This window comes from Phytohabitans sp. LJ34 (genome assembly GCF_052068095.1).
GTDB lineage: Bacteria > Actinomycetota > Actinomycetes > Mycobacteriales > Micromonosporaceae > Phytohabitans.
Genome location: NZ_JBQHDG010000008.1, coordinates 112,167 through 341,955, shown reverse-complemented (window position 1 = coordinate 341,955; position 229,789 = coordinate 112,167). Strand labels below are relative to the sequence as shown.

At 72.3% G+C, this 229,789-nt stretch carries 189 protein-coding genes and 3 pseudogenes (2 of these 192 only partly in view); 103 read left to right on the top strand and 89 right to left on the bottom strand.

The features are described 5' to 3' along the window. Both ACTMTJ_RS17325 and ACTMTJ_RS17320 read left to right on the top strand, forming a co-directional pair. Positions 1 to 498, top strand: the 3' portion of a protein-coding gene (locus tag ACTMTJ_RS17325; RefSeq protein ID WP_441217677.1) for a DUF5994 family protein. 39 nt of this gene lie to the left of the window's left edge; the window shows 498 of its 537 coding nt (coding positions 40-537); its start codon lies off the left edge, out of view; it ends in the stop codon at positions 496 to 498. Between the two features lie 61 nt (positions 499 to 559). Next, the gene (locus tag ACTMTJ_RS17320) at positions 560 to 730 is read left to right on the top strand and encodes a hypothetical protein (RefSeq protein WP_441217675.1); all 171 of its coding nucleotides are present in this window, start codon (positions 560 to 562) and stop codon (positions 728 to 730) included. An 86-nt stretch (positions 731 to 816) separates the two neighbouring features. On the opposite strand, the gene ACTMTJ_RS17315 is transcribed toward ACTMTJ_RS17320, so the two are convergent. The 6 genes from ACTMTJ_RS17315 to ACTMTJ_RS17290 all read right to left on the bottom strand — a co-directional run bounded on the left by ACTMTJ_RS17315 (position 817) and on the right by ACTMTJ_RS17290 (position 6,448). Then, positions 817 to 1,725, bottom strand: coding sequence for a nitroreductase (locus ACTMTJ_RS17315; RefSeq protein WP_441217673.1), 909 nt, complete (start codon positions 1,723 to 1,725; stop codon positions 817 to 819). A gap of 150 nt (positions 1,726 to 1,875) precedes the next feature. Next, the gene (locus ACTMTJ_RS17310; protein WP_441217671.1) at positions 1,876 to 2,319 is read right to left on the bottom strand and encodes an RNA polymerase sigma factor; all 444 of its coding nucleotides are present in this window, start codon (positions 2,317 to 2,319) and stop codon (positions 1,876 to 1,878) included. Between the two features lie 99 nt (positions 2,320 to 2,418). Continuing rightward, positions 2,419 to 3,990 carry a chaperonin GroEL gene (gene groL / locus ACTMTJ_RS17305; protein WP_441217669.1) on the bottom strand — a complete coding sequence of 524 codons (1,572 nt, stop codon included), beginning with the start codon at positions 3,988 to 3,990 and terminating at the stop codon, positions 2,419 to 2,421. A gap of 363 nt (positions 3,991 to 4,353) precedes the next feature. Then, positions 4,354 to 4,557 (bottom strand): cold-shock protein, encoded by a 204-nt coding sequence (locus ACTMTJ_RS17300; protein ID WP_441217667.1) that lies wholly within the window; start codon positions 4,555 to 4,557, stop codon positions 4,354 to 4,356. Between the two features lie 399 nt (positions 4,558 to 4,956). Then, positions 4,957 to 5,748 (bottom strand): CDP-alcohol phosphatidyltransferase family protein, encoded by a 792-nt coding sequence (locus tag ACTMTJ_RS17295; protein WP_441217665.1) that lies wholly within the window; start codon positions 5,746 to 5,748, stop codon positions 4,957 to 4,959. Between the two features lie 76 nt (positions 5,749 to 5,824). Then, positions 5,825 to 6,448 carry a GTP cyclohydrolase II gene (locus ACTMTJ_RS17290; RefSeq protein WP_441217735.1) on the bottom strand — a complete coding sequence of 208 codons (624 nt, stop codon included), beginning with the start codon at positions 6,446 to 6,448 and terminating at the stop codon, positions 5,825 to 5,827. Positions 6,449 to 6,557: 109 nt separating this feature from the next. Between ACTMTJ_RS17290 and ACTMTJ_RS17285 the strand changes: the two genes are divergently transcribed. Next, positions 6,558 to 6,899, top strand: a complete 342-nt coding sequence (locus ACTMTJ_RS17285) for a hypothetical protein (RefSeq protein WP_441217663.1) — start codon at positions 6,558 to 6,560, stop codon at positions 6,897 to 6,899. Positions 6,900 to 7,238: 339 nt separating this feature from the next. Here ACTMTJ_RS17285 and ACTMTJ_RS17280 read toward each other — a convergent pair whose 3' ends face one another. Then, positions 7,239 to 7,874 carry a response regulator transcription factor gene (locus tag ACTMTJ_RS17280; RefSeq protein WP_441217661.1) on the bottom strand — a complete coding sequence of 212 codons (636 nt, stop codon included), beginning with the start codon at positions 7,872 to 7,874 and terminating at the stop codon, positions 7,239 to 7,241. Further along, complete coding sequence (locus tag ACTMTJ_RS17275; RefSeq protein ID WP_441217659.1) at positions 7,826 to 9,082, bottom strand: sensor histidine kinase; 1,257 nt, start codon at positions 9,080 to 9,082, stop codon at positions 7,826 to 7,828. The genes ACTMTJ_RS17280 and ACTMTJ_RS17275 overlap by 49 nt, the downstream gene beginning before the upstream one ends. Before the next feature lie 158 nt (positions 9,083 to 9,240). On the opposite strand from ACTMTJ_RS17275, the gene ACTMTJ_RS17270 reads away from it, so the two are divergent. After that, a complete protein-coding gene (locus ACTMTJ_RS17270; RefSeq protein ID WP_441217657.1) occupies positions 9,241 to 10,293 on the top strand; it encodes a fatty acid desaturase family protein in 1,053 nt (350 codons plus the stop codon). 28 nt (positions 10,294 to 10,321) lie between these two features. On the opposite strand, the gene ACTMTJ_RS17265 is transcribed toward ACTMTJ_RS17270, so the two are convergent. Further along, positions 10,322 to 10,654, bottom strand: a complete 333-nt coding sequence (locus tag ACTMTJ_RS17265) for a hypothetical protein (protein WP_441217655.1) — start codon at positions 10,652 to 10,654, stop codon at positions 10,322 to 10,324. A 582-nt stretch (positions 10,655 to 11,236) separates the two neighbouring features. After that, on the bottom strand, positions 11,237 to 11,719 hold the full coding sequence (locus ACTMTJ_RS17260; protein ID WP_441217653.1) for a BON domain-containing protein: 483 nt from the start codon (positions 11,717 to 11,719) through the stop codon (positions 11,237 to 11,239). A 271-nt stretch (positions 11,720 to 11,990) separates the two neighbouring features. On the opposite strand from ACTMTJ_RS17260, the gene ACTMTJ_RS17255 reads away from it, so the two are divergent. After that, a complete protein-coding gene (locus tag ACTMTJ_RS17255) occupies positions 11,991 to 12,830 on the top strand; it encodes a glycosyltransferase family 2 protein (protein ID WP_441217651.1) in 840 nt (279 codons plus the stop codon). 7 nt (positions 12,831 to 12,837) lie between these two features. Here the strand turns inward: ACTMTJ_RS17255 and ACTMTJ_RS17250 are convergent, their stop codons facing one another. Together ACTMTJ_RS17250 and ACTMTJ_RS17245 are read right to left on the bottom strand one after the other, a co-directional pair. Then, positions 12,838 to 14,493, bottom strand: coding sequence for a Na+/H+ antiporter (locus tag ACTMTJ_RS17250; RefSeq protein ID WP_441217649.1), 1,656 nt, complete (start codon positions 14,491 to 14,493; stop codon positions 12,838 to 12,840). Positions 14,494 to 14,734: 241 nt separating this feature from the next. Then, positions 14,735 to 15,025 (bottom strand): hypothetical protein, encoded by a 291-nt coding sequence (locus tag ACTMTJ_RS17245; RefSeq protein WP_441217647.1) that lies wholly within the window; start codon positions 15,023 to 15,025, stop codon positions 14,735 to 14,737. On the opposite strand from ACTMTJ_RS17245, the gene ACTMTJ_RS17240 reads away from it, so the two are divergent. Next, positions 15,012 to 15,389 (top strand): hypothetical protein, encoded by a 378-nt coding sequence (locus tag ACTMTJ_RS17240; RefSeq protein ID WP_441217645.1) that lies wholly within the window; start codon positions 15,012 to 15,014, stop codon positions 15,387 to 15,389. The two genes, ACTMTJ_RS17245 and ACTMTJ_RS17240, sit on opposite strands and share 14 nt — an antisense overlap. A gap of 446 nt (positions 15,390 to 15,835) precedes the next feature. Here ACTMTJ_RS17240 and ACTMTJ_RS17235 read toward each other — a convergent pair whose 3' ends face one another. Continuing rightward, positions 15,836 to 16,510 (bottom strand): DivIVA domain-containing protein, encoded by a 675-nt coding sequence (locus ACTMTJ_RS17235; RefSeq protein ID WP_441217643.1) that lies wholly within the window; start codon positions 16,508 to 16,510, stop codon positions 15,836 to 15,838. Positions 16,511 to 17,097: 587 nt separating this feature from the next. Here ACTMTJ_RS17235 and ACTMTJ_RS17230 point away from each other — a divergent pair. After that, positions 17,098 to 17,526, top strand: coding sequence for a Fur family transcriptional regulator (locus ACTMTJ_RS17230; RefSeq protein ID WP_441217641.1), 429 nt, complete (start codon positions 17,098 to 17,100; stop codon positions 17,524 to 17,526). A gap of 22 nt (positions 17,527 to 17,548) precedes the next feature. Further along, positions 17,549 to 19,825, top strand: coding sequence for a catalase/peroxidase HPI (katG, locus tag ACTMTJ_RS17225; RefSeq protein WP_441217639.1), 2,277 nt, complete (start codon positions 17,549 to 17,551; stop codon positions 19,823 to 19,825). Positions 19,826 to 19,889: 64 nt separating this feature from the next. Here the strand turns inward: katG and ACTMTJ_RS17220 are convergent, their stop codons facing one another. Further along, on the bottom strand, positions 19,890 to 20,366 hold the full coding sequence (locus tag ACTMTJ_RS17220) for a DUF488 domain-containing protein (RefSeq protein ID WP_441217733.1): 477 nt from the start codon (positions 20,364 to 20,366) through the stop codon (positions 19,890 to 19,892). Between the two features lie 14 nt (positions 20,367 to 20,380). Then, entirely contained in the window at positions 20,381 to 20,782 is a 402-nt protein-coding gene (locus ACTMTJ_RS17215; protein WP_441217637.1) for a RidA family protein, read from the bottom strand. Between the two features lie 89 nt (positions 20,783 to 20,871). Between ACTMTJ_RS17215 and ACTMTJ_RS17210 the strand changes: the two genes are divergently transcribed. Next, positions 20,872 to 21,873, top strand: a complete 1,002-nt coding sequence (locus ACTMTJ_RS17210; protein WP_441217635.1) for a helix-turn-helix transcriptional regulator — start codon at positions 20,872 to 20,874, stop codon at positions 21,871 to 21,873. A 4-nt stretch (positions 21,874 to 21,877) separates the two neighbouring features. Here ACTMTJ_RS17210 and ACTMTJ_RS17205 read toward each other — a convergent pair whose 3' ends face one another. Both ACTMTJ_RS17205 and ACTMTJ_RS17200 read right to left on the bottom strand, forming a co-directional pair. Further along, complete coding sequence (locus ACTMTJ_RS17205; RefSeq protein ID WP_441217633.1) at positions 21,878 to 23,278, bottom strand: non-reducing end alpha-L-arabinofuranosidase family hydrolase; 1,401 nt, start codon at positions 23,276 to 23,278, stop codon at positions 21,878 to 21,880. 21 nt (positions 23,279 to 23,299) lie between these two features. Continuing rightward, complete coding sequence (locus ACTMTJ_RS17200; protein ID WP_441217631.1) at positions 23,300 to 25,045, bottom strand: cellulose binding domain-containing protein; 1,746 nt, start codon at positions 25,043 to 25,045, stop codon at positions 23,300 to 23,302. 390 nt (positions 25,046 to 25,435) lie between these two features. Between ACTMTJ_RS17200 and ACTMTJ_RS17195 the strand changes: the two genes are divergently transcribed. Next, positions 25,436 to 26,728 carry a LacI family DNA-binding transcriptional regulator gene (locus ACTMTJ_RS17195; protein WP_441217629.1) on the top strand — a complete coding sequence of 431 codons (1,293 nt, stop codon included), beginning with the start codon at positions 25,436 to 25,438 and terminating at the stop codon, positions 26,726 to 26,728. 435 nt (positions 26,729 to 27,163) lie between these two features. Here the strand turns inward: ACTMTJ_RS17195 and ACTMTJ_RS17190 are convergent, their stop codons facing one another. After that, positions 27,164 to 27,757: a TetR/AcrR family transcriptional regulator gene (locus ACTMTJ_RS17190; RefSeq protein ID WP_441217627.1), complete on the bottom strand. Its 594-nt coding sequence runs from the start codon at positions 27,755 to 27,757 to the stop codon at positions 27,164 to 27,166. 73 nt (positions 27,758 to 27,830) lie between these two features. Between ACTMTJ_RS17190 and ACTMTJ_RS17185 the strand changes: the two genes are divergently transcribed. The 11 genes from ACTMTJ_RS17185 (at position 27,831) to ACTMTJ_RS17135 (ending at position 39,826) form a co-directional block, all read left to right on the top strand. Next, positions 27,831 to 28,403, top strand: coding sequence for a dihydrofolate reductase family protein (locus ACTMTJ_RS17185; protein WP_441217625.1), 573 nt, complete (start codon positions 27,831 to 27,833; stop codon positions 28,401 to 28,403). 45 nt (positions 28,404 to 28,448) lie between these two features. Further along, positions 28,449 to 29,579 (top strand): GntG family PLP-dependent aldolase, encoded by a 1,131-nt coding sequence (locus tag ACTMTJ_RS17180; RefSeq protein ID WP_441217623.1) that lies wholly within the window; start codon positions 28,449 to 28,451, stop codon positions 29,577 to 29,579. Then, positions 29,548 to 30,432, top strand: a complete 885-nt coding sequence (locus ACTMTJ_RS17175; RefSeq protein WP_441217621.1) for a cupin-like domain-containing protein — start codon at positions 29,548 to 29,550, stop codon at positions 30,430 to 30,432. Before ACTMTJ_RS17180 ends, ACTMTJ_RS17175 begins: the two co-directional genes overlap by 32 nt. Beyond that, entirely contained in the window at positions 30,429 to 31,904 is a 1,476-nt protein-coding gene (locus tag ACTMTJ_RS17170) for an argininosuccinate lyase (protein ID WP_441217619.1), read from the top strand. The genes ACTMTJ_RS17175 and ACTMTJ_RS17170 overlap by 4 nt, the downstream gene beginning before the upstream one ends. 15 nt (positions 31,905 to 31,919) lie before the next feature. Beyond that, entirely contained in the window at positions 31,920 to 32,864 is a 945-nt protein-coding gene (locus ACTMTJ_RS17165) for a GHMP family kinase ATP-binding protein (protein ID WP_441217617.1), read from the top strand. A 67-nt stretch (positions 32,865 to 32,931) separates the two neighbouring features. Further along, the gene (locus tag ACTMTJ_RS17160) at positions 32,932 to 35,997 is read left to right on the top strand and encodes a non-ribosomal peptide synthetase (protein ID WP_441217732.1); all 3,066 of its coding nucleotides are present in this window, start codon (positions 32,932 to 32,934) and stop codon (positions 35,995 to 35,997) included. Between the two features lie 12 nt (positions 35,998 to 36,009). Continuing rightward, positions 36,010 to 36,270, top strand: a complete 261-nt coding sequence (locus tag ACTMTJ_RS17155; protein WP_441217615.1) for a phosphopantetheine-binding protein — start codon at positions 36,010 to 36,012, stop codon at positions 36,268 to 36,270. Then, positions 36,263 to 36,505: a phosphopantetheine-binding protein gene (locus ACTMTJ_RS17150; RefSeq protein ID WP_441217613.1), complete on the top strand. Its 243-nt coding sequence runs from the start codon at positions 36,263 to 36,265 to the stop codon at positions 36,503 to 36,505. Before ACTMTJ_RS17155 ends, ACTMTJ_RS17150 begins: the two co-directional genes overlap by 8 nt. Further along, positions 36,505 to 37,692 carry an acyl-CoA dehydrogenase family protein gene (locus tag ACTMTJ_RS17145; RefSeq protein ID WP_441217612.1) on the top strand — a complete coding sequence of 396 codons (1,188 nt, stop codon included), beginning with the start codon at positions 36,505 to 36,507 and terminating at the stop codon, positions 37,690 to 37,692. Before ACTMTJ_RS17150 ends, ACTMTJ_RS17145 begins: the two co-directional genes overlap by 1 nt. After that, positions 37,692 to 38,432 (top strand): thioesterase II family protein, encoded by a 741-nt coding sequence (locus tag ACTMTJ_RS17140; RefSeq protein ID WP_441217610.1) that lies wholly within the window; start codon positions 37,692 to 37,694, stop codon positions 38,430 to 38,432. Before ACTMTJ_RS17145 ends, ACTMTJ_RS17140 begins: the two co-directional genes overlap by 1 nt. Next, complete coding sequence (locus ACTMTJ_RS17135; protein ID WP_441217608.1) at positions 38,429 to 39,826, top strand: amino acid adenylation domain-containing protein; 1,398 nt, start codon at positions 38,429 to 38,431, stop codon at positions 39,824 to 39,826. The genes ACTMTJ_RS17140 and ACTMTJ_RS17135 overlap by 4 nt, the downstream gene beginning before the upstream one ends. A gap of 34 nt (positions 39,827 to 39,860) precedes the next feature. Here ACTMTJ_RS17135 and ACTMTJ_RS17130 read toward each other — a convergent pair whose 3' ends face one another. Then, positions 39,861 to 41,540: a 2-isopropylmalate synthase gene (locus tag ACTMTJ_RS17130; RefSeq protein ID WP_441217606.1), complete on the bottom strand. Its 1,680-nt coding sequence runs from the start codon at positions 41,538 to 41,540 to the stop codon at positions 39,861 to 39,863. Between the two features lie 249 nt (positions 41,541 to 41,789). On the opposite strand from ACTMTJ_RS17130, the gene ACTMTJ_RS17125 reads away from it, so the two are divergent. The 3 genes from ACTMTJ_RS17125 to ACTMTJ_RS17115 are packed head-to-tail and all read left to right on the top strand — an operon-like array spanning position 41,790 to position 53,854. Continuing rightward, entirely contained in the window at positions 41,790 to 44,960 is a 3,171-nt protein-coding gene (locus ACTMTJ_RS17125) for a non-ribosomal peptide synthetase (protein WP_441217604.1), read from the top strand. Continuing rightward, entirely contained in the window at positions 44,950 to 45,132 is a 183-nt protein-coding gene (locus ACTMTJ_RS17120) for an MbtH family protein (RefSeq protein ID WP_441217602.1), read from the top strand. The genes ACTMTJ_RS17125 and ACTMTJ_RS17120 overlap by 11 nt, the downstream gene beginning before the upstream one ends. Positions 45,133 to 45,151: 19 nt before the next feature. Then, positions 45,152 to 53,854: an amino acid adenylation domain-containing protein gene (locus ACTMTJ_RS17115; protein WP_441217600.1), complete on the top strand. Its 8,703-nt coding sequence runs from the start codon at positions 45,152 to 45,154 to the stop codon at positions 53,852 to 53,854. 166 nt (positions 53,855 to 54,020) lie between these two features. Here ACTMTJ_RS17115 and cmdF read toward each other — a convergent pair whose 3' ends face one another. Beyond that, positions 54,021 to 55,580 carry a tyrosine 2,3-aminomutase gene (gene cmdF / locus ACTMTJ_RS17110; RefSeq protein WP_441217598.1) on the bottom strand — a complete coding sequence of 520 codons (1,560 nt, stop codon included), beginning with the start codon at positions 55,578 to 55,580 and terminating at the stop codon, positions 54,021 to 54,023. Positions 55,581 to 55,713: 133 nt separating this feature from the next. On the opposite strand from cmdF, the gene ACTMTJ_RS17105 reads away from it, so the two are divergent. Continuing rightward, positions 55,714 to 56,994: an MFS transporter gene (locus ACTMTJ_RS17105; protein WP_441217597.1), complete on the top strand. Its 1,281-nt coding sequence runs from the start codon at positions 55,714 to 55,716 to the stop codon at positions 56,992 to 56,994. Here ACTMTJ_RS17105 and ACTMTJ_RS17100 read toward each other — a convergent pair. Next, on the bottom strand, positions 56,975 to 57,310 hold the full coding sequence (locus ACTMTJ_RS17100) for a hydroxyisourate hydrolase (RefSeq protein ID WP_441217595.1): 336 nt from the start codon (positions 57,308 to 57,310) through the stop codon (positions 56,975 to 56,977). The two genes, ACTMTJ_RS17105 and ACTMTJ_RS17100, sit on opposite strands and share 20 nt — an antisense overlap. Positions 57,311 to 57,466: 156 nt before the next feature. Between ACTMTJ_RS17100 and ACTMTJ_RS17095 the strand changes: the two genes are divergently transcribed. The 3 genes from ACTMTJ_RS17095 (at position 57,467) to ACTMTJ_RS17085 (ending at position 63,591) form a co-directional block, all read left to right on the top strand. After that, positions 57,467 to 60,406 carry a BTAD domain-containing putative transcriptional regulator gene (locus tag ACTMTJ_RS17095; RefSeq protein ID WP_441217593.1) on the top strand — a complete coding sequence of 980 codons (2,940 nt, stop codon included), beginning with the start codon at positions 57,467 to 57,469 and terminating at the stop codon, positions 60,404 to 60,406. 934 nt (positions 60,407 to 61,340) lie between these two features. Further along, complete coding sequence (locus ACTMTJ_RS17090) at positions 61,341 to 62,399, top strand: PLP-dependent cysteine synthase family protein (RefSeq protein WP_441217591.1); 1,059 nt, start codon at positions 61,341 to 61,343, stop codon at positions 62,397 to 62,399. Beyond that, complete coding sequence (locus tag ACTMTJ_RS17085) at positions 62,374 to 63,591, top strand: ATP-grasp domain-containing protein (RefSeq protein WP_441217589.1); 1,218 nt, start codon at positions 62,374 to 62,376, stop codon at positions 63,589 to 63,591. Before ACTMTJ_RS17090 ends, ACTMTJ_RS17085 begins: the two co-directional genes overlap by 26 nt. On the opposite strand, the gene ACTMTJ_RS17080 is transcribed toward ACTMTJ_RS17085, so the two are convergent. From ACTMTJ_RS17080 to ACTMTJ_RS17070, 3 genes are all read right to left on the bottom strand, one after another. Then, entirely contained in the window at positions 63,569 to 64,783 is a 1,215-nt protein-coding gene (locus ACTMTJ_RS17080) for an MFS transporter (protein WP_441217587.1), read from the bottom strand. The two genes, ACTMTJ_RS17085 and ACTMTJ_RS17080, sit on opposite strands and share 23 nt — an antisense overlap. Then, positions 64,780 to 65,982: a cytochrome P450 gene (locus ACTMTJ_RS17075; protein ID WP_441217585.1), complete on the bottom strand. Its 1,203-nt coding sequence runs from the start codon at positions 65,980 to 65,982 to the stop codon at positions 64,780 to 64,782. Before ACTMTJ_RS17075 ends, ACTMTJ_RS17080 begins: the two co-directional genes overlap by 4 nt. 151 nt (positions 65,983 to 66,133) lie before the next feature. Continuing rightward, positions 66,134 to 67,234, bottom strand: coding sequence for a hypothetical protein (locus tag ACTMTJ_RS17070; protein ID WP_441217583.1), 1,101 nt, complete (start codon positions 67,232 to 67,234; stop codon positions 66,134 to 66,136). A 94-nt stretch (positions 67,235 to 67,328) separates the two neighbouring features. On the opposite strand from ACTMTJ_RS17070, the gene ACTMTJ_RS17065 reads away from it, so the two are divergent. Further along, positions 67,329 to 68,078, top strand: a complete 750-nt coding sequence (locus ACTMTJ_RS17065; RefSeq protein WP_441217581.1) for a GNAT family N-acetyltransferase — start codon at positions 67,329 to 67,331, stop codon at positions 68,076 to 68,078. Continuing rightward, on the top strand, positions 68,063 to 68,998 hold the full coding sequence (locus ACTMTJ_RS17060; protein WP_441217579.1) for an NAD(P)H-binding protein: 936 nt from the start codon (positions 68,063 to 68,065) through the stop codon (positions 68,996 to 68,998). The genes ACTMTJ_RS17065 and ACTMTJ_RS17060 overlap by 16 nt, the downstream gene beginning before the upstream one ends. 89 nt (positions 68,999 to 69,087) lie before the next feature. Here ACTMTJ_RS17060 and ACTMTJ_RS17055 read toward each other — a convergent pair whose 3' ends face one another. Continuing rightward, positions 69,088 to 69,537 (bottom strand): hypothetical protein, encoded by a 450-nt coding sequence (locus ACTMTJ_RS17055; RefSeq protein WP_441217577.1) that lies wholly within the window; start codon positions 69,535 to 69,537, stop codon positions 69,088 to 69,090. A 227-nt stretch (positions 69,538 to 69,764) separates the two neighbouring features. On the opposite strand from ACTMTJ_RS17055, the gene ACTMTJ_RS17050 reads away from it, so the two are divergent. The 9 genes from ACTMTJ_RS17050 to ACTMTJ_RS17010 all read left to right on the top strand — a co-directional run bounded on the left by ACTMTJ_RS17050 (position 69,765) and on the right by ACTMTJ_RS17010 (position 85,885). Continuing rightward, on the top strand, positions 69,765 to 70,271 hold the full coding sequence (locus tag ACTMTJ_RS17050; RefSeq protein ID WP_441217575.1) for a hypothetical protein: 507 nt from the start codon (positions 69,765 to 69,767) through the stop codon (positions 70,269 to 70,271). A gap of 203 nt (positions 70,272 to 70,474) precedes the next feature. Then, positions 70,475 to 71,155, top strand: coding sequence for a M15 family metallopeptidase (locus ACTMTJ_RS17045; RefSeq protein WP_441217730.1), 681 nt, complete (start codon positions 70,475 to 70,477; stop codon positions 71,153 to 71,155). Beyond that, positions 71,127 to 74,147: an AfsR/SARP family transcriptional regulator gene (locus ACTMTJ_RS17040; protein WP_441217573.1), complete on the top strand. Its 3,021-nt coding sequence runs from the start codon at positions 71,127 to 71,129 to the stop codon at positions 74,145 to 74,147. Before ACTMTJ_RS17045 ends, ACTMTJ_RS17040 begins: the two co-directional genes overlap by 29 nt. 95 nt (positions 74,148 to 74,242) lie before the next feature. Beyond that, complete coding sequence (locus tag ACTMTJ_RS17035; protein WP_441217571.1) at positions 74,243 to 75,853, top strand: CHAP domain-containing protein; 1,611 nt, start codon at positions 74,243 to 74,245, stop codon at positions 75,851 to 75,853. Positions 75,854 to 75,865: 12 nt separating this feature from the next. Then, on the top strand, positions 75,866 to 77,431 hold the full coding sequence (locus ACTMTJ_RS17030; protein ID WP_441217569.1) for a glucosaminidase domain-containing protein: 1,566 nt from the start codon (positions 75,866 to 75,868) through the stop codon (positions 77,429 to 77,431). A 182-nt stretch (positions 77,432 to 77,613) separates the two neighbouring features. Next, positions 77,614 to 79,452 (top strand): trypsin-like serine protease, encoded by a 1,839-nt coding sequence (locus ACTMTJ_RS17025; protein WP_441217567.1) that lies wholly within the window; start codon positions 77,614 to 77,616, stop codon positions 79,450 to 79,452. 31 nt (positions 79,453 to 79,483) lie between these two features. Beyond that, on the top strand, positions 79,484 to 83,653 hold the full coding sequence (locus ACTMTJ_RS17020; protein WP_441217565.1) for an RNase A-like domain-containing protein: 4,170 nt from the start codon (positions 79,484 to 79,486) through the stop codon (positions 83,651 to 83,653). Positions 83,654 to 83,671: 18 nt separating this feature from the next. Continuing rightward, positions 83,672 to 84,181, top strand: coding sequence for a hypothetical protein (locus tag ACTMTJ_RS17015; protein ID WP_441217563.1), 510 nt, complete (start codon positions 83,672 to 83,674; stop codon positions 84,179 to 84,181). Positions 84,182 to 84,211: 30 nt separating this feature from the next. Next, positions 84,212 to 85,885, top strand: a complete 1,674-nt coding sequence (locus ACTMTJ_RS17010; protein ID WP_441217562.1) for an outer membrane protein assembly factor BamB family protein — start codon at positions 84,212 to 84,214, stop codon at positions 85,883 to 85,885. Between the two features lie 89 nt (positions 85,886 to 85,974). Here the strand turns inward: ACTMTJ_RS17010 and ACTMTJ_RS17005 are convergent, their stop codons facing one another. The 3 genes from ACTMTJ_RS17005 to aceA form a co-directional block, all read right to left on the bottom strand. Then, positions 85,975 to 86,991, bottom strand: a complete 1,017-nt coding sequence (locus ACTMTJ_RS17005; RefSeq protein WP_441217560.1) for a GTP cyclohydrolase, FolE2/MptA family — start codon at positions 86,989 to 86,991, stop codon at positions 85,975 to 85,977. A 214-nt stretch (positions 86,992 to 87,205) separates the two neighbouring features. After that, complete coding sequence (gene aceB / locus ACTMTJ_RS17000) at positions 87,206 to 88,795, bottom strand: malate synthase A (protein ID WP_441217558.1); 1,590 nt, start codon at positions 88,793 to 88,795, stop codon at positions 87,206 to 87,208. After that, the gene (gene aceA / locus ACTMTJ_RS16995) at positions 88,792 to 90,063 is read right to left on the bottom strand and encodes an isocitrate lyase (RefSeq protein ID WP_441217556.1); all 1,272 of its coding nucleotides are present in this window, start codon (positions 90,061 to 90,063) and stop codon (positions 88,792 to 88,794) included. The genes aceB and aceA overlap by 4 nt, the downstream gene beginning before the upstream one ends. Before the next feature lie 125 nt (positions 90,064 to 90,188). On the opposite strand from aceA, the gene ACTMTJ_RS16990 reads away from it, so the two are divergent. From ACTMTJ_RS16990 to ACTMTJ_RS16970, 5 genes are all read left to right on the top strand, one after another. Then, positions 90,189 to 91,586, top strand: a complete 1,398-nt coding sequence (locus tag ACTMTJ_RS16990) for a short-chain fatty acyl-CoA regulator family protein (RefSeq protein ID WP_441217554.1) — start codon at positions 90,189 to 90,191, stop codon at positions 91,584 to 91,586. 751 nt (positions 91,587 to 92,337) lie between these two features. Continuing rightward, entirely contained in the window at positions 92,338 to 93,564 is a 1,227-nt protein-coding gene (locus tag ACTMTJ_RS16985; protein WP_441217552.1) for an MFS transporter, read from the top strand. Between the two features lie 68 nt (positions 93,565 to 93,632). Then, positions 93,633 to 93,875, top strand: a complete 243-nt coding sequence (locus ACTMTJ_RS16980) for a hypothetical protein (RefSeq protein WP_441217550.1) — start codon at positions 93,633 to 93,635, stop codon at positions 93,873 to 93,875. A gap of 2 nt (positions 93,876 to 93,877) precedes the next feature. Then, positions 93,878 to 95,050, top strand: a complete 1,173-nt coding sequence (locus ACTMTJ_RS16975) for a YcaO-like family protein (RefSeq protein ID WP_441217728.1) — start codon at positions 93,878 to 93,880, stop codon at positions 95,048 to 95,050. Between the two features lie 56 nt (positions 95,051 to 95,106). Next, on the top strand, positions 95,107 to 95,457 hold the full coding sequence (locus ACTMTJ_RS16970; protein ID WP_441217548.1) for a hypothetical protein: 351 nt from the start codon (positions 95,107 to 95,109) through the stop codon (positions 95,455 to 95,457). 8 nt (positions 95,458 to 95,465) lie between these two features. On the opposite strand, the gene ACTMTJ_RS16965 is transcribed toward ACTMTJ_RS16970, so the two are convergent. Together ACTMTJ_RS16965 and ACTMTJ_RS16960 are read right to left on the bottom strand one after the other, a co-directional pair. Beyond that, positions 95,466 to 96,203: an SDR family NAD(P)-dependent oxidoreductase gene (locus ACTMTJ_RS16965; RefSeq protein WP_441217546.1), complete on the bottom strand. Its 738-nt coding sequence runs from the start codon at positions 96,201 to 96,203 to the stop codon at positions 95,466 to 95,468. Then, positions 96,200 to 97,243: a LacI family DNA-binding transcriptional regulator gene (locus ACTMTJ_RS16960; RefSeq protein ID WP_441217544.1), complete on the bottom strand. Its 1,044-nt coding sequence runs from the start codon at positions 97,241 to 97,243 to the stop codon at positions 96,200 to 96,202. The genes ACTMTJ_RS16965 and ACTMTJ_RS16960 overlap by 4 nt, the downstream gene beginning before the upstream one ends. 252 nt (positions 97,244 to 97,495) lie before the next feature. Here ACTMTJ_RS16960 and ACTMTJ_RS16955 point away from each other — a divergent pair, with 252 nt between their 5' ends. Genes ACTMTJ_RS16955 through ACTMTJ_RS16935 form a run of 5 tightly spaced genes read left to right on the top strand, consistent with a single transcriptional unit; the run spans position 97,496 to position 103,698 of the window. After that, complete coding sequence (locus ACTMTJ_RS16955; RefSeq protein WP_441217542.1) at positions 97,496 to 98,833, top strand: ABC transporter substrate-binding protein; 1,338 nt, start codon at positions 97,496 to 97,498, stop codon at positions 98,831 to 98,833. Next, positions 98,830 to 99,699: a carbohydrate ABC transporter permease gene (locus tag ACTMTJ_RS16950; RefSeq protein ID WP_441217540.1), complete on the top strand. Its 870-nt coding sequence runs from the start codon at positions 98,830 to 98,832 to the stop codon at positions 99,697 to 99,699. The genes ACTMTJ_RS16955 and ACTMTJ_RS16950 overlap by 4 nt, the downstream gene beginning before the upstream one ends. After that, a complete protein-coding gene (locus ACTMTJ_RS16945; RefSeq protein WP_441217538.1) occupies positions 99,696 to 100,556 on the top strand; it encodes a carbohydrate ABC transporter permease in 861 nt (286 codons plus the stop codon). The genes ACTMTJ_RS16950 and ACTMTJ_RS16945 overlap by 4 nt, the downstream gene beginning before the upstream one ends. 17 nt (positions 100,557 to 100,573) lie before the next feature. Then, positions 100,574 to 102,088, top strand: coding sequence for an arabinosylfuranosidase ArfA (gene arfA / locus ACTMTJ_RS16940; RefSeq protein WP_441217536.1), 1,515 nt, complete (start codon positions 100,574 to 100,576; stop codon positions 102,086 to 102,088). Next, entirely contained in the window at positions 102,085 to 103,698 is a 1,614-nt protein-coding gene (locus ACTMTJ_RS16935) for a family 43 glycosylhydrolase (protein WP_441217534.1), read from the top strand. The genes arfA and ACTMTJ_RS16935 overlap by 4 nt, the downstream gene beginning before the upstream one ends. Here the strand turns inward: ACTMTJ_RS16935 and ACTMTJ_RS16930 are convergent. Next, entirely contained in the window at positions 103,687 to 104,193 is a 507-nt protein-coding gene (locus ACTMTJ_RS16930) for a pyridoxamine 5'-phosphate oxidase family protein (protein WP_441217532.1), read from the bottom strand. The genes ACTMTJ_RS16935 and ACTMTJ_RS16930 overlap by 12 nt on opposite strands. Positions 104,194 to 104,426: 233 nt before the next feature. On the opposite strand from ACTMTJ_RS16930, the gene ACTMTJ_RS16925 reads away from it, so the two are divergent. Together ACTMTJ_RS16925 and ACTMTJ_RS16920 are read left to right on the top strand one after the other, a co-directional pair. Next, the gene (locus tag ACTMTJ_RS16925) at positions 104,427 to 104,783 is read left to right on the top strand and encodes a hypothetical protein (RefSeq protein ID WP_441217530.1); all 357 of its coding nucleotides are present in this window, start codon (positions 104,427 to 104,429) and stop codon (positions 104,781 to 104,783) included. A 12-nt stretch (positions 104,784 to 104,795) separates the two neighbouring features. Further along, positions 104,796 to 105,275, top strand: a complete 480-nt coding sequence (locus tag ACTMTJ_RS16920) for a peptidoglycan-binding domain-containing protein (protein ID WP_441217528.1) — start codon at positions 104,796 to 104,798, stop codon at positions 105,273 to 105,275. Positions 105,276 to 105,328: 53 nt separating this feature from the next. Here the strand turns inward: ACTMTJ_RS16920 and ACTMTJ_RS16915 are convergent, their stop codons facing one another. After that, positions 105,329 to 107,035, bottom strand: coding sequence for a CBM35 domain-containing protein (locus ACTMTJ_RS16915; RefSeq protein WP_441217526.1), 1,707 nt, complete (start codon positions 107,033 to 107,035; stop codon positions 105,329 to 105,331). Positions 107,036 to 107,095: 60 nt separating this feature from the next. Next, a complete protein-coding gene (locus ACTMTJ_RS16910) occupies positions 107,096 to 110,662 on the bottom strand; it encodes a LamG-like jellyroll fold domain-containing protein (protein WP_441217524.1) in 3,567 nt (1,188 codons plus the stop codon). A gap of 144 nt (positions 110,663 to 110,806) precedes the next feature. Here ACTMTJ_RS16910 and ACTMTJ_RS16905 point away from each other — a divergent pair, with 144 nt between their 5' ends. Further along, positions 110,807 to 111,826 (top strand): LacI family DNA-binding transcriptional regulator, encoded by a 1,020-nt coding sequence (locus tag ACTMTJ_RS16905; protein WP_441217522.1) that lies wholly within the window; start codon positions 110,807 to 110,809, stop codon positions 111,824 to 111,826. A gap of 9 nt (positions 111,827 to 111,835) precedes the next feature. On the opposite strand, the gene ACTMTJ_RS16900 is transcribed toward ACTMTJ_RS16905, so the two are convergent. Genes ACTMTJ_RS16900 through ACTMTJ_RS16880 form a run of 5 tightly spaced genes read right to left on the bottom strand, consistent with a single transcriptional unit; the run spans position 111,836 to position 115,033 of the window. After that, the gene (locus ACTMTJ_RS16900) at positions 111,836 to 112,126 is read right to left on the bottom strand and encodes a hypothetical protein (protein ID WP_441217520.1); all 291 of its coding nucleotides are present in this window, start codon (positions 112,124 to 112,126) and stop codon (positions 111,836 to 111,838) included. 18 nt (positions 112,127 to 112,144) lie between these two features. Next, on the bottom strand, positions 112,145 to 112,501 hold the full coding sequence (locus ACTMTJ_RS16895; RefSeq protein ID WP_441217518.1) for a hypothetical protein: 357 nt from the start codon (positions 112,499 to 112,501) through the stop codon (positions 112,145 to 112,147). A 4-nt stretch (positions 112,502 to 112,505) separates the two neighbouring features. Beyond that, positions 112,506 to 113,876: a WD40 repeat domain-containing protein gene (locus tag ACTMTJ_RS16890; RefSeq protein WP_441217516.1), complete on the bottom strand. Its 1,371-nt coding sequence runs from the start codon at positions 113,874 to 113,876 to the stop codon at positions 112,506 to 112,508. After that, a complete protein-coding gene (locus ACTMTJ_RS16885) occupies positions 113,866 to 114,363 on the bottom strand; it encodes a sigma-70 family RNA polymerase sigma factor (RefSeq protein WP_441217514.1) in 498 nt (165 codons plus the stop codon). The genes ACTMTJ_RS16890 and ACTMTJ_RS16885 overlap by 11 nt, the downstream gene beginning before the upstream one ends. A 10-nt stretch (positions 114,364 to 114,373) precedes the next feature. Next, positions 114,374 to 115,033: an NAD(P)H-binding protein gene (locus ACTMTJ_RS16880; protein ID WP_441217512.1), complete on the bottom strand. Its 660-nt coding sequence runs from the start codon at positions 115,031 to 115,033 to the stop codon at positions 114,374 to 114,376. 84 nt (positions 115,034 to 115,117) lie between these two features. Here ACTMTJ_RS16880 and ppk2 point away from each other — a divergent pair, with 84 nt between their 5' ends. Next, the gene (ppk2, locus tag ACTMTJ_RS16875; protein ID WP_441217511.1) at positions 115,118 to 116,035 is read left to right on the top strand and encodes a polyphosphate kinase 2; all 918 of its coding nucleotides are present in this window, start codon (positions 115,118 to 115,120) and stop codon (positions 116,033 to 116,035) included. A 736-nt stretch (positions 116,036 to 116,771) separates the two neighbouring features. On the opposite strand, the gene ACTMTJ_RS16870 is transcribed toward ppk2, so the two are convergent. Next, positions 116,772 to 117,308: an alpha/beta hydrolase gene (locus ACTMTJ_RS16870; protein ID WP_441217509.1), complete on the bottom strand. Its 537-nt coding sequence runs from the start codon at positions 117,306 to 117,308 to the stop codon at positions 116,772 to 116,774. A gap of 64 nt (positions 117,309 to 117,372) precedes the next feature. Here ACTMTJ_RS16870 and ACTMTJ_RS16865 point away from each other — a divergent pair, with 64 nt between their 5' ends. Continuing rightward, entirely contained in the window at positions 117,373 to 118,167 is a 795-nt protein-coding gene (locus ACTMTJ_RS16865) for a helix-turn-helix domain-containing protein (protein WP_441217507.1), read from the top strand. Positions 118,168 to 118,178: 11 nt separating this feature from the next. Continuing rightward, positions 118,179 to 118,898, top strand: a complete 720-nt coding sequence (locus ACTMTJ_RS16860; RefSeq protein ID WP_441217505.1) for an SDR family oxidoreductase — start codon at positions 118,179 to 118,181, stop codon at positions 118,896 to 118,898. Positions 118,899 to 118,931: 33 nt separating this feature from the next. Here the strand turns inward: ACTMTJ_RS16860 and ACTMTJ_RS16855 are convergent. Then, a pseudogene (locus tag ACTMTJ_RS16855) lies at positions 118,932 to 119,665 on the bottom strand (DedA family protein). Between the two features lie 166 nt (positions 119,666 to 119,831). Between ACTMTJ_RS16855 and ACTMTJ_RS16850 the strand changes: the two are divergent. The 5 genes from ACTMTJ_RS16850 to ACTMTJ_RS16830 all read left to right on the top strand — a co-directional run bounded on the left by ACTMTJ_RS16850 (position 119,832) and on the right by ACTMTJ_RS16830 (position 130,807). Then, a complete protein-coding gene (locus tag ACTMTJ_RS16850) occupies positions 119,832 to 121,295 on the top strand; it encodes a hypothetical protein (protein WP_441217503.1) in 1,464 nt (487 codons plus the stop codon). A gap of 32 nt (positions 121,296 to 121,327) precedes the next feature. Then, entirely contained in the window at positions 121,328 to 122,098 is a 771-nt protein-coding gene (locus tag ACTMTJ_RS16845; protein WP_441217501.1) for a phosphotransferase, read from the top strand. Positions 122,099 to 122,539: 441 nt separating this feature from the next. Next, positions 122,540 to 125,632, top strand: coding sequence for an OmpL47-type beta-barrel domain-containing protein (locus ACTMTJ_RS16840; protein ID WP_441217499.1), 3,093 nt, complete (start codon positions 122,540 to 122,542; stop codon positions 125,630 to 125,632). A 14-nt stretch (positions 125,633 to 125,646) separates the two neighbouring features. Further along, positions 125,647 to 126,822, top strand: a complete 1,176-nt coding sequence (locus ACTMTJ_RS16835) for a multicopper oxidase domain-containing protein (RefSeq protein ID WP_441217497.1) — start codon at positions 125,647 to 125,649, stop codon at positions 126,820 to 126,822. A gap of 16 nt (positions 126,823 to 126,838) precedes the next feature. After that, complete coding sequence (locus ACTMTJ_RS16830) at positions 126,839 to 130,807, top strand: ThuA domain-containing protein (RefSeq protein WP_441217495.1); 3,969 nt, start codon at positions 126,839 to 126,841, stop codon at positions 130,805 to 130,807. A 35-nt stretch (positions 130,808 to 130,842) separates the two neighbouring features. On the opposite strand, the gene ACTMTJ_RS16825 is transcribed toward ACTMTJ_RS16830, so the two are convergent. Together ACTMTJ_RS16825 and ACTMTJ_RS16820 are read right to left on the bottom strand one after the other, a co-directional pair. Further along, entirely contained in the window at positions 130,843 to 131,901 is a 1,059-nt protein-coding gene (locus tag ACTMTJ_RS16825; protein WP_441217493.1) for a LacI family DNA-binding transcriptional regulator, read from the bottom strand. A gap of 15 nt (positions 131,902 to 131,916) precedes the next feature. Then, the gene (locus ACTMTJ_RS16820) at positions 131,917 to 133,473 is read right to left on the bottom strand and encodes an FAD-dependent oxidoreductase (RefSeq protein WP_441217491.1); all 1,557 of its coding nucleotides are present in this window, start codon (positions 133,471 to 133,473) and stop codon (positions 131,917 to 131,919) included. 174 nt (positions 133,474 to 133,647) lie between these two features. On the opposite strand from ACTMTJ_RS16820, the gene ACTMTJ_RS16815 reads away from it, so the two are divergent. The 7 genes from ACTMTJ_RS16815 to ACTMTJ_RS16785 are packed head-to-tail and all read left to right on the top strand — an operon-like array spanning position 133,648 to position 145,676. Beyond that, complete coding sequence (locus ACTMTJ_RS16815) at positions 133,648 to 135,306, top strand: FAD-dependent oxidoreductase (RefSeq protein WP_441217489.1); 1,659 nt, start codon at positions 133,648 to 133,650, stop codon at positions 135,304 to 135,306. A gap of 11 nt (positions 135,307 to 135,317) precedes the next feature. After that, positions 135,318 to 136,826 (top strand): FAD-dependent oxidoreductase, encoded by a 1,509-nt coding sequence (locus ACTMTJ_RS16810; protein ID WP_441217487.1) that lies wholly within the window; start codon positions 135,318 to 135,320, stop codon positions 136,824 to 136,826. Continuing rightward, positions 136,823 to 140,092, top strand: coding sequence for a hypothetical protein (locus tag ACTMTJ_RS16805; protein WP_441217485.1), 3,270 nt, complete (start codon positions 136,823 to 136,825; stop codon positions 140,090 to 140,092). The genes ACTMTJ_RS16810 and ACTMTJ_RS16805 overlap by 4 nt, the downstream gene beginning before the upstream one ends. A gap of 12 nt (positions 140,093 to 140,104) precedes the next feature. Beyond that, positions 140,105 to 141,727: an extracellular solute-binding protein gene (locus ACTMTJ_RS16800; protein ID WP_441217483.1), complete on the top strand. Its 1,623-nt coding sequence runs from the start codon at positions 140,105 to 140,107 to the stop codon at positions 141,725 to 141,727. A gap of 6 nt (positions 141,728 to 141,733) precedes the next feature. Next, a complete protein-coding gene (locus ACTMTJ_RS16795) occupies positions 141,734 to 142,720 on the top strand; it encodes an ABC transporter permease (protein WP_441217482.1) in 987 nt (328 codons plus the stop codon). Beyond that, the gene (locus ACTMTJ_RS16790) at positions 142,714 to 143,601 is read left to right on the top strand and encodes a carbohydrate ABC transporter permease (protein WP_441217480.1); all 888 of its coding nucleotides are present in this window, start codon (positions 142,714 to 142,716) and stop codon (positions 143,599 to 143,601) included. Before ACTMTJ_RS16795 ends, ACTMTJ_RS16790 begins: the two co-directional genes overlap by 7 nt. Positions 143,602 to 143,621: 20 nt before the next feature. Beyond that, positions 143,622 to 145,676 carry a hypothetical protein gene (locus tag ACTMTJ_RS16785; protein ID WP_441217478.1) on the top strand — a complete coding sequence of 685 codons (2,055 nt, stop codon included), beginning with the start codon at positions 143,622 to 143,624 and terminating at the stop codon, positions 145,674 to 145,676. Here ACTMTJ_RS16785 and ACTMTJ_RS16780 read toward each other — a convergent pair. The 4 genes from ACTMTJ_RS16780 to ACTMTJ_RS16765 all read right to left on the bottom strand — a co-directional run bounded on the left by ACTMTJ_RS16780 (position 145,673) and on the right by ACTMTJ_RS16765 (position 152,200). Beyond that, entirely contained in the window at positions 145,673 to 146,854 is a 1,182-nt protein-coding gene (locus tag ACTMTJ_RS16780) for a metallophosphoesterase (protein ID WP_441217476.1), read from the bottom strand. The genes ACTMTJ_RS16785 and ACTMTJ_RS16780 overlap by 4 nt on opposite strands. Positions 146,855 to 146,920: 66 nt before the next feature. After that, on the bottom strand, positions 146,921 to 148,060 hold the full coding sequence (locus tag ACTMTJ_RS16775; protein WP_441217474.1) for a trypsin-like peptidase domain-containing protein: 1,140 nt from the start codon (positions 148,058 to 148,060) through the stop codon (positions 146,921 to 146,923). Continuing rightward, positions 148,057 to 151,056, bottom strand: a complete 3,000-nt coding sequence (locus ACTMTJ_RS16770) for a hypothetical protein (protein ID WP_441217472.1) — start codon at positions 151,054 to 151,056, stop codon at positions 148,057 to 148,059. The genes ACTMTJ_RS16775 and ACTMTJ_RS16770 overlap by 4 nt, the downstream gene beginning before the upstream one ends. Then, on the bottom strand, positions 151,049 to 152,200 hold the full coding sequence (locus tag ACTMTJ_RS16765) for a hypothetical protein (protein WP_441217470.1): 1,152 nt from the start codon (positions 152,198 to 152,200) through the stop codon (positions 151,049 to 151,051). Before ACTMTJ_RS16765 ends, ACTMTJ_RS16770 begins: the two co-directional genes overlap by 8 nt. A gap of 195 nt (positions 152,201 to 152,395) precedes the next feature. Between ACTMTJ_RS16765 and ACTMTJ_RS16760 the strand changes: the two genes are divergently transcribed. Further along, a complete protein-coding gene (locus tag ACTMTJ_RS16760) occupies positions 152,396 to 153,172 on the top strand; it encodes a rhomboid family intramembrane serine protease (protein ID WP_441217468.1) in 777 nt (258 codons plus the stop codon). A 30-nt stretch (positions 153,173 to 153,202) separates the two neighbouring features. On the opposite strand, the gene ACTMTJ_RS16755 is transcribed toward ACTMTJ_RS16760, so the two are convergent. Together ACTMTJ_RS16755 and ACTMTJ_RS16750 are read right to left on the bottom strand one after the other, a co-directional pair. Then, on the bottom strand, positions 153,203 to 154,339 hold the full coding sequence (locus tag ACTMTJ_RS16755) for a DUF222 domain-containing protein (protein ID WP_441217726.1): 1,137 nt from the start codon (positions 154,337 to 154,339) through the stop codon (positions 153,203 to 153,205). 147 nt (positions 154,340 to 154,486) lie between these two features. Beyond that, positions 154,487 to 155,287: an SDR family oxidoreductase gene (locus tag ACTMTJ_RS16750; RefSeq protein ID WP_441217466.1), complete on the bottom strand. Its 801-nt coding sequence runs from the start codon at positions 155,285 to 155,287 to the stop codon at positions 154,487 to 154,489. 183 nt (positions 155,288 to 155,470) lie between these two features. On the opposite strand from ACTMTJ_RS16750, the pseudogene ACTMTJ_RS16745 reads away from it, so the two are divergent. The 4 genes and pseudogenes from ACTMTJ_RS16745 to ACTMTJ_RS16730 form a co-directional block, all read left to right on the top strand. Beyond that, positions 155,471 to 156,139: pseudogene (locus ACTMTJ_RS16745) on the top strand (DivIVA domain-containing protein); the annotation flags it as partial. A gap of 89 nt (positions 156,140 to 156,228) precedes the next feature. Further along, positions 156,229 to 156,705 (top strand): VOC family protein, encoded by a 477-nt coding sequence (locus tag ACTMTJ_RS16740; RefSeq protein WP_441217464.1) that lies wholly within the window; start codon positions 156,229 to 156,231, stop codon positions 156,703 to 156,705. A gap of 2 nt (positions 156,706 to 156,707) precedes the next feature. Continuing rightward, complete coding sequence (locus ACTMTJ_RS16735) at positions 156,708 to 157,052, top strand: YciI family protein (RefSeq protein ID WP_441217462.1); 345 nt, start codon at positions 156,708 to 156,710, stop codon at positions 157,050 to 157,052. Next, entirely contained in the window at positions 157,049 to 158,245 is a 1,197-nt protein-coding gene (locus ACTMTJ_RS16730; protein WP_441217460.1) for an RNA polymerase sigma factor, read from the top strand. The genes ACTMTJ_RS16735 and ACTMTJ_RS16730 overlap by 4 nt, the downstream gene beginning before the upstream one ends. Before the next feature lie 410 nt (positions 158,246 to 158,655). Here ACTMTJ_RS16730 and ACTMTJ_RS16725 read toward each other — a convergent pair whose 3' ends face one another. Genes ACTMTJ_RS16725 through ACTMTJ_RS16705 form a run of 5 tightly spaced genes read right to left on the bottom strand, consistent with a single transcriptional unit; the run spans position 158,656 to position 162,756 of the window. Then, a complete protein-coding gene (locus ACTMTJ_RS16725; protein ID WP_441217458.1) occupies positions 158,656 to 159,396 on the bottom strand; it encodes an SDR family oxidoreductase in 741 nt (246 codons plus the stop codon). Then, complete coding sequence (locus ACTMTJ_RS16720; RefSeq protein ID WP_441217456.1) at positions 159,393 to 159,995, bottom strand: DUF305 domain-containing protein; 603 nt, start codon at positions 159,993 to 159,995, stop codon at positions 159,393 to 159,395. The genes ACTMTJ_RS16725 and ACTMTJ_RS16720 overlap by 4 nt, the downstream gene beginning before the upstream one ends. Before the next feature lies 1 nt (position 159,996). Then, positions 159,997 to 160,755, bottom strand: a complete 759-nt coding sequence (locus tag ACTMTJ_RS16715) for a lytic polysaccharide monooxygenase (protein ID WP_441217454.1) — start codon at positions 160,753 to 160,755, stop codon at positions 159,997 to 159,999. A gap of 46 nt (positions 160,756 to 160,801) precedes the next feature. Further along, on the bottom strand, positions 160,802 to 162,076 hold the full coding sequence (locus tag ACTMTJ_RS16710; protein WP_441217452.1) for a sensor histidine kinase: 1,275 nt from the start codon (positions 162,074 to 162,076) through the stop codon (positions 160,802 to 160,804). After that, a complete protein-coding gene (locus ACTMTJ_RS16705) occupies positions 162,073 to 162,756 on the bottom strand; it encodes a response regulator transcription factor (protein ID WP_441217450.1) in 684 nt (227 codons plus the stop codon). Before ACTMTJ_RS16705 ends, ACTMTJ_RS16710 begins: the two co-directional genes overlap by 4 nt. Positions 162,757 to 162,827: 71 nt before the next feature. On the opposite strand from ACTMTJ_RS16705, the gene ACTMTJ_RS16700 reads away from it, so the two are divergent. Continuing rightward, entirely contained in the window at positions 162,828 to 163,361 is a 534-nt protein-coding gene (locus ACTMTJ_RS16700; RefSeq protein WP_441217449.1) for a DNA mismatch repair protein MutL, read from the top strand. 47 nt (positions 163,362 to 163,408) lie between these two features. Continuing rightward, on the top strand, positions 163,409 to 163,912 hold the full coding sequence (locus ACTMTJ_RS16695) for a hypothetical protein (RefSeq protein WP_441217447.1): 504 nt from the start codon (positions 163,409 to 163,411) through the stop codon (positions 163,910 to 163,912). 1,058 nt (positions 163,913 to 164,970) lie between these two features. Here ACTMTJ_RS16695 and ACTMTJ_RS16690 read toward each other — a convergent pair. Next, positions 164,971 to 165,657 carry a sulfotransferase domain-containing protein gene (locus ACTMTJ_RS16690; RefSeq protein WP_441217445.1) on the bottom strand — a complete coding sequence of 229 codons (687 nt, stop codon included), beginning with the start codon at positions 165,655 to 165,657 and terminating at the stop codon, positions 164,971 to 164,973. Positions 165,658 to 165,749: 92 nt separating this feature from the next. Between ACTMTJ_RS16690 and htpG the strand changes: the two genes are divergently transcribed. Beyond that, a complete protein-coding gene (gene htpG / locus ACTMTJ_RS16685) occupies positions 165,750 to 167,597 on the top strand; it encodes a molecular chaperone HtpG (protein ID WP_441217443.1) in 1,848 nt (615 codons plus the stop codon). Between the two features lie 366 nt (positions 167,598 to 167,963). On the opposite strand, the gene ACTMTJ_RS16680 is transcribed toward htpG, so the two are convergent. From ACTMTJ_RS16680 to ACTMTJ_RS16665, 4 genes are all read right to left on the bottom strand, one after another. Further along, positions 167,964 to 169,001: a WD40 repeat domain-containing protein gene (locus ACTMTJ_RS16680; protein ID WP_441217441.1), complete on the bottom strand. Its 1,038-nt coding sequence runs from the start codon at positions 168,999 to 169,001 to the stop codon at positions 167,964 to 167,966. A 65-nt stretch (positions 169,002 to 169,066) separates the two neighbouring features. Continuing rightward, positions 169,067 to 170,695 carry an allophanate hydrolase gene (atzF, locus tag ACTMTJ_RS16675; protein ID WP_441217439.1) on the bottom strand — a complete coding sequence of 543 codons (1,629 nt, stop codon included), beginning with the start codon at positions 170,693 to 170,695 and terminating at the stop codon, positions 169,067 to 169,069. Positions 170,696 to 170,750: 55 nt separating this feature from the next. Beyond that, positions 170,751 to 171,395, bottom strand: a complete 645-nt coding sequence (locus ACTMTJ_RS16670; RefSeq protein WP_441217437.1) for a hypothetical protein — start codon at positions 171,393 to 171,395, stop codon at positions 170,751 to 170,753. Positions 171,396 to 171,463: 68 nt separating this feature from the next. Continuing rightward, positions 171,464 to 174,706, bottom strand: coding sequence for a BTAD domain-containing putative transcriptional regulator (locus tag ACTMTJ_RS16665; protein ID WP_441217435.1), 3,243 nt, complete (start codon positions 174,704 to 174,706; stop codon positions 171,464 to 171,466). 69 nt (positions 174,707 to 174,775) lie between these two features. Here ACTMTJ_RS16665 and ACTMTJ_RS16660 point away from each other — a divergent pair, with 69 nt between their 5' ends. Further along, entirely contained in the window at positions 174,776 to 175,654 is an 879-nt protein-coding gene (locus ACTMTJ_RS16660) for an alpha/beta fold hydrolase (protein WP_441217433.1), read from the top strand. Here the strand turns inward: ACTMTJ_RS16660 and ACTMTJ_RS16655 are convergent. The 3 genes from ACTMTJ_RS16655 to ACTMTJ_RS16645 form a co-directional block, all read right to left on the bottom strand. After that, positions 175,651 to 177,786, bottom strand: coding sequence for a bifunctional diguanylate cyclase/phosphohydrolase (locus tag ACTMTJ_RS16655; protein ID WP_441217431.1), 2,136 nt, complete (start codon positions 177,784 to 177,786; stop codon positions 175,651 to 175,653). The genes ACTMTJ_RS16660 and ACTMTJ_RS16655 overlap by 4 nt on opposite strands. Positions 177,787 to 178,037: 251 nt before the next feature. Further along, a complete protein-coding gene (locus ACTMTJ_RS16650) occupies positions 178,038 to 178,496 on the bottom strand; it encodes a hypothetical protein (protein WP_441217429.1) in 459 nt (152 codons plus the stop codon). Positions 178,497 to 178,533: 37 nt separating this feature from the next. Then, positions 178,534 to 178,710, bottom strand: coding sequence for an acyl-CoA-like ligand-binding transcription factor (locus tag ACTMTJ_RS16645; protein ID WP_441217724.1), 177 nt, complete (start codon positions 178,708 to 178,710; stop codon positions 178,534 to 178,536). A 114-nt stretch (positions 178,711 to 178,824) separates the two neighbouring features. On the opposite strand from ACTMTJ_RS16645, the gene ACTMTJ_RS16640 reads away from it, so the two are divergent. Together ACTMTJ_RS16640 and ACTMTJ_RS16635 are read left to right on the top strand one after the other, a co-directional pair. Then, positions 178,825 to 179,007 carry a hypothetical protein gene (locus ACTMTJ_RS16640; RefSeq protein ID WP_441217427.1) on the top strand — a complete coding sequence of 61 codons (183 nt, stop codon included), beginning with the start codon at positions 178,825 to 178,827 and terminating at the stop codon, positions 179,005 to 179,007. 92 nt (positions 179,008 to 179,099) lie between these two features. After that, positions 179,100 to 179,507 (top strand): universal stress protein, encoded by a 408-nt coding sequence (locus ACTMTJ_RS16635; protein ID WP_441217425.1) that lies wholly within the window; start codon positions 179,100 to 179,102, stop codon positions 179,505 to 179,507. A gap of 28 nt (positions 179,508 to 179,535) precedes the next feature. Here the strand turns inward: ACTMTJ_RS16635 and ACTMTJ_RS16630 are convergent, their stop codons facing one another. Further along, a complete protein-coding gene (locus ACTMTJ_RS16630; RefSeq protein ID WP_441217423.1) occupies positions 179,536 to 180,471 on the bottom strand; it encodes an AEC family transporter in 936 nt (311 codons plus the stop codon). Positions 180,472 to 180,539: 68 nt separating this feature from the next. On the opposite strand from ACTMTJ_RS16630, the gene ACTMTJ_RS16625 reads away from it, so the two are divergent. Beyond that, complete coding sequence (locus ACTMTJ_RS16625) at positions 180,540 to 180,884, top strand: DUF3140 domain-containing protein (protein ID WP_441217422.1); 345 nt, start codon at positions 180,540 to 180,542, stop codon at positions 180,882 to 180,884. An 813-nt stretch (positions 180,885 to 181,697) separates the two neighbouring features. On the opposite strand, the gene ACTMTJ_RS16620 is transcribed toward ACTMTJ_RS16625, so the two are convergent. Together ACTMTJ_RS16620 and ACTMTJ_RS16615 are read right to left on the bottom strand one after the other, a co-directional pair. Continuing rightward, the gene (locus ACTMTJ_RS16620; protein WP_441217420.1) at positions 181,698 to 182,234 is read right to left on the bottom strand and encodes a class I SAM-dependent methyltransferase; all 537 of its coding nucleotides are present in this window, start codon (positions 182,232 to 182,234) and stop codon (positions 181,698 to 181,700) included. Between the two features lie 27 nt (positions 182,235 to 182,261). Then, positions 182,262 to 182,654, bottom strand: a complete 393-nt coding sequence (locus tag ACTMTJ_RS16615; protein WP_441217418.1) for an SRPBCC family protein — start codon at positions 182,652 to 182,654, stop codon at positions 182,262 to 182,264. A 60-nt stretch (positions 182,655 to 182,714) separates the two neighbouring features. On the opposite strand from ACTMTJ_RS16615, the gene ACTMTJ_RS16610 reads away from it, so the two are divergent. From ACTMTJ_RS16610 to ACTMTJ_RS16570, 9 genes are all read left to right on the top strand, one after another. Next, positions 182,715 to 182,993: a hypothetical protein gene (locus tag ACTMTJ_RS16610; protein ID WP_441217416.1), complete on the top strand. Its 279-nt coding sequence runs from the start codon at positions 182,715 to 182,717 to the stop codon at positions 182,991 to 182,993. 66 nt (positions 182,994 to 183,059) lie between these two features. Continuing rightward, positions 183,060 to 183,884: an alpha/beta fold hydrolase gene (locus ACTMTJ_RS16605; RefSeq protein WP_441217414.1), complete on the top strand. Its 825-nt coding sequence runs from the start codon at positions 183,060 to 183,062 to the stop codon at positions 183,882 to 183,884. Between the two features lie 29 nt (positions 183,885 to 183,913). Then, positions 183,914 to 184,255, top strand: coding sequence for a PRC-barrel domain-containing protein (locus ACTMTJ_RS16600; RefSeq protein ID WP_441217412.1), 342 nt, complete (start codon positions 183,914 to 183,916; stop codon positions 184,253 to 184,255). A gap of 66 nt (positions 184,256 to 184,321) precedes the next feature. Further along, entirely contained in the window at positions 184,322 to 185,746 is a 1,425-nt protein-coding gene (locus ACTMTJ_RS16595) for a fibronectin type III domain-containing protein (RefSeq protein ID WP_441217410.1), read from the top strand. 122 nt (positions 185,747 to 185,868) lie between these two features. Further along, positions 185,869 to 186,543 (top strand): TetR family transcriptional regulator, encoded by a 675-nt coding sequence (locus ACTMTJ_RS16590; RefSeq protein WP_441217408.1) that lies wholly within the window; start codon positions 185,869 to 185,871, stop codon positions 186,541 to 186,543. Then, positions 186,540 to 187,676, top strand: a complete 1,137-nt coding sequence (locus ACTMTJ_RS16585; RefSeq protein ID WP_441217406.1) for a YndJ family transporter — start codon at positions 186,540 to 186,542, stop codon at positions 187,674 to 187,676. The genes ACTMTJ_RS16590 and ACTMTJ_RS16585 overlap by 4 nt, the downstream gene beginning before the upstream one ends. Next, positions 187,667 to 188,182, top strand: a complete 516-nt coding sequence (locus ACTMTJ_RS16580) for a DUF1990 family protein (RefSeq protein WP_441217404.1) — start codon at positions 187,667 to 187,669, stop codon at positions 188,180 to 188,182. The genes ACTMTJ_RS16585 and ACTMTJ_RS16580 overlap by 10 nt, the downstream gene beginning before the upstream one ends. Positions 188,183 to 188,289: 107 nt before the next feature. Further along, positions 188,290 to 188,637, top strand: a complete 348-nt coding sequence (locus ACTMTJ_RS16575; protein ID WP_441217402.1) for a YciI family protein — start codon at positions 188,290 to 188,292, stop codon at positions 188,635 to 188,637. Next, a complete protein-coding gene (locus ACTMTJ_RS16570; protein ID WP_441217401.1) occupies positions 188,634 to 189,839 on the top strand; it encodes an RNA polymerase sigma factor in 1,206 nt (401 codons plus the stop codon). Before ACTMTJ_RS16575 ends, ACTMTJ_RS16570 begins: the two co-directional genes overlap by 4 nt. A 138-nt stretch (positions 189,840 to 189,977) precedes the next feature. Here the strand turns inward: ACTMTJ_RS16570 and ACTMTJ_RS16565 are convergent, their stop codons facing one another. Together ACTMTJ_RS16565 and ACTMTJ_RS16560 are read right to left on the bottom strand one after the other, a co-directional pair. Further along, positions 189,978 to 190,559: a hypothetical protein gene (locus tag ACTMTJ_RS16565; RefSeq protein WP_441217400.1), complete on the bottom strand. Its 582-nt coding sequence runs from the start codon at positions 190,557 to 190,559 to the stop codon at positions 189,978 to 189,980. 49 nt (positions 190,560 to 190,608) lie between these two features. Further along, a complete protein-coding gene (locus tag ACTMTJ_RS16560; protein WP_441217398.1) occupies positions 190,609 to 192,393 on the bottom strand; it encodes an exo-alpha-sialidase in 1,785 nt (594 codons plus the stop codon). Positions 192,394 to 192,563: 170 nt separating this feature from the next. On the opposite strand from ACTMTJ_RS16560, the gene ACTMTJ_RS16555 reads away from it, so the two are divergent. Next, positions 192,564 to 194,606: a serine hydrolase gene (locus tag ACTMTJ_RS16555; protein ID WP_441217396.1), complete on the top strand. Its 2,043-nt coding sequence runs from the start codon at positions 192,564 to 192,566 to the stop codon at positions 194,604 to 194,606. A gap of 43 nt (positions 194,607 to 194,649) precedes the next feature. Further along, complete coding sequence (locus ACTMTJ_RS16550) at positions 194,650 to 196,218, top strand: sigma-70 family RNA polymerase sigma factor (protein WP_441217394.1); 1,569 nt, start codon at positions 194,650 to 194,652, stop codon at positions 196,216 to 196,218. A gap of 1,264 nt (positions 196,219 to 197,482) precedes the next feature. Here the strand turns inward: ACTMTJ_RS16550 and ACTMTJ_RS16545 are convergent. Together ACTMTJ_RS16545 and wrbA are read right to left on the bottom strand one after the other, a co-directional pair. Beyond that, on the bottom strand, positions 197,483 to 197,950 hold the full coding sequence (locus ACTMTJ_RS16545; RefSeq protein ID WP_441217392.1) for a general stress protein: 468 nt from the start codon (positions 197,948 to 197,950) through the stop codon (positions 197,483 to 197,485). Then, positions 197,947 to 198,576, bottom strand: coding sequence for an NAD(P)H:quinone oxidoreductase (gene wrbA / locus ACTMTJ_RS16540; RefSeq protein WP_441217390.1), 630 nt, complete (start codon positions 198,574 to 198,576; stop codon positions 197,947 to 197,949). The genes ACTMTJ_RS16545 and wrbA overlap by 4 nt, the downstream gene beginning before the upstream one ends. A 125-nt stretch (positions 198,577 to 198,701) precedes the next feature. On the opposite strand from wrbA, the gene ACTMTJ_RS16535 reads away from it, so the two are divergent. Then, entirely contained in the window at positions 198,702 to 198,929 is a 228-nt protein-coding gene (locus tag ACTMTJ_RS16535) for a DUF6458 family protein (protein WP_441217388.1), read from the top strand. Between the two features lie 284 nt (positions 198,930 to 199,213). Here the strand turns inward: ACTMTJ_RS16535 and ACTMTJ_RS16530 are convergent, their stop codons facing one another. After that, a complete protein-coding gene (locus tag ACTMTJ_RS16530) occupies positions 199,214 to 199,573 on the bottom strand; it encodes a hypothetical protein (RefSeq protein WP_441217386.1) in 360 nt (119 codons plus the stop codon). A gap of 126 nt (positions 199,574 to 199,699) precedes the next feature. Here ACTMTJ_RS16530 and ACTMTJ_RS16525 point away from each other — a divergent pair, with 126 nt between their 5' ends. Continuing rightward, a complete protein-coding gene (locus ACTMTJ_RS16525; protein WP_441217384.1) occupies positions 199,700 to 200,719 on the top strand; it encodes a LuxR C-terminal-related transcriptional regulator in 1,020 nt (339 codons plus the stop codon). A gap of 49 nt (positions 200,720 to 200,768) precedes the next feature. Here the strand turns inward: ACTMTJ_RS16525 and ACTMTJ_RS16520 are convergent, their stop codons facing one another. Then, complete coding sequence (locus tag ACTMTJ_RS16520) at positions 200,769 to 201,449, bottom strand: BON domain-containing protein (protein ID WP_441217382.1); 681 nt, start codon at positions 201,447 to 201,449, stop codon at positions 200,769 to 200,771. Between the two features lie 35 nt (positions 201,450 to 201,484). Next, complete coding sequence (locus ACTMTJ_RS16515) at positions 201,485 to 201,979, bottom strand: MarR family winged helix-turn-helix transcriptional regulator (RefSeq protein ID WP_441217380.1); 495 nt, start codon at positions 201,977 to 201,979, stop codon at positions 201,485 to 201,487. A gap of 38 nt (positions 201,980 to 202,017) precedes the next feature. Here ACTMTJ_RS16515 and ACTMTJ_RS16510 point away from each other — a divergent pair. After that, positions 202,018 to 202,824: pseudogene (locus tag ACTMTJ_RS16510) on the top strand (EamA family transporter); the annotation flags it as partial. A 22-nt stretch (positions 202,825 to 202,846) separates the two neighbouring features. Here the strand turns inward: ACTMTJ_RS16510 and ACTMTJ_RS16505 are convergent. The 5 genes from ACTMTJ_RS16505 to ACTMTJ_RS16485 all read right to left on the bottom strand — a co-directional run bounded on the left by ACTMTJ_RS16505 (position 202,847) and on the right by ACTMTJ_RS16485 (position 207,055). Further along, positions 202,847 to 203,266: an RrF2 family transcriptional regulator gene (locus tag ACTMTJ_RS16505; protein WP_441217378.1), complete on the bottom strand. Its 420-nt coding sequence runs from the start codon at positions 203,264 to 203,266 to the stop codon at positions 202,847 to 202,849. Next, entirely contained in the window at positions 203,266 to 204,222 is a 957-nt protein-coding gene (locus ACTMTJ_RS16500; protein WP_441217376.1) for a sulfate/molybdate ABC transporter ATP-binding protein, read from the bottom strand. The genes ACTMTJ_RS16505 and ACTMTJ_RS16500 overlap by 1 nt, the downstream gene beginning before the upstream one ends. Further along, positions 204,219 to 205,061 carry a sulfate ABC transporter permease gene (locus tag ACTMTJ_RS16495; protein ID WP_441217374.1) on the bottom strand — a complete coding sequence of 281 codons (843 nt, stop codon included), beginning with the start codon at positions 205,059 to 205,061 and terminating at the stop codon, positions 204,219 to 204,221. The genes ACTMTJ_RS16500 and ACTMTJ_RS16495 overlap by 4 nt, the downstream gene beginning before the upstream one ends. Beyond that, complete coding sequence (gene cysT, locus ACTMTJ_RS16490) at positions 205,054 to 205,899, bottom strand: sulfate ABC transporter permease subunit CysT (protein ID WP_441217372.1); 846 nt, start codon at positions 205,897 to 205,899, stop codon at positions 205,054 to 205,056. The genes ACTMTJ_RS16495 and cysT overlap by 8 nt, the downstream gene beginning before the upstream one ends. Positions 205,900 to 206,020: 121 nt before the next feature. Beyond that, the gene (locus ACTMTJ_RS16485) at positions 206,021 to 207,055 is read right to left on the bottom strand and encodes a sulfate ABC transporter substrate-binding protein (RefSeq protein ID WP_441217370.1); all 1,035 of its coding nucleotides are present in this window, start codon (positions 207,053 to 207,055) and stop codon (positions 206,021 to 206,023) included. Between the two features lie 136 nt (positions 207,056 to 207,191). Here ACTMTJ_RS16485 and ACTMTJ_RS16480 point away from each other — a divergent pair, with 136 nt between their 5' ends. Both ACTMTJ_RS16480 and ACTMTJ_RS16475 read left to right on the top strand, forming a co-directional pair. Continuing rightward, the gene (locus ACTMTJ_RS16480) at positions 207,192 to 207,911 is read left to right on the top strand and encodes a class I SAM-dependent methyltransferase (RefSeq protein WP_441217368.1); all 720 of its coding nucleotides are present in this window, start codon (positions 207,192 to 207,194) and stop codon (positions 207,909 to 207,911) included. A 16-nt stretch (positions 207,912 to 207,927) separates the two neighbouring features. Further along, positions 207,928 to 209,691 carry a hypothetical protein gene (locus tag ACTMTJ_RS16475; protein ID WP_441217366.1) on the top strand — a complete coding sequence of 588 codons (1,764 nt, stop codon included), beginning with the start codon at positions 207,928 to 207,930 and terminating at the stop codon, positions 209,689 to 209,691. A gap of 217 nt (positions 209,692 to 209,908) precedes the next feature. Here ACTMTJ_RS16475 and ACTMTJ_RS16470 read toward each other — a convergent pair whose 3' ends face one another. Beyond that, positions 209,909 to 210,103, bottom strand: coding sequence for a hypothetical protein (locus ACTMTJ_RS16470; protein WP_441217364.1), 195 nt, complete (start codon positions 210,101 to 210,103; stop codon positions 209,909 to 209,911). A 79-nt stretch (positions 210,104 to 210,182) separates the two neighbouring features. Between ACTMTJ_RS16470 and ACTMTJ_RS16465 the strand changes: the two genes are divergently transcribed. Further along, positions 210,183 to 211,334 carry a saccharopine dehydrogenase family protein gene (locus ACTMTJ_RS16465; RefSeq protein WP_441217362.1) on the top strand — a complete coding sequence of 384 codons (1,152 nt, stop codon included), beginning with the start codon at positions 210,183 to 210,185 and terminating at the stop codon, positions 211,332 to 211,334. Between the two features lie 53 nt (positions 211,335 to 211,387). Beyond that, positions 211,388 to 212,554: a glycerophosphodiester phosphodiesterase gene (locus ACTMTJ_RS16460; RefSeq protein WP_441217360.1), complete on the top strand. Its 1,167-nt coding sequence runs from the start codon at positions 211,388 to 211,390 to the stop codon at positions 212,552 to 212,554. 60 nt (positions 212,555 to 212,614) lie between these two features. Here the strand turns inward: ACTMTJ_RS16460 and ACTMTJ_RS16455 are convergent, their stop codons facing one another. The 4 genes from ACTMTJ_RS16455 to ACTMTJ_RS16440 are packed head-to-tail and all read right to left on the bottom strand — an operon-like array spanning position 212,615 to position 216,246. Next, complete coding sequence (locus ACTMTJ_RS16455; protein WP_441217358.1) at positions 212,615 to 213,265, bottom strand: class I SAM-dependent DNA methyltransferase; 651 nt, start codon at positions 213,263 to 213,265, stop codon at positions 212,615 to 212,617. 9 nt (positions 213,266 to 213,274) lie between these two features. After that, a complete protein-coding gene (locus ACTMTJ_RS16450) occupies positions 213,275 to 214,225 on the bottom strand; it encodes a TIGR03557 family F420-dependent LLM class oxidoreductase (RefSeq protein ID WP_441217356.1) in 951 nt (316 codons plus the stop codon). Between the two features lie 25 nt (positions 214,226 to 214,250). Next, a complete protein-coding gene (locus ACTMTJ_RS16445; protein ID WP_441217354.1) occupies positions 214,251 to 215,108 on the bottom strand; it encodes an aldo/keto reductase in 858 nt (285 codons plus the stop codon). A 10-nt stretch (positions 215,109 to 215,118) separates the two neighbouring features. Then, positions 215,119 to 216,246: a glycosyltransferase gene (locus tag ACTMTJ_RS16440; protein WP_441217352.1), complete on the bottom strand. Its 1,128-nt coding sequence runs from the start codon at positions 216,244 to 216,246 to the stop codon at positions 215,119 to 215,121. A gap of 193 nt (positions 216,247 to 216,439) precedes the next feature. Here ACTMTJ_RS16440 and ACTMTJ_RS16435 point away from each other — a divergent pair, with 193 nt between their 5' ends. The 4 genes from ACTMTJ_RS16435 (at position 216,440) to ACTMTJ_RS16420 (ending at position 218,914) form a co-directional block, all read left to right on the top strand. Next, a complete protein-coding gene (locus tag ACTMTJ_RS16435) occupies positions 216,440 to 217,426 on the top strand; it encodes a TolB family protein (protein WP_441217350.1) in 987 nt (328 codons plus the stop codon). A gap of 64 nt (positions 217,427 to 217,490) precedes the next feature. Then, on the top strand, positions 217,491 to 217,931 hold the full coding sequence (locus ACTMTJ_RS16430) for an SRPBCC family protein (RefSeq protein ID WP_441217348.1): 441 nt from the start codon (positions 217,491 to 217,493) through the stop codon (positions 217,929 to 217,931). A 10-nt stretch (positions 217,932 to 217,941) separates the two neighbouring features. Further along, complete coding sequence (locus ACTMTJ_RS16425; RefSeq protein WP_441217346.1) at positions 217,942 to 218,529, top strand: dienelactone hydrolase family protein; 588 nt, start codon at positions 217,942 to 217,944, stop codon at positions 218,527 to 218,529. A 25-nt stretch (positions 218,530 to 218,554) separates the two neighbouring features. Next, entirely contained in the window at positions 218,555 to 218,914 is a 360-nt protein-coding gene (locus ACTMTJ_RS16420; protein ID WP_441217344.1) for a hypothetical protein, read from the top strand. Positions 218,915 to 219,550: 636 nt separating this feature from the next. Here ACTMTJ_RS16420 and ACTMTJ_RS16415 read toward each other — a convergent pair. Then, positions 219,551 to 220,444 (bottom strand): LysR family transcriptional regulator, encoded by an 894-nt coding sequence (locus tag ACTMTJ_RS16415; protein ID WP_441217342.1) that lies wholly within the window; start codon positions 220,442 to 220,444, stop codon positions 219,551 to 219,553. 70 nt (positions 220,445 to 220,514) lie between these two features. On the opposite strand from ACTMTJ_RS16415, the gene ACTMTJ_RS16410 reads away from it, so the two are divergent. Continuing rightward, complete coding sequence (locus tag ACTMTJ_RS16410; protein WP_441217340.1) at positions 220,515 to 221,024, top strand: hypothetical protein; 510 nt, start codon at positions 220,515 to 220,517, stop codon at positions 221,022 to 221,024. Here ACTMTJ_RS16410 and ACTMTJ_RS16405 read toward each other — a convergent pair. The 6 genes from ACTMTJ_RS16405 to ACTMTJ_RS16380 all read right to left on the bottom strand — a co-directional run bounded on the left by ACTMTJ_RS16405 (position 220,981) and on the right by ACTMTJ_RS16380 (position 226,394). Then, the gene (locus tag ACTMTJ_RS16405; RefSeq protein WP_441217338.1) at positions 220,981 to 221,532 is read right to left on the bottom strand and encodes an RNA 2'-phosphotransferase; all 552 of its coding nucleotides are present in this window, start codon (positions 221,530 to 221,532) and stop codon (positions 220,981 to 220,983) included. The two genes, ACTMTJ_RS16410 and ACTMTJ_RS16405, sit on opposite strands and share 44 nt — an antisense overlap. Next, positions 221,525 to 222,727: a VWA domain-containing protein gene (locus ACTMTJ_RS16400; RefSeq protein ID WP_441217336.1), complete on the bottom strand. Its 1,203-nt coding sequence runs from the start codon at positions 222,725 to 222,727 to the stop codon at positions 221,525 to 221,527. Before ACTMTJ_RS16400 ends, ACTMTJ_RS16405 begins: the two co-directional genes overlap by 8 nt. Beyond that, positions 222,727 to 223,698 (bottom strand): VWA domain-containing protein, encoded by a 972-nt coding sequence (locus tag ACTMTJ_RS16395; protein ID WP_441217334.1) that lies wholly within the window; start codon positions 223,696 to 223,698, stop codon positions 222,727 to 222,729. Before ACTMTJ_RS16395 ends, ACTMTJ_RS16400 begins: the two co-directional genes overlap by 1 nt. After that, complete coding sequence (locus ACTMTJ_RS16390; protein WP_441217332.1) at positions 223,695 to 224,579, bottom strand: DUF58 domain-containing protein; 885 nt, start codon at positions 224,577 to 224,579, stop codon at positions 223,695 to 223,697. The genes ACTMTJ_RS16395 and ACTMTJ_RS16390 overlap by 4 nt, the downstream gene beginning before the upstream one ends. After that, positions 224,576 to 225,553 carry an AAA family ATPase gene (locus ACTMTJ_RS16385; protein ID WP_441217330.1) on the bottom strand — a complete coding sequence of 326 codons (978 nt, stop codon included), beginning with the start codon at positions 225,551 to 225,553 and terminating at the stop codon, positions 224,576 to 224,578. Before ACTMTJ_RS16385 ends, ACTMTJ_RS16390 begins: the two co-directional genes overlap by 4 nt. Before the next feature lie 82 nt (positions 225,554 to 225,635). Then, positions 225,636 to 226,394, bottom strand: coding sequence for a S1C family serine protease (locus ACTMTJ_RS16380; protein WP_441217328.1), 759 nt, complete (start codon positions 226,392 to 226,394; stop codon positions 225,636 to 225,638). 70 nt (positions 226,395 to 226,464) lie between these two features. Here ACTMTJ_RS16380 and ACTMTJ_RS16375 point away from each other — a divergent pair, with 70 nt between their 5' ends. Then, complete coding sequence (locus ACTMTJ_RS16375; protein ID WP_441217326.1) at positions 226,465 to 229,344, top strand: glycoside hydrolase family 2 TIM barrel-domain containing protein; 2,880 nt, start codon at positions 226,465 to 226,467, stop codon at positions 229,342 to 229,344. 56 nt (positions 229,345 to 229,400) lie between these two features. On the opposite strand, the gene ACTMTJ_RS16370 is transcribed toward ACTMTJ_RS16375, so the two are convergent. Then, positions 229,401 to 229,789 carry the 3' portion of an SDR family oxidoreductase gene (locus ACTMTJ_RS16370; RefSeq protein WP_441217324.1) on the bottom strand. It continues 361 nt past the right edge of the window, so only the last 389 of its 750 coding nucleotides appear in the window; its start codon lies off the right edge, out of view; it ends in the stop codon at positions 229,401 to 229,403.

Sequence of the window (229,789 nt, the reverse complement as noted above, 5' to 3'; positions counted from 1 at the left end):
TCGTTGGCGCCGCCATCGACCCCACGGCTGCGGCTGGAGTCCACCGGCTCGCGCCGTACCCTGCTGGACGGTGCCTGGTGGCCGCGCTCCACCGACCCCGTCGCCGAGCTACCGGGCCTGGTTCTGGCCCTCGACAAGGTCCGCGGACCGGTCAACCGGCTGGTTCTGGCGGCCGCCGGCTGGGACAGCCACCCTCGTCGCCTCGGCGTGGCCGGCCGGGTCCTGCGGCTGGGCTACTTCACCAGCCAACCGGTCAGTCTGCTGACCGCGATCGGCGACAACGATCGGATCGACCTGCTCGTCGTCCCACCCAACACCGCCGACGGCATGGCCGACGCGGCCATGGTGCTGGCCGCCACGACCACCAATCTCGTCCACGCCCAACACATCATGTTGGCCGTCAGCATCCCCACCACACGTCCGATCGACGGCACGGCTGAGGACGCGTGGGAGGCCGAAGGCGGTCACGGCCGTCCCGTTCCGAGCCCGGCACAGTAGGAGGCGTGCGTCAGTCAGCCCGACCCGGCGTGCATGCCGGCATCCCTCGAAGGTGGCAGTGATGCACGTCGAAAAGACTCGGATCATCGAGGCGCTGCGGTCCAGAGGACTGCACGAAAGGGCCGACTGGGTCGACCGGCAACTGCCCATTGTCGTCGATACGCACGAGAACGGTTCCCTGCTGCGGATGCTACAGATCGACCTAACCGCGATCGGACGGCCCGAAAGCTAGTCAACCCGCCAGCGCTTGAGCAGCGGTATCCGCGCGAGGTGTTCTCCGGTTTGACCCCGAACGACGCCGTTCAGGCTGGCCACCGGTTACGACACTTCGAAAATCCGGTCGATCGGCTGCTGCGGAGCGTGGGCCTGACCGGCGTCGTCCTGGTCGATGGTGCCCAGGCGTAGGACCAGGTACGGGTGGCCGACCCTGGTGAGGAGGGTCCGGATCGCCTGGCGGGTGCCGACCATCTCGGCGGTGGCGCTGAGGGGGAGGAGGGAAACGCCGACCTCGGTGGCTGTGAGCCAGGCCGCGGACAGCGCTTCTCCGGCGCGTAGCCAGTTCAGTGGTTGGTCCCCGCGGTCGTAGAGAATCGCGAACAGCGCTGACCGGTCGTATCCGGCGCTGAGGTGCTGTTCACCGTCGTGGCCGAAGTCGCGGTCGCGGACTGTGGCCCAGGCTGGCTGCGAAGGAACGGCGGCGAGGTGGCGCACCTGGTCTGGGTACAGGACGTGGAGCAGTGAGCCTTCGGCGTGGACGGCTGTGATGATCGCGGTCAACTCGTCGGGGCCGATCCGCCGGCCGGACAGCGGGCGCTGGTCGGTGTGGCGTACCCCGATGGTCTGTCCGCGGCGTACCGTCAGCGCCTCGATCGGTGTCGGCGCCGGGCCGTCCGCCTGGAGCCGCGCGAGGTGCTCGGGCCGGGCGGAGTCGGGTATCCGGGTCACGGTGGCGCGCCAGCCCTGCGCGGCCAGGCTGACCCGGGCGTGGTGCAACGCGGCTCCGCAGCTCAAAATCGCCAGGCGGGCGTCCGGGTCGGTGAGGTCGGAAAGGCGGCTGGGTTCGACGTGGAGGTCCAGCCCGTCGCCGGTCATGTGCCACCGCCACGGCGGGACGTGGTGGAACGACGGGGCGAGGCCGGCCGCGGCCACTGCCACGGCGAGCGCCTCGGTCACTGTAGGGGTGTCGGCTCCCACGTCGGTCGGGTAGGCAGAGGCGTTGGTGGCCATAGGGCATTCCTTCCTGGACGTGCCGGGCCACGGTCGTGGCCCGATCGGCGACGCCCGGCCGCCGGGTGCTCGGCGGTGACCGCTCTGTCCATACCCGACAGACACAGTGGACGGCACGATGACCGCAACCAACGTCCCGCACCACCGGGGTCAGGGGCGTCGACGCTGGTATGGGATGCCAGACCGATCCGGGTCGTTGCGTGGCCGGCGCCCCAGCAGTGCGGAGAGTTCCCGAAGGGTATGGCTGTCATGGTCGTCGCGTAGGGAGCTGGTAATGCCGGTGACGCGGAGCCGGTCGTCGGCGCGGCGGGCGGTGATCGCCGCGATCCAGGCGCGGTTGTCGATGCTGGCCGCGCCGACGTGGTGTCTGGCCATGTGCCACACCTCCACGAACGTCGACCGCGTCACGGCTCGGGCGTCGAGCGGACGCGGCAGCGCCCGGACGGCGTCGCGCCAGACCCGCAGGGCGAGAAGGGTGTACAGACGTCGAAACGCCACCCGGTCGCCGGCCGCGACCCGATCGACCAGCCCGTGCAGGCGGTCGCTGGCGCTCATTGTGGTGATGGCGTGTGTCGGCGTTACCGGCTCGAACATGTCCGGCTCCCGGTGCGTCTGGATGGCGGTGGACGCGCCGCCGGGGACTGGAGCGGCAACGAACCGGTAGACAATGACAGTACGCGCGTGCGGGCAGTGTCAGGGCTTTTCCGCGATGAGCACCTCGGTGGTGAGGAACAGCGCGGCGATTGACGCGGCGTTCTGGAGGGCGCAGCGGGTGACCTTGGTGGGCTCGACGATGCCTGCCTTGACCATGTCGACGTACTCGCCGGTCGCGGCGTTGAGGCCGTGGCCCGGTGGCAGGGTGGTGACTTTCTCGGCCACGACGGCGCCGTCGAGGCCGGCGTTGCTGGCGATCTGCTTGAGCGGCGCCGTGAGGGCGAGACGCACGATGTTCGCGCCGGTGGCGTCGTCACCGGTCAGGTCGAGTTTGTCCAGGGCGTGGGCCGCCGCGTTGGCCAACGCCACCCCGCCTCCGGGGAGCAGGCCCTCTTCGATGGCGGCCTTGGCGTTGCGGACGGCGTCCTCGATGCGGTGCTTGCGCTCGTTGAGCTCGACCTCGGTGGCCGCGCCGACCTTGATGACCGCGACGCCGCCGGCGAGCTTCGCTAGGCGCTCGTGCAGCTTTTCCCGGTCGTAGTCGGAGTCGGTGTTGTCGATCTCGAAGCGGAGCTGGGCGACCCGGCCGGCGATCGACTCGGCGTCACCGGCGCCGTCGACGATCGTCGTCTCGTCCGCGGTGACGACGACCTTTCGGGCCCGGCCCAGCATGTCCAGGCCGGCCTGGTCGAGTGCGATGCCGGCCTCGTCGCTGATGACCCGGCCACCGGTGAGGATGGCGAGGTCGGCGAGGGTCGCCTTGCGGCGGTCACCGAAGCCGGGTGCCTTGACGGCGAGTGACGCGAAGGTGCCGCGGACCTTGTTTACGACCAGGGTGGCGAGGGCCTCGCCTTCGACATCCTCGGCGATGACCACCAGCGGCTTGCCAGTGCGTGTGACCTCTTCCAGGACCGGGAGCAGGTCGCTCAGACGCGAGACGCGGTGGTCGACGATGAGCAGGTACGGATCGTCGAGGACGGCTTCCATCCGTTCGGTGTCGGTGGCGAAGTACGGCGAGATGTAGCCCTTGTCCAAGCGCATGCCCTCGGTGAGCTCAAGCTCCAGGCCGAAGGTGTTGCTCTCCTCGACGGTGATGACGCCTTCCTTGCCGACCTTGTCCATCGCCTCCGCGACGATCTCCCCGATAGCCGGGTCGGCGGCGGAGATCGAGGCGGTCGCGGCGATCTGCTGCCTGGTCTCCACCTCATGGGCCTGGTTCCTCAGCGCCTCCACCACCGCTGCGACGGCGGCCTCGATGCCACGTTTGAGCGCGATCGGGTTGGCACCGGCGCCGACGTTGCGCAGTCCCTGCCGTACGAGTGCCTGGGCCAGGACAGTGGCGGTCGTGGTGCCGTCGCCGGCAACGTCATCGGTCTTCTTGGCGACTTCCTTGACCAACTCGGCGCCCAGCTTCTCGTACGGGTCGTCGAGCGTGATCTCCTTGGCGATGCTGACCCCGTCGTTGGTGATCGTGGGCACCCCCCACCCGGCGTCGAGCACGACGTTGCGACCCTTCGGGCCCAGGGTCACCTTCACCGTGTCCGCCAGGATGCTCATGCCGCGTTCCAGGCCGCGACGGGCCTCGTCACCGAAAACGATCAACTTGGTCATCTGCGTCGTCCTCTGCTCCTCGTGCCGAGTGGCACTGGTCGGACCGACCTGCGATGACCGCCGCACGGTGCCCCGGATCGGGGTCTCATCCCATTCGGTTAGCACTCAGATAATGCGAGTGCTAATCACAGTCCACCACCGTTCCCCTTGGAACGCAAGTGACGGGGCTGACCTGGGTAGCGTGGCTCATGGTGCTCTACGGCAGGGGCGTCGCCGCCATCGAGGTGGCTTCGCGCGGAGCGATCCTGTAATCGGCCGTTGAACACAGCTACAGCCCCCCGACCGGGTTGCCGGATGAGGGGCTGCAGGCTTGACGGGTGCGACCTCGCGTCGTTACGGGGCCGTACCCGGGTCCTCGGAGCTTTACAGGGCCTTGACGTACTCGGCCTGCGGGCCCTTGGGGCCCTGGGCGATGTCGAACTCGACCCGCTGGTCCTCGGCCAGGCTGCGGAAGCCCGCCGTTTGGATGGCGGAGAAGTGGACGAAGACGTCAGTGCCTCCGCCGTCGACCATGATGAAGCCGAAGCCCTTGTCGTCGTTGAACCATTTCACAGTGCCCTGTGCCATGTAGTGCCTTCCTGGAGGAGATGGGACGCGAACCGCGTCGCGGTCCGCCGGCCGGTTGTCGCAGCGGCGGTACCGCACCATCTCAACCAAGAAACAGCGGCACGCCCGCGGAATCCGCAGGCGTGGACAGGTAAACCACGAACACAGAAACGTTCGACCACCCGGTACAACCGGCTCGCCCGACCGCGCATTCCCGCGGGCTCCCGTGGTGACGCCGGTCACCGCCGACGCCGGATCTCCCGGTCGTTCGACGTGGCGATCTGCCTTGGGCTCGCCGTTACGATCTGAGCGATTCCACACGTGCGGTCTTGTCGTCGGCGCGGGAGGGTCCACGACGCGTCGGCGCGGCGCGCGTGTGGGTCAGCCGCTGCCGGCTTGTCCAGCCGGTCACGTCTGTGGCTAGGAGGGCGAGTCGTCTCGGCCGGCGACCATGCCGGCCGAGAGCAGGGGTTGCCCGTCCCAGGCGAGGGAGCCGGCCGAGACTGGGAACGCGAGGCGGCCCAGTGTGGTGAGGTGGGTGCCACGTTGGGCGGCGAGCCAGACGACGTCCCGCCCGAAGGATTCGACAAGCAGGGCCAGCGCCGCGCCGAGAGCGATGTGCATGAGCGAGGTGGGGAAGATCCCGGTCGCGGCGCATGTGAGAACGATGCCTTGGACCACGGCGACGACCTTGCGCCAGTACCGGTACGGAACTCGGCCGTGCAGCCAGGGCAGTGCCCAGCCGGCGGCGGCATACAGGTAGCGCATCAGGCCGATTGTGGCGATCCACGCGCCGGCCGACCGGGCGACGTAGATGGCGAGTACCAGCAGGAGGAAGGAATCGACCTCCATGTCGAACCGAGCGCCGAGTGGCGACGCGGTGCCGGTGCGCCGGGCGATCCAACCGTCGACCGCGTCGAGAAGTAGCGCGAGCGCCGCGATCGCGACGATCATCCGGACCGATCCGGGGACGGATGCCGACAGTGCCAGAACCGCGCCGACGAGGATCGCGCGGGTCAGGGTGATCCAGTCGGCCGGGCTTAGCCGGCCCTGCTCGGACCGGCGCAGGCCATGGGTCAGCAGGCCGGTCAGCGCCATCGCGTACCCGAGGCCGAGCACCCAGCCCGCCCGTGTCAGGCCGACCAACCCGGCCAGAGCGAGGAGCACACCGGTCTGTACAGCGAGCCCACTGACCGGGCCGGTCCACAACACTTGGCAAATCCCTTCGCATGGGCGGGTGGCGATGGCCACGGGCAGCCGGACCGCACGCTTATTTCCATCAGGAGACCTACCCGCGGTCGCAGATGGTCGTCGGGATCATGTGGCCGCCGAGCTTGGCCTTGGCGGCCAGATATCCGGCGTTGGCGACGGATACGTGAACCCCGGTCGGCACCTGCTCGGTGACGGCGATGCCGAGCCGGTCCAGCTGTCTGGCCTTGTCCGGGTTGTTGCTCAGTAGTGCGATCTGGCCAGCGTCGAGTGCGTGCAGCATCTGGGCGGCGACGGTGTAGTCCCGTTCGTCCTCGGCATGCCCCAGGGCGAGGTTCGCCTGGTAGGTGTCCAGCCCGGTGTCCTGGAGCGTGTAGGCCTCAAGCTTGGCGTACAGGCCGATACCGCGGCCTTCTTGCCGTAGATAAAGCAGATATCCGCCCGCGGCGGTGATCCGCTCGGCCGACTCACGCAGCTGCGGTCCGCAATCGCAACGCTGGCTGCCGAACACGTCGCCCGTCAGGCACTCGCTGTGCGGGCGGACCAGCGGCGGCTGGCCGGATCGGATCGTGCCCAGCCGCAGCGCCACATGCTCGCGCCCGTCCACCAGCCCGGTGAACGTGAAGAGCCTTGCCAAAGTGGTGTAGCCATCGACGAAACGCAGCGGAACGGTGACCTCAATTCGGATGCCGGCGGTAGGGATCACGCGAACCCTCCGGACGCGGCGCGTCGAGACGAAACCGCGCGCATCATGAGGACGACATCGCCGATCCCGCTCGCCTCGGCGACGACGGCCCGCTGCCAGAGGTGGGATGGGCACCGGCCACACCGTGGTCGACCGCCGGGCCGGCATCGGGAATAGGCGCAAACCCTGTACACAGCCACGATGCTCGGTCCAGTCCCGGTGCTACTCCGCGCCTTTTGACACAGATCAGAAGAGAGCCGGCCCACACCCTCACTGTCGTTCACGCGATCGCACGCGGCATCGTAGCGCTGAGCGCGGGTATGGCCGCCATCCTCGGCGCCACGCCGGAGCCCTTCGGCGCAGCTGGCCGTTGTACCGGTTCGTCGGCGACAAGAAAGCCGGCGATGTCACCGGCGAGAACGTCGTCGGTAGATGGTCGGCCGTTGCAAGGACGGCAAGCCACTGGTGAAGAAGTAGCGCTGGCAGATTGAGGGATTACCCCAATTGCTGCGTGCCAGCAGGTTACCGATGCTGGAAAGGCAAGGGCACTCCCTCCAGTACGTGGGGCAGCCGGGATCCCCCGAACGCCGGCTGCCCCGCATCTGCCCCCGGGGCGCCGGATCGTTGAACCAGGCGGCCGCCCCCTGGTTGCTGTGCCGGCACCGCAGGACGCTCTCGAGCCACGGACACCCTGGCCAGCTGCCGGCGGGTTTTCGGCAACGACCACCCGGCCACCGTGTACTCGGCGGCCAGGTCATGAGGGCGGCAACGGGCCGTCGTATTCGGTGTCTGGTGTCCGTTCCAGCCGTCAGGCGTTGAGGTAGGCCAGGACGGCGAGGACGCGGCGGTTGTCGTCGTCGGAGGGTGGCATGTTCAGTTTGGTGAGGATGTTGTTGATGTGCTTGCTTACGGCCTTCTCGGTGATGCGGAGTTTGGCGGCGATCGCGGCGTTGGAGCGGCCTTCGGCCATGACCGCGAGCACTTCGCGTTCGCGTGCGGTGAGGACGGCGAGGGGCTCTCGGCGGTCGAGTAGCTGTGAGATCACTTCGGGGTCCATGGCGGTGCCGCCGCCGGCGACCCGGCGGACGGCGTCGACGAACTCCTCGACGTCGGACACGCGGTCTTTGAGCAGGTAGCCGACGCCGCCGCCGGGGGCGGTGAGCAGTTCGTGGGCGTACATGGGCTCGACGTGCTGGGAGAGCATGAGGACCGGGAGGCCGGGAATCTGGGCGCGGGCCGCGATCGCGGCCTGTAGGCCTTCGTCGGTGAACGTCGGCGGGAGGCGGACATCGATGATCGCCACCTGGGGTTGGTGGGAGATGAGGGCCGGGAGCAGGGCGGGGCCGTTGTCGACGGTCGCGACGACGTCGAAGTCGAACGCCCGCAGCAGGCGGGTCAGTCCGTCGCGGAGGAGGGCGTGGTCCTCGGCGATGACAACGCGCACGGCAGCTCCATGGTGATGACGGTGGGTCCCCCGGGCGGGCTGGACAGGGCCATCGTGCCATCGAACGCGGCGAGGCGCCGTTGAATGCCGTGCAGCCCGGTGCCGGTGGCGGGGTCCGCGCCGCCTGCGCCGTCGTCGGTGACCGTCATGGTCAGCGTCCCATCGGCGTGCCGTAGGGACACCGATCCGGTGTGGGCGCGGCTGTGCCGGACCATGTTGGTCAGTGCCTCGGCGACGGCGAAGTATGCGGCGGATTCGACGGGTGTGTCCGGTCGCCCGGGCAGGTCGACGTCGACGGTGATCGGTACCGGGAGGCTGAGCGCCAGCGCGCGGACAGCGCCGGCGAGTCCCCGTTCGGCGAGTACCGGCGGGTGGATGCCGCGGACGAGGTGCCGCAGCTCGACCAGCGCCGCGCCGCTGGATTCTCGTGCTTCGGCGAGCAGTTTGTGGGCCTGGGCCGGATTGCGGTCGATCAGGGTGTCGGCCAAGCCGATCACCATTCTGAGTGAGACGAGCCGGGCTTGGACGCCGTCGTGCAGGTCGCGTTCGATACGGCGCAGCTCGGCGGCCTGGGCGTCGACGGTGTCGGCGCGGGTGATGGTCAGCTGGGTGACGCGCAGCCGGAGTGCGGCGGTGGTGGTCGGCGCGAGCAGGAGCCGGGCGAAGAGGGCGTCGACACGGCGCAGCAACGGCGCGATCCGCAGGCCGACGGCGAGGATGATGGCGCCCTGGGGTATGCAGAGCAGGCCTTCGCTGAATGTGTCGATGGACCAGACCGCGCCGTAGCCGTACCAGCCGGTGCCGAGCCAGATCCACAACGGTGTCAACGTCAGGCCGGCCAGGCCGTACAGCGGCACGGCCACGGCGATCACGCCGAGCCCGAAGCTGACGATCGCGCCGGGCAGGAGCCAGGCCAGGTCGCGCCAGGTGGCTGGGTCCGTCACGATCCATCGGAAGCGCTGCCAGCCGCCGGCCATGGCCCGTTCCGGCGGCGGATGGTACGGGCGGGTCACCAGGACACCGGTCCGTGAGGCACGTCGGCGCTCGAGGTCGGCGCGCTTGCGGACCAGGGTCATCGTCCACGGTGTCAGCGCCAGGCCGAGAAACGGCACTGGCGCCAGGGCCAGCGCGACCACCGACACGGCGAGTAGCGGGATATTGGTGAACGCGAGACCGGTCGCGGCCATCCCGCCCAACACGGAGCGCACACCGTGCCTGCCCCATCCGCGCAGGCGAGCGCCGGTCCCTGGCATCTGCACAACCACATTGTGCCCACCGGCGGGCGAGTCGATGGTGGTGCTAGCACCACCACGCCGCAGGTCGTAGCGCTCCTGACGAGGCGGCCGGCAGCAGGTTTGATGGAACCATGACGATCACCGTGACGCCGTCGCGAACGGCGCCGACCGGCAGCGACTTCGCTGTGCTGTCCCGCCGGATCAACGGCGAGGGGCTGATGCAGCGCCGACCCGCCTACTACCTCGCGCGGCTGAGCGTGGTCACGCTCATGTTCCTCGGCGGTTGGATCGCGTTCTTCGCCATCGGTTCCTCCTGGTGGCAGATGATCACGGCTGTGTTCCTCGCCGTCACGTTTGCCCAGGTCGGGCTCGTGGCGCATGACCTGGCACACCGTCAGGTGTTTCGTACCAAACGCCCCGGCGAGGTCGCTGGACGGCTCGCCGGAAACCTCGGTATCGGGATGAGCTACGGCTGGTGGATGGACAAGCACACCCGCCACCACAACAACCCCAACCACGACGACCTCGATCCGGACGTCGCACCCGAGGTACTCATCTGGGCCACGGAGTCGGCGCTGGGCCGCCGTGGGCTGAAGGGTTTCATCACCCGGCACCAGGCCCTGCTGTTCTTCCCGCTGCTCACCCTGCTGGCCGCCGACCTGAAGATCTCCAGCGTCAAGGCCTTGCGAAACCGCACGGTGAAACACCGCCGCCTCGAGGCCGCGCTGCTGATCCTGCATGCCGCCGGTTACCTGTCGGCACTGCTGATTGTCCTCTCACCGGTGCAGGCCATCGCCTTCCTGCTCGTGCATCAGGCGCTGTTTGGCGTCTACCTCGGCATGACATTCGCACCCAACCACAAGGGCATGCCGCACCCGACCGGCGACGAAGACTTTTTGCGCAAGCAGGTGCTGACCTCCCGCAACGTTCGCGGCGGTTGGCTGACCGACGCGGCGTTGGGCGGCCTGAACTACCAGATCGAGCACCACCTGTTCCCCGCCATGCCCACCCCGAACCTGCGTAAGGCCCAGCCGATCGTGCGGGCATACTGCGCCGAAATCGGTGTCGCCTACGAACAAACCAGCCTCGTCACCTCGTACCGCCAGGCGCTGCGACACCTGCATGAGGTCGGTGCACCAGCCCGAGCCGAACGCGCGGCACGCCGAGCCGGCCGCACCCGCTGAACTCCCTACCTTGCTCAGGCGGTGCCGCCTACGGGCGGCGCGCGGTGCTGACGACCAAGGCGAGGATTTCGTGGCCGGTCATCCGGCTGCCGAGCAGTGGCCGTTGTATCGCGGTGCGGAGCTCGCTGGTTTCCAGAAAGACCGCCTTGCCGTCCGGCATCGTTTCGAAGCGTCCTGCCTCGGACAGGGTCCTGATGATCTCATCCTTGGGCCCGAGCCGCTGGGCGACCGCCGCCGCGTCGAGCAGCGCCATGCCGGCGTGCGCTGTTTCCTGGGCGTCGTTGACGTCGGCGGACAACGAGAAGGCGGCGGCCCTCTGGTGGAGGTAGTCGGCCAGCGCGGCGGCGCGAGCATCCGTCATGCTGGCGCCCAGCCCGACGATGCGGTTGCGGCGGCGCGGTCAGCTTCGGTCGGGCGCGAGACGGACATGGGCATCCCCTTTAAGGGCCGGTGTGGCGGGCACCTCAGAGCTGGGATGTGGTCGCTTCCGGCGACCTTTCACAGTACGCCAGTTCGGTCCGGATCAGGCGGTTCGGGAGGTCGCCTCCGGCCGCGCCGGCCGGCGTTGAAATCCGGCGCCGCTTTCTGCGGCCGGTCGACAAGTCCGACATTGTTGACGTACGTCACAGTTGGGAGCGGCGTAGGCTCATGGCGTTGCCCGGCCGGCGACGCGGCAGTAGTTGTGGTCGGGCGATACGGGATCCGGAGCTTCGGTTCGAAGCGCCGGATCCCCGGATCTTCGCCAGGTGTAGGGTGGTGGCGAAGTCGCCAGGCGGGTACACCGGTCGATCGCGCGCCGCTCATCGGCGGCAGGTGCGGCGGCGAACTGGAGACCAGCGATCGCCTGAGGCGTACGACTCGGTGAGGCGCCGGCACCAGGGACCTGGCGACTTGGGCTTGCCACAGCCCCGACTTCGTACGGGCGCCGTCGCTGAGCGAGCCGTCAGCTCGACCGCCGGTTGCCATCCACAGGCGGCTTGGCGACGCGGACGTCGTTGCACAGACCGACGATCCCCGGCAGATTTTGGACCGCGCGTGCGGCAGCGTCCCGCTGCCCGGTCACGGCCACCGCGCCGGAGAGTGTGAGCACACAGCCACGCACGCCGGCCCGGACCGCGCCCGCGGGAACGGCGGCGTCCGTGGCCAGCAGCCGGTTGGCGAGTGTGGTGAGGTCGGCGTCGGAGGCGCCGGGGGTGCCCGGCTCGCGCACGACCATCTCGTCGGCGACCCCGCGTACACCGAGCACGCCCATCGCCGCCTGCCTGGTCCGCAGGCGTTCGGCGGTGCTGCCCACCTCGCCGAAGAGCATCACCATCCCGCCCCGGACCGAGACGCCGACGTGCGCGGTCTCGCCGGCCATGCGCTCCAGTAGGTCGGCGATGCCGGCTTGAAGGTCCCGGTCCGTCCCGTGCGAGGTCTGCGCCATGAGCTTAACGATGGACCCCTGCGGGCAAATGCGCCAGGGCCGCCGCCCGAGAGTGTTCTCGGCGTACCGGTGGCATAGGCTGTTGGCACGGTAGCCGGCCCGGACCTCGCTGGGATCGCCGATGCGCGTCGCCATTCCGCCGCCGACCAGTGTGCCGCCACCGACCGAGGATCGCTGAGGCGATCGCAAAGGGGAGGCGGCCCTCCCTCTGACCTGTGCCCTGGTACTTCCCAGATCCGCTGTGATTCGCCCATCGATGGAGGCACGGTCTGTGTTCACGTTCGTGATTCCCGCGCGCAACGAGGAAGAGAACATCGCCACGATCGTCGGCCAGGCGTGCGTGGCCGCGCAGCCGGGCGACCGGGTTCTCGTGGTGGACAGCGCGTCGAGCGACGCTACGGCGCGGCGGGCGGAGGCGGCGGGCGCCGAGGTGCTTCGCGGGCCCCGCGGCAAGGGAGCGGCCATGGCGGCGGCGATCGCCGGTAGCACCTCGCCGTGGCTCTGCTTCCTGGACGCGGACCTGGTTTCGTCCGATGCCAACGTGCCGGCGACGTTGCGGCAGGCGGCTGTGTCGGGCACCGCCGACCACATCGTGGGCGACTATGAGTACGCGGACGTGGGGACGATCCTGAGCAGCACGTTCACCATCTACGAGCCGTTGGTGGCCGAGTTCTTCCCGGAGGTCGGTAGCTTGGGCGCCAACTCGCTCACCGGGTACCGGGCGATCCGCCGCCGCTTCCTCGACGGGGTGCTGCCGACTCACTTCGGCGTCGAGTCACACCTCAACATCTCGATCGCCGTGGCCGGTGGCACCGCGACGGTGTGCCAACTGGGGGTCATCGCCAGCCGGTTCAGGTACAAGCCGGACATGTGCCGGGAGATCGCCGGGTCGCTGCTGGATCTGGCGGTCGCCCACGACCGGCTTGACCCCGCCGAACGGTCAAGCTGGAACAGCTGGGTCGATGGGGGCGCGGACGCCGTCGCCGCGGTCACGGCCACGGCTGGCCGGTCGGCCGCGCTGGCACGGCTCTTCGCGGCGGTGCGCCGACCGATGCCGTCTCGCGTGTCCCGCGCCAGCCTGCTGGCGGCGCCCGAGCCGGCGCCGGCCTGACGCACAGTCAGCGGCGTGCCGGCCGGTCGGGTAGTAGTCGTTCTTCGTGGTCGAGTTCGCGTTCCAGAGTCCGCAGGCCGTCGTCGGGCAGGCGGCCGGCATCCCGCCACCGCAGGAGCTCCTCGCGTTGGGCGTCGATCGCCACGCGGCGTACGTGCAGTGCGGCTTCGTAGCGCGGCGACACGGGTAGGTCGGTGGAGTCGCTCTCGCGGAGCAGGTCGAGCCGGCCCTGGTAGCGGGCCAGCCGGGCGCGTAGCTGCGTGCGCGTCGCCTCGATCACATCGGTGTGGATGTCGTCGTGTTCCTCGGCTTCCACGTCGTCGAGCGCGGCGAGCGCGGCCTCGACGGAAGCCGCACGCGCCTCGTTGCGCTGGCGGGCCTGGTCGGCCTCGTCCGCGCGCAGCCCGAGGGCGCGGGCGATCGGTGCGAACGTGAGGCCCTGACCGACGAGGGTGGCGAGCACGACGACGAACGTGCAGAACAGCAGCAGGTCGCGGTCCGGAAACGGGGCTCCGCTGTCGGTGGTCAGCGGGAGGGTGAAGATGGCCGCCAGGCTGATCACGCCGCGGGTGCCCGACCAGCTCAGGACGAGCACCTCCCGGCCGTTCAGCCGCTGGCTCTGGCGCTCGCCGGCCGCTTCGCTACCCAGCCAGGTGTGGAGTGAACGGGGTAGGGACTGGGTCAGCATCAGCCACAGTGGACGCAGCAGCAGGACGACGCCGACCGTGATCGCGACCGCGATGACGATGGTGGAGGTGTCGTATCTCGCGAGCCCGCGTACGACCGCGGGAAGTTGTTGCCCGATCAGCAGGAACACGAAGCCTTCGAGCAGGAAGTCGACCAGTCGCCAGACGGCACTGGTTTGTAGCCGGCTCGCGCCCGACGTCGACCGCGGCCGCTGGTGTCCGACGATCAGCCCCGCGACGACCACCGCCAGCACGCCGGAGACGTGAATCTGTTCCGCCAGCAGGTAGGCGGCGAACGGGGTGGCCAACGAGACGGCGTTGACCATCAAGGGATCGCCACTCAGCGGCCGCGACAGCAGGCGGACGGCGAACGCGACCAGCATGCCCACAGCGACGCCGCCCGCTGCCGCGAACAGGAACAGGCGAAGCGTGGACGGGACCGAGAAACCGTCACCGGTCGCCGCCGCGACGGCGACGCTCAGGATCGTCAGCGCGGTGGCGTCGTTCAACAGCCCCTCACCCTGGATGAGGGTAAGGAGCCTGGGCGGCAGCCCCACCCGGCGCCCGACCGCCAGCGCGGCCACCGGATCCGGCGGCGCGACCGCCGCACCGACCGCGATGCCGGCGGCCACGGTCGCGCCGGCGACGAACCAGGCGAAGCCGAAGCCGATCACCAGCGCATTGAGCAGGACCAGGACCACCGAAAGGCTCACCACGGTGCGCATGTTGCGGCGAATCGCCAGCAACGAGGAGTCCAGAGCGGCGCTGTACAGCAGCGGCGGGAGCACAAACGTCAGGATGATGTCCGGATCGAGCGCGACGTTCGGCCCGGGCAGCAACGCGTATGTGATGCCGACGAGCGGGAGCAGCGCCGCGGCCGGCAAGCCGATCCGGTCGGCGACCCACCGCACCACGACGATCACCGCGACAGCGGCCAGGACGAAAAGCAGAATCGACTCGACGCTCACGACGCCCATTCTCCGGACTACCTATCCGGCGGTAGGTTCCAACTCGCGTGTGGCGACGCCGCTGAGCGCGGTCCGGACTCAGCCGGTGCCCGACCGGCACCGCCGAGAACGCGGGGGAAGCCGAAGACGCCCCCGCGGGCGCCACTCCAGTTCGGTCCATATAGGACGTGCATAGCCCGGTGTTGGACATTTCCCGGCGGGCCGGCCGAGGAAGCGACCTGATATCGGACAGCGACCGCGGCCGGGGCTGTCATGCGCCGCCTTGATCTGCCTCCCGCTCAAGGGTGTCGAAGTCGCTCTCCGCCACCGTCGCCTGCTCGGGGGTAAGGGTCCCATGCCGGAGGGCAGCGATCCACCGCACCAGCTGGGCTGCCGATATGCCCTGATTTCGCTGAAGGTTTTCGAGGACCCGCCGCACACGTGTCGGCTGAAGATCGCCCGGCGTTTCGGCTTCGGTCAGCCGCACCTGGAGTTCGTCGAGGTGGGCACCTTCCTCCGCGGGAGCTTGCCCTCCCCGGCGATAGCGGATGACCGCCGCCACACCCGCCGCCGCCAAGGTGGCAACGGCGACGCCGGCCAACACTCGGCTGGTTGTCTTTGACATGGCCGCTCCCGCGTGCATGAACAGGGTGTCGACGGCCTGCCGGCACCGCCTCGACCGAGGGGTTAGGTTCGACGTTATGGCAACTGTAGTGCTTCGCGTCCGGCTCACCGGCGGCGAGCGTATGGACATCACCTACGAAGAGCCTCAGACCACCGACGAGGACGAGCTGGTCGAACATGTCGTTTCGACCCTTGCCGAGCAGTCCGGCGTGCTTCGCAGTAGGCACGGCGACCGGCTCGTGATTCTCTACGGCAGGGGGGTGGCGGCCATCGAGGTGGCACCGCGCGGAGCGGTCCTGTAGTAGTCCGCTCTTGGCCCCGACCTCACGTGAGCGGATTGCGCGTACCGTTGGGTTCTCGGGGTACGCGAGGCGTACACCCAACCCGCCCGGATTGCAATTTCGCGAGGTCCGGGGCCTATCCATCGGTCTCGCAATTGGAGCGCAAATGACTGGTAAGGCGACACCCGAGCCCGCCCTCGAGGCGCCTTCTTCCGACGGAGAGCTTTTCCGGCCGGCGCCGCACGCGGACACGTCGGGACCGCGCCAAGCCGTTCCAGACGAGAGCGAGGCCGCGATGAAGCGACTTCGGACACCTTTTGACGTCGGCCCGGTCGACGGGGCCGAAACCGGCGGCTGAGGTCGCGGGCTCAGCTGCCGCTGTCCTGGTCGCGCCGGGTGGCGGCAGGGGCGTGGGAGGCCGCGGGGCACGCGCACCCGTGGATGGACCTGCGGCCGCGTTCGGACCGTCAGGGTTTGAGCTCGTCGCTCCCGTCCACCTCGCGCAGCTGGCTTTCGACATGTGCCGCCAGCCGTGACCGGTACTCCTGCTCAAATGCCTCAAGATCCTCGAGCTGGTGCTGGGCCGCGGTGCGCTCGGCCTCTAGGCCGCTCATCGCGTCGTCGTGGCGCTGTCGTGCGCCCCGCTCCAAGGCATCGGCATCGGCCAGTGCGTCGCCGGTAATCTGCCGCGCCGTCGAGCGGGCGTCGGACAACACGTCGCGGGCCTCGCGATGGGCTTCGTCGAGGTGAGTGTCGGCGGTGCGCTCAGCCATCATCAGCATCTGGGATGCCTGCTCACGGTCGCGGGCGGCCACTGCGCCGGTCTGTGCGCGTGCCTGCCCCAGCTCGGCCTGCGTCGCACGGGCGACCTGCTCCGCGGATGCCTTTTCCCGGTGGACGCGGTCGAGTTGGGCGGTCAACTCGTTCAAGGCGGTGGCCAGCTGTTGGTCGGTGTCCGCGCCGGCCTGTGCGCGGTCCCGCGTCATCAGGATGCGCAGGTCGTTGTTCGCCTCGATCAGGCGGATGAGCTCCTGTTCGAGTTCGTCCAGGAAGGCATCGACGTGTTCCTCGTCGTAGCCGCGTTTGCCGATGGAAGGCTTCTTGAAAGCGACGTTGTGAACGTCGGCCGGGGTGAGTGACATCGAGACTCCTTGGGTTGGTGCGGCCCGCGCGTCGACTGGTCACCCGTTCCTTCCATGATCACGCCGCACCACGAGCCGTTAGCACGACAGAACCCAGGTCACACCCGACACTACCAAGCGGATGGGTCCCCCGCTTTCGCGGAGCGCGGCCACCTGACCGAGACCGGTCATCCGTTGGTCGCACGGCCTGGTCCGGCGGCATACCATTCCAGCCTGTTCGGCTGCCCAGCAACCGGTCCTCCTATATGGACGTCGAGGCCAGCGAGTGCATATGTCCTATATGGACAGACGTGACGACCGCTCGGCGCTCCCCGGGTGGGATGTGGGCTGTCGTTTCTGACCGCGCCGATGGGCGGTGCCGCGGGCTGGTCAGGCCGGCGTCGTACGCGGTGCCTGGTCGTCGGCCTGGACGACCCGCGCGGGCGCACAGCAGGACCGTGGCCAGAGGCCATGACGGTAGCCCGCGGTTTGGACCTCCTCGCGTGGGTATGCGGTGCACCATGGGTGTCGGGCGCCGCGCGGCGGCTGGTACCGGCAAGATCTGCCGGAAAACTTGAATCACTCCAGATTAGTGTTATGTTGATCGAGTGAACCCGGACTTCGAGGCGCGGCTGCGGGAAGCCTCGTTGCGCGTGACCCGGCCCCGGTTGGCGGTGCTGGCCGCGCTGCGTGACCACCCGCACGTCGACACCGACGCGGTGCTCGCGCTGGTCCGGGGCGATCACCCCGGGGTCTCCCGCCAGGCGGTCTACGACGTGCTGCGGGCGCTCACCGACGCCGGTCTGGTCCGGCGCATACAGCCCGCCGGTGCGACCGCCCGCTACGAGTCTCGGGTGGGGGACAACCACCACCACCTCGTGTGCCGCTCCTGCGGTGCGATCGCCGACGTCGAATGCGCTGCCGGGCGCGCTCCTTGTCTCACCGCCTCGGACGACCGCGGCTTCGTGGTCGACGAGGCGGAGGTCGTCTATCTGGGCACCTGCCCCGACTGTGCGACCAACCGCACGCCCAACTGACCGCCAGTTCGGAAGGAAGCAGATGAGCGACACCCAGGACAACGCCCCGGCCAGCGCGCAGGGCGTGGACGAGAAGGCGGCGGCCGGCTGCCCGGTCGCGCACGACTCCGTCACCGCGCACGGTAGCGAGAGCGAGAACCCGGCGATCGACTCGCCGACCCCGAAGACCGGTGGCCGCCCGCACACCAACCGGGACTGGTGGCCCAACCAGCTCGACCTTTCGGTGTTGCACGCCAACTCCGACAAGAGCGACCCGCTGGGGGAGGGGTTCAGCTACGCCAAGGAGTTCGAGAAGCTCGACGTCGAAGCCCTCAAGCGGGACATCACCGAGGTGCTCACCACCTCCCAGGACTGGTGGCCGGCCGACTTCGGTCACTACGGCGGCCTGATGATCCGGATGAGCTGGCACGCCGCGGGCACCTACCGCATCCATGACGGTCGTGGCGGTGCCGGCGACGGCGGTCAGCGCTTCGCCCCGCTCAACAGCTGGCCCGACAACGCCAACCTCGACAAGGCCCGCCGGCTGATGTGGCCGGTCAAGCAGAAGTACGGCCAGCAGATCTCCTGGGCCGACCTGCTCGTGCTCGCCGGCAACGTCGCCCTGGAGTCGATGGGCTTCAAGACCTTCGGCTTCGGCTTCGGCCGCGAGGACGTGTGGGAGCCCGAGGAGATCTTCTGGGGTCCGGAGGACACCTGGCTGGGCGACGAGCGCTACGTGTCCGACAAGGAGGTGGCCGAGGGTGTCGGCGCGACCGAGATGGGTCTCATCTACGTCAACCCGGAAGGCCCACGCGGCAACGCGGACCCAGCCGCCGCGGCCCACTTCATCCGCGAGACCTTCGGCCGGATGGCGATGAACGACGAGGAGACCGTCGCCCTCATCGCCGGCGGCCACACCTTCGGCAAGACCCACGGCGCCGGCATCGCCGACAACCATGTCGGCCCGGAGCCCGAGGGCGCCGAGCTGGAGGCGCAGGGCCTGGGCTGGCTGAGCACCCACGGCACCGGCAAGGGCGCCGACACGATCACCAGCGGCCTCGAGGTGACCTGGACCGACCAGCCGACGCGGTGGAGCAACCGCTTCTTCGAGATCCTCTTCGGCTACGAATGGGAGCTGACCACGAGCCCCGGCGGTGCCAAGCAGTGGGTCGCCAAGGACGCCGAGGCGATCATCCCGGACGCCTACGACCCGTCGAGGAAACACAAGCCGACGATGCTCACGACCGACCTGTCGCTGCGCGTCGACCCGGTGTACGAGAAGATCTCGCGCCGTTTCCTGGAAAACCCGGACGAGTTCGCGCTGGCCTTCGCCAAAGCCTGGTACAAACTGCTGCACCGCGACATGGGCCCGGTCAGCCGGTTCCTCGGGCCGTGGGTCGCCGAGCCCCAGCTGTGGCAGGACCCGGTGCCGGCCGTTACCCACGAGCTGGTGAGCGACGCCGACATCGCCGTCCTCAAGTCGAAGGTCCTGGAGTCCGGCCTGACGACCGCCCAGCTGGTTTCCACGGCCTGGGCCTCCGCCGCGAGCTTCCGCTCCACCGACAAGCGTGGCGGCGCCAACGGCGCCCGGATCCGTCTCGAGCCCCAGCGCGGCTGGGAGGTCAACCAGCCCGAGCGGCTCGCGACGGTCCTGGAGACTCTCGAAGGCATCCAGCGCGAGTTCAACGACGCCGGCGGCGCGAAGATCTCGCTGGCCGACCTGATCGTGCTGGCCGGCTCGGCCGCCGTCGAGAAGGCGGCGGGCGACGCCGGCTTCTCCGTGACGGTGCCGTTCCGCCCGGGCCGCACCGACGCCACTCAGGAGCAGACCGACGTCGAGACCTTCCGGGTCCTCGAGCCCCGGGCGGACGGCTTCCGCAACTACCTGCGCCCCGGCGAGAAGACCCAGCCGGAGGTGCTGCTCGTCGACCGTGCGTACATGCTCGACCTGACCGCGCCTGAGATGACGGTCCTGATCGGCGGCCTGCGCTCCCTCGGGGCCAACGTCGGAGACAGCCAGCACGGCGTCCTCACCGACCGGCCCGGCATGCTCACCAACGACTTCTTCGTCAACCTCCTTTCCCCGGGTACCCAATGGAAGGCGTCGAAGTCCGAGGAGCACGTGTACGAGATCCGCGACTCGGCCACCGACCAGCTGAAGTGGACGGCCACCGCGGTCGACCTCATCTTCGGCTCGAACTCGCAGCTGCGCGCCCTGGCCGAGGTCTACGCCAGCCAGGACGCTCGCGACAGGTTCGTCAACGACTTCGTCGCGGCCTGGACCAAGGTCATGGAGCTCGACCGGTACGACCTGGCCTGACCCGGCTCCAACCCTCGATCCCGGACGGGCTGGCGCCGGCCATTGGCGAGGCCCAGCCCGTCCATCACATCGGGCGCAGGTGTTCGATCGTGACGCGGTGCCGCTCGGTCAGCCGCTGAGCGATCAGCGAGCGGTGGCAGGCCTCGGGATCGCGCTCGACGCAGAGCAGCGCCGCTGTCCCACCGCTCGGCAGCGCCGACACGATCGGTGCGAGGTCGGCGCTGTCGAGGATCTCGGTGGTGTACCGGCGGGTGTACTCGGCGGCGAGCTCCCGCCGCGAGCGCTTGCCGACCCCGCGGCGGTCGTCCTCGGCGTACTGGAGCTGGCGTAGCTCGGTGGTCGGGGCGAGCTCAGGATGGTGCTCGTAGGCGATCCCGGCTTGGGCGAGGGCCGCCTGGAGCCGCCGCGAGTTCGCCCAGGCGTACTCCGGTCCGCGGACACCGCGGCGCTGGCGTACGTCGAGCAGCAGGCGGACGTCAGCGTGCCGCAGCCGCCGCAGGAAGGACTCGCGGTCGAAGCCGTAGACGCCGATCGTCACCATCCTGAGCACGGGAATCACGCGACGGCGGTCCCTTCGAGCTCGACCATCAGGGTGGGGATCGCCAGCCGGGTCACGCCCAGCATCGTGGTGGTCGGTGCCACCCGCGCGGCGCCCAACCTCGACGCCAGCACGCCGTAGTGCTGGAACAGCAGGTCGACGTCGGTGGTGTAGACGTTGAGCCGGACCAGGTCTGCCAGGGACATGCCGGCCTCGCCGAGAACCGCCTCCAGGTTGTCGACGCTGAGCGCCAACTGCGCCGCCATGTCTCCGTCGTGCTGGGGCTTGCCGTCTTCGCTCATCGCGGTTTGCCCGGAGCAGTACAGGGTCCGGGTGTGCCCGGAGACGACCTCACCCTGGTTGAATCCCATCTCCACCGACCAGGCCACCGGGTTGACCGCCGTTCGTTCCACTGCCACTTCAGCTCCGTTCGTCGTCGACGTTGTTGCTGATCAGCCTCCCAACGAATCACGACATCCTGTGTCGTGTATTCATGTAAAGTTTTCGGATGCGCGCCGACCGGCTGGTCTCGCTCGTGCTGCTGCTGCGCCAGCGCGGTCGGCTGTCCGCGGCCACGCTGGCCCGCGAGCTGGAGGTGTCCACCCGCACCGTGCTGCGGGACATCGAGGCGCTGTCCGCGGCCGGCGTCCCGGTGTACGCCGAACGCGGTCGGCACGGCGGGTTCGTGCTGTCGCCCGGCTTCCAGACCGAGCTCACCGGGCTCAACCACGACGAAGCGCTCGCCCTGCTGGTCGCCGGATCGCGCAGCGGCGCGCAGGCGTTCGGCCTCGGCTCGGCGCTCGCGTCGGGCATGCGCAAGGTGGTCGACGCGCTGCCCGAAAGCTATCGGGCCACCGCGGCCGGCGCCGCGCGGCGATTGCTCGTCGACCCGGAGACCGACCTCCTCTCGCGCCGGCTGGTCGCCGAGGAGGTGCCCGAGGCCGTCGTGGGGGAGGTCCGGCGCGCGGTGTTCGCGGGACTCAAGCTGCGCATCCACTACGCGGCGGTCGGCCAGGCGCCGAAGTGGCGCACGGTGGACCCGATCGGCCTTGTCACGGTCCGCGACCAGGCCTACCTGCTGGCGACGAGGTCCGGTGCCGACCGCACCTACCGGCTGTCGCGGGTGCTGGCCGCGGAGGCACTCTCCGAACCGGCGCAGCGGCCGGACCGGGTCGACCTGGACCAGATCTGGCGGGAACGCAGCACGCGGTTTCGGACCGGCGGCGATCAGGTCGCCGTGCGGCTTCGGGTGCACCCGGCGCGGCGGGAAACCCTTGTGGGCACGGCGCTTGCCGTCCTCGCCGAAGAGACCGACGCGGACGGCTGGCTGCGGATGGAGGTCACGTTCCAGGATTCGCGACACGCCGAGTGGGCGCTGTGGCAGCTCGCCACGAGCGCGGAAGCCCTGGCCCCGCAATGGTTGCGCACCTCGCTGCGCGACCGCGCCGTCGCGATCGCCGCCCGCTACGCCGACGGCGGGCCCGGTGGTGTGCCGGGCCCGCCGTCGTAGGTGTTCAGCGTTGCAGGGTCAGGAGGCCCGGTCGGTATGGGAGCAGGCCGTAGTCGCCGCCGGAGTTGGGGGCGCGGCCTTGGTAGAGCAGTTGGAGGTTGCAAGGGTCGACGGTCATGGTCTGGTCGGCGTTGCTACGGATCAGCTCGCCGTGACTGATGTCGTTGGTCCACGTCGCGCCGCTGTTGGCCTTGCCCGCGAACGGGTTGCTCTCACTGGCCGCCTGCGGCGTCCACGTCCCACCCAAGCTGGTCGCCGTGAACGAGCGGAAGTAGCGGCCCTGCGCGCCGATGGCTTCGACGATCATGAGGTATTGGGTTCGGCCCTGGAGTTTGTAGACCTGGACCGCTTCGAACAGGTTGTTCGTGGTGTCCGTCATGATCACCGTGGCCTGGCTGCCGAAGCTGCCCGGGAAGTTCCCGATCGGCATGCTGGCCCGGTAGATGCGGCCGTTGTCCCCGGCGAAGAACAGGTACATGTTGCTGCTGTCACCGATCAACGCCTGGTCGATCGGACCGGTGCTGGAGTTGGAGATGGTGGCGGTGGACAGCACCTGCTGCGACGACCAGCCATTCGGATTGGTCGGATCGCTGGAGGTGCGGTAGGAGAACGCGGTCCCACCCCACTGGTAGGCCAGCACCCAAATGTTTCTGGGAGCGAAGTAGAACAACGACGGCGCCACCGTGCCCGACGACATCGCATTCTGGCTGGCCGAGGCCATCTCGGACCAGTTGGAGAAGAGGCCGAAGTTCATCGAGCCCCAGGTGGTTCCGGTGTCGTGGGTGGTGGCGTAGACCAGATGCCGCCCGTTGTACGGGGCGTAGGTGAAGTCCTTGAGCGACACCCATCCCGACCGCGGGTTCGCCAGCGAGCCCGTCGACGACCACCGGTACGTCGACGGAAGAGCGCACCCGGTGGGCGGAGCCGTCGTCGGTGGCGCGGTGGTCGGCACCGACGTCGTCGGCGGCGGAGTGGTCGGCCCGACGCTACCGGTGCACGCGGTGCCGTTGACCGCGAACGCGGTGGGCACCGGGTTCGAGCCGTTCCACGAGCCGTTGAACCCGAAGCCCGCGGTGCCGTTGGTGGGGATGCTGCCGTTGTAGCTGGCGTTGGTGACCGTGACCTGGGCGCCGGACTGGGCGACCGAGCCGTTCCAGAGCTGGGTGATGGTCTGCCCGGCGCCGAACGACCAGGTGAGTCGCCAGCCGTTGATCGCGTCGCCGAGGTTGGTGATGGTCACGTTGGCGCCGAAGCCACCCTGCCAGGAGTTGGTGATGGCGTATTCGACGCGGCAGCCGGCGGCCGCCTGTGCGCTGTTCGCGGTGAGCACCGCGGTGGCCCCGGCCACGGTGAGGCCGGCGGTAATGGCGGCCACCACCCGGACGCGGGTGCGAGGGAGCTTCATCAGGTCCTCCGGTGCGGGCTTTCAGAGGGTGAACACGACCGTGGAGATGCTGCGTGCGCCGACGTTGACGGTGACCTGCCCACCGTTGACGGTGGTCGGCTGGCTGGCCGCGTTGGCGTTCACCGAGGTGAGGTAGTGCTCGGCCCGGGTGACGTTCTGCGGCGCCTGGATCACGGCGTTGTCGACCGCGCTGTTCGACCGGTTGAGGATCACCAGCGTGATCTTCCCGCCACCCTGGTAGGCGGTGATCTCCAGCGGCGACGCCTTGGCGCTCTTCGTCAGGGCCACCCGCTGGTAGCCGGGGCGGACGTACTTGGCGTACTGCGAGAACGCGTATCCGCGCTTCAGCGGAGCCCCCGCGGTGGTGCCGTAGGCCGACTCGCCGTCGCCGATGAAGGAGTAGAAACGCTTGCCGTACCACCAGATGTAGGCGCTCCAGTTGGCCTCCATCGACCTGTGCACGGTGCGCATGATGGTGTCGAGGGTTTCGTTCCAGACCGTCACGTTGCCGGGGTTGCCCCAGATGTTGGAGCCGCCGCCGTCGGCCTCGTGGAAGTTCCACTCGGTCATCCACACCGGCTTGTTGTGCTGCGCGGCCAAGGGGTAGGGCGCGAGGCGGCCGGCGCTCTCGGTGCCGTACAGGTGGCCGCCGATGTAGCCGATGTTGTTGCGGGCGGTCGCGTCGTTGAGGGTCGGATCGGTGAAGCTGTAGTTCAGGTTCACCGCCTCGGCGACCATCAGCTTGGTGTTCTGCACCCGCGCGCCCTGGTCGCGCACGAAGTTGCGCAGCTCGGTGCCGTTCCAGTCCATCGAGTCGTAGTCCGGGTGCCAGTCCGGCTCGTTCTGCACGGACGTGACGTCGATCGCGACGCCCTGGTCGCGCATGTACTGGACGTAGCTGTTCAGATGGTTCGCGTAGTCGTCGTAGTAGTCGGTCCGGAGCTTGCCGCCGTTGGTCCGGCTGTTGTTCGTCTTCCACGCCGCCGGTGCCGTCCACGGCGACCCGAGGATCTTCACGTTCGACCCGTACGACTTCGCCGTTCTCAGGGAGTTCACGTGGGTCGCCCACTCGCTGGAGACCGGCGAGATGCCGGTACGCACGATCGACAGCCCGAACTGGTTGGCGCCCATGCCGACGAGCGTCTGCGTCTCGGCCGTCGACCAGGCGCTGCTGCCCCAGATCGCCGTCGCGGCCCCGAAACCGTCGACAGTCTGGTACCTGGTGCCGCTGTTGACCGTGATGTCCGCGGCGCTGGGCGGTCCGGTCGTGGGCGGCGCCGTGGTCGGGGGCGCGGTGGTGGGCGGTGCGGTGGTGGGCGGTGCCGTCGTCGGCGGTGCGGTCGTCGGCACGCCGCCGGTGCAGACGACCCCGTTCATCGCGAAGCTTGTCGGCGCGGGGTTGCCGCCGGTCCACGAGCCGTTGAACCCGAACGAGGCCGTGCCGTTGGTCGCGATGGCCCCGTTGTAGCTGGCGTTTCTGGCGGTGACCGCGGCGCCGCTCTGGCTCACGGTCGCGTTCCAGGCCTGCGTGACGGTCTGGCCGGCGCTGTAGGACCAGGTCAGCGTCCAGCTCGTCACCGGGTCGCCGAGGTTGGTGATGGTGACGTTGGCGCCGAAGCCACCCTGCCATTGCGACGACACCGCGTAGTTCACCGAACAACCGGCGGCCGCGGCCCCGGCTGGCAGCGCCACGGCGACCGCGGTCGATGCCAACAGGACGGCGCCGGCCGACACCAACGCCGTCTTGGTCACTCTGGGTTTCCTCATAGAACTTCTCCTGAAGTGGGAATCAGGGTGGCTGCGGGAGCGCTCCCCACGATCCGACGCGGAACGCTGGTCTTTCGTGATCCGGGAACGAGCGAGCCGAGGAGGGTGCGCCGGAGCCTCCCGGACCGGCCGTCACTCGTGACGGCCGTGATCGTGCGACGATCGGGTCCGGTGGGACTGCGTGGCACCCTCCTCGCGTGGCCTGTCCGGCGAAGCCGGCCGGCTCCGACGTAGGCGGTCGAGGGTGCCCTTTCCCTGACCGCGCCCAGCTCCGAAACAGTTAGCATTATCGATGGAAATCGTTAGTCCTGACAAGCGACAGCGGTGATTGTGTCGTGGAGCCGCACCACATTGATGCATGGAGCTACGGCTATTTGCTACCGTCGCTCCATGGCTGGCGCCGTCGGTTTTCGACCGGCTCGAGGCGAGATCGAGACACTCCCCAGCGGATCGCTGCGCGTGCGGGTCTACGCCGGCGTCGACCCGCTCACCCGAAAGCGCCGCTACCTCACCGCGACGGTCCCGGCCGGACCGGGCGCCGCCGAGGAGGCCGAGGCGGTACGTGTGCGCCTGCTGGGCGAGGCAGAGCAACGCCGAGCCGCACCGGCCGCCGCCCGCGCCGACCAACCACCGTCCGCGACCGCCACCGCCGACCGCGGCCGTCCGGCCGACCGCCGGCAGGGCGACATGACGGTCGCGGCGATCGCGCGCCTCGCGGGAGTGTCCGCGGCGACGGTGTCCAAAGTGCTCAACGGTCGATCGGGGGTGGCTCCACGGACCCGGCAGCAGGTCGAAGCCGTGCTGCGTGAGCACCGCTACCGCCGCCCGGAGACGCCGGCCCGCGCGGCGACCATCGAGGTCGTCTTCTACGGCATGCTGAGTAACCTGGCGATCGTCATCATGCAAGGGGTCGAACAGGTCGCGTCCGCCCACAACCTCTCAGTCGGCTTCATCGACGTGCTCCACCAGACGTCCGCCGGTCGCACCTGGGCCCACGACCTGCTCGCCCGCCGCCCGACCGGCGTCATCAGCGTCCATCTGCACTTTCCCACCGAGCAGCACGCCCTGCTCGCCGCCAGCGCCATCCCGCTGGTCGCCCTCGACCCCACCGGCGAGCCGGAACACCCGGTGCCGTCGGTGGGAGCCACCGACTGGAACGGTGCGCTGGCGGCCGCCCGGCACCTGCTGCACCTCGGGCACCGGCGCATCGCCGCCATCACCGGGCCCACCGAGAGGCTCTCCGCCCGGCGCCGGCTCGACGGCATCCGCGCCGCGATGGACGCCGCCGGGACGCCGATGGACGAGCGGCTGATCCGCACCGGACAGTGGTTCGCGTTCGAAGACGGCCTCAGCCACGGACGGGAGCTGCTCCGCCTCGCCGACCCGCCGACCGCGATCCTGTGCGGCAACGACCTGCAAGCGCTCGGCGTCTACGAGGCGGCCCGGCTCGCCGGTCGGCGGATCCCCGAAGACCTCAGCGTGGTGGGCTTCGACGACATCTCCGCCACCCGGTGGTGCGGTCCGCCGATGACCACGGTGCGGCAGCCTTTCGCCGAGATGGGCGCCACGGCCGCGAGGCTGGTCCTGGCGATGGCCGCCGGGCACCCGCTCCCGCAGGACCGCGTCGAGTTCGCCACCACCCTCATCGTCCGGGACAGCACCGCCCCACCGGCGGCCGCCTGATCCGCGCGGTCGCGGGCACCCAACCCCCGCGACCGCTTGCGTAGGTGGCGTGCGACGTCAACCCGGCGGCGGTTCAACGTTGCCCCATCAGGGCCTGGGGGCCTCGGCAAACCCGGCGACAGAGGCTCTCTGGACAGCTTTCGGAGTGGGGGTTATGCGCGCGGCGGCGTCAGGCAGATTTCCCCACGTCCGCGTCAGCGACGGACCGTATGCTCCCGCGGGCACCGCTCCCGGCCGGCGGATCGAGGTAACGAGGGCGGGTGACGCTGGCGATCGTGGTACACAACTGCCCCTTGAGGGGCAGTAAACGTCCACGATCTGTTCGCCCGCCGCCAAGATCGACGCCGATCAAGGCATCGTGGACAGAGCCGCAAGTGACGCGGACGTGGGAAAATCTGCCTTGGAAGCAACGCCAGGGCGGGCGGTGACCCTGACTCAGAAAGCTCCCTGGACCGTCCCCGGCGTGGTGACGCGCTCGACCGCCTTGACCACCAGATCGTCCACCTCCTCCGGGGTGAACAGCTCCGGCAGGGTCAGCGTCTCGACGATCAGCCAGTTGAGCGCCAGCATGAGCAGCTTGACCGAGGTCGCGTCGCCCGGCATGCCCTGCTCCAGGTGGTAGGCGATGTTGGCGTCCATGTCGGCGCGCACCCGCTTGGTGAGCACGGCGCGCAGCTCGGGTCGGCGGGTCGCCTCCAGGCGCAGCTCCAGCATGGCGAGATAGCCGCCGCGGAACGCGGTGATCCGGCCGACCAGCTCACGCATCAGCGCGGTCACCTTTGCCGTGTCCCGCGGCCCTTTCGCGGCGGCGGCCCAGGTCGCCTCGTCGGGCATCCATCGCTCGTAGACCCGCTCGGCGGTCTGCGTGAGCAGCTCGTCGCGGTTGGCGAAGTAGTTGGACGCGGTGCCGACCGGGGTCTTCGCCTCGGCGTCGACCGCCCGGAAGGTCAGGCCGCGCGCGCCCTCTCCGGCCAGCACTTCGATGGCGGCGTCGAGGAGGGCTGTCCTGCGCTGGAGGTTCGTTCGCATGTTGACACCGTACCAGTTGTAGTACTACGGTTGCACCACTTCAGCTGGAGTACTACATACGGAGTGGTTAGGTATGCGAAAGCTTGTCTACTACGTCGCCGTCTCGATCGACGGCTACATCGCCGGCCCCGGCGGCGAGGTCGACTTCTACCCGGTGAGCGACGACATGGCCGCGTGGATGAACGAGCGGTACCCCGAGGTGATCCCCACGCACATCCGCGCGCACGTCGGCCTCTCCGACGCGCTCAACAAGAGGTTCGACACGCTGGTGATGGGCCTGGGCACCTACCAGCCCGCCCTGGACATCGGCATCTCCAGCCCGTACGCCCACCTCCGGCAGTACGTGGTGTCGTCGACCCTGGAGAAGATCGACGACCCGTCGGTCGAGCTCGTCCCCGGCGACCCGACAGCGCTGGTGCGCGCGCTCAAGGCGGAGCCCGCCGGCAAGGACATCTACCTCGCCGGCGGCGGCAAGCTCGCCGGGTCGCTGCTGCCGGAGATCGACGAGCTGATCGTCAAGTGGTACCCGGTGGTCGCCGGCGCGGGCATCCCGGCCTTCCAGGGTGGATTCGACCCCACGCTCTTCAGGCCGACGGAGCGGGAGTCGTTCGACAACGGCGCGCAGGTGACCTGGTTTCAGCGATAGGGAGCTGAAAGATGACCGATGGAACGGGAGGGTGAGCTGTGCCGCGTGAGCGACCCAACCCCGGCAGCGGGCCCGGTCAACTGGCCCGTCGAGCTGCGTAGCGACACCTTCACCTTGCCCACGCCCGAGATGTTGCGGGCGATGTCCACAGCGGAACTGGGCGACGACGTCTACGGCGAGGACCCGACGGTACGCGCGCTGGAGGAGCTCTCCGCGGAGCTCCTCGGCAAGCGGGCCGCCTGCTTCATGCCGACCGGGACCATGGCCAACCTGGCCAGCATCCTCACCCACTGCCCGCGCGGCTCCAAGGTCGTCGTGGGCGAGGACTCCGACATCTACGTGTACGAGGCGGGCGGCGCCTCGGTGTGCGGCGGCGTGGTGTACCACCCGGTGCCCAACCGTCCTGATGGGACGATGGACCTGGCGGCGATCGAAGCGGCCTTCCCACCGGACGAAAGCGATCCGCAGTTCGCGCTGCCCGCCCTGATCTGCGTGGAAAATCCGCAGAACCACAGCGGAAGCCACGTCCTGCCGATGTCGTACCTCGCCGCCGTCGCCGAGCTCGCGCGGGAAAAGGGACTGCCGGTCCACCTGGACGGTGCGCGGGTCTTCAACGCCGCGCTGGCCATCGGCGTGGACCCGGCGGAGATCGCCGGCCACGCCGACTCCGTGCAGTTCTGCCTCTCCAAGGGCCTTGGGGCGCCGGCCGGGTCGATGGTCGTGGGGACCGAGACGTTCGTGGGCGGAGTGCGGCGGATCCGGAAGCTGCTGGGCGGTGGCATGCGGCAGTCCGGCGTGCTGGCCGCCGCCGGGATCGTGGCGCTGCGCGAGCGCGACCGCCTCCGCGAGGACCACGCGACCGCCCGGCGCCTCGCCGAGGGACTCGCCGCCATCCCCGGAATCGAGGTGGAGCCGGCGGAGCCGCGGACCAACATGGTGTTCTTCCACGCCGAAGGTCTCGCCAATCGTGAGCTGCTGGCCGCCGCCGCGGCGGGCGGGGTGGCCATCGCCGAACTGGGCACGCGCATCCGCGCGGTCACCCACCGGGGTGTCTCGATCGCCGACGTCGACTACACCGTCGAGGTCATCCGCCGCGCCTGCGCGGAGGGGTCCGGAAAAAAGACCGAGCCGACAAGGAGTAACCATGCCAGCCGTGGCACCGCCCTCGCCCGTTGACGTCCGGCCGAACCTGTCGGTGGAGGAGTTCTACGCCGACTACGTGAACACCAAACCGGTGCTGATGAAGGGCGCCCTCGCCGACCTGCCCGCCGCGGAACGCTGGTCGCTGCCGTACTTCGCGTCCGTGGCGCCCGACCTCGAGGTGCGCCTGAAGACCGGCCGGGTCGCCGAGGGCAACACCACGACGATGCGGCTGGCCGACTACGCCAAGGCGGCCGAGGAGTGGGAGGACTCGGACCGGGCCGGCGACCCGCCCGGGTACCTGCACGACGTGCCGCTGCTGACCCTCATCCCGCAGCTGCGCGACGACCTGGAGCCGTTTCCCCGGGCGATGTTCCCGTCCTTCTTCGCCAAGCAGTGGTGGGTGTTTCCACAGTTCTTCGTCGGCCCGTCGGTGTCGCAGACACCACTGCACTTCGACACGCTGCTGACCCACAACCTGTTCTTCCAGCTCGACGGGCGCAAGCGGTTCCTCATGATCGCCGCGGCCGACCGGGAGCGCTGCTACCCCTACAAGTGGCGGTGGTCGCCGGTCGACCCGGACGAGCCCGACCTGGAGCGGTATCCCCGGTTCGCGGGCGTGGAGACGTACGAGTGCTTCGTCGAGGGCGGCGACCTGTTCTACATGCCGCCCGGCACGCTGCACAAGGTGACCTCGCTGACCTCGTCGGTGTCGTTCAACATCGACTGGCACGACCGCAAGAGCGCCGTCCGGGGCCTGGCCGCCGCGAGGTACGGGATGCCGGCGCAGAACCTGCGCTACAACCTGCTCTTCGCGTTGGGCATGTGTGGAGTGCCGCTGAAGGCCCTCATGCCGGCGCTCAGGTCTTACTTCACCTACATCTCATGACCGCGGCGCTCAGCGGACGGCTGCGGCGGCCGCCGAAGGCGCTCGTGCGCGAGGACATCCTCGATCCGCAGTTCCGTCACGACGCGGAGCACCTGCTCGGATTCCACGTCCTGGTGGAGAAGGTCCTGCTGGCCGAGTACCACCGGATGGGGCTGCTGGACGCCGGGCAGGTGCGCGGCATCGCCACGGCGCTCGACGGCGTGACGCGGCAAAGCCTAGCCGCCGATCCCGAGGCGAACCTGTCCGACCTGGCCTTCGCCGTGGAGCGCCAAGTCACCGCGCGACTCACCGTGCCGGTCTGGCATGTCGACCGCAGCCGCAACGACCTGCAAGCCTGTGCGCAGCTCATGTACGGGCGGGAGGAGGCGCTGCGCACCGTCGCCGCGGTGCTGTACTGCGCCTCGGCCGCGCGCCTGCTGGCCGCCCGGCACACCGGCTCGGTCATGCCGGGGTACACCCACCTCCAGGCCGCGCAGGTCATCACGTCCGGCTTCTTCGTCAGCGCCGTGTCGGCGCATCTGCTGCGCACCGCGGACCGGATGCTGGCGACCTACGACGGGTTCAACCGCTGCCCGCTCGGCAGCGGCGCGCTGGCCGGCCAGGAGCTGCGGTGGGACCGCGACCGGATGGCGGACCTGCTCGCCTTCGCCGGTCCGGAGCCGCACGCGCTCGTCGGGGTGGCCTCCCGGGCCTGGCTGCTGGAGCTGGCCGGCGAGTGCTCGACCTTCGCGGTCGGGCTGAGCCGCATGGTGACCGACCTGATGACCTGGTCGGGCAGCGAGCACGGGCTGGTCGAGCTGCCGGACGACCTCGCCGGGATATCGTCGGCGATGCCGCAGAAAAAGAACTACCCGATCCTGGAACGCGTCCGGGGCCGCACCGCGCACCTCACGTCCTGGTACGTCGACGTCGCCACGGCGCAGCGCGCCACGCCGTACAGCAACACCGTCGAGGTGTCGAAGGAGAGCGCGGCCCAGCTCGGCTCCGCCATGGCCACGATGCGGTCGGTGCTGCGGCTGCTCACCGAGGTCTTCGAACGGCTCGAGTTCCGCACCGGACACGCCCGCGAGCGCTGCGCCGAGGAGTACCTCGGCGGGTTCTCGCTCGCCAACCGGCTGGCCCTGGACGGTGCGGTGCCGTGGCGGACCGCGCAGGTCATCGCCGGGCGGTACGTGGTGGCGGCGCTCGAGGCCGGGCTGCCCGCGACGGCCGTCGACGGCCGGCTGCTCGCCGCGGTCGCCGGGGAGTACGGTCACGTCGTGACCGATCCGGAACGGCTGCTGCGCGAGTCGTTCGACCCGGTGGCCGAGCTGCACCGGCGCCGCTCCCGCGGATCGGCGCACCCGCACGAGGTGGCCCGGCTGCTGGACGAGCAGGAGCGCGAGCACACCCGCCTCGCCGCGGCCCTCGCGGCCCGCCGGGACGCGGTCGACGCGGTGCCGGCGCGCGTCGACCGGCTGCTCGGCGGGTAACCCGGGGCGGCTTCGATGACGGAGACGATGTTCCACCGTGCCGAGCTCGGTGAGGCGTACGGCAGCGCGGCGGCGTTCGGCACGTTCGGCGAGCTGCTGCAAGGCGCGCTCCCCGACGGCGACGACTTCCTCGTGACGATGCCGATCGCCCGCTGGAGCCGGGCCCGCCTGCTGTTCGACCCGCGCGCTCACGCCGTGCACGTACGGCCGGCGCACAAGTCGAAGGCGCGCTGGCTCGTCGAGGCGATGCTGCGCCACCACGGCGCCCGCGGCGGCGGCGTGCTGCTGCTCGACTCCGACCTGCCCGAGGGCAAGGGCCTGGCGAGCTCGTCGGCCGACCTCGTGGCGACCGCGCGGGCCGTGGGACAGGCCATCGGCGCGGCACCGGCGCCCGCCGAGATCGAGGCGCTGCTGCGCCTGATCGAGCCGACCGACGGCGTCATGTACCACGGCGTCGTCGCGTTCCACCACCGGCAGGTGCGGCTGCGCGCGGAGCTGGGGCACCTGCCGCCGATGACGGTCGTGGGGGTCGACGAGGGCGGCGAGATCGACACGCTGTCGTTCAACAAGGTGCCCAAGGTGTTCTCCACCCAGCACCGCCGCACGTACCAGCGGCTCCTGGCGGCGCTGACCGCGGCGATCCGGGCGGAGGACGTGGCGGCCATCGGCGAGGTGGCCACCCGCAGCGCGGTGATGAACCAGCGCCTGTGTCCAAAGCGGACGCTCGACCGGATGCTCGACATCTGCCGCCAGGTCGGCGGGCTCGGCGTGGTCGCCGCGCACAGCGGCACCGCGCTCGGGATCCTGCTCGCCGACCGGCAGCCGGGCCACGACGAGCGGCTGCGGCGTACCCGGCGGATGTGCGCCGCCCTCACCGGCACGGTGTGGGTCGACCATTCCCTGCCGGGTCCGGACGGCACGGGCTACCTGTCCCGCGATAGCGCCGCGATAGGTAGGTGAAGGCCGGCCCGACCACCGTGTACCGGGTCAGGACGGGCAACCGGACGGAGGTGAGGCGGTGTCCAGCATGCAGGGCACGGTGCCGGCGCTGGTCGCCGCGCGAGTGGCGGCTTCGCCCGACGCGACCGCGGTGGTCGACGGTTGCGGCACACTGTCCTATCAGGAGCTGAACGCGCGCGCGGACCTCGTCGCGGCCCGGCTGACCGCCGCGGGCGTCCAGCCCGAGTCGGTGGTCGGCGTGCTGATCGACCGGTCAGCCACCATGGTCGTGGCCTGGCTCGGCGTGTTGAAGGCCGGCGCGGCCTACCTGCCCCTCGACCCGTCGTATCCGGCGTCGCGGCTGCACTTCATGCTCGCCGACGCCGGCGTGAGCCTGGTGCTGTGCGACCCGCGGACCGGCGGCCTGCTGGCCGGCACCACCCACCGGGCGATGACGCTGGGCCCGGACTGGAGCGACGAGGCCGCACCGGCGACCGCCGACGTGGCGCCGGACGACCTGGCGTACGTCATCTACACCTCCGGCTCGACCGGCGAGCCCAAGGGCGCCATGGTCGAGCACCGCAACATCGTCAACACCGTCCGCTGGCTCGTCGACGAGGTCGGCGTGTACCCGGGCGACCGGGTCGGCCAGACCGTGGCGAGCGGCTTCGACGTGGCGACCTGGGAGATCTGGGGCGCCCTGAGCGCCGGCGCGGAGGTGCACATCGCGCCCGAGCCCGCCCGCCGCGCACCGGAGGAGCTGTGCCACTGGCTGGCCGCCGCCCGGATCGACACGGTCTTCCTGATCACCTCCGTCGCCGCCGTCGCGCTCCAGCACGGCTGGCTCGACGGGACCAGCCTGCGGACGCTGATGGTGGGCGGCGAGAAGCTGCACGCGTGGCCGCCGGCGGGCGTACCGTACCGGTTCCTCAACCTGTACGGCCCGACCGAGACCGCCGTCATCGCGACGTACGCCTGGTTCGACGGACACGACGAGGGCCTGCCGCCGATCGGCCGGCCGATATCCCACACCACCGCGCACGTCCTGGACGAGCGCCGGCAGCCGGTGCCCCTGGGCGAGGTGGGCGAGCTGTACCTCGGCGGCGCCGGCGTCGGCCGCGGCTACCTCGACCGGCCGGAGCTGACCGCGGAGCGGTTCGTGGCGGACCCGTCCGATCCACAAAGGACGCTCTACCGGACCGGAGACCTCGTGCGGTGCCGGCCGGACGGGCAGCTGGAGTTCGTCGACCGCGCCGACCGGCAGGTCAAGGTCCGCGGCTTCCGGATCGAGCTGGGCGAGGTCGAGGCGCACCTGCGCGCCCACCCGGTGGTCGACGAGGCCGCGGTCACCGTCTGGACGCCGGAGAGCGGCTACCCCCGGCTGGTCGGGTACGTGTCGGGCGCAGGCGTGGACGGCGAGGAGATCCAGCGGTGGCTCGGTGAGCGGCTGCCCGCGTACATGGTCCCGGCCGCCGTCATCCCGCTGGCCCGCATGCCGTTGACGCCCAACCAGAAGCTCGACCGCGGCGCCCTGCCCGATCCCACCGCGCTGTTCGCCCGGCGGCCGGCGGTGCCCGGGGCGGACGCGTGGGAGTCGGCGCTGGCCGAAGACTGGCGCGAGACGTGCGGCGTGGTGCCCCGGTCGCCGGCGGACAGCCTCGTCGAGCTGGGCGCCGGATCGCTCGACCTGATCGCGCTGCGGGCCCGGGTCCGCGCGCGGCGCGGGCTGACCGTGGCACCGTCCACTCTCACCCTCACCCAGACGCTGCGCGAGCAGGCGCTGCTGGTGGCCGGGCTGGCGCCGGGCACACCCGCGGCGCGCCCGGCCGGAGCGCGGTCCGGCGCCGGGAGCCTCGGCCAGGAGGCGCTGGTCTTCCTGGAAGAGATCAACGGCAGCGGCATGGGCTACCAGTACCAGATGGTCCTCGACGGGCCGGGCGAACCGGAGGTCTGCCATCTGGAGGAGGCCCTGCACGCCGTGCTGGAAGGGCAGGCGGCGCTGAGCGCCCGGTGGCGGATGACCGCGCGGGGGCTGGTCGGCGAGCCGGCCGGGCCGGCGGGCCCGCTGCTGCGCAAGCACCGCGCCGGCGCCGGCGAGCTGCCCAAGCTGCTGCGCGCGCTTGTCGCCCGCCCCATCCGGTACGACGACTTCCCGTTGCTGGGCTGGGATTTGATCACCCATCCGGGCGGCACGGCACTGCTCCAGCGCGAGCACCACATCGTCCACGACGGCTGGTCCGTCGGCGTCTTCCTGCAACAGGTGCGGGAGGCGTACGGCCGCTTCGCGCGGGGTGAGGGCTGGTCCCCGCCGTCCGACACCACGAGCTACTTCGACTGGGCCCGGGAGCAGCGGGAGTGGGTCGCCGGCCCGGACAGCGCGGCGGCGCGGGAGTACTGGTCCGGACAGCTGGCCGGCGTCGCCGGCGAACCGGCCGAGGACGCCGCCGTCCCGGAGCGGGGCCTGGCCACGGCGCGGACCGACACGCAGCCGCTGGGCGAGCGGCGGTCGGCACTGGTCGACCGGACCGCGGCCGGCCTCGGCGTCACCGCGTTCGCGCTGCTGCTGGCCTGCTACCGCCGGCTCGTCTTCGAGACCGCGCCGGGCGCGTGGCAGGTCATCGGCTCCAGCTTCGCCAACCGCGACGTCGACACCCGCGACATCGTCGGCCTGCTGGTGAACGTCCTGCCGCTGGTGTCGCGGCGGGAGCCGGTCGGGTCCCCTGTGGACGGTGCGCGCGCGGAGATGGGGCTGATCGCGGCGGCGGAGGTACACCAGCGGATGCCGACGCCCGAGATCCTCCGGCTGGCCGCCGGCCGGAGCCTCGCCAACAGCCAGCTCTACCCGGTCATGTTCAGCAAGCACGACTCGCCCCAGCCGGCCCTGCGGTTCGGCGACTGGCGGCCGGAGGTGCGGGAGCTGGCCAACGGGTACGGCCGCACCGGCCTGAGCGTGATCGTGATGAACCGGGGGCTTCAGCACGCCCGTAGCACCGCGAGCCATGGCGCCGGCGCGTACGCGCTGCGCTGGACGCACGACCGGGCGCGGTACCCGGACGCGGCCGTCGCCGAGCTCCAGCGGCGCTTCGTCCAGCTCCTGGACCGGGCGTGCGCCGAACCGACCAGCCCGTGGCCGAGCCACATTCCCGCCGCCTGAAGAGGTGCTCACATGCCCACCGAGACCGTGCAGCTCGCCGAGACCATCCGTACCCGCTGGTGTGAGGTGCTGTCCGTCAGCGACGCCAGCCCGGACGACGACTTCTTCCTCAGCGGCGGCCACTCGCTGTTCGCCGTGCGGCTGACCGCCGTCCTGCGCGAGGACCTCGGCGTCCGGGTACCCGTCGCCGCCATCTTCGAGACCCGCACCCTGGGCGCCTTCACCGACCGGGTGGCGAGCTTCGTCCACGACCAGGCGCCGGCCGATGGCTGAGGTGGTCGACGTGACCGCCCGCGTCCGGGAGGCGTGGGAGGTCGTCCTCGACGCGCGGGTGTCCGACGACGCCAACTTCTTCGCGCTCGGCGGAAACTCGATGGCCGCGATGTCGATCTCCGGCCGGCTGGAGGAGGAGTTCCGGGTGCGGCCGAAGCTGCGCGCGCTCTTCGACCACCCGCGGTTCGCCGACTACGTGACCGAGGTCTCCAGGATCCTTCGGGAGGTGCCCTGATGTTGGACACGAGCGTCGACTTCGTACCCACCACGGACCCCGCGCGGATGCTCGACGATCCCGCGGCGGCCCGCGCGATCCTGCGACAGGTCCTGGCGTACCTGGACGAGCGCGCCGCCGACCTCGACCCGGCCGCGCAGCTTGACCTGGCCCGCCGGGTGGGGCTGCGGTCCGGGCTGTACGCGGCCCAGTTCCCGGTCGAGTACGGCGGCTGGGACATGACCGAGACGCTCGCCGCGGAGCTGCGCGAGGAGGCCGCCGCGACCGGCACCGGCTACTCGCGGGTGATCCTGTCCTCGCACGAAGGCCCCAGCCGGATGCTGCTGTCGGCGACGCCCGAGCAGCGGGAGCGGTGGCTGCGCCCGCTGGTCGACGGGCGCCTCACCCGGTGCCTGGCGATGACCGAGGAGCGCGGCGGCTCCGACCTGACCCGGGTCGCCAGCAGCGCCACCTGGTCGGGCGGCAAGTGGGTGCTGACCGGCCGCAAGTTCCTGATCAGCAACGCGGCGCAGGCCGACGTCGCGATCGTGCTCGTGCGGGCGGTCGGCGCGCGGGTGGAGGGGCCCACGTTCTTCGTCTTCGGCACCGACACGCCGGGGTGGCGCGTGGTCCGCGCGCTGCCCGGCATGGACCCGCTGTACACCCAGTACGAGGTCGAGCTCGACGCGATCGAGCTGCCGGAGGACGCGGTGGTCGGCGGTCCGGAGCGGGTCGGCGGCGCGGCCGGCGTGGCCAGCGAATGGCTGCCGTTCGGCCGGATCTGCCTCGCCGCCCGGGCGGTCGGCCTGGCCCGCTGGGCGCTCAACGTGGCCCGCCGCCACGCCGACCAGCGGGTCGTCTTCGGCGTGCGGCTCAGCGAGAAGCAGTACATCCGGGAGTTCATCGTCCGGTCCGACATCAAGGTCGAGGCGTCCCGCGCGCTGCTGCGAAAAGCGGCGGCGGCACTGGACGCCGGCCACCTCGCCGTACGCGAGGCGGCGATGGCCAAGCTCTGCGCGACCGAGGCGGCGTGCGAGGTCATCGACGACGCCATGCAGGTGCTCGGCGGGCGCGGCTGGCTCGTCGAGTACGGGCTGGAGCGCGCGTACCGCGAGGCGCGCCTGCTGCGGATCGTCGACGGCACCTCCGAGATGCTCAAGGAGACGGTGTTCCACATGCCGCCGCACACCGGCGAGAGGAGCTACTGATGGCGGCGCCGTCGCTGTGGCTGCACCAGATCCGGGAGGGGGACGCGCCGTTCGTGTTCTTCCCGCCGGCGGGTGCCAGCGCGTCGTCGGCCTACGCGGTGGTCGGCGCGTTCGGTCCGGAGTGGTCGGTCTGGGGCGTGCAGTATCCCGCGCGCGGACCGCGCCTGCGCGAGGCGGCACCCGGGTCCATCCGCGAGCTGGCGGCGGCCTGCCTTCCGTCCATTGTCGACGACGCGGGCCGCACCGTCCTGTTCGGACACAGCTTCGGCGCGTACGTCGCGTACGACGTGGCCCAGCTGCTGGAGGGCCTGGGCAGTCCGGCCGCCGGCCTTGTCGTCGCCGGGGTTCCCGCCCCGGGTACGCCGCTGCCCGGCCTGTCCGCCGAGGACCTGGCCGAAGGCGCGCTGATCGCGGCGCTGCGCCGGCAGGGCGGCACCGCGGCCGACCTGCTCGCCGACGAGGAGCTGATGGAGCTGATCCTGCCGGCCCTGCGCGCCGACCTCACGCTCAGCCGGGAGTACACCGACGACCACGGCCGCCGGCTCACCACCCCGGTGGCCGTGCTCGGCGGCCGCGACGACCATGTGGTCACGGCGGAGCAGCTCGAAAGCTGGGCGGGCACGACGGAGTCCTGGCTCGGCTGCGAGCTCGCCGGCGGTCACCACTTCTTCTACGTCGACGACCCCGACCTCCTGGCCCGGACCGTCGACCGCCACTGGTCGCGCGTGGCTTCGGCATGACACCGCCCGATCCGCTCACCCGCTTCGCCCGGACGGTGCGGGAGGCGCCCGCATGGCCGGCGGTGCGGTGCGGCGGCACCGTGCTCAGCTTCGCCGAGCTCGACGAGCGGACGGCACGCCTGGCCGCGATGCTGCGGGCACAGGGGATCGGGCCCGGCGACCGGGTGGGCGTCAGCCTGCCCCGCGGTGTCGACCTGGTCGTGGCGCCGCTCGCGGTGTGGCGCGCCGGCGCCGCCTACGTGCCCCTCGACCCGGGCTACCCGGCGGAGCGGCTGGCGTTCATGGCCGCCGACGCCGGCATCGCCACGCGAGTCACCTCGATCGCGCCGGCCGGCGGCCCACGACCGTCCATTTCGGACTGGGCCGCCCCCGAGCTGCCGGCGTACGTCGTCTACACCTCCGGCTCCACCGGGAGGCCCAAGGGCGTCGAGGTGACCCGCGGCCACGTCGCCGCGCTCATGGCCGCGCTCGAACAAGCCGGCGTGTATCCCGCGTGCCGCCGCGTGGTCGGCTGGAACGCCAGCATGTCCTTCGACGCCTCGGTCAAGCAGTGGATCCGGGTGTGCCGCGGCGACACCGTCGTCGTGCTGGAGGACGCCGACCGCACCGACCCGGACCGGCTGCGGGCGCTGGTGGAGACGGCCGGCATCCAGGATCTGGACATGACGCCCACCCACTGGCAGATCGCCGGCGAGGAGCTGGGCCGGCCACTGCCCGCCGGCCGGGTGCTGCGGCTGCTCCTGGGCGGCGAGCCGGTGCCGGAGCGGATCTGGCAGGAGATCGCCGAGGCGCCGTGGCTGGACGGACTCAACCTGTACGGCCCGACCGAGTGCACAGTGGACGCCACGGTCGCGCCGATCGCCGGCCCGGTGCCGCACCTGGGCACACCGTTGCCGGACAGCACCGTGTACGTGCTGGACGGGAAGCTCTGCCCGGCCGACGACGGCGAGGTGTACATCGGCGGACCGCGGGTGGCGCTCGGGTACGTCAACCGTCCCGGCCTGACCGCGCGGCGCTTCCTGCCGGACCCGTTCACCGGCGGCCGGATGTACCGCACCGGCGACCGCGCCCGCCGCACCGCGGAGGGGCTGCTCACCTTCGCCGGGCGCGCCGACCGCCAGGTCAAGTGGCGCGGCTACCGGGTGGAGCTGGGTGAGATCGAGCACCACCTGCGCACCCACCCCGAGGTCGCGGCCGCCGCCGTCGTGCTGCGGGGCGAGCGGCTGGTGGCCTACGTCGTACCCGCCGGCGCGGAGCCGCCGCGCGGCGACCGGTTGGTGCGCCACCTGCTCGGCTCGCTGCCGGAGTTCATGCTGCCGTCCACGTTCGTCGCGCTCGACGCGCTGCCGGTCACCCCGAACGGCAAAGTGGACCTCGCCACACTCGCCGGGTAGGCCGCGGGGCGCCACGGCCTACCCGGCCACGTCGCTACGCCATGATCCGGTTGACCGCCGACAGCACGGCGTTGAGCGCCGCGCGGGCCGGCGCCGGGTCGAGGCCGACACCGTAGGCGGCGGCACCGTCGACGGACGCCTCGGCGTACACGGCGGTGTACGGCCCGGCCGGGTCGGCGACGCTCTGCTCGGTCACGGCGCGCACCTCCACCGGCTGGCCCTCGCGCCCCAGGCCGTCGGCGAACGCGGCCACCACGTCGGCGCCCGCACCGGCGACCCGCGCCTCGCGGCCGTCGGCGAACGCGACAAGGGCGTCGAGCCGGACCAGGTCGCCGTCGCGCCACTCCTGAAACTCCTTGAGCAGCAACGACGGGTGCGGGTGCAGGTACTCGTTGCGGAACGTGTCCCACAGCTGCCGCGAGTCGAGCTCCATGCCGCTCTCGTCGGCCGCCCGCTGGACCACCTTGGCGAACTCCGCCCGCAGACCCACCGGGACGTCCAGGCCGTACCGGGTGCGCAGCACGTGTGCCACACCGCCCTTGCCGGACTGGCTGTTGACCCGCACCACCGACTCGTACGTGCGGCCGACGTCCCGCGGGTCGATCGGCAGGTACGGCACCGACCACGGCAGGGCGCCCGGCGGCCGCTCCTCCGCGCGGGCCCGGTCCTCCAGCGCCCGGAAACCCTTCGCGATGGCGTCCTGGTGGGTGCCGGAGAACGCGGTGTACACGAGGTCGCCCACGTACGGGTGGCGCTGCCCGACCGGCATCCGGTTGCACTGCTCGACGGTGCGGCGGATGTCGTCGATGTCGGAGAAGTCGAGCTGCGGGTCGACGCCGTGGCTGAACATGTTGAGCGCGAGCGTCGCCAGGCAGACGTTGCCGGTGCGCTCGCCGTTGCCGAACAGCGTGCCCTCCACCCGGTCGGCGCCGGCCAGCAGCGCCAGCTCGGCGGAGGCGACGGCGGTGCCCCGGTCGTTGTGCGGGTGTACGGACAGGACGATCGAGTCCCGGCGGTCCAGGTTGCGGTGCATCCACTCGATCTGGTCGGCGAACACGTTCGGCGAGTCGGTCTCCACAGTGGACGGCAGATTGACCGTCACCGGCCGGTCCGGCGCGGCGTCCCACGTCGCCGCCACCGCGTTCGCCATCTCCAGCGCGAACTCCGGCTCGGTCACGTTGAACGTCTCCGGCGAGTACTCGAAGCACAGCCGGGAGCCGGTCATCCGGTCGGCCAGCCGCGCCACGTGCGCGGCGGCGCCGGTGGTCACCTCGCGCAGCTGGGCGGCGGACATCCGGAACACCACCTCCCGCCACAGGCACGCGGTGGCCATGCACAGGTGCACCATCGCCCGGTCCGCCCCCTCGATCGCCGCGAACGTGCGCTCGATCAGGTCGAGCCGGGCGGGCGTGAACACGGCGATCGTCACGTCGTCGGGGACGCGGTCCTCGGTGACCAGCCGCCGGACGAAGGTGAAGTCCGCGTCGCTGGCGGACGGGTAGCCGACCTCGATCGCCTTGAACCCCATCCGCACCAGCAGGTCGAACATGGCGCCCTTGCGCGCCGGGGACATCGGGTCGGGCAGCGCCTGGTTGCCGTCCCGCAGGTCCACGGAGCACCACAGCGGCGGATGGTCGATGGTCCGGCCGGGCCAGGCACGGTCGGCCGCTCCTCCCGGGCGCCGCTCCTCCCGGGTGTACCGGTGGACGGGCATCGAGGACCCCCGCTGAAGGTTCCAACCGGGCTGCCCGGGCCAGGCCGGGCCCGATGGCGTCCGCAGTCCCGGATGGCTTGCCGGCGCCGTGTCTGTGTCGAACATCGGCTGTACTCCTCACCGTGCGACGGATCGACCCGTGGACGGTAGGGAGCCGCGCCATTCCCGGCCTATCGGCGGCCTTTCCGGACCCGCGGCTCGATAGCGCGGTGAGACCCGGAAGATAACCGCCGGCCCGAAGGTGCCCGCATGGACCACGACCTGGTGCCGGTGCCGCGGGCGCAGCAGGCGCTGTGGCTCGCCGACCAGCTGACCCAGGGCACCGCCGTGTACCTCAGCAACACGTTTCTGCGCCTGGCCGGCCCGCTGGACACCGACCGGCTGGCCCGGGCCCTGCGCGCGGTGGTGACCCGGCACGAGGTGCTGCGTACCTCGATCCTGCCGCGGGACGGCGAGGTCGTCGGGCGGGTCCGGCCGCCGGAAGCGTTCGCGCTGGAGGTCAGCGACGTCGACGAGGCCGGCCTCGCGGTCGCCATGGGCGCGGAGTCGGCCACGCCGGTCGACGTGAGCGAAGGGCTGCCGATCCGGGCCCGCCTGCTGCGGCTCGCCCCGGACGACCACGTGCTCTGCCTGGCCGTGCACCACCTCGCGTACGACCGCGGCTCGGTCCAGATCTTCTACCGGGACCTCGCCCGCCACTACAACGACCCGGCGGCCGGCGTCGCGCCGGTGCGGAGCTTCCGGGAGGCCGGGCTCGCCGACGACGCCCGGCAGGACGCCGGCGAGCTGGCGCCGATGGTGCGCGAGCGGTGCGCGGCGCTGGCCGACCTGACCCCCTTCGAGCTGCCCGCCGACCGGTCGCGGCCGGCGGTCCGCGGCGGCGCCGGTGCGCTGCGCCACGGTTTCGCGCTGCCGCCCGTGACCGCCGAGCGGCTGGCGGAGCTGGGCCGCGAGCAGGCCGCCAGCCTGTACATGGTGCTGCTGGCCGCCTGCCAGGCGGTGCTGTACCGGTACACCGGCCGGGCCGACGTGTCGACCGGCACGTCCTCGTCGACCCGCCGCGACCCGGACGTGGTCGGACCGTTCTTCAACATGCTCGTCATCCCGGGCGACGTCTCCGGCAACCCGACCTTCGCCGACCTTGTCCGCCGGGTCCGCGACACGACACTGGACGCGTACGAGGCGCGGTGGGTCGGCTTCGACACGCTCGTCAACGAGCTGCGGGTGCCGCGCGACCCGGCCCGTACCCCGCTGTTCCAGATCCTCGTCGACCTGACCACCCCGGTCGCGCTGCCGGCGCTGTCCGGCCTGGCGGTGACCGAGATCCTCACCCCCGGGGCGGGCGCGAAGTACGACCTGACGCTGGAGTTCCGGCACGAGGAGGGCGCGGTCGGCTGGTCGGTCGAGTGGGACACCGAGCTGTACGAGACCGCGACCGTGCTGCGGCTGATGGCGCACCTGCGGGCGGTGCTCGTCGCGGTCGCCGGCGACCCGTCGCTCCGGGTGGACGACGTGCCGATGCTGAGCCCGGACGAGATCGAGGCCGCCCGCGCGTACGCGGAGCCAGATCCCGAGCCGCTGCCCGACCGGTGCCTGCACGAGCTGTTCACCGACCAGGTGGCCCGGACACCCGGCGCGGTCGCGGTGCGCGACGGCGACACCGCGTGGACGTACGCGGAGCTCGACGCGCGCACCACGGCGATCGCGCGCGGGCTCGTCGCGCGCGGCGTCGGGCCGGACGTACCGGTCGGGATCCTGCTCGACCGCTCGGCCGACCTCGTCGCCGCGGTGCTCGGCGTGCTCAAGGCCGGCGGCGCCTACGTCCCGCTCGACCCGGAGGCCCCGCCGGCGCGGACGGAGGCGCTGCTACGCCGCTCCGGAGCGCCCGTATGCATCGCGCCCACAGCGTCCGGCTCCCGCGCGGTCGACGTCGGCACGCTGATGGAGGGCGGCGCGGGCCACGAGCTGCCGGGGGTCCGCCCGGACCACATGTGCGCCGTCTACTTCACCTCCGGCTCGACCGGCGAGCCGAAAGGCGTGCAGTCCACGCACCGCGGCTGGGTGAGCCAGATGCTGAACATGCACCGCCGCTACCGGCTGGCGCCCGACGAGCCGGTGCTGCTCAAGACCCCGCTGAGCTTCGACGACGTGGCCCGCGAGATCTTCTGGCCGCTGATGGTGGGCGGGCGGATCGAGGTGCTCGGCCCCGGGCTGCACCGCGATCCCCGGGCGCTGCTGCGGGCGGCCGCCGACCACCGGCTCGTCTGGCTCCAGTTCGTACCCAGCATGCTCGTGGCGTTCCTGGAGGAGATCGGGCCGGACGACGCCGAGCGGCTGCGGCACCTGCGGCACGTCGTCTCCGACGGAGACCGGCTCCGGCCCGCGACCGTGCGGGCCTTCCACGAACGGCTCGGCCGCTTCGGCTGCCAGCTCAACAACCACTGGGGTACCACCGAGGTCTCCATCGACTCGACCCACCACGTGTGCACCGCCGCGGACGCCGACGGCGGCGACGCGGTCACGCTCGGCCGTCCGATGGAGCATCACACCGTCCACCTCCTCGACGCCACGCTCCAGCCGGTGCCGCACGGCGCGGTGGGGGAGCTGTGCATCGGCGGGGTCGGGCTGGCCCGGGGATACCTCGGCGACCCGGGGCGTACCGCACGCGCCTTCGTCCCGCATCCCTGGCGACCCGGCGAGCGCCTTTACCGCACCGGCGACACCGGCCGGCTGCGCCCCGACGGCCGCCTGGAGTACCGGGGGCGCCGCGACCACCAGGTGAAGGTCCGCGGCGTGCGGATCGAGCTGGGCGAGGTCGAGGCCGCCGTGCGCGCGTTTCCCGGCGTGACCGACGCGGTCGTCACGACCTGGGACCCCGCGCCCGGGGACCGGCGGCTCGTCGCGTACGCGGCCATCCCCGGCGCGGGCGCCGAGGCGCGGGCCGGCCTGCGCGACCACCTCGCCGACCGGCTCGCCCCGGCGGCGGTGCCGAGCGTGGTCACGGTCCTTCCCGACCTGCCCCGCAACCCGAGCGGCAAGGTGGACCGCCGGTCACTGCCGCCGCCGGACCCGGGCGAACTGGCCGGCGCGCCGTTCACGCCGCCGGCGACCGACACCGAGCAGGCCCTCGCCGACCTCTGGGCCGGCGTGCTGGGCGCCACCCGGCTCGGCGCGGACGACGACTTCTTCGCCTCCGGAGGGCACTCGCTGCTGGTGACCCGCGCGGTCAACCGGATGCGGGAGGCGTTCGCGGTGGACGTGCCGGTGCGGTTCGTGTTCGAACACCCGACGGTGCGGCGGGCGGCCGCCCGGCTGGAGGAGCTGATCGTGGCCGAGATCGAGGCGATGAGCGACGCGACGGCCGAGCGCCTGGCCGCCGCGGAGCCGACGGGACCACAGGAGAGAGTCGATGTCAGCTGAACCCATGTACAAGGTCGTCGTCAACGACGAGGAGCAGTACTCCATCTGGCTGGCCAGCCGGGAGATACCGGCCGGCTGGCACGCCGAAGGGACCGAGGGCACCGAGGACGAGTGCGTCGCGCACATCGAGCGGGTGTGGGTCGACATGCGCCCGCGCAGCCTGCGCACCTGAGCCGGCAGGGGAGTGGCACATGAGCATCGACAGTGGACGGACCGCGGCCCTGTCGCCGCAGAAGCAGGCCCTGCTGCGCCAGCGGCTGCGGGGCCGGGCGTCGAGCGGCTCGGGCATCCCGCGCCGGCCGGACGGTCCGGCGCCGCTCTCGCCGGTGCAGCACGCCATGTGGGTCACCAACCAGTTCCTGGAGTCGACCGCCAACTACACGGTGCCGCGCGTGTTGCGCGTCGGCGGCGCGCTCGACGTCGACGCGCTGCGCGCGGCCCTGGACGCGCTCGTCGCCCGGCACGAGACACTGCGCACCACGTACTCCGGCGCCGCCTCGCCGGTGCAGCGGATCGCACCGGCCGGCCCGGCCGCACTGCGCACAGTGGACCTGCGCCAGCACCCGGGGGCACAGCAGTGGGACGAGGCGATGCGCCTTGTCGCCGCCGAGTTCGCCACCCCGTTCGACCTGGCCCGCGGGCCGGTCTTCCGGGCCCTGCTGGTCACGCTCGACGACTGCCACGTGCTCGGCCTGGCCACCCACCACATCGCCACGGACGGCTGGTCCAGCGCGGTGCTGCTGCGCGAGCTGGACGAGCTGTACGGCGCGTCGACCGCCGGCCGCCGGCCCGACCTCGCCGCGCTGCCGATCCGGTATGCCGACTACGCGCACTGGCAGCTGGAGCGCGCCGCGGCCCGGCGCGAGCGGCAGCTGGCCTACTGGCGCACCGCGCTGGCGGAGACGCCCCAGGTGCTGGAGCTGCCGACCGACAAGCCCCGCCCCACCGCCCAGTCCTACCGCGGCGAATGTACACGGTGGACACTCCCGGCCGAGCTGAGCGCGGCGGTGAGGTCGCTGGCCGCCGCCCACGGCGTGACCGTCTACACAGTACTGCTCGCGTGCTTCGCGACGGTCCTGGGCCACTACTGCGGCCAGCGGCGGTTCGCGGTGGGCTCGCTGGTGTCCGGGCGGGTGACCGCGGAGACCGAGCCGCTCGTCGGGCTGTTCACCAACCCGGTGGCGCTGGCCGTGGACCTGTCGGACGAGCCCGACTTCGCCGCGCTGCTGCGCCGCGTCCAGGACACCGTGCTCGGCGCACTGGACCACCAGGACGTGCCGTTCGACCAGGTGGTGGCGGCGTCGCGGGCAAACCGGTCGGCCTCGCGCAACCCCGTCTACCAGGTGCTGTACCAGTGCTTCGAGGGCAGCGAGCGGACCGGGCACCTGCCCGCACTCGACGCCGACCCGGTAGACCTCGTCGAGCAACCGGCCATGGTGGACCTCACGCTCACCGCCGTGAACGGCACCGACGAGATCGACCTCAACCTCGTCTACGCCACCGACCTCTTCGCACCGCGGACCGCGCGGCGCGTCCTGCGATACCTCGTGAACGTGGTGGAACACGTGACCGCGCACCCGGACGGCACCGTGACGAGCGCGGTCGTGACCGGTCCGGAGGAGCGCGCGCGAACCCTGCGCTGGGCCGGCGACGCCACCGCCCGGCCGCCCTCGGGCACGGTGGTGAATCTGTTCCGGGACCGCGCCGCCGCGGCGCCCGACGTGCCGGCCGTGTGCTGCGGCGACCGGACCCTGACCTACGGCGAGCTGGACCGGCTCACCGACCGCGTCGCCGCCGGGCTGCGGTCGCGCGGCGCCGCACCCGGAGACGTCGTCGGCGTGGCGATGGCGCCCGGCGTCGACCTCGCCGCCGTGGTGCTGGGCGTACTCAAGGCCGGCGCCGCCTACCTGGCGATCGACCCCGCCTTCCCGGCCGCCCGCCGCGAGTTCATGCGCGGCGACGTCGGCGCCCGCCTCGTCGTCGAAGACCTGGCGAGCTGCCTGGTCGACGGCGCGCCGGCCGGTGACCTGCCGGACCCGGCGCCGGCCGATCTGGCCTACGTCGTCTACACGTCGGGCTCGACCGGCACGCCGAAAGGCGTGGACGTCACGCACGGGTCGGTCACCAACCTGCTCGCCGGGGTCCGCGACCTGGCCGGCGCCGCGCCGGGCCAGCGCTGGCTGCTGCTGTCGCCGATGGGCTTCGACGGTTCCACCATCGAGCTGTTCCTCCCGCTCGTCACCGGCGCCACGGTGGTGATCGCGCCGGACTCGGCCCGGGTCGACGGCGCCGAGCTGCGCGCCGTCGTCACCGACCACGGCGTGACGCACCTGGAGGCCACCTCGTCGGGCTGGCGGCTGCTGTTCGCCGCCGGCTTCGACGGGCACCTGGACCTCGCCATCACCACCGCCGAACCGATGCCAGAGTCGCTCGCCCGGCGGATCCGCACGCACGCCGACCGGCTCGTCAACGCGTACGGACCCACCGAGATCACGGTCCTCGCGACGTACACGGACGTGCCCGACGGCGCGGACGAGAGCGTCATCGGGCGGCCCATCCCCAACGTGCGCGCCTACGTGCTCGACGAGTGGCTCGACCCGGTGCCGGCCGGCGTCCCCGGCGAGCTGTACATCGGCGGCGCCGGGGTGTCCCGCGGCTACCATGCCCGGCCCGGCCTGACCGCCCGGCGCTTCGTGCCCGACCCGTTCGGCCCGCCCGGGGCGCGGTTGTACCGCACCGGGGACCGGGTCCGACACACCCCGGACGGCGCGCTCGACCTGATCGGCCGGATCGACAGCCAGGTGAAGATCCGCGGGCACCGGGTCGAGCCCGGCGAGGTCGAGGCCCAGCTGCTCGCCCACCCCGACGTCGGGCAGGCGGCCGTGGTGGCGGTACCCGGCCCGAACGGCGGCCTCCGCCTCGTCGCCTACGTCGTGGCCGGCGGCGGTCCGGCCGTGGAGATCGAGCTGCGCCGGTACCTCGCCGGCACGCTCCCCGCCTACCTCGTGCCGAGCCGGGTCGCGGTGCTGGACCGCATGCCGTACACGCCGAGCGGAAAGATCGACCGCAAGGCGCTGCCGGCCGACCTCGGGGGAGTGGAGTTCGTCGCGCCCGGCACCGCGCCCGAACGGACACTCGCCCAGGTGTGGGCCGACGTCCTAGGGTCCGGGCCGGTCGGGGTGCACGACAACTTCTTCGACCTCGGCGGCGACTCCGTACGGGCCATCCACGTGGTTGCCGGCGCCCGCGCGGCCGGCTGGACGATCACCCCGCGGCAGGTGCTGACCCGGCAGACGCTCGGCGAGCTGGCCGCCGCGGCCGTGCCGGTGAGCGCGGCGTCGAGCCCCGGCGGCGGCGACACCTACCCGCTCACGCCCCTACAGAACGGCATGGTGTTCCACGCGCTCTTCGAGCCCGAGAGCACCGACTACATCGTCCAGTTCGTCTTCGCCATCGACGGCGACCTCGACCCGGCCGCGCTGCGCCGGGCCTGGGAGCACGTCGTCGAGCGGCATCCGATGCTGCGCACCACGTTCGCCTGGGACGACCTGCCCGAGCCGGCGCAGACCGTGCACCCACACGCGCCGGTCGAGCTGCGCGAGCTGGACTGGCGGGACACGCCGCTCGCCGAGGTGCCGGACCGGATCACCGCCCACCTGGCCGCCGAGCGGGCCCGCGGCGTCGACCTGGAACGCACGCCGCCGCGCCGGTTCGACCTGATCCGGATCGCGGACGGCAGCCACCGGTTCGTCTGGCACGGCCACCATGTCCTGCTGGACGGGTGGAGCGTGCAAATCGTCCTCGACGAGGTGCGCGCGACCTACGACAGCCTGCACCGCGATGGCACGCTGCCGCGGCTGCCCGAGCCGGTGCCGTTCCGGCCCTATGTGGACTGGCTGCGCGGCCACGACCCGGCGAAGGCCGAGGAGTACTGGCAGCGGGTCCTCGACGGGGTGACCGCGCCCACGCCGCTGACCCTCTTCGCGCCGCGCACGGCAGGCGGCTGGGGCACCAACCAGGGCGTGGCGATGGCGTTCGGCACGGTGCCGCCGGACGTCATGACCCGGCTGCGGGACCTGGCCCGGCGGCACCGGATCACGGTCGGGTCGATCGTGCACGCCGCCTGGGCGCTGCTGCTGTCCCGGTACGGCGGCGGGCCGGACGTGCTGTTCGGATCGACGGTGACCGGCCGGTCCGCGCCCGTGCCGGAGGTCGAGCGGGCCGTCGGCCTGCTGATCAACACGCTGCCGGTCCGGGTGCGGATACCGCACGAGGCCACCGTCGAGGAGTGGCTGCGCGGCGTCCACGAGCAGCTTGTGGAGCTGCGCGACTTCGAGCACTGCGCGCTCGTGGACGTGCAGCGGCAGAGCCGGATTCCGGCCGGCCAGCGGCTGTTCGACACCATCCTGATGTTCGACAGCCCGGCACCCGGTCCGGAACTCGCGCCGGACGGCCTGGCGATCACCCCGGTGCGGACCTGGGAACAGACCGGCTATCCCTTGGTACTCAACGCCCAGCTCCGCGACGAGCTGCGGCTGCGCCTGGACTACCAGCCGGCGCGGGTCGACGCCGGCAGCGCGGAGCGGCTGCTGACCCACCTGCGGTCCCTGCTCGCGACCCTCGGCACCGGCGTGACCGAGCGGGTCGGCGCGCTGCCGGCGCTGCCGGCGGAGGAATGGCGGGCGGTGGTCCGGGAGTTCAACGACACCGCGGCCGCCTACCCCGCAGAGCTCTGCCTGCACCAGCTGTTCGAGGCACGGGCGGACCGCCAGCCGGACGCCGTCGCGGTGGTGTCCGGCGGCGAGCCGGTCTCGTACCGGGAGCTGGACGAGCGGGCCAACCGGCTCGCCAACCACCTGCGCGCCCTCGGCGCCGGACCCGGGTCGTACACCGGGATCTGCGTGGAACGCGGCGTCGAGATGGCGGTCGCCGTGCTCGGCGTGCTCAAGGCCGGCGCCGCGTACGTGCCGCTGGATCCGGACTATCCGGCCGAGCGGCTCGGCCTGATGCTGGAGGACACCGCCGCGCCGGTGGTGCTCACCCAGGTCGGGCTCGTCGACCGGCTCGCCGGCTACCGGGGCCGAGTGGTGTGTGTGGACGGTGGCGAGGACGCGGCCCGCATCGCCGAGAGCCCGGCGTCGCGGCCGCGGCCCGCCGTCACGCCGGAGCATCTGTCGTACGTCATCTACACCTCCGGCTCCACCGGACGGCCCAAGGGCACGCTGATCCGGCACAACGGGATCGTCAACTACATCTGGTGGATGGTGACCGCGTACCCGCTGGCCGAGGGCGACCGGGTGCTCCAGCTCGCCGGGCTCAGCTTCGACATCTCCGTGTACGAGATGTTCTGGCCGTGGAGCACCGGCGCGACGGTCGTGCTCGCCCGCCCGGACGGCTACCGCGACCCGCAGTACATCGTGGACACCATCATCGGCGAGTCCATCACCGCCGCGCATCTGGTGCCCTCCATGCTCCGCGCGCTCCTGCCGCTGCTGGACGGGCGGACCCTGCCACTGCGCCAGCTCCTCGCCAGCGCCGAGGCGCTCACCCCGGACGTGGTGTCGGAGCTGGCGCGCCGGTGCCCGGACGTCCGGCTGGACAACCTGTACGGCGCCACCGAGGTCTCCGTCGACTCCACCGCGTGGCGCTGCGACCCCGCCGCCGGCCAGATCTCGGTGGGCGCGCCGATCGCCAACACCCGCGTGTACGTGCTGGACGGGATGGGCCAGCCGGTGCCGGTCGGCGTGGCCGGCGAAGGGTACCTGGCCGGCGACAGCGTCGGCCGTGGCTACCACGACCGGCCGGGCCTGACCGCGCGGCGCTTCGTGCCCGACCCGTTTGGCCCGCCGGGCAGCCGCATGTACCGCACCGGCGACCTGCTCCGCTGGCAGCCCGGCGGCACCCTGGAGTTCCTCAGCCGGCTCGACCACCAGGTCAAGCTGCGTGGGTTCCGGGTGGAGCTGGGCGAGATCGAGGCGGCGCTGAGCGCACAGCCGGGGATCTCCCAGGCGGTCGTCGTCGTCCGCGAGGAGCTGGCCGGCCAGAAGCGGCTCGTCGCCTACCTGGTGCCCACCGGCGCCACCCCGCCGACGACCTCGCAGCTGCGCGCGCACCTGCGCGCCCGGCTCCCCGACTACATGGTGCCGGCGGCGTTCGTCACGCTGCCCGCGCTGCCGCTCAACCCGAACGGCAAGGTGGATCGGGCGGCCCTGCCCGCACCCGAGGGCTCCCGCCCCGAGCTGTCCACGGAGTTCGTCCCGCCGCGCAGCCGGGTCGAGAAGATCCTCGCCGACATCTGGAGCCGCGTGCTGCGCGTGGAGAACGTGGGCGTGCACGACAACTTCTTCGACCTCGGCGGTGACTCGATCCTGTCGATCCAGGTGATGGTGACCGCCCGCCGGGCCGGTGTCGTGTTGACACCGCGGCAGATGTTCGCCGACCCGACCATCGCGCAGCTGGCCGCCGCGATCGGCGTCGAGCCCACGCCGCCAGTGCCGGTCAGCGCCGAGCAGGGCACCGTCACCGGCGAGCTGCCGCTCACCCCGATCCAGCGCTGGTTCACCGCGCTGGACTGGCCGCACGACCACTACAACCAGGCGGTGCGGCTGTGCTGGGACCGGCCGGTCGCGGAGGAGACGCTGCGCGCGGCGCTGGTGGCCCTCGTGGCACACCACGACGCGCTGCGGCTGCGACTGCGCCGCCAAGAAGGCGGTGTGTGGCACCAGCACGTGGCGGCCGCGGAGAGCGCGGAGCTGCTGCGCGTCGAGGACGTCAGCGGCCGCGAGGAAGCCGTCGAGCGGCTCGCCGGCGACCTGCACGCCAGCCTCGACCTGGAAACCGGCCCGCTGCTGCGCGCGCTGCTGCTGCGGTACGGCAACGGCCGCCCCGACGAGCTGATCGTCACCGTGCACCACATCGCCGTCGACACCGTCTCGTGGGGCATCCTGCTCGAGGATCTGGCCACCGCGTACCAGCAGGGCGCGTTGCCCGCCAAGACCACGTCGTTCCGGGCCTGGGCGGCGCGGCTGGCCGAGCACGCCACGAGCGACGCGTTCGCCGCCGAGGCCGGCTACTGGCGGCTGCCGCGGCCGCGGCCCGTGCCGCTGCCGGTGGACCATCCGGGCGGGCGCAACACCGAGGGCTCCGCGGCCACTGTGACCCGCACGCTCCCGGACGGGCAGACCGAGGCGCTGCTGCGGTCGGCGCACACCGCGTACCGCACGCGCGTCACCGACCTGCTCGTCACCGCGTTGGCCCAGACGATCGGCGAGCGCACCGGAAGCTCTACTGTGGACGTCGACCTGGAGGGGCACGGCCGGGAGCCGCTGTTCAACGACGTCGACCTGACCCGGACCGTGGGCTGGTTCACCACGTTCCACCCGCTGCGGGTGGAGCTGGGGCGCGGGCCGGACCCGGCCCGCGACATCAAGGCGGTCCGCGAGCACCTGCACACCACCCCCAACCACGGCATCGGGTACGGGATCGCCGGCGTCGACGGCCCGCCCGCGAGTGTCAGCTTCACCTACCACGGCCAGCTGCACAGCGATCCGGGCGGCCGCCCGTTCGTCCAGCTCGGCTCGGTTCCGGGTGCGGTCAGCGCGCCGGGGGGCATCCGGCCGTACCTGATCGAGGTCGACGGTGTCGTGGTCGACGGCGTCTTCCGGGTGCACTGGACGTACTCCACCGAGCAGTTCGACGACGGCACGATCGGCGCGCTGGCCGACCGCTTCGTCGAGCGGCTCCGCGCGCTGCTCGACCACTGCCGCGGCGTCGCCGCCGAGCACCACCGGGCGGCCCTGCCCGAGCGGGCCTTCCTCGGTCGGCTCTCCCCGGGCGTACCGGCGATCCGGCTGTGCCAGCAGCGGCACCACATCGCCGGTGCCAGCGTGGCCCTCGTCGCCGACGGCCAGGTCGTCGAGGCGTGGGGCGAGGGCGTCACCCGGGCCGGCGGCGGCGTGCCGGTGCGCGCGGACACGGTGTTCCAGGCCGGGTCCACGAGCAAGCACGCGGCGGCGGTCGCGGTGCTCCGGCTCGCCCGGGAACGCGTGCTCGACCTCGACGAGGACGTCAACCTGTACCTGCGCGGCGGCTCGTTACCGCCGGTCGACCCGGACCGGCCGGTCACGCTGCGTGGCCTGCTCTCGCACACCGCCGGTGTGAACGACGGCGACTTCGGCGGGCTCGGCGCCCGTCCCCGCGACCTGCCCGTGCCGACCGCCCGCGACGTGCTCGACGGCCGGCCACCGGCGCGGACCCCACCGGTGCGGTGCGTCGCGCCCGCCGGCGCCGGGTTCTCCTACTCAGGCAACAACTTCGTCGTAGTCGAGCAGATCCTGGAAGACGCGACCGGCCGCCCGTTCGCGGACCTGATGCGCGAGCTGGTCTTCACACCGCTCGGCATGGCCGACAGCGGCTACGGCGAGGAGTTCGCGGCCGCCCGCGGCGAGCACGTCGCCACAGGGCACGACAGCACGGGAGCACCCGTAGACGGCGGCTGGCGGGTCTACCCGTCCGCGACCGGCGGCCTCTGGACCACGGCCGCGGACCTGGGCCGCATCGCCGCGGAGATCCAGCGCGCCCACGCCGGCAACGGCACCGTCCTCGACCGCTGGGCGGTAGGCGAGATGCTGGCATCCCTGCCCGACGCCGCCTACGGGCTGGGCACGGTCGTCCGCGTCAGCGACGGCGTCCGCTGGTTCGGGCACTCGGGTGAGACCGTCGGCTACCGGTCGCACTCAGCCTTCGGCCTACAGACCGGCGCCGGCCTCGTCGTCATGGCCAACGGCGACGCGGGCAACGAGTTCGTCATCGACCTGCTGGTCGAGATGGACCTCGGCCTACGGGTGTGGGTCGACCGCGGCGTCGACTGGGGCACGGCCGCGCGCGGCCGCTGAAAACCGGATCCCAGACAGAGATGCGAGCTACCGCGACGTCCGCGGTGGTCCGGACTACCGCGGACGTCGCGGTAGCCCAAAATCTGTGTTTCGAATCGGTGGTGGAAAAGCCCCGCCAAACGAAACCGGCCAGCTCTCGCGAGGGCTGGCCGGTTTCGTGTCACCGTCAGAGGCAGCGCTGTGCCTCTGCACTGTGGATGGTCTCGCGGACGGTGCTGAGGAAGTCGCCGACGACGCCCTCGTCGTCCCGGTACGCGTCGACCCGCTTGGCGAGGAGGTCCAGGAGGTCGCGCACACCCGGGCTGAACCGGTCGAAGCCGGTCATCGTCGCGGCCTGGAAGCAGGCGGCGGCCAGCACGGAGACGATCGTGCCGACGTTGTCGACCAGCCGCAGCGACTTGCGGGCCGCGATGAGGCCCATGCTGACGACGTCCTGGTTCTGGCCGTTCGACGGGATCGTCTTGACCGACGCGGGCGCGGCCAGGTCGAGGTTCTCCGACGCGATGCTCGTCGCGAGGTACTGCGCGCCCTCCAGGCCGCAGTACAGCCCCTCCTCGCCGAGGGCGAAGAAGGCCGGGTACGCCTTGTTCAGGTGGGGGTCGAGGAGCCGGTTGAGCTGCCGCTCAGCCAGGACGCCTATCTCGGTGACCGCGATGTTGAGGAAGTCGCACGCCATCGCCACGTACTGGCCGTGGAAGTGTCCACCGTGGAAGATGCTTTCTGGCGACTCGAAGATCAGCGGGTTGTCGTTGCAGGAGTTCAGCTCCTCCTCGACAATGGTCCGGCAGTAGCCGATGGCGTCCACCACCGGGCCGAGGATCTGCGGCACGCAGCGCAGCGTGTACGCGTTCTGTAGGTAGTCGTCGACCTGGGTGACGTCGGACTCGGCGCTCGTGGCCGCGGAGATCATCCGCATGATCTCCTCGTGGTCGCGGGTCAGCTCGCCGCCGGCGAGCAGGTCGCTGATCCGCTCCGCGACCATGGTCTGTCCACTGTGGTTCTTCAGCACGTGCCCACGCTTCTCGAAGGCGCGGGTGGATCCCCGCAGCACCTGGACGAACACTGCCGAGGTCCACAGTGCCAGGCGCACCAGCCGCTCGGCGCGGACCAGGGCCAGGCAGGCGGCGCCGGTCATACCGGAGGTGCCGTTGATCAGGGACAGGCCGTCCTTGTACCCCAGCCGCACCGGGTCCAGACCGGCCTCGGCCAGCACGGGCGCTGATTCGCGTACCGCGCCGCGGTGGCGCACCCGGCCGGCCCCGATCAGCGGGAGCGCCAGGTGCGACAGGGGCGCGAGGTCACCGCTGGCACCGAGCGAGCCCTGCTGCGGCACCACCGGGTGGATACCGCGGTTGAGAAACTCGCCCATGAGGTGCAGCGCGTCCGCGGTGATGCCGGAATACCCCTTCGTCAGGCAGTTGAGGCGGGCCACGAGCATCGCCCGCACCACCTCGTCGGGAAAGTCCTCACCGCCGCCCGCGGCGTGGCTGCGCAGCAGGTTCTCCTGAAGTTCCGTCTCGTACTTCGGGGGGATGCTCATGTAGACCATCTCGCCGAACCCGGTGGTCACGCCGTAGATGGGATGGCCGTCAGCGCCCCAGCGCTTGACCCGTTCACAGGTCTCGTCGACCATCTTGAGCTGGGTCTCGTCGATCCGGACGTCCTCACCGTGTACCGCGACACGGTAGACGTCCTCGACCGTGAGACCCTCGCCTCGAATTAACACAGCACCTCCCTGGATATGTCGCATGTGGACATAGGTGAGGCAAGAGTGCCGCGCGGCGCCATCACGAGCCTTTCGAACCCGTATCGCCCCAAGGGGTTGACCCGCGCCGACTCCAGCGGCCCATACTGCGGTCATGCGCCCGCGTCCCCGACTGGGCTTGCTCGGTGACCCCGACTTCCGGCACCTGTTCCTGGCCGACACCGTCAGCCAGCTCGGCAGTCAGATCACCCTGCTCGCGCTGCCGCTGGTGGCGGTGCTCGCCCTGCGGGCGTCCAGCTTCGACGTCGGTGTCCTGGTCGCCTGCCACACGGTGGCATTCCTGCTGGTCGGGCTCCCGGCCGGGGCCTGGGTCGACCGGATGCGGCGGCGCACCGTGCTCATCGCCAGCGACCTGGGCCGCGCCCTGGTGCTCGCCTCGGTGCCGGTGGCGTGGGGCCTGGGCGTGCTGCGGATGCCCCAGCTGTACCTCGTCGCGCTCGCCACCGGCGTGCTCACGGTGTTCTTCGACGTGGCGTACCAGAGCTACCTGCCACACCTGGTCGGCCGGGAGCGCCTCGCGGAGGGCAACGCCAAGCTGGAGGCGGTCCGGGGGGTGAGCCAGGTGGCCGGGCCGACGCTCGGCGGCGTGCTGATCCAGGTGCTGACCGCGCCCCTCGCCGTGCTCGCCGACGCGGCCAGCTACGCGGTGTCGGCGCTGTTCCTCCTGCGCGTCCGCAAGCGCGAGCCGCGCCCCGAGCGCGCTCCGGACGTGCGCCTGCGCCACGAGATCGCGGAGGGGCTGCGGTTCGTGTTCGGCAACCGTCTGCTGCGGGCGATCGCGGCGTCGACGGCGACGTTCAACTTCTTCGCCGGCATCACCAACGCCATGCTCGTCGTGCTGCTCGCGACGGTCCTGCGGCTTCCGCCCGGCACCATCGGCGTCTTCTACTCGGTCGCCGCCGCGGGCGGCCTGGCCGGCGCGCTCGTCGCCACCCGGGTGGTCGCCCGCTTCGGGCAGGGACCGACGATCTGGCTTTCGCTGCTCGCCACCGGCGTGTGCGGCTTGGCGGTGCCACTCGCGCAGCGCGGATGGCCGCTGTGGGGCGCCGCCGCCGGGTTCGCGCTCTCCTGTGCGGCCAACGTTGTCTACAACGTCACCCAGCTCAGCTTCCGGCAGGGCCTGACGCCCGAACGGCTGCTGGGCCGGATGAACGCCAGCATGCGGTTCCTGGTGTGGGGCACCATGCCGCTGGGCGGCCTGCTCGGCGGCGTGCTCGGCCAGCTGGCCGGGGCCCGCACCGCCCTGTGGGTGTCGGCGGTGGGTGCGCTGCTCGCGCTCCTGCCGATGGTGCGGTCGCCGCTGCGCACCACGCGCGCGCTGCCGACCCTGACCGAGACCCCGAGCGGGGCGCCGGTCAGCACCGCCGATAGATGACGTACATGTACGGCGAGATGAGCAGGGCCAGTTCATACCGCTCGTCCGCCCGCGCGATCGTAAATGTCAGCGTGATTTCCGTGTTGGCCGCGGGCAGTCCCAGCTCGGCGAAATAGGCATTCGTCTCGAATGTGATGCGGAACAGGCCCGGATCCGCTTGCCCGAGACCGCGTAATTGCGCAGTTGTACCATCCTCGCCGGTCGACCCGGCCGCGACCGTTCGCCATCGGTCGTGGCCCAGCCGGTCCAGCCGGACCGAGACGCCGGCCGCTGGCCGCCCGCTCCAGCCGTCGACCACGAGGGTCGAGATGACCACTATGCCCTCCTGTCCTCGATGTGCAGAAAATCATTCACCGGCGTGCTATCGCGCGACTACCAGCGCATTGTCGAAGGCAATTGGCTCAGATTGCCGGCACCAGGGTGTACCGCTATCCTGACGAGCAGGGATCTCCTACAAAAGGACTACGGTTTCGTGCGTTACCGGATCCTCGGCGAGCTCGAAGTCGCCGGCCCCAGAGGAGTCCTTCAGACGTCCGCGCCGCGACAGCTCGTCGTGTTGGCCACGCTGTTACTCGACGCCAACCACGCCGTTTCGGTCGACCGGCTCGTCGACGCGGTGTGGGACGAGACGCCGCCGCCGACCGCGCGCGGCCAGATCCAGATCTGCGTGTCCGCGCTGCGCCGGGCACTGGTAAACGCGGGCATTCCGGACGCGATCCACACCCGGCCGCCCGGCTACCTCATCCGCGTCCCGAGCGGGGAGCTCGACCTCCAGGTGTTCGGCCAGCTTGCCGCCAACGGCCGCGCCGCCGTCATGGAGCAGCGGTTCGCCGACGCCGCCAAGCTCTACCAGGAGGCGATCACGCTGTGGCGGGGCCCGCCGTTCACCGGCGTCGAGAGCCGCCTGCTGCAAGGTGCCGCGGTGGGCCTGGAGGAGCGGCGCATCGCCCTGCTGGAGGAGAGCATCGAGGTGCGGCTCCAGCTCGGCCGCCACCACGAGCTGATCGGCGAGCTGATGGCGCTGACCGCCGAAAACCCGGTACGCGAGCGGCTGCGGGCCCAGCTGATGACCGCCCTGTACCGGGACGGGCGGCAGGCCGAGGCGCTGGAGGTCTACCGGCAGGCCCGGCAGGTGTTCGTGGAGGAGCTGGGGCTGGAGCCGGGCAGCGCGCTCCAGAGCCTCGAGCGCGCGATCCTCGCCCGTGAGCTGGCACTCGACCCGGCCGAGGCGGACCCCGCCGGCGGCGGGGGTGCCGAGCGGGTGCCGGACACCGACGCGCCGCCCCGCATGCTGCCCGCCGACATCGCCGACTTCACCGGGCACGAGACGATCGTCCGTGAGCTGCGCGAGGTGCTCGCTCAGCGCGCCGACACGTCCCCGGTGGCCATCGCCGCGCTGAGCGGCAAGGGCGGGGTCGGCAAGACGACGCTCGCCGTCCACGTGGCACACCAGCTGAGCCACGACTTCCCCGACGGCCAGCTGTACGTCACGCTGCGCAGCAACGACGCCCGGCCGGTCAGCCCGGCCCAGGTGCTGGAGCGGTTCCTGCGCGCGATGGGCGTGCCCGGCTCCGCGCTGCCCAAGGGGCTCGACGAGCGCGCCGAGATGTACCGCGACCGGCTGGCCGGCCGCCGCGTGCTCGTCGTCCTCGACGACGCCACCGACGAAGACCAGGTGGCCCCCCTGCTCCCCGGCACCGGCACCAGCGCGATCGTGGTCACCAGCCGGCCACGGCTGACCCGGCTCGCCGGCGCGCACCGGGTCGACGTCGCCGTGTTCGACCTGACCCGCGCGACCGAGCTGCTGAGCAAGGTCGCCGGCGAGGATCGCGTGCACGCGGAGCCGGAGGAGGTGCGCTCGCTCGTGCGGCGCTGCGGCGGGCTGCCCCTCGCCCTCCGGATCGCCGGCGCGCGGCTGGCCGCCCGCCCACATTGGACGTTCGCCCGGCTGGTGGCCCGGCTGGAAGACGAGCGGCGCCGGCTCGACGAGCTCGACTACGGCGGGCACGGCGTCAGGTCCAGCCTCGCCGTCTCGTACGAGGCGCTCGACGAGCGCGCCAAGCGGTTGTTCCGGCGGCTGGGCGTGCTGGAGGCGTCCGACTTCGACTCCTGGACCGCCGGCGCGCTGCTCGACGAGCCGGCCGACGACGCGGAAGACGCGCTCGACGCGCTGGTGGACGCCCGCCTGCTGGACGTCGAGCGGACCGGGCGGCACGGCGTCCGATACCGCCTCCACGACCTGATCCGCGTGTACGCGCGGGAGCGTCTCGCGGTCGCGGAGGCGCCGGAGGAGCGGCGCGCGGCGCTGCGCCGGGTAAACGGCGCCTGGCTCCACCTGGCCGGTGAGGCGCACCGCCGCGAGTACGGCGGCGACTTCACGATCCTGCACGGGACGGCCGCGACCTGGCCTGTCCCCGGGACGGACGAGCTGCTCGCCGAGCCCCTCGACTGGTACGAGCGGGAGCGGTCCGCACTCGTCGCCGCCGTCCGGCAGGCGGCCGAAGCCGGGCTCGACGAGCTCTGCTGGGACCTGGCGATGAGCCTGGTGACGCTCTTCGAGGCGCGCAGCTACCACGAAGACTGGCGGGAGACCCACTACGTCGGCCTGGCCGCCACCCGCAAGGCCGGCAACCGCCGGGGCGAGGCGGCGATGCTCTACTCGCTCGGCTCGCTCAACATGCTGGAAAAGCGCTTCGACGACGCCGCGCAGCGCCTCGGCACCGCGGCGGAGATGTTCACCCAGCTGGGCGACGAGCACGGACGCGGGCTGGCCGAGCGCAACCTCGCGTACATCGACCGGGTGCGCGGCGACGCCGCGGGCGCGCTGGCGCGGTACGAACGCTCCCTCGACGACCTGCGGCGAGCCGGCGACACGATCGCGGAAGCGCACGTGCTCACCAACATCGCGCAGGTCAAGGTCGAGGCGGAAGAGTACGAGGAGGCGGAACGGCTCCTCGGGACGGCGCTGGAGATAGCACGAAAGCTCCAGGCCAAGCGGGTGGTCGCGCAGGCCCTGTACCGCCTCGGCGAGACCTACCACCACCAGGGCCAGTACACCCGTGCCGCCAGCGCGTTCGAGTCCGTACTGGAGATCGTCGACGCCACCGGCGACCGCGTCGGCGCCGCCTTCGCCCGATACGGGCTGGGCCTCGTCAAGGTGCGGCTCGGCGAGATCGGCCAGGCCGAGTCGAGCCTGCGGGCGGCGCAGCTGATGGCCGCAGAGGCGGGGGAGTCGCTGCTGGTCGCCCAGGTCCTGCTGGCACTCGGCGACGCCTACCGCACGTCCGGCCGGCTCGCGGAAGCTCTGGAACGGCTCACCGCCGCGCGCGACTGGTTCGCCCGCATCGGCGCCACACCCTGGCTCTCCCGAGCCGAGCAACTCCTCGCCGAAACCCGCGCCGCCGCCGGGTAGCGCCGCGGACTTCTTTCCCAGAAGATTTTGGGCTACCGCGATGTCCGTCGTGGTCGCTCTCCGTTGCTCCCGCGGCCTCACCCGTCCGCTGTTGCTTGCGGTTACTGCTGCGCCTCCGGCGGGGCCTCGGGCTCCGGCCGGGCCGTCCCCGGCTTGGTTCGGTTTGGGGATGTGGCTCGGCAGGTGGGCGGCACCATGATCGTTAGCCCGAAATGGGCGTGACACGGCGAAGAGCACGCCCCTATCGGGCTAACGATCATGCGATGCGGCCGCCGCGGTCTCGCATCTCCCACGTGACGGGAACATCGGGCCATGATCTGGAAGGCATCACCGAAGCGCGAGAGACACCGGGCTTGCGGAGCCTTGCTCGGCCGGGCCCCACGCCCGCCTGAAATCGCGAAAGTCGAGTGGTTGCCCCGGCGACCATGAGTCTTCTTGATCTACTTGGGTCGTCCCCGGCTGCCTGCGAGAAGGCGACAAACGGCCTAAAGCTGGCGGCGAAGGCGTCCTGAAAGCGTCGATCTCGGCGTCCGCCCCGGTGACGCGCACGCAGAAGCGGGGCAGCTCTACAGCGAAAGGGTGAGCGACCAACAGCGGATGGGTGAGGCCGCGGGAGCAGCGGTCCGGACCACGGCGGACATCGCGGTAGCTCAGAATCTTGAAATGCCTCGAGGTCACGGGCGCTGAAGCGGCCCGACCTCGGCGGGAGTCGCGCGGACGGTCAGAGGGTCTTGCCCCAGTGGGTGTCCTTCGGGGTGGTCATGGCGAGTGCGGCGCTGGATCGCGTGACAGACACGTTGGGCTCCTATCCGGTTCGGACTTTCGGTTACCTCGTACCCAACGAACGGCGACTATTGCTGGCCCTTCGTCTGACCATCGCTGGCCGGAACGGTGGCGATAGCCCGGCGATACCGTCTGCTCCCACGCTGGTCCCATGCGATTCGCATCGATCGTGGCCGCCGTCGGGCACACTCCGCTGGTCCAGCTCCGCCTTGGTCCGGGCGACGCGGTCTGCCACGCCAAGCTGGAGATGCAGAACCTCTACGGGATGAAGGACCGCGTGGCGCGGCAGGCGATCCTGCACGCGCGGGAGACCGGGGAGCTGGCGCCGGGAGCCGCGATCGTGGAGAGCTCGTCGGGCACGATGGCGCTCGGCGTGGCCCTGGTCGGCACCGCGCTCGGCCACCCCGTGCACATCGTCACCGACCCGCGTATCGACCCGATGACCCTGACCAAGCTTCAGGCGTTGGGCTGCGCCGTGCACGTCGTGCCGCGGATGACCGGCAACGGCTGGCAGAGCGCGCGGCTGGAGCGGCTCGCCGACCTGATGGCCGAGCTGCCCGGCGCGTTCTGCCCGCAGCAGTACCGCAACCCGCAGAACCCGCTGGCGTACCGGGCGCTGGCCGAGGAGCTGCTGGCCGATCTCGACCGGATCGACGTCCTCGTCGGTACGGTCGGCAGCGGCGGCTCGCTGTGCGGCACCGCCCGTGCGCTGCGCCGTCACCTCGACCGCCTGTGGGTGGTCGGCATCGACTGCACCGGGAGTGTCCTGTTCGGACAGCCCGACCGCCCGAAGCGGTTGCAGAGCGGGCTGGGCAACAGCCTGATCCCGGCCAACCTCGACCTGGACCAGATCGACGAGGTGCACTGGCTCAACGACCGGGAGGCGTTCGAGGCGACCTCGCGGCTCGCCGCCGAGCAGGCCATCTTCGGCGGCAACACCTCCGGCTCGGTGTACCGCGTGCTGCGGCACCTGGCCCGCGAGCGCGGTCCCGGCGCGAGCGTCGTCGGCCTGCTCCCGGACCGCGGCGACCGCTACCACGCGAGCGTCTACAGCGAGGACTACCGCCGCGAGCACCGGCTGCACGAGCTGGCGACCCGGGACGAGCCGGAGCTGGTGACCTGGCGGACCGAGGTCGGCGCGTGGTCCCGCGCGCTGGTGCCGCCGGAAGCGGAGAGGAGTCGGGTTGCCCAGGCGGCTGCTGTTCGTTGAGTCGAACACCACCGGCACCGGGATGCTCGCGCTGGACATCACGCGACGCCTCGGGCTGGAGCCGGTGTTCCTCACCGGTGACCCCGGCCGTTACCGGGGCCTGGACGACACCGGCGCGGAGGTGGTCGGCTGCGACACCAACGACGCCGGCGAGCTGCTGCGCGCGGCCGCGCGCGTGCCCGACGTGGCGGGCGTGACCACGACCAGCGAGTTCTATCTCCAGGCGGTCGCGGAGGTGGCACAGGCGTTCGGCCTGCCCGGCAACCCGCCCGACGTCGTGCGGGTCTGCCGCGACAAGGCCGCGGTGCGCCGGGCGATGGCGGCTCGCGGCGTGCACCAGCCCCGGTTCGCGGAGGTGCGGTCGCCCGGCGAGGTGCCGGCGGCGGTGGCACACACCGGATCGCCGTACGTGCTCAAGCCGGTCGACGACTCGGGTTCGGTCAACGTCCGGATCTGCACCGAGGTGGCGGAGGGGATCGTGCACGCGGCGACGATCCTGGCGGTCCGGACCAACGTACGCGGCCAGCCGGCGGCCGGGGCGGCGCTCGTCGAGCAGTACGTCAACGGCGCGGAGTTCAGCGTCGAGATGTTCAGCGCGGGCGGGCGGGCCCACTGCGTCGGCGTCACCCGCAAGGCGGTGAGCCCGTCCCCGTACTGCGTGGAGACCGGCCACGTCTACCCGGCCGACGTCGACGCGGCGACCGGGGAGGCGTTGGTCGGCGCCGCCCGCGCGGTCCTCGACGCCACCGGCGTCCACTTCGGACCGACGCACACCGAGCTGCGGCTCGGCCCCGACGGCCCGGTCGTGATCGAGCTCAACTGCCGGCTCGCCGGCGGCATGATCCCCGAGCTGGTCCGGCTGTCGACCGGGGTCGACCTCATCGAGCAACAGCTGCGCTGCGCCACCGGCGAGCCACTCCGGCTGCCCGAGATGCGCACCGGCCGGTGGGCCGGGATCCGGTTCGTCACCGCGCCCCGGCGGGGCGTCTTCGCGGGCGTGACCGGGATCGAACAGGCCCGCCGGCATCCCGGCGTGGTGCGCGCGGCGGTCACGATGCGTCCGGGCACCGCGGTCGACCGGCCGCGAAACGCGTACGACCGGATCGGCTACGTCATCGTGGCCGGCGACTCGCCCGCCGGGGTGGCCGACGCGCTGGCCGCCACGAGCCTCATCGAACCGATCCTGCGGTAGCGGTCTGGGTCAGCGGCGAGCGCAGCAGCCAGAGCGCCGACACGCTGATGCCGGCGGCGGCGGCGAAGAGGGCACCGCGGGCACCCAGCCACGTGCCGAGAACCCCGCCGACCATGCCACCCACCGGCACCGAAGCCCAGGCGAGCACCCGGATGGCCGCGCCCACCCGGCCGAGCGTCCCCTGTGGACAGATGACCTGGCGGAGGCTCAGCTGGGTGACGCTGTAGAGGGCGCCGCCGTAGCCGAGACCGAACCAGCCGGCGGCGAACAGGACGGCCCGCCAACCCGGCCCGGTCAGGGGCAGCAGGAAGGCGAGCGGTTGGGTGGCCACAAGGGACAGCCAGATCGTCCGGTACGAGCCGAGGCGTGCCGTCCACACCCGCGCGGTCGCCGCGGCCGCCAGCCCGCCGGCACCGGTCGCGCCGAGGATCAGACCGACCGCCCCCGGCGACAGGCCGATGTCGCGGGTCAGGAAGTACACCGCGAGGGCCGCCAGCATCGACATCCACAGGTTGACCCAGCTGGAGCAGCAGGCGATCGCCCGCAGCACCGGATCCCGGCCGACCCACCGTAGCCCGTCGACCATTCCGGCGAGGACCGCCCGGTTACCCGATCCGCTCCGGGCCGGCTCCGGATCGCACCGCATCCCGCGCAGGGTGGCCGCGGAGCCGAGCAGCAGGGCGGCCGACCCGAGCAGGGTGCCGCCCGCACCGGCGACGGCCACCATCACGCCGCCGGCACTCGACCCGGACACCGTGGCGGCCGACTGGCTCGCCTGCATCCGGGCGTTGGCGTCGACGAGCCGGTCCGGCTGTACGAGCGCGGGCAGGTAGGCCTGCTGGGCGAGGTCGAAGAACACCGTGGCGACGCCCATCACCAGGGCCACGGCGACGAGCTGACCCAGGGTGAGCCACCCGGCCGCGAGCGCCACCGGGACGGTCAGCAGCGCGAGCACGCGGGCGAGGGAGGCGGCGATCATCAACGGCCGGCGCCGGACGCGGTCGACGACGACCCCGGCCGGCAACCCGACCAGCAGGACCCCGACGGTCTGCGCCGCCGCGAGCACGCCCATGTCCAGCGGTGTCGCGCCGAGCCCCCGCACCGCCAGCAGCGGGATCCCGATCTGCGCGATCCGGGCGCCCAGCAGGCTGGCGGTGGTCGCGGTCCACAGCCTGGTGAAGTCACCGGTCACCAGGCGATCGGCAGCTCGGCCGGTCCGCGCCCGGACAGGCCGGCCTTCCACGGCACGTCCTCCACCTCCACGCCGAGCCGCAGCGCGGGGAACTTGTCCATCAGCGCGCGGATGGCCTCCTGGAGCTCCATGCGCGCCAGTGACGAGCCGAGGCAGTGGTGCACGCCGGGGCCGAAGACGACGTGCGGGTTCGGGGTGCGACCGAGGTCGAGCGTGGTGGGGTCGTGGAACACGCGCGGATCCCGGTTGGCCGCCGCGGTGGAGACCATCACGGCGTCGCCGCGACGGACCAGCACACCGCTGATCGTCACGTCCTCCTTGGCGATCAGCGCGAGGCTCACCCCGGTGCCGATCACGACGTAGCGGAGCAACTCCTCCATGGCGGTGGGAAACAGCTCCGGCGGGATGCCACGCAGCCGATCCAGAAGTCCGGGGCGGGCCAGCAGCGTGTAGATGATGTTGGCCAGCTGGTTCGCCGTGTTTTCGTGCCCGGCCACGAGCAGCACGCCCACGAACGTGAGGAGCTCCTCCTCGCTGAGCAACCGGCCGTCGTCGCGGGCGCGGACCAGCGCGCCGAGCAGGTCGTCGGTGGGACGTTCGCGGCGTTCCGCCACGAGCTCGGCGACGTAGTCGGAGAACTCGTCGATCGCCTGGTCGACCTCTTCGGGCGTACACGCGGTCGTGGACGTCAACGCCACGACCCAGCCCCGGAACCGGCCCCGGTCCTCGTACGGGACGCCGATCAGTTCGCAGATCACCATCGTGGGCAGCGGCAGCGTGAAGTGCCGCACCAGGTCGGCCGGTGCGCCGTTCTCGGCCATCGCGGTCAGCAACTCGTCCGCGTGTGCCGCCACGTGTGGCCGCAGCTGCTCCACCCGCCGGGTCGTGAACGCCTGTGCCACAAGCCGGCGCAGTCTCGTGTGGTCGGGCGGGTCGGTCAGCAGGATCGACGCCTGCCCGCTGGGCAAGGGCTTCATCCGCGGGACGCCGGGGCCGGTCGCCTGAGCCCGGCTGAACCGCGGGTCGGACAGTACGAACCGGACATCCTCGTGACGGGTGACCAGCCAGGCCTCGCCGTCGTACGGCAGCTTGATCCGCGACACCGGCTCGTGCTCGCGCAGCTCCTCCAGGAGCGGGTCGACATCGAGCTTGTGCGGAACACTGAACGGGTACGTGCGCACCGTGCTCTCGGTGATCACTGGCCCTCCATCCTCGTCGTCGATTGGTGTGCGCCGCGGACCGGCGGGAAGGAGCAGCCGGGCCGCGGCGCACGCGTGTCAGCAGGCCGCTAGCTCGTCGTGCCCGCCGTGCCGGACGGCTTCGAGCCGGTTGGCTTCGAGCCCGCCTTCTTCACCCGGAACTGTGCGTCGACAATGTGCCGCATCGGTCCACCTCCCTCCCACCGCTCGCCGTTGACAGGACGCGGGCGTGTTCGACGGCCCGCGTCAGGTCCTCGTCGGTGACCTCCGGCCGCTCCAGCAGCAGGCAGGTCCCCATCGGCGTCGTGGCCAGGTCCAAACCGGACCGGCGGTGTACCACCAGCCGCGGCCCCTCGCCTCGCGCCGCGTCCAGCGGTAGTCCGAATCGTGTGGCGTAGATACCCGGTCGACCCGTCCGGCGCCGGGCCGTCTCCTCCCGCGCCAGTGGCCGCAGACGCGCCAAGGTGTGTCCCCAGGCCGCGGAGAGCGGCACCCGCTCGTCCGTGCTCGCGACGAGCCGGCACAGCTCCGGGGCGAGCGCCAGCTCCGCCGCGTGGCCGCAGACCACGTCGGCGAGCCGGTCACCCAGCCGCGACTCCAGGGCCCGCGCGAGGACCAGCAGGTCGAGCCGGTCCTTCGCCCGGAACTTGTGCTGGAACCGTTCCTCGGCCACCGCGAACAGACCGGCCAGGTCGTCCGGCCCGGGTGCCCGCACGCGCAGCGGGACACGCTTGAGATCCCCGCCGAACGCGTAGGTGGTGATGTCGACGCCCATCGGCTTGTCCAGGAAGGGCTCCTCGGCGGGCCACTTCAGAAACACCGCGACGTGCGTCTCCCCGCCGGACCGGAGCACGCTGACGCACCGCGGCACCGCGCCGAGACGCTCGCGCAGGTCCAGCGCGGCGTTCCACAGGGCGTCCTCGTCGGGTGCGACGAGGTCGCAGTCGCCCGACTGCCGCAGCAGGCCGGGCGGCATGTATGCGGCGATCCGCGCGCCCTTCAGCACCCGCAGCCCGTAAGCCGTCGCCAACCGGTCGCCAAGCCCGTGCAGCTCCGCCACGCGACGCCGGACCCGGTCCAGGTAGGACCGTGCGCCCGCACCGATCGCGATACCCCGGAGGGTGGCGGAGGACAGCCAGGTGGCGAGGATCCGCGCGCGACTGGCCGCGTCCGCCGCCTGCCAAGCCGGCAAGCCGGGCGGCAAGCCCAACAAGCGCTCGACCACATCGGGATCAAGCGAATCCTCGTTCATACGGGCACTTTCGAGCCGCCGGTTATCTTCCGGGTCTCGCCGCGCTATCGACCCGGGGCAGGGGCGGGAGGATCGACCAGGCAGGATGGCCACCATGACGAGCGGAGCTGACACCGTAGGCCTGGCCGGGGCGCCGTTGCTACAGGCCCGTAACTCCGCCGCCTTCTGGGCGGCCACCGGGCGGTCGCGCGGCCACGAGGTGATCCGCCGTCCCGGCTTCCTCGCCGTCGCCGGTGACGAGCGCGCGGGCACGCGCGTGCTGATCCAGGAGCCCGACCTCGACGCGGGCGCGCTGGCCGAGATCACCGAGCTGGCCCGCCAGGCCCCGGGCCCGGTGGACGCCGAGGATCCGTTCAGCGCGACCGATCTGAGCCACCTGGGCATGCGCAGCTGGCAGATGCCGGTCATGCTGCGACAGCCCGGCCCGGTCGCCGCACCGGCGATGAGCGTGACCCGGGTGCGCGACGAGGAAGACCTGCGCGGGGCCGAGCGTGCCGTGATCTCCGGCTTCGAGCTGACCAGGTTCGAGCCCTATCGCGGCGGCGAGATGTTTCCGATGGCGCTGCTCGACCAGCCCGGTGTGGACGTGTTCGTCGCCCACCTCGACGGCGAGGTCGCCGGTGCGTGCGTCACCGTCGTGGCGAACGGCTTCGGCAGCCACTACTGGGTCGGCACGCCGCCGGCCTTCCGCTCCCGCGGCGTGGGGCGGGCGGTGATGCTCGGCTCCCTCGCTCCTCTGGTGGACCTGCCGGTCACGCTCACGTCCTCGCGACTGGGCCGGCCGCTGTACGAGTCGCTCGGCTTCGCCGCCGCGGCGCCGTCGACGTGGTGGTCGTCGCGCTGATGCGGATCGTCGTGGTGGGTGGCAGTGGTTTGATCGGCGCTCACGTCGTAGACGTGCTGCGCGAGCGGGGACACGCGGCGACCGCGGTGGCGCGCACCGCGCATCCGGGCGTCGATCAGGTGCTCGATCTCGGGTCCGCCTCGGTCGACGAGCTGCGGGCACTCCTCGCCGGCCACGACGGTGTGGTGTACGCGGCCCGCACGGACGAGCAGCGACCGCTGCGCAAGCCGATCTATCCGGTGTTTCGCCGGAGCATGGTCGAGCCGGTGGTGCGCCTGTTCACCGCGGCCCGGCAGGAGGGGCTCACCCGCGGGGTCGTCATGGGCTCCTACTACACCTACTTCGACCGCCTGCATCCACAGTGGAGACTCGCGGCCCGCCACACCTACATCCGGTGCCGGGTCGAGCAGGCACGCGAGGGACGCGCGGCCGCCGGCGCCGACCTTCCGGTCGCCGTGATCGAGCTGCCGTTCGTCTTCGGCCGGGCCGGCGACCGGCTGCCGAACTGGTCCGGTCCGCTGGACCGGTGGGCCAGGTCCCGACTACCCCTCGTCGTGCCCACCGGCGGGACCGCCGCGGTCTCGGCGCGCGGCGTGGCCGAGGTCGCGGTCGACGCCCTGGAGCAGCGCAGCGGCGGCGACATCCCGGTCGCGGACGAAAACCTGACCTGGCGCGACATGGTCGCGCGCATCGCCGAGGCGGTCGGCCGGCGACGCCGCGTCGCTCGCCTTCCCACCGGCGTCGCGGGCGCCGCCCTGCGGCTCGGCGGCGTGCTACAGGCCCTCGGGCGCAAGGAGTCGGGCGTCAATCCAGCCCACGCCGCCGACCTCCTGCTCGCCGAACTGTTCGTCGAGCCGGCGACCGGTCGGTCACTCGACCCGGCGCTGCGCCAGACCTTCACCGGCCCGGCCCAAGGCTGACAACGTCTCCGGGCTGCCCGTGTCGAGGGCTGTACGCGGTGGTACCCGGCTGCCCTGGGAGGGTGGCCGGGTACCAGGTTTGCCGGTGGCTACGGGGTGACGTCCGCGCACGGGGCGGTGCCGCTCACGACGCAGTTGGTGGGCGGGCTGCCGATGCCTCCCAACGGCAGGGTGATCTGGAAGGTGCCGCCCGGCCGGATCGGGTACGGGTCGGTGGACGCCCGGCTGACCGTGATGTGGCGGCCGTTCGGGATGTTGGCGATCTGTATCCGGACGAACGGCGACGGCCACGGTGTCGGCCAGGTGTCCAGCGGCAGGTCGAACTCCACCCGCCAGTCGTAGTCGGGTTCGCTGGTGTCGTTCGTGACCACGAAGGTCAGGATGTGGAACGTGTGCCCGTTGTGCACCTTGCTGGTGCGCGCGTACGTGGCCGTGGCGGCATTGGCGACCGCGGCCGGTGCTAGGGCCATCAGCGCGCCGGTCAGGGCGGCGGTGGCGACGAGGAGGGGGCGGCGGAATGCCCCGCGTCGAAGAATCATGGTCAACAGTGTGATAGGCGTCAATGGGTGGCAACAGGATCGATCGACTGATGTAACTCCACATGGCCTTGTGCTATTAACGATAGGGCGATCTTCGTGATGCAGAAGTAGAAGTGTGCGGGATGCAGAAAAGTCGAGTAGCTATTTAGCTGATTTCAAGTCATCGCTGAGACGATTGTCGTCAGATCGGTGCTTGTCTCGTGTCGGTGAAAAGGGGAGGCTCACACATGTCATCCACCAAGCGGCGCGGCTTATTGAGGTCGCTTGTCACGTCGCTCGTGCTGCTGGCGGGCGTTCTGGCGCCCGTCGGCCCGGCGCAGGCGGCGTGGGGCACCACCGTTCCCGTGACGATCCAGGTCGTGGGCTACTTCAACGGCTACACGCTCAACCTGGGTCGGGCGGAGGGCTCGGTGCAGTTCGACGACGGCGGCAGCGCGTTCCGGTATTCGTTCACCTTCTGCCGGCAGTCCAGCTACCAGTTGCCGTACATGCGGATCTCGGCGAATGTGACCTACAGCGGTGGCCAGCGCCACGCCACGCCGCTCGCCACCGTCCACGCGTCCTACACGGGGAGCTCGACCACGCAGCCCTGCTACTCGTCCGTCGGCACGGCCGCGGGCGAAAGCAGCTATCCGAACTTCTACAATCTCGAGCTCCAGCTATTCGGCAGCACGTTCGTCGGCCAGAGCCATGTGGAATTCATGGAGGACCAGACGCTCTACAACCCGTACTGACGGATCCCTCCGTCCGGGCCCGGCCGCCGAGCGCGGCCGGGCCCGGCGCGCGTGGGCAACACCGCGGGTGCTCGCCGGCCGTGAAGTCGAATTGAAGGCGGCGCGCGTTACGGTCGCCTCGTTGCAGAGCGATTGCAGCGGTCCTCCAGCCGCCCAGGTCAGCATGCCCGCCTGGGGAGGCGAGCGGAGGACCGGTGACCGACATGGTGTTGCTCAGCGACGAGCGGATCGCGGCCGTGCCCGTGCGGGATTGCGGCGAGCCACTCGTCGACCTGCGGACGGTGGGGGAGTTCGATGTGGACGACCGGCAGGCCGACCCCGACGGCTGGTACGCCCAGGTGCGCATCGGCGTCGCCGGGCGGCTGCGGGCCGCGCAACGGGCGTTGCCGGCGGGATACCGGCTGGTGCTCGTCGAGGGCTACCGCCCGCCGGAGCTCCAGGAGCGGTACTTCGCCGAGCACGTCGGGTTCCTGACCGGGCGATACCCGGGCCTGCCGGCGGCGCTGGTGCGGGAGCGGGCCAGCGCGTACATCGCGCCGCCGGAGGTGGCGCCGCACCCGACCGGCGGGGCGGTCGACGTCACGCTGCGCGGCCCGGACGGATCGCTCTGCTGGATGGGCACCGAGGTCAACGCCTCGCCCGAGGAGAGTGACGGCGCCTGCTACACGGACGCGCCGAACATCACCGCGGGCAGCCGCGCCAACCGCACGACGTTGCGGGCGGCGATGGGCGTCGGCGGCTTCGTCAACTACCCCACCGAGTGGTGGCACTGGTCGGTGGGGGAGCGGTACTGGGCGTTCGTGACCGGCGCGGGATCCGCCCGGTACGGCCGGCTGGCGGCGGCACGGGGGATCGATGGAATTCCGCCTCCTCGGGGCACCTGAGGTCTGGTTGGACGGCCGGCGGCTGGAGCTGACCGCCGGTAAGCCGGTGGCACTGCTCGCCGCCGGGCTGTTGCGGGCCAACCGGATCGTGTCGACGGCGTCCCTTGTGGACGCGATCTGGGGCGACGCGCCGCCGGCGACGGCCGCGGCGCTGGTGCAGACGTACGTCTCGAACCTGCGGCGCACCCTGCACACCGGCGGGCGGCAGGTGATCGTGACCCGCCCGCCCGGCTACCTCTTCGACGTGGTGCCGGACGCCGTGGACGTGGCCCGCTTCGAGGCGCTCGCCGCCGACGGGCGCGCGGCCGCCGCCGAGGGCCGGTACGGGCCGGCGGCCGAGACGCTCCGGTCCGCGTTGGACATCTGGCGGGGACCGGCGCTCGACGGCCTCAACAGCGCGATCCTGCGGCAGGCCGCGAACGGACTGGACGAGCTGCGCCTCACCGTCATCGAGGAGCGGGTGGCGGCCGAGCTGCGGCTGGGCCGGCTGGCCGCGCTGGCCGCCGAGCTCGCCGCCCTCGTCGCCACGTACCCGCTGCGGGAGACGCTGCGCGCGCAGCAGATGCTCGTGCTGTACCGGCTGGGGCGCCCCGCCGACGCCTTGGAGGCGTACCGGCGGGCCCGGCAGGTGCTCCGTGACGAGCTCGGTGTCGAGCCCGGCGCGGAGCTGCGCCGCCTGCACCAGGCGATCCTGCGGGAAGACTCGGCCCTGACCGGCGAACCGGCCGCCAGGAAGGCGCCGCCGCCGGCCGAGCCGGTCACGCCCGATCAGGTACCCCGCCAGCTGCCGACCCAGGCGGGCGAGCTGGTCGGCCGCGACGCGGAGGCGGCGGCGCTCGCCGAGGCGCTGCGCACGGCGGCCACCGGCGACCGTCCAGTGTGCTGCGTCATCACCGGCAAGGCGGGCAGCGGCAAGACCGCGCTGGCCACGGCGGTCGCGCACGGGGTGAGCGACGCGTTCCCGGACGGGCAGCTGTACGCGATGTTCGGCGGCGCCGGCCCCGCGGAGACCCGTGAGGTCCTCGGCGCGTTCCTGCGCGCGCTCGGCGAGCCGGCGGCGCAGCTGCCCGAGTCCGTGGAGGAACGGGGTGCGCTGTTCCGCAGCCGGATCGCCGGCCGGCGGGTGCTCGTCGTGCTCGACAACGCCGGTTCGGAGGCGCAGATCCGGCCGCTGCTGCCGGCGCACGGCGGCGGCGGGGTCGTGCTCACCAGCCGCACCGCGCTGCTGGGCCTGGAGGCGCGGTGCCACCTGACCCTGGACGTCCTGGCGCCGGACGACGCGCTCCGGCTGCTGGCCCGGCTCGTCGGCGCCGACCGGACCTCGGCGGAGCCGGACGCGGCCGAGGAGATCGTCCAGCTGTGCGGCGGGCTGCCGCTGGCCATCCGCACGGTCGGCGCCCGGCTCGCCCTGCGGCGGCGGTGGCCGCTGAGCGTGCTCGCCGGCCGGCTCCGCCACGAGCACCGGCGCCTCGACGAGCTCGTCGCCGGTGACCTGGAGGTCCGGGCCAGCCTCCAGCTCAGCTACGCCGGCATGGCCGACCCGGTGCGGCTGGCGTTTCGCCGGCTCGGCGTCGTGGGCCCGGCGCAGTTCTCGCCGTGGCTGCTCGCCCCGCTGCTCGACGTCACCGCGGCCAAGGCGGAGTACGTCGCCGACCTGCTGACCGACGCCCTGCTCATCGACGCCACCGGGGTCGCCGTCGACGGCCACCCGCGATACGTCATCCACGAGCTGACCCGACTCTTCGCCCGGGAACGGGCCGAGGCCGAGGAGCCCACCGAGGAACAGCGCCGGGCCGTCGAACGCCTCGGCGGGCTGCTGCTCGGCCTGATCGACGAGCTGCGGATCCGCACGCCGGGCGGGGGTGGCCGCGGCGCGTTGGGCGCGCGACCGGCGCGCACCCTGGCGGTCCCGCTGCCCGACGACGTACCGGCCTGGTTGGAGCAGGAGCGCTCCGTGCTGGTGCGGACCGTGGTGCGGGCCAGCGAGCTCGGCCTGCACCGGCTCGCCTGCGAGCTGAGCGCGGCGCTGCTGTCCTCGTTCCGCCTGCGCAACAGCTTCGACGCCTGGTGGCGCACGCACGAGGCGGCACTCGGCGCCGCGCGTACGGCCGGCGACCGGCTCAGCGAGGCGATCCTCCTCCGTGGACTCGGGCAGCTGCGGTACCAGCAGGACCGCCTGGCCGACGCCGCCGACCTGTACGGGCAGGCGCTCGCCACGTTCCGCGCCGAAGGCGACGTGGGCGGGGAGGCGGACTGCCTGATCGGTGTCGCCGCCGCGTACCGCGAGCTGGGCCGCTTCGGGCCGGCCCGGCAGCTGCTCGACGAGGCCGGCGTGCTGTACGCGCGGCTCGGCGACCGCGCCGGCCTGGCCGAGTGCGCCTACGGCATCGGCTACGTCGACCGGGAGGTCGGCGACATCGCCGGCTCGCTGGCGGTGCTGGAGCGCGCGCTGGCCGCGTACCGGGCGACCGGCGACCCGCGCGGCGAGGGCCTGACCCTGCGCTCGATGGCGCTCACCCACCGGGCGGCCGGGGCGCTCGCCGAGGCCGAGCGGCTGTCGGTGGAGGCGATCGCGATGCTCGCCGGCATCGGGGACGACCTGCTCGTCGCGTACGGCCGGCAGTGCCTGGCGAAAGTCCACATCAGACAGGGGCGGATCGGGGCGGCGGCGGAGCCCCTGCGCGAGGCGCTGGCCGTCTGCACCACCCTCGGCGACCGCTTCGGCGAGGCGCTCGTGCGCCGGACGATCGGCGAGCTGCACCTGGCCGGCGGCGACCTCGACCGCGCGGCCGAGCACCTGAGCGCCGCGCGGGAGCACTGGGCCGCGATGGGCCTGGACCTGTTCCGGGCCCGCGCCGAGCGCGACCTGGCCGAGGTGTACCGGCGCCGCGGCGACCACGCCGCCGCCGGCGAAACGCGTGCGCTGGCACTCGCGACGTTCGAGCGGTGCGGCAGCCGCGAACGGCTCGAGCTGGCTGTACAGGCGGGCTGAAGCCGGCCTGCTGCGCCGCTGAAGGGCCGCTCCAGCGACGGCCTCCACCGTGGTGCGCGACGACGAGCGTCGTCGCGTGAAACAGGAGGAGTCTCGTGACCGTTCGAGAAAGAACCCGGCGGTTGGTCGGCGCGCTGGCCGTCGCCACCGCGCTCTCCGGCGCGGCGGTGACCGCGGGCCTGGCGCACGACGTCGCCGACGGCGCCCGGTACGCGTACGCCGCGCCCAGCCGCCAAGCGATCGCCAACACGGCCAACGCGGAGGTCGGCAACAGCGAGGGCAACGGCGGCTGCCTGAAGTACGGCCCCTGCCGGACCTACGAGTGGTGCGCCATGTTCGCCGAGTGGGTCTGGAAGACCGCGGGGGTCTCGCCCGCGCCCACCTCCTGGGTGGCCACGGCGGTCGGCACGTGGGGGGTCGATCGCGGGCTGTTCAAGCGGCGGCCGGCGGGCCAGCGGGGCAACCCGCTCCCCGGCGACATCGTCGTCTACGGCGAGCCCGGCTCCGGCGAGGGCGGCCACGTGTCCATTGTGTACTCGGTGAACGCGGACGGCTCGATCACCACGATCGACGGCAACTACAGCGCCCGGGTCGCGCGCCGCACCATCGACCCGAGGACCGCCCGCGCGGGCGGCCGCAACGTGCTGATCTCCGGATACGTCTCGCCGCCCGGCGTCGTGGACACCCAGCCGCCGGCGGGGCCGCCGTCCGGTCCGATGTTCCACCAGGTGCGCGACACGGAGGGAAACTGGTCGGGCTTCCAGCCGCTGGCCGGATACCTGACCACGCTCCCCGGTGACGCGCGGGACATGTCCGTGGCCGCCATGCCGGACGGCTCGGCGCAGGTGCTGATCGTCGGCGCCGACGGCGGCGTGTACCACGAGGTGCGCAAGGCGGACGGCAACTGGACCGGCTTCCAGCCACTGCCCGGCCTGGGCACCCCGGACACGGCCCAGGCCAGCCGGGTCGCCATCGCCGGCCTGCCGGACGGCTCCTCGCAGGTGCTGATCATCGGCGCGGACGGCGGCGTGTACCACCAGGTGCGCGACAAGGACGGCAACTGGACCGGGTTCGCGCCGGTCGCCGGCATGAACACCACCGACATGGCCAAGGGTGGCGACGTCGCCATCGCCGGCCTGCCGGACGGCTCCGCGCAGATCCTCATCATCGGGGCCGACCGCGGGGTGTACCACCAGACCCGCGAGCCGGACGGCCACTGGACCGGCTTCCGCCCGCTGGCCGGGCAGGGCACCACGGACACCGCGCAGGGCAGCCGGGTCGCGATCGCCGGCCTCGAAGACGGCACGTCACAGGTGCTGCTCATCGGCGCGAACGGCGGCGTGTACCACCAGGTGCGGTACCCCACCGGCAGCGTGATCCCGGACTCCGACTCCGACACCGTCCGGGTCTGCCGGGACCTCGACGGCTGCTGGACCGGCTTCCGGTCCGTCGCCGGCATGGGTACGACCGACCCGGCTCGTGGCGGTGACGTGGCGATCACGGGCATGCCGGACGAGTCGGCGCAGGTGCTGATCGTCGGTGCGGACGGCGGGATCTACCACCAGATCCGGGACGTGGAAGGCGAGTGGACCGGCTTCCGGCCGCTGGCCGGGCAGGGCACCACGGACACCGCGCACGGCAGCGGCGTCGCCATCGCGGGCATGCCGGACGGCACCGCCCAGGTCACCATCGTCGGCAAGCGCTAGGAGCCGGACATCATGAGAATCACCGCCTCGTTGGGCGCGGCGGCGTTCGCGTTCGCCGCCATCCTGACCGCCCACGCCGCACCGGCCAGCGCGAGCCCGCAGAGCGACTACATCGCCGTCGCCGGGCCGGCCGCGCAGACCGTCCGGCAGCAGTACGACATCCCGGCGTCCGTCACGGTCGCACAGTCCATACTGGAGTCCGCCTGGGGGCAGAGCCGGCTGTCCGTCAACGACCGCAACTACTTCGGCTTCAAGTGCACGGCGGCCGGCCAGCCCGGCCCGATCGCGACCGGCTGCCACGACTACCCGACCCAGGAGTGCACGCCCGGGTGCCACACCGTCCACGCGTACTTCCGGGTGTACGCCTCGATGACCGACTCGTTCCGCGACTACGGCCGGCTGCTCACGACCAGCGCGACGTACGCCGACTCGCTGCCGTACCGGCACGACCCGGACCGGTTCATCCAGGCCGTGGCGCGGCACTACGCCACCGACCCCAACTACGCCAGCAAGGTCATCAACCTGATGCGCACCTACGACCTGTACCGGTTCGACACCGGCGCGCCACCGGCACCGGCCGGCGGGCCGATGTTCCACCAGGTGCGCGACACGGCCGGAAACTGGTCGGGCTTCCAGCCGCTGGCCGGGTACGGCACGACGCAGCCGGGTGACGCCCGGGACATGTCGGTCGCCGGGTTGCCGGACGGCTCGGCGCAGGTGCTGATCGTCGGCGCGGACGGCGGCGTGTACCACCAGGTGCGCAACGCCGACGGCAACTGGACCGGCTTCCAGCCGCTGCCCGGGATCGGCACCACCGCGACCGCGAAAGCCAGCCGGGTCGCGATCGCCGGGCTGCCGGACGGCTCGGCCCAGGTGCTCATCGTCGGCGCGGACGGCGGCATCTACCACCAGGTGCGCGAGCCCGACGGCGACTGGACCGGGTTCGCGCCGGTCGCCGGCATGAACACCACCGACATGGCCAAGGGTGGCGACGTCGCCATCGCCGGCCTGGCGGACGGCTCCGCGCAGATCCTCATCATCGGCGCGGACGGCGGTGTGTACCACGAGATCCGCGAGCCGGACGGCGACTGGACCGGCTTCCGCCCGCTGGCCGGGATCGGCACCACCGACACCGCGAAGGGCAGCCGGGTCGCCATCGCCGGGATGCCGGACGGCTCCTCCCAGGTGCTCATCATCGGCGCCGACGGCGGGGTGTACCACCAGGCCCGCTACCCGGAGCGCTACGTCATCCCGGCCTCCGACCCGAACCTCGTCCGGGTGTGCACCGACACCGACGGTTGCTGGAGCGGGTTCCGGCCCCTGGCCGGCATGGGTACGACCGACCCGGCCCGCGGCGGTGACGTGGCGATCGCCGCGACGCCGGATGAGTCGGCGCAGGTGCTGATCGTCGGTGCGGACGGCGGGATCTACCACCAGATCCGGGACGCGGAAGGCGACTGGACCGGCTTCCGTCCGCTGGCCGGGCAGGGCACCACGGACACCGCGCACGGCAGCGGCGTCGCCATCGCGGGCATGCCGGACGGCACCGCGCAGGTCACCATCGTCGGCCGGCGCTGACCCACCACCGAGGCGGGCGGCTCCGGCCGCCCGCCTCACCATCCGTGACGGTCCACAGTGTACGTCGCAGCCGGGTAGGCGAATCCGGCGCGAAGTCGAAATGAAGCAGCTCTCTGATGCCATGTACGCGCCGCCGGCGTTCGGCGGCGTCGTGGCGTCCTGTTCGCGAGGGGAAATCAGCCGTGCGCACAACTGATGGAAAGACGATCGCCGCCGCGCTCCTGGCCGGGGCGCTGCTGGCGACGGGCGGCTGGGTAGCCGCCCCGGCACTGGGCATCGCGGACGGAGCACCGGACACCGGTGCGGCGTACGGGTTCGTGGCCCGCCTCGACGTGGGTCTGGAGAAGCGCGGGTGCTCCGGTACCCTCGTCGATCCTGAGTGGATACTCACGGTGAAGTCCTGCCTGACCGGCGCGGTGCCGGTGCCGGGCGGGCCACCGCTGGTACCCATGAGAGCGAGCGTCGGCGCCACCGTCGACCGTCCGGTGGTCGAGATACAGGGGCATCCCGACCGCGACCTCCTCCTCGCCCGCCTCGCCAAGCCGGTGACCGACGTGGCGCCGGTGCGGGTCGGCACGGGCGCCCCGCAGGTCGGCGAGGCGCTGCGGGTCGCCGGCTACGGCCGGACCGCCACCGAGTGGGCGCCGGAGAAGGCGCACTCCGGCACGTTCACGGTGCGGGCGGTCGGTGCCGCCAGTATCGACGTGGCGGGCGACGCGGCCGCTCCGGCGACCGTGTGTCCGGGAGACGCCGGCGGTCCGGCGCTGCGCCAGACCGGCACCGGCCTCGAGGTCGTCGCGGTGAGCAGCCTGTCCTGGTCGGGCGGCTGCCTCGGCGTCCCGGCCTCCGAGACCCGCCGCGGCGCCGTGCAGACGCGCGTCGACGACGCGAAGGAGTGGATCCGCCAGACGCTCCGCGAGACGTTCGTGCGCCTCGCGTCGAGCGCGCAGGTGCTCGACACCCGGTCCGGCATCGGCACCACGGCCGGCACCCGTGCGGCGCAGAGCACCACGACGTTCCAGGTCTCGGGTGTCGGCGGGGTGCCGGCGACCGGCGCCCACGCGGTGCTCGTCGACGTCACCGCGGTCCCGGCGGCGGGCACGAGCACGTTCTTCACCGTGTATCCCGCCGGAGTCGCACCGGGCGGGCCACTGTCCATGGTGAACGCCCAACCCGGCGAGATCATCTCGAACACCGCGGTCGTGCCGCTGCGCGCGGACGGCAAGCTCTCCGTCTACAACCACGGCGCCGCGGACGTCGTCGTCGACGTGCAGGGCTACTACACGCGGGGCGCGGGCGGTGGCTTCGTGCCGCTCGACCACACCCGCCTGGCCGACACCCGCACCAGCGGCGGGGCCGTCCCCGCCTGGGGCAGCCGCGTGTTCAACGTCGCCACCACCGGCGGTGCGGTACCGGCCGGCGCCGGCGCCGCCTTCCTCGACGTCATCGTCGTCGGCGCGACCGCCGGCGGCTGGCTGGGCGTGTACCCGACCGGCGGCGCCAACAACCGCAGCGCGATGGACTTCGTACCGGGTGAGACCGCGCACGCCGTGTCGGTGAAGCTCGGCACGGACGGGAAGGCCACCTTCACCAACAACAGCGGTGCCCCGATCCACCTCGTGCTCACCGCCACCGGCTACCACACGGCCACCGCCACCACCGGCTACGGGCTGCGGACGGCGCCCGCCACCCGGATCCTGGACACCCGCCTCGACAACGGGCCCGCGGTCGCGGCGAACGGTGTCGTCGACGTCCCGCTCGGGCTGCCGGCCGGCTGGGGCGCGCTGCTCAACCTCACCGTGGTCGACAACACTCACGGCGGGTTCCTGCGCGCGTGGCCGGTGGGCGGCGCCGAGCCGGGGACATCCCTGAGCAACTACCCGGCGCCGGGCGGTGTCCGGGCCGGACTCACCGCCGTCAAGGTCGGCACGGACGGCAAGGTGCGGATCCGCAACGTCGGGCCCGGCACCACCCACCTCCTCGTCGAGATGCAGGGCTGGTACGCCCCGCCGATCGCCTGACCCGCGCCTCCACAGTGGATTGGAGTACGTCATGCGCAAGACCAAGGTAAGAGCGGTCGCCGCCGCGGTGGTGGCGATCCTCGCCGGGGGCCTGCTCGTCGCGCCGGAGCGCGCGGCCGCGGCCGAAGTCGAATACGACCGGGGGTTCGCCGTCTTCCTGCTGTCCGAGGGCGGCCCCTCGACCCGCCGGGCGGCCGAGACCGCGCTGCTCGGCTCGGACGGCGACCTGCGCGAGTTCCTGGCCTCCGGCCGGGTCGCCGCGCAGCGGGCCGACGACCGGGCCGCGGCGCAGGTCCTGGCCGGGATGGACGGCCCCGCGGTACGCGAGGCCGCGGTGCGCGCCCTCGACGGGCCGCCCGAGCAGCTGCGCCAGTTCGTCGAGGAGGGCTGGAAGCAGCCCTGGGCGGCGGACGAGCGGCTGCGCGTACACCGGGTCTGGGAGGCCGGCGGCCCGCGGACCAAGCAGGCGGCGGCAGCCGCGCTGGCCGGTGACGCCGCGGACTGGTCCGAGTTCCTGCTGACCGGCCGGGCCACCGCCGAGCTGGCGGACGACCGCCTCGCCGCGACGCGGATGCTGGCCGGTGCCCCCAACGCCAGCGGTCCGAACCTCGACGCGGCCGCCCAGCGGGCGCTCGGTGGCAGCGCCGACCAGCTGCGCGAGTTCCTGGTGTACGGGCAGTTCGTGGCCCGCGCGCGGGACACCGAGATGGCCTCGATCAAGAGCCTGACCGAGCAGGCCAAGCAGGCCGGCGAGACCACCGCGCGGGAGTCGCTGGCCGCGGCGGAGGCCTCGGCACGGGCGGTGAACGCCGCGGCCGAGGCGAAGAAGGCCGCGGAGACGGCGGCGGCCGAGGCCGAGGCGGCCGGCGGCGCGGCGGGCAAGGCGTCCGCGGCGGCCGGCCGGGCGGCGGACGCGGCGGCGGGTGCGGCGCAGGCGGGGCGCGAGGCGATCGCCGCCTCGAACGCGGCCATGCGGGCGGCCCAGGTCGCCGCCGACGGGGCCCGGCAGGCCACCGCGGCGGCGTCGCTCACCGCGCAGGCCGCCACCCGCGCCCAGCGGGCGGCGGCGAACGCGCGCACCGACGCCGGCCAGGCCGCGGCGGCGCGGCAGGCGGCGCAGGCGGCCCGGGACGCGGCCGCCAAGGCACGCGAGCTCCAGCAGATCAAGGCCGAGCGGGACCGGGCGATCGCCCAGGCCCAGGCGGCGGCCCAGTCGGCACACAGCGCCGCCGCCAACGCGGACGCCGCCGCCGTCGCCGCGAACGAAGCCAGCCACCACGCGGGGGTTTCGGCGGCCCAGGCGGAGCGGGCCCGCGCGGCGGCCGCGGCCGCACAGCGCGAGGCGCACGCCGCCGCGCGCGCGGCCGACCGGGCGCTGTCGTTCGCCCGCGCCGCGGCCGCCGCGTCCGACGAGGCGTTCGCGTTCGCCGCGCAGGCGGCCGACCACGCCGAGCGCGCCGCCGCGGCGGCGGACACCGCGGCCGAACAGGCCGGTATCGCGGAGAAGGCGGCGGAGGAGTCGGCCAAGCACGCGGCCGCCGCGGTCGAGGCGGCCAACGTCGCCGTCGCCGCCGCCAACCAGGCCGTGACCCTGGAACAGCTGGCCCGGCAGGAGGACGCCGCCCGGCTCGCCGAATGGACCGAGCAGGGGGTCAAGGACGCGCAGGACGCCGTCGCGCAGGAGCAGGCGCGCGGCACCGACGCGGGTGAGTACACCGCCTGGAACCGCAAGCTGCTGTGGGACACCGCGGAGCAGGACCGGGTGCCCCCGGCCACGCGGACGCTGCTCACCGAGGCGGCCGCTCCCGGCGCGCCGACCGCGGTGGTACTCGACAAGGGCCGCCGGGCCGCACTGACGCTGGTCTCCACCGGCGGCGAGTGGACCCGGGCCGCCGCCGAGGACGCCCTCGCCGGCGACGAGTTCGAGATGCGGATCTGGCTCGCGACCGGGCGTATGGCCGCGGCCGGTGAGGACGACCGGGAGCGGGTCTGGCGGCTCGTCGACACGCTGCCGGACGGCCCGGAGAAGACCGCCGCCCGCGCCGCGCTCGACGGCGACAACGCGGCCGTGGCCACTTTCCTGCGTACTCGCGCGTACACGGGCAAGGCCGCCGAGGACCGCCGCAAGATCTTCGCGATCCTCAACGCCAACCCCGGGCCCAACGTGCGGGCCGCCGCGGAGCGGGCGCTGGCCGGCACGCCCGCCGACGCGCACCAGTTCCTGCGCGCCGGACAGCACCCGGCACGGACCGCCGACGACCGCCTGGAGATCAACCGGATCATGGCGGCGGGTGGCCCCGAGGTGAAGGCCGCCGCGCAGGTGGCACTCGCCGGACCCGGCTCCTACGCCTCGTACTTCCTGGCCGCCGGCCGGTACCTGGCCGCGCAGCGGGACTACGAGCAGGCCACCCACGTCGACGCGGTACACGCGCTGATCAAGCAGGCGCAGCAGTACGCGGAGACCGCCCGGGCGGACGCCGCCGAGGCCAACCGGGTCGCCGCGGTGGCCCGTAACGCGGCGGAGGAGGCTCGGCGGTGGGCCGACCAGGCGGCCGCGTCGGCGGACCTCGCCGGCCAGCACGCCGCCGCCGCGCAGGCGTCGGCGATCGCGGCCAAGCGTTCGGCGGACGAGGCCGCGCAGTCGGCGGAGACCGCCCGCAACGCGGCCAACTCGGCGCAGGCCAGCGCCAACGCCGCCGCCCAGTCGGCCGCCACCGCGACCGCGGCGTCCCGGCGGGCGCAGGCGGACGCGCAGACCGCGCAACAGGCGAAGCTGGACGCGCGGCAGGCCGCCATGGATGCCAGCAACGACGCCCAACTGGCGGCGCAGGCCGCCAAGGAGGCGATGGACATCTACACCAACCGCCTGCGGACGATGCAGCAGGAGGACCGCAGCACGGACCCGGGCAGCGGCCCCGGTGGCAGCGGTACGGCGGCGGACCAGCACCGAAACTGGTCGTGCCTGTCGATCGAGGCCGTGACGATGCCGAAGGACTGCCTCAACGTCTACCTCAGCTTCACCGAGGCCCTCGTCAACCCGATGAAGTGCGCGTCGCCGGCGGGCAAGGCCACGGCGGGCTGCCAGATGCTCCACGACATCCAGCAGTTCATCGAGGAGAACCCGGAGATCATCCTCGACTTCCTCCAGCTGGCGCTGATGGCGTGCGGGCTGGTGCCGGTCGTCGGCGAGCCGTGCGACGCCATCGACGCGGCCATATCGTTCGCACGCGGGGACATCGTCGGCGGCTTCCTGTCGCTCGGCTCCCTGGTGCCGGTCCTGGGCTGGGGTACGGCGGCGGCCAAGATGTCGGACAAGCTGCGCGACGTCATGCGCATCGTCGACAAGTTCAAGGACAGCTGCAAGACCACGAGCAGCTTTGTGCCGGGTACCCGGGTGCTGCTCGCCGGCGGGCGCACCGTGCCGATCGAGGATGTGCGTGTCGGTGACACGGTGGTCGCCGCGGAGCCCTCCGCGGGCCGGACGGCGCCGAGACCGGTAACCGCCCTCGTCGGCAGCTCCGGCGACAAGGTGATCGTCGACATCGCCGTCGACGACGACGGCGACCGCCACACCCCGGCGCGGACCGTCTCCGCGACGGCGGGCCACCCGTTCTGGGTGTCGCAGCTGGGCCGTTGGGTGCCGGCGAAGTCGCTCGTCTCCGGGGTGTCGCTGCGCACCGCGGACGGCACGACGGCCGACGTGGTGGCGGTGTCCCGGCGGACCGTACGGACGGCGGTGCACAACCTCACCGTCGACGGCCTCGCCACTTACTTCGTGGTCGCGGGAGACGCGCGGCTGCTCGCGCACAACTGCACGAACCTCAAGAAGGACGAGGAGAACACCCCCGCCCACACGATCGAGGAGCACGTCGACCCGAGCGACGCGGACATCCTCGCCCGGGCCGCGGACACCGGCAAACCCGTCGGCCGTTGGACGGACGTCGACACGGCGCAGAAGGTCGTCACCGACGTGGTGGCCGGCAAGCGGCCCGAGATCGACGGCTGGGTCAACCGCGCCTCCCAGGGCGGCAACAGGGAGAAGGTCATCAACGGCTACGTGAAGGACGGCGGGTCGCTCGGCGTCGTCGCCCTGCCGAACGGGCAGATCGTCCCCGCAGGCAACAAGTACCGGATCGTGCTCCAGTACCGGCCGGGTCACAAGAACGGGTTCATCGTGCTGACCTCGTTCCCGCTGAAGTAGTCAGGAGATCGACCAACCATGAAGACACCGCACTTTCTCGTGGCTACGACACTGGTGGCCGGATCGGTGCTGGCACTGACGAGCGGCGGCTCGGCCGCCCGCGAAGCGGCGGACGCACCGGCACCGGCCGTGGAGAACTACGCGTATCCCAACGCCGACCAGGTGCTGGCCCAGCACAACCTGAAGGTGTTCCGCGGCGACGGGCGCATCGTGCTCGACAGCTCCCGCACCTACGACGACGGGCAGTGCGCCCCCGGCCAGATCCAGGTCGAGAAGGCGCTGCCCGACGCACCGTACGGCGTGTACTACTGCTTCCGCACGTGGGGCACGCGGGGCTTCCTCACGCTGGAGGTGCCGGCCACGTTCGGCGTCCGGGGCGGCGACCGGCCGTTGCAGGCCACGGCGGATCTGCCCGAGGGCGAGGACCGGACGTACGCGGTGCCGGCCAACGGGTACGTCGCCATCGAACCCGGCGAGGGATCCGAGCTGCCCAAGGCGATCCTCGTCGAGCTGCGGCTCACGCCGTAGCCACTGGCCGGCGTGTGCCACCCTGGCGCGGTGACTCTGGGAAGGGTGGTCGCGCGCCAGGTCGGGTGGATGCTGCTGGCGGTCGGTGCCGTCCTGCTGGTGGCCGGCCTGTTCCTGCCGTGGGACTGGGCAGGGACACGCCGGCCGCCCACCGCCGCCGTGCTCGCGCTCGTCGGCCTCGGCCCGGTCACCAGCGCCGCCGTCATCCTGCGGTACTGGTGGCCGGGCTCCCGTCCACATCGGGGGCCCGGCCCGCCGCTGGCAGCGGCCGGCGCGGCCGCCCTGGCCACGGTGATCGCGGCCGGGCTGCTGCTACGGATCGACCCCGAGCGGGGCATCCGGATCGGCGGGCCGGAGGCGACACTCGGATGCCTCGGCCTCCTCGCCGGCTGGCTGCTGGTGGCCGCCGGGCGCGACGGCCGTCTCAAGTGGACCCTGACCGCTCTGCTGGCCGCCCTGGTCGTGCTCCTGCTCGGCCCTGCCGCGGCGCCGGCGCTCAGCTGGTACGCCGACGGCCGCTTCGTCCGGCACGACACCAGCACCGCACTGCCCGACGTGGTGCCGGCCGCGCCGGCCGCCCCCACACGCACCAGCTGGCAGGCACGCGTGCCGCTGGTCGAGACCTACCAGGATCCGGCCGCACCGCTGGTGGCCGGCCGCTACCTGGTCCTCACGCACGCATACGGCGCGAGCGCGGTCGACGCGGTGACCGGAGAGACCCGGTGGTCGTACACCCGCTCGGACGGGCTGACCGTGGTCGCCGCGGTGGTCGCCGGCGGCGGCCGGACGGCGGCCGTGCTGTTCGACGGCTACATCGGCGGACTCGTGGTGGGGCTGGACACCGCGACCGGCCGCCAGCTCTGGCAGCGCCGCGACCGCGGCTGGGGCCGGGCGACGACGATGTTCGGCACCGACGCCGCCGTGCTCGTCAACGACCGCACGGCACGCGGCGGCGAGGCGGTGACCCAGGCGCTGGACCCGCGCGGCGGCGTCCTCCGGTGGACCTGGCGGTCGGGCACCGGGGAGCGGCACGGCTGCTGGGCACAGACCGGCACCCCGGCCAGCGACGTGGTGGCGATCGTCGTGCTCTGCGACGCCCGCGAACAAGACTTCGTCGCCGCCTTGTCCACGCAGGACGGCCACGAGCTCTGGCGGTGGCAGCCGGGCGGCGGCGGCGACCGGACCCCCTTCCCACGGTCGATCCGGGCCACCGGCGCCGGCTTCTGGGTCGCGACCACCACACCCGCCACCCGCGACGGCGCCCCGGCCGTCGACACCGCCCGGGTGCTGGACCCGCGGACGGGCACGCCAAGCGCCGAACACCCGCTGCCGCCGGGCCTCCCGGTGTTCGCCGGTGCCACCGCCGTATACGTCGGCGACTCCACCACCGCCGTCGACCTCACCACCGGCCGCGAACGCTGGCGCCGCGACGTACCCGACCTCGCCGGCCGGGCACCGGCCGCGGTCACCGAGCGGGACGGCGCCGCCTACGTGCTGGCGGCAGCCGACGGCGACGCGGCCGCCCCGGGCACCCGGCTGCTCGTGCTCGACACCACGACCGGCACGGTCCGCGCCCAACACCCCTTCGACCCGCCCGGCTGCCCGGCCACCCCACGCTCGACTCTGTCGCTGGCCGCCGCGGCGCTGGTGGTCGCCTCAACCGACCGCTCCGGCGACACCACCTGCCTCACCGCACTCGGCTAGCCCTTCCCCCAAGAGGGGTGAGCGCGACCAGCCGCGAAGGGTGAGGCCCTGACAGGAACTCAGAGCGAAGCCACCTCGGCTCCGGAAGGTCATGGAGTCTTTGCTGTCGAGGTTGGTGGCTCCGTCGGCGCCGGCCCGGTCAGTGTGGCGATGAGGTCGCTGGCGGGTGCGTGGAGCCGCGCGTGGACGTCGTGCCCGTGGATCGACTCGTGGCTCTCGGCCTCGACCTCGACGACGAGGCCGTCCTCCGCGACGATCAGGCCGTCCTGGTCGGCGGCGAGGCCGCCCTGGTCCGTGCGGAGTGAGCGGACGAAGCCGCTGGCGACCGAGCGGACCACGTCTTCGACGAACTGCGGCGCGAGGTGGGCGCGGCGGACCAGGTCGTACTCGTCGGGGCGTTTCAGCAGCTCCTGCGTCAGCGTCGTGTGCGCGGCGAGCGTGCGGTAGAGGTGCTGGTATCCGGGCAGGGCCCCGGCGCTCGCGGCCTCGACGCCGAGCCGCACCGTGCCGCGCTGGCTGTGCGTGGCGATCGGCAGCCGGCGCAGGAGGTCGCTGCCCTCCTCGGTGGTGAGGCCGACCTCGTTGATGAGCTCGGTCAGGGCGTACCCCTGCATGCACGGGCACGCGGTCATGTTGGTGGCCGTGACCCCCTGGCCGACCCTCGGCTCGGGCCCGGCGGTCGCGACGGCCGAGATCTCGACGGTGTCCGGGGAGGGGAGGCCGCTGACCCGCGTGCGCGTGGCGAGCGGGACCCTGGCGCGGAGCCGCACCTCGGCCGCCTCCTGCCGCTGGGTGTCCTGGACGCGCGCGGCGATGGCGGCGGCGAGGTGGCTCAGCGGCAGCGACTCCGGCGCCTGGAGCGCGGTCTGGATCCGCGACATGTGGATGCCGCGCTGGTCGGCGCGGAGCGAGACCCGGACGTCCACGTCGCAGAGCAGGGGCAGGGTGCCGCCGACGAGGTCGTCGGCGACGTGCAGCAGGACCTGCTGGTTGCGCACCGACACGACTTGCAGGGCGACGGGCACGGCCGGGCGCTGGTTGGGCACGTCGTAGAACGCCTCGTCGTATCGGACCGGCGAGGTGACGGACGACATCGGCGTTGGCATGGTTGCCAGTGTGCCGCCCGCCTACTTCAAATCGCTTGCACAGACCTTTCAGGTGGCCGTGGGGACGTGGTAGCTCATCCCTTGCTGCCGAGCTGCCCCATTTGTGCGAGCAGGTCGACAGCCTCCCTGGGATGCACAACCCTCCGGTGTTGTCCCGTCGGCCATCGAGACCACGACGGACGTCGCGGCAGCCCAGGTCTCGCCGGTGGCCGGGTCAGGCTTGGCCGACGAGGTGGCGGGCGTAGGCCTCGATGGTGAAGAACGGCGGCAGCTCCTCGCCGAGCGCGCCGGCGGCGAAGATGGCGGCCGCCTCGGCGAGCCGGCCCTGGTCGCTCGGGCCGCGGTCGAGCCGGAGCGCGGCCAGCTCTTCGTCCATCATGGACCGCACCAGGTCGGCGGTGACGTGGCCACCGCCGGCCAGCGGCGTGCCGTGGTGGATCCATTGCCAGATCTGGCAGCGGGCGATCTCGGCGGTGGCCGCGTCCTCCATCAGGTCGAAGATGGCGACCGCGCCCGTGCCGCTCAGCCAGGCGTCGATGTACCGGAGGGCCACGGCGACGTTGTTGCGGACGCCGTGATAGGTGACCTGGCCCGGCGTCCGGTCGACGGCGAGGAGCGCGTCGGCGGTCACGGTGACGTCCTCACGCAGGCGGTCGATCTGGTGGGGGCTGTCGCCGAGCGCGGTGTCGAACGCCTCCCGGCACACCGGCACCAGGCCCGGGTGCGCGACCCACGAGCCGTCGAAGCCGTCGCCGGCCTCGCGGTCCTTGTCGGCGCGGACCTTGTCCATGGCCACCCGGTTGACCGCCGGCTCCTTGCTGGGGATGAAGGCCGCCATGCCGCCGATGGCGTGCGCGCCGCGGCGGTGGCAAGTGCGGACGAGCAGCTCGGTGTACGCGCGCATGAACGGCACCGTCATGGTGACCGCCGAGCGGTCGGGCAGCACGAAGTCGTCGCGGTTGCCGAAGTTCTTGATGATGCTGAAGATGTAGTCCCACCGGCCGGCGTTGAGACCGGCTGAGTGCTCCCGCAGCTCGTAGAGGATCTCCTCCATCTCGAACGCCGCGGTGATGGTCTCGATGAGCGTCGTGGCGCGGATCGTCCCCTGTGGAATGCCCACATAGGTCTGCGCGAAGCGGAAGACGTCGTTCCACAGCCGCGCTTCCAGGTGGCTCTCCAGCTTCGGCAGGTAGAAGTACGGGCCGCGGCCGGCGTCGATCTGTCGCTGCGCGCAGTGGTAGAAGTAGAGCCCGAAGTCGACGAGGCTGGCCGAGATCGGGCGGCCGTCGACGACGATGTGCTTCTCCGTGAGGTGCCAGCCGCGCGGCCGCACGACGATGGTGGCCGGGTCGTCGCCGAGCTCGTAACGCTTGCCGTTCGGCGCGGTGAAGTCGATGCGGCGGTCGATGGCGTCGATCAGGTTGAGCTGGCCGCTGATGACGTTGTGCCACGTGGGCGACGTCGCGTCTTCGAAGTCGGCCAGCCAGACCTTGGCGCCGGAGTTGAGCGCGTTGACGGTCATCTTGCGGTCCGTCGGGCCGGTGATCTCGACGCGCCGGTCGACCAGGCCCGGTGCCGGCGGCGCCACCCGCCACGACAGGTCTTCGCGGATCGCCCGCGTCTCGGGCAGGAACCCGGGCAGCTGGCCCTCCGCGTAGCGGGCCCGCCGGGCGCGGCGGGTGTCGAGCACCTGCACCCGCCGCGTGGCGAACTCCCCGTCGAGCGCCACCAGGAAGTCGAGCGCCTTCTGGTCGAGGACCTCGCCGAAGCGGTCCTCCATGCGTCCGGTGACCTGGATTCTCATGAAAACTGGGCCTCCTCGGTCGAGCCGCGCAGGGCGGTGGTCTCGGCGTCCGGGTTGAGCACGGTGCTGATGAGGTCGAAGTAGCCGGTGCCCACCTCGCGCTGGTGCTTCACCGCGGTGTAGCCGTCCGCCTCGGCGGCGAACTCCCGCTCCTGGAGCGACACGTAGGCCGGCATGCCCTCGGCCGCGTACCCGCGCGCGAGGTCGAACATCGAGTAGTTGAGCGCGTGGAAGCCGGCGAGGGTGATGAACTGGAACTTGTACCCCATGTGGCCCAGCTCGCGCTGGAACTTGGCGATCGTGGCGTCGTCGAGGTGCTTGCGCCAGTTGAACGACGGCGAGCAGTTGTACGCGAGGAGCTGGTCGGGGTGCTCGCGCTTGACCGCCTCGGCGAAGCGGCGGGCCACCTCGAGGTCGGGCGTGCTGGTCTCCATCCACAGTAGATCCGCGTAGGGCGCGTAGGCGATGCCGCGCGCGATGCACGGCTCGATGCCGTCGCGGACCCGGTAGAAGCCCTCGGCCGTGCGTTCGCCGGTGACGAACGGCCGGTCGCGCTCGTCGACGTCGGTGGTGATGAGCGTGGCCGCCTGCGCGTCCGTGCGCGCGACGATCACCGACGGGATGCCGGACACGTCGGCGGCGAGCCGGGCGGCGTTGAGCGTGCGGATGTGCTGGCCGGTCGGGATCAGCACCTTGCCGCCGAGGTGGCCGCACTTCTTCTCCGACGCGAGCTGGTCCTCCCAGTGCACGCCGGCCGCGCCGGCGGCGATCATCGCGGTCATCAGCTCGTACGCGTTGAGCACGCCGCCGAAACCGGCCTCCGCGTCGGCCACGATCGGCGCCAGCCAGTCGAACGGCGGTTCGGCCCCCTCGGCCGTGGTGACCTGGGCGGCGCGCAGCAGCGCGTTGTTGATGCGGCGCACGACCGCGGGCACCGAGTTGGCCGGGTAGAGGCTCTGGTCCGGGTAGGTGTGCCCGGCGAGGTTGGCGTCCGCCGCCACCTGCCAGCCGGACAGGTAGATCGCCTTGAGGCCGGCGCGAACCATCTGCACCGCCTGGTTGCCGGTGAGGGCGCCGAGCGCGTGCACGTACGGCTCGTCGTGTAGCAGCGCCCACAGCCGCTCGGCACCCCGGCGGGCCAGCGTGTGCTCCTCCTGGATCGCGCCGCGCAGGCGCACCACGTCTTCGGCCGTGTATGTCCGCTCGACGCCTCGCCAACGCGGGTCTGTCGTCCACTCGTCCTGCAAGCGTTGCGCGTTCGTGTTCATTCGCAGAACTTCGCATCCGGGCCGTCGACCCGTAAAGGGACGGAAACAGCCAATTATTGAGAAGCCTCTACGCGATTTTGCAAACTTGCGAATTCACTCCTTTTCAAGCCTGCTAATCTGTCGTGATGACCAAGACATTCGCGGGGGCACGGCTGCGACGCCTGCGCGAAGACCGCACGATCAGCCAGGTCGACCTGGCCCGGCAGCTTGGCATCTCGGCCAGCTACCTCAACCAGATCGAGCACGACGCGCGGCCGCTGACCGTGCCGGTGCTCATCCGCATCACCGAGCTGTTCGGCGTCGACACGACATTCTTCGCGCCACACGACACCCCCCGACTCGTACACGACCTGCGCGAGGCGTTGCCGCCGCGGGTCACCGTGCCCGACCTGACCGAGCTCGCCACCAAGCTGCCCGAGGTGGCCGAGGCCGTGATCGAGCTGCACCGCCGCTACCGCCAGGCCGGCGACCAGCTGGCCGAGATCCTCGGCGACCGCGAGCTGGTGGCCGGGCGCAGCCCGCACGACCAGGTGAGCGACTTCTTCTACCGCCGGCAGAACTACATCCCCGACCTCGACGAGGCGGCCGAGGCCCTCGCCGAGCGGATCGGCGTGCGGCGCGGCGAGACCCGCGCGGTGCTGGCCGACCGCCTCGCCGAGCGGCACGGCATCCGCATCACCCGCGACGACGCCGCGGCGCTCGCCGGCGAGCTGCACCGCTACCGCCCGGAGACGCGCACGCTCCACCTCTCCACGTCGCTGCGGCCGGGCCAGGAGGCGAGCCGCATCGGCGCGCAGATCGGCCTGCTGGAGTGCGCCGACATCATCGACGAGATCATCGAGGAGGAGCAGGTCGACGACACGCAGACCCAGATCCTCATGCGGGTCGGCCTGGCCAACTACTTCGCGGCCGCGCTCATCTTCCCCTACCAGCGCTTCCTCACCGCGGCCGAGACCATGCGCTACGACATCGAGCTGCTCACCAACCACTTCGCGATGGGCTGGGAGTCCGTCTGCCACCGGCTCAGCACCCTCCAGCGCCCCAAGGCCCGCGGCGTGCCGTTCTCCTTCGTGCGCGTCGACCGCGCCGGCAACATGTCCAAACGCCAGTCGGCCACCGGCTTCCCGTTCTCCCGCTCGGGCGGCACGTGTCCACTGTGGAACGTCTACGAGGCGTTCAGCGCGCCCGGCCGGGTGACGAGGCAGATCGCCGCGATGCCCGACGGCCAGCGCTACCTGTGGATCGCCCGCACCGTGACCCGCCACCGCGGCGGCTTCCGCCAGCCCGGAAAGAGCTTCGCGATCGGCCTCGGCTGCGAGACCCGCCACGCCGGCCGCCTCGTCTACTCCGACGGCATGGACCTCGACGCGACCGGCGCCGCCACCCCGATCGGGCCCGGCTGCAAGACCTGCGAGCGCCTCACCTGCGCCCAGCGCGCCGCCGCCCCGATCGGCCGCCGCCTGGACCTCGACGAAAACCGCAGCACCTTCATCCCGTACCCCCTCAAGACGGACGGCATGTAGCGCTCTACGACGTTTCGGAGTCGGGGTGGCTTCGATCCCTATTAGACAGAGATGTGAGCTACCGCGATGTGCGTCGTGGTCCAGGCCGCTGCTCCCGCGGCCTCACCCGTCCGCCGCTGGTCGCGCCGTTGGTCGACGTTTGTCCACAATGTCTATTCCCGGATCGGCGATCCGGGAAAGCAACGGGGTTGTCGTCGCCGCGTGTAACCGCCACGAGGGTGTGAGCCGCGCGAGATTCGAGATCTAGGAGAGTAGGGCGCTATTTCAACCCCAAGTCTCCTAGATCTCGAAGTCCCGACCTCTGGGCTGGTGACGGTGCGTCAGGATGGCGGAGGTAGGGTCCGCGACGGACGCCTTCGGGCTTGTCTCGCGGAGCTGGCAGTGGACGGCCGGGGGTTTCGGCGAGATGGGGGCCTTCGCGGGCCGGTTGTGGCTGGTCTGTTGGGAAGGCTGTCGAGCTGAGCGCACCGCTGCGTTCACGCCGTCGTGCGTGCGGCGGTGGGTCGATGGGGGTGGCCCACTGTAGGAAGCAGAGCAAAGGCATCCCGCGCGCACCTACCCCCGGCCGGGGCCCGTGAGGCCCGGCGCAGCCGCTGGGGTGAGCGTGACCAGCGGCGGACGGGTGAGGCCGCGGGAGCAACGGCCTGGACCACGACGGGCGTCGCGGTAGCTCACATCTTCTGTCCAAGTAGGGATCCAGAGGGGGCCGAAGCTACCCCGACTCCAAAAGGTCTCTATATAGGGTGGCCGGGTGTCGGTGGAGGCGTCGGGGCGGTTGCTGGCCGAGCGGGACTTCCGGCGCTGGTTCGTGTCGCGCTCGACGTCGTTCGCCGGCACCGTGGCGAGCGCGGTGGCGCTGCCGCTGCTGACCTACCAGACGAGCGACTCGCCCGCCCTGACCGCCGCGGTCGTCGGGCTGGAAGCGTTGCCGTACCTGCTTTTCGGGCTGTTCGCCGGTGCGGCGGCCGACCGCCTGCGGCGCAAGGCGATGATGGTGAGCGCCGACATCGCGTGCGCGGCGCTGCTCGCCACCGTGCCGCTGGCGCACGCGCTCGGCGTGCTGACGGTCGGGCACGTGCTGGCGGTCGCGTTCGGCGTGGGGTGCGGGTTCTGCTGGTTCGACTCGGCCGCCTGGGGTGCGCTCGCGCGGCTCGTCGGCAAGCCGAGGCTGCCCGCGGCCAACAGCCTGATCTGGTCGACCGAGATCGTGCTCGCCATCGCGGTCCCGGCCGCCGCCGGCCTGCTCGCCAGCCTGGCCGACCCCGCGGTGGTCCTCGCCGGCGACGCCGCCACCTACCTGGTCTCCGCCGCCCTCCTCGTGCGGATCGGGACCGACCTCGACCCGCCGGTCCGCGCGGAGTCGCACGTGCGGGCGGACATCGCCGAGGGGCTGCGCTTCCTGTGGCGGCAGCCGGTCATCCGCACGATGAGCCTGACCGGCTTCGGGCTCAACCTCGCCGGGGGCGGCGCCTCCGGGCTGCTCGTCGTGCACGCCGACAAGGTGCTCGGGCTGAGCTCGCCGGACCGCCGGGTCGGCCTGCTCTACAGCGCCGCCGCGGTCGGTGGCCTGGCCGCCGCCGTGCTGCTGCCGCGCGCGGCCCGCACGCTCGGCGCGGGCAAGGTCTCCATCGTCGCGTACGCGCTGTTCGTGCTGGCGCTGCTCGGGCTCGCGGTCACGCCGGTGTTCGCCGGCGCGCTGCTGCTGTGGGCGGCCTGGGAGCTGGGGCGCGGCGCCGGCAACATGAACGGCATCACCGTCCGCCAGCAGCTCACGCCCGACGAGCTACAGGGGCGGGTCAACACCACCGGCCGGATGATCTCCTGGGGCGGCACCCCCTTCGGCGCGCTGGTGGGCGGCGGGGTGGCCGAGCTCGCGGGTGTCCGCGCGGCCTACGTCGTGCTCGCCGTGCCGGTGGCCGTCGGCCTCGTCGCGCTGGTCGCCTCCCCGGTTCGGCGCCTGCGGGTTCCGGCCGGATAGGCGACTGTGCGCGGCGCGGCGCGGTCCTACGATGCGGGGATCGAGAGCCTGCGCTGGGGGAGGGTTCGATGGAGATCGACGGTCTGCGACCCGATGAGCTGCAAGAGCTGCTGGAGAGCCTCGACGTTCCCGCCGGCCGTGGCGGCGCGCGCCTGTGCCGGGTGACGGCGGCGGCCTGGCCGGGCGGCGTGAGCCCGTGCCGGGTGGTGGTGGCCGGCTGCGCCGACGTGGTCAGCCGGTGCCGGGTGACCGACGCCGGCGCCAACCTCTGCCGCACCATGCCCAACGCCTGCCGCGTGCGGCCCGCTTGACGGTGCGCCTGCGCGACCGGGTGCCCAAGGCGCGTGGCACACAGCGCGAGTGCACGGCCGAGGAGACCTACGAGCGGATCCGGCCGCACCTCGCCCGCGCCGGCATCACCGAGGTCGTCGACGTCACCGGCCACGACCGCCTCGGCATCCCGGTCTTCACCGCCCTGCTGCCGCGGTCCGTCGACGACGTCCCCGTCTACGGCGGAAAGGGCCTGACCCCGGCCGAGGCGCGGGCTTCGGCGGTGATGGAGGCGGTCGAGCGCTTCGCCGCCTGGCTGCCGCTGCGCCCCACCGCGATCGCCTCGTACGCCGAGCTCGCCGCCGCGGGCCGCGCCGCCGTCCGCCCGGCCGACCACAACCTCGCGCCGCACCCGGAGTACACCGACGACGCGCCCGTCTTCTGGGTCACCGGCCACGACCTGCTCCACGACGAGCCGGTGCTGGTGCCGCACGGCGCCGTGGCGTACGGGCCGCAGCCCGCGTCCCCGCACTGCTACACCGTCACCACCACCAACGGCCTGGCCTCGGGCAACAGCGTGGAGGAGGCGGTCTGCCACGCGCTCTGCGAGGTGGTCGAGCGGGACGCCATGACGCTGGCCGAGGTGACCGGCGACCGGATGCGCTCCATCGTGGACGGTGTGCCCGAGACGGAGTGGCTCGACCCCGGCACGCTGCCGGCGCGGGCGCGGGCGCTCGTGGCCGGCTTCGCCGGTGCCGACGTCGAGCCGCGGCTGCGGTCGATCGCGACGGACCTCGGCGTGCCCAGCATCCTGGCCGTGGCGGCCGAGGGTGGGCGCCAGCACTCCGGGTTCGGCACCCACCCCGACCTGGAGGTCGCACTCACCCGCGCGATCACCGAGTGCGCCCAGCTCCGTGCCGCCGGCGGCCCCGGCGTGGAGTCTACTGTGGACGAGGCGGCGATCTTGGATGCGTCCGCGCTGCCGACCTACCCGAGCGACGACATCGCCGCGGACGTCCGGTTTCTGCTCGACCGCCTCCGCGCCGCCGGCCTGGCGCGCGCCGTCGTCGTCGACCTGTCTCCGCCCGGCATCCCGGCACACGTGGTCCGCGTGGTCGTGCCCGGCCTCGAGTCGTGGGCGATCGACCGGTCGCGGCTCGGGACGCGGGCCACCGACGCCTGGAACAACGCGGTGGCGCTCATCACGCATACATGAGGGTGCGACGGGGTAGAGCGATCACGACATTCACGCGCCAATCGAAAGCGATCGCCATGTCGATCTCCCTTGAGGACCAGGTCGTTTCCCTGGCCTACCGCGAGTACGTCCACTACCTGCGCGGCCGGCTGGCCAAGGCCGAGGCCGGGCTCGCCGCGATGAACGACAGGTACGAGCGGGCGAGGACCCACTTCAACCAGACGCAGGCACGCCGGGGCATTACCCCCGAAACGGACGTGGTCAACTACATCGAGCTGAAGTCGATGAACCCCGAGCTCAAGTTCTGGTACTCCAAAGTGGAGCACTACCAGCGCGAGCTCGCCGCCTACGGCACGGCCCTGACCGGCCTGGAGGCCGCGCACCGGCTGCTCGGCCCGGACGACAACTGGATGTCCGCGGCCGACTGACCCGGGGGTCAGCGCAGGTAGGAGGCGCCGTTGAGGTCGAGGACGGCGCCGCTGGCCCACTCCGCCTCGGGCGAGGCCAGGTAGTGCACGGCGGCGGCGATCTCCGCGGGCTTGGCCACCCGGTTGAACGGGCTCTGCGCGCGGATCCCGTCGCCGCGCGGCGCCTTGAGGTGCTCGTTGGTCATGTCGGTCTCCACGAAGCCCGGCGCGACCGCGGTCACCGCGATCCCCTGCGGGCCGAGGGCGAGGGCGAGCGACTGGGTGAGGGCGTTGAGGCCGGCCTTGCTCGCACCGTACGCCGGCTGGTCGGGCTCGCCGCGGAAGGCGCCGCGCGAGGAGACGTTGACGATCCGGCCACCGGGCCGCATGTGCCGCACCGCGCACCAGCACACGTTGGCCGGACCGACGAGGTTGACCGCCAAGGTGTGCCGCCAGGCCTGCTGCCACTCCTCGTACGACGTGGCGATGACCGGGTGCGGCGGAAACACCGCGGCGTTGTTGACCACGACGTCCAGCCCGCCCATCGCCTTCGCCGCCTGGTCGACGAAGCGGCGGACCGCGCCCGCGTCGGCGACGTCGCCGTCGACCACGACATGGCCCTCGCCGGGCAGCTCGGCGCGGAGCGACTCGGCCAGGTCGGCGGACGTCCGGTGGTGGATGGCGACGCGGTCGCCGCCGGCGGCGAAGGCGCGCACGATGGCCGCGCCGATGCCCCGCGAGCCGCCGGTGACCAGAACAGACCTCATCCGATCATGGTAGAGGCGCGGCCGGCGGTGCTCTCCCGCACGATCAGGCGGTGCGGGGCGCGCAGCTCGAGGCCGGGTGGGGGAGTGGCGCTGCCGATGCGCAGCAGCAGCCGCTCGACCGCCGTCGTCGCGATCATCTCCTTGTCCGGGCAGATGGTCGTGACGGTCGGGTTGGAGTAGCGACCGTCCTCGATGTCGTCGTAGCCGATGACCGCCACGTCCTCGGGCACCCGCAGCCCGCGGCTCACCAGCGTGTGGATGGCGCCCAGCGCCACCAGGTCGCTGTAGCAGAAGACCGCGTCCGGCGGGTGGTCGCGGTCGAGCAGGTGGGCCATCGCGCCGGCGCCGTCCACCCGGTTGAACCGCGGCGTGCCGATGATCAGGTCTTCGTGCACGGGTAGGCCGCGCCGCTCGTGCGCCTCGCGGAAGCCGCGGGTGCGCAGCTGTGCCGCCTCGCCCGTCTCGTACGGCTGGTCGCCGATCGCCGCCAGCCGGGTGCGGCCGAGGTCGAGCAGGTGCTCGGTGGCCTGGCGGGAGGCGGTGACGTCGTCGATGCCGACGTGGTCGAACGTGCCGTCGCTGACCCGCTCGCCGAGGATAACCAGCGGCAGGCCGGGGTCGCGGTCGGCGAGCGCCTCCTGCGACAGGCCGAGCGGGCTGAAGATGACGCCGTCGAAGAGCAGCCGGCTGGAGCCGTGGTTGATGAGCATGCGCTCGTGCTCGCGGTCGCCGTCGGTCTGGTCGATCAGCACGTTGTAGCCCTGCACGCGGGCGGCGCGGATGATGCCCTGGAGCAGCTCGGAGAAGTACGGCGTGTCCAGGTACGGCACGACGACGGCGATCTGGCCGGAGCGGCCGCGGGCGAGGTTGCGGGCGAGCACGTTGGGGGTGTAGCCGAGCTGCTCGACGGCCTGCTGCACGCGCAGGCGGGTGCGCTCGGTGACGTTCGCGTAGCCGTTGACCACATTGGACACCGTGCGGCTGGAGACGCCCGCCAGCTCGGCCACGTCGCGGAGGGTTACCTCCCGTCCTCGTCGCATGGGCCTCCGTTCGTCGATGTGCCTCGACCTGAAGTTTCCGGCACGTTACCCCTTGTCCACCATCGTCGATGAGTGCATGCTGTTTGCAGCGCTGCAAAATCGTAGCAGGGCGGGGTGGATGAAAGCCCATTCCCGCAGCACAGCGGCCGTGAGCCACGGCGAGACTCGACGGCCGGCCCTTGGTGTGCCAGCACCGCGGGCCGGCCTACCTAACACGCGTGTGAAGCGTTTCGAATCCCCTCGGAGGGACCGATGAGTGTCAGGCACTTCAGTGTAGAACGGAGCCGGATTCGATTTCTGCTGACCGCTTTCCTGGCCGCGACCGCACTTGTCGTCGCCGGCTGTGGCGGTGGCGACGACAGCGAAGAGCCGAGCGGGCCCGTCAAGATCAAAGTCTGGGCCTGGTACCCGGCGTTCCAGGGTGTGGTCGACCTCTTCAACCGCACCCACACCGACGTGCAGATCGAGTGGGAGAACGCGGGCGCCGGGCAGGACCAGTACACGAAGCTCCAGACCGCGCTCAAGGCCGGCAAGGGCGCGCCCGACGTCGCGATGCTGGAGTTCCAGGAGCTGCCCACGTTCCAGCTCACCAAGCACCTCGTCGACATGGGCAAGTACGGCGCCAACGACATCAAGGGCAACTACGTCGACTGGGCCTGGAAGCAGGTCAGCAACGGCGATTCGGTCTACGCCGTCCCGGTCGACGCCGGCCCGATGGCGATGCTCTACCGCGAGGACATCTTCCAGAAGCACAAGCTCACCGTCCCGAAGACGTGGGCGGAGTACAAGGAGACGGCGCAGAAGCTCAAGGCCGCCGCGCCGGGCAGCTTCATCACCGACTTCGGCGCCAACGACGGCGGCTTCATGACCGGGCTCATGTGGCAGGCGGGCGCGCGGCCCTTCGAGTACACGGCCGCCCAGTCGCCGAACGTCGGCGTCCGGCTCAACAACGACCCGGCGAAGAAGGTGATGGCGTACTGGGAGGACATGGTCGACAGTGGACTCGCCGACACCGTCGCCTACGGCACCACCGACCAGTACGCCGGGCTCGGCAGCGGCAAGTACGCCACGTACATCGCGGCCGGCTGGGGCCCGGGCTACCTGGCGAGCGTGGCCAAGACGACCTCGGGCAAGTGGCGGGCCGCTCCCATTCCACAGTGGAACGCGGGGGAGAACGCGCAGGGCGACTGGGGCGGTTCGTCGTTCGCGGTGACCGACCAGACGAAGTATCCCGAGCAGGCCACGAAGGTGGCGATGGAGATCTTCGGCGCCAACAAGGACGCCTGGAAGATCGGCATCGACGAGGCGTTCCTCTTCCCGACCGCCACACCGATCCTGGAGTGGGACTACTTCGTCACCAAGGAGTACGAGTTCTTCGGCGGCCAGAAGGTCAACGAGGTCTTCGTGCCGGCGTACAACGGGATCGGCGAGTTTCAGTGGAGCCCGTTCAACAGCTACTACTTCAACCAGCTGACCACGAACCTCAACCAGGCCATCGAGAAGAAGACCTCCTGGACGGCCGCGCTCGACACCGCGCAGCAGAACATCACCACCTACGCCTCACAGCAAGGTTTCAAGGTCGCCTCATGAGTGTTGTCGCCCGTCGACCGAAGGTGGGCCGGCAGGCCGTGGCGGGGTGGCTCTTCGTCGCCCCGTTCACGGTCCTGCTCGTGTTCTTCCTGCTGCTGCCCATGCTGTACGCGGCCAAGCTGAGCCTCTACCGCTCCACATTGGTCGAAGGTGAGGTCTTCGCCTGGCTCGACAACTACCGGCAGGCGCTGAACGACCCCGAGTTTCGCCGCGGCGTGGTGCGGGTGCTGGTCTTCGGCGCGGTGCAGACGCCGGTGATGATCGGGATCGCGCTGGCCGCGGCGCTGCTGATCGACGAGGTGACGTCGCGGTTCTCCCGGATCTTCCGGCTCGCCGCGTTCGTGCCGTACGCGGTGCCGGTGGTCATCGGCACGCTCATGTGGGGCTTCCTCTACAGCCCCAACACCGGCCCGTTCCGCGCGGATTTCCTCTCGTCCGGCACGGTGCTGTACTCGCTCGGCAACATCGTCACCTGGCAGTGGGCCGGCTACAACATGATCGTGCTGTACGCGGCGCTCCAGGGTGTGCCGCGCGAGGTCTACGAGTCGGCCCGGATGGACGGCGCCGGCGCGGTGCAGACCGCGCTGCGCATCAAGACCCCGATGATCTCGACCGCGATCGTGCTCGTCACGATCTTCACCATCATCGGGACGCTCCAGTTCTTCACCGAGCCGCTGATCCTCCAGCCGCTCAACCCGGGCGCGATCACCAACAGCTACACCCCCAACGTGTACGCCTACCACCAGGCCTTCTCGTACCAGCAGTACAACTACTCGGCCGCCATCTCGTTCCTGCTCGGCGCGGTGGTGTTCGTCGGGTCGTACATATTCCTGTTCGTCACCCGCCGAAGGAGCGCGTTGCGGTGAGCAGGCCAGCGAGAACCACCGGCGGCCGGATCGCCTCGCACGCCGTCATGGCGGTCATGGCGGTGTACTTCCTGCTGCCCTTCTGGTGGCTGCTCGTCGCCTCCACAAAGGACAACGACGGGCTGTTTGGCTCGGCGCCGTTGTGGTTCAGCGACGACTTCAAGCTCTTCGACAACCTCTCGACGCTTTTCAGCAACGAGGGCGGCGTCTACCTGAAGTGGCTGCGCAACTCGGCGCTGTACTCGGTGGCAAGCGGCGTCGGCGCCACCGCGGTCGCCGCGCTCGCCGGGTACGCCTTCGCCAAACTGCGCTTTCCCGGCCGCAACATCCTCTTCGCCACGCTGCTCGGCCTCATCATGGTGCCAGCGACCGCGCTCGTGCTCCCCACCTACCTGCTGATGAGCGAGGCCGGCCTCACCGATACCGTGTGGGCGGTGATCCTGCCGTCGCTGCTCAACCCGTTCGGCGTGTACCTGCTGCGGGTCTACGCGCACGACTCGGTGCCGGACGAGATGCTGGAGGCGGCCCGCATCGACGGCGCGGGCGAGCTCCGGGTGTTTCGGAGCGTGGCGCTGCCGGCGATGCGGCCCGCGCTGGTCACCGTGCTGCTTTTCACGATGGTGGCCACCTGGAACAACTTCTTCCTGCCCCTGGTGATGCTCAGCGACAACGACCTCTTCCCGCTCACCGTGGGGCTGCGCACCTGGTATCAGCAGGCGACCCTCGGCAACGCCGGCCCGGCGCTCTTCAACGTCATCGTCGTGGGCGCGCTCGTCGCCATCGTTCCCCTCATCGTCGCGTTCCTGATGCTCCAGCGATACTGGCGCGGTGGGCTCACCATCGGCGCCCTCAAGTGACCCCTCGAAGGGATGACATGCGCGCTGCATCTTGCGTCCTCGACCCGGCCGCGGTCGTGGCCCCGGTCCGCCGCCGCACCTTCGGCTCCTTCGTGGAGCACCTCGGGCGGTGTGTCTACACCGGACTCTACGAGCCGGGTCACCCGCTCGCCGACGAGGACGGGTTTCGCACCGACGTGCTCGCGCTGACCCGGGAGCTGGGCGTGACGCTGGTGCGCTACCCGGGCGGCAACTTCGTCTCCGGGTACCGGTGGGAGGACGGCGTCGGCCCGCGCGAGCGGCGACCGCGCCGGCGCGACCTCGCCTGGCACTCCATCGAGACCAACGAGGTTGGCATCGACGAGTTCGTGCGGTGGGCCGGCAAGGCCGAGGTCGAGATCATGTACGCGGTGAACCTCGGCACCCGCGGCGTGCAGGAGGCCCTCGACGTGCACGAGTACGTCAACCACCCGGAGGGCACGGCGCTGTCCGAGCTGCGGCGGGCGAACGGCGCGGCGAAGCCGTACGGCATCACGATGTGGTGCCTCGGCAACGAGCTCGACGGCCCCTGGCAGACCGGGCACAAGACCGCCCACGAGTACGGGCTGCTCGCCGCCGCCACCGCGCGGGCGCTGCGCTCGGCCGAGCCGGGGCTGGAGCTTGTCGCGTGCGGCAGCTCCAGCTCGTCGATGCCGACGTTCGGCAGCTGGGAGACCACGGTGCTGGAGCACGCGTACGACGTGGTCGACTACGTCTCCTGCCACGCTTACTACGAGGAGGTCGACGGCGACCTGGGCTCGTTTCTGGCGAGCGCGGTCGACATGGACCACTTCGTCGACAGCATCGTCGCCACCGCCGACAGCGTGGGTGCCCGGCTGCGGAGCAAGAAGAAGATAAACATCTCCTTCGACGAGTGGAACGTCTGGTACCTGTCCCGCTTCCAGGGGCAGGAGGGCGACGACGGGTGGCCGGTCGCGCCACGGATCATCGAAGACGAGTACAACGTGGCCGACGCGGTCGTGGTCGGCAACCTGCTCATCTCGCTGCTGCGGCACAGCGACCGGGTCACCGCCGCCTGCCAGGCGCAGCTCGTCAACGTCATCGCGCCGATCCGCACCGAGCCGGGCGGGCCGGCGTGGCGGCAGACCATCTTCCACCCGTTCGCGAAGACCGCGGCGCTGGCCCGGGGGAGCGTGCTGCACACCCGGCTCGACGCGCCCACCTACGCGACCGCGAAGCACGGCGAGGTGTCCCTTGTGGACGCCGTCGCGACCTACGATGCCGAGAGCGGCGACGTGGTCGTCTTCGCCGTCAACCGTGACCAGAGCGACCCCGTGGAGCTGACCGTGGACCTGCACCTCTTCGACGGCGAGCGGCGCCTGGCCGAGGCGTGGACGCTGGCCGACGACGACATCCGCGCCACCAACACCGTCGACGAGCCCGACCGCGTCACGCTCCGGGCGGCGGAAGCCGTCTCCGTCGACGGCGCCGCGCTGCGGGTCGTGCTGCCGCCGGTCTCGTGGAGCGCCGTCCGCCTGGAGGTGTCGCGATGAGGCGCGCGCTGGCGGTGCTGGCCGCACTCGCCGTCATGCTGGTGCCCACCAGTGCCTCGGCGGCGACGTCGCCGGATCCCATCGCCCACGACCCCACGCTCCTCAAGCAGGGCCGCTACTACTACGAGATCATCACCGGCGACATCGGCACCCGCACGTACCTGCCGATCCGCCGCTCCAAGGACCTGGTGCACTGGGAGTTCCTCGGCACGGTCTTCGCGACCCCGCCGCAGTGGGTGGTCGACGAGCTCGGCATCACGCCCGGCGACTTCTGGGCGCCCGACCTCAACTACTTCGACGGCGAGTACCACCTGTACTACGCGGCCTCGTCGTTCGGCACCAACAACTCCGTCATCGGCCTTGCCACCAACGCCACCCTCGACCCGGCCAGCCCCGACTACCGGTGGGTCGACCGCGGCATGGTGCTCCGCTCGCGCGGCACCGACAACTTCAACGCCATCGACGCCGACGTCGCCTTCGACGAAGACGGGGTGCCGTGGCTGTCGTTCGGCTCGTTCTGGGACGGCATCAAGATGCGCCGCCTCGACCGGGTGACCGGCCTGCTGTCGAGTGTGGACCCGACGCTCTACTCGCTCGCCTCTCGCGGCGGCGCGGCCATCGAGGGCCCGTCGATCGTCCGCAAGGGACGATACTGGTACCTCTTCGCCAGCTTCGACTTCTGCTGCCGCGGCGTCAACTCCGACTACCAGGTGGTCGTCGGCCGCGCCACGAGCATCCACGGCCCCTACGTCGACCGTGACGGCGTGCCGATGCTCCAGGGCGGCGGCACCGTGCTGCTGCGCGGATACAACGGCTTCCAGGGCACCGGCGGCGGCGACGTGTACGCGGGCGCCCTCTACGTCCACCACTACTACGACGCGGCCGACGGAGCGCTGCCCAAGGGCTCGGTCCGGCCGGTCTCGTGGGAGGGCGGTTGGCCGAGGCTCGGCGACCCGCTCAGCGGCAACCGCGGCTTCGGGCACGGCCCCGCCTACATGACGCTCGTCGACCGGGCCGGCGGCGGCGTGCTGGCCAACCCGACCTGCGGCTACGAGGGCGCCGACATCCGGCTCGCCGCCCCCGCGTCCGCGGATCCGTGCCAGCAGTGGCGCTTCGAGTACCGCGGCGCCGGCTGGTCGAGCCTGCTCAACCGGCACAGCAACAAGGTCGCCGAGGTCGCCGCCTGCGTCGACGCCGACGGCGCCCGGGTCGCCCAGTGGGGCTGGCTCGACAACGACTGCCAGAAGCTGCGCGCCCTGCCCACCGACGCCGGCTGGTCCCGGATCGAAAACAAGATCGCCGGCCGCGTCCTGGACGCATGTGGCGGCGCCGTGGTGACGTCCACTTGGCGGGGTGACGCCTGCCAGCAGTTCCGCCTCCAGCCGGCCGGCGACGTAATCGTCACCGACCCGGCCAACACCACCCGCGTCGGCCGCACGTGGCGCTTCGTCCACGCGGGCGACGGCTTCTACCGGATCGTCGACCGGCACGGCCGCCGCCTCTTCGGGGTGCGCGCGGAGTGGCGGATCGAGGCCACGGACTCGGGCACCTACCGCCTCGTCACCCGCGACGCCGCCAAGACCCGGGAGGTGCTCCTGCTAGTCCCCTAGCCAGATCTCGCCGTACGGCACGGATAGCTCGCGCTGCGTCTCCTCGTGCAGGGCGGAGCCGGACCAGGCCCGCCGTGCCGTCGGCGTGATCTCGATGGCGACGTCGTCCAGGCGGCCCCAGGCCCGGTCGACGTCGGCCAGGGCGTCCGGCTTGATGTACTTGGCCCGCAACCGGTGGTTGAGCTCCTGCGCCCCGGGCCCGCGGATGACCCGCGCGGTGCCCTCGAACGACACCATCAGGCTGCGCCCGCTCGACGCGTGCCCCTGGACCAGCACCGAAGCCCGGCCGGTGCGCTCGGCGTTGCGGGCCTTGCGGGTCACTGACGAGGTCTCGAAGTACACGCGGCCCTCGTGGTGCAGGAAGATCACGTAGGTCAGGTGGATCGAGCCGTCGGCGTTGAGCGTGCCGAGGGCGGCGACGGCTCGCTGGGAGAGCACTTCGGCGATCTCCGCGTCGGTGGGGCGGGCGCGGTAGACCTCTGCTGCATCGGCCATACCCGCCGACGCTACGCCCCATCCGTCTACGCCGGCGTCACGGCGACATCGTCACGGCATGGCCCCTGCTGCGCCACGCGACCCAGCACCCCTGACCGGCGTCTGGGAGGGCCAGACCGAGCCGCTGCCGCTGGTCCGTGCCACTCCGCGCTGACGCCCTGGACAAGGCCCCGTCATCCCTTACCCTGGCATAGACCGCTGTACATTCGGTCTGCCCGCGGGGAGATGGTCGCATGGGTGCCGAGGATCCAGCCGCCGGTGCGGGGCGGGTCGACCGCCTCATCGACTTCGAGCGGGCCGACGTCATCACACCGATGATCCATCCACCGCGTCCCCGCCTCGTCGTCAGCGGGGTGACCACCTTCCCGATGGCGGTCTCGCTCGTTCCGCTGACCTACGTCAGCCGGCCGGTGTACTGGGGCATCCAGGTCGTCGGCTCCACCGGCGATGACGGCGGGCCGCGCCCCACGCAGCCGATCAGCTCCGTGCCGTACTCCGTGGAGCTGGATCTCGCCAGCGTCACCGGCACCGAGGGCATCGAGGTGGTCGGTGCGACCAAAACCGAGCGCATCCTGGTGCCGACCGCGTAGGGGGACCGTCCGATGTCGAACCCTGGCCAGCCGACCGTCAAGAAGGGCGACAGCGGCGACGCCGTTCGCCAGGCCCAGCGCGCGCTGCGGCGCACGCCCAACACCACGCTGGTGGTCGACGGCAGCTTCGGACCGGCGACGGAGACCGCGACCAGGGAGTTCCAGAAGCAGGCGGGCCTGCCCGTGACGGGTGTCGTCGACGCGGCCACGTGGGCGGCTCTGCCCACCGGCAACCCGATGCCCGTCCTGTCCGAGGGTTCCTCCGGGCCGGCGGTGAAGAGCCTGCAACAGGTTCTGACCAGCGGCGCCGCGGGGTTGTGGGAGACGACGCCGGGCGGCGTCGACGGCATGTTCGGCCCCGGCACGGGCAAATCGGTGCGCGCGTTCCAGCTGTGGGCCGGGTTGCCCGCGGACGGGGTCGTGGGGCAGAAGACCTGGGATGCCGCCAGCGCGCTGGAGTTCGTGGTGGGCCTCCAGTACGTGGTGCCGTAGACGGCGCATGGCCGCCGCGCCCGGCGACGGCCATGCTTTGTGGGGACCGCGGATCAGGTCAGTTCGATGTAGTCGAGCTCGGCGTAGCCGGTGCCGCCGCTGAAGAACGGCGCGCCCTTCGCCAGCCGGATCGCGTTGTACCCGGCCCGCAGGTTGACGCTGGTGCTGACCGTCGCGCCGAACTGGCCCCAGGCGCCGGTGGGCGGGTAGCTCACCGTGGACCAGCCGCCGCCGTTGTAGGCCAGGCCGTGCGTCGCGGTGGCGCCGGTCCCGTTGGCGTACCCGATGCGCATCGTGTAGGCGCGCGCGGTCGGCACGTTCACGATGAAGTCGACGTAGCTGGCGGTGCGCGGGTCGCCGGTGTTGTCGATCTGTCCGACGTAGGCGCCGGCGGAGGCGCTGGAGCTGCCGAAGCGGTTGGCCCGGAAGATGGCCGCGTTCTCCGCCTCGTACCGCTGCTGGTAGCTGGGCACGCCGCTGGTCGGCTGGATGACGATGTGGTAGGCGCTCGTGGTGCTCATGTTGGGCACGGTGACCGTCAGCTCGCCGTTGGTCACCGACGCGGTCGTGTTGCTGATCGTCGTGGGCGCGGAGACCTGGGTGAACCGGCCGGAGGCCGGCGTCGACTCGACCAGCACCCGTACCTGGCTGCCCAATGAGGACAGTCCGGTGACGCGCACGAAGTTGGTGCCGGACTCGCCGCCGAACGCGACGTTGACGATGCGCCGCGTGGGGTCGTACGAGGCGAAGCCGTCGAGCCCGGTCTGCGCGCGCGGCGCCGTGTTCACCATGTTGCCGGCCATGTCGCCGTACCACTTGTACAGCCACCAGCTGCCGGTCGGCTGGTTGTTGACGGTCAACCCGTTCACCGTGCCGTACTCGTACCAGAAGGCCCGCTCGGCGTCGTACACGCCGGCCCGTTCGAGCTTGGCGATGTAGCTGGCCACCGGTCCCGGCTGGTCGATCTCGGTGGGCGTGGCGTACTCGTTGATGGAGATCCGCCGCGGGCTGATGCCCAGCGACGACTCCAGCGCGCGGTAGTTGGCGACGTGCGCGGCGATGTTGGCGGAGGTTTGCAGCTCGTGCCAGCAGATGATGTCCGGCAGCGTGTTGGTGTTACGCGCGTGCGTCAGGAACGAGCGCATCCACGACTCGTTGTAGGTGGCCGTGCTCGGCCCGACGATCGGCGTGAGCGTGTCCCGGGCCCGCACCCGCTGGAACGTGCGCACCCAGCCGGCGTTGAAGTCGCCCGCGGCCGAGGTGTTCCACGTGTAGTCGGGCTCGTTCCACAGCTCCCAGCCGGCGATGTTGCTGACGCTGGTGGCGGCCAGCCGGTCGTTCACCTGGGTGTCCACCTTGGACAGCCAGTCGTTCCAGCTGACCCACTGGTACGGGAAGTTGGGGTAGATGTCGGGCATGCGGATGTACTCGGCGGCACCGACCCGGGTCGCCTGGGGCGCGACGAGCAGCGCGTCGCCGCCGGGCGGCTGGCCGTTGGGGCGCTGGCCGACGCGGGGCGCGGGCTGGGTGAGCGTGTTGAGCTTGAGCGGGAGGAGCATGTTGTCGGCGGGCCGGTTGTTTTCCGCCAGGGCGTAGAGGCCGCCGGCGGCGACGTGGCTCACCGGGCGGAACGGGCTGCCGGCGTTGACGGTCAGCGTCGAGTTGGCGGCGCTGGCTGTGCCTTCGGTCAGGGCGACGCAGGCGACGGTGGCCGTGACGGCCGCGGCCAGCGCCGCCGCGGATACGCGGGGCGATCGCACGGGGTGCCTCCTCGGGACGGGCTCGGCGCGGCGGGGGAGTGCCGCGCCGAGCGGGCTGTTTCAGCGCGGCACCCGCCCGGAGAGCGCCGTGCTGAACGGGGCGACCGTGATCCTGTCGATCACGGGGGCGTACTGGGAGCGCAGGAGGATGCCGGGGAACGTCTCCGACGCGTACGTCTCGCCGTCGAAGTTGGGCAGCTCGGCGGCGGAGAAGCGGACCGTGTTGGCGCCCTTGGCGAGCCGGACCGGCACGGTGAGCTCCCAGAAGTTGTTGTCGTGGAACGAGTGCGGGAAGAGCACCCGCTGCGCGGCCCCGCCGTTGACGGAGATGTCCGCGTGCCGGGCGAGCGGGTCCGGGTTGTAGTGGGTGGCGTCCGACTGCTCGGGGTTGGCGTAGCGCACGCGCATCGCGTACGTCCCGGCGCGCGGCGCGGTCACCGTGAACGTGAGCGTGTTGCCGTTGCCGGGCGCGCCGCCGACCCCGGTCACGGCCGACTGGCCGCTGGCGAGGGACTTGGCCGTGACGGTGGCCGTGCCGGCGCGCGCGGCGGTCTCGGCCTCGTGGGTGGTCGCCGGCAGGTGCGTGGCGGACGGCGTCACGGAAAGGCGGTCGACCACCGCCAGCCCCGTGACGACAACCTTGTTGATGCCACCGGAGAGGGACACCGCCGCGCGCGGGCTCGGCACCTCGATCCCGTTGACGGTCATCTTCGCCAGGCCGATCGCGGACAGGTCCAGTGTGGACTCGCCGTCCGTCGCCGAGTACACCCAGAACGTGGCGGACTGGCCGGGGCCGAGCGGGACCCCGCTGCCGAGCGCGCTGTAGACCGGACGGGCGCCGCGCAGGTCGGCCAGCTCCGCCTGGTACACGGAGGTGGCCGCGGCGGGGTTGGGCAGCCCGAGGGTGATCCGGTCGACGATCGCGTCGCCCTTGGTGGCCCGGCTCCCGTCGGCGCTGCGCGCCGCGAGCGAGATCGTGTGCCGGCCGGCGGTCAGCTCCACGGTGGTGTCGGTGTGGTCCCAGACCACCCACTTGTAGCCGAGCGGCAGGTAGATCTCCTGCTCGGCGCCGCCGTCCACGCGCAGGAACACGTTGGTCGGACCCTGCTCGCGTACCAGGTCGTACGTGTTCAACGAGTTGGCGAAGACGCGCAGGTCGTACCGCCAGGTGGTGGGCACGTCGACGGTGAAGTCGAGCCGGCCGTCGCTGCCGGTGCGCAGGCCGCCGACGTCGAACCCGCCGGAGGTGTAGAACTTCGACACGTCGGCGGGCGAGCCCTCCGGGCCGTTGCGGCTGTAGCCGCCGCCGGTGTAGGTGGCGTCCTCCGCCTCGAACGAGCCCTCCCAGAGCTGCGGCTTGGGGGACGTCGCACCCCGGGCGCCGGTGGGGGTGAGCACGATCTCGTACGCCGACGACTCGACCAGCCGGGGCAGGTCGCCGCTGCCGAAGTCGAAGACGGCCGCGCCGTCCTTGACCGGCACGTCGCGCTCGGCCACCACCCGCGGCTGCGCCGAGTCGCCGATCTGGCCGGTCCACGGGATCTCCCGGATGTACGCGTGCACGGTGCGGCCGAGCACGTTCTTCGGCACCCGCTCGAAGCGGATGTGTGCCGCGCCGCCGGCGCCGCCGATGATGGCGCGGGCCTGCCGCTTGCCGGGGTCGAGGGTGGCGACGCCCTGAAGCGTGTAGTTCTGCCCCGGGTAGGGCGGCGTCACCTGCACGGTGTGACCGGTCATCCCGCCGTACGCGTTGAACAGCCACCACTGCCCGTTGCCCCGGTTGGCCTGCACGGCCGAGTCGCTGAGGTTGCCGTCGATGTTCCAGTACGCGATGTCGGCGTCCACCTTGGACTCTTCGATCGCCGAGATCCACTGGATCATCTGGCCGGGCACGGAGGTGTGGTAGTTGAAGGCGTACTCGTTGACGTTGATCGGCAGCTGGCGGTCGCCGAGGACCTCCTTTTCCCACTGGCGGTAGCGCCGCACGCTCTGGCGCACCTGCTCGGGGTGGCTCAGCTCGTGCCAGGTCATCACGTCCGGCACCGTGCCCGCCGCCTTCGTGTGCTGGAGGAAGCCCTTCACCTGGGCGTACAGCACGCTGGTGTTCGGGCCGGCGATGCGCGCGCCGGGCATCTTGCCCTTGATGAGCGCGTACACGTCGTCCCAGGCGCGGAAGTAGTCGGTCGGGTCGCTGAGCCAGCTGACGCGGTTGTAGGACCACTCGCCGGTGCCGAACATGTTGCCCTCGGGCTCGTTGAACGGCACGAACACGATGTTGTCCCGGTACTCGGGCGCCATCGTCAACACCTGGTCGACCTGCTTGGCGATTTTTTCCTTGAACAAGTTCAACTTCTCGTCGGGCGTGCTACCGGGCCACTGGTACGGGAAGCCACGGTGGATGTCGGTCATGTAGATGTACACGTCGCCGTCGGTGCTGTCCGCGAGCGGCCGCACCACCTCGAGCGCGTCGGCGCCGGGGTGCTGCGCCCCGTCCTGCGCCTTGGTCGCCACGGTGCGCAGGCGCATGCCCTCGATGAGGTTGTTGGTGGGCACGCCCGGTCCGTACAGGCCGTAGAGGGTGCCCGAGGCGCCGCCGTGGAACGCGCCGGTGTCGGTGCCGAGGTCGATGCTCAGCTCACCCTCGCGGATCACCGTGACGGTCGCGGTGACCGCCCGGCCCGCCGCGGTGCCGTTCGCGGTGAACGTGCCGCGCGCCGCGTAGTCGGCCGGGTCCACGGGGGACCACGCGATCGGCACGTCGCGGTCGTACCCGTCGGAGAACGTCCCGCGCACGGCGGCCGGCAGCTGCGGCGCGACGCCGATGGTGGTGCGGACGTCGAACGCGGTGTTGGCCAGCCCGGTGGGCGTGGGCGGCTCGGTGCCGGCGATCTCGGCCACCTCCTGCGCGGACAGTGCGGCGGCGAAGACCTGGAAGTCGTCGACCGCGCCGTCGAAAAGCGGGTCCTGGTAGAACGAACGGCCGATGAAGCCGGCGCCGGTGGTGGCGGCGTCGATCAGGTCGGCGGCGCTGACGGTGGTGCGCGCGGACGCCACCGCCGCACCGTCGAGGTAGGTGGTCACCCGGTCGGCGGCGGTGTCGAGCGTGACGGTGAGCGTCTTCCAGGCGTTCGCGGGCAGCGGGGCGTAGCCGGTCACCTGCGCCTCACCGCCGGCGAACGAGGACGTCACCGCCGTGCGCAGGCGACCGTCCCCGTTGTACGGCGTGGAGAACATGTAGCGGCTGGTGTCCTTGCCGAGCGCGTAGATCCACTGCCACGGCGCGGTGGTGCCGTCCCATCGCACGCGCGTCTGGACGGTCAGGTCGGTGCGTCCTTCGAGGAGGGCGCGGGGCAGCCGCACGTACGCGCCGGTGGAGGTGGGCGCCCCGCCGGGCAGGTCGATCGCGTGGCCGCCGCCGGGAGTGTCCACAAGGGAGGCGGTGCCGCCGTTGACGAGCGTGCCGTCGAGCCCGTTGCCGGAGGAGTCGGTGACGGTGCCGGTGGCGAGGTCGCCGGCGTCGAACTCGTAGTGGAGCAGGGGAGCGGGCGCGGCCGCGCTGGCCGGGACGGCGAAGGCCGTGGCGCCGACGAGGACGGCGGTGGCCAGGACGGCGGCGGTCTTCGGCATAGCGGCCTCCGTGTGAACGCTAACAAGGGTGGTGCGGAAAAAGTTGCCGGCATATCGACGTGGTTTCGCGTAGGTTACGAGCGCTGAAGGCGCCCGTCAACGGCCCACTTGAGGCAAAGGTTTTCCGTCTGTACGGTTTGGCACATGGCAGGCAGGCGGCCCCGCGTGGGCATCGTCGACGTGGCCCGGCGGGCCGGCGTCTCGGTCGGCACCGTGTCGAAGGCGCTCAATGGCCGCGGGCAGCTGCGCGCCGAGACCCGCGACCGGGTGCGGGCCGCCGCGCAGGAGCTCGGCTTCGTGCCCAGCGCCGTCGCGGCCAGCCTGCACAGCGGCCGCACGTACACGGTGGGCCTCATCATGACCGACCACCATGGACGCTTCAGCCTGCCGATCCTCTCCGGCGCCGAGGACGCGCTGGGCTGGGACGAGACGCTCGCGTTCGTCTGCGACACCCGCGACGACCCGATCCGCGAGCAGCACTACGTGCGCAGCCTGGTCCGCCGGCGGGTCGACGGCATCATCGTGGCCGGCCGCCGCACCGAGCCGCGGCCGCCGCTGTCCGGCACGGTGCCGGTGCCCATCGTGTACGCGTTCGCCCGCTCGGCCGACCCCGCCGACTCCAGCGTGGTGGTCGACGAGGAGGGCGGCGCCGCGCTGGCCGTCCAGCACCTGCTGCGCACCGGCCGCCGCCGCATCGCCCACGTCACCGGCCCGCACGGCCATGCCTCGGTCCGCACGCGCGTCGACGGCACCGGCCGGGCGCTGCGCGAGGCGGGGCTGGAGCTGGTGGGCGAGCCGTGGTACGGCGGGTGGAGCGAGGTGTGGGGCCGCTTCGCCGCCGCCTCCCTCGTCCGCGAACACCCCGAGGTCGACGCCGTCTTCTGCGGCAGCGACGCGATCGGCCGCGGCGTGGCCGAGGGCCTGCGCGACAGCGGCCGGCGGGTGCCGGAGGACATCGCGCTGGTCGGCGTCGACAACTGGCTGCCCACGGCCGAGGGCTGCCGGCCCGCGCTGACCAGCGTCGACCTCAACCTCCAGCAGGTCGGCCGCACCGCGGGCGCGCTGCTGCTCGAGGCGATCCAGCGCGGCACCACCGAGCCCGGCATCCACACGGTGCCCTGCCGGCTGGTCGTCCGCGCCTCCTCCGCCCCAGCGGCCGGCTGAGCTCAGCCCCTACAGGTCGCGGACCTCGATGACGCGGGTCGTGGGCGCGGCCGCGCCGGCGCGCTCGCGGAGGGCGCGGCGCTCCGGGTCAACCATGAACGCGTCGTAGCCGTCGCGGGAGGCGAACCGGATCACGTGCACCTCGGTCGGGCCGTCGGTGGCGCGCATGCGCCTCTCCAGCGACCCGCCGTGCCGGGGCAGGAACGCCAGCACCTCGTCCTCGTATCGCTGTCCGGCCTCGGTGTGGCCGTCGGCCATCTCGACGATGGCGACCAGCAGCAGCTCAGCGGGTGTCGGCATGCGCCGAACGTATGCGAGTCAGCGGTGGCGGTCCAAATCGATGACGCGGGGGCCGGGCGGCGCCGGCGGTGTCTCACCGTGGACGCGGACATCGGTGGCGACCGCCAGGCGCTCGACGGCCTCGGCCATCATCTCCTGGAGCGGCTGTGCCAACGAGGCGTCCTCGGACAGGAGGTCGGCCAGCTTGGCCCGCCAGACGCCGGCCTCGACCTGGGGTGCGTCGAGCCTCGCGCTGGCCCACATGCGCAGCCGGGACTCGACCAGGGCCGCCGCCGGCGCGGGGCCGAGCCGGATGGCCATCTGCTCGTGCAGCCACCGGCCGACCTGGTCGGAGCAGAGCACGCGCACCACGATGCGGGCCGCGTCCCAGGCCAAGCGCTCACGATTTACCGTGCGTGTCGTCATCGGGCACCGCCTGTTCCACGATTGTGGACGGAGCGTACCGCCGGCGCCGCGCCACCCGCCAGGCCACGAAGCCGGCGAGCAGCACGAGGGCGCCGACCGTGACCCGCCACCAGATCGGCCACGGGCCGCGGTCGGCGCCGCCGGTGTCCCGCACCTCGGCGCCGGCGACCAGGTCGGCGGCGAGCTGGATCCGGGTGACCCGGGCGAGGTGCGCCGGGCCGTGCGAGATCCGGCTGACGACCCGCGGCTGTCCACCGTGGATGGACATCTCGGCGATCTCGTAGTGGCCGTCGTCGTCGATCCCGACGAGCATGGTGTCGGCGGTGCGCCAGCCGAGCAAGTCGGGTACCCCGTCGCCGCGCACCGTGATGGGCGGTGGCACCGGCCGGGCGCTGGCGGTGGCGTCGGCGAAGGCGAGCCGGACAGACGTGCCGTCGGCCTCGGACAGCACCAGCAGGCGGCCGTCCGGCGACCAGCTCGGCCCTTGGACCAGCGACTGGTTGGGGCCGAGCGGGAGCCGCCGGCGTACGGGGCCGACGATCGACAGTCCACTCTTGGACGGCATCGCGACCTGGGTGCCGTCCGGCGAGAACGATCCCGTCCACATCGGACCGGTGGTCTCGCCGGCTGGCGTGACGGCACCGGTGGCCAGGTCGAGCAGCTCCAGCTTGCCGATGCTTTCCTCGTCGGGCCGCGCGCCGCTCCGGGCCAGCAGCAGCCGCTCGCCGTCCGGCGACCAGCTCACCGGGACCACCGAGCCGGAGGGCGGGACGGCTCGCGAGGTGGTCCGGCCGGTCGACAGGTCGACCAGCTCGACCCGCGCGGCCGTCGTGCTGTCGTCGCCAAGCGCCACCCGCTCGCCGCCGGGGGAGAGCAACCTCGGCGCCGCGTGCCACTCGCCGTCCGCCCCGTCCGAGCCGGACTTCTCGGCCTCGTCGAGCCGCCGGTACGTGTGGCCGTCCACGCCGGTGACGAGGACCTGGCTCGTGCCGAGGTGCTGGGTGCCGAGCGAGCCCTGCCCGTAGAGCGCGATCACCGGACCGGGTGGCGCGTCGCTGACGGCCGCGGTCAGCGGCGACATCCCGGCGAACGTGGCGGGCAGCGTCGCCGCGGCGGGACCGTCCGCGAATCCCGGTGCGGGATCGCCGGTACCCCTGGATGGAAGAAGGGCGACCACGGCGGCGATGGCGATGACCGCGGCCGCGGCCAGCGCGGGGGCCGCCCGGCGGGACGCGGCGCGCGCGGGGCGGTCGCGGAGCGCGCCCGGCGGCGGTGGCGTGACGGGCGGTGCGTCGGCGATGGCGCGGACCGCCGCCGCGATCCGGGCGTGCGGGTCAGTGCTCATCGAGGTGCTCCCTCAGGACGGCCAGCGACCGGTGCAGCAGCGACTTGACGGTGCCCGGCCGGCAGCCGAGCGCCGCGGCGATCTCCTGCTCCGGCAGGTCGAGGTAGAAGCGGAGGAAGACGGCGGCCCGCTGGCGCGGGTTGAGCCGCAGCAGCGCGGCCCGGACCGCCGGTGTGTCGACGTCCGGCGGGGTGGCGGCGTCGAGGTGGGCGGTGGCGCCGTGGCGGCGTTCGAGGATGCGGCGGCGCACCCACGAGGTGCACCGTGACACGACGGCGCGGCGCAGGTAGGCGGCCGGGTCGCGCACCGTGTCGACCCGGCGGAACCACTCGGCGAACACGTCCTGGACCACGTCTTCGGCGGCGGGCAGGGTGCCGGTCGTCAGGTAGGCGAGGCGGACGAGTGGGACATAGTGGGCCGTGTACACCACGTCGAACGTCTCGCCATCGCGCACCTCCGGGGCCACCGTCACACGTGGGAGGCGCACGAAGGACCGGTTAGGTTCCCAGGGTGGCGGCGACCGCCTCGGCGACCGGGGTGTCGCCGCCCACCAGCTCCAGCGTGAGCCCGGCGGTGGCCGGCGTGTCGAGCAGGGTGACCAGCACCGCGGCGACGTCGTCGCGGCTGATCGCACCGCGGGCGACCTTCGGCGCCAGCGACACCCGGCCGGTGCCCGGCTCGTCGGTCAGCCGGCCCGGGCGCAGAACGGTCCACTCCAGGTCGCGGGCGCGCAGGTCTTCCTCGGCGGCCGCCTTCGCCCGCAGGTAGGCGGCGAAGACCTCGTCGGTGCCGGGCGGCGGCGGCCGGTCGGCGTTGATCGAGGAGATCAGCAGGTACCGCCGCACGCCGGCGAGCCGCGCGGCGTCCGCCAGCAGCGCCGCGGCGGCCCGGTCGACGGTGTCCTTGCGCGCCGCCCCGCTGCCCGGCCCGGCGCCGGCCGCGAAGACGACCGCGCCGGCGCCGCCCAGGTCGGCGGCCACCTGCTCGGGCGTGGCCGCCTCCAGGTCGCGCACGACCGGGGTCGCGCCGGCGGCGCGGACCTCGGCGGCGTGGTCCGGATTGCGGATCAGGCCCACCACCTCGTCGCCCCGCGCGGCCAGCCGCGCCGCCAGCCGCAGCGCGATCTTCCCGTGCCCTCCGGCGATCACCACCCGCATGGTTGCCAGCGTAGTGGTGGCCGCCAGGTGAACATGCGCCGCCGACCCTCTGCACGGCCGCGCCGCAGGCTTTAGCGTGATCGCATGGCCGACACGAACGAGTCGCTGCTGGAGCGCTTCGGTGGTTACCAGGTGGTCGACGACGATGACGACGACCCGGTGCTGGTCAACCACGAGGGCGAGCCGGTCGACACGTGGCGGGAGGGATACCCGTACGAGGAGCGGATGAGCCGCGCCGACTACGACCGCGAGAAGCGGCTGCTCCAGATCGAGCTGCTCAAGCTGCAAAACTGGACGAAGGCCACCGGCACGCGGCTGGTCGTCCTCTTCGAGGGGCGGGACGCGGCCGGCAAGGGCGGCACCATCAAGCGCTTCATGGAGCACCTCAACCCCCGCGGCGCCCGCGTCGTGGCGCTGGAGAAGCCCAGCGAGCGGGAGTCCACCCAGTGGTACTTCCAGCGGTACGTCGCCCACCTCCCGGCCGCGGGCGAGATCGTGCTGTTCGACCGTTCCTGGTACAACCGGGCGGGCGTGGAGCGCGTCATGGGGTACTGCACGCGCACCGAGTACCTGGAGTTCATGCGACAGGCGCCGGAGCTGGAGCAGATGCTCGTGCGGTCCGGCATCCACCTGGTCAAGTTCTGGTTCTCCGTGTCGCGCCGCGAGCAGCAGACCCGCTTCGTCATCCGCCAGGTCGACCCGGTGCGCCAGTGGAAGCTCTCCCCGACCGACCTCGCCTCGCTCGACCGCTGGGACGAGTACACGGAGGCCAAGGAGGCGATGTTCTTCTACACCGACACCGCCGACGCCCCGTGGACGGTGATCAAGAGCAACGACAAGAAGCGGGCCCGGGTCAACGCCATGCGCCACCTGCTCAGCCTGTTCCCGTACGACAACAAGGACGTCGAGCTGGTCAGCGCGCCGGACCCGCGGCTGGTCGGCAGCGCCATCGAGATCTTCGAGACCGACGAGCGCCCGACCCGCCAGTTTCCCCAGCTCTAGAGATCTTTCGGTGTTAGGGTCGCCGCGGTCTCGAATGCTCGATTCGGAGCAGGCTTGAGCTGCCGCGCGACGGCCTCCGCTCGCAGAGGGGCGGGATCCCTCACATGGTTGGTCCGGAATCTCCCCTGTCTAGTGGGCGGGAGGTCGTAGGTAGGGGCTTGCCCCGCGCAGATGGCAGTGGACGGCCGGGGATTTCGGCTCGCCCTGGCGAGCCGCCGGCCGGGAGCGGTGCCCGCGGGAGCATACGGTCTGCCGCTGACACGGACCTGGGAAAAATTCTGCCTCGGATTTGATCGCGCGTTGTGGCCGAGCCCGCGAACCCTGACTCCGAAAGGTCTCTACGGGCGCTCGTCGCTCGACCTGATCTTGCTCAGTGCCAACTCACCCTAAGTTGATCAAGGCGTTGACCTGGGCAATCCGAGACACGCGGGGGACAGGACCGGCAAGGGCCCACGGCACCACATTGATTTCCTGCCCGCGCGGGGTGGGCCGGACTCGCCGGCCACCGTCTGTGACGCAGCGTCAGCCGGATCAGGTGAGAACTTCCAGATCTAGGACAGTTAGGGTTGATATGACGCCGTAACTCTCCAAGATCTCGAAACTTGGGCCGCGCATACGACCGCGGCGGTTACTCAGGGCGACGGAAGTCCTATTTTGATCTCCCGCCGCCTGCTCGGCAACAGGCATTGTGGACAAACACCGCCGCACCGCGCGAGGCTCCTGCGGGCCGAGACCTCTAGGCGGGCCAGGCGATCTTGGTGAGGAAGTCGTCGACGGCGACCACCACGCGGGCCAGCAGCGTGACCGAGTCGGTGAGGGGGCCTGGTACGTACATGCCGTGGTCGGCGTCCGCCACCTCGAAGACGTGCGGGGTGAGCCGGCGGGCGACGGCGCTGTCCCAGAGTTTGTCGGCTGTGCCGCCCACCAGCATGAACGGCGCCGTGGCCCGGCCGAGCGCGTCGACCACCCAGGGCACGGTGAGCACCGGGGTCAGCCACACCGCCGGGAGGGACCGGTCGGCGGCGAGGGTGGCCGCGTGCGTGCCGAGTGACTTGCCGATCAGCAGTGGCCGGCCGCCGAGGCGGTCGAGCACCGGCGTTACCTCGTCGGCGACCCACTGCTCGATCGACGGCTGAAACGGGTCTGGCGACCGCCGCGACCACTCGAACCGGTGGAGGGTGGCGCCGCGCCGCTCGGCCACGTCGCCGGCGTACATCGGCAGGGGCGCGCCCGGCCCGTACAGGCGGCCGGGGATCACGACAGCGTCAGCCATGGGACGAATCTATGCCGTCCGCGTCCTCGGTGGCGGTCGGCGGGGCGCGGGGCATCATGGGCTCGTGGGCCATCTGCACTCCGTGCCGGCGCGGCCTCAGCTCGCGCCGTGCGAGACGTTCGCCGGGCGGGCGCATCCGCGGCTGCGGCCGTACGTGCTCGGCTACGCGGGCTTCCGCTCCGGCGACGGCGCCGCCCTGGCGCACCGGATCCTGCCGGTCAACTCGACCACGATGATCCTCGACTACGAGGCCGGCGGGCGGGTGGTGACCGGGCCGAGACGTGACCCCGCCGTGTTCGAGCGGACCCGGTGGGGGCACGGCGTCTCGGTCGGGCTCACGCCGCTCGGGGTGAGCGCGCTGCTCGGTGTACCCATGCGGGAGCTGGCCGGCGCGGCCGTGCCCCTGGCCGACGTGCTGGGCGGCGGCGGCGAGGCGTTGGCCGAGCGGCTCGACGCGGCTCCCGACTGGCCGTCGCGCTTCGCGGTGCTCGACGAGGTGCTGGCCGCGCGCGTCGGCGCGATGAGCACCGACCGGCTCGCGCTGCACGCGTGGGCGCGCCTCCAGCGGCCCGACGCGCCGAGGGTGGGCGCGCTCGCCGCGGAGCTCGGCGTGAGCCGCCGCAGCCTGGAGACGCGGTTTCGCCGGCAGATCGGGCTCTCGCCGGCGGCGGTCGCGCGGGTGGCCCGGTTTCAGCGGGCGGTGTGGATGCTGGCCCACGGCCGTGGCCTCTCCGCGACGGCGGCGGACAGCGGATACGCGGACCAGCCGCACTTCAGCCGCGAGGTGCGGGCGCTGGCCGGGTTGACCCCCGCGCGGCTCTGCGCATTCCTTCAATACCGGGAGCTCGCACCCCGCTAGCGTCCGGAGCCATGAGCCTCGACGGCAAGACCGCGCTGGTGACCGGTGGTACCCGGGGGATCGGCCGGGCGATCGTGCGGCGCCTGGCCCGGGACGGCGCCCGCGTGGTGTTCACCTATCGCGACAGCAAGGCCGCGGGCGAGGAGCTGGCCGGCGAGGTGCCGGGCGCGGTCGCGGTCCGGGCCGACCAGGCGGAGGTCGGCGCGGTGGAGGTGATGTTCGGGCCGGTGCGCGACGGCCTCGACATCCTCGTCAACAACGCCGCCATCAACCCCCGCCACCCGCTCGCCGAGCTCACCGCCGCCGATTTCGACCACGTGATGACCGTCAACGCCAAGTTTCCGGTCCTGGCGATGCGGGAGGCCGCCGCGGTGATGCGCGACGGCGGCGCCATCGTCAACATCTCCACGCTCAACACCGTGGTGCCGTCACCTGGGCACGCGCTCTACGGGGCGAGCAAGGCGGTGCTGGAGCAGTTCACGATGGTGGCGGCCCGCGAGCTCGGCGGGCGGGGCATCACGGTCAACGCGGTCTCGCCCGGCGCCACCGACACCGACCTGCTGCGCGCCACGAACCCGCCGGAAAACCTCGCGCAGGCGCCGCTGCTGACCGCGCTGGGCCGGCTGGGCACGCCGGACGACATCGCCGCGGTGGTCGCGTTCCTCGCCGGCCCCGACGGGCGGTGGATCACCGGCCAGAACATCCGCGCCACCGGCGGCCTCTTCCTCTGACCCGCCCGGCCCCTTCGCCGGCGGGCTGGCGGCTCAGGCGTCCCGACCGGGCCGGCGCGGCGTGCCGTAGAGCGTGCCGCGCCCGTCCGGGACGGGCTCCGGGGTGTCGCGCCCCCGGCGCCGCCGGGCCAGGCGGGAGATGACGAACCAGCCCACCGCCAGCGCGCAGGCGACGATCACGACCTTCTGGAACACGCCGGCGTACCCCTCGACCGACTGCCAGTTCTCGCCGAGCAGGTAGCCGGCCATCACGAACACCGTGTTCCAGATCAGGCTGCCGGTCGTGGTGTAGAGCAGGAACCGGCCGATCGGCATGCGCTCGACGCCGGCCGGCACCGAGATCAGGCTGCGGAAGATCGGGATCATCCGCCCGAAGAACACCGCCTTGCCGCCGTGCCGCGCGAACCACGCCTCCGTGCGGTCGATGTCGCCGACCTTCACCAGCGGCAGCCGCGCCGCGATCGCCCGGATCCGATCGCGCCCGAGGGCGGCGCCGATGTAGTACAGCGCGAGCGCGCCGACGACCGAGCCGAGCGTGGTCCAGGCGATCGCGCCGAACAGGCTCATCTCGCCCTGGCTCGCGGTGAACCCGGCCAGCGGCAGGATCACCTCGCTCGGGATCGGCGGAAAGAGGTTTCCAGCGCCACTGCGAGGCCGGCGCCGGGCCCGCCCAGCCGCTCCACCAGATCGGTGACGAGTCCGACGAGGCCGCCCTCCGGCGGATCGGACTGCTGGGCGAGGACATCAGCGTGCGTCGACAGGATCATGGAATCGACGCTATGGACGCGCACGCCGCCGAACCATGAGGCCGGCCACCCGCTTGGGTGTGGAAAACCTCAGGTCCCGTGCGAGGTTTTCGCATGCAACAAAACCGGGGGTCGGCACGTCTTGCCAGAAAGATCCGGGCTGCCCTTCCCTCCCAAGGAGTCTCGCGTGCTGTCACGCCTATTTGCCATGCCCGAAAACAGGCCCGCGCCGGAAAACGGGCCCACGAACCGCCGTGCGGTCGCGCTCGGCGCCGCGGCCGTCGCGGGGGCGGCCGTGGTCAGCCTGCTGCGTACGAGCGGCACCGGCCCGTTGCAGAGCGTCTTCGAGGAGGACGCGCGGGACGTGCTCACCGACGCGCTCGACACGTCCACCGCGAAGGCACTCGTCGAGCCGATCGCCGGCTACTACGTGCTCGGCCCGCGCCTGCTCGGCGAGCTCGCCACGCTCTTCCCGATCAGCTGGATGCCCGCCGTGCTCTCGCTGTCGTCGGCCGCGGTCTGCGGCCTTCTCGGCGTGCTCGTGTACGTGGCCAGCGGCGCGCACCTGCCGCACCGCCTCGCCCGCCTGCTGGTCGCCGCGCCGATGCTGCTCGCCCCGGTCGCCGAGAACCGCGCCGCCGAGGTCTACAACCGGCCCGTCTGCCTGCACTTCTTCGCCCTGTACGCGCTCGTCTGGGTGCTCCTCTGGCCGGCCGCCACCCGCGCGTCGCGGCTGGTGGCGCTCGTCACCGCCGGGCTGACCGCGGCCAGCACGATCCTCGCCGCCGGGCTCGTGCCGCTGGCCCTGCTCCGCCTCGCCGCCCGCCGCGACCGGCACGGGCTCGCGCTGGCCGCTCTGGTCACCGCCGGCGCGGCGGTGCAGGTGGCCGGCGCCTTCTCCACGCCGCGAGGCCGGCTGGGCGAGGCGCGCTTCGATCCACTGTGGGCGGTGAGCCAGTACGCCGGGTGGGCGCTGCCCGAGTCGATCCTCGGCTTCCGGGCGACCAGCGGGCTGTACGTACCCGACGCAGAGTTTCCGGAAGCCTTGTCCCGCAACGCGTTTGTCGTCGTAGCGGCCTGGTCGGTGGTGCTCCTCGCCGTCGCCGTGGCGGTGGTCGGCGGCCGTCGTGGCCTGCTGCGGCCGCGCTGGACACTGGCGGCCGCGCTCGCCGCGCACAGCGCCGGCCTGCTCGCGCTGGAGATCATGGCCAACGGCTGGATCTCCCAGCGCTACCTGCTCGCGCCGTCGATGCTGCTCTTCGCGGCGCTTGTCGCCCTCCTGGTGCCCGCGGCGAAGACGGCGACGGGCTTGCGGGCGCTGCCCCTCGCCGGGCTCGCCGCGCTCCTGCTCGTCACCGCCGCGTTCAACTTCCGGTGGACCGACACCAACCGGCACGACGCGCCACGCTGGACCGACCAGGTGCGCGCGGCGGCCGTCCGCTGCAACCAGGACCGCGCGCTCGCCGCCGTCGCGGTCCGCGGCGGCTCGGCCCGCCACCCCTCGTACGTCGTGATCCCGTGCCACGAGCTGCGCGGCGGCGCGGTCCGCTGCGACGGCCGGACCTGCGTCAAGGTGCACGGGGCGGCACATGCCGCGCCGCAGATCACGCCCTACAGGAAGCGCACGCCGGCGGAGGTCGAATTTCCTTGACCTCGATCCGGGGCTTGTACGAGCGTTGGGCGGTGACTGGCGAGGAGCGGCTGCCCGGCGGCAATACCGGGGGCGCGGTGCGGGTGGGTGACACGGTGCGCCGGGCGGCCGGGCCGTGGACGCCGTCGGTGCACGCGCTGCTGCGGCACCTGGAGGCGGTCGGGTTCGAACGGGCGCCGCGCGCGCTCGGCTTCGACGGACAGGGCCGGGAGGTGCTCTCGTACCTGCCGGGCGAGGTGGTCGGCACGGCGCGGCCGTGGCCGGCCTGGGTGTACGGCGAGGCGGCGCTCCGCGAGGTGGGTGGCTGGCTGCGCGAGTTTCACGAGGCGGTGGCGAGCTTCGTCCCGCCGGCGGACGCGGTGTGGCGCGAGGGCGGCACCTGGCGGCCGGGACTGATCGTGGGGCACAACGACTCCGCGCCGTACAACGCGGCGTGGGACGGCGGCCGCCTGGCCGGGTTCTTCGACTGGGACTTCGCCGCGCCGGTGACCCGCGAGTACGATCTCGCGTTCGCCGCGTTCTCGTGGGTGCCGCTGCACGCCCGGCGCGTGGTGTCGGCGGAGGGATTCACCGCCTTCGAGCGGCGGCCGGCGCGGCTGCGGCTGATGCTCGACGCGTACGGGTGGGCGGGGCCGCTCGGGCCGTTCGTCGAGACGGTCCGGCGGCGGGTCGGCGACTCGGCTCGGGGCATCCGGCGGATCGCGGCGGCCGGCGACCCGGCCTACGTGATGATGGTGGATCGGGGCGTGGACGCGGCGCTGGATACCGCGGTCGCGGAGCTGGCCGACTTCCCCGACGAGTAGGTTTCGTCAAAGCCTTTCGCCGCAGGAAACAAAAGTGTGAGCATTCCTAACGGAAGATGTAGACATCTCGATGGCAAGTCCGTTAGGGTCTGACAACGTTAGTCTCATCGAGGTGACCGGCGGCGCGGTGACCTCGACGTCCGAGGGTTGTGTCCTTGCCGGGGGAGTGGCACCTCCTTGTCGATGACATGGCCTGCATACACATAGGCGCGTCGGCGCGCGCCTTGGCCGCAACACGTCAGCCCTAGCCGCTGGCTCTCCATTCGCCGACGAGTTCCAACCCCCTGACCCAAGACACCCCAGCCCACGCACGGGCCGGCGGCGGACACCGCCCGGCTCGGCACCGTGGGTCGGCTGACGCTGCCTGCCGGCGTGCGCGCCAACGCCACCGTCCTTTGTGGCGCGTGCGCGGCAGAAGACTCGCGAAAGGTTGTGTCGGACATGCCACTCCTCCCTGTGCGGCGGAGACCACCCCGGGGGCCCAAACGGCCGCTCACGGTGGTCGCCGCGGTCGCCGTCCTGCTGGTGAGCTCCGTGCTGTCGTCCGGGCCGGTGAGCGCGCGCCCGGTGGACGCCGCGCCCGGCGGCGCCGCGCCATCAGCGCAGCTCCTGGCCCAGACGCTCACCTGGACGGCCGGCGACAGCACCCAGGCCTACGCCTCCGCGCCCACCACCGCCGTCGCGGGACCGACCACGCTCGTCTTCGAGAACAGCCGGGCCACCGGCAACACCACCGACATGCAGCACACGCTGACGTTCGAGACGGGCGACCCCCGGTACAACAACGACGTCAACGTCAACATCCTCGCCGAGCCGACCGACGCCAACCGGGGCCGGCACACCGTGGACGTCGTGCTCACGCCGGGCACGTACCGTTACTTCTGCGCGATCCCCGGGCACGGCAGCATGACCGGCCTGCTCGTCGTCACCGACGGCCCGGACGACACCACCCCGCCGACCGTGACCGCGCAGGTGACCGGCGACCGCGACGAGAACGGCAACTACGTCGGCGCGGCCACCGTGACGCTCGCCGCCACCGACACCGGCTCCGGCGTGTCCAAGGTGGAGTACGCGGTCGACGGCGGCGCCTACGGCACGTACACGAGCCCGGTGACCGTCAACACGCTGGGCAACCACACGGTCAGCTACCGGGCGACCGACGTCGCGGGCAACACGTCGACGCCACAGTCGGTGTCGTTCACGGTCGTGGACGAGCCGGACCCGGACACCACCGCGCCCACGGTGACCGCGTCGGTGACCGGAAACCGCGACGGCAACGGGGCCTACATCGGCACGGCGACGGTGACGCTCTCCGCCACCGACACCGAGTCCGGTGTGGACACCGTGGAGTACTCGCTCGACGGCCAGCCGTACGCGGAGTACACCGCGCCGCTCAGCATCACCGCGGTCGGGCAGCACACCGTCAACTACCGGGCCACGGACGTCGCGGGCAACACCTCCACGCCACAGGCGGTGTCGTTCGCGGTGGTCGAGGAGCCCGACCCGGACACCACACCGCCGACCGCGACCGCCCAGATCAGCGGCGAGCCGGACGGCGAGGGCAACTACATCGGCTCGGCGACCGTCACGGTGACCGCCACCGACGCCGACTCCGGGGTCGACTCTGTCGAGTACTCGCTCGACGGCGCGCCGTACGCGGCGTACACCGCGCCGGTCGTCGTCAGCCAGCCGGGCCAGCACACGCTGAGCTACCGGGCCACCGACAACGCCGGCAACACGTCGGCGCCGCAGACGGTGTCGTTCACGGTGGTCGACGAGAACGAGCCGGACACCACCGCGCCGACGGTGAGCGCCGGGGTCACCGGCCAGCAGGACGGCAACGGCGCGTACGTCGGCGCCGCCACCGTCACGATCACCGCGACCGACACCGAGTCGGGTGTGGACAGTGTGGAGTACTCGCTCGACGGCGGTGCCTACGCGGACTACACCGCACCCGTCACGGTCAACACGGTGGGACAGCACACGGTCAGCTACCGCGCGACCGACGCGGCCGGCAACACCTCCGCGGTGCAGTCGGTGTCGTTCACGGTCGTGGCACCGCAGCAGGACACCACCGCGCCGACGGTCAACGCCACCGTCGCCGGCAACCGCGACGGCAACGGCGCGTACGTCGGTGCCGCCACCGTCACGGTGACCGCCACCGACGCCGGCTCCGGCGTCGACCGGGTGGAGTACTCGCTGGACGGCCAGCCGTACGCCGCGTACACCGCGCCGGTGACGGTGAACCAGCCCGGCCAGCACACGGTCAGCTACCGCGCGACCGACAAGGCCGGCAACACCTCGACCGCGCAGACGGCCTCGTTTACCGTGGTCGCGCCGCCCGGTGACACCACGCCGCCGACGGTGACCGCCGTGGTCGCCGGCCAGCTGGACGGCAGCTGGTCCTATGTCGGTAGCGCCACCGTCACGCTCAGCGCGGCCGACACGGGTGGGTCCGGCCTGCTCCGCGTCGAGTACGCCCAGGACGGGCACGGCTACATCGTCTACACGGGACCGGTCACGGTGAACACTCCGGGCCAGCACACGTTCAGCTACCGGGCCACCGACCGGGCCGGCAACGTCTCCACCACCGGTTCGACCACGTTCAACGTCGTCGAGAGTGGGGCGCAGCCGCGCACCTGCCCGGTCGCGGACACCCGCTCGACCGTCTGGATCGGCACGAAGAACAGCGGCGTACCCAACAAGCTGGTCTCCGGCGGCTGCTGGATCAACAACCTGATCGAGGACGAGAAGCCGTGGGCCACCCCCGCCGACTTCATCGCGCACGTCCAGGAGGTCGCCGAGCACCTGCACCACCGCGGCCTGATCACCAACGCCCAGCGCAACACGCTGGTCCGCACCGCCCGCGAGTCGGGCGTCGGCAAGCCGGACGACAAGCAGGGCTACCTGCCGCTGCTCGACCGCACGCCGGCCTCGTTCAACCTCTGGGAGCACGTCGGCGCCGGCGGCTTCCGGCGCAACGCCGACGGGTCGATCACCAGCACGTCGGTCGACGGGCTCGGCATGCTCTGGTTCCCGGTCCGGGAGTACGGCGACTTCTCGCTCAAGCTCCAGTGGCGGGACGACGCGCCGGGTGACGGCCGGGTCAACAGCGGCGTCTTCGTCCGCTTCCCGCAGGTGCACCAGCACCCGCAGGAGCCCCGCCCCGAGTGGGTCGCCATCAAGTACGGGCACGAGCTCCAGATCTTCGACCGGACCGACGGCGACATGTACAAGAGCGGCTCGGTGTACGGCTTCGACCGGGTCGACATCGCGGGTGCCGGCGTGACGCCGAAGGGCACCTGGAACGACTACGAGATCCGGGTCGTGGGCCAGCACTACTCGCTGTTCCGCAACGGCGTGCTCATCAACGAGTACGTCAACGACCCCGCCGCGGTCTTCGACCCGCCCCGGGCGGACGACCCGGGTGGCGCCGGACGCGAGCACCCGACCGGCTACATCGGACTCCAGAACCACGGTGCCACCGACATCGTGAGCTTCCGCAACATCCGGATCGCTGCGCTGACGCCGTGAGATTGGACGGGATTGTGAAAGCCAGAAGGCTATTGGTGCTCGCGGTGCTGGCCGTGACGCTCGCCGCGGCGGGCGGACTGGCCCGTGGCTCGGGCCGTGGAGCCGGCGAACCGAGTGCCGCGGCCGGCGGCCAGGGGGTGACGGCCGCCAACGTGGCCGCCGCCCCGGGGGCCGAGCGGCCGGGCGGCTGCACCGTCATCGACCGCCGGATCAACCTGTACGCGGTGGAGCTGCCGAAGGACCCGATCACCAACCAGGTCCGGCTCGGATACGGCCTCACCCCGGAGTCGGCCTCCTACCCGGGGCCGCTGATCGAGATGATCGAGGGGCAGTGCTTCGCGATCACCCTCTACAACCAGGTGCCGGCGGCGACGCTGGAGGCGCTGCGCAGCACCGCCAACCCCAACCATCCGCTGGGCGTGTCGCTGCACACGCACGGGGTCAAGTACACCCAGAAGTCCGACGGCACCGTGCACAGCAACTCGTTCGTGCCGCCGGGCGGGTCGTACACCTACATCTGGTACGCCCAGCCGCGCAACACGAACACCGGCGCGCAGGGCACGGCCGGCTACTGGTGGTACCACGACCACGTGGTCGGCGGGCCGCACGGCACGGCGGGCATGCGCACCGGCCTCTTCGGCGGGGTCGTGGTGCGGCGGCAGGGCGACCCCCGGCCGGACCGCACCTACGTGCTCGCGTTCGGCGACCGGCAGACCATCAACCTGCGGCGCAGCAGCGAAGCCGACACCTGTGACGAGGCGAACCCCGTACCGGGCCCGACCTGTGTCGTGGCGAAGGTCGGTGAGAAGGTCGAGTTCCTCGTCATCGGCATGGGCGACGACATGCACACGTTCCACGTGCACGGACACTCCTGGGCGGACACCCGCACGGGCGTCGTCGACGGCACCGGCGCGCTCGCCAACTCGGTGCCGATCATCGACAACAAGACCGTCGGCCCCGGCGACACCTTCGGCGCCCGGGTGATCGCCGGCGAGTCGGTCGGCCCCGGCCACTGGATGCTCCACTGCCACATGCAGTTCCACTCCGACCTCGGCATGTCCACGACGTTCCACGTCCTGGACGAGAACGGCGCGATGACAGCGCACGCCGGCCACGCACCGGGAAACCCGGTACAGGCCGCACCGGCAGGCGGCGGCCAGGCACCGGCCGCCCACGGAAACCACGGTTGATCCCGGAGGAGACGAGATGAGACCCATCTGGAGGCGCGCGGCAGCGCTCGCCTCGGCCGCCACGCTCGCGATCGGCGTGCTGTCCGTACCGTCCGCACCCGCGTCCGCGGCTCCGGCCCCGGTCGACCTGCCGCCCACCTGGGGCAAGGCCGCGGTCAACGTGCTGGTGTTCCACGGAGCCGTGGACCAGCAGGACGACCCGGTCACCCGCGCCGTCGCCGCGATCCGCAAGCTGGGCCGGGACAACGGCTTCTACGTGCACGACTCCTCGGACCCGGCGGTCTTCAACCCCACCAACCTCGCCAGGTACCGCAGCGTCGTCTTCCTCTCCGCCAACGGTGTCACGCTCAACGACACCCAGGAGGCGGCGTTCCAGGCGTACATCAAGGGCGGCGGCGGCTTCCTGGGCGTGCACGACGCGGCCCGCGTGCAGCCGAGCTCGGAGTGGTTCACCGGCCTGATCGGCACCCGGCCGGCGGCCGGCCTGCCCAACGCCGAGAAGATCGTGGAAGCCACGGCCAGTGCCCAGAACACGCCGAACGAAGGCGTGGCACAGCTCATCGACGGCTCGCTGGGCACCAAGTGGCTGACCTTCGCCCGGACCGGGTGGGTCGTCGCCAAGCTCGGCGCGCCGGTCGTCGTGTCCCGCTACGCCCTCAGCTCGGCCAACGACTTCCCCGGCCGGGACCCGCGGGACTGGACGCTCGAAGGCTCCGCCGACGGGCAGAGCTGGACCACGTTGGACACTCGCAGCGGTGAGACCTTCGGGGGCCGGTTCGAGACCAAGCAGTACACGTTCACCAACACCACGGCGTACCAGCACTACCGGCTGAACATCACCGCGAACGGCGGCGAGCCGATCATCCAGCTCGCCGAGCTGTGGCTGATCGGTCCGGACGCCGGCCCGCCGCCGGAGTCCACGGTGCAGCAGGCGACGGTCAGCTACACCGACCGCCAGCACCCGGCGAACAAGGGCTTCCCGCTCACCGCCAAGCGCGCCGACCAGTGGATCAACTGGAACCCGAACCCGATCGGCCGCGTGCACACCGTCGCGCAGGTGCAGGAGCACACGTACAACGCGGGGCTCAGCCGCAACGGCGCGTTCCATCCGATCTCCTGGTGCCGTGACTACGACGGCGGCCGTTCCTTCTACACCGGCATGGGACGCACCGAGGCGAGCTACACCACCGACACGCAGTTCCAGAGTCACCTCCTCGGAGCTCTACAGTGGACGGCAGGTCTGGTGCGCGGCGACTGCCAGGCGACCATCGCGGCCAACTACCGCACCGAGCGGCTTACCACGAACAACGCGTCCGGGCAGCTCGACCAGATCGGTGAGCCGCACGGCCTGACTGTCGCCCCGAGCAACGGGCGGGTCTTCTACATCGGCAAGGCCTCCTGCGCGACCGCGCCGGTCGTCGACTGGGCCGACCCGAACGTCGGCCTCGGCTGTGGCACCATCCACCAGTGGGATCCGCAGACCAAGCAGGTCAAGCTGCTGGCCACCCTGCCCGTCATGGGTCACCGGGGCAGCGGCGGCGAGCTCGTCAAGAACGAGGAGGGCCTGGTCGGCATCACGCTGGATCCGAAGTTCGCGGAGAACGGCTGGGTCTACGTGTACTGGATGCCGCACGCCTCCATCGACCGGGAGAAGCGGGTCGGCAAGCGGACCGTCTCACGGCTCACCTACAACGCGACCACGCAGACTCTCGACCTGGGCACCCGCAAGGACCTGCTGTCGTGGGACACGCAGATCCACAGCTGCTGCCACGCCGGCGGCGGCATGACGTTCGACGACTCCGGCAACCTCTACATCGGAAGCGGTGACAGCAACTCCTCCGGCGGCTCGAGCGGATACTCCGGTAACAACTGGACCCAGGAGTTCGCGGGCATCTCGTTCCAGGACGCCCGCCGCACCGCCGGCAACACGAACGACCTCAACGGCAAGATCATCCGGATCCACCCGGAGGCCGACGGGACGTACACGATCCCCGAGGGCAACCTCTTCACCGGCCAGGAGGAGGGCGGCGGCAAGACCCGGCCGGAGATCTACGTGATGGGCGTGCGCAACATCGCCCGGCTCGCCTGGGACCCGGTCAACGACTGGCTGACCGCCGCGTGGGTCGGCCCGGACGCGGGCGCGCCGAGCCCGGAGCTGGGGCCGGCGAAGTACGAGACCGCCACGATCATCACCTCGGCGGGCAACCACGGCTGGCCGTACTGCATGGGCAACCGGCAGCCGTACCGCGACCGGTCCAACACCGACGCCGAGGTGCTGACCGGCTGGTACGACTGCGACAACCCGAAGAACGAGTCGCCGCGCAACACCGGTCTCGTCAACCTCCCGCCGGTCCGGGACAACATGATCTGGTACTCGCCGCAGGGCGGCGGCCCGGTCTTCCCCAAGCGCCCGGACGGCATCCCGACGTACGTGCAGTCGGAGTCGACGTACACCCGGCCGTACATGACAAGTGCCGGTTGCCAGGCCGTCATGGACGGTCCGACGTACCACCGCTCGCGGGTCGACACCGGCAGCGGCGTCGCGTGGCCGGCCTACTGGGACAACAAGTGGTTCATCGGTGACGAGTGCCAGAACAGCAACCGGGTGGCCATCACCGTCAACCCGGACACGGTGCGACAGGCCGGCGCGCCGGCGTTCGCCGAGGACCTGCGGCAGATCATCCCGCACGGCAGCGGCGGCACGCAGCTCCAGTCCTGGATGGACGCCAAGTTCGGCCCGGACGGCGCGCTCTACATGCTCGACTACGGCAGCGGCTTCTTCAGCCTGCACGCCAACCAGAAGCTGATCCGCGTGGCGTACCAGGGCGGGCCGGCGACCCCGCACCCGAGCCTGGCGACGGCCCGCTCCATCGCGCAGGCCCAGCCGCGGACGATTTCGTTCTCGGCCAACAAGGCCGGCGGCGTGGCGTGGGAGTGGGACTTCGGCGACGGCACCGCCAAGTCGACGGCGCCCCACCCGACCCACACCTACAAGCGGTACGGCAGCTTCGAGGCGACACTGAAGGTGACCTACGCCGACGGCCAGGTCGTCACCTCGAAGATCCCGGTGCTCGCCGGGTGCGCGGCGCCCGACGCCCGGCCGACCGTGCAGCTGCTCGAAATCGAGACCGGCGTCGCCAACCGGGTCGCCGGCGGCGGGTGCACGATCAACGACCTGATCGACGACGAGGGCAACTGGCCGAACCACAACGAGTTCGTCAACCACCTCGACGAGGTGCTGGCCGAGCTCACCGCGGCCCACGTCATCGACAACCGGGAGGCCGGCGTGCTCCGGCGGGCCGGAGCCGGGTCGGCGATCGGCTCGATACCCGGGTACAAGGCCATCTTCGACGGCACCGCGTACTCGCTGTCCGGCTGGCGCCAGGCACCGGGCGGTTCGTTCCAGGTGCGGCCGGACGGCACGATGCGCACCATCGGCGGGCTCGGCATGCTCTGGTACGCCGACCAGCAGTTCGCCGACTACTCGATCAAGCTACAGTTCCGGGACGTGTCACCCGAGGGCACCCGCGCCAACAGCGGCGTCTTCGTCCGCTTCCCGGACCCGCGCACGCCGCTCAGCCAGCGGCCGCCGGGCAGCTGCGGCACGGTCGGTTCGGCCGCGTCCTCGCAGGCGTGGGTGGCGATCTACTGTGGACACGAGATCCAGCTGTACGACGGTGACACGGGCGAGCCGCAGAAGACCGGGTCGGTGTACAACTTCGACCCGAACAACCTCGCCCAGTCCGGCGCCACCGCGAAGAACGTCTGGAACGACTACGAGATCAAGGTGGAGGGCCAGCACTACACGATCATCCGGAACGGCGTGGTGATCAAGGAGTTCGACAACACGCCCGGCAAGCAGTCGTCCCGCGCGGGCGATCCGCCGACGGACCTGCGCCAGTTCGTCAGCGGCTTCATCGGGCTGCAAAACCACGGCAACAACGACCTGATGGAGTTCCGCAACGTACGGGTGCGCGAGCTTTAGTTCTGGGTTCTGGGGTTGGTCGCCCCGTCCCGCCGTTACTGGCGGGGCGGGGCGACCGTCGTCTCCAGGGTGTGCGTGCACGGCACCAGGATCTGCCGCTCGTAGTCACCGTCCGGGTCGGTGAGCAGCGAGGTCAGCAGCCGCACCGCCCGGCGGCCCATCGCGTTGCGCGGGATGCGCAGCGACGCCCACGGACCCGGCCCGACCTCGCTGCCCGGGTCGTCGACGAGCAGCACCACGGAGAGGTCGTCCGGGATCGAGAGGCCACGCAGCTTGACCATCGCGGCCAGGACCCGCAGCAGGTTGACCGACTCCACGAGGATCGCGGTGGTGCCCTCGGCGAGGGTGCTGTCGAGCCACTGCGCGGTCAGGTCTTCCGGCCGGACGCACGCCGGCGCGGGCACCGCCAGGCCGAACCGGTCGAGCGCCGCCGCGAAGCCCTCCCAGCGGTCGACCTCCGGCTCGTGCCGCACCGCCTCGCCCAGATACGCGAAGCTGCGGTGACCGAGCGCGACGAGGTCGTCGACGATCCGTCCGGTCGTCGCCCGGTAGTCGCCGCCGACGTAGCAGATCTCGGTGCCGGGCACGTCGCGGTGGCCGATGTAGACGAACGGGTGCCCGTCTTCGACCAGCCGGGCCAGGTCGTCGAGGTTGGCGTGGTGGCCGAGCAGGAGGCTGCCGGCCGCCTGCCGCAGGCCGTTGACGCCGCCGTGGTAGATGCGGCGGACCCCGTCCTCGTGCTGCGCGGCGGTGAAGAGCACCAGGTTGCAGCCCTCGACGCCGGCCTGCTCCTCGATGCCCTGGAGGAACTCGAAGTAGTAGTCGCGGGCGCTGGTCGGGAAGATCGGCTCGAACGTGTGCACGCCGAGCAACAGCGGCGCCTGCCGGCTGGGCACGGCGGTGGCGGTGCGCTGCTGCCCGACCGGTGTGTAGCGCAGGCGGCGGGCCGCGCTGAACACCCGGCGCTGCGTCTCGGCGGAGATGCGGCCCAGGTCGCCGGCGCCGCTGAGCACCATGGACACAGTGGACTGGGAGACGCCGGCCTCGCGCGCGATGTCCGCCTGGCGCGAGCTGCGACCGCGTGGTTTCGTCACGCCCTCATCCCTCCTTCACTCGGTACCCGCCCAGGCCAGGATCGCACCCGTGTCCACCAGGGACTTGCGCAGCGTCTCGTACTCGACGTCACGGGTCGCCACCCCGGCCGTGACGGCCTGGGTCGCCGCGCAGCCGGCGGCCTCGCCGAGCATCATCAGCACCGGCTCCATCCGCACCGAGGCGAACGCCACGTGCGAGGCGGAGATCGCCGAGACGACCAGGAGGTTGTCGCATTCTCCGGTGCGCGGCACCAGCGACCGGTACGGCACGCCGAACGGCGCCGCGAGCGGCTGCTGCACGTTTCCCTCGTTGCGCGGGTGGCCGTCGACGAGCACCCGCTTGGCGTTGTGCGAGTCCATCACGTACGACGCGAGCGCGACCGGGTCGTCGGCCCGTGCGGCGCCGGTCGCGTCGTGCTGGGTGACCACGCGGTCGGCGACCATCCGCCGGGCCTCCCGCACGTAGATCTGGTGCGGCCAGTGCCCGCTGTCCGCGAACTCGCCGGGGGCCAGCCCGTACTCCCGCGTCGCGGTCCGGACCGCGTCGGGCAGCCGCGGGTCGTTCGCCAGGAAGTGGAGCAGGCCGGCCTGGTAGCGCACGTGGTCCTGGAAGATCTCCTCACGGCGCGCGTGGTCGGCCTCCGGCCAGTCGTAGTTGGCTCCGATGTGGTCGGAGGAGAACGCGCCGTGGTTGTTCATGTCGAAGACGTCGCCACGCACCCGGGTGGTCCGGCCGAAAAGCTCGTAGACACCCGCCTCGACGTACCGGCGGAGCAGCTCGTACCGCGCGGGGTCGTAACCCTCCGGGCGGGGGAACGGGATCCGGCGCGGCGACGTCGTGACGTGCAGCCGGAAGTTGTACGCCTGCACCCGGTGGTCGCCGTCGCCGACCGTGCCGTACGGGTCGGGCGAGATGCCGGGCAGGAGGCCGCTGGCCGGCTGCCCGGGCACCACGTACGGGTCCACCGGGCGCTCGAACTGGTGGTTGACGCTGTGTTGCACGCCGGCGAGCGACTCGCCGTACACAGTGGACGCCTCCCGCCCCACGGTGTAGGAGACGCCCGCGGCCGCCAGCAGGTCGCCCTCGTAGGACGCGTCCACGTAGACCCGCGCCCGGTAGCGGTGCCCGTCGTCGGTGGCGAGCTCGACGATCCGGCCCGCCTCGCGGCGCACGGAGGCGAGGTGGGCCCGGCGCACCACCCGCACGCCCGCCTCGGCCAGCCAGCGCTCGAAGATGTCTTCGGCGACGTGTGCCTCCACGTCCCAGTGCGGGTCGGCGGCTCCGTAGGCCGCCGCGACCTCCGCGTAGAACGCGCGGGCCAGGCCGCCGACGGTGTCCGGGTGTCCCACGTCGGTCGTGCCGAGGCCGGCGGTGGTCATCCCGCCCGCGCGGTCGCCGTACGCGAGCAGCACCACCGAGCGCCCCTCCCGGGCGGCGCGCACCGCGGCGGTCACCCCGCCGGAGGTGGCGCCGTAGACCGCGACGTCCGCGTCGACGGTCGCGGCGCCGGTCGGTGCCGGTGGGGCCGGGCGGTAGTGGCGCACCCCCGCAAGGGCGGGTCCTGAAGTCATGGCCTCGGTTCTAGCATCAGCGGATAGGAGCGGTCCATAGCTAATATTTGCTAATAGATCATTGACTCTTGACACGTCGCTAACCGCGATGTGTAACGTGACCGCAATCATTTGGTCGACCTTGGTTCGACCGACGAGCGCAAATATATCAGCGATCCTCGGGAGTGATTGCGCGTGCAGACCGAACTCCTCGTCATCGGCGGTGGCCTGGGCGGCGTGGCCGCCGCGCTGACCGCCGCCCGGCTCGGCCACCGCGTCGTGCTGACCGAGGAAACCAACTGGCTGGGTGGGCAGCTCACCGCCCAGGCGGTCCCGTCCGACGAGCACCCCTGGATCGAGAGCGCGCACATCTCGGCGGGATACCGCGAGCTGCGCGGCCGGATCCGCGACTACTACCGGCGCAACTACCCGCTGCGGCCGGAGGCCGCCGCCGACCCCGAGCTCAACCCCGGCCTGGGCAACGTGAGCAAGCTCTGCGTGGAGCCGCGCGTCGCGGTCGCCGCGATCGACGAGATGCTCGCCGGGTACGTGTCCGCCGGCCGGATCACGGTGCTGTACGAGCACGTGCCGGTGGCCGCCGAGACCGACGGCGACCGGGTCACCGCGGTCACCGTGGAGGACCGCCGCACGGGCGGCCGCGTCACCCTCACCGCCCCGCTCGTCGTGGACGCCACCGAGCTGGGCGACCTGCTGGAGCTGGCCGGCGTCGAGCACGTCATCGGCGCCGAGTCGCAGGACGAGACCGGCGAGCCGTACGCCGCGCCGGTCGCCGACCCGACCGACCAGCAGGCCATCACCTGGTGCTTCCCCCTGGAGTACCGGCCGGGCGAGGAGCACGTGGTCGACCGCCCCGCGTCGTACGACCACTGGAAGACGCACGTCGACCCGTTCTGGCCGGGGCCGCAGCTGTCCTGGGAGAAGATCGACATCCACACGATGGGCGGCAAGACCAACCGCATCTTCGAGGCCGACCTCGACGCGGTGCGGGTGCCCGACCTCTGGCACTTCCGGCGGATCCGGGCCCGCACCCAGTTCGCCCCCGACCTCGTCGATACGGACATCTCGCTGGTCAACTGGCCCAACATCGACTACTGGGAGGCGCCGCTGCTCGGGCCGGGCGTCGACGAGACGGCGCGCGAGCGGGCGCTGCGGCGGTGCAAGGAGCTGTCACTGTCCTATCTGCACTGGATGCAGACCGAGGCGCCACGCCCGGACGGTGGCCACGGCTACCCGGGACTGCGGCTGCGCCCCGACCTGACCGGCACCGCCGACGGGCTCGCCAAGACCGCGTACATCCGCGAGTCGCGCCGCGTCAAGGCCCGCTTCACCGTGCTGGAGCAGCACGTCGCGGTCGTCGACCGGCCGGAGGGCGCGGGCGCGGAGCAGTTCGCCGACGGCGTCGGCGTCGGGCACTACAACATCGACCTGCACCCCAGCGCGGCCGGCGTCAACTACGTCAACCTCGAGGCGTACCCGTTCCAGATCCCGCTCGGTGCGCTGATCCCGGTGCGGATGCGCAATCTGCTGCCGGCCAACAAGAACATCGGTACCACCCACATCACCAACGGCTGCTACCGGCTGCACCCGGTGGAGTGGAGCATCGGCGAGGCGGTCGGCGCGCTCGCCGCGCAGTGCCTGGCCACCGGCACCGAGCCGCACGCGGTCGCCGACTCGGCTACCCGCACCGAAGACCTCCAGCGGCTGCTGACCGGCACGCTCGGCGCGCCCGTGCGGTGGCCGGACGCGATCCGGGTGCTGCGGCCGTCGCAGGCATCGAGCAGCGCCACGCCGGTGCTCGCCCTGCCCGAGCGGCGCACCGCGCCGGCGGCATAGGGGTGGCGGCGATGGACGAGCCCGACGTCGTCATCTACGGGGCGACGCTGGCCGGCGTCATGGCCGCGCTCCGCCTGCGCCTGCGCGGCCTGCGCTGCCTCGTGCTCGAACCGACCGGCCACGTCGGCGGCATCGTCGCCGGCGGCCTGGTGAAGACCGACACGCCCACAGTGGACAGTGCGCTCGCCGGGCTCACCCGCGACCGCTTCTTCGCCGGCATCGGCGCCGAGTACGGCGTGGACGGTCCACAGTATCTGTTCGAGCCCAAGGTCGCGTCGCGGGTCGCCCAGCGCCTGCTCGACGAGGCGAAGGCGACCGTCTACACCGGACACCGGATCCACGGCCCGGCCGACGTCGAGGTCACCGGGCGGCGCGTCACCGGGGTACGCGTGGCCGGTCGGTGGGTCCGCGCGACGTTCGCCATCGACGCCTCGTACGAGGGCGACCTTCTCGCCGCCGCCGGCGTGCCGTACACGGTGGGACGGGAGCCGGCCTCCCGCTACGGCGAGCCGCTCGCCGGCTTCCAGCCCGCGCGGGCGTACCGGCGGGGGCCGTTCCGGCCGAATACCGGCTACCCGGTCGGCCCGGTGCCGGACACCGCGCCGGGCGAGGGCGACGCCAAGACACAGGCGTACAACTTCCGGGGCGTGCTCGCCACCGGTCCGGACCGCCTGCCGTTCCCGCGGCCCGACGGCTACGACCCGCGCCGGTACGGCCACCTGCGGCAGCTCATCACGGATCGGGGCATCGCCGGCCTGTCGTCGATCGTCACGCACACGGCCGCGCTGCCGGGCGGCAAGTACCAGACCAACCAGGCGCTCTTCTTCGGCTTCGACCTGCCCGGCGCCGCCTGGGACTACCCGGACGGCACCTGGCGCCGCCGCGACGAGGTGATCGCCGAGCAGGTGCGCTGGCACCAGGGCATGCTCTACTGGCTGGCCAACGACCCGGCACTCCCGGCGAGCTTCCGGGCGGACACGCGGCGCTTCGGGCTGCCGCCGGACGAGTTCGTGGACAGCCCGCACGGGCCGGGCTTCCCGCACGCGCTCTACGTGCGCGAGGCGCGGCGTATGGTCGGCGCCCACGTGCTCACCCAGCACGACCTGCTCCGGCCGGACAACACCAAGGCGACGCCGGTGTGCTGCTGGCAGTACCCGATGGACAGCCACGTCGTGCAGATGTACGCCGAGGGCGACGACACGGTCGTGGGGGAGGGCACGCTCAGCGGCACCGAGCAGAACCCGCCCGCCGACCCGTACCAGATCCCCGCCGAGTGCCTTTTCCCGGCGGCCGGCGGCGTGGAGAACATCGCGGTGCCGGTCTGCTTCTCGGCCAGCCACGTCGGGTTCAGCTCGCCCCGTATGGAGCCCACGTTCGGCATGCTGGGCGAGGCGTGCGGGGAGCTGGCCGCCCAGTCCGTCCACACCGGACGGCCCGTGCAGCGGTACGACTACGCCGCGCTGGCGGCGGCGCTCACCGAGCACGGTGCGGCGCTGTCCATCCCGGGTCTGGCGCGATGATCGAGCCGCTGACGTTCCAGCCCGGCCCCCTCGACGCGGCCGGCGGCTGGCGCTCCCACACCGTCGAGGCGGCGTTCACCGTGCCGTCCGCCGGCGCGTGGACGCTGCGGCTGGAGTTCGCCGCCGGCCACGGCCCCTGCCCCGACCTCGCCGTCGAGGTGGACGGCACGCACCGCGGCTTCTTCCACCCGGCGGTGCGGCGCGAGGACCGGGCCACCGTGTACCGGCACGGGCCGATCGCCGGCGACGTCACGCTCGACGTGCCCCTGCCCGCGCTGGCGCCCGGCGACCACGTGGTGACCCTGACGACCACACTCGACTCGGCGGCGGCGACCGGGCTGGCGGTCGAGGTCGAGAAGGGCCGGCACCGGGAGCAGTTCGGCCACCACTTCGGCAGCGGCATCACCTGGTACGCGATCACGCTGGTCGCCGGGTCGGTCGAGACGCCGCCCAACCTTGTCGCCACGCCGCTCTACGTCGAACGCGACGGCACCCTGCACGAGCTACTGGAGCTGACCGTCTCGGTGCCGCCGGACACGCCCTGGCCGTCGCGGGCCACGGTGCGGATCGGCGGCGCCGACCACCTGCTCTACCTGGCCCGGCCGGACCGCGACTTCGGCCACGTCCGGGTGCGCTTCCCGGTGCCGGCCTTCACCGGACCGACGGTCGCGCGGGTCACCGTCGACGATGGACAGCCGGTCGAGGCGGTCCTGGAGCCGGCGCGCAAGTGGACACTCCACCTCGTGCCGCACGTGCACCTCGACGTGGGCTACACCGACGTACAGGGCAAGGTGCTCGAGCTGCACAGCCGCAACCTCGACCGGGCCCTCGCCGCCCTCGACGGCGACTTCTGCTTCTCGGTGGACGGCTCGCTGGTCGTGGGGGAGTACCTGGCGACCAGGTCCGGCAAGCGCGCCGAGGCCCTGATGGAGGCGCTGCGCTCCGGGCGGATCTCGGTGAACGCCTTCCACAGCCTCTTCCTGTCCGGCGTCGCCAGCCTGGAGGAGGTCTACCGGGCCGCGTACCTCTCCGCCCGCCTGCGCGACGAGCACGGCGTCCCGGTCACCTACGCCAACCTCACCGACGTGCCCTCGTACAGCGCGGCGCTGCCGTCCATGCTGTGCGCGCTCGGCGTCGACGCGTTCGTCGGCATCGAGAACCACCACCGCGGCGGCAATGCCGACAGCGACGCCCAGCACCTGGCCAGCCCCGTGCAATGGGAGGGCGTGGACGGCAGCCGGGTGCTCACCCACTTCTCCGACACGTACTCGCAGCTCCGCTTCATGGTCGGCGACCCGCAGACGATCGCCGGCGGCGCGCACGCCTTCTGCCGCCTGCTGGCCCGCTACGAGCGCCCGGACTACCTCCCGCACGACCTCGCGGTCATCGGCACCCACGCGGACAACGAGGACCTCGCCGATGGCGACGCCGGCTTCGCCGCCCGGTGGAACGCGGTCTACGCCTACCCGCGGCTCGCGGTGTCCACGATGGCCGGTTACCTGGACGCGGTTCGTCCGCTCGCCGACCGGCTGCCGGTGTGGCGCGGCGACGGCGGCAGCTACTGGGAGGACGGCGTCGGCACCGGCGCCACCGTGACCGCCGAGCACCGCCGGACGCAGGCCGTGCTGCCCGCCGCCGAAGGGCTCGCCGCGCTCGTGGCGCACGCCGACCCGGGATACCGCCCGCACCGGGCCGCGCTCGACGCCGCGTGGGAAGGCGCGCTCTTCGGCTGCGAGCACACCTGGACCTGGGCGCACGCCAACGCGCACCCGCACGGCGAGCAGGTCGGCGACCAGCTCGACTGGAAGCGGTCCCGGGTGCACGCCGCCTACCGCACCGCCGTCGACGAGACCCGCCGGGCGCTCAGCCAGCTCGGCGAGCTCGTCACCACCGGCGGCCCCACCCTGCTCGTGCACAACCCGCTCGGCTGGGCGCGGGACATCGACGTGGAGGTGGAGGCGCCGGCCGGCACCGCCTACCCGGTGCCGGCCGAGCTGCTCGCCGACTCTGCCGGGCTGCACCGCTTCCGGCTCACCGTGCCGGACGTACCCCCGTTCGGCTACCGGGCGCTGCCGGTCAGCGATGGACGCACGCTCGCACCGGGCGAGGAGGACGGCAGCGGCGCTGTCGTCGCCGCCCCGGACGACGGCTGGCGACCCGTGCCGCCCCGGCTCACCACCGACCGCTGGTGGGTCACCTGTGACCCCGAGACAGGTGCGGTGGTCGGCCTCACCCACCGGGAGACGGGCCGGGAGCTGCTCGACGGCACCGTCGGCGAGGTGCTCTACGTCCTCAACGGACCGGACGCGCTGACCCGCACCAGCATGCTCGGCCGGCTGCCCGGGGCCGAGCCACCCGACCTCACCGTCACCCCGGCCACCATGCGGCCGGTCGGGCTGCGCCGCACCTACGACGGCTGGCGGCTGCGCGCCACCGGGAGCGCCCCCAGCCTGCCCCGGGTCGAGGTCGACGTCCTGCTGCGCGACCACACCGACCGGGTCGACGTGCTCGTCCGCCTGGACAAGGAGCGGGTGCTCGCCAAGGAGTCGGTGTACGTGGCGTTCCCGTTCGCGGCCGACGAACCGGTCTTCCGGTACGACCGGCAGCAGGGCTGGATCGACCCGGCCCGCGACCACGCGCCCGGCGCCTGCCAGGAGTGGTTCACCACCCAGCACGGCGTCGTGGTCGCCAGCGGCCCGGACGGCCCGGCGACCGCGTGGACCTCGGCCGACGCACCACTCTTCACCGCCGGGGACATCGTGCGCGGCACCTGGCCCACCGAGTTCCGCCCGGCGAGCGGCGCGGTCTTCTCCTGGGTCATGAACAACTACTGGCCCACCAACACCCCGCCGGAGCAGGACGGCTCGCTGCTGTTGCGGTACGCGTTCACCCCGCTGCCCGCCTTCGACCCGGTGGCGGCCGGGCGGTTCGGCCGCGAGGTCCGGGCCGCCGAGGCGGTCTCCGAGGTGACCCGGCTGGACAAGTTCGACACCGACCCGAGGCCGCTGCCCGGCACCGCGGCTTCCCTGCTGGACCTGGAGCTGCCGGCCTGGGTACACGCCACGGTGGCCGAGCCGCGCACCGGCGAAGGGCTGCTCGTGCGCATCCAGGACCTGGGCGGCCGGGGCGGCACCGTGCGGCTGCGCCACCCCGCGACCCTCTGCCGCGCCGACGAACACCCCCTGGCCGACCTGCCCGCGGAGGAGGACGGCCGGGTGCCGGTCGACCTCGGCCCCTGGCAGGTCGTGACCCTCATCCTCCACTGACTAGGAGACGCCATGCGTGACATGTCCTTGAGCCGGCGACGCTTCCTCACCCTCAGCGGCGGTGCCGCGCTCGCCACCGCCGGCGGCGGGCTGCTCGCGGCGTGCGGCGGCGACAGCGCCGACTCCGGCGGCCAGCCCGTCGCCAGCACCGTGAAGCTGCCCGCGTACCAGCCGTCCACATTGGTCAAGCCGGACCTGGCCAGCACGGCCGACGGCGTGATGTCGGCGTACTACGACTTTCCACGCGACGCGGTCACCGCCGTCACCGGCAAGCCCGCCGAGGGCCTCGGCGAGGTCAGCATCCTGACCAACATCCTCGCCGCGGTGCCGCCCGCCCTCGGCGGCAACGCCTACTGGCGGGAGCTGAACACCCGGGCCGGCGCCGAGCTGGACATCACCATGACGCCGCAGGGCGACTACCTCCAGAAGCTCTCGACCGTCGTGGCCGGCGGCGACCTGCCCGACGTCATGCTCATCTCCAGCACGCTCGCCAACCGGGCCGACGTGCTCACCCGGCTCTGCGCCGACCTCACCGAGCTGCTGTCCGGCGACGCCGTCAAGAAGTACCCGAACCTGGCGAACTTCCCGACCGACTCCTGGCTCAACACCGTCTACAACGGAGGGATCTTCGCGATCCCGATCCCGCGGGCGATCGTCGGCACCATCATGTTCGCCCGGCAGGACGTGATCCGGCAGCGCGGCCTGCCGGCGGCGCCGGCCAGCTACGCCGAGTTTCACGAGCTGGCCCGCGGACTGACCGACACCAAGGGCAACAAGTGGGCCTTCGGCAACATCAAGCAGGTCATCGTCTACATCGGCAACATGCTGAACGTGCCGAACGTGTGGCGCGAGCAGGGCGGCAAGTTCACCCACGAGATCGAGACCCCGGAGCGCAAGCGGGCCGTCGGGCTGGCCGCCGAGATGTTCAAGGAAGGGCTCTTCCACCCCGACGCGCCGGGTAACAAGCTCCAGTACCGCGACCTCTTCGGCGCCGGCACCCTCTCGCTCGTCCCGGACGGATACGCGGCCTGGGACATCCTCGCCAACACCTACCCGGAGGCGGAGGTGGGCGGCATCCCCGAGCCCGGCTTCGACGGCGGGCAGGGCACGCACCGGGCCGGCACCACGTCGTTCGGGCTGACCGCGTTCAAGAAGGCGGACAAGGGCCGGCTCGAAGGCCTGCTGCGGCTCTGCGACTGGCTCGCCACGCCCCTCGGCACCAGCGAGTACCTGTTCCGCAAGTACGGCGTCGAGGGCGTGGACTTCACCTGGGTGGGCGGCAAGCCGAAGCGCACACCCGTGGGCGAGACGCAGGTGAAGCTGCCGCTGGAGTACATCACCGACGCGCCGCACGTGCTCGGCCCCGGCCCGCGCGAGCGGGTCGACGCCCAGCGCGCGTACCAGGAGAAGGTAGTGCCCAAGGTGGTGCGCAACCCCGCCGAGGGCCTCTACTCGCCGACGGCGGTGAGCAAGGCGAGCGCCCTCGCGAAGATCGTCGACCAGGCGGAGCTGGACATCGTCGCCGGCCGCAAGCCGCTCGACTCCTGGGACGACGCGGTCAAGCAGTGGCGCCAGGCCGGCGGCGACAAGGCCCGCGCCGAGTTCGAGTCCGCGCTGAGCCAGAAACCGAGCTGAGGCGCGATGGTGACCCTGACCTCGCGGCGCCGCGCGGCCTCCACTGTGGACCCGCGGCCACCGGCCGCACGCCGCGGCCCGGCCACCGGGTGGCAGCGCTTCAAGCGGGACCGGTTTCTGCTGCTGCTCGGCCTGCCGGGGCTGCTGCTGGTGCTGCTGTTCCAGTACGTGCCGCTGCTGGGCAACGTGATCGCCTTCAAGGACTACCAGCCGTACCTCAGCATCTGGGAGGCGCCGTGGGTCGGGTTCCAGAACTTCGATGTGATCTTCAACGGCGACCCGGCGTTTCTCGACGCGCTGAAGAACACCCTGATCATCTCGTTTCTCCAGGTCGCGTTCGTCTTCCCGGTGCCGATCGCGCTGGCGCTGCTGCTCAACAGCCTCGTCAGCGAACGGATGAAGCGGCTCGTGCAGTCCGTGCTGTACCTGCCGCACTTCATGTCCTGGGTCATCGTGGTCGCGCTCTTCCAGCACATGCTCGGCAACGCGGGCATCTACAACAACTGGGCGCGCCAGCACGACTTTCCGGGCCTGTCGATCATCGGCAACCCGGACCTCTTCTACGCGCTGGTCACCTCGCAGGTCATCTGGAAGGACGCCGGCTGGGGGACGATCATCTTCCTGGCCGCGATCTCCCGGGTCGACCTCCAGCTGTACGAGGCGGTCGCGGTCGACGGCGGTGGGCGGATGCGCCAGCTGTGGCACGTCACGCTGCCGGCGATCCGGCCGGTCATCGTGCTGCTGCTCATCCTCAAGCTCGGTGACGTGCTCTCGGTCGGCTTCGAGCAGATCATCCTCCAGCAGGGCCAGGTCGGCCTGGACTCCGCCGAGGTGCTCGACACCTACGTCTACAACCACGGCGTCGTCGGCGGCGAGTGGGGCACGGCCGCGGCGGTCGGTCTCGTCAAGGGCGTGATCGGCGCCGGGCTCGTGCTGGCCGCCAACAAGATCGCCCATCTGTTCGGCGAGAGAGGGGTGTATTCGCGATGGTGAGCGGCACCCTCAACCCGGCCAAGCCGCCGGGCCTCGCCGTCCGCGGTCTCAAGGGCGTCGTGCTGGCGCTGTGCTGCGCGGTCGTGGTGGTGCCGTTCGTCGCGGTCATCGCCACCTCGCTCGCCGACCAGAAGCAGATCGCGGCCGCCGGCGGGTACGTGCTGTGGCCGGAGAACCCGTCCCTGGACGCGTACCGCGCCATCTTCCGCGGCGGGGTGGTCACCCGCGCGCTGCTGGTCTCCGTCGGCGTCACCACCGTCGGCACCGCGCTCTCCGTCGCGGTCGTCGCGATGCTGGCGTACGCGCTGTCCCGGCCGGAGAGCTGGGGGCACCGGCCGATGCTGCTGCTGGTGCTGTTCACCATGCTCTTCAGCGCTGGCGTCATCCCCAACTACCTGCTCATCAAGCAGCTCGGGCTCATCGACTCGTACTGGTCGCTGATCCTGCCCACGATGGTCTCCGGTTTCCAAGTGATCATCATGCGGGCGTTCTTCCTGGAGGTGCCCCGCGAGATAACGGACGCGGCGCGCATCGACGGGGCGAGCGAGCTCCAGATCCTCACCCGCGTCATGCTGCCGCTCTCCAAGGCCGTGGTCGCCGTCGTCGGCCTGTTCAACGCGGTCAGCTACTGGAACGCCTTCTTCAACGCCGTCCTGTACATCAACTCCACCGACAAGTGGCCGCTCCAGCTGGTGCTCCGCACGTACGTGATCGACAACGCGGTGCTCGGCGGCGGCGACGTCTCCGGCGAGGTGCTGCCCCCGCAGCAGTCGCTCCAGATGGCCATCCTGGTCGTCTCCCTCGTACCCATCTGTCTCGTGTACCCGTTCCTCCAGCGGCACTTCGCCAAGGGCGTCGTCATCGGCGCCGTGAAGGGCTGACCCCCCACTTAGGAGGCACAATGACCAACCTCAGCCGACGCGGGTTCTCCGTCCTGGGCCTCGCCGGCGCCGCTCTCGCCGTCTCGGCCACCCCCGCACACGCCGGCCCGCGCCGAGCGCTCGGCGTCGACGACATCGCCACCGTCGACGCGCTCCGCACCACCCGCGGCACCAGCCACGGGCAGCAGCTGCACCTGCTCGGCTACCACCTCGACACCCCCGGCCGGGGCGGCGGCCCGGTCTACTGGGACGCCGACGCCACCGAGCCCGACAACGGCGGCACCGTCTTCGCGGTCGCCGGGGTTGCCACCGGCCGGTGGAAGCGGCCGTACGAGAACCGCGTCGACCTGGCCTGGTGGGGCTGGCGCGGCACCGGCGCCGAGGACGACTCCGGCAAGGTGCGGGCCGCGGTCGCCGCACTGCCGGCCGGCGGCGTCGTCGAGGCCGGTCCGGGCAAGGTCCGGATCCAGAGCACGGTCACCGTCGAGCGCGTCCCCATCACGTTCGTCGGCGCCGGCGCCACGGACAGCCTCGACCCGGGTACCCAGTTCGTCGTCGCCACCGTCGACAAGGACGGCTTCCTCCTGCGCGGCGCGCATGGTGGCGGCTTCCGCGACCTCGCGATGCGCGGCGAGGGCTTGACGGGCGGCAACCTCGTCGCGACCGAGCGGATCGGAGCGGCCACAGAGGACGGCAACTATCTGCTGACGTTTCTCAACTGCCGCTTCCGCGACGGGTACAACGGCATCCGGCTGCGCTCGTGCAACACGGTGCGTTTCCACAACTGTGTCTGGAACGGCTTCAGCGGCCAGCAGGTGATCCTCCTCAATGGAGAGAAGACGACCTCCCGCGCCGACCCGGTGGAGTTCGTACAGTGCGCGATCGCCGCCGGCACCGCCAACCCGGGCACCGACAACGTCGTGGTCGACGGGCAGGGCGGCTCCATCAAGTTCATCTCCACCGCTGTCCTCTTCGGACGGCATGGGGTGTGGATGCGCAACACGACCGGCGAGGGGCTGCCCAAGTTCCTCTACTTCGAGGGCGGCGGCTTCGAAAACGGGCACGGCGTGCCGGTGCTGCTGGAGGCGGGCGGCCAGGCCGTCTTCGCCAACACGTACATCTCCGCCGACGGCGAGCACGACAACGTGCGGATCGGCAAGGACTTCACCGGCATGGCGTCGTTCACCGGCTGCCACATCCGGGGCAGCGGGCGCAACGGCATCGACATCGCCTCCACCCGGGTTACGGTCACCGGCTGCGTCATCGGCAACAACGGGCGCACCGCGCACACCGCGTTCACCCGGGCGATCGCCGCAGTGGCGGACAACGGCGCCGGCAAGGTGCGGGTGACCACGGCGGTGCCGCACGGCTGGGAGACCGACGACCGGATCACCCTCCAGGACGTCGGCGGCACCACCGAGGCGAACGGCAAGTGGCGGATCGCCGCCGTCTCGCCGACGCAGTTCGACCTTCCCGACGTGGCGTTCGCGCACGCCTATACGAGCGGCGGCACGGCCTGGCGCAACGGAGCGGGCATCAACATCCGCGCCGACGCGTCCCGGGTCGTGGTGGTGGGCAACGCGATCGGCTCGCTCCCCGACGGCGCCGCCCGGCAGGACTACGGCATCGTAAGCGCCGCGGCGGACGTGCTCGTCGCCGACAACGACCTCAACGGCAACACCGCCGGCCCGTACCTGCTGCTCGGCGACCAGACCGCGCAGACCCGCTGGACCGGCAACAAGGGCGTGGAGCAGGTCGACGGGTGGCTCAGCGCCCGCCTGACCGGCGCGGTCGCCGACGGCCTGCACGACCTGACCAACCTGCTCTATGTGGACGGTCAGCGCCTCAAGGTCACCCGCGTGGTGCGGAAGGTGGGCGCCGGCACCTGCGACGTGCGCCTGGAGACGGCCGGCTCCACCGCGCTGGGCGCGACCACGACCGTGGAGTCGACGCGCCTCTCCCGCCCGTACACAGTGGATGGTCTGAGCGCACCGCTGAGGCTGCGGCTACGCGTGTCGAACGCGGCGGCGGCGTCCGATCTGGAAGTGCAGTTCGGGTACCAGGTGGTCGCCTAACCCGCGCGGAGGGTGAGCAGCGTGATCTCGCTGCGGGCGAAGACCCGCAGCGGTGGGCCCCAGAAGCCGGTGCCGTTGCTGGTGTAGAGCTGGGTGCGCGCGCCGTGGCGGCTCAGCCCGCTCACGGTGGGCTGGTCGAGCCGCACCAGATAGTGGAACGGCCAGATCTGCCCGCCGTGGGTGTGGCCGGAGATCTGTAGGTCGACGCCGTGGGCGACCGCGGCGCCGACCTGCTTCGGCTGGTGCGCGAGCAGCAGCACCGGCAGGTCCGGGTCGGCGCCGGCGAGCGCCGCCGCGTGATCGGCCCGGTGGCCGGCCAGCCCCGACCCGGCCGCCGTGCGGTCGTCGACGCCGGCTACGACAAGGCGGTCACCGCCCCGCTCGACCACCAGGTGACGGTTGTGCAGCGCGTCCCAGCCCAGCTCAGCCATGCGGCCCATCCACGCCTCGGCCTCGCCGAAGTACTCGTGGTTGCCGGTCACGTACGCCCGCGCGAACCGGGCCCGCACGTCACCGAGCGGTGCCGACTGCGCCCGCCGCTGCTCGACGCCGCCGTCGGCGATGTCGCCGGTGTGGCACACGACGTCGGCGTCCAGCTCGTTGACGACCTCGACCACCCGGGCCGACCAGCGGGCCCGGTCGATCGGGCCGTAGTGGGTGTCGGTCAGCAGCACGACCCGCAGGCCGTCGAGGCCGGCGCCGAGCCGGGGGAGCGTGACGTCGATCCGCTTGACCCGGGGCACCCGCATCGCCTCGACGTAGCCCCACACCACCAGGACGGCCGAGACGCCGAGGACCGCCGCGGCGACGACCCGCGACCGGGTGGGGTCGGCCACGCCGGCGGCCGCGAGGACCAGGCGGAGCAGGTTGCCCGCGATGGCCCAGACGAAGAGCACCCAGATCACCCCGAGCGTGGTGTCGCCCGCCACAGCCGCCGCGTCGAGCCGGCGCGGCCCGTGGCCGAGGACCATGAGCGCCGGGAACGCGACGACCGCCACCGCGAACAGCACTGTGCCCGTGGCGACGACGCCGGTGGGCCAGGCCGCGCCCGAGGCGACGAGCGTCCACCAGGGCACGCCGAAGAGCAGGAGCAGGATCGCGGTCAGGACCGCGCCGAACCGCAGGGCCCGCACCCACCGCCTGGTGGGCGCCGCCTCCACTGCCTCACTGACCGCCACGCCCGCACTCCTCGCTCGTCGTCAGTGCAGCATGACACCGGATGCCCGGGAACGACCACCGGCAGGTCAGGGGACCGCTTCGTCTATCTCGGTGCGTAGCTCCGGGTGGTGGTTTTTCACATGGTCGAGGATGGCGGACATCTGGGTGCCGAAGTTGACCACCGCCGTGCTCTTTCCCTGGAACGTCACCCCCTGTGCGGTACGCGATCCGCGGTGCAGCGCGACGACTCGCCAGTCGTCGTCGCAGACCGGAGAACCGGACGAGCCGCGCATCGTGTCGGTGAAGTACCGGATGCTGGTCTGGTCGGCCGCGGTGACGAGGTTGTTGCGAAACGCGACCCGTTTCTCGTTGCCGCCCGGGTGCTGGATGATGTTGACGGGGCGGTAGTCGTTGGCGGCGTGGGTCAGCGGCGCGCGGGCCAGCGCCAGCGGGGCGCGGTCGTCGACCGGCGCGGCAAGTCGCAGGATCGCGAAGTCGAGGTCCTCGCGGGGGTTCCACGCCTCGATCTGGCTCACCGGACGGTCGAGACCCTGCGCGTTCGCGCTGTCGAAGTCGAACCTGGCGATGGTCCCGGCCGCCTGCGCGCGCAGGTCCGCCTCGCCGGCGTTGGGCTCGAGGTCGCCCCTGGCGTTGACGACGTGGTGGTTGGTGACCAGCAGCTGCGGCGTGATGAGCCATCCGGTGCCGAGGTAGACGGCCGGGGCGCCGGCGGCGGTGGTATGCGGGGTCCCGTTGTCGAAGCGGGGCACCAGCAGCTTGGCCACCGACGCTCCCACGCGGGCGCCCCGGGCGAGGAACCCGAAGCTGACCATGTCGTCCTGGTGCACGATCGCCTCGTTGTTGACCACCTCGGGCAGCGACGCCGGGTCGGGCAGCTCGGCCCGGCCGGACGCCTGGCCCACCACCGTCTCCAGGTATCGGTGGAAGACCGCCGCCTCCGTCAGCGGCGCCGCGAGGGTGCCGGCCTCGCGCAGCCAGATCTGGAGCGGCACCGTGCCGTCCGCGAGGCGCTCCACCTGGTTCATCCTCGTGAGGTCGGACCGCAGCTGAAACAGCGGGTTGCCCATCTGGTTGAGGGTCAGCGCGTAGCTCCGGTTGACGTCCGACAGCAGGATCTTGCGCGCCTCCGCGTCGGCGAGGCCGGCGCCGAGCGCGGCCCGCACCACCTCCTCCAGCTGTTCGTGGGTGAGGTATCGAAAGGTCACGGCGACTCCTCGGGGGTCAGGAACAGCCGGGCGAGGACCGCGGAGCCCAGCTCACGCGAACGGCTGTCGGCCGCGAGCAGCGGGATCAGCTGCTCGTAGAACTCGCTGAGCCGGCCGGCGTCCTGGAGCCGTTCGAGAAGCTCCCGCATCGACTCGTGGGACGGCTTGACGCTGAGGCGGATGGTGCGCGCGAAAGCCGTGGTGCGCTCCCACGCCCGCAGGTCTTGCGGGACGACCTCGGCGAGCAGCTCCGCGAGCAGGTCTCGCTGGCCGGCGGTGAGGCGGGCCGCGCCGATTGTCCGCATCAGCCGCAGGAGCAGGTCAGGGTGGTCGAAACCGACTGCGGCCACGCCGCTGCGGACGAGGCCGGTGTGCGCCCGCCACTCCTCGTCCGACAGACCCGCGAGCGCGCGGGCCAGGCTTTCCCGCAGGGCGGGCGTGGGCGTCAGCTCCAGCCGCTCCAGGTGTACCCGCAGATGGCGCACCGGGTCGGCGAGGAGCGTGGCGAGCTGGTGGGCCTGGGCCAGCTGCTCCTCGGCGGCCTCGCGATGGCGCAGCTCCCGGGAGATCTGGGCGGCGAGCAGCAGGGTGTCGACCATGCGGGCCCGGTCGCCGGACCGGCTGGCCGCGCGGATCGCGAGCCGGACGCACGCTTCGGCCTCGGGCCAGTCGCCGAGGAGCGCGAGCGCCCGCGCGCGCAGCAGGTGCAGGGGGCTGGCCGCGGACCACCGGCGGGTGCTGCGCTCGCGGAGCTCGCGCAGCGCGGTGTCGTAGTGACCCTGGTTGATCGACTCTTCGGCCAGCCGCGCGGCGTACTCTTCCCACTCCTGCGTGTCGGCCTGCCGCAGCACCTCCTCGGGCAGGCGGATGCCGAGGCGCGTGGCGAGCACGGCCTGGCCCACCACCGGCAGCTCGTCCAGCGCGCCGCGCAGGTCCTCCTCGACACCGTCGAGCCAGCGCTCCTCGATCACCTCGGCCGGCTGGGTGAGCTGAAGCCGGTGGTAGATCTCCTCAGCGCGGGCCTGGGTGGCCGGCGAGAGCTCGGGGTGCCCGGCGTAGTACCGGACCGCCAGGCGGTCGATCTCCGCGACCTGCTCGGGCTTGTCGCGGCGGATGAGCTTGAGCATGACGCGGCGCACGTCGGGGCGGTGCCGCAACGCGCCGTCCGGCTCGACCGTCACCAGCGCCGCCTCGCGCCGCAACGCCTCGAACAGCTCGCGCGCCCGCTCGTCGGTGGGGACCGCCACGCCGCACGGCTCCTGGAGCACCTCCCGGATGATCTGCGGGGTGATCCGTCGCAGCACCAGGCCGGGATGCGCCAGCCGCCGGACGTCGGGATCCTTGATGTGCCTGAGGATCCGCTGGTACAGCTGGCCCTGTACGACGTTTTCACCGGCGGAGAAGAAGAGCAGCCGGGTGGTGTCGAGCCGTTCGATGCCGGTGCGGTCGCTGCCGGCCTCACGCTCCTTGCGGTAGACCAGCGCGGCGAGCTTGAGGCTGAGCGGGTTGCCGCCGACGTCGTGGTGTATCTCCGCCGCGGCGTCCGGTGCGACGCCCATGCGGCGCAGCAGCTCGGTAGCCGACTCTTCGTCGAACTCGTGCAGTGGCTTGGGCCGCAGCGCCTCGCCCGTGGTGGGCACCGCATCCAGTGGCACGCGACCGAAGACCACCAGCCGCAGCCGGGGAAACTCCTCGCGGAGCGTGTCGAGCAGGGACCACAGGCGCAGCTCGTGCTCCACGCCGCGGTTTTGCACCTCCTCGTACGTGTCCACCACGATCAGCAGCGGCAGGTGGTAGGTGCCCTCGTCGTCGGTGCGCCGGGCCAGGCGGCGCACGATCCGCGCGAACTCGCTGTACAGCTTGGACTGCCGGCCCTCCGCCGCCGCGGACCGGCGGGAAGCGTGCAGGCTGGCGGGTGCCTCGCTCTCCGCCTCCGGCTCGCGCTCGACCATCCGCTCGACATCGGCGACGAACTCCTCCAGCGTGGTGCGGCCGGACGGGTACTGCACCGCCAGCTGGCGGGCCGCCTCGCGCAGCAGGGTCACCGGCCGGGCCGCCACCAGGGCCGGGTTGTCGAAGTCGAGGTACGCGTACGGGAACCGCAGCTCCGGCGCGACGGTCGCGTGGTCGAGCAGAAACTTGGCGATGAGCGTGGACTTGCCGACGCCGCCCGGCGCGTAGTACATCAGCGCCGGCCGTTGCGGGCGGTCGAGCAGGTCGCGCACCGAGGCACGGAAGCTCGCGGCGGCGGTCGACGGCGGCCGGACACCCACGTAGTCGCTCAGCCGGCGCAGCTCGTCCGACCGGCTCACGAAATGCTCGGCCAGCTGCTCGAACGTCGATACCAGCCGCTTTTCCTCGATGAGTCGCCGGATCTCCTCGGGCTCGGGAAGCGGAAGCTGGGTGCCTTCCAGCCACCGCACCGCCTGGAGCGTCCGGGACAGGTCGTCGACCGACTGCTCGGCCAGGGGCGGCGCCGCTCCCGTGATCTGGCCTTCGAACGCGCGCTGCATCGGGTCGTCGGCGGGCCGCTCGGGGACCGCCTCCAGCTCCGCGACCAGGGCTTCGCGGGTGCCCAGCTCACCCAACGTCTCCCGGCGCAGCTCCGGCCTGAGCATCCAGCGGTTGTGGCCGGCCGCGGCGGGCGCGGGCACGAGGTCGCTGGCGAGCTCGCCGAGCGTCGCCTGCGGCTCGTCGCGGTGCGCCGCGGGCAGGAGCGCCGCCGGATCGCAGTCGGACAGCACGGCCGCCCGCCGCCGGAACGCCACGCGGGCCGGGCTCGGCGGCGGCTCCGCGGGCGTGACGGCCATGCCCGGCTGGACGAGCGACGTGGCCAGGCGGGTGAGCGCTTCGGCGACGTCGGCGGATATCTGCTCGCCGGCCGGTACGATCTCGGCGAACCGTTCGGCCGCGCGGTCGACGTCGGCCGCCTGCCCCTCGTCCGGGTCGGACGTCTGCGCGAGCAGCCGGCGCAGGACCTCGTCGGCGCTAGGCATGGGACATCAACGCCACACTGTCGCGCAGGCGGGCGTTGAGCTTGGCGAGGCGCTGCCCGTTCGCCGGCAGGTCCTTGAGGGCCAGGAAAACCGCCATCTTGACGGCCGCCGGCGGCATCTCGGTGCCGGTGGCGCCGGACAGCAGGTGGTCGAAGAACGGCTCGAGGTCGACCTCGCCGATCGGGCCGACGTCTTCGTGCACCGAGGACGTATTCGCCAGCAGGGCCGGCGGGAAGCCGATCAGCACGAGCCGGATCGCCGGCTCTTCGTTGCGGCGGGCGACCTGCTCGGCCAGCTTGGCGACGAAGCGCACGGTGTCCTCGTTGAGGTCGGGCTCGTGCAGCCGGTCGATCACCAACCACCACTGCTTGCGGGTCTTGCCGGCCTCTTCGAGCAGCCACTGGCACAGGTACTCGTTCATGCGGTCGGGCGTCGCGATGCCGGCCGGTTTGCTGGCGGTGTCTACGAGCATCGCCTCGGCGAGAATCGTGGTCAGGTCGGTCGGCATGGTGGTGGAGCCGCCGTGCCGCGGCACCCGCGCGAGCGCGACCCACGGAGGCGCCGGCCGGCTCTCCAGCGGGGTGTCGAACGCGGCGACGCGCTGGTGGCGTACGTAGTGCTCCAGCAGGTCGACGGTGTAGGTGCGGCCGCTCTTCTCCGGACCGTTGACGACGAGCACCGCGGGCGGCCGGCTCGTCCCGGCGCCCGCCCCGGCCTCCGGCGCGGTGCACATGGCGCGCAGATGCGCGCGGAGCATCTTGCGGTTGACGAACGGCATGCCCGCCGCGGGCAGCCAGATGCTGTCGAGGGGGTCGGGCATGGCCGGCCCGCACCATTCCGGCGGCTTGGCCTTGATTCGCTGGATCAATCCGTCGAGCTCCGGCAGCGTTATCTGGATATGCGACAACAACCGGTAGAGCCAGGGCGGAAGGTGCCGCCAGGCATCCTCCTCGCATCGCGTCACGGTGATGCGGGCCCATTCCAATGGGCTCTGCCCGGAGGGCAGCCGCGCCGCGAAATCGTGGTCGTCGACCAGCGTGGTGAGGGTCGCGCGGGGTTGGTCGTTTGCGTCCAGGTAGAGGGCGATCGCGTGGATCACCACTTCACGTTCCTCGGCGGTCAACATCGCGACCCCTGTTTCCATGTCCTTTCGCCGACGACAGCCAGCATCCGCCGGTCGGGAGGACCATTCAACCCCTGCCGGAGTGATAGTGAGTCAAGTATCGGACGTATCGTTTCGGCGATCACATCGCTATCCAGTCCACGTCCAGTCACTATTCCCAACTTCTGTGCGTCCCCGCTGCTCAATGGCCCGGGTGCCGCTGGTCCCGCTCAGCCGGTGAATGGCAGACTCTGGGCTCGTGGACGATCAAGGGCCCCACGCCTGACGCTCCTCACGCTGATCGCGCTGGCGGTGGCGGTGGTGGCGGTGCTGGTGCAGTACACGGTGCCCGACGCCGTACCGCTGCTGGAGCGCGACCCGGACGGGCTGCGGGAGGGCGAGCTGTGGCGCGTTGTCACGCCGCTGCTGGTGCAGACGCTGGGTTGGTACCAGGTGGTGGCCAACCTGGCGTCGCTGGCGGTGGTCGGCGTGGTCGCGGAGTGGGTGCTGGGACGCGCGCGCTGGCTCGTGTCGCTGGCCGCCGGCACCGCTGGCGGCCAGATCGCCGCATACGTCTGGCACGAGCCCGGCGGCGGAAGCTCGATCGCGATCTGCGGCCTAGCCGGCGGGCTGGTCGTCACACTGCTGGCCCGCCGCACCCCACCGCACCGGCTCGCGGCGGAGGCGGTGGTGTACTACGTCGCCGCGCTGGCCGGCTGGGGTCTGCTCGGCCCGGCCGGTGCCGTAGCCGCCTGCGTGGCGGCCGGTCTGGGCATCCGCGGCCTGGAGTGGGCGGCGGGCGCGGCGACGGCACACCGCGTAGCGCTGGCCGGTGCGGTCGCGTGCGCGCTGGGCTTGGCCACGCTCGGCGACCTGCACGGCGCATCCCTGACCGCGAGCATGGCGGTGACGGCCGCACTGACCACATGGGACAGACGGAGAGGCGGGCTACTCCGGAGCGGTGGGCAGGGATCCGCAGGTGGCGGCGCTGACCACGAACGTTTATCGGGTTGATCGCCAGGTTGGAGGGTGGCCCACCGCTCGTCACGTCCTGAGGTGGTAGGGGTTGCGGCGGGGCCGTCGGTGCGGGTCCACGTAGGCGGGTGGGATGAACTCGGGCAGTCCTTCGCCGCTGAGCCGGACGGTCCAGTGTCCACGGTGGATGATGCGGTGGTGGTAGCCGCACAGCAGCACGCCGTTGTCCAGGCTGGTGGGCCAGCCGTCGGCCCAGGGGCGGATGTGGTGTCCGTCGCACCAGCGTGGCGGCCGGTCGCAGCCGGGGAAGGCGCAGCCGCGGTCGCGTAGCTCCAACGCGCTTCGTATCCTCCCGGTGAACAGTCGCCGTCTGCGGCCCACGTCGAGCACTTGGCCGTCGCCGCCGGGGACGGCAGGGATCAGCTGGGCGTCGCAGGCCAGCTGGCGGACCTGGGTGGCGCTGAGCCTGCCGCCGGTGTCCAGCGTCCCGACCCCGACCTTCTGGTGCAGGACGTCGTAGGGGACGGTGACCACCACGTGCGGCGGCTGCCCACCGCTATCCGGCAGCTGCCCGGTGCGGGTGGCCAGCCCGCAGACCTCGACCAGGGCGTCCGCGCGGCGCTGGGCCGGGGTGCGGGGCGCGTCGTGGTCATCGCGGGGCGCGCACAGCGGGTCTAGGGCGGCGTTGACGGTGGCGGCGCTGGCTTCGTCGAGCCAGCCGGTCACCCGGACCCGACCGTCTCCCTGGCGGGTGAGGTGGAACGCCCGACCCCGGTGCGCGCGTTCTTCCATCCGCCGCAACGCGGCGGCGTCAGCGGCGTCGGCGATCTGCGGTGCGACGTGGGCGAGGATCCGCTGGCCGGCTTTGCGCAGGATCGTCGGCTCGAACTGCCCGGCCTGACCGATCAGCACCGCTTCGGCCCTGTCGACCAGCTCCGGGCCGAGGTCGGCGGGCAGTTCGTGGATCGCGGCCGCGACGACGGCGGCTTGCTCGGCGTTGACCACACCGGCTGCCAGGGCCGCATCGAGGGCGGGGCGGTGGTCGAGGGCCGCGTCCCGGACAAGGTGTAACTCCGTGGCTGTAATAGTCTGCGCGATCTCGTGAATTGCATCGAGACAATCGACGAGCTGGGCGTCGGAAAGCGACCACGCCGATGCGTTAGCACACTCGGCCCCGAGGGCCTTGAGCTGTGCCAACGCATCCACTATCACCGACTAATCGTCCCGCGCCGTCACCAAGAACACAGGCGCTATACGCCGACAATAGCGATCGATACCACAGTATCGTGGCACAAAGAATAGAAAGTCAGATGCCTTTCAAAGGCGGTGCCGGCGTCACACCTACCTCGGCGTTCAGCGGAGGTGGATGACGTTGCCGGTGATGAGGCGGGCGGCGTCGGAGACCAGGTAGGCGATCACCTCGGCGACCTCGGCCGCGGCGGCTACGTGAACCAGGTGGGAGCTGTCCGCGACCCCCTGGCGGATCGAGTCGGTGACCCAGCCCGTGTCGGTGACCGGGGGGTGGACCATGTTGGCGGTGATGCCCAGCGGGGCTAGCTCGATCGCCGCGGACATCGTGTAGTTGTTCTGGGCCGCCTTCGCCGCGCCGTAGGAGACCTCGGTCGGAAAGCCGAGGTCGCCGCCCGAGGTCAGGCCGACGATGCGGCCCCAGGTGGCGCCGCGGGCGGCGTGGCGGCGGGCCAGTTCGCCGATGAGCAGGGCGGGTGCCATCGCGTCCACGGTGAACTGCTGGGACCAGGTCGCCGCGCTGACCTGGTGGAGCGCGCGGCCGTGGTGGTCGGTGTCGGCGGGGCTGAACGTGTCCTGGATCCAGCCGGTCGCGTTGTTGACCAGGATGTCGACCGGGCCCAGGCGTTCCTCGGCGATGTCGAAGAGGCGGGCGGGCGTGGCCGGGTCGGTGAGGTCGGCCTCGACGGCGACGGCGCGGCCGCCGGCGGCCGCGATCTCGGTGACCACGTGGTGGGCGTCGCGCAGGCGGCTGTCGCGGTAGGCCTGCGGGACCGCGGGGTCTTCGGCGTCGCGGACGCGCCAGTACGCGCACAGCACCGCCGTGCCGGTGGCGGCGAGGGCGGCGGCCGTAGCGGCGCCGATGCCGTGGTTGGCGCCCGTGACAATGGCGACGTGTCCGCTCATGTCGGGCAGTCTCCCGGCGGGTCGCCACCCGCGCAACGCGGTTTCACCTGGCCAGCGCCGGCCGACCCGCGCCGCGCACCGCCCGTGCGTTCCCGCCCGGTGGAGGTTGGTACTGTCGGATGCCAGCCGACCTTCGTTGGCCCGGTCGCTGCACGGGCGGCACGTGATTTTGGGGAGTTTCGGATGCCGCTCACGCCGGCCGATGTGCACAACGTGGCCTTCAAGAAGCCGCCGATCGGCAAGCGCGGTTTCGACGAGGAAGAGGTCGACGCGTTCCTCGACGAGGTCGAGCAGGAGCTGGCCCGCCTGATCGAGGAAAACAACGAGCTGCGTGCCCAGCTGGAGCGGGGTGGTGGCGGCCGGGTCGAGGCCGCGCCCGACCGGTGGCTCGACGCCGAGATCAACGACGTGCGGGCGCAGCTCGACCGGGCCCAGCGGGACCGCGCGGCCGCCGAGCAAAACGCCCGTACCGTGCAAATCGAGCTGGAGCGGGCCCACTCGCAGGGTGCGCCGGCCGGCGGTGGCGACGGCGAAGAGCAGGCCACACGGGTGTTGATGATGGCCCAGCGCACGGCCGACGACCACGTCGGCGACGCCCGGCGCGAGGCCGACAGCCTGCTGTCCGACGCCCGTTCGCGGGCGGCCGAGGTCACCACCGAGGCGCGCGAGTCGGCCGACGCGCTGGAGCGTGACGCGCGCCAGCGGCACCAGGAGGCGATGGGCGGGCTCGACGCCAAGCGGACCGCCGCGCTGCGGCACATCGAGGAGCTGGAGCAGTTCGAGCGGCAGTACCGCCAGCGCCTCACCGCCTACATCGAGAGCCAGCTCCGCGACCACGGCGGCCGGGAGCAGGTCGAGGCGTAAATCTTCCGGCGTGTGTCGGAAACGCGGGTCCGCCGGTCGTCTTTGGGATAAGGACGACTTACGAGGAGGACCAGCGGATGTCAGAGCAGACGAAGCCCAACCCCATCCCGGACAGGTACCGGCGGATCACCCCGTGCCTGATCGTCGAGGGTGCCGGTAAGGCGATCGACTTCTACCGCGAGGTGTTCGGGGCGACCGAGCGGATGCGGTTCGACGGCCCGGGCGGCAGCGTCGCGCACGCCGAGATCGAGATCGGCGACTCGGTCGTCATCGTCGAGGACGCCTCGCCGTACCTGGGCACCAGCGCACCACCCGCCGGCGGGCTGGCCGGGACGCCGGTGTTCCAGTTCGTCTACGTGGCGGACGTCGACGCGACCGTCGCCCTCGCCGTCGAGCGCGGCGCGCGGCTGAAGCGGGCGCCGGCGGACCAGTTCTACGGCGACCGGGACGCGTTCGTGATCGACCCGTTCGGGCACGGCTGGACAATCGCCTCCCACGTCGAAGACGTGAGCATGGAGGAGATGGGCCGCCGGATGTCCGAGATGCAGGGGTGAGCATGAAGTACGTGCTGATGTTCGTCGAGACGGAGCAGTTCGCCGCCGACCTCGCCGCGATGGACGACGCCGAGCGGGAGCGCACCTACGGCCGCGTCTGGGAGTGGTTCGCCGAGCACGCCGACCAGATCACGCGCCACGTCCACCTGATGCCGGCCGAGACGGCCACGACCATGCGCCTCGACGGCGGCGCACCGGTGGTCACCGACGGGCCGTTCGTGGAGGGGAAGGAGGTCGTCAGCGGCTTCGCCGAGATCGAGGTCGACGACCTCGACGCCGCGCTCCGGGTGGCTCGGGCCTGGCCGGGCTGCCCGCTCGTGGAGATCCGGCCGGTCGCCTCCACGTGACGGGGGCGCCGGAGGCCGAGCTGGCCCGGGTGGTGCGCGACCACGCGGGCCGGCTGGCCGCCGCGCTCGTCGGGCTCACCGGTGACTTCGCCGCCGCCGAAGACCTCGTCCAGGACGCCGTCGAAGCCGCACTGACCCACTGGTCAGCCGAGGGCATCCCGGACCGGCCGGACGCCTGGCTGTTCACCGTCGCCCGCCGGCGCGGCCTCGACCAGCTCAAGCGGCGGGCCCGCTACCGCGACAAGCTCGCGCTCGTGCAGTGGCCGGTCCAGCCGGCGCCGGACGACCGGCTGCGGCTGCTGTTCACCTGCTGCCACCCGGCGCTGCCGCGTACCGGCCAGATCGCGCTGACCCTCCGGGCCGTCTGCGGCCTCACCACCGCCCAGATCGCCCGCGCCTTCCTCGTCTCCGAGGCCACCGTCGGGCAGCGGATCACGCGCGCCAAACGCAAGATCAGCGAGGCCGGCATCCCGTACCGGATCCCGGACCCGGACGAGCTGGCCGGCCGGCTCTCCGAGGTGCTCGCCGTGATCTACCTGCTCTTCAACGAGGGGTACCTCACGACCGCCGGCGCCGCCTCGCACGACCGCGACCTGGCCGGCGAGGCCGAGTTCCTCGCCGCGCTGCTGCACGACCTGATGCCCACCGAACCCGAGGTCATGGGGCTGCTCGCGCTGATCCGGCTGCACCAGGCGCGCACCGCGGCCCGCTTCGACCCGGCCGGCCGCATCATCCAGATCCAGGACCAGGACCGCCGCTTGTGGGACCAGGTCGCGATCGAGAACGCCGGCCACCTGATCGCCCGCGCCGCCACGCACCGCCGGCCCGGGGCGTACCAGCTACAGGCCGCGATCGTCGCCTGTCACGCCGAGGCCAAGCGGTGGGAGGACACCGACTGGCCGCAGATCCTCGTCCTGTACACCATGTTGCTGTGCGTGCAGCCCACGCCGGTCACCCGGCTGCACCGCGCCATCGCCCTGCGCTACGCCGAGAGCCCGCACGCCGCGCTGGCCGAGCTCGACGAGCTGGCCGGAGCGCTGGACGGCTACCACCTCTTCCACGCCACCAGCGCGGAGCTGCTGCGCGCCACCGGCCAGCCGGACGCCGCCCGCACCGCCGACGAACGGGCCCTCGCCCTGGCGGCCAACCCCGCCGAGATCGACCTGCTCCGCCACCGCCTGCGGTGGCGATAAAGGGCTGGGCGCCCCGTACGCCCACCGCCATGACGTCTTTTTTCTCTTGTCGGCGGCGACAGCGTCGAGCGGCCTTTGTCGCCGCCAGTAGCCACCGAGACGGCATCCGCGGCGCGAGCTTCGAGATCTAGAACGGTTAGGGCGCTATATCAGCCCTAACCGTTCTAGATCTGAAAGCACCTGTCCAGGCCGGCGACGCTGTGTCACCAAGCGGCGCGGCGACCACCACACCGACCCTGCGGGCTTGCGGCGCGGGCCTGGCAGCGCGGGTCGGGGATCTCGGCGAGCCCTGGCGAGCCGCCGACCCACGCGTACTCCGGCGGGAGCAGCGGCCCGCAGCTGACACGAACCCGGGCAAACTCAAGATCGAGGCACACCACGACCGGCGCCACCCTGACCCCGAAAGGCCTCTAGACGATGCCGCCGTTCGCGCGCAGCACCTGGCCGTTGACCCAGCGGGCGGCCGGGCCGGCGAGAAACGTGACGATGTCGGCGATGTCCTCGGGCGCGCCGAGCCGTTGCAGCGGCGGCCGGGCGGCGAGCAGCGCGATCGTCTCGTCGTCCTTGCCGTCGAAGAACAGGTCGGTGGCGGTCGGGCCGGGCGCGACGGCGTTCACGGTGACGTCCCGGCCGCGCAGCTCGCGGGCGAGGATCAGGGTGATCGCCTCGACCGCCGCCTTGCTGGCCGCGTACGCGCCGTGCCCCTCCGGAGCGAGCCCCACGTCCGAGGAGGAGAAGTTGATGATCGCGCCACCCGCGCGCACCCGGCGGGCGGCCTGCTGGTTGACGACGAACGTGCCCCGGATGTTCACCCGGTGCAGATCGTCCAGTTCGGACAGGTCGAGGTCCGCGATCGGCGACACGGCGGTGCGGGCGGCCGCGTGCACCACCACGTCCACACCGCCGAACGCCCGCTCGGCGCGCTCGAACAGAGCGGCCACGGCGGCCTCGTCGGCGACGTCGGCCCGTACCGCGATGGCCCTGCGGCCGGCCTCGACGATCTCCTTGACGGCCACAGCGGCCTGGTCCGCGTCGTTGGCGTAGCCGACCACGACCGCGAAACCCTCGGCGGCGAGCCAGCGCACGACCTGCCGCCCGATGCCGCGGGAGCCGCCGGTGACGACGGCTACCCGCGGATTGGACATTCTCATGCGGCGCCTCCGATCAGGCGGAGCAGCCGCGCCACCTGCTCGCCGCGCGACTCCTTGATCCGCTTGGCGAGATCCCGGGTCTGCGGGTTGACCCCGTCGCCGGCCAGGTTGGTCAGCTCGACCGCGCTGTTCTGGTGACCGGTGAGCAGGTTGAGGAACATCGCCTCGAAGTCGGCGTTGGACGTGTTCCGCAGGGCTTGGACCTGTTCGGGGCCGGTGGCCGGGAGGCCGCCGTGGCTGGCGTGCGCCGACATGTCCTGGCTCGCCGCCGTGGCCTCCTTCCAGCCGGCCAGCCACGACTCCATGATCTTGACTTCCTCGCGCTGCGTGGTGTCGATCGCGGCGGCCAGGAGCTTGACCTCCTCGCTCACCGTCCGTTCGGCCGCCAGGCCGGTCAGCTCCAGTCCCTGCCCGTCGTGGGCGATCATCATCTGGAGGAACATCACGTCCGCGGAGTTGTGCTCCGCGTTGGCGGTCGGGACGGTGTCGGCCGCCGCTTGGGCGGCGTTCGCCGGCGGGGCGGCTGGCGGCGGCTCCGTCGAGCAGCCCGCGGCGAGGAGGATGGCGGCGGCAGCGGCCGCGAAGAGAGCGCGCCGCATGTCAGACCGGCAGCCAGAGCGCGAGCGTGAAGGTCGAGGGCTCCCAGCCGGCCAGCGACGTGTGCGACTGGCGGCACCGGTACCGCTTGCCCTGGAACGTGACCTCGTCCCCGATCTTGTACGCGGTGCCGGTAGCCCAGGTGCCGTTGGTGTTGTCGCCGGGCGGGGCCGCGGTCGTCGGCGGGGGAGTGGCCGGCTTCGTCGCGGGCGGAGGAGTGGTGGCCGGCGGGTTCCCCGGGGAGCCGCCGCCGCCCACGTTGAGGTCGACGCAGCTGTAGAACGCCATCGGGGTGTCGCCGATGTTCCACACCGCGAGCACCGTGCGCCGCCCCGGGAACTTGGAGAGGTCGATCTGGTGCGACACGACCGCCTCCGGCTGCTGGTTGCCGCCGTCGACGGTGTCCACCCGCGTGTCGCCGACGAAGTACTCCCAGTTGGAGGTGCGGTGGCGGGCGGTGAAGACCCACGTGAACGTCACCGTCGAGCCCACGGCGCGGGCCGGCCAGGCGCGGCTGTTGTCGTTGAGCACGGCGAACTGGGCCAGGCCGCCGTCGCAGCTGCGCAGCCCCTTCGGGCCCTCCACGCTCTGCGGCTCGAACTGGATCGGTCCACAGTCGGCCACGGCGCGTGACGCGCAGAGCGCCTGGCGGCTGGGTGGGGCGGAGACGTAACCGTGTGCGGACGCGGCGGTGCCGGTCGCGACGAGGCCGGCGGCGGCGGTGCCGGCGATCACCAGGGGATAGACGAGTACCTTACGCATGCCGAGGGACGCTACGGAGAGCGACCATAAACAGACCTTAAACGTCTTATAAATCGCGCGTTGGTAGCAGGAGCGCCACCCGGGCCCCGCCCAGGCGGCCGCGGCCGATGGCGAGGCGGCCACCCGCGGACTGGGCGATGCGGTGGGCGATGTCCAGGCCCAGGCCGGTCGAGCCGCTGCCGCTCACCCCGCGCCGCACCGCCGCGGCCGGGTCCGCGATGCCCGGCCCGGCGTCGTCCACCACCAGGCCGTCGGGCGAGACGTCGACGAGGAACGCCGTCCCTTCTGGAGTGTGCGCGAACACGTTGCCCAGCAAGGCGTCGATGGCCAGGATCAGCTCGCCGCGGGGGAGGGGCACCGGCACCGGGCGGTCGCCACCGACCACTGTGGTCGGTCGGCCCTGGTCCTCGGCGAGCACCGACCAGAAGGCGAGCCGGTCGGCCAGTACCTCGACGAGGTCGGTGGAGTGGTTGGCCCGCGTGCCCGAGCTGAGCCGCGCGCCCGTGATGATGGCCTCGAGCTCGTCGTCGAGCAGGTCGAACGCCTGCGCCATCCGGTCCGCCACCGGCCCGCGGGGCAGCGCCTCCGCGTCCAGGCGCAGCGCGGTCAGCGGGGTACGCAGCCGGTGCGACAGGTCCGCGGCGAGCTCCCGCTCGTTGTCGATGAGCTGGCGCATGTTGTCGGCCATCGTGTTGAACGAGCGTGCCGCGTCGCTCAGCTCCGGCGGGCCGGCCGGCTCCACCCGCACGCTCAGGTCACCGCCGCCGAGGCGGCGCGCGCCCGCGGCGAGCTCGCGGGTGGCGCGCACCAGGCGGGCGCCGAGCCGGTCGGCGACCAATGTGGACCCCGCCACCAGCACCACGGCGAGGCCGGCCAGCGCCAGCCACGCCGGCCAGACACCCCGGTAGATCTGGTCGTCCGGCACGAACACCTCGATGACCGCCGTCCGCCCTCCATCCAGGACACTCGGCTGGAGGTAGGCGAGGCCGCCGTCGTACTCCACGATGGAAGGCCGCCGGGAACGCGACGCCGCGGCGACGTCGGAGGCCGCGGCGCGCGGCGATCCGATGGCGTCGAGGTCCGGCAGGTGCACCGCGAGGCGGCCGTCGCTGCCGGCGGCGGTGCTCGCGACGGCCTGGTCGAGCAGCGCCGGGTCGGTGTCGACGGCGAGCGCGACCACGATGGCGGTGGCCTGCTGCCGCGCGTCGCCGACCGCCCGGTCGTGCGCGATCTGGCGGGTCAGGATGGCCAGCGGCACGAGAAACGCGAGCGCCACCATCGACGTGATGGCCAGCGCGAGGCGGGTGAGGGTCAGCCTCATTCCGGCTCCACCAGCTTGACGCCGACGCCCCGCACCGTGTGCAGGAAGCGGGGCCGCGCGGCCGTCTCGCCGAGCTTGCGGCGCAGCCACGAGATGTGCACGTCGATGGTCTGCTCCTCGCCGATCCGGTCCTGCTGCCACACCTGGGTCAGCAGCTCCCGCCGGCTCACCACCCGGCCGACCCGCCCGGCCAGGTACGCGAGCACGTCGAACTCCCGCCGGGTCAGCCGGATCGGCGCGCCGTCGAGCCGCACCTCCCGCCGCTGCGGGTCGATGACGAGTGAACCCACCGTGATGCTCGCCGCCTCCTCCGCCACCGGCCGGCCGCGCCGCTGCACCGCCGCGATCCGGGCCAGCAGGTGGCCGCCGGAGAAGGGCTTGGTCACGTAGTCGTCCGCGCCCGCGTTCAGCAGGTTGATGATGTCGACCTCGGAACGGCGGGCGGTCGCCACGATCACCGGTACGTCCGAGACGCTCCGCATCATCCGCAGCGCGTCCGCGCCGTCGATGTCCGGCAGGCCGAGGTCGAGGATCACCAGGTCGGGCCGCTCGTCGGCGACGATGCGCAGGGCGTCGACCGCCTGCGCCGCGCCGCGCACCACGTGACCGGCGTCGACGAGCGCGCGGGTGAGCGCCGCCGCGACGATGCGGTCGTCCTCGACCAGCAGGATCATGGCCATGCGGCTCACCATAGGCGCTGGACCGCGCCGCGGTCGCTCCGTGCCCCGCCGCCGGTGGTTCAATGGCCCGCATGCGGTTGCGCGGTTGGGTCCCGGTGCTGGGGTGGTGCGCGGCCACGCTCGCCAGCATCGGCCTGGCGACGGTGGCGCTCCAGCCGGTGCTCCGCACGGCAACGCCCGACCTGGCGTCGGCGCCGCTGAGCGAGCCGCCCGTTTCGGTCACGACCCCACAGCCCTCGCCTTCCTCGTCGCCCTCGCCTTCCTCGTCGCCGTCCCCGTCCCCGACTCGGGCCTCACCACGCCCGACGACCGCCCGCCCCAGCCCGCCGACGGTCGTCGACGGGTGGACGGTGACCACTGACGCGGACGGGCAGACGACGTACACGCGCACGTTTCGCGTCGGCGGCGGCACCGCGGTCGTCCGGATGACGCCCGGCCGGGTACAGCTGGTGACCGCGACCCCCAACCCCGGCTACACGGTCGACACCGTGCAGAACGAGCCGGGCAACCTGGCGATCCAGTTCACCGAGCCCAACCACTACTTCGTGATCCACGCGGTGTGGCAGGGCAAGCCGGTCGCCCGGGTCAGCGAGGTCGGCGGCTGACCGGCGCCAGGCATGACACCCGCGCGCCCGCGCGCTAGCGTGCCGGCATGGAGCACGTGGCGGACGGTGAGAGGGTGGCCGCCTCACTCGGCGAATGGCTGGCCGAGGTGACGTTCGCCGACAAGGACGCGGACGAGGTCACCGCCCTGCTCGTCGACGCCGTGGTCGCGTGGGCGGAGCGCCAGGGCTGGCGTGCCTACCGGCGGGCACCCAGCGTGATGCCGCTGCCGCCCCCGTTCGCACACCGGCACTCCTGGATCGACGTCGGATGCGCCCGGCCCGAAGGCGCCCCGGTCGCGATCGAGGTCGACCGCACCGACCGCCGGCGCACCGTCGACAAGCTCCTGGCCGAGGCGGAGGCCGGCCGGGTCGCGATCTGGGTGCGCTGGGGGAGCGGACCGTTCACGCCGCCGCCGCCACCGGTCGCGATGGTGACCTGCGAGGTGAGCGCCCGCAAGGGGCACTACTCCCGGCTGCCCGTCCGCGAGCTGCCCCCGCCCGCGCACACCACGGGCAGCGTGACAGCCGCCGAGCAGGTCGACCTCTTCTAGCGCGCTTTCGGAGCCGGGGTGGCTTCGACCCCCTATTTAGATTGAGCTACCGCGATGCCCGTCGTGGTCCAGACCGTTGCTCCCGCGGCCTCACCCGTCCGCCGCTGGTCACGCTCACCCCGGCGGCTGCGCCGGGCCCTTACGGCCCGGCCGGGGGCGGGATGCGTTTGCTCTGCTTCCCTGGAGTGGCCACCCCGGTCGGCCCGCCGCCACCCGTGGGAGGCCGTCGGGCTTGGACGCGCATTGCTGCCTTCAGCTCGACAGGCTTCCCGACAGATCAGCCGCAGCAGGTCCGCGAAGGCCGTCATTTGAAGATCGTGGACCGCGGGCCTGGCGGTGGAGGCCGGGGGTTTCGGTGAGCGCTGCGAGCCGCCGGCCGTAGCGGTCTCCGGCGGGAGCGGCGGTCCGCGGCTGGCGCGGATCCGGGAAACCTGTTTCTTGCGGGCCTGATTCCTCAAGTCTCTAGAGGCCTTTCGGAGTCGGGGTGGCTTCGCCCACTGAATCCCTTATTTGGAAAGAGATTTGAGCTACCGCGACGTCCGTCGTGGTCCAGAGCGCTGCTCCCGCGGCCTCACCCGTCCGCCGCTGGTCGCGCTCACCCGTGCGCGCGGCCGGCCGGCAGGAAAGGGGGCGGGGTGACGGAGCTCGCGCCAGGCGGTGGTCGACGTTTGTCCACAATGTCTGTTCCCGGCTCGGCGATCCGGGAAAGCAACGGGGTTGTCGTCGCCGTGTGTAACCGCCACGAGGGTGTGAGCGGCGCGAGGCTCGAGATCTAGGAGAGTTTGGGCGCTATTTCAACCCTAAGTCTCCTAGATCTTGAAGTCTCGTCCCCTTTGGCTGGTTACGTTGCGTCAGGGTGGCGCGGGTGGGGCCGCGCAGACCCGCTCGGGCTTGTCTCGCGGACCTGGCAGTGGACGGCCGGGGATCTCGGTGAGCGCTGCGAGCCGCCGGCCGGGAGCGGTGCCCGCGGGAGCATACGGTCCGCCGCTGACGCGGACGTGGGCAAATATGCCTCGAAGCAACACACGACGAGCGGCGACCCTGACCCCTAAAGGTCTCTAGAGATACCCGAGCAGGCGCAGCGCGGCGGCGTTGTCCTCGCGGGACAGGAAGAGGGTGTGCAGGTGCTCCGGCATCTCGTCGCGGTGGCTGCCGGTGCGCCCGCGCCGGAAGAAGAGGTCGTCCGTGCGCCGCAGCTCGTCGAACGACGGGATCCGCGCGTCGGCGAGCGGCCGCAGGTCGGGCACGAGGGCGGCCAGCGCGCCTTCGACCACCGCTCGCGGCCGGGCGGCCAGCTCCTCGTAGCGCAGCGTCACCCGGTGGGGGGCTTGCGGGCGTACCCAGCTCAGCACGTTGCGTCCCCAGCTGCCGGTGCCGACGGTGTCGCGCCGGTCGATCAGCGCGCGCATCTCGGTCTCGAACCGGTCGGGATCCGCCTCGCTGAGCAGGCGCGCCCAGGAGACCACGGCGTCGCGGCCGTCGCGGACCAGGCAGATCGCGGGGTCGGCCTCGTCGACGTCGGCGTCGCGCTGCCGGTGCGTCTTGACGAAGTAGACCTCGGCCGACGCGCGCATGGCCTCGATCGAAGCCACGGTATCGGTGTATCCGACCAACTCGCGGCCGACCCGCTCGGCTACGCCGTCGACGTCGTAGACCACCGACGTACGCACGCCGAACAGGTGCTTCAGCACTATGCGCAGGAACGTGTTTCCGGAACGGGGGTAGGAGCAGACCCAAACGATCATCGAGGCACCGTAGCGGCCCGGCCTGGAAGGGCACCAGTATTCTCTTTGGCGGCACTCGTACGGCATGAAACACGGCAATGAAAGGGGTCTCGGTGAGCAGGGAAACGCTGGAGTTTCAGGCGGAGACGCGGCAGCTCCTGCATTTGATGGTCCATTCGATCTACTCGAACAAGGACATCTTCCTCCGCGAGCTGATATCCAACGCGTCCGACGCGCTCGACAAGGTGCGGCTCGAGTCGCTGATCGACAAAGATCTGCGCGTCGACACCTCCGACCTGCACATCGCGATCGAGGTCGACAAGGACAAGCGCACGCTGACCGTCCGCGACAACGGTGTCGGCATGACCCATGACGAGGTCGTCTCGCTCATCGGCACGATCGCCAAGTCGGGCACCGCCGAGCTGCTGCGCAAGCTGCGCGAGGCCCCCGACGCGGGCGCGTCGCAGGAGCTGATCGGGCAGTTCGGCGTCGGTTTCTACTCGACCTTCATGGTGGCCGACCGGGTGACCCTGGTGACCCGCAAGGCCGGCGAGAGCCAGGGCACGTTCTGGGAGTCGACCGGCGAGGGCACCTACGAGATCGAGACGCTCGACGAGGCGCCGCAGGGCACGTCCGTCACCCTCCACCTCAAGCCGGAAGACCGCGACGACCAGCTGTTCGACTACACCGCGGAGTGGAAGATCCGCGAGGTCGTCAAGCGATACTCCGACTTCATCGCCTGGCCGATCCGGATGGATGGCGAGGAGCAGCCGCTCAACTCGATGAAGGCGCTCTGGGCGCGGCCCCGCAGCGAGGTCAGCGACGAGGAGTACCACGAGTTCTACAAGCACGTCAGCCACGACTGGACCGATCCGCTCGAGACGATCCACATGAAGGGCGAGGGCACGTTCGAGTACGAGGCGCTGCTCTTCGTGCCGTCCCGCGCGCCCTTCGACCTCTTCGCCCGCGACGGCAAGCGCGGCGTCCAGCTGTACGTCAAGCGCGTGTTCATCATGGACGACTGCGAGGCGCTGATCCCGCGATACCTGCGCTTCGTCAAGGGCGTCGTCGACGCGCACGACCTGTCGCTCAACATCTCCCGCGAGATCCTCCAGCAGGATCGCCACATCCAGGTGGTGCGCCGCCGGCTGGTCAAGAAGGTGCTGTCCACGCTGAAGGACCTCAAGGCCGCCGACGCGGAAAAGTACGGCACGTTCTGGGGCGAGTTCGGCCGGGTGCTCAAAGAGGGCCTGCTCGAAGACCCCGACAACCGCGAGCAGCTGCTCGACCTGACGCTGGTGCCGTCGACCGCCGCCGAGTCGACCTCGCTGCGCGAGTACGTCGAGCGGATGAAGGACGGCCAGAAGGACATCTACTACATGACCGGCGAGTCGCGCGCGATGGTCGAGCACTCGCCACACCTGGAGGCCTTCCTCGCCAAGGGCTACGAGGTGCTCGTCCTGACCGATCCGGTCGACGAGGTGTGGGTCGAGCAGGTGACCGAGTTCGACGGCAAGCCGCTCCAGTCGGTGGCCAAGGGCAAGGTCGACCTCGACGGCGCGGAGCCGCCGGCCGAGCAGGCGGCCGGCTTCGCGGCGCTGCTTTCGTGGCTGGGCGAAAAGCTCCAGGACGACGTGAAGGAGGTGCGCCTCTCGACCCGGCTCACCACCTCGGCCACCTGCATCGTCGGCGACGAGCACGACATCACGCCGACGCTGGAGAAGATGTACCGCGCGATGGGCCAGGAGCTGCCGCGCACCAAGCGGATCCTGGAGCTCAACCCCGACCACCCGCTCGTCACCGGCCTGCGCACCGCGCACGAGTCCAATGCGGACGATCCGGCGCTGGCCGAGGCCGCCGAGCTGCTCTACGGCATGGCGCTGCTCGCCGAGGGGGGCGAGCTGGCCGACCCGCCGAGGTTTACCCGGATCCTGGCCGACCGGCTCGCCAAGTCCCTCTAGCGAGGCGGCTTTACCGGGTGAGCGGCGGCCGAAGGCCGCCGCTCACCCGGGCCGGCGAGGCCGGCCAACATTTGTGGCCACCCTGCCCTGGTTACCCCCGATCAAGGAAACCTTGTCGCAAGGACGCCAGGAGGCTTGTCCCGCAGAGCCGGCAGCGGACGGCCGCCGACCCCTACCTGCGCCGTCCTGACGTAGCGTCACCAGCCCTGGGTCTCGGCGCCGTGCACACCGCCGCAGCGGTTACTCGCGGCAACGAAATCCCCTTTCCCTCCGGTTGCGCGGGGGTGGGCGTGACCAGCGGCGGACGGGTGAGGCCGCGGGTCGCACGGTGCCGGCGCCCGAAAAGCCGCCGAGCACCGTAACCCACTAGCGACCGGGCATCCGCGCCACGTGCACGTCGAAGGCGCTGGGCGCGGTGGTCAGCGCGTAGGTGAACAGGGTCCCGTCCGGGCTGATGTCGCCGGCGAACACGTCCGACGCGAAGTCGTACGTCGCCGCCGGGGTGCCGGTGGACGTGTCGCTGAACGTCAGCGTGCGCCGGGGCGCGACAACGCGGCCGGTGAGCATCCGCGCGCCGTCGTCGGTCACGTCGGACACGGTGTCGTACGGGGCCAGGGTCACGGTGCGCAGTGCCGTGCCGCCGGGCACCGCGACGAGGTGGGCGGTGGTGGGGGCGGCGACCACGAGGGTGGCCGTCCAGATCGCGGTGCTGTCGGGAGACCAGCGGACGAGCAGGCTGCCGTCGCCGGCCGTCGTCACCGCGGCCCAGTCGGCGGTGCGAAACACGCGCACCACGGAGACAAACCGTCCACCCACGACGCGGCGACCGTTCGCGGCGAGGAAGCGGCCGTCCGGCGAGAAGCGTACAGCGGCGGTCGTGGCGTCGGTGGTGAGCAGCGCCACCCGCCCGCCGTCCGCCACGCGGTGCACGTGCACCCGGCCGCCCTGCTCGTAGGAGCGAGCGTCCATCGCGGCAACGAGCCGCCCGTCGGCGGAGAGGTCGAGGCTGGAGAGGTCGCGGGTCGCGGCGGTGGGGACGGCCCGCAGCAGGGCGCCGTCGCTCACCCGGTAGAGGCGGATCGTGCGCACGGGCAGCCCGGACGAGGTGTCGTTGAGCGTGACCGCGACGGTCTGCTTGTCCGCCGACAGCGCGGCGGCGTTGAACTTGTACGGGCTGCTCAGCGCCCGCACCAGCGCGCCACTGCCGGCGCCGCGGATCTCCAGCCGCCCACCGGCCGAGGTGTTGCCGGTGAGGACGACGAGCGCACCGTCCACTGAGAACGATGCCGATGACAGCCCCGGCGCGGACCACACGGCGGTGGGCGCGGCGGCGGCCGCCGGTGTGGAAACGAGCAGCAGGGCGGCGGCCACCACGGCCGCCGTGAACGACCGACGTCCGAACATGCCGCCCATCGTCGTCCCCACCGTCCCACCCCACCACCAGGCGCGGATGACGGGTAAGCCAACAATTAGGCCAGCGCCGCGCGCCACCCGCCGGCCCACGTCACGTCCGTCGCGTCGCGGACGGCGTCTTCCGTGGTCAGGAAGCCGGCCACCGCCGTGCCGTCGTCCAGGCCGACGCGGCCGAGCCCCAGCGCGGCCGGCACCGTGTCGAGCAGCGCGCCGACGGCCTGGTGCGGCACCCGCCACACCTCGACCGCGATGCCCGCCGCCGGCCCGTCGCCGGTGCGCAGCAGGCCGGGGCGGGGCACGCCCGGCCCGTTCAGGCGGTAGAGGCGGTAGCCCGGCGCGGTGCGGGCTCGAAACGCGAGCCGGCCGCCGGCGTCGAGAAGCTGGTGGTTGAGCGGCAGCCCGGAGAGGTGGGCGCCGGCCACGGCGAGCAGCGTCGAGCCGGGTGGGGCCGCCGCCGCCGGCACGGGCTCGCCGCACCACGCGGCCGCGAGGTCGAGCAGCGGCGCGTCGGCGAAGGCCGGCGCCACGAACTGCACGCCGAACGGCAGCCCGTCCGCCCGCTCGCCCGCCGGCACCGCCACCGCGCAGAGGTCGAGCAGGTTGGCGAAGGTCGTGTACGTGCCGAGCCGCGCGTTCACCCCGACCGGGTCGGCGGCAACGTCGGCGAGGCGGGGGTGGCCGGGCGTGGTGGGCAGCATCAGCGCGTCGACGTCGGCCCACACGGCCTCGGTGCGGCGGCGGAGCGCGGCCAGCCGCTCGAAGCCGGCGAAGACGTCCGCGCCCGCGATGTCGCGGCCGCGCAGCACGATCCGCCGCACGGTGGGGTCGAGGTGCGGGCCGTCCGGCTCAAGGTAGCGGCCGACCGCCGCGTACCGCGCGGCCAGCCACGGACCTTCGTACAACAACCGGCCCGCGTCCAGGAACGCGCCGATGTCCACCCGTACCACGTGCGCGGCCACGCCGCGCAGCCGGTCCAGCGCCGCCCGCCAGGCCTCCTGGTGCGGTGGGTCCAGCTCCGTCTCAGCATCTGGTACCGCCACCACGCGCATCCGTCCGGCGATTCCAGCCGGGGCCCGGGGCGGGGTCGGCCGTGACCGGGGGTCGTCCGGGTCCGCCCAGGTGAGCGCGGCGATCGCGGGGCGGGCCGCCGAGACGGTGCGGGTGAACGTGGTGACGCAGTCGAGGTCGGCCACCGCGGGCATCACGCCGGTGTTGGAGACCAGCCCGCGAGTGGGTTTGACGCCCACGATCCCGTTGAACGCGGCCGGCACCCGCCCGGAGCCGGCCGTGTCCGTGGCCAGCGCGAGCGGCACCACGCCGGTGGCCACCGCGACCGCGCTGCCCGAGCTGCTGCCGCCGGAGACGTGCGCGGGGCTGGCGACGCTGTGGCAGGCGCCGTACGGGCTGCGCGTGCCCACCAGCCCGGTCGCGAACTGGTCCATGTTCGTCTTGCCGACCGGCACCGCGCCGGCTTCGAGGAGCAGCCGCACCGCCGCGGCCGAGGAGCCGGCCGGCCGGGCGGCGAGCGCCGGGCACGCGGCGGTGGTGGGGTGGCCGGCCAGGTCGATGTTGTCCTTGATGGCGAAACGCACGCCGGCCAGCGGCGCCTCCGGGTCGGCCCGCGCGCCCGACGCGTCCACTTCGGACGGGTCGAGCTGAAGCGTCCACAGTGGCTGGTCGCTCATGAGACTGTCCCCTGACATGCGCTCCATACGATGCCGAGATCGTTACAGCCTCGTGTCACGCCTGTAAAGCTCTACTCCGGTCGGGAACAGCACGCCACAGCGCGGCGGCCAGCCAGACGCAGCCCGCCGCGAGCAGGGCGCCGTGTGCTATGCGGATCGGGGCGGGCGTGAAGAACTGGGGGAGGAAGAGCAGCAGGCCGAGCCCGAAGAGCAGCCCGCTCGACCGGGGCAGCACCCCCGAGCGGTGCGCCGCGACGGCCGTGAGTACACCGCCGAGAGCGAGCACGAGCAGGCCAACGCCGAACATCGTGATCGCGACGGGCTGGTTGCGGACCGCGTCGACGGCGGCGAGGAAGTCGAAGCGCTCGCCGTCCGCGTAGCGGCGGGCCAGCGCGTGCAGGCCGAAGTCCTCGGCGCCGTAGTAGGGAAGGACGAGGCCGGCGCCGACCCAGGTGGTGACGGCGGCGGCCGTCGCCGGGCGGCCACCGGCCACGTCGCGGAGGGCGAGCAGGCCGAGGGCGGCGAGCACGAAACCGACCATCGCGAACGCGTGCGAGGCGACCCATGCGCCGGAGCCCATCGAGGCGACCGCGCCGTCCACGGTGGACTCGTCGTGCCACGGGCGGACGGCGGGGTAGAGGAGGAACAGCACGCCGGCGGTGGCGAGCGAGACGGCGCCGAGCTTGTTGCTACGTTTCATAGCCAAAAAGCTAATAGCAATAGCTGGAGGCGTCAAGCGCCTGTGGCCGGTGCCACGTGAGCGCCGTACTAATCGGTCTGAGTAGGCCTTTCGGCGGCCAGGGCCCGCAGCACGTCGGCGACCGGGCCGAACGTCAGCACGCCGCTGCCCGCGCCCGCCAGCTCGCCCGCCGCCGGCAGCAGGTCGTCGTACACCTGGCGCATCGCCGTGCGGTCGCCGAGGGCGGTGGCGGCGCGTGCGGTGAGGCACAGGCGGGCCTCGCGGAGCAGGTCGTGCGGTGACTCCGGCCGGGATCGCAGCGCCTCGGCCGCCGCGTCCGGGCGGCCCTCCGCGAGCAGTTTCAGCGGGCGGGTCCAGGGCTCGTACGGGCCCCAGTCCCATGTGGACCACTCCACTGTGGTCGGCTCGCGCAGCGAGAGGAGGGCGAGGGGGAGCAGGCCGCGCTCCATGCCGGGCATCCCGCCGGCGGCGAGCTTCGCCTGCGCCGCGTGGTAGGCCGCCTCCGCCTCGCCGCGCCGCCCTTCCACGGCCAGGCGCAGCCCGGCGTACCAGGCGGTGAAGACGCCGACCAGCGGCAGCTCGTAGCGGGCGGCGAGGTCGTCGGCGGCGCGCGCGTGCGCGTCCGCGGCGGCGAGGTCGGCCAGCGCGGCGTGCGCCTGCATCGCGACGAGGTGGCCGAGCACCTCGAACGTGACGAGGTCGCGCCCGGCGGCCACCTCGACGAGCTCGGCCCCGATCTCGGCCCGCTCGGCGGCCAGCCCGGTGCGCCCGAACGCGTGCATGAAGCGGGCGTTGAGCGCGAAGGCCAGCAGCGTGGGATCGCCCTCCGCGCGGGCGAGGGCCTCCGCCTCGCGCGCCGCCCGCGAGCCGCGGTCCGTCGTGGTGCCGCGCAGTTCGAGCGCGAGGGTACCGAGCAGGCGTGCCCGCCGCGCACCGTCCTGTGTGGGCAGTGCGCGTTCGGCCGCGGCCACGATCCGGTGGGAGAGCGCCTCGTCGTCGTTGGCGGTCCAGATCGCCGGCACGACGAACCCGGCGAGCACGTCGGCGACGAGCCGCGGGTCGTCCACCGTGGCCAGCGCGTCGACCGCCTCGGCGCGGAGGCGGCGGGCGTCGTCGAGGTGTCCGGTGACCGCGCGCGCCCGGCCCAGTCCCATCAAGGCTTCCAGCCGCCCGGGTAGGTCGGCGCCGCCGGTCCGGTCGTGCGCGTCCACGGCCTGGCGCCACAGCCGGGCGGCGGTGTGCGGGTCGGCACGGCGCTCCGCGTCCTCGGCGGCGGCCCGCGCGTACCCGGCGGCGCGCGGCGCGGTGGCCCGGCTGGCGGCGAGTCCGAAGTGGTGGGCGAGCGCGGCGTTGTCGTACGGACGCACGTGTTCGATCGCCTCGCCGGCGGCGGCGTGCCAGCGGGCGCGGCGGGGCGTGGAGAGGTCGCCGTACAGCGTGTCGCGCACGAGGATGTGGGTGAACCGCGGCTCGGGCCCGTCGCCGCTCAGGAAGCCCGCCTCCACCGCGCGGTCCAGTGCGTCCAGTGTGGAGGCTTCGTCGCCGGTGAGCGCGGCAAGCACCTCCGGGTCGACCGCGCGGCCCAGCACCGCCGCCTGCCGCAGCACCGCCCGCGCCGGCTCGGGCAGCTGGGCGAGCCGGTGGCGGATCACGTCGCGCACGCCGGCGGGCACCGCGTCCGGCTCGGTGTCGCCGGTGCCTTCGCCGGCGAGGAGGCGGGCCAGCTCGCGGACGAAGAACGGGTTTCCGCCGCTGCGGTGGTGGATCAGCCGCACCTGGCGGGGGTCGAGGTCGCGTCCGGCGGCGGCGCGGGCCAGCTCGGCGGTCGCCGGCTCGGGGAGGCCGCCGAGGTACACCCGGATCGGCTCGACCCGCGCCACGCGGGCGAGGGCCGCGGTGAGGGTGGCGGGGATCGCGGTCGCCCGGAACGTGCCGGCGACCAGCAGCTGGCCGGTGGCCGGCTCCGGCCCGGCGAACACGGCGGTCAGCGCGTCGAGCGTGCCCTCGTCGGCCTGGTGCAGGTCGTCGAGGACGACGAGCAGCGGCCCGCGCAGGCTGGCGGTGGAGAGGCGACCGACGATCTCCCGGTGCAGCCGGAACCGCGCGGCGGCGGGATCGGCGACGAGCTCGCCGGGGCCGAGCGAGCCGGTGATCTGGGCCCACGGCCAGGCGGCGGGCGCGCCGTCGTACTCCGGACTGCGACCCCACGCCACCGACCAGCCGGACGCGGCCAGGCGGCGGGCGAGCTCCTCGGCGAGCGCGGTCTTTCCGGCGCCGGCCTCGCCGGAGATGAGCACGAGGCGAGGTTTGACACCCTCGGCCGCCCGCGCCAGGGTCGCCAGCTCCTCGGCACGCCCAAAGAACGGCGCCGGCGCCGGCGGCTCGCCAATCCGCCCGGCGATGCCCACCGAGGCGAGCGCGGCGGCGGTCTCGGCCCGACCAACCGCACCGGCGGGCTCGAGCGCCGCCCGGCCGGCGGCGGACGCGGGCGCGGCGGAGGTGGGCGCAGCCCCGCCGACACCGGGAGCCTCGGTGGGGGCGGGCGAAGGGTTCAGGCGCGGGGACTGGGCCAGGATGTCGGCCTCCAGCTGGCGCAGCGCCGGCCCCGGGTCGAGGCCGAGCTCGCGAGCGAGTGTCTCCCGGGCGCGGCGCAGGGCGGCGAGCGCGTCGCCCTGGCGGCCGGCGCGGTACAGCGCGGTGGCCAGCAGCCGCCAAGCCTCCTCGCGCAGCGGATGGGCGGCGGCATGAGCACCGAGGTCGGACGCGGCTTCCGCCGCCCTTCCCAGCGCGAGCAGCGCCTCGGCCCGCCGCTCCACGGCCAGCATCCGCAGCTCGTCCAGCCGGTCGATCTCGGCGCGGGCCCAGGGCTCGGCGGCGAACTCGGCGTACGCCGGCCCGTGCCACAGGGCGAGGGCCCGCTCCGTCCCGGCCAGCGCGTCGCCGGCGGGAAGCCGCCCCGCCTCGCCCACCGCCGCCTCGAAGCGGGCGGCGTCGACGGCGTCGGGCGTGACCCGCAGCACGTACCCGGGTGGGGCGGTGACCAGCAGGCGGGCCGGCTGCCGGGGCGGGCGATCGGGCTCCAGCGCCCGGCGCAGGTCGGCCACGAACGTGCGGATCGCCGCGACCCCGCCGTCCGGCGGCTCCGTCCACAGGTCGCCGGCGAGCCGGTCGACCGGCACGACCCGGCCGCGGGCGATCAGCAGGCGGGCGAGGATGGCCCGCTGCCGGCCGCCCCGGAGCGGCACCGGCTCGTCACCGCGCGCCGCCGCGAGTGGCCCGAGCACGGTGAACGTCACGTCGGGCCTGGTCACGGCCCCACCGTAGCCGGTACTCATCCGTTGCTCAGCCATTGCTGATCGCCGCCGCGCAGGCTGGACCGCATGACACTCCAGATCACCGGATTCGAGTACCACCGGGTGCCGGTCGCCGACGGCGTCGCGCTGAACGCGGCGGTCGGTGGGTCGGGCAGCCCGGTCGTCCTGTTGCACGGCTTTCCGCAGACCCACCTGATGTGGCGGCACGTCGCCGCCGACCTGGCCGCCGACCACACCGTCATCGCACCCGACCTGCGCGGCTACGGCGCCAGCGACAAGCCCGCCGACCCGGACGGCACCGCGTACGGCAAGCGGGCGATGGCCGCCGACGTGGTGGCGCTGGCCCGCGCGCTCGGGCACGAACGCTTCGCCCTGGCCGGGCACGACCGGGGCGCGCTGGTCGCCGTCCGGGCCGGCCTCGACCACCCCGCGAACGTCACCCACCTGGCCTCGCTCGACGTGCTGCCCACCCTCGACATGTGGGACGTGCTGCGCGGCACCACGGCGGCGATCGGCTTCCACCTGTACCTCATGGCGCAGCCGCCCGGCCTGCCGGAGGAGCTGATCGGCGCCAGCCCGGACGCGTTCTTCGGCCACTTCCTGGACATCTGGACCCGTGACCCGGAGGCGATCCCGGCCGGGGTGCGGGCCGAGTACCTGGCGGCGTCACGCGCGGCGGTGCCGTCGATCGTCGCCGACTACCGCGCCTCGGCCGGCGTCGACGTCGAGCACGACCGCGCCGACCGCGCCGCCGGCAACACCCTGCGCATGCCGGTGACGGTGCTCCAGCAGGACTGGGGCGCGCTCCTCGGCTTCGACGCGGCGGCCCTCTGGCGCGCCTGGGCTCCCGACCTGCACCACGAGACCGTCTCCTGTGGACACTTCATGGCCGAGGAGGCCCCGGCCGAGGTGGTGAAGGCCATCCGCGCGCTGCTGTCCCGCTAGGCCCGCTGTACCACCGTGGGGTGGCGCAGCGGTGCCAGGTCGTCGATGGCGCCCTCGTCGAGCAGGGCGAGGAAGGCGTCGGCGACCGCGGGGTCGAACTGCGTGCCGCGGCCGCGTTCGATCTGGTGGCGGGCTTCGTCCTCGCTCAGCGCGGAGGCGTACGCGCGGTCGGCGCGCATGGCGGCCCACGAGTCGCAGACCGCGATGATGCGGGCCTCGATCGGGATGTCGTCGCCGCGGAGGCGGGCCGGATAGCCGGTGCCGTCGTAGCGCTCGTGGTGCGCGCCGACCAGCGGGGCGAGGTCGGCCCGGTCGCTCAGCTCGGTCAGCAGGCGGGCGCCCTCCTGCGGGTGGCGGCGCAGCACCTCCCACTCGTCGTGGCTGAGGCGGGCGGGCTTGGTGAGGATCGCGTCGTCGACGTTGATTTTGCCGATGTCGTGCAGCCGGGCGGCCGCGGCCGTGCGGCGCAGGGCGGTCTGGTGCAGGCCGAGGCGTTCGCCGGTGAGCAGTGCCCAGCGCGACACCGCCGTGCTGTGCTCGTGGCTGCCCAGCTTGGCGTCGATCTGGTCGGCCAGCCACACCAGCGCCTGCGGCAGGTCGGGGTCGGTGTCCAGCGCCAGGTCGGCGAGGCGGCTGGCGGCGGCGACCTGGTCGCGACCGCGGGCCTTGGCGCGGTAGAGCGCGCCGTCCGCGTCGTGGATCAGGCCCTCCAGGTCGCCGTGCGGCCGGCCGCCGCGGGTGCCGGCGCTGGCGACGCCGAGCGACGCGGTGAGCCGCACCTCGCGGCCGGGCACGGCCAGCGGCGTGCGGGACAGCGCCCGGCGTACCTGCTCGGCGACCTCCAGCGCGGTGTCTTCGCCGGCGCCGGGCAGCAGGCACACGAACTCCTCGCCGCCGTAACGCGCGACGAGGTCGCTGGGGCGTACCGCGCGGCGGATCCGCTCGGCGGCCTCCACCAGCACGCGGTCGCCGGTGGGGTGGCCGCAGGTGTCGTTGACCTTCTTGAACCGGTCGAGGTCGATCATGATGATGCTCATCGGGGTGCCGTTGCGCTCCGCGCGCTCGGCGTCCAGCCGCAGCATCTCCTGGAAGAAGCGCCGGTTGTACAGGCCGGTCAGCCCGTCGGTGATGGCCAGCCGCTCCTGCTCACGCAGGGCGGTGGCGAGGGCCCTGGCGAGGCGGGTGCGGTCGCGGGTGACCAGCACCTGCCGCAGCAGCAGCCCGCTGACCAGCAGCACCGCGATGACCAGCGTGGAGTGGGTCAACCGGCTGTCGGTGACCCGGTCGGTGACGGCGATGCCGATGATCGAGAGGACGGCGACCGCGGCCGGCAGCACGGCGAGGTCGCGGTCGAGCCGCCGCACCTCCGGCTCGGGCTCGGTGTGCCGCGCGGCGACGGCCGCGGCCATGCAGAGCAGAACGGCCTCGGCCTGCCAGCCGAGGTTGATCCAGCTCGTGTCGCCGTACGAGTGGATCATGAAGAGGTAGGTGTAGCCGGCGTCGGTCAGGCCGGCCACCGCGAACCCGGCGCCGGCCAGCAGGAACGACGGCGGCACCGTGCGGTGGCCGCAGAGCCCGACCGCGACGAGTGCCGTGACGATCGAGACCGCGAGCAGCGGCTGCGCGAACGTGACGATCGCGCCCGCCTTCGTCGTGCCGGGCATCAGGGGGCCGATCACCAGCGCCCAGCCGACCGCGCCGAGGCCGAGCGTGACGAGGGCAGCGTCGACCATGCACCGCACCTGCCGCTCGGCCCACGTGCCGCCGAAGCCGATCACGATGGCGGGCAGGGCCACGGCGTACGAGGAGAGGTAGGCCACGTCGGCGACGGAGGGCGACGGGGCGCCGCCCGGCCGGGTGTAGGCGTAGACGGTCCAGATCAGCTCGCCGACCAGCCACAGCAGGTTGGAGAGCGCGAGCAGCCACCAGGCCGACCGGAGCCGGCCGCGGGCGCGCCGCGCGGCGAAGTAACAGAGCGGGACCAGTAGTACCAGGGGTACGAGGTACACCACGTTGGCGACGAAGCGGGCCAGCGTCTCCGAGTCCTGGCTCAGGCCCGTGAGCACGGCGAAGATTGCGAGCCACGCCATGCCCGCGATGGCCATCAGGCGCACGAAACGCGGTTGCTCCACGTCGCCTCCATGTGGGTCCGCCTCCTGCGTCCCGGCCAGGCCGCAGGAAATGTATTCTGGATCACACCCTCACGTTCTGTGTACCCCCAAACACGCACAAATATGGGAGCACAGGTATAAACCCGCGCCACGGTAGGGGACTTTTCTCCCGCGGGCAACATGCGACCCCTGGGCGTGGAGGTGGGGTTGTCCCTACCCCAAGACGGTGGCAGGCACCATCGATTCGCCGGCGCGTCGATTCCAGACTCAGGTCATGGTGGCGAGAAGGGCGGGATTCCGATGCCGGCGATCGCTCGGATGATCCTCGCCGTCCTGGCCGGTGGCGCGCTGCTCTCACTGGCGGTGCTCGGCGGGATGGCGCTGTGGGTGTGGCGGCGCGGTGGGTTCGGGGTCGTGGCGAGCGTGCTGCTGCGCACGCTGGCGGCGGTCGGGGTGGGGCTCGGCGGATGGTTCCTGGCGATCCTGGTGGTGGCGGGCATGCGGCCGGAGCTGATCGCGAGCACCGGTCTCGCCGCGGTGGCGTCGGGGATCGCGGCCGGGCTCTGCGTGTACCTGGCCTGGGTGCGGCGCGACGCCAGCCCGCGCCTCCGGTACGGCGGCCTCGTGGGGGCACTGGCCTGGAGCCCGGCCGGCGCCTGGCTGGGCGGCCACGCGATCGAGGGCGTGGCGGGGGCGCTCACCGCGATCGTCGGCGCCGTGCTCGCCGCCAACCTGGCATTGCTGATCGTGGACCGGGGCCGGGCCCGCTCAGACGAACGGCTCGGCGGTCGTGGCGAGCGCCTGGCGTACCAGGTCGACGAGTGGGACCTCCGGGTGCTCCAGCCATTCCTGGTTGGCCACCCGAACGGCCGCGAGGAAGGTGGCGGCCAGCAGCCTGGCGCGCAGCGGGCCGTCCGGCGCGGCCGGTAGCCGTCCCGCGATCACGCCGGAGAGCTCGCGCTCGGCCACCGCGTCACCCACGACCTGGCCGCCGCCGGCCTGCCCACGTCGGGCGGCGGGGGAGCGAGCACGCTCAACCTCGACGCGCTGCCGGAGACCGTGCGGCACATCGTGCGGGCCGCGTACGGCGATGCGACCGGTCACATCTTCCTCATCTCGGCCGCGATCGGCGTCCTCGGCGTGATCGCCGCCGCGCTGCTCAAGCCGGCACCGCTGCGCACCAGCCTCGACTCCGTCTCCAGCGCCCCGGCGGAGGATCCCGTTGGCGTAGCGGGGCACTAGCGAGGGGAGCGGACGGTGTCGCACCAGCTGTCGAGCAGTACGGGCCACGCTGGGCGCCGCCACCGTTCGAGCGCGGCACCGACGGACCGCGCGTGATCCTCGTCGGCGTCGACGGCTCGGACACCTCGATGCGCGCCGCCGCGTACGCCTGCGGCCTCGCCCGGCGGCAGCGCTGCCGGCTGGTCGTGGCGTACGCGGCGCCCGTGCAGCCCTGGGCCTGGGCGATCCCCGGCGCCACGCCCATGCTGGACGCCACCCACCAGGAGGTGGAGGCCGGCCTCCGCGGGGAGATCCGGCAGATGGCCGAGGAGATGCGGATCCCGGTCAGCTTCGTGTCCCGCCGCGGCGACGCGTACGGTTGCCTGCGCCAGGTCGCCGCCGAGGTCAAGGCCGACATCGTCGTGGTCGGCGCGTCCACCCAGGCGCACCACGCGTTCGCCGGCTCGGTCGCCAGCCGCCTGGTCCGGCTGGGCCGCTGGCCGATCACCGTCGTGCCGTGACAGCCGCGGTACCCGGAGCCCCTGTTTTTCAGCCCAGCCAGGCCGCGACGAGGACGAGTGTGGCGGCCGCGGCGATGGTGCTCAGGACGATGGCGTCGCGGGCGAGGGATACGGCGCGGTCGTAGCGGCTGGCGAAGACGAAGACGTTCTGCGCGGTCGGCAGGGCGGCGGTGACGACGGCGGCGAGCAGCGCCGGCCCGGTCAGGCCCAGGGCGTAGCGGCCGATCAGGTAGGCGATGAGCGGCTGTCCGAGCACCTTGAGCGCCACCGCGGTGTAGCGGTCGCGGCCGTCCTCGCCCGCGGTGAACGGGCGGCTGCCGCGCAGCGACATGCCGAGCGCGAGCAGTGCCAGCGGCACCGCCGACGAGGCCACCAGGTCGAACGGGCGCAGCACCTCCTCCGGCGGCCGCCAACCGGTCGTGGCGATGAGGATGCCGGTGGCGGAGGCGAGCGTGAGCGGGCTGCGCAGCGGCAGCATCGCGAGCGCGCGCGGGGAGGGCCGTCGGCCGCCGGTGGTGACGTCGAGCACGGCCAGCCCGATCGGCGCGGCGAGCAGCGTCTGGAAGAGCAGCACCGGCGCGATGAACGACACGTCGCCGAGTACGTATGCGGCGACCGGTATGCCCAGGTTGCCGGCGTTGACGTAGGAAGCGGCGAGCGTGCCGACGGTGAGCGTGCCGGCGTCCGGTCTGTCCTTTTTGCGGTGCGCCAGCAGCATGATCGCCAAGTAGGCGCCGGCGACCAGCACGGTGCTGAGCACGAACGCCGCGAGTGCCCCGGTGAACACGTCCCCCGGCGACGAGCGGACCAGGGTGGTGAGCAGCAGCGCGGGCGCGGCGACGAAGAACACGAGCCGGGCGAGCACGGTCGGCGCGGACGGGCCGAGCAGTTCGTACCGGCCGACGAGATAGCCGACCAGCGTCACCACCCAGATGGCCGCGAAGCCGGCCAGCACGCCACGCACCGGGTAAGCATGGCGGGCGGTTGCGAAGCGCCCGACGGGGTACGGGTGGCATGAGGGGGTGACCACACATGGCGGTTGTCAATCCGGAGCTGGAACGCGTGTGGCAGGAGTTTCACCGTGCGGTCAACATGACGTCGCCCCAGCTGCGGGACTGGCTGCTGGCCGAGACGGCGCTAAACGACACGTACGACTCGGAACCCGGCGTCGACGTCACCGATCTCGGCAACCGGGTCCTCCAGGTGCTGGGCAAGCGGCGGGTCGACCTGACCACCGCGGACGTCGGCCTGATGCGCGAGGTGACCGAGCTGATCAACCGGCGGCTCTCCCAGCGGCCGGCCGACCAGGTGGACCAGGAGCCGTGGCGGCACAGCCTCATGGCGGTGGGCCACGACCCGTGGCGCGACGCCGGGTAGGGAGCGCTCGGCCGGGGTACTGGAAGGCATGAGATCTGTGACCGACCCACCGGCGCCGCCGCAGCCCGGTCCGCCGCCGCGGCCGCCGTCCCCGGTCGAGCCGCCACCGCCGGGGCCGCCACCCGACCCCGCACCCGTGCCCCCGCCGGCACCCGGCCCGTCACCCACCGACCCGACCGGCCCCGTGCCGCGATAGGGAAGCTTCGGAGTCAGGGTCGCGGTCCGTGGTGGCGTTTTCTTCGAGGCATATTGCCCACGTCGGCGTCAGCTGCGGACCGTATGCTCCCGCGGGCACCGTTCCCGGCCGGCGGCTCGCAGCGCTCGCCGAGATCCCCGGCCGTCCACTGCCAGGTCCGCGAGACAAGCCCTGCCATCCTGACGCACCGTCACCAGCCCAGAGGTCGGGACTTCGAGATCTAGGAGACTTGGGGTTGAAATAGCGCCCCAACTCTCCTAGATCTGGAATTTCGCGCCGCTTACACCGTTGTGGCGGTTACTCGCGGCGACGAAAACCCGCCGCTTTCCCAGATTGCCGATCCGGGAACAGACATTGTGGACAAATGCTGACCGCCGTGTGGCGCGACCTCAATCCGGCCGCCCCCTTCTCCCCCGCCGCTTGCGCGCAGGGTTAGCGCGACCAACGGCGGACGGGTGAGGCCGCGGGAAACGCACCCCAAGAAAACGCTCCGCCGCGCTCCACGTTCCCCCGGGGACCCCGCGCGACGGTCTGGACCACGACGGACGTCGCGGTAGCTCACATCTCTGTCTGAACAGGGATTCAGGGGTCGAAGCCACCTCGACTCCGAAGGGTCTCTAGTGCGGTGACCACACACCTTCGCCGGGGGAGCCGCCCACCACGGCGGCGCGGGTGTCGCGCACCGTGGCGCCGACGGGGTGGAAGCCGCTCGTCCGCAGGGCGTCCGCCACCTGGGCGGCGATGGCCTCGACGGCCGCGTGGGCGGGGCGTTCGGCGAAGACGTGGAGGGTGCCGCCGGGTGCGAGGAGCCGGCCGATCCGGTCGAGGAGGCCGGGCGGCGTGGCCAGCCAGAAGAGGCTCACGTTTACCGCGAAGACCGTGTCGAACGACCCCTCCGGCAGCTCGGTCGCCGCGATGTCGGCCTGCCGGACCTCGACGGTGCCGGCGGCGACGTGTGCGGCGTTTCGCTCGCGGGTCTGGCGCACCGCGCTCGCCGCCCGGTCGACGGCCAGGATGGTCCCGGTGGTGAGCCGCTCGGCGACGAGTGCCGTCGCCGTGCCGCCGCCGCAGCCGATCTCGAGCAGCCGGCCGGCCGGTCGGACGGCCAAGGTGTCCACCACCCAGCGTTGCCGGTCCACCCCGCGACCCGCCATGGTCGCGAGCCTACGTGGCGGCGGCGCTCAGCCCGTGTTGAAGTTGTCGTCCACGTCGCTGCACAGCTGGCGCATGCTCTCGTCGAGCACGTCCCGCACGTCTGCCGGGTCGAGGTCGGCCCCGTCGGCGCTGACGACCACGTGCACCCGGCTGCCGCCCGCCGCGTCGTCCTCGACGCGGGCGGTGCCCCGCACGTGCGGCGGCTCGAGCGACCGCAACGTCAGCAGCATGTCCTCGGCCACCGCGTCGACCTCGCACTCCGTCGAACCGAGCGGCGCCACGAGGCGCACCCGGTCGGGACCGCGCCGCTCCAGGTACACGCCGAGGGGCAGCCACCGGTGTACCCGGTCGGGGTCCGTGAGGTTGTTGAAGACCACCTCGGACGGCGCGTGAAACCCGTATCTGCCACTGATCTCCATAGCTGGGTCATACCCAGTGCGGCCGCGGTTACCGGGGACGGCGGCGGGTATGCCGGACGCATGTCTGAGCGAACCCCTGGTGAGAGCGGCGAAACCCTGGACGAGGAGATCCTGCGCGACGGTGGCCCGACGCGCGGCCACGGCGCGGTGACCACCACCGGCGGCACCGCCGGCCCGGCCAGCGTGCGCCGCCGGACAAACCGGGACACCGGTGACGGAAAGGTGGCGCCGACCACCACCGGCGACGCGACCAGCGGCGGAATGAGCACGCCCGCGGGCGGCACGACGAGCGACGGCACGAGCGGCGGCGCGACGGCGGGAAACTTCACCGACCGATGAGTCGGCGGCTCCCGGAGAGTCTGACCGGTCACGATAAGACGATCATCGACTCCGAGGAGCGGCACCATGAGTGACACCACGACCGGCCGGTACGCCGACGTCAACGGGATCAGCCTCTACTACGAGACGCACGGCACCGGGCGGCCGCTGATCCTGTTGCACGGCGGCCTCGGCACCGGCGAGATGTTCGGCCCGATCCTGCCCACGCTCACCGAGCGCCACCAAGTGATCCTGGTCGACCTACAGGGCCACGGCCGCACCGCCGACATCGACCGGCCGATCGACATCGCGCTGATGGCGGGCGACGTCGCCGCCCTCATCGACCACCTGGGCCTTGACCGCCCCGACGTCGTCGGCTACTCGCTCGGCGGCGGGGTGGCGCTCCAGACCGCCGTGCGGTACCCGGAGAAGGTGGGCCGGCTCGTCTCCGCCTCCGCGCACGTGCGCACCGACGCGATCCCCGCGGAGATGCGCGAGCAGCAGGGCCAGGTCAGCGCGGCGGCGGCGGAGTTCATGAAGGACACGCCGATGTACCAGTCGTACGTGAAGGTCGCGCCGCGCCCGGAGGACTTCCCGCGGCTGCTCGACAAGATCGGCGAGGCGATGGCGCAGGACTTCGACCTCACCGAGGAGGTGCGCGGGCTGCGGGTGCCCACGCTGATCGTGGCGGCGGACGCCGACATGGCCCCGCCGAGCCATTTCGTCGAGGTCTTCAAGCTGCTCGACGGCGGCCTGCGGGACGGCGGCTGGATGGGCGAGGGGCGGCCGAAGGGCGGCCACGCGCTCGCGATCCTTCCCGGCCTCACGCATTACAACCTCTTCATGTCGCCGCTGTTCGCCGCGGTGACGCTCGCCTTCCTCGACCAGGAAGAGGCCGTCTGGGCCGGTTAGCCGCGGAGATCACTGGGTACGGTCAGGGCGTGGAAGAACTCGGCGAACCGGTGGCATACACCGTCCTGCCCGACGGTGTGCCCGTGCACGACAGCAACGGCATCCTCGCCGGCGAGGTCGCACACGTCCTCGCCGACGAGGGGCCGGACATCTTCCACGGCCTGATCGTGCGCACGCCGGACGGGCACCGCTTCGCCGGCCGGGACCAGATCGCCGAGCTGCGCCGTGGCGGTGTCGTGCTGGCCGTGCCCGGCACCGAGCTGCGCGAGCCGAGCGCCGACCCGGTCGCCGCCGAGGCCGACCGCCCGGTCGGCGAGCAGCTCCAGGAGGGCCTGCGCCGGGCGTGGGACTGGGTGAGCCAGCCCCGTTAGCTTGACAGACACTACATTCGCATATTTCGATAGCTGTTCCCGGTGGCTTTTTTTGTGGGGGACGGCATGCGAGTCCTGGCGGCGGCGATCCTGGCTCTCGGCGGCGTGGTGGGTCCAGGGGCGGGCACGCTGCCCGCGCCCACCGACCTCAGCGTGGTGGGCGGTGGCGAGACGGCGGTACTCACCTGGCGGCAGCCGCCGGGCGAGCGCGCCCGCGCCTTCCGCGTCTACGAGGGCGACGTCGAGATCACCCGCAACACGACCACCTCGGCGCAGCTCACCAACCTCGGCTTCGCGCGCACCCGCACGTACACGGTCACGGCCGTGGACGGCGCGGGCCGCGAGTCGCCGCACTCGGCCCCGATCAGCCGGTGGATCGGCATTTCGGGCGTGCCCCCGACGTGTCCGGCGGCGCACCCGAGCGGCCTCGTGGCATCCGGCGTCACCGCGTCGGCGGTCACGCTGACCTGGACCGGCAACGGCGATCCGGGCACGAACATCGTGCGTGGCGCGCCCGCCGGCCCGATCTCCACCGACGGGTCCGGGGTGCGTGTCGGCGGGCTCAGCCCGGCCACCACGTACACGTTCGAGGTCACCCACCTCCCGGGCTGCTTCGGCCCCATGCCGCCGCCGCTGCGGGTCACCGTCACGACCGCGCCGGGGGTGGGCGGCGCGCCCGCCCCGCCGACCGGCGCCGCGGTGACGGCCGCCACCGACACGACGCTCGCGCTCGCGTGGCAGCCGCCGGCGGGTGGCGCCGCGCGCTACGCCGTCTACGACGCGGGCCGCCGTGTCGCCACCACCGCGGGGACGTCCACTGTGGTGCGTGGGCTCTACCACGCCGACCACTACACCTTCCAGGTCGCCGCGCTCGACGCGCGTGGCAACGAGTCACCCGCCGTCGCGGTGGGCGGATCCACCGCCGCGTGCCAGGCCCGCCCGCCGCGCCCGGCCGCGGTCACCGCCACCGCGCTCTCCGCGTCGTCGGTGCGGCTTTCCTGGGTGTACGACGCGGCGGCCTCCGGCTACACGATCTACGACGGTACGGGGGCGGCGGTGGGCGTGAGCGCCGGCACCAGCACCGTCCTGAGTGGACTTGCGTCGGCGACGGCGTACTCCCTCCGGGTGGCCGCGACCCTCGCCGGCGAGTGCGGCCGGAGCGGCGCGAGCGCGGCGGTGGGCGTCACCACGCCGCCCGGCCCCGCCGGACGCGCGACCCGCCCCGCCGACTTGCGCATGGTGTCCGGCGATCCGCTGACCGGTGTGGTGACGCTGGAGTGGACGCAGCCGCCCGGTGGCGAACCCGCGGTCTCGTACCGCGTCTACCGCGGCGCGGAGGTGCTCGCCACCGCGGACACGACGCGGATCGCGCTGGCCCTGCCACAGGCCACGACACAGGTGCTCACGGTGGCGGCGGTCGACGGGCGGGGTCTGGAGTCGGCGCAGAGCGCGCCGCTCACGATCCGCGTGCCGTACCTCCCTCCGCCGTAGTCGTAGCCGCACGCCGCCGGGTGGGTGGGGCCCGCGGGTGAGCACCGCCACGCTTGAACATGTTCAAATCCGGGGCTACGGTGAGCGTGATTTGAACATGTTCAAATCCGGAGGTGTCTTGGGTGTCCGAGCCGTCCGGGGCGTCACCCGCCCACGGTGAGCGCACGCGCGAGCTGATCGTCCAGACCGCGCTGCGCCTCTTCGCCGAGCGTGGCTACGAGCGCACCACCATGCGGGCGATCGCCGACGCGGCGGGCCTCTCGGTGAGCAACGCGTACTACTACTTCCGCTCCAAGGACCATCTCGTCCAGGAGTTCTACGCGGAGATCCAGCGCCGCCACCGGGAGGAGTCCGCCGAGGCGTTGCGCCACCGGGGTTTCACCGACCGCCTGCGCGGCGTGCTGCACGCCGGCATCACCGTGATGGGGCCGTACCACGACTTCGCCGGCTCCTTCGTCGGCGTGGCGATCAACCCGAGGTCGCCGTCGAGCCCGTTCAGCGACGAGTCCGCCGGAGCCCGCGACGCGGCGATCGACCTCTTCCGCGAGGTGGTCGAGGGCGCCAAGCCCGCGGTCGACCGCCAGGTGCGGGCCGAGCTGCCCGAGCTGCTGTGGTTGGGCTACCTGGCGCTGACGCTGCACTGGGTGCACGACATGTCGTACGAGCAGGATCGCACCCGCCGGCTCGTCGACCTGGCGACCCCGTTCGTCGGGCGGCTGATCCGCCTCAGCCGGCTGCCCGGCATGCGCCCGATCACCAACGACCTGCTGTGGCTGGTGCGAAAGGTGCGTTCGTGAGCGCGTGGAGCCGCGCGCTGCTCGACCTGCTGATATGTGCCGGCCTGCTGCTGGTGATGCCGCTGGGCCTGCGGCTGCTGGCGGCGCCGGGCCTGGCCGGTGTGCGCCGGCTGTGGCTCCTCGCGGCGGCGCCGGCCGCGGCGTCGGTGTGGCTGCCGCGCGGCTGGCTGGCGGCGTCGCTGGCCGCCGCCTACGTTCCGGCCACCGCCGCGCTGGCGACCAGCGCCGCCCGCCTGGTTTCCGCGCGCTGGATCCCGGCCGCCCGCCTGGTCTCCGCCGTGCGCCGGGCCCCCGCCGCCGTCGCGGTCCCCGCCGGTCCCGCGGGCCCTGGCGGCGGCGTGGGCCTCGCCCGGGTGATGGCGGGGCCGCGGCTGGTCGCCGCCGCTACCGCGCTCGTCGCGCCGGCGGTCGCGGGGAGTGCGCTGGTGGCGGAGCGGGCCGGCTACCGGCTGTTCGGGTTCGACCTCGACGTGCTGGCGCTGACCGTCGCGCACTTCCACTACGCCGGCTTCGCGGCCGCGCTCGTCGCCGGCCTGGTCTGCGGCCTCGACGGCGACGGACCGGCCGGGCGCCTCGCCGCGATCTCCGTGCCGGCCGGCGTGGCGGTCGTCTTCGTCGGCTTCTTCACGAGCGAGTGGGTCGAGCTGGCCGGCGCCGCGGTGCTCACCGCCGGCATGTGGCTGGTCGCCGCACTCACCTGGCGGCTGGCCCGCGATGGGGCCGTGTCGGTTACGCGCGGCGGGGCCGTGCCGGCCCCGAGCGGCCGGGCCGCGTCGGTCACGGGCGGCGGGGCGGCGCCGGCCCCGAGCGACCGGACCCCCTCGGTCACGTGCGGCGGGGCGGCGGCGCCGGCCCCGAGCGGCGGGGCCGTGCCGGCCCGGAGCGACCAGACGCCCTCGGTTACGCGCGGCCGGGCCGCATCGGTCACGGGTGGGCTGCTCGTCACGTCGGCGTGCACGCTCGGAGTGACGATGCTCCTGGCCCTCGACTGGGCGCTCGGCCGGGCCACCGGCCTGCCACACCTGCCGATCTCCTGGATGGTCGCGACACACGGTCTCGCCAACGCGCTCGGCTTCGCGCTCTGCGCCCTGGTCGCCTGGCAGCGGATGGGAAGGGGCAGCGAGTGGGGCTGACGACCACGTACCCGGAGAAGGGCGCCACCCGGCGCGGACCACTGCCGGCGGGATATCGCCACCTGCGCTACCGGACGCGGGTGGGCGCGGGCGAGACGGCGTTCGCGCGGGCGGTGGAGGCTGTGTTCACCTGGCGGATGCACGCGGCGATGGGCGTGCCCATCCGGGCGTCCGCACCCCGTGCCGCGACCGGCGGCGCCGTGACCGCGCGGCCCGGTATCGGCCCGATCCGGATGACCGCGCCGTGCGTCGTGGTCTGGGCCGAGGAAGGGGAGCGGCGGGCCGGCTGGGGATACGGCACGACCACCGGACACCCGCTGCGCGGCGAGGAGGCGTTCGTCGTCACCCTGGACGGGGACGGCGCGGTGTGGCTGGAGGTGGTCGCGTTCAGCCGCCCGGTGCGCTGGTGGGTGTGGCTCGCCGGCCCGCTGGTGCCGCCCTTCCAGCGCCTCTACGCCCACCGGTGCGGCGCCGCCCTTCGGCGGTTGCTGGCCCAGAAACCGTAGAACGGGGTGCGGGCCCAGAAAACCGTAGAAGGCATGTCCAGAACGCGGGTGGCGGCTCCGACCACGGGGCACGCGCCCGTCCGGGGCGCCGGAGCCAGGGAGACACGATGAAGTACATGATCATGATGTTCGGCGGGTTGGGTGCGTCGCTGGAGGGGCGCTCGCCGGAGTGGGTCAAAGGCCTGCACGAGCTGATGGTCACGATGGACGCCGAGCTGAAGGAGGCCGGCGAGGTCGTCGCCTCGCACAAGCTGATGGACCCCAGCCGGGCCACGACCGTGCGCTTCCACAACGGGGCGCCGGCGCCGACCGACGGGCCGTTCGCCGAGATCAAGGAGTCGCTCGCCGGCTACTGGATCGTCGAGGCGACCGAGGAGCGGGCCCTGGAGATCGCGTCGCGGGTGGTGGCCTACACCGAGTACCCGATGGAGGTCCGTCGGATCATGGAAGGGTGACCGGCCCGGCCGCCTTCGAGGACCTGCTGCGCGACCTCGCGCCGCGGGTCCTCGGCGCGCTCGCGCGGCGGTACGGCCAGTTCGACGCGTGCGAGGACGCGGTGCAGGAGGCGCTGCTCGCGGCCGCCCGGCGGTGGCCCGTCGAGGGCGTGCCCGAGCGGCCGCGCGCGTGGCTGTCGACCGTCGCGACCCGTGCGCTGGTGGACCACTGGCGGGCGGACAGCGCCCGCCGCCAGCGGGAGGTCGCGGTGGCCCTGGATCCCGCGGAACACCGGCCCGACGACCCGGACGACACCCTCGTCCTGCTCTTCCTCTGCTGCCATCCCGCGATCTCGCCGCCGTCGCAGCTCGCGCTGACGTTGCGCGCGGTCGGTGGGCTCACGACCGCGGAGACAGCGGCCGCGTTCCTGGTGCCGGAGGGGACGATGGCCAAGCGGATCACGAGGGCCAAGCGGCAGATCCGCGAGGCCGGCGCCCGCTTCACGCTGCCGCCCGCCCCGGAGCGCGGCGCGCGGCTCGGCGTGGTGCTGCACGTGCTCTACCTGATCTTCAACGAGGGTTACACGGCGCGGCGCGCCGACCTGACCGCCGAGGCGATCCGCCTCGCCCGGCTGCTGCGCCGGCTGCTGCCCGGCGAGGGCGAGGTGGCCGGCCTGCTCGCGCTGATGCTGCTCACCGACGCCCGGCGGGCCGCCCGCACCGACGCCGAGGGCGCGCTCGTGCCGCTCGACGAGCAGGATCGGTCTCGCTGGGACGCGGCCGCGATCCGGGAGGGGGTCGGTCTGCTCACCGCGACCCTGGGCACCGGGCCGGTCGGGCCGTACCAGCTCCAGGCCGCGATCGCCGCCGTGCACGACGAGGCGCCCACCGCCGAACGCACCGACTGGCCGCAGATCCTCGCGCTCTACGAGGTGCTGGCCGAGGTGGCGCCCGGACCGCTGGTCACGCTGAGCCGCGCGGTCGCGGTGGCGATGGTGCACGGCCCGCGTGCGGGTCTGGCCGTCGCCGGCACCCTCGACGTGGACGAGCGGATGGCACACACCCACCGGCTCGAGGCCGTCCGCGGCCATCTGCTGGAACGGGCCGGGGAGCCGGCGGCCGCACGGGCCGCCTATCTGAAGGCCGCGCGGATGACCGCGAACGAGCCGGAGCAGCGCTATCTGGCGCGGCGCGCCGCGCGCCTACACTCCACAGTGGAGTGAAACCGATGGCGGCCGGCGGGCGAGAGAGGAGTCCGCCGGCCGCGGCGGGGCCAGCGCCCGCGAGGGGCGCCGGCCGCAGCTAGCCACAAGCTGTTGCTATGTAACGTAAGCCGTGCGATCCGTTGTGGCAACGGAGTTTCAGCGGCTCTGGAGCGCGTCCAGCCCCACCGCCATCGCGATGACCATCCGCCGGTCGAGGCGCGGGTCGTGGATCGTCACGACGTACTTGTCGCGCAGGCCCCACTTCTTCACCACGGAGAACGCCGGCTGCTCGCCCTCGAAGACGAAGTCGAAGTGGTACGGCAGCCACGACAGCGAGTCCATGAAGCGGCGCAGGATCGCGACGAGCTGGCTGCGCTCCTGGCCGGTCGCGGCCGGCAGGCCCGGCTGCTCGAAGATCCAGGTCGAGCGGAGCAGCGACCGCTTGAAGTCCTTGCGGAACACGCCGATCGCCGCGCCGGACGGGTCGGTCACGTCGTACGCCGAGCCGAGGTCCATCACCTTGCGGGCCTTGAACCCGAGCACCGGCTGCTGCTTGGTGTCGTCGGAGTAGAGGGTGACCTGCTCCTTGAAGGCCATCCGCTTCTGCTGGGCGAAAGCGATAAGCCCGGCCTCGGACCCGTCGGGACCGGCCGCGTGCACCTCGTACTGGTTGACCATCATGCGGATCCGCTGCCGCACGATGAGAGTTTGCAGGCTCTGAAGTTGTTGGGTGCTCATAAGTGCGCGAGTCTGCCACACGGTCACCACGCGCCGCCGCCCCGAGGTGTCAGAACGGGAGGCGGAGCACCGCCCCGCTGACGTCGGTGCGGTTGGTCTGCCAGATGTCCCGGACTTCGGTGACGGTGAGCGCTCGCCGGTACACGCGCAGTTCGTCGAGCGTCCCGTCGAGCCGCTGGGTGCCGTCGAGGCGCTGGCCGGCGTACATCCGGAATGGACGGTCGGGGCTGACCGTGCCGGCCGGCGAAGTGACCGAGCCCACCTGCGTGCCGTCGACGAAGAGGCGGAGCGTGGTGCCCGCGCGCTGGAGGGCGACGTGGTGCCAGGCGCTGTCGTCGTACGCCTGCGCGGACACCACCTGGGCGCTGCCGTTCGCCGTCTGGAGCCAGCCGCGGATCCGGTTGGCGCCCGGCTCGGCGCGCAGCCATACCTGCGACACGCTGGTGCCCTGGTTGTACGCCCACAGCAGCGCCTGGTCGGTCTGCTTCGCGCCGTACCGCACCCACATCGTGGCGGTGAAGTCGCCGCCGCCGATCGCGAGCGACTCGGCGAACGGCGGCTGCACGAAGTCGTCGGTGCCGTCGAGGTCGAGCGCGTTGTCGAAGCGGCCGGCCACCCGGGTGGGGGAGCCGCGCAGGTACGCGTCGTTGCCGCGGCCGGAGACGTCGGGCGTGGTCGGACCGGTGGCGCCGTCGGGCAGGCCGAGCGCCGCCTCGGTGAAGCGGGCGAAGCGCACCTCGTCGCGGGCGTCGACGGTGCCGCCCTCGTACAGCAGGCCGATCTCGCCGCCGCCCAGCAGCGCCAGGTCCGAGTATCCAGAGTAGGCATCCGCGGTGACGTCGGTGCCCTGCGGGGGCGTCTGCCAGCGCGCGCCTTCGTCCCACGAGGTGCGGACGCGGATGTCCTGCCGCAGCGTGGGATGGGTCGGCGCGGTGAAGAGCACGCGGTTGTACCGGTCGCCGTCGGCGGTGGACCGGATGACGAGCGTGGCGCCCTGTACGGCGTCCGCGGTCAGGCCCGGCACGTTCGCGAACGGCGCGGCGAACGTCTCGCCACCGTCGCGGCTGAGCGCGAACGCCCGGTTGACGCCGTCGGCGGACTGGCTGTTGTCGCGCGCGGCCGCGTAGATGGTGCCATCGGCGCGTTCGAAGAGGCTCAGCTCCTGCGGCACGATCGTGTCGTTCGGGCGGATGTCCTGCGCGCCGATGTGCCAGGTGGCGCCGGCGTCGTCGGTGTAGACGAGCTGGGCGCCGTTGCGGCCGGCGCCGTCGGAGAAGTTGGTGCCGACCACGATCCGCCCGGCGTGGGCACCGCGGCGCAGCTGGATGCCGTGGCCGGGACCGGTCGCGTACCAGCCCCAGTCGGGCTTGTCGATGGCGGCGGCGAGGCTGCGCGCCCGGCTCCAGGTGACGCCGTCGTCGGTGCTGACCTGCATGTACGGCGTGCGCACCGCGTCGCTCGTGCTTGTGTTGAACGTGCTCAACAGCAGGATCGCGCCGGTGGCCTGGTCGACGACTGGCGCCGGATTGCCCCGGGTCGCGGGCGCGGCCGGGTCGGCGTCGGTGCCCTCCAGCACGACCGTGGGTGGCTGGGAGAGCGGCGGCTGCCAGGTGCGCCCGTTGTCGGTGGACCGGCGCATGACCAGGTCGATGTGGCCGACGTCGTGGCACCACGCGGCGCCGGAGATCCGCTTTTCCGCGAACGCCAGCAGTGTGCCGGCCTTGGTACGGATCAGCGCCGGGATCCGGTAGCACCCGGCACCGAACGTGTCCCGGTCGAATAGCACCGTGTGCGGCAAGGCCGCGCGAGCCGGCGGCGCCATGGTCACTGCCACCAGAACACCACAAAGCAGACCAATCCCGATTCGCTTCACATAGGACATCCTATGTATCCCATTGCCTGAGTTCAATGGCCGGTGTCGGGTTGGCGACAGGCGAAAGGTGTTGGTGGCCACCGGGCGCGGGTCTCGTTCCGGTGTCAACCCCAACGACACCTGGAGGGATCATGATCTATCTTTCGCAGGCCTGGCGGCGGGCGCGCCGGTTACGCCGCCGCGGCCGCCTCGCCGTCGCCGGCCTCGCGCTGGCCGGTCTCGCCGCCACGCTCGTCGCCGGTGGGCCGGTGGCGAGCGCCCACCCGGGCCAGCCGTCCGCCGTCTTCGACCCGAACGAGGTCGACTGGGTCGAGCGGCGGGAGCGGACGGAAGAGGAGTTCGCGCGGGACATCGACGAGTGGAAGCAGATCGGCGCCCTGCCGGTCGACATCGAGGCCGACGGCTTCGGTGGGGAGCCGTGGTTCGCCAGCGTCGTCCAGGACAACCTCGACGGCCGGGACTGGCGGGTCGAGCCGCGGATGACCAAGGCCGAGTACGAGGCGGCGGCCGCCAAGGCGAAGGCGGACGGCCTACGCCTGGTCGACCGGGAGATCTACAGCGTGGACGGCGCCGGGTACTTCGCCGCGGCGTGGGTGCAGAACGTCGAGGGCCTCACCTCGTTCTCCTGGTTCGGGCTGACGCTCGCCCAGCTCGCGGCGCGCGAGCAGGAGCAGCGGCGGGCCGAGCGGATGCCGATCGACTTCGACATGTACCGCGACCTGGGCGGCATCCGTTACAGCGTCGTGTTCCTGGACAACCCCGAAGGGCTGGACTGGCACCTGCACGGCGACTTCGACAACGCCCAGTACGCCGCCGCGTTCGGCGAATACGACGCCGACGGCTTCCGGATGCTCTCGTTCGACTCCGCCCTGAGCGGGGCCAAGCAGCTCTTCGGCGGCATCTGGGTGGAGAACGCGAACGACCGTCGCTGGCGCGGATGGCGGGAGATGACCGCCCACCAGTTCGGGAACAACTGGCACCTGAACGTGGACCAGGGCTACCGGCAGATCTTCGTCGGCCGCTACCAGACCTCGACCGGCGTGAAGTACGCCTCGATCTGGCGGCAGAACAGCGACAAGCCCGACTGGCGGCTGCGGCCGGACGTGGACGCCCTCATCGCCGGGGAGATGGGCGAGGACGACGTGCCGGGGATCGCCGTGGCGGTCATCGAGAACGGGGTGTTCCGGTACACGCGCGGCTTCGGCAAGGCGGACATCGCAGGCGACATCCTGATGGACGCCGACCACGTGCTGCGGTGGGCCTCCGTGAGCAAGGCGGTCGGCGGCGCGCTCACGCTTCGCCTGGACGAGAAGCCGGACGGCGACGTTGACCGCCACAAGACGGCGAACTCCTACTACGAACCGCTGGATGACAAGCACCAGGCGACTCTGGAGCAGCTGGCCGGCAACAGGGGATGCGTGCGCCATTACGCCGGCCACCCGAAGTCGTCCCTGGAGGCGACCGACCCGGAGCAGTTCGAGGTGGAGAAGGCGGCGGACGACAACATGGCGCAGTCCTGGTACAGCGACGCGCAGGCGGTGGTCGGGGAGTTCGACGCCGACCCGCTGCGGTCGTGGACCGAGGGCGGCGGGGTGTCGACGGCGTGCACGCCCGGCGACTCGTACCTGTACAGCACGCACGGCTACACGATCCTCGGCGCGGCGCTGGAGGAGGCCACCGGCGCCGGCGTGAAGGACCTCGTGCGGCAGGAGATCAGCGAGCCGCTCGGCCTGACCACGCTCCGCCAGGAGGAGCCCTACGGGATCGGCGAGCCGGTGCGCCGCGCCAAGCTCTACGAGGGCGCGGACAACGACGAGGTGGCGCCGGACGACACCACGTGGAAGACGCTTGGCGGGGGCCTGGAGTCCAGCGTGCGGGACATGGCCCGGTTCGGCGCCGCGATGATCGCCGGGCAGGTCGTCGCGGACGACGACTACATCTGGGACGGCGGCGACGAGGGGTGGTCCTACGCGTACGGCTGGGCGCTCGACACCGAGGGCGGCCACAAGGTCGCGGACAAGGACGGCAAGCAGCTCGGGTCCGACGCGCACCTGCGGGTGTACCCCGACGACGGCATCGCGATCGCCGTGATCGTCAACCGCGAGGAGTTCGACGGCGGCGCGGGCGACCACGCCACCTACATCGCCGAGGAAATCGGCGACCTGATGGTCTGAGCGCCGGACAGCCGGGGTGCGCGAGCGAGCTACCGTGCCGGAGATGGACGACCGCGGGCTGGTGGCGGCGATGGTCGCCGGCGACCCGCGGGGTCTCGACGGCGCCTACCGCCGCTACGCACCCCGGCTGTACGCGTACTGCCGGGCGACGCTGCGCGACGCGGACGCGGCCGCCGACGCGGTGCAGGACACGTTCGTCATCGCCGGCCGGCGGGCCGGGCAGCTGCGCGAGCCGGAGCGGCTGCTGCCGTGGCTGTACGCGATCGCCCGGCACGAGTGCCTGCGCCACATCCGGGACCGGCGGCGGGAGGTGCCGGCCGAGCTCGACGATGCGAGCGCGGACACCGCCGACCTCGGCGCGGGCGTGCGGGCGGCGGAGGTGCGCGAGCTGGTACACGCCGCGGCCGCCGGGCTCGGCGACGGCGACCGCGAGGTGATCGAGCTGGCGCTCCGGCATGGACTGTCCGTAGTGGACATCGGCGCGGTCCTCGGCGTCTCCGGCAACCACGCGCACGCCCGCCTGTCCCGGGCCCGGTTCCAGCTGGAGCGCGCGCTCGGCGTGCTGCTCGTGGCGCGGGCGGCGGCCTGCCCGGCGCTGCGCGAGCTGGTGCCCGGGTGGGACGGGCGGCTCACGCCGTTGCTGCGCAAGCGGCTCGGGCGCCACGTCGACGGGTGCGCCCGCTGCTTGGCCAGCCGCGCCACGCTGCTCAGCCCGGCCGCCCTGCTGACCGGGTACGTGGCGGTGCCGTTCGCGGTGCTCCCGGCGGTCTCCTGGCGGCCGGCCGGGCCACCCGACGTCCGGCTCGACCGCGACGGGTTCCCGGCGCGGCGGCGGCGCGGCGCGCTGGCGGCGGCGGGGGCCGCGGCCGCCGTGGCGGTGCTGGTGGTGATCGTGCTGACCCGTCCCGGGGAACCGGCCCCGCCACCCGACCTGGCGAGCGGGTCCGCGCCGCCGGCGACGTCCCCGACCCCGATCCCGACCGCGGGACCGCCTACGCCGCCGGTCGCGCCCATGACGTCACCCAAGCCCACGACCTCACCCACACCCAGGCCGACCCGCGAGGATCCCACGCCGCCGTCCACAGAGGAGCCCGAGAGCCCGGTACCGTCCACGAGAGAACCGCGGCCGGCGTTCGCGGTGACCGCGAGCGGGCAGGCGCGGTGCGGGTCGGATGGGGCGACGTACACGCTCTCGGCCGACGCCACCGCCAACCGCACCATGACCGCGAGCCGGCTCTTCTGGCGGCGCGCCAGCGGTGCCGCCACGGAGAGCGCCGCCATGACCGCGACCACGCGCAGCGCGGCCAGTGGCAGCCGCACCGGCCTGCGCTACGCGCGGGTCGTGTGGTGGGTGCGGGGCACGGCCACCGACGGCAGCACCGACGACAGCCCACACAGGACACTGGCCAACCCGTGCGACCACGACGGGTCCGGTGGCTTCACGGCGCCGTCGGCACCGGCCTCGCCAGGCCCGCGAGGGCGGCGTCCAGGTCGGCGGGGCGCTCCCACAGCGCCCGGGGCAGCCGGGCGTTGCTGCCGGTCCAGACCATCCGCAGCTCCGGCGCGCCGCCGCGCAGGTCGAGGGCGAGCATCGGGCGCCGCTGCTGGTTGAGGCCGGTCAGGCCGAAGAGCGGCACCGGCCCGCCGGCCGGGCGGCCCAGCGCGACCCGCTCGCGCCGCCACGTGTCGTACGCGGCCGCGAAGCGCCACGGCGCCGACCGGGCCAGCCCGGCGTAGAGGGCGGCCACCCACACGTCCGTGTGCCCGGCGCGGAAGTATCGGGTCGGGAAGCCGTCGAGCAGCCCGGCCACCTCCGCGTCGGTGCGGACGCCAGCGGCCTCCAGCGCGGCGGCGACGTCGTGCGCGTCGAGGAGCGCGGCGAGCGGGCGCGCCTCTTCCGGGCTCGCCACCTGCCACCGCTCGTGCGCGGTGGCGTGCCGGCCGGCCTTGCTCCACAGCCACGGCGTCGCGTCCCACCGGTGGTCCTGGTTGACGCCGATTAGCGGCTCGACGCCGAGCACGAGGGCGCCGTCGCGGGCGCGGGCGGTGAGCCAGGGGCCGCGTTTGGTCGGGTCGGCGCCGTGCGGCGCGAGCGCCACCACCGCGCGGCGGGAGTAGCGGCCGCTACGGTCGCGGGGAAAGTGCCAGCACAGCAGCCCGGCGTCCAGCCGGTGCGGGTCGCCGGCGGCACCGTCGGTGCGCAGGTCGGGAGCTGCCGCCGCCGCGTCGCGCCGCTCGACCTCGCGCCGCAGCCGGGCGTGCTCGCGGCGGGGGTCGGCCTTGGGCGGGGTGCCGCGCAGCGTGTGCCGGTATCCGTACCAGAGCCGGGCCGTGTCGACGACGGCCTGCTCGTCGGCGGTCGCCGTGCGCTGCGCGGACGTGTCGCGGCTGTGTCCCAGGCCGTCGTCCGGGTCTTCGAGCATCGTGACCTCGAACGCCGGCTCGCCGTCGCCGTCGAGGTCGTAGACCACGTCGGCGTCGCGCACCCACGAGCGCCGGTCGGGGGAGAGGCCGCCGTGCCCGGGTGGCAGCGTGTGGCGTAGCAGGATGGCGGTGACCTGGAGCCGCGCGGTGGTCGGCGGCTGCTCGCAGACCAGCCCGGTGGTGCCGGCGGGCAGCGTGCCGTAGAAGTCCCGATAGGACTCCAGCGCGCCGAACGCGGGCTCGATGCCCACCTCGCGCAGCCGTCCGGCGATCCCGGCCAGCAGCGCCCGCCGGCGCTCGCGGTGCGGGTCCGGCGGCGGTGGGGAGGCGGTCGGCGGAGGCATGTGCCACGATCTTGCCATGCCGGCGGTGCCGGTACGGGGCACGACGCAAGCCGAAGTTTCGCCGGGACCGGCGCCAGGACGATCCGCCCGACCGTCCTGACGCCGGCGTCACCGGCGCGGTGGCAGGCGGTCGAGCAGGCGGACGGCCTCGTCGGCCCGGCCGGAGTCGACCTCGACCGCGTACTCGCTGGCCCGCAGCCCGCTCACGGACGAGAAGTCGCGCTGCCCGCCGGTCATGGCGTGCGCCACCGCGCCGAAGACGGTGCCCCAGATCAGGCCGAGGACCACGGCGGTGGCGATCACCCACCACCAGTCGCCGCCGGCGAATATGCCCAGCAGCAGGCCGATCAGCAGGCCGACCCACGCGCCGGTGGCGGCGCCGGACAGCGCCGCGCGGGCGACGGTCATGCGGCCGGTGACCTGTTCGACCGTGCGCAGGCCGGTGCCGACGATGGCCACCCGCTCGACCGGGAAGCCGTTGTCGGACAGGTGGTCGACCGCGTGCTGAGCGGGCTGGTACTCGGGGTACGAGGCGACGGTCACGGTCGGGCGACCGTCGACGAGCGTCGTCGTCATCGGGTGGACTCCTCCTTCGGCGTCAGCCGCCGGGTGATGTCGGCAAGGCGCTGCCCCTGGTACCGGGCGGCCCGCAGGGTCTGCTCGTCGGGCGGCTCGGGTGGCTGGCCGGTCGGCCACGACACGCCGTACGGGTTGCCGCCGGCCTCGTAGAGCACCGGGTCGGTGTACCCGGGCGGCACGATGATCGAGCCCCAGTGGGCGAACAGGTTGAACAGCGAGACGAGCGTGGTCTCCTGCCCGCCGTGCCGGTTGATGCTGGACGTGAACGCCGTGGCCGGCTTGTCGGTGAGCACGCCGTTGAGCCACAGCCCGCCGGCCTGGTCGAGAAACTGCTTGAGCTGCGCCGACACCATGCCGAAGCGGGTCGGCGTGCCGAAGGCGTACGCGTCCGCCCAGGCCAGGTCGTCGAGCCTGGCCTCCGGCACCATGTCGTGGGTCTCGTCGACGTGCGCCCGCCACTCGGGGTTCGCGTCGATCGCGGTGTCCGGCGCCAGCTCGGGCACCCGGCGCACCCGCACGTGCGCGCCGGCCTTGACCGCTCCCTCGGCCAGCGCCTCGGCGAGGCCGTGCACGTTGCCGGTCGCCGAGTAGTAGATCACGGCGATCTTGACGTCGTTGTCCATGCCTCCACGCTTTGCCGGCACCGGGTGACGCGACCCCACCCGGGCCGGGTGACCAGGGCGGATAGGGGTATCCGCGGCGAGCTACGTTCGGTGGGTCGGTCCCCAAGCGGCGGAGGCTTTGTGCAGTGGGCATCGGCGGGGGAATCTTCCTGATCGCGCTCGGCGCCGTCCTTGCGTTCGCCATCCAGGTCGATCCCTGGTGGATCGACCTCCAGGCGACCGGCGTGATCGTGATGCTCGCCGGCGGCGCGGTCGTCCTTGTCACGCTCTGGTACTGGCACGACCGCCGGCGCCGGGCGTCGGCCGCCTCCCAGTCGCGCTTCCCCTCCGACGCGCCGCCTCCGGACGTGTGAGCAGCGGGCCCGCGTCGTCCGCGCGCCCGGCGCTGGTCGATCCTGACCGGTGGATCAGGGAGTCGGCGCCCGCTTGGCGTCCCGGTGGATTTCCGCCGTCACGTCCTGCTGGATTTTCTCGTCGCCAGGTGGGGCAACGGCGGTGGTCATTCTTCCGTCCCTTCCCGAGATACGGCCGGTGCGTTTCCGAGCCTGGCCACGGGGGGTTAGGCGTGATCGCCCGGAACGGGTGAGTTGACCGGCTTGATCTCGGCTCCGGCCGGGACGGTCGGCTGAGTCGCCGCTCAGCGGTGGGCATGTCCTGGTAGGACGGCCGCGCGCACGGTGGTGAGTGTCGCGCCGATGAGGATCAACCGCTCGGGGCCGACGCCGCGGGTCAGGGCGGCCGAAAGCACATAGTGCGCCAGCCGGTCGTACTCGTCGCCGCTGAGGCGGTGCGGGCCGATGAAGGCGACGAACCCGGCCACGGCACGCTCCGCGCGCCGGGCGAAAGTCTCGCCGACGAGCAGCGTCAACGCGGCTTTCAGCGGGTCGCGCGCGGTGGCCCGGGCGACACCAATCGCCGGGCCGAGCCGCGGGTCGGCCCGGATGGAACGGCAGGCTTGTTCGACCAGTTCGCGGTAGTCCACCAACCTGGAGAGCACCCGATCAATTCGACACGTTCAGAAGCGCTATGCCAATCCGCAAGATTACCGATCCGATCCGGGTTTGAGACGCGGGCTTTGCGGAAGCCGCGAGCGCTATAGGCTGTCTGCGGGAGGCGATGCTGCATGCGCTCGGGGGCGCTCGAAATCGCCACCACGGTGGCCTCTATCGCGGCCGCTCCGGCGGGCATCGAGGAGCGGGCGGAGGCTTTGCTGGCCCCGATGCGCGGGCTGGTGCACTTCGAGGCGGCCCGTGTTTACCTGCTCGACATGGAGCGTCGTGCCGAGCATTCGCTCTTCTCCGCGGGTCTGGACGAGAAGGTGCGGTCCTACCTGGACAGTCCGGAGCACGTCGACGACATCGAGCAGGTCGGTCTCGATCGGTTCGGCCCGCCGATGCGCCTGCGCGACCTGGCTGTCCCACGCGACGAGATCCGGGCCTGGGCGGAGTACCTGACGCCCGCGGGTTTCCGCGAGGGCATCGGGGTGCGGCTGGCCACATCGGACGGCCGCTACCTCGGCCTCCTGACCCTCTACACCGACAGCACGGCGCATCCGACCGACGCGGCGCGTGACCTCCTGAGCGTCCTCTCCACGACGATCGCCAACGCGCTCGACCCGCTGCGCTCGATCGCGGCGGCGGGCCGGCTCGTCGACGACGCGGTGGCCGGCGTCCTGCTGACCCGCGACGGCCGCACCCTGCCGCTGCCCGGCCTGGCCGGCCACGCCCTGCTCGCGCCCGGGTCGGCCCTGCTCGGCGCGGCCGCCGACCAACTCGAGGAGGCGGTGCACGCGACGTTCCTGTGCCCGTACGATCCGGCCGGCGAAGACACGCACCTGCGGGTCACCGTGCTGGCCTGCCCCGACCTGCCACCGGCGCACGTCGTGGCCGCGGTGGTCGTCGCGCCCGCCGGTGACCTGGGCCGGCTGACCCGTCGCGAGCTCGAAGTGCTGGGCCTGATCGTGGAGGGCTGCTCCAACCGGCGGATCGCGAGCGCGTTCTGGCTCACCGAGCGCACCGTGACCACGCACCTGGAGCACATCCTCGCCAAGCTGCACGCCTCCACGCGCACGCTCGCGGCGGTCTACGCGCTGCGCCGCGGGCTGTACATCCCCCGCCCCCTGCACCGGGCGGCCCAGCGCTAGCGCCGTGGCCGGCTCCGCCGGCCCGGCTGACCGCTCGCCACCGCACCAGCTACGGCGCGATGCGGATGTCGTTTTCTACGTCGCGCACTCCCGGCGCCGACCAGGCGGCCCGCTCCGCGTCCCGCCGCTCCGGCCAGGAGCGCACCGCGCCGCGCAGGATGACCCGGTCGCCGTCCTGTTCGACGACGATCCGTCCGGCGTCGGTTTCGGCGCTGCGCAGCAGGGCCTGCGCGATCCGGCGTTCCAGGTCTTCGGGTTCGGTCCGCTGCCGCGGCCGCAGCGCGATCGCGTTGGTCACCCCGCGCACCCCGGCCAGGCCGCGCACCGCGCGCTCGGCCTCGCGGCGCTCGTACTCCCACTCGACCTCGCCGCGCAGCACCACCCGGCCGGCCGAGACCGTGATCTCGATCTGGTCCGCCGGCACCTGCGCGTTCCACTCCACCACCTGGGCCGCGGCGGCCGCGATGTCCGGGTCGGTGGGTTCGGCCCCGGCGGCGGGCGGGTGGATCTCGACCTCGTTGGCGACCGCGACCACACCGCGTACCCGCTGGGCCGCGCGCTCCGCCGCCCACCGCTTGACGTAGCTGTCCACCCAGCCGGCGAGCGTCACGACGCCGCCCCGCGCCACGACGGCCACCTCGTTGGGCTGCACGCGGGCGTCCCACCGCAGCTCCGCCAGGACGTCCCGCTGGATCTGTTCGTCGGTGCGTAGCTCGGGTGTCGTCGTCATCCCGGGATCGTCCGGCGGCGCCGGGTGGGTGGCCATCACCCGCCCGGGGCGACGCGGTCGAGCCACGCCGTCAGCAGCGCCTCGAGCTGGGCGGCCTCCTCGGCGGTGAGGGCGGCGAGCAGCCGCCGCTCGTTGCGCATGTGCTCGGTGAACGCCCGGTCGATCAGCTCCCGCCCGGCGGCGGTCAGCGCCACCACCCGGCCCCGGCCGTCGGTGCCGCTGCGCCGCCGGGTCACCAGGCCGGCCCGCTGAAGGCGGTCGATCCGCTTGGTCATGCCGCCGGTCGTCACCATCGTGAACGCGGCGAGCTCGCCGGGCGCCCGCTCGAACGGCTTACCCGCCCGGCGCAGGGCGGCGAGTACGTCGAACTCGCCCTCGCTGAGGCCGTGCCGGCGGTAGACCACGCACAGCTCCTCGGTGAGGTGGGCGGCGAGGCGGTGCAGTCGCCCGATCACGCCCTGCGGCGCGGTGTCTACGTCGGGCCGCTCGCGGGCCCACTCCGCCTGGATGCGTGCGACGTGGTCGGTCACACAGCCAAGATACCTTCCGAGGAAGGTATCTTGGGGAAATGACCTGGCGGTGGTCGTTGATCTGCGCGATCGCGCCGGTCGCGTGGGGCAGCAACTACTTCGTGACACACGAGTACCTGCCGCCGGACGCGCCGCTCTGGGGCGCGGCGATCCGGGCGCTCCCCGCCGGCCTGCTCCTGCTCGCGCTCGCCCGGCGGCTGCCCGGCGGGGCCTGGTGGTGGCGGTCGGCGCTGCTCGGCGCGCTCAACGTCGGCGCGTTCTTCGTGCTGATCTACATGTCCGCGCAGCTGCTGGCGACAAGCGTGGCCTCGACGATCATGGCGGCGTCGCCGGTGGTCATGATGCTGATCGCATGGGCGTTGCTGGCCGAGCGGCCGCGGGTGCTGACCGCGGTGGGCGCGGCCGCCGGGATCGCCGGCGTGTGGCTGATGCTCTTCCGCGGCGCCGTGCCGGTCGACTGGCGCGGCGTGGCGGCGTCGGTGTCAGCGATGCTGATGTCGTCGCTCGGCTACGTGCTGACGAAGAAATGGGCCAAGGACGTCGACGTGCTCGCGTCCACCTCGTGGCAGCTCGTCGCCGGGGGAGTGCTGCTGCTGCCGTTCGCCGTCGCGGTGGAGGGTGCGCCGCCGGCGCTCGACGCGCCCGCGCTGTGGGGCTTCGCGTACGTGACCGTGGTCGCGACGGCGGTGGCGTTCGCCGCCTGGTTCGCCGGGCTGCGCCACCTCGGCGCGGCCACGGTGGGCCTCGTGGGGCTGCTCAACCCGGTGACCGGCGTGCTGCTCGGCACGGCCGTGGCGGGCGAGGCGCTGACGGCCGCTCAGCTCGCCGGGATCCTGCTGGTGCTCGCGGGCGTCCTGGCCGGGCAGGTCAGGCGCTCGTCCGGTACCGCACCGGCAACAGGTCGGCCAGCGTCGTCCGGTCCACCACGTCCGCGATCGCCTCGTGCAGCGTCAGCCACAGCTCCGGCAGGCTGCTCGCCACCCCGTGGTAGCTGACCTGGTCCGGAGGCAGGCCCCGGACCGTGCTCAACGAGCCGTTGATGGCGCGCAGTACATCACCCACCGTGATCTCCGTCGGTGGGCGGGCCAGCGTGTACCCGCCGTCGGTGCCGCGCTGGCTGGTCAGCAGCCCGGCGCGGCGCAGGTCGGACATGATGTCGTGCAGGAAGCCCAGGGGGATCGCCTGCGCCTCGGCCAGCTTCGTCGCCGAGACCGGACCGCCGTCGGAGAAGCCGGCGGTGGCGATCAGCGCCCTGAGGGCGTAGTCACTCCGGGCCGAGATCTGCACTACGCCTCCACCAGCGCCTCGGGTGCCACTGCCACATGGACGGTCGAGCCCTCCTGGATGTCGAGCGCGCGGAACCGGGTCCGGGTGAGCGTGACGATCACCGGCTGGTCGCCGACGGTCACCTCCACGCGGATCTCGAAGCCGATCCGGGTGATCCGGGTGACCCTCCCGGCTAGCGCGCCCGGCTCCGGATCATCGGCGTGGATGACCAGGTCGTGCGGGCGCACGAGCCGGTCGCCGAGCTGGGTGACCGGGCCGAGGAAGCGCATCACGAAGTCGTTGGCGGGCGCGTCGTACAGCTCGTCGGGCGTGCCGATCTGCTCGATGCGACCATCGTTGATCACCACGATCTCGTCGGCGACCTCCAGAGCCTCCTCCTGGTCGTGGGTGACGAAGACGGTGGTCACGTGCACCTCGTCGTGCAGGCGGCGCAGCCAGTCGCGCAGCTCCTTGCGCACCTTGGCGTCCAGCGCGCCGAACGGCTCGTCGAGCAGCAGCACGGTCGGCTCGACCGCGAGCGCCCGGGCCAGCGCCATCCGCTGCCGCTGGCCGCCGGAGAGCTGCGCGGGCAACCGGTCGCCGAACTGTTCCAGGTGGACGAGGCGGAGCAGCTCGTCGACCCGTTCCCGGATCTCCGCCTTGGGGCGCCGGCGGATCTCCAGGCCGAAGGCCACGTTGCGGCGTACCGACATGTGCTTGAACGCGGCGTAGTGCTGGAACACGAAGCCCACGTTGCGCTTCTGCGGCGGCAGGCCGGTGGCGTCGACGCCCTCGATCCGCACCCGGCCGCTGTCGGCCTGCTCCAGGCCCGCGATGATCCGCAGCAGCGTGGACTTGCCGCCGCCGGACGGGCCGAGCAGCGCGGTGAGCTGCCCGGACGGGATGCTCACGGAAACGTCGTCGAGTGCGACGAAGCTCCCGAATCTCTTGCTCACGCTGGTGATTTCGATGCTCAACGCTTTTCCTCTGACGAAGGGCGGAGAACGGAGACGACGATGATCGCGGCGACCGCGACGAGGGCGAGCAGGAACGCGGCGGCGTAGGCGCCGCCCTTGTCGAAGTTGAGGTACTTCTCCTCGACGACGAGCGTGGTGGTGCGGGTCTCGCCGAGCACGTTGCCGGAGACCACCTTGACCGCGCCGAACTCGCCGAGCGACCGGGCCAGGCTCAGCACCACGCCGTAGGTGACGCCCCACTTGATCGCCGGGAGGGTGATCCGCCAGAACGTCTGCAAAGCGTTCGCGCCAAGGCTCCGCGCCGCCTGCTCCTGCTCGTCGCCGACCTCCTCGAGGACCGGCACGACCTCGCGGATCACCAGCGGCAGGGCCACGAACGTCGTGGCCATCACGATGCCCGGGGTGGCGAAGATGACCTGGAAGCCGGCACCTTCCAGGGCGGGGCCGAACCAGCCTTCCCGGCCGCCGTACACGAGCACGAGCGAGAGGCCGACGACGATCGGCGACACCGACAGGGGTACGTCGAGCAGCGCGCTGAGCAGCCGCTTGCCGGGAAACTCGTAGCGCACCAGCAGCAGCGAGATGCCGACGCCGAAGACCGTGTTGATCACCACGGCGACGACCGCGACCATGAGGCTCAGCCGCAGCGCGTGCACGACGTCGGGGTCCTCGACGATGCCCCGGAGGTTGTCCAGCCCGCCCTCGAACGTGTTCTGCCCGACCAGGAAGAGCGGCCAGGCCACGAGGAAGAAGAGATAGGCGACCACGATCAGGCGGGACACGTACCGCCCGGGTCCGCGGACCGCACGCGGTCGGCGCGCTGTCGCTTGCTCAGCCACGGCGGATCACCCTCCGCTGGATGACGTCGAGAATCACGATCACCGCGAACGAGATGGCGAGCAGCACCGCGGCGACGGCTGCGGCGCTGTCGATGTTGTCGTTCTCGATGCTGCTCAGGATGCGGACCGAGGTGACCTCGGTGCGCATCGGCAGGTTGCCGGAGAGGAGCACCAGCGAGCCGTACTCGCTGACGCCCCGGGCGAAGGAGAGCGCGGCGCCGGCGGCGATCGCCGGGGTCAGGCTCGGCAGGATGATCCGCCGGAACGTGGTGAACCGGCTCGCGCCCAGCGACGCGGCCGCCTCCTCCACCTCGTGGTCGAGCTCGGCCAGCACCGGCTGCACGGTGCGGACGATGAACGGCAGCGTCACGAACAGGAACGCCAGGAACACCGCGATCCGGGTGTTGTGGATGTCGATGCCGAGCGGGCTCTCCGGCCCGTACAGCGAGAGCAGCACAAGGCCGGCGACGATCGTCGGCAGTGCGAACGGGATGTCGATCAGGACCTCCAGCAGCCGCTTGCCGAAGAACCTGTCGCGCACGAGCACCCACGCGATGAGCGTGCCCATGACGACGTTGACCACCGTCACGCCGAACGCGGTGCCGACCGTGAGCCGGATGGCCGCCGCGGTCTGCTCGTTGGTCACCGCGTCCCAGAAGCCGCTCCAGCCGCCCTCCGAGGCGGTGACCACGACGGCGGTCAGCGGGATCAGGACGAGCAGGCTGAACCAGAGCATCGCGACCCCGAGACCCAAACCGGAGTAGCGGTTGAGGCGGCGGCCACCCCGGGCCGATCGGCGCGCGGCCGACCGGTCCGGGGCGAGGGTCGCAGTCGTCACTGAGTCTCCTGGTTCGCTCGCTCGTGCGGCGCTGAAGGCGACGTCTTCCTCCGCCACCCCGAAACCCCGACTTCGTCGGCGGGGCGGCTCCGTCCAGACGCCGCCGCGCCAACTCGCTCGCTCACTGAGCTTTGCCCGACTCAGCGATGATCTTCGTGATGATGCCCTCCTTCTCGTCGAAGAACTTCTTCGACAGGGCGGACCAGCTCTCGAAGTCGTTCTCGACGGTGAGCAGCTTCTTCGGCGTGGGGAACGGGTTGTTGGGGTCCGGGACGCCCTCGATGCCGGTGGTGTCGACGCCGTCGACGATCGGCCGGAAGCCCTTCAACGCGAACTGCCGCTGCCCCTTGTCGCTCAGCACGAAGTTGAGCCACTCCTGCGCCTTCGGGTTGGCGTTCTTGAGGACCGCGCCCGGGTTTTCGATCTTGATGGTGGTGTCCGGGTAGATCCATTCGAGCTCCTCGCCGCTCTGCGTGGCGAGGATGGTCTCGTTCTCGTACGCCAGCAGCACGTCGCCGCCGCCGTTGAGGAAGCTCGTCGTGGCGTCTCGGCCGCTGTTGGGCAGCGAGCTCACGTTCGCGAAGAGCTTCTTCAGGAACTCGGTGGCCTGCGCCTCGGTGCCGCCGTTGGCGGCGATGTGCCCCCATGCGGCCAGGGCGTTCCATCGGGCGGCGCCGGAGGAGGCCGGGTTGGGCGTGACGATCTTGATGCCCGGCTTGACCAGGTCGTCCCAGCCCTGGATATTCTTCGGGTTGCCCTTCTGCACGGCCAGCACGACGACCGAGGACGAGACCACGCCCTTGGTGGGGCCGTCGTCCCAGGTCGCGTCGACCAGACCCTTGTCGACGAGGCGGGTGACGTCGCTGGCGACCGAGAAGTGCACGTAGTCGGCCTTGAGGCCGGCCACCACCGCGCGGCTCTGGTCGCCGGACGCGCCGTACGACGTCTGGAACTTGACGCCCTTGCCCTCGGGCGTCTTGTTCCACTCCGCGGCGATGGCCTTGTTGGCCTGCTCCGGCACGGCGAAACCAACGATGTTGAGAGTGGTGTCGCCACCACTGCCCGAGGAGGCGTCGTCGCCCCCACCACAAGCGGAAAGAGCCAGGCCGGCCGCGAGTGCGAAGGCGATGGCTGCTCTGGAACGTATCTTCGTCACGCCTCGCAATATTCCACTTAACCCATAGACTTTCAAGGTCAAGTAGAGATTCGTAACCGACCGGTGGATGGCTGGCGGTACGGGACCGGTAACATTCGGTCGAATTCGGCCCGCCCCCGCGGCACAAGGAAACGCCATGCCCCCTGACGACCGCCCCGCTCCCGGTCAGAGCGCGCACGACCTGCTGACCCGGTGGTACGAGGACCACTACTCGACCACCGCCGCGACCGCCGACGGGTCGTTCTTCGAGCGCTACCTGCACCGGTCGATGGAGGCGGCGTACGGGCCGGAGGCGCGCTTCGCCCGGGTGCTGGAGGTGGGCGGAAACCGCGGCGAGCACGTGCCGTACGTGCGGCACCGGTTCGACGAGTACCTGCTGACCGACCTCCGCGAGCCGCGTCCGACCGAGGAGGTGGCGGCGGACCCGCGGGTGAGCGTCGCGGCCTGCGACGTGGCCGCGCTGCCGTACCCCGACGGCCGCTTCGACCGGGTGATCGCGACCTGCCTGCTGCACCACCTGCCCGACCCGTTCGCCGCGCTGGGCGAGATGCGCCGGGTCACCGCGGCCGGCGGCACGGTCACGATCCTGCTGCCGACCGACCCCGGCGTGGCCTACCGCGCCGGCAAGGCGCTCACGTCGGGCCGGGCCGCCCGCCGGCAGGGCATCGCGGAGATGTACCAGGTGGTCACGGCGCTCGACCACCGCAACCACTTCCCGTCGCTCCTGGCTCAGGCGCGGCACGTCTTCCGCACCGACCGGGTGGGGGTGAGCTGGCGGCCGTTCCGGGTGCCCGGCTGGCACCTCAACGCGTTCACGGTGCTACACGTCCAGGTATCGGATGGCGCGGGTGTCTGACCTAACATCGACTGCTATGGAAGCCGCAGCGCCCACGATCGAGCCCGAGGCCGCCTCCGACGAGCCGAAAGGCGGGTCCGGACGCGGGCGCGTCTGGCGGGTGCTCGCGCACGAGTGGACCCTCGCCGTGCTCGGCGGCCTGCTGCTGGCGGTGGTGCTGACCTGGCCCACGCTCAAGCACCCCGCCTCGACGATCCCGGGCGACATCGGCGACCCGACAGTGCAGTCGTGGCAAATCGCGTGGGGCGGCCACGCGCTGCTCACCGACCCGCTGAGCCTGTGGGACTCCAACACGTTCTACCCCGAGCGGTACACCTACGTGTACACGGACACGCTGCTCGGCTACGCGCCCGCCGGGTGGATCGGCTCCGGCCTCGAGGCCACGATCGTTCGCTACAACATCCTGTACGTGCTGCTGTACGCGCTCGCGTTCATCGGGGCGTACGCGCTGGTCCGCCAGCTCGGCGCGGGCAAGCTCGGCGCGGCGGTGGCCGGCATCGCGTGGGCGTTCGCGCCGTGGCGGCTGGCGCACGGCGGCCACATGAACATCCTCTCCACCGGCGGCATCGCCCTCTCGCTCGCGATGCTGGCCCGCGGCCACGGCTGGTCCCTCACCGGCGGGTACCAGCCGGACAAGCGCAGGCCGGGCTGGGTGGTGGCCGGCTGGCTGACCGCGGCCTGGCAGGTCAGCCTCGGCTTCGGCATCGGCCTGCCATTCGTGTACTTCCTGTTCGGCGCCGGCGTGGTCGCGGCCGCCACGTACGCGTGGTCGTGGTGGCGCAAGAAGGCCCGCCCGCCGTTCGGCCGCAAGCTGCTGATCGCCAACCTCGCCGGCGGCGCGATCTTCGGCCTGGTCACCGTCTCGATCGCGATGGCGTACCTGAAGGTCATCGAGCTCAACCCGGGCAGCAAGCGCGGCCTGGAGTGGACCATCATGTTCTCCCCGCCGGTCAAGGCGTTCTTCACCGCGCCGGCCGAGTCGTGGTTCTGGGGCGAGCGCCACACGGCCGCCCGTGAGCAGCTGACCTGGCCGCCGGAGATGGCGCTGCTGCCCGGCATCACGCTGATCGTGCTGGCGTCCGCGGGCCTGTTCTTCTCGATCTTCTCGGTGCGCCACCGGGTCATGCTGGCCGCCGGCGCGGTCGGCACCGCCCTGCTCGCCATGGGTGCGAAGCTCGGCGGCGACGGCGACCCCGGCTACATCACGCTCTCCAAGCACCTGCCGGGCTGGGACGCGCTGCGCACCCCCGGCCGCCTGATGATCTGGATCAGCCTGCTGCTGGCCATCCTCGCCGCCGGCGCGGTCAGCGAGGCGGTCCGCAACGCCGACGTGCTCAAGGGCGCCGGCCGCACCGTGGCGCGGGTGGCGCTCGTCGTCCCGCTGCTGCTGGTGCTCGGCGAGGGCGTCAACAAGACCGGCCACCCGCCGGTGCCGCAGCCGCCGGCCGCCTTCGCGCAGGCCCGCGAACCGTTGCTGGTGCTGCCCGCCACCGGCCTGATCGAGCTGCACTACATGATGTGGACGGTCGACGGCTGGCCGCGGATAGCCAACGGCATGGCCGGTTTCGAGCCGGCCACCCAGGCGCAGACCCGCGCGGCCACCGTCACGTTCCCGGACCCGACCTCCATCGCGTACCTGCGGGGGATCGGCGTCAAGGACGTGCTCGTGCTGCCCGCGGCTCTGGCCGGCACGCCCTGGGACGGTGTGCAGACCCGGCCGATCGACGGCCTCGGTATCACCCGCGAAGACATCGACGGCGCGGTGCTCTATCGCTTGTGAGCGACGGGGCGCCGCGCCGTGGGTACCGCTGGCTCCTGATGGTGGGGGTAAACCGCCGAGCCTGCGTGCTTCGGGTCGGGGTGCCTCTCCGCCGGACCCCGCAGGTTCGCCTGCCGATGTTACGGAAGCCCATCGAAATATCCAAGGCCTTCAATGAAACGCGTCAGCCGGACGGCCCGCGCACGATAGCGTGCGCGGGCCGCCGTGGGGCTGGTTATCAGCGGAACCCGAAGCGGTGCTTCCGCTTGCGTCCGGTCATGCTTTGCAGCGTGTCGGCGCCCTTGTGCAGCAACCGCGAGACGCGATTGGAGCCGCGGCGCGCCTCGACGGCCTGACCGATCCGCCGCGCACCCACCGCCGCCAGGGGAACGGCGACCGCCAGCACGGCCCAACGGCCGATGGCCCTTCTCATCGTGGTCCTCCCGTCTAGGTGGTTTCCCATCTGGTACCCGGACCTGCGATGGATCATGCGTTTTGACTACTCTCCGGTAATGACGGATCGGGCGTACGACATCGTGCTCTTCGGCGCCACGGGCTTCACCGGCCGGCTGACCGCCGAATACCTGGCCGCGCACGCGCCGGCCGGCCTGCGGTGGGCCCTCGCCGGGCGGGACGGCGACCGCCTGCGCGCGGCCCGCGACCGGCTCGGTGTGCCCGTCGACGTGGTCACCGCCGACGCCGGCGACGAGCGCGCACTCAGGGAGCTGGCCGGTTCGGCGCGTCTGGTCGCGACCACGGTCGGCCCCTACATCCGGTACGGCGGGCCGCTGGTCGCCGCCTGCGCCGCCGCCGGCACCGACTACGTGGACCTGACCGGCGAACCCGAGTTCCTCGACCGGGTGTACGTGGAGCACCACGCCACCGCGGCCCGCACCGGCGCCCGCCTGGTGCACGCATGCGGCTTCGACTCGATCCCGCCCGACCTCGGCGCCCTCTTCACCGTCCAGCAGCTGCCGGAGGGCGAGCCGATCCGGATGCGCGGCTACATCAGCGCGGGCGGCCGCCCGTCCGGCGGCACGTTCAACACCGTGCTGCTCAACTTCGGCCGCTTCCGCGCCGCCGCGGCCGCCCACGCCGCGCGCCGCCGGGTCGAGCCGCGGGTCACCGGGCGGCGGGTCCGCGGCGTGTCCGGGCGCCCGCACCGCCAGCCGGCACTCGGGCTGTACGCGCTGCCGATGTCGAGCATCGACCCGCTGATCGTGGTCTCGTCGGCGCGGGCGCTGGACCGGTACGGCCCGGACTTCACGTACGGCCACTTCATCGGCGTCCGCAACCCGATCACCGCGGCGGCGTTCGCGGCCGGCGCGGGTGGCGCGTTCGCCCTGGCCCAGCTCGGCCCCACCCGCCGCGCGCTGGGCCGGCTCCTCCCGCCGGGCGCCGGACCGTCCGAGGAGCAGCGCGCCCGCGGCTGGTTCCGCATGCGCTTCGTCGCCGAGAGCGGCGACCGCCGGGTGCTCACCGAGATGGCGGGCGGCGACCCCGGCTACGGCGAGACGGCGAAGATGCTGGCCGAGTCGGCGCTGTGCCTGACCCACGACGAGCTCCCGGCGCTGGCGGGGCAGCTGACGACGGCGGTCGCGATGGGCGACGCGCTCCGGGCCCGCCTGGAGAAGGCCGGCATGACGTTCCGCGTCATCACGTAAAGATCAGCGCCGGGCCACCTCGGCTTCACGGGTGGAGTCGAGACTCGACAGGCATGAGATCTCACATCATGCGGGCGCTCGTCGCGGCCGGCGCCGTCGCGGGCCTGCTGGCCACCGGCGCGGCCGCGCGGGCCGACGAGGATCCGCGGGTCGAGCAGTACCGGCAGGCGCTGGCCGCGCTGAAGCAGCTGGCCGCACCGCCCGCCTGCGACCAGGTGCCCGAGCCCGGCCGCTGGCTGGACGCCGGCACGCCGGACGCGGGTTCGGACAACGTCGTCATCTCCGCACACCGCGGCGCGCTCACGCTCGCGCCGGAGAACACGCTCAAGTCCTACGAGTACGCGTTCGCCTACGGCGTCGACCTCGTCGAGGTGGACGTGCAGCAGACCCGCGACGGGCGTTTCGTCGCGATGCACGACTCCACTGTGGACCGTACGACCGACGGCACCGGCGCGGTCGCCGACCTCACCTACGCCGAGATCCGCGCGCTCAACGCGGCCGACTACGAGCCGTGGAAGGGCGGCGCGTACGACGGGTCGAAGGTGGCGTCGCTGGAGGAGATCCTCGCGCTGGCCCGGCGGGTCGGCGGCGGCCTGGAGCTCGACATCAAGGGCTCGGTGACCGAGGAGGGCCAGCTGGCCGCGCTCGTCGGGCGGTACGGCCTGATCGAGGAGTCCATCTTCAACTCGGCCGACCCGCGCGTCCTCGTCGCGGCGCCGGCCGCCCGGCTGATCTACAACCGGGACGCCTGGGAACCCACCTTCCTGATCTACGAGATCGGCGAGGTCTTCAAGGTGTTCGGCTCGCGGCTCGACGAGTACACGCCCGAGTCGGTCGTCGCCGCGCACGACGCCTGCGCGATCGTGATGCCGCACGCGTACGACGCCGGCCCGGACCAGGAGGTCGCGCAGTTCCAGCTGGCCCGGTCGATCGGCGCCGACGGCGTGCAGACCAACCAGCCCGCGCTGATCGTCGCTGCGGCCGGCGAGGCGGTCCGCTCCCGCCTCACCGTGCGGCACCACGGCGACATCTGCCTGGTCAACGCCCGCAACGGGCTCGGCTTCCCAGGTAAGACCGTCTCCCTGTCCAAGGGCCGCAAGTCGGCCAGCCTGACCACCGGGTACGCGGGCTGCGTGGCCCTGCCGGCGAAGCACTGGCGCGGCGCGGTGGCGACGTTCGCCGGCGACGGCGCCGTGCACCCGTCCCGCACGCGCGTCTAGCCCAGTGCGGTGGCCACAAACGTTGGCCGGCTTCCCCGGTGAAGGTTTGTGGCCACGGCTCTAGCGGCGGGCCAGCAGGTACGCCTGCGGGGTCGACTCCAGCGGGCCCTCCGGCCGGCGCACCACCCGCGTGGTCACCTCGAAGCCGGCCGCCGCCAGCAGGTCCGTGATCCGGTCCGGCGACAGGCGGTAGGCGTCCGCCGCGACCGCGTGCCCGTAGGCCTGCTCGATCCGCCGCTTCTCGAAGTCGCCCTCCCAGGGCGCCTGGAACGCCGTCATCAGATGCCCACCGGGCCGCACCACCCGCGCGAACTCGGCGAAGACCAGCGGCAGCCGCTCCGGCGGCGTGTGGATGATCGAGTACCAGGCCACGAGGCCGGCGAGCGCGCCGTCCGGAAGGTCCAGGTCCGTCATGGTGCCGACCACGAACGAGATCCCCGGGTACAGGCGGCGGGCGACCGCCACCATCTCCGGCGACAGGTCGACGCCGCGCACGTCGACGCCGAGCTTGTCGAGATAGGTGGTGATCCGGCCGGGGCCACACCCGACGTCGGCGACCGGGCCGGCCTCGACCAGTTCGGCGAACGCGCCGAGGAGCGCCCGCTCCAGCGGCGCCCCGGCGAGATGGTCCTTGAGCGTCTCGGCGTAGTCGGCGGCGACGGTGTCGTAGGCGGTCCGCGTCTCTTCGAGGTATGGCAGGGTCTCGGTCACCCGAGCACACTACGCGAGGCTGGGCAGCACCTTCTCGGCGTACATGTCGAAGAGGCCCTGCCAGTGCGGCCCTGTGTTGGCGACGTAGACCTCGTCGAACCCGGCCTCGGCGTACTCCTCGATCTTGCGCAGGTGCGGCTCGGGGTCGTCGCCGCAGGCGAAGGACTCGCCGACCATCTCCGGTGTGACGAGCCGCGACACCTGCTCGAAGTGGCGCGGCGACGGCAGCACCTGGGAGAGCTCGCCCGGCACGCCCGCGTTGGGCCACCGCTCGTGGGCGATGCGGGCGCCCTCCTCGGCGCTCGCCGCGTACGCCGCCTTGAAGCCGCCCTGGCAGGGCTTGTCGCCGCCGCCGCCATCGCGGAAGCGGCGGACCAGGTCGCCGTCGGGCATCGTGCTGACGTAGCCGTCGCCGATCCGCGCGGCGAGGTCGACCGCCTTGGGGCCGAAGCCGGACACGTAGACGGCGGGTGGCCGCTCGGGGCGGGTGTAGATCCGCGCGTTCTCGACGGTGTAGTGCCGGCCGCGATGGTCGACGAAGCCGCCGTCCCACAGCCGGCGCATCACGTCGATCGCCTCTTCGAGCATCTCCAGCCGCACGTCCGCGCTGGGCCACGCGTCGCCGAAGATGTGCTCGTTGAGCGCCTCGCCGCTGCCCACACCCAGCACGAAGCGCCCCTCGTGCAGCACCGCGCTGGTGGCGGCCGCCTGCGCGACAACCGCCGGGTGGATGCGGACGGTCGGGCAGGTGACCGCGGTCGTGACCGGCAGCCGGCACACCTGGCTGAGCGCGCCGATCATCGACCAGACGAACGGGCTCTGCCCCTGGGCGTCGATCCAGGGGTGGTAGTGGTCCGAGATCCACAGCGCCTGGAAGCCGGCCGCCTCGGCGCCCCTGGCCTGGGCCAGCAGCTCGTCCGGGCGGTACTCCTCGCTGGACAGGAAGTAGCCGATCCGCATGCCGGCCCTGTACCCAGGTTTCGGGCTACATGAACAAGGGCGACAGCTCGCGCTCGGCGACGAGGGCGTCCATGCGTTCGTCGGACGGGCGCTCGGTGAAGCGCTCGGCCGCGTCGAGCAGGCGGGGGAGGATGTCCACGTCGCCGGTCGTCAGCAGGAACGCCCGCGGGTCGCCGAGCACCCAGTGCACCGCGAGGTCGATGTCGGCCTGCTCGGTCAGCGGCTCGTACCACGTGTTGGCGGTCTTGGGCCGGCCGTCCCACGGGCGGTAGGCGAGGCTCTTGATGGTCTGGAGCGCGACGTCCCGCTCGGCGCACACGGCGGCCACGGCGTCGAACGTCTCCGCGTAGCGGGGGTCCTTCATCTGCCGGTAGTTGTACGGCAGCAGCACCGAGTCGAACGGGAAGCGCTCCAGCGAGCGGCGGTGCATCTCGGGCACGGAGAGGCCGTGGCCGGTCACACCGATGAACCGGACCAGCCCCTCCTCGCGCGCCTCGACGGCGGCCTCGAGCGCGCCACCGTCGCGCAGCGCGGTCTCCCACTCGATGACGTCGACGAGGTTGTGCAGCTGGATCAGGTCGATCCGGTCGACGCCGAGGCGCTCCAGCGAGCGGTGGATCTGCTCGCGCGCGCCGCGGTAGCTCCGCTCGCCGGTCTTGGTGGCGACGAAGAACGTGTCGGGGTGGCGGCGCAGCCACGGCGCCACCCGCAGCTCCGCGTCGCCGTAGCCGGCCGCGACGTCGATGTGGTTGATGCCGTGGGCGAGCAGGGCGTCGAGCGTGCGGTCGGCCTCGCCCTTGGAGACGGCGGCCAGCGCCGCACCACCGAAGATGACCCGGCTGGAGGAGTGTCCGGTCGCGCCGAACGGGACCTTTGCGATCACGTACCGAAGCTTACGCGGCCAGCCGCGGCGCGGCGGCGGTGTCGTGGCTGAGCGCGTGCTGGTCCATCGCCCGCTCGTACGCCTCGACGGTGCGCCGCGCGGCCACCGCCCAGTCGTACGCGCCGCGCACCCGCTCGGCCGCCGCGACCCCGTAGGCGCGGCGCAGGTCCGGATCGGCGAGCAGGTCGCGGATCGTGCCGGCGAGCTGGTCGGGCGGCACGACGCGGCCGGTTGCGCCGTCGACGACGCTCTCGACCGGCCCGGTCGCCACCACCGGTATCCCGCAGGCCATCGCCTCGATCGCCGCGCGGCTGAACGACGCGTGCTCCGGCGTGCACACGAGCAGGTCGGCGGAGCGGTACCAGCCGGGCATGTCGGCGTAGGGTGCCGCGCCGGTGAGCCGGAGGTGCTCGTGTACCCCGTGGTTGACGGCGAGGGCGCGCAGCTCGGCGGCGTGTGGCCCGAGCCCGTTCGACGGCGGTCGCGGTCGCCCCACGACGACGAGCTCGGTGTCGCCGAGCTCGGGGAGCGCCTCGACGGCGGCGGCGAACCCGCTGGCCGCGACGAGTTGACCCACCGCGAGCACGCGGTGGGTCCGGCGGCGGGCCCAGGACCGCCCTTCGGGGGCGAACCTGCCGATGTCTACCCCGGGTGAGATGACGGACATGTTGGTCGGGGCGGCGCCCAGCCGCAGCACTCCGTCCACCTCGGCGCGGCAGAGCGCCACGACGGCGTCGGCGGTGCCCGCGATGGCGGCGGCGTCACCTTCCTCCTGCCCGTGGAGGGTGACGGCGGTGGGCCGGCTGGTCAGCTTGCGGGCCACCATCGCGGCGACCGCGGAGGGCAGGGCGTGCGCGTGCACGACGTCCGGCTCCCAGCCGAGCCGCCACGCCGCGTCCAACCACTGCCCGAAGGCGTCACCCTCCTCTTCGGGCACCGCCACGGTGGTCACGCCGTCGGCGCCCAGCTTGGCCTCGGGCTGCGACGGGTTGGCCCGCCGGGTGTAGACCCGCACGTCGTGGCCGAGACCGGCGAGGGCGCCCGCCAGCTCGGTGACGTGCACCGCCGGTGCGGCCGTCCACTCACGGCTCGCCGGGCGCACTGGCCGATGGTCGACTGAAAGCATCGCGATGCGCATCTACGCTCCATCCGCCGTGACCTTGACACACCGCGGCCTCGACGCGCCGTGACCTTGTCGAGACCTGGCCGTGATGTTCCCGAGACTCTACCCGCCAAACCCGTTCCTTGTCGGGCTTGCCTCCGGGTGCCACTATCTGGCTGGCCGTGGCGGGGGCGCGGCGCCAGCGTTTGTCGACGTCAAGGGAGGGACGATGGCGTCCGTCGTGGACCGGCGCACGATCATCATCGGGATACCGGTGCTGGCCGGCCTCGCGGCGGTGGGCGCCGTGACCGGTTACGCGCTGGCCGGCGACCCGCCTCGCGCCGGCGACGGCGGTGACGCCCCCGACGGCAGCGGCGGGCTCGGCTCGGCACCGACCGGCAGCCCGCGGCCGTATCCGAGCGAGACCATGCTCGTCCGCTTCGACCAGGGCGAGAGCTCGTTCGTCTACGGCGTCACCCCGGGCACCGACAAGCGCACCAAGCTCGCCGACTCCGGTCACGACGCGCTGCCCCAGTGGTCGCACGACCGCAAGACCATCGTGTACATCCGGGACGCGGGCAACTGGTGGCAGATCGTGACCATGAACCCGGACGGATCCAACCAGCAGGTCGTCGTCGACCGGGTGACACGCGGCACCCGCGTGTGCTGGTCCGGCGATGACAAGCGACTGGCCTATGTGGACAAGGTAGACGGGCGAAACCAGCTCTTCACGCTCACCCTCGGCGAGGCGAAGCCGAAGCAGATCACCCACACCCCGGACGACAAGGACGACCCCACCTGGTCCCGCGCGGGCGACCAGGTAGCGATGTGGATCAACACGCGGGGTAACCGCCAGATCGCGATCGTCCGGCTCGACCAGCCCGACGCCACCCCGCTGTGGCTGACCAAAGACAAGGTCAACTGCGCCGACCCCTGCTGGTCGCCGGGCGGCGAGTGGATCGCGTACACCCGCAACGGCGAGGTCTCCGGCCAGTCGGACATCTGGGTGGTGCGGCCGGACGGCACGGACAACAGGCCGGTCACCACCGGCACCGCGCAGGACATGGACCCCACCTGGTCGCCGGACGGCCAGTGGATCGCCTTCACCCGCGGCAAGGTCAAGGCGCCGTCGGTCTGGATCGTCCGTCCCAGCGGGCGCGACCCACAGCGGCTCACCGTCGGCCCGGCCTACGAGGCGCATGCCTCCTGGTCCTGAGCCTCCTGTCACCTTCTCGCCGGCGCATCCGTCAAGGCTGTGACGACGAGTTTCGGGAGGCATCATGTCCGCTCTGACCAGCACCATCGAGATCGCGCGGCCCCAGGACGAGGTCTTCGCGTACGTCACCGACCCCACCCACTTCCCCGACTGGCAGGGCGACGTCCTGCGGGTCGACGTCGAGGACGGATACCGCGCGGAGGTGGGCGCCCGCTTCACGACCACCCGCCGCGTCGGCGGCTCGGAGCGCACCATGACGCAGCGGGTCACCGAGCTGAGCCACCCCCGCCGCTGGGCCGTGGAGGGCGTCGACGGGCCGATCCGGCCGAACGCCTCGATCACCGTCGAGCCGCTGGACGGCGGGCGCTCGCGGGTCACGTTCACGCTCGACTTCGCCGGCCACGGCGTGGGGGTGGCGCTCGCGCCGATGGTCCGCCGGCTCGCCGCCAAGGGCGCGCCGCGCAGCTACGCGAGCCTCAAGCGGCTGCTGGAGGCGGCGGCCTAGGCTACGGCCCATGGCCGAGATTCTCTTCCTTCACCACGCGCTCGGGCTGACCGGCGGACAGCGCGACTTCGCCGAGGGCCTCCGCAAGGCCGGGCACGCGGTGCACACCCCGGACCTGTACGGCGGGAAGGTCTTCGACACCCTCGAGGCCGGCATCGCCCACGGCCGCGCGCTCGGCTTCGAGGCGCTGCTCGAAGACGGTGTCGCCGCCGCCGAAGGGCTGCCCGCCGAGCTTGTTTACGTCGGGTACTCCCTCGGCGTCCTGCCGGCACAGCGGCTCGCGCAGACCCGGGCCGGTGCGCGGGGCGCGGTGTTCCTGGAGGCGTTCGTGCCACCGTCCGAGTTCGGCGGGTGGCCCGCGGGCGTACCCGCGCAGGTGCACGGCATGGACGAAGACCCGATCTTCGCTGGCGAGGGTGACCTCGACGCGGCCCGCGCGTTCGTCGAGGCGACGCCGGAGGCGGAGCTGTTCCTCTACCCCGGCAAGGCGCACCTGTGGGCCGACCCGGGACTGCCGACCTACGACCGGGCGGCCGCGGCGCTGTTGACCGAGCGCGTGCTGGCCTTCCTCGACGGGCTGTCTCCAACGGGCGGGTAGCGCTCCGCTCGGATACGGTGACGGCATGTCGCGCGAAGCCTGGATCGTGATCATCGTCCTCGGCGCGATCGTCGCCGTGGCGACGCTGATCGGCGCGCTCGTGCTCGCCTTCCGCGTGTGGCGCACCCGCAAGATGCTGGGCGAGCTGGGTGCTGGCGGCAAGGTGGCGTTCTACGGTGCGCTGCTCTACACCATCCTGCCGGTCGACGTGCTGCCCGACCCCATCTACCTCGACGACATGGGCCTGCTGGCCGGCTCGCTGCTCTACCTCTCCCACCTGGTGCGCAAGCGCCAGGCCGCGAAAACCGACCTCCACCCGCCCGTGCCGGCGTCGCGACCCGGCCGCCAGCTCCGTCCCAGAGGTGAGTCCGCCCCCCGAGGCTGAGCCGCCGCGACGCCGTCCGCTGCCGGGCCCGCGGTGTAGGCCCGCGGGCAAGACCTTGGCCGGCGGCCAGCCCGGTTTACCGCGGGGCCTGCCATCAGAGCTTGGATTTGTCGGCCCCTTGACTTTCGCGGCTTTTGGCCGGGCTTGGGGCTCGGCCAAGCAGGGCTCCGCGAGCCCCGGTGTCCGCCGCGCTTCGATGATCGTTAGCCCTAGAACCGCATTTTCGCCCGCGTGTCACACAGGTTCCGGGCTAACGATCACCACGCCTTCCAACTGCTGACCCGGATTGTCCCGTTACGTGGGAGGTCCGGGACTGCGACGGCCGCGACGATCATGGCGCCGCCCACATGCCGAGCCACATCCCCAAACAGTGGGAAGGCGGCACGGCTCCCACCGCAACCACCCACCAAGAAAAGAAGACAAGCCGGGACGGCCCGGCCGGAGCCCGCGGCCCCGCCGGAGGCGCACTAACCGCAACCAACAGCGGACGGGTGAGGCCGCGGGAGCAGCGGTCCGGGCCACGACGGACGTCGCGGTAGCCCAAATCTCCTTGGATCGAGGAGGAGGCCGCGGCGACCTCGGCTCCGGAAGCACCAAGCAGTTGCGAGGCACGACCCTCGCGCACCGGCGTCCAAGTCAACGTCGGTCACCGGGATCCCGCGCGGCGAGGTGGGCGCGGGTGCTGGCGAGTAGGTCGGCCACGCGTGGGTCGTCGAGGGCGCCGGGGCGGTGGAACGCGTAGTACGGGACGTCGGGCAGGTCGGCGACCGGGCGGCTGACCAGGCCCGCCGTCGGGGTGACGCAGCCGTTGACGACCGCGAGCCCCAGGCCCAGCGAGACGAAGTGGACGGTCAGGGGCCATCCCTCGGCTTCGACCGCGACCGACCACTCGACGCCGGCCGCGCGCAGGGCGCGTTCCAGGGCGATCCGATGTGGACGGTGCGGTGGCGGTACGACGAGGGCGGCGCCGGTCAGGTCGCGGAGCCGCAGCCGGCGGCGGCGGGCCAGGGGGTGGGTGGCCGGGAGGATCGCGGTCTGTGGATAGGTCGCGAGGACCTCCGTCGTCAGGTCGTCGGGCAGCGTGTCGAGCACGGCGACGCCGATGTGGGCGCGGCCGGTGCGGACCGCGGCGAGGGTCTGTGACCGGTCGCCGTTGACGAGGCGGAGGCGGGCCGGCAGGGCGTCGCGCACCACGTCGCCGAGCAGGTACAGGTAGGCGCCCTGGCCGGCGGCGAGGATCACCGGCTGGTGTGGGGGAGTGGCGCGCAGCTCGCCGAGGAAGCGGGCCAGCCGGTCGTCGTGGTCGCGGGCGAAGCGGGCCACCGCCTCGCCGTCGGGCGTGAGGACCAGCCGGCGGCCGCTGCGGTGGTAGAGCGGTCGGTCGAGCGTGCGGGCCAGCTTGGCCACCTTGACGTGCAGGGCGGGCTGGGAGATGTGCAGCTCGGCGGCCGCGCGGGTGAAGTTGAGGTGCTCGGCGAACACGGCGAACGCGGTGAGCGCGTCACCGGAGACCGACGGCACCAAAGCCATAACCGTGGACTATAGCTGAGCCCATCAAGAATAGTTCCGCTCAAGCGCCGCTGGGCCCCACGCTGGGACTATGAGACTTGGTATCGACATCGGCAAGGTCATCATCAACGGGCCGGCGCACCCCGAGGGCGGCGACACCGCGTTCTTCACCGGCGACACCGCGCGGCTGCTGCGCACACCCTCGATGCCGGGGGCTTTCGAGGCGATCGCGCGGCTCGTGACGCTTTTCGACGGGCGGGTGTGGCTCGTCTCCAAGTGCGGCGAGCGGGTGGAGCGGCGCACACTCCAGTGGCTCGCGCACCACGACTTCGCCGGCCGCACCGGGATCCCGCCGGACCATGTGCGCTTCTGCCGGCAGCGGCGGGACAAGGCGATCCACTGCGCGGAGCTGGGCATCACGCACTTCGTCGACGACACGCTCGAGGTGCACGAGGCGCTGCGCGGGCTGGTGCCGCGCCTCTACCTCTTCGGGTCCGGGGAGAGCCAGCCGCGGTGGCTGGAGCACACACCGACGTGGGCGAGCGCCGAGGAGGCGATCACGGCGACGTTCGCAGAAACCGCGGCGGGACGTGGTCGGTGAGCCACACGCCGTTCGCGCTGCGGTAGAACGCGTGCCCGGCCGCGGCCATCGCCGCCGCGTCGACGGCCAGCACCGCGATCGGCCCGCGCCGTCGCCGGCCGACGACCTGCGCGGTGGTGACATCGGGCGAGAGGTGAACATGGTGGCGCCCGCCCCGCTCCAGCCCGCGCGCCCGGATCGAGGGGAGCGCCGCGGCCGACGTGCCGTGGTAGAGGACCGGCGGTGGTGACACCTGGTCGAGGCCGAGGTCGACCGGCACCGAGTGGCCCTGGCTGGCGCGGATCTCGTCGCGGCCGTCGGGCCGGCGGCGGATCGCGTACCGGCGCTTGTCGTTGCCGGCCACCACCGCGTCGAGGTCGGCGCGGCTGACCGAGGTGCCGAGCGCGGCCAGCAGGTCGTCGACCGCCACCCAGCCCCGCGAGTCGAGCGTGAGGCCGACGCTGGCCGGGTCGTGGCGCAGGATGTACGACAGGCGCCGGCTCAGCCGGACCAGCGCGGCGCTATCCACGCTTCCAGACCGCGTCGTCCGGAGGATCAGCACGAGACGGCGGCGGCTCGGCATGGGACGGCGGCGCCTCGGCGCGTGACGCGGGCTCAGCACCGGACGGCGGCGGCTCGGCATGGGACGGCACGGCCGCCACGACCGGAGAGACCGCGCGCTGCCACCACTGGGCCAGCCCCACGCCGGCGAGCACGAACAGCGCGCCCACCAGCGCGAACCACGCCGTGATCTCGACGTTTTCGCGCTGGAGCGTGATCGAGTCGGGCAGGTCGAGCAGCACCTCGGTGAGGGCGTCCGCGTTTTCGGCCTTGAAGAACTCGCCGCCGGTCAGGTCGGCGACCTCGGTGAGCGTGCCCTCGTCGGCCTGCATGTAGCGGCCGCGGCCGCCGAAGCCGCCGAACGGGCCGCCGCTCCCGTCACCCCGGTACGCCGCGTCGCCGCTGATCTGCTCGCGCGTGCAGATCGACGGCGCGGGCTCGGTGCTGCCGAAACCGATCGTGTACACGCGGAGCTTGCGCGCGGCCGCCTCGCCCGCGGCGGTGACCGGGTCGACGCCCTGCGTGTTGCGCCCGTCGGTGAGCACGACGATCGTGTCCGGCTCGTAGGCGCCGGCATCGCCGCTCGCCGGCGGCACCTCGACGCCGGTCGGCGCTACGTCCGGGTTGATCTCGGCGATCGCGTCGACCGAGGTGAGGATCGCCTGGCCGATCGCCGTGCCGCGGGAGGTCTTGAGGTCGTCGATCGCGGCGAGCAGCGCGTCCTTGTCGTCGGTCGGCTCGACCAGCAGCCCGGCGATCGCCGAGAAGGTGACCAGCCCGATCCGCGTGCCCTCGTCGAGGTCCTTGACGAACTCGCGCGCCGCCTCCTGCGCCGCGCTCAGCCGGTTGGGCTCGACGTCGGTGGAGCACATCGACGCGGAGACGTCCATGGCGAGCAGGATCGTGGCGGAGTTGGACGGCACCGGCACCGAGGCCTGCGGGCGGGCGGCGCCGGCGGCGAGCACAACGAGCCCGGCGGCGAACAGCCAGAGCGGGACGCGCCGCCGCCACAGCGAGCGGCCGGGCAGCGCGGCGCGGATCAGCGTGACGCTGGAGACCCGCACGGTCTCGCGGCGGCGCCGGCGGCGCAGCCACCACCGGTAACCCAGCAGCAGCGGGAAGGCCAGGAGCGCGGTGAGGGCCCACGGCCAGGTCAGCGACATCAGAGGATCCGTCCGAACCAGGAGATCATGAGCAACCCGCCGATCGTGAGCAGGATCAGCGCGATCGCGACCGCCGCCCCGGTCAGCTCGACAAGCTTGTCTTCCGTGGTGATGCGCAGGTCGAGCGAGTCGTAGACGTCGTTGAGGGACCGTGCGTCCTGAGCTCGATGGTAAGAGCCGGCGGTGGTCTCCGCGACCTCGGTGAGCAGTTCCTCGTTGAGCGCGGTCGCCATCTGGTACCCGTCGACCTCGATCGTGGCGCCCTCCACCGTGCCGACGCCGACGGTCTCGATGTGTACACCCGCGGTCGCGGCGAGCTCGGCGGCGGCGAGCGCGTCGGGCCCGCCGGTGTCCTCGCCGTCGGACAGGAGCACGATCGTCGCCGAACGCCAGTAGCCGAGATCGGGCGGCGGCTCGGCCGCGTCCGGGTCGGGCAGGCTCACCGGCTGGCCGACGATCGCGGAGAGCGAGGCGAGGATCGCCTGCCCCAGCGACGTGCCGCCGGCGACGGTGAGCCTGTTGATGGCCGCGACCGTGCTGTCGTGGTCGGCGCTGGGCAGCTGGGTGGTGAGCGCGCCCTGCCCGAAGGCGACGATGCCGACGTCCACTGTGTCCGGTTGCGCGCGCACGAACGCGGCCGCCGCGGACTGGGCGGCGGCGAGGCGGGTGGGCGTGACGTCCTTGGCGCCCATGCTGTTGGAGACGTCGAAGGCGAGGATCACCGTGCCCGAGGCGCGCGGCACCGGCACTGTCGCTTGTGGACGCGCGACGCCGAGGAAGAGCAGCACCAGCGCGGCGAGCATCAGCAGCGGCGGCAGATGCCGCCGTACGCGCCCGCGCCGCCGGGTGGGCTGGAGTCCGGCGGCCGCTAGCGCCGCCGCCCGCCGCCGCTGGAGCAGTTGGTACGCCACGAGCAGCCCCGCGCCGACCGCCACCGCGACGGCCAGCAAGAGGGGGTACTCGAAGCTCACGCCCGCCTCCGTTTCGACCGCTGTGCCATGTCGACGAGCGCGCCCACCAGGTCCTGGTCGGTGCCGAGCCGGTGGTCGACGGCACCGGCCCGCCGCATCGCGCCGGTGACCGCGAACTCGCGGGCGTCGACCTCGGCCCGCAGCCGCCGGCGGAAGAGCGGGTCGCTGGTGTCGGCCAGCAGCTGCTCGCCGGTCTCCGCGTCTTCGACCAGCACCAGCCCGAGGTCGGGCAGGTCGAGCTCGGCCGGGTCGACGACCCGGATCGCCACCACCTCGTGCCGCAGGGCGAGCCGGGTCAGCGCCGGCTCCCAGTCGAGCTCGCCGATGAAGTCGGATATGACGAAGACGAGCCCCCGCCGCCGCGCGGTGGCCGCGGCCAGGTGCAGCATCGCCGCGAGGTCGGTCGGGCGGCGGTCGTCGCGGGCCGGCCCGTCCTTGGTCAGCTCGTGGGTCAGGTGGAGCACGTGGGTGCGCCCGGTGCGGGCCGGGACGACCCGCTGCACCTGGTTGTCGTAGAGGATCGCGCCGACCCTGTTGCCACCCTGGGTGAACAGCCGCGCCAGGCACACCGCCAGCTCGGTCACCACCGAGGCCTTGCCGGCGCCGACGCCGAAGCGCATGGACGCGGACCGGTCGAGCACGAGCCAGGCGGTCACCTCACGGTCCTCTGTGTACTGCCGGACGTAGGGCTCGTCGAGGCGGGCGGTGACGTTCCAGTCGATGTGCCGCACGTCGTCTTCGGGCGTGTAGCCACGCAGGTCGGCGAAGTCGATGCCGGTGCCCCGGAACACCGTGCGGTAGGCGCCTTGCAGCCGCCCGTCGAGGCGGCGCACGACCTGCCACTCCAGGCGGCGCAGCAGGCGGTCCGGCGGGCTCGTCACGACACGGCCGCTCTGGCCCGCGGCGGCGCGTCCGGCGCGGGCAGCGCCTCCAGGACGCGGGTGAGGATGGTGTCCGGGGTGACGTCGTCGGCGAGCGCCTCGTACGACAGCACGAGCCGGTGCCGCAGCACGTCGAGCGCGAGGTCGGTGAGGTCGGTCGGCACCACGTAGTCGCGGCCGCGCACGAACGCGAGCGCGCGGGCGGCCAGCACCAGGTTGATGGAGGCGCGCGGGCTGGCGCCGAAGCTCACGTACCGGGCGAGGTCGTCGAGGCCGACGTCGGCCGGGCGGCGGGTGGCGGCGGCGAGCCTGACTGAGTGCTCGATCAGCGCCGGGTCCACGTACACCTGCTCGACCTTGGCCTGCATCGCGATGAGCCGCTCGGGGTCGGCGACGGCCTGGGTGGCCGGCGGCGCCGCGATGGCCCGCTCGACGATGACGAACTCCTCCGTGGTGCTCGGGTAGCCCACCACGACCTTCATCATGAACCTGTCGACCTGCGCCTCGGGCAGCGGATACGTGCCCTCCGACTCGATCGGGTTCTGCGTGGCCATGACCAGGAACGGGCGCGGCACCTGGTGGGTCTCCCGGCCGATCGTCACCTGCTGCTCCTGCATGACCTCCAGCAGCGCGCTCTGCACCTTGGCCGGCGCCCTGTTGATCTCGTCGGCGAGCAGCAGGTTGGTGAAGACCGGACCGAGCGACACCTGGAACTCGCCGGTCGGCTGGTGGTAGACCCGGGTGCCGACGATGTCGGCGGGCACGAGGTCGGGCGTGAACTGGATCCGGTGGAACTGCCCGCCGATCGCGCTGGCGAGCGCCTTGACGGCGAGCGTCTTGGCCAGGCCGGGAACGCCCTCGACGAGGATGTGACCGCGGGAGAGCAGCGCCACCAGCAGCCGCTCGAGCAGGGCGTCCTGGCCGACGATGGTCTTCTTGACCTCGTAGAGAACCTGCTCCACCGGGGTGTCCATGCCTACCACGCTCCGTCGCTCGGCGCTCGTTCGCCGTCGTGGTCGAGGCCCGTGGCCTCGCAACTCCCGCTCATCCTGTGTCCTATCGCTGTGGGCCGTTGCTGCTGCCGGGGCCGCCGCCGAGGGCGGTGCCGATCGGCACCGCGAAGCCGATGCCGATGAACGTGCCGGCCTTGGTCGGGTTGGCCAGGGCGACGACGATGCCGACCGTCTCGCCGCGGGTGTTGACCAGCGGGCCGCCCGAGCTGCCCGGGTTGACCGCGGCGTCGAACTGGATGAGGCCGCCCAGCCGGGTGCCGTCGTCGCCGGCCGCGGCGCGGTCGAGCCCGGAGACCACGCCCGCGGTCGCGCTGCTGGTCATGCCGAGCTGGTTGCCGATCGCGACGACCGTGTCGCCGATCGCGAGGCGCCCCGAGTTGCCGATCGTGGCGGGCACGAGCACCTGGGGCAGGCCGGTGACCGCGAGCGCGGCGATGTCGTTGGCCGGGTCGCTCGCCTCGACGGTCGCCGCCGAGCGCGTGCCGTCGGCGAACGTGACCCGCACCGCGCCGCCCTTGACCACGTGCAGCGCGGTGAGGATGACGCCGGTGTCGCTGGCCACGACGCCGGTGCCGGTGCCGGCGACCTGGTTACCCGCGGCGAGCCGCTCGACGATGACCACCGAGGGGGCCACCGCCTCGTAGACCTCGGCGGGGGTGAGCGCCTCGACGGCGGTCGGCTCGGGCGAGGGTGTCGGCTCGGCGGCGGGCTCGCCGCCGCCGGGGCCCCATCGGACCAGCGCGACCGCGAGTAGCAGGAGCGCCACGACCGCGGCCGCCCAGAGTACGGTCCAGCGGCGCATCACAACACGATAACGGTGGAGGAGTCACACAGGCTAGCCTGCTGTGAGCGCTCACAGTATGGTTGCCGCCATGAGCGAACGCCTCTGGTACGAATCCTTCGCCCCGCCACCGACCGCCCGGCCCGCCCGCGCCTGGCTCGACAGCGACGCCCCGCGGCTGCCGCTCGACGGGCAGTGGCGCTTCCGGTACGCAGAGCGCGCCGACGGGCCGCTGGACTTCACCGGGCCGGCGTTCGACGACGCGGGCTGGGACAGCCTGCCGGTGCCGTCGCACTGGCAGCTGCACGGATACGGCGCCCCGGCGTACACGAACGTCACCTACCCCTTTCCGCTCGACCCGCCGCACGTGCCCGACGAAAACCCGACCGGTGACTACCGGCACACGTTTCGCCTCCCGGCCGGCTGGCCGCCCGGGAGCACGCTGCTCCGCCTCGCCGGCGCCGACTCCGCCGCCCGGGTGTGGCTCAACGGCGTCGAGCTCGGCCGCACCAGCGGCAGCCGGCTGACCACGGAGTTCGACGCCACGGAGGCCCTGCGGCCGGACGGTGACAACGTTATCGCGGTACGCGTCGTGCAATGGAGCGCGGGCAGCTACCTGGAAGACCAGGACATGTGGTGGCTTTCCGGCATCTTCCGCGGCGTCGACCTCGTCGCCCGTCCCGACGGCGGGATCGACGACGTCGACGTGCGCGCCGAGTACGACCACGTGACCGGCGCCGGCACGCTGACCGTCGCCGCCAGCGCCCCGGACGCCCGGGTGCGCGTCCCCGAGCTCGGCGTCGACGTGGCCGCCGGCGAGACCGTGCCGCTGGCGTCGGTCGAGCCGTGGTCGGCCGAGCGCCCCCGCCTGTACGACGCGACGGTCAGCACGGCCACCGAGACCGTGCGCCTGCGGATCGGCTTCCGCACCATCCGCGTCGAGGACGGCGTCATCACCGTGAACGGCCGCCGCGTGCTCTTCCGCGGCGTCAACCGCCACGAGTTCCACCCCGACCGCGGCCGCGCCGTCACCGAGGAGGACATGCTCGACGACGTGCGCCTCATGAAGCAGCACAACGTCAACGCGGTGCGCACGAGCCACTACCCGCCGCACCCGCGCTTCCTGGAGCTGTGCGACGAGTACGGCCTCTACGTCGTCGACGAATGCGACCTGGAGACCCACGGCTACGGCGACGTGGAATGGCGGGGCAACCCGGCCGACGACACGCGCTGGGAGGCGGCGCTCGTCGACCGGATGCGGCGCACCGTCGAGCGCGACAAGAACCACCCCAGCGTCGTGCTCTGGTCGCTCGGCAACGAGAGCGGCAGCGGCCGCAACCTCGCCGCGATGGCCCGCTGGGCCCGGCACCGCGACCCCAGCCGCCCGCTGATCTACGAGCGCGACTGGACCGGCCGCGACGTCGACGTGTACAGCCGCATGTACCTGAACGTCGCCGAGGTCGAGGCGATCGGCCGCGGCGAGGAGGCGCCGCTCGACGACCCCGCGCTGGACGCGCGGCGGCGCCGGATGCCGTTCGTCCACATCGAGTACGCGCACGCGATGGGCAACGGTCCGGGCGGGCTCGCCGAGTACCAGCGGCTGTACGAGACGTACCCGCGCCTTCAGGGCGGCTTCGTGTGGGAGTGGATCGACCACGGGCTGCGCGCGCGTACGGCGGACGGGCGCGAGTACTTCGCGTACGGCGGCGACTTCGGCGAGCTGCTGCACGACGGCAACTTCGTCGCCGACGGGCTGCTCTTCCCGGACCGCACGCCGTCGCCCGGCCTGCTGGATGTGAAGAAGGTCTTCGAACCGGTGCGGCTCACCCCCACCGGCGACGGCGGCCTGGCCGTCCACAACGGACGTATCCACAGCGGACTGTCCGACCTGGACTTCCGGTGGGTGCTGGAAGACGACGGCGAGGTGGTCGCGCGGGGCGCGCTCGAGGTGGGCGACGTGCCGGCCGGCGAGAGCGTGCGGGTCGACCTGCCCGCCCTGCCGGCCACCGAGGGCGAGGCGCACCTGACCGTGCAGGCCGTGCTCGCCGCCGACGAGCCGTGGGCCAAGGCCGGCCACGAGGTCGCCGCTACCCAGCTGCCGGTGGGCGTCCGCCGCCCGGCCGCGCCGCCGGCCACCCCGGTCCCGGTGCGGCGCGACGGCGCCCGGGTACACGTCGGGCCGGGCGTGCTGGACGAGCGGACCGGGCGCCTCGTACGCCTCGGCGGGTGGGACGTCGACGGTCCGCGCCTGCAAGTCTGGCGGGCGCCCACCGACAACGACCGCGCGCCGCACGGCGAGGCCCTCGAACCGCTCTGGCGCCGCGCCGGCTACGACCGCCTCACCCACCGCCTTGACGAGGTGACCGTCACCGGCACCGGCGCGGTGGTGCGCGTCCGGGTCGCCCCGGCCTCGTCCGACGGCGGGCTGCTCGCCACGTACACGTGGAGCGCCCTCGCCGACGACCGCCTCGGCTTGGTCGTCGACGTCGACCTCGACGGGCATCTGCCCGGGCCGCTGCCGACGCTCGGCGTGCTGTTCGCGCTGCCCGGCGAGCTCGACCAGGTGGAGTGGTTCGGCCGGGGTCCGGGCGAGGCGTACCCGGACACCGGCCTGGCCACCCGCACGAGCCGGTGGTTCCGGACGGTCACCGACCTACAGACGCCCTACGTGTTCCCGCAGGAGAACGGCCGCCGCGCGGACGTCCGGTGGGCGACCGTGACGGCCGGGCAGGGCGGCGGCGTGCGGGTGGAGGGCCGGACCCGGTTCGGCCTCACGGTGCGGCCGTGGACCGCGGAGGCGCTGGACCGGGCCGCGCACCCGACCGACCTTGTCCCGGACGGTCGCACCTGGCTGACGCTGGACGCCGGCCACAACGGCATCGGCTCCGCCTCCTGCGGTCCCGGCGTCCTCCCGCCCTACCTGCTGCCGGCCGCTCCGGCCCGGCTGGACCTGGAGCTGCGGGTGATCTGACGATGTCGACCAGGGAGTCGGTGGAGCGGCGCGCCCGGCGACTCCCTGGCCGACTCTCAGGGGAGCGGGGTGCCGGTCAGGGTCGCGCAGGCGGCCAGCAGGGCGTCCTGCACCGCGGTGTCGTAGGCCTGCTCGTTGAGGCGGACCACCCGGCGGTCGTGGAAGAACATGCCCGTCGGTGGGTCGTCCCTTGTGGACAGCCAGACCGGGGTGTCGGCGCCGGCGGAGACGTCGAGCGGGGCGGCGACGCCGCTCATCTTCGTGCGGATCCAGCCGGGGTGGACGGCGTTGCACCGCACGGCCGGGTAGCGGCGGGCGACGGCGAACGCGATCGCGGTCATCGCGAGCTTCGAGTCGGCGTAGGCGCTGTCGGCCGTCCACTGTGTCTCGTGCTGGAGGTCGTCGAGGTCGATCCGCCCGCGCGCGATCGAGTCGGAGCTGACGT

Coding starts and splice junctions, on each gene's coding strand:
- ACTMTJ_RS16385 (WP_441217330.1), bottom strand. CDS start 225,553: ATGGACACCCCGGTGGAGCAGGTTCTCTACGAGGTCAAGAAGACCATC.
- ACTMTJ_RS17240 (WP_441217645.1), top strand. CDS start 15,012: ATGACCGCCGCCACACCCGCCGCCGCCAAGGTGGCAACGGCGACGCCG.
- ACTMTJ_RS16860 (WP_441217505.1), top strand. CDS start 118,179: ATGAGCCTCGACGGCAAGACCGCGCTGGTGACCGGTGGTACCCGGGGG.
- ACTMTJ_RS16375 (WP_441217326.1), top strand. CDS start 226,465: ATGAGCGAACGCCTCTGGTACGAATCCTTCGCCCCGCCACCGACCGCC.
- ACTMTJ_RS16700 (WP_441217449.1), top strand. CDS start 162,828: ATGCGGTTGCGCGGTTGGGTCCCGGTGCTGGGGTGGTGCGCGGCCACG.
- ACTMTJ_RS16520 (WP_441217382.1), bottom strand. CDS start 201,449: ATGACGACGACACCCGAGCTACGCACCGACGAACAGATCCAGCGGGAC.
- ACTMTJ_RS16820 (WP_441217491.1), bottom strand. CDS start 133,473: ATGACTTCAGGACCCGCCCTTGCGGGGGTGCGCCACTACCGCCCGGCC.
- ACTMTJ_RS17185 (WP_441217625.1), top strand. CDS start 27,831: ATGCGAAAGCTTGTCTACTACGTCGCCGTCTCGATCGACGGCTACATC.
- ACTMTJ_RS16980 (WP_441217550.1), top strand. CDS start 93,633: ATGGAGATCGACGGTCTGCGACCCGATGAGCTGCAAGAGCTGCTGGAG.
- ACTMTJ_RS16725 (WP_441217458.1), bottom strand. CDS start 159,396: ATGAGAATGTCCAATCCGCGGGTAGCCGTCGTCACCGGCGGCTCCCGC.
- ACTMTJ_RS16795 (WP_441217482.1), top strand. CDS start 141,734: ATGGTGACCCTGACCTCGCGGCGCCGCGCGGCCTCCACTGTGGACCCG.
- ACTMTJ_RS17125 (WP_441217604.1), top strand. CDS start 41,790: ATGGACCACGACCTGGTGCCGGTGCCGCGGGCGCAGCAGGCGCTGTGG.
- ACTMTJ_RS16935 (WP_441217534.1), top strand. CDS start 102,085: ATGAGGCGCGCGCTGGCGGTGCTGGCCGCACTCGCCGTCATGCTGGTG.
- ACTMTJ_RS16450 (WP_441217356.1), bottom strand. CDS start 214,225: ATGCGGATCGGCTACTTCCTGTCCAGCGAGGAGTACCGCCCGGACGAG.
- ACTMTJ_RS16435 (WP_441217350.1), top strand. CDS start 216,440: ATGGCGTCCGTCGTGGACCGGCGCACGATCATCATCGGGATACCGGTG.
- ACTMTJ_RS16550 (WP_441217394.1), top strand. CDS start 194,650: ATGGACGACCGCGGGCTGGTGGCGGCGATGGTCGCCGGCGACCCGCGG.
- ACTMTJ_RS16905 (WP_441217522.1), top strand. CDS start 110,807: ATGGCAGGCAGGCGGCCCCGCGTGGGCATCGTCGACGTGGCCCGGCGG.
- ACTMTJ_RS17210 (WP_441217635.1), top strand. CDS start 20,872: ATGCGCGCCGACCGGCTGGTCTCGCTCGTGCTGCTGCTGCGCCAGCGC.
- ACTMTJ_RS17315 (WP_441217673.1), bottom strand. CDS start 1,725: ATGGCCACCAACGCCTCTGCCTACCCGACCGACGTGGGAGCCGACACC.
- ACTMTJ_RS16475 (WP_441217366.1), top strand. CDS start 207,928: ATGGAAGCCGCAGCGCCCACGATCGAGCCCGAGGCCGCCTCCGACGAG.
- ACTMTJ_RS16790 (WP_441217480.1), top strand. CDS start 142,714: ATGGTGAGCGGCACCCTCAACCCGGCCAAGCCGCCGGGCCTCGCCGTC.
- ACTMTJ_RS16695 (WP_441217447.1), top strand. CDS start 163,409: ATGGAGCACGTGGCGGACGGTGAGAGGGTGGCCGCCTCACTCGGCGAA.
- ACTMTJ_RS16785 (WP_441217478.1), top strand. CDS start 143,622: ATGACCAACCTCAGCCGACGCGGGTTCTCCGTCCTGGGCCTCGCCGGC.
- ACTMTJ_RS16470 (WP_441217364.1), bottom strand. CDS start 210,103: ATGAGAAGGGCCATCGGCCGTTGGGCCGTGCTGGCGGTCGCCGTTCCC.
- ACTMTJ_RS17070 (WP_441217583.1), bottom strand. CDS start 67,234: ATGAACGAGGATTCGCTTGATCCCGATGTGGTCGAGCGCTTGTTGGGC.
- ACTMTJ_RS16955 (WP_441217542.1), top strand. CDS start 97,496: ATGAGTGTCAGGCACTTCAGTGTAGAACGGAGCCGGATTCGATTTCTG.
- ACTMTJ_RS16735 (WP_441217462.1), top strand. CDS start 156,708: ATGAAGTACGTGCTGATGTTCGTCGAGACGGAGCAGTTCGCCGCCGAC.
- ACTMTJ_RS16480 (WP_441217368.1), top strand. CDS start 207,192: ATGCCCCCTGACGACCGCCCCGCTCCCGGTCAGAGCGCGCACGACCTG.
- ACTMTJ_RS17005 (WP_441217560.1), bottom strand. CDS start 86,991: ATGCCAACGCCGATGTCGTCCGTCACCTCGCCGGTCCGATACGACGAG.
- ACTMTJ_RS17250 (WP_441217649.1), bottom strand. CDS start 14,493: ATGGGCGTCGTGAGCGTCGAGTCGATTCTGCTTTTCGTCCTGGCCGCT.
- ACTMTJ_RS17165 (WP_441217617.1), top strand. CDS start 31,920: ATGACGGAGACGATGTTCCACCGTGCCGAGCTCGGTGAGGCGTACGGC.
- ACTMTJ_RS17055 (WP_441217577.1), bottom strand. CDS start 69,537: ATGATTCTTCGACGCGGGGCATTCCGCCGCCCCCTCCTCGTCGCCACC.
- ACTMTJ_RS16625 (WP_441217422.1), top strand. CDS start 180,540: ATGGCGGTTGTCAATCCGGAGCTGGAACGCGTGTGGCAGGAGTTTCAC.
- arfA (WP_441217536.1), top strand. CDS start 100,574: ATGCGCGCTGCATCTTGCGTCCTCGACCCGGCCGCGGTCGTGGCCCCG.
- ACTMTJ_RS16660 (WP_441217433.1), top strand. CDS start 174,776: ATGACACTCCAGATCACCGGATTCGAGTACCACCGGGTGCCGGTCGCC.
- ACTMTJ_RS16555 (WP_441217396.1), top strand. CDS start 192,564: ATGATCTATCTTTCGCAGGCCTGGCGGCGGGCGCGCCGGTTACGCCGC.
- ACTMTJ_RS16545 (WP_441217392.1), bottom strand. CDS start 197,950: ATGACGACGACGCTCGTCGACGGTCGCCCGACCGTGACCGTCGCCTCG.
- ACTMTJ_RS16990 (WP_441217554.1), top strand. CDS start 90,189: ATGACCAAGACATTCGCGGGGGCACGGCTGCGACGCCTGCGCGAAGAC.
- ACTMTJ_RS17260 (WP_441217653.1), bottom strand. CDS start 11,719: ATGGCGCAGACCTCGCACGGGACGGACCGGGACCTTCAAGCCGGCATC.
- ACTMTJ_RS17150 (WP_441217613.1), top strand. CDS start 36,263: ATGGCTGAGGTGGTCGACGTGACCGCCCGCGTCCGGGAGGCGTGGGAG.
- ACTMTJ_RS16840 (WP_441217499.1), top strand. CDS start 122,540: ATGCCACTCCTCCCTGTGCGGCGGAGACCACCCCGGGGGCCCAAACGG.
- ACTMTJ_RS16565 (WP_441217400.1), bottom strand. CDS start 190,559: ATGAGCACCCAACAACTTCAGAGCCTGCAAACTCTCATCGTGCGGCAG.
- ACTMTJ_RS16670 (WP_441217437.1), bottom strand. CDS start 171,395: ATGAAACGTAGCAACAAGCTCGGCGCCGTCTCGCTCGCCACCGCCGGC.
- ACTMTJ_RS17145 (WP_441217612.1), top strand. CDS start 36,505: ATGTTGGACACGAGCGTCGACTTCGTACCCACCACGGACCCCGCGCGG.
- ACTMTJ_RS17135 (WP_441217608.1), top strand. CDS start 38,429: ATGACACCGCCCGATCCGCTCACCCGCTTCGCCCGGACGGTGCGGGAG.
- ACTMTJ_RS17115 (WP_441217600.1), top strand. CDS start 45,152: ATGAGCATCGACAGTGGACGGACCGCGGCCCTGTCGCCGCAGAAGCAG.
- ACTMTJ_RS16680 (WP_441217441.1), bottom strand. CDS start 169,001: ATGTTCGGACGTCGGTCGTTCACGGCGGCCGTGGTGGCCGCCGCCCTG.
- ACTMTJ_RS16460 (WP_441217360.1), top strand. CDS start 211,388: ATGAGATCTCACATCATGCGGGCGCTCGTCGCGGCCGGCGCCGTCGCG.
- ACTMTJ_RS17090 (WP_441217591.1), top strand. CDS start 61,341: ATGCGATTCGCATCGATCGTGGCCGCCGTCGGGCACACTCCGCTGGTC.
- ACTMTJ_RS17310 (WP_441217671.1), bottom strand. CDS start 2,319: ATGTTCGAGCCGGTAACGCCGACACACGCCATCACCACAATGAGCGCC.
- groL (WP_441217669.1), bottom strand. CDS start 3,990: ATGACCAAGTTGATCGTTTTCGGTGACGAGGCCCGTCGCGGCCTGGAA.
- ACTMTJ_RS16420 (WP_441217344.1), top strand. CDS start 218,555: ATGTCGCGCGAAGCCTGGATCGTGATCATCGTCCTCGGCGCGATCGTC.
- ACTMTJ_RS16615 (WP_441217418.1), bottom strand. CDS start 182,654: ATGGAGATCAGTGGCAGATACGGGTTTCACGCGCCGTCCGAGGTGGTC.
- ACTMTJ_RS16900 (WP_441217520.1), bottom strand. CDS start 112,126: ATGCCGACACCCGCTGAGCTGCTGCTGGTCGCCATCGTCGAGATGGCC.
- ACTMTJ_RS17130 (WP_441217606.1), bottom strand. CDS start 41,540: ATGCCCGTCCACCGGTACACCCGGGAGGAGCGGCGCCCGGGAGGAGCG.
- ACTMTJ_RS16430 (WP_441217348.1), top strand. CDS start 217,491: ATGTCCGCTCTGACCAGCACCATCGAGATCGCGCGGCCCCAGGACGAG.
- ACTMTJ_RS17050 (WP_441217575.1), top strand. CDS start 69,765: ATGTCATCCACCAAGCGGCGCGGCTTATTGAGGTCGCTTGTCACGTCG.
- ACTMTJ_RS16810 (WP_441217487.1), top strand. CDS start 135,318: ATGGACGAGCCCGACGTCGTCATCTACGGGGCGACGCTGGCCGGCGTC.
- ACTMTJ_RS16960 (WP_441217544.1), bottom strand. CDS start 97,243: ATGCGACGAGGACGGGAGGTAACCCTCCGCGACGTGGCCGAGCTGGCG.
- ACTMTJ_RS16705 (WP_441217450.1), bottom strand. CDS start 162,756: ATGGCCATGATCCTGCTGGTCGAGGACGACCGCATCGTCGCGGCGGCG.
- ACTMTJ_RS17155 (WP_441217615.1), top strand. CDS start 36,010: ATGCCCACCGAGACCGTGCAGCTCGCCGAGACCATCCGTACCCGCTGG.
- ACTMTJ_RS17235 (WP_441217643.1), bottom strand. CDS start 16,510: ATGTCACTCACCCCGGCCGACGTTCACAACGTCGCTTTCAAGAAGCCT.
- wrbA (WP_441217390.1), bottom strand. CDS start 198,576: ATGGACAACGACGTCAAGATCGCCGTGATCTACTACTCGGCGACCGGC.
- ACTMTJ_RS16965 (WP_441217546.1), bottom strand. CDS start 96,203: ATGAGGTCTGTTCTGGTCACCGGCGGCTCGCGGGGCATCGGCGCGGCC.
- ACTMTJ_RS17040 (WP_441217573.1), top strand. CDS start 71,127: ATGGAATTCCGCCTCCTCGGGGCACCTGAGGTCTGGTTGGACGGCCGG.
- ACTMTJ_RS17205 (WP_441217633.1), bottom strand. CDS start 23,278: ATGAAGCTCCCTCGCACCCGCGTCCGGGTGGTGGCCGCCATTACCGCC.
- ACTMTJ_RS17265 (WP_441217655.1), bottom strand. CDS start 10,654: ATGACGGATGCTCGCGCCGCCGCGCTGGCCGACTACCTCCACCAGAGG.
- ACTMTJ_RS16805 (WP_441217485.1), top strand. CDS start 136,823: ATGATCGAGCCGCTGACGTTCCAGCCCGGCCCCCTCGACGCGGCCGGC.
- ACTMTJ_RS17140 (WP_441217610.1), top strand. CDS start 37,692: ATGGCGGCGCCGTCGCTGTGGCTGCACCAGATCCGGGAGGGGGACGCG.
- ACTMTJ_RS16930 (WP_441217532.1), bottom strand. CDS start 104,193: ATGGCCGATGCAGCAGAGGTCTACCGCGCCCGCCCCACCGACGCGGAG.
- ACTMTJ_RS17175 (WP_441217621.1), top strand. CDS start 29,548: ATGCCAGCCGTGGCACCGCCCTCGCCCGTTGACGTCCGGCCGAACCTG.
- ACTMTJ_RS16720 (WP_441217456.1), bottom strand. CDS start 159,995: ATGCGGCGCGCTCTCTTCGCGGCCGCTGCCGCCGCCATCCTCCTCGCC.
- ACTMTJ_RS16800 (WP_441217483.1), top strand. CDS start 140,105: ATGCGTGACATGTCCTTGAGCCGGCGACGCTTCCTCACCCTCAGCGGC.
- ACTMTJ_RS16920 (WP_441217528.1), top strand. CDS start 104,796: ATGTCGAACCCTGGCCAGCCGACCGTCAAGAAGGGCGACAGCGGCGAC.
- ACTMTJ_RS16690 (WP_441217445.1), bottom strand. CDS start 165,657: ATGATCGTTTGGGTCTGCTCCTACCCCCGTTCCGGAAACACGTTCCTG.
- ACTMTJ_RS16525 (WP_441217384.1), top strand. CDS start 199,700: ATGCGCTCGGGGGCGCTCGAAATCGCCACCACGGTGGCCTCTATCGCG.
- ACTMTJ_RS16950 (WP_441217540.1), top strand. CDS start 98,830: ATGAGTGTTGTCGCCCGTCGACCGAAGGTGGGCCGGCAGGCCGTGGCG.
- ACTMTJ_RS17120 (WP_441217602.1), top strand. CDS start 44,950: ATGTCAGCTGAACCCATGTACAAGGTCGTCGTCAACGACGAGGAGCAG.
- ACTMTJ_RS17170 (WP_441217619.1), top strand. CDS start 30,429: ATGACCGCGGCGCTCAGCGGACGGCTGCGGCGGCCGCCGAAGGCGCTC.
- ACTMTJ_RS16750 (WP_441217466.1), bottom strand. CDS start 155,287: ATGAGCGGACACGTCGCCATTGTCACGGGCGCCAACCACGGCATCGGC.
- ACTMTJ_RS16925 (WP_441217530.1), top strand. CDS start 104,427: ATGGGTGCCGAGGATCCAGCCGCCGGTGCGGGGCGGGTCGACCGCCTC.
- ACTMTJ_RS17030 (WP_441217569.1), top strand. CDS start 75,866: ATGAGAATCACCGCCTCGTTGGGCGCGGCGGCGTTCGCGTTCGCCGCC.
- ACTMTJ_RS16970 (WP_441217548.1), top strand. CDS start 95,107: ATGTCGATCTCCCTTGAGGACCAGGTCGTTTCCCTGGCCTACCGCGAG.
- ACTMTJ_RS17190 (WP_441217627.1), bottom strand. CDS start 27,757: ATGCGAACGAACCTCCAGCGCAGGACAGCCCTCCTCGACGCCGCCATC.
- ACTMTJ_RS17045 (WP_441217730.1), top strand. CDS start 70,475: ATGGTGTTGCTCAGCGACGAGCGGATCGCGGCCGTGCCCGTGCGGGAT.
- ACTMTJ_RS17065 (WP_441217581.1), top strand. CDS start 67,329: ATGACGAGCGGAGCTGACACCGTAGGCCTGGCCGGGGCGCCGTTGCTA.
- ACTMTJ_RS16620 (WP_441217420.1), bottom strand. CDS start 182,234: ATGGCGGGTCGCGGGGTGGACCGGCAACGCTGGGTGGTGGACACCTTG.
- ACTMTJ_RS16715 (WP_441217454.1), bottom strand. CDS start 160,755: ATGCGTAAGGTACTCGTCTATCCCCTGGTGATCGCCGGCACCGCCGCC.
- ACTMTJ_RS17020 (WP_441217565.1), top strand. CDS start 79,484: ATGCGCAAGACCAAGGTAAGAGCGGTCGCCGCCGCGGTGGTGGCGATC.
- ACTMTJ_RS16740 (WP_441217464.1), top strand. CDS start 156,229: ATGTCAGAGCAGACGAAGCCCAACCCCATCCCGGACAGGTACCGGCGG.
- ACTMTJ_RS16880 (WP_441217512.1), bottom strand. CDS start 115,033: ATGCGGGTGGTGATCGCCGGAGGGCACGGGAAGATCGCGCTGCGGCTG.
- ACTMTJ_RS17015 (WP_441217563.1), top strand. CDS start 83,672: ATGAAGACACCGCACTTTCTCGTGGCTACGACACTGGTGGCCGGATCG.
- ACTMTJ_RS16890 (WP_441217516.1), bottom strand. CDS start 113,876: ATGAGCACTGACCCGCACGCCCGGATCGCGGCGGCGGTCCGCGCCATC.
- ACTMTJ_RS16380 (WP_441217328.1), bottom strand. CDS start 226,394: ATGCGCCGCTGGACCGTACTCTGGGCGGCCGCGGTCGTGGCGCTCCTG.
- ACTMTJ_RS17105 (WP_441217597.1), top strand. CDS start 55,714: ATGCGCCCGCGTCCCCGACTGGGCTTGCTCGGTGACCCCGACTTCCGG.
- ACTMTJ_RS16465 (WP_441217362.1), top strand. CDS start 210,183: ATGACGGATCGGGCGTACGACATCGTGCTCTTCGGCGCCACGGGCTTC.
- ACTMTJ_RS17300 (WP_441217667.1), bottom strand. CDS start 4,557: ATGGCACAGGGCACTGTGAAATGGTTCAACGACGACAAGGGCTTCGGC.
- atzF (WP_441217439.1), bottom strand. CDS start 170,695: ATGAGCGACCAGCCACTGTGGACGCTTCAGCTCGACCCGTCCGAAGTG.
- aceB (WP_441217558.1), bottom strand. CDS start 88,795: ATGAGAATCCAGGTCACCGGACGCATGGAGGACCGCTTCGGCGAGGTC.
- ACTMTJ_RS17320 (WP_441217675.1), top strand. CDS start 560: ATGCACGTCGAAAAGACTCGGATCATCGAGGCGCTGCGGTCCAGAGGA.
- ACTMTJ_RS16910 (WP_441217524.1), bottom strand. CDS start 110,662: ATGCCGAAGACCGCCGCCGTCCTGGCCACCGCCGTCCTCGTCGGCGCC.
- ACTMTJ_RS17285 (WP_441217663.1), top strand. CDS start 6,558: ATGGGCACCGGCCACACCGTGGTCGACCGCCGGGCCGGCATCGGGAAT.
- ACTMTJ_RS16415 (WP_441217342.1), bottom strand. CDS start 220,444: ATGGCTTTGGTGCCGTCGGTCTCCGGTGACGCGCTCACCGCGTTCGCC.
- ACTMTJ_RS16710 (WP_441217452.1), bottom strand. CDS start 162,076: ATGAGGCTGACCCTCACCCGCCTCGCGCTGGCCATCACGTCGATGGTG.
- ACTMTJ_RS16425 (WP_441217346.1), top strand. CDS start 217,942: ATGGCCGAGATTCTCTTCCTTCACCACGCGCTCGGGCTGACCGGCGGA.
- ACTMTJ_RS17270 (WP_441217657.1), top strand. CDS start 9,241: ATGACGATCACCGTGACGCCGTCGCGAACGGCGCCGACCGGCAGCGAC.
- ACTMTJ_RS16410 (WP_441217340.1), top strand. CDS start 220,515: ATGAGACTTGGTATCGACATCGGCAAGGTCATCATCAACGGGCCGGCG.
- ACTMTJ_RS17220 (WP_441217733.1), bottom strand. CDS start 20,366: ATGGTGACGATCGGCGTCTACGGCTTCGACCGCGAGTCCTTCCTGCGG.
- ACTMTJ_RS16765 (WP_441217470.1), bottom strand. CDS start 152,200: ATGGAAACAGGGGTCGCGATGTTGACCGCCGAGGAACGTGAAGTGGTG.
- katG (WP_441217639.1), top strand. CDS start 17,549: ATGAGCGACACCCAGGACAACGCCCCGGCCAGCGCGCAGGGCGTGGAC.
- ACTMTJ_RS16830 (WP_441217495.1), top strand. CDS start 126,839: ATGAGACCCATCTGGAGGCGCGCGGCAGCGCTCGCCTCGGCCGCCACG.
- ACTMTJ_RS17195 (WP_441217629.1), top strand. CDS start 25,436: ATGGCTGGCGCCGTCGGTTTTCGACCGGCTCGAGGCGAGATCGAGACA.
- ACTMTJ_RS17200 (WP_441217631.1), bottom strand. CDS start 25,045: ATGAGGAAACCCAGAGTGACCAAGACGGCGTTGGTGTCGGCCGGCGCC.
- ACTMTJ_RS16575 (WP_441217402.1), top strand. CDS start 188,290: ATGAAGTACATGATCATGATGTTCGGCGGGTTGGGTGCGTCGCTGGAG.
- ACTMTJ_RS16595 (WP_441217410.1), top strand. CDS start 184,322: ATGCGAGTCCTGGCGGCGGCGATCCTGGCTCTCGGCGGCGTGGTGGGT.
- ACTMTJ_RS16440 (WP_441217352.1), bottom strand. CDS start 216,246: ATGCGCATCGCGATGCTTTCAGTCGACCATCGGCCAGTGCGCCCGGCG.
- ACTMTJ_RS16400 (WP_441217336.1), bottom strand. CDS start 222,727: ATGTCGCTGACCTGGCCGTGGGCCCTCACCGCGCTCCTGGCCTTCCCG.
- ppk2 (WP_441217511.1), top strand. CDS start 115,118: ATGGCCGACACGAACGAGTCGCTGCTGGAGCGCTTCGGTGGTTACCAG.
- ACTMTJ_RS17160 (WP_441217732.1), top strand. CDS start 32,932: ATGCAGGGCACGGTGCCGGCGCTGGTCGCCGCGCGAGTGGCGGCTTCG.
- ACTMTJ_RS16870 (WP_441217509.1), bottom strand. CDS start 117,308: ATGGCTGACGCTGTCGTGATCCCCGGCCGCCTGTACGGGCCGGGCGCG.
- ACTMTJ_RS16610 (WP_441217416.1), top strand. CDS start 182,715: ATGTCTGAGCGAACCCCTGGTGAGAGCGGCGAAACCCTGGACGAGGAG.
- ACTMTJ_RS16770 (WP_441217472.1), bottom strand. CDS start 151,056: ATGCCTAGCGCCGACGAGGTCCTGCGCCGGCTGCTCGCGCAGACGTCC.
- aceA (WP_441217556.1), bottom strand. CDS start 90,063: ATGAACACGAACGCGCAACGCTTGCAGGACGAGTGGACGACAGACCCG.
- ACTMTJ_RS16605 (WP_441217414.1), top strand. CDS start 183,060: ATGAGTGACACCACGACCGGCCGGTACGCCGACGTCAACGGGATCAGC.